230 protein-coding genes, 6 tRNA genes and 5 pseudogenes (1 of these 241 running past the window's edge) are annotated in these 222,668 nt (G+C 62.5%); 164 read left to right on the top strand and 77 right to left on the bottom strand.

Annotated elements, in window-relative coordinates:
- Window positions 1–753: the 3' portion of a rhomboid family intramembrane serine protease gene (locus FJ972_RS19005; RefSeq protein WP_140522115.1), read on the top strand. It extends 6 nt beyond the left edge of the window; 753 of the gene's 759 nt are visible here — the last part of the coding sequence; its start codon lies off the left edge, out of view; the stop codon is at window positions 751–753.
- Between the two features lie 87 nt (window positions 754–840).
- The gene (locus FJ972_RS19000) at window positions 841–1,272 is read left to right on the top strand and encodes a CBS domain-containing protein (protein WP_140493682.1); all 432 of its coding nucleotides are present in this window, start codon (window positions 841–843) and stop codon (window positions 1,270–1,272) included.
- A gap of 45 nt (window positions 1,273–1,317) precedes the next feature.
- Here FJ972_RS19000 and FJ972_RS18995 read toward each other — a convergent pair whose 3' ends face one another.
- The gene (locus FJ972_RS18995) at window positions 1,318–1,575 is read right to left on the bottom strand and encodes a YjhX family toxin (RefSeq protein ID WP_140493680.1); all 258 of its coding nucleotides are present in this window, start codon (window positions 1,573–1,575) and stop codon (window positions 1,318–1,320) included.
- A gap of 279 nt (window positions 1,576–1,854) precedes the next feature.
- Between FJ972_RS18995 and gatB the strand changes: the two genes are divergently transcribed.
- On the top strand, window positions 1,855–3,354 hold the full coding sequence (gatB, locus tag FJ972_RS18990; protein WP_140493678.1) for an Asp-tRNA(Asn)/Glu-tRNA(Gln) amidotransferase subunit GatB: 1,500 nt from the start codon (window positions 1,855–1,857) through the stop codon (window positions 3,352–3,354).
- 3 nt (window positions 3,355–3,357) lie between these two features.
- Window positions 3,358–3,852 (top strand): GNAT family N-acetyltransferase, encoded by a 495-nt coding sequence (locus tag FJ972_RS18985; protein ID WP_140522118.1) that lies wholly within the window; start codon window positions 3,358–3,360, stop codon window positions 3,850–3,852.
- 56 nt (window positions 3,853–3,908) lie between these two features.
- Here FJ972_RS18985 and panC read toward each other — a convergent pair whose 3' ends face one another.
- Together panC and panB are read right to left on the bottom strand one after the other, a co-directional pair.
- A complete protein-coding gene (panC, locus tag FJ972_RS18980; RefSeq protein WP_140517642.1) occupies window positions 3,909–4,760 on the bottom strand; it encodes a pantoate--beta-alanine ligase in 852 nt (283 codons plus the stop codon).
- On the bottom strand, window positions 4,757–5,599 hold the full coding sequence (gene panB, locus FJ972_RS18975; RefSeq protein WP_140522120.1) for a 3-methyl-2-oxobutanoate hydroxymethyltransferase: 843 nt from the start codon (window positions 5,597–5,599) through the stop codon (window positions 4,757–4,759). The genes panC and panB overlap by 4 nt, the downstream gene beginning before the upstream one ends.
- A 232-nt stretch (window positions 5,600–5,831) precedes the next feature.
- On the opposite strand from panB, the gene FJ972_RS18970 reads away from it, so the two are divergent.
- From FJ972_RS18970 to FJ972_RS18960, 3 genes are all read left to right on the top strand, one after another.
- Window positions 5,832–6,230 (top strand): NADH:ubiquinone oxidoreductase subunit NDUFA12, encoded by a 399-nt coding sequence (locus FJ972_RS18970; RefSeq protein WP_140522122.1) that lies wholly within the window; start codon window positions 5,832–5,834, stop codon window positions 6,228–6,230.
- Window positions 6,231–6,344: 114 nt separating this feature from the next.
- Window positions 6,345–6,902, top strand: a complete 558-nt coding sequence (locus FJ972_RS18965; protein WP_140522124.1) for a DUF2155 domain-containing protein — start codon at window positions 6,345–6,347, stop codon at window positions 6,900–6,902.
- Between the two features lie 74 nt (window positions 6,903–6,976).
- Window positions 6,977–7,360, top strand: coding sequence for a hypothetical protein (locus FJ972_RS18960; RefSeq protein ID WP_140493667.1), 384 nt, complete (start codon window positions 6,977–6,979; stop codon window positions 7,358–7,360).
- Window positions 7,361–7,372: 12 nt separating this feature from the next.
- Here the strand turns inward: FJ972_RS18960 and aat are convergent, their stop codons facing one another.
- The 6 genes from aat to FJ972_RS18930 form a co-directional block, all read right to left on the bottom strand.
- On the bottom strand, window positions 7,373–7,990 hold the full coding sequence (aat, locus tag FJ972_RS18955) for a leucyl/phenylalanyl-tRNA--protein transferase (protein ID WP_140517639.1): 618 nt from the start codon (window positions 7,988–7,990) through the stop codon (window positions 7,373–7,375).
- Between the two features lie 27 nt (window positions 7,991–8,017).
- Window positions 8,018–9,361 carry an acetyl-CoA carboxylase biotin carboxylase subunit gene (gene accC / locus FJ972_RS18950; RefSeq protein ID WP_140493663.1) on the bottom strand — a complete coding sequence of 448 codons (1,344 nt, stop codon included), beginning with the start codon at window positions 9,359–9,361 and terminating at the stop codon, window positions 8,018–8,020.
- 10 nt (window positions 9,362–9,371) lie between these two features.
- Window positions 9,372–9,833, bottom strand: a complete 462-nt coding sequence (gene accB / locus FJ972_RS18945; protein WP_140493661.1) for an acetyl-CoA carboxylase biotin carboxyl carrier protein — start codon at window positions 9,831–9,833, stop codon at window positions 9,372–9,374.
- A gap of 26 nt (window positions 9,834–9,859) precedes the next feature.
- On the bottom strand, window positions 9,860–10,294 hold the full coding sequence (gene aroQ / locus FJ972_RS18940) for a type II 3-dehydroquinate dehydratase (protein WP_140522126.1): 435 nt from the start codon (window positions 10,292–10,294) through the stop codon (window positions 9,860–9,862).
- Between the two features lie 145 nt (window positions 10,295–10,439).
- Window positions 10,440–11,243: a DsbA family protein gene (locus tag FJ972_RS18935; protein ID WP_140522128.1), complete on the bottom strand. Its 804-nt coding sequence runs from the start codon at window positions 11,241–11,243 to the stop codon at window positions 10,440–10,442.
- A gap of 62 nt (window positions 11,244–11,305) precedes the next feature.
- Window positions 11,306–12,697 carry a M48 family metalloprotease gene (locus FJ972_RS18930; protein ID WP_140522130.1) on the bottom strand — a complete coding sequence of 464 codons (1,392 nt, stop codon included), beginning with the start codon at window positions 12,695–12,697 and terminating at the stop codon, window positions 11,306–11,308.
- 146 nt (window positions 12,698–12,843) lie between these two features.
- Between FJ972_RS18930 and FJ972_RS18925 the strand changes: the two genes are divergently transcribed.
- Both FJ972_RS18925 and FJ972_RS18920 read left to right on the top strand, forming a co-directional pair.
- The gene (locus FJ972_RS18925) at window positions 12,844–13,992 is read left to right on the top strand and encodes a pyridoxal phosphate-dependent aminotransferase (protein ID WP_140522132.1); all 1,149 of its coding nucleotides are present in this window, start codon (window positions 12,844–12,846) and stop codon (window positions 13,990–13,992) included.
- Between the two features lie 4 nt (window positions 13,993–13,996).
- A complete protein-coding gene (locus FJ972_RS18920) occupies window positions 13,997–14,926 on the top strand; it encodes a glutaminase (protein WP_140517635.1) in 930 nt (309 codons plus the stop codon).
- Window positions 14,927–15,019: 93 nt separating this feature from the next.
- On the opposite strand, the gene FJ972_RS18915 is transcribed toward FJ972_RS18920, so the two are convergent.
- Window positions 15,020–17,968: an Rne/Rng family ribonuclease gene (locus tag FJ972_RS18915; protein ID WP_140522134.1), complete on the bottom strand. Its 2,949-nt coding sequence runs from the start codon at window positions 17,966–17,968 to the stop codon at window positions 15,020–15,022.
- A 650-nt stretch (window positions 17,969–18,618) separates the two neighbouring features.
- Between FJ972_RS18915 and FJ972_RS18910 the strand changes: the two genes are divergently transcribed.
- The 7 genes from FJ972_RS18910 (at window position 18,619) to FJ972_RS18880 (ending at window position 26,230) form a co-directional block, all read left to right on the top strand.
- Window positions 18,619–19,869 (top strand): N-acetylmuramoyl-L-alanine amidase, encoded by a 1,251-nt coding sequence (locus tag FJ972_RS18910; RefSeq protein ID WP_140493640.1) that lies wholly within the window; start codon window positions 18,619–18,621, stop codon window positions 19,867–19,869.
- A gap of 213 nt (window positions 19,870–20,082) precedes the next feature.
- The gene (locus FJ972_RS18905) at window positions 20,083–22,539 is read left to right on the top strand and encodes a penicillin-binding protein 1A (RefSeq protein ID WP_140522136.1); all 2,457 of its coding nucleotides are present in this window, start codon (window positions 20,083–20,085) and stop codon (window positions 22,537–22,539) included.
- A 124-nt stretch (window positions 22,540–22,663) separates the two neighbouring features.
- Window positions 22,664–23,795, top strand: a protein-coding gene (gene prfB / locus FJ972_RS18900; RefSeq protein ID WP_140493636.1) for a peptide chain release factor 2 whose coding sequence is annotated in 2 segments (ribosomal slippage) — window positions 22,664–22,729 and window positions 22,731–23,795 — 1,131 coding nt in all. Because the reading frame shifts where the segments join, the coding sequence is not laid out codon by codon here.
- Between the two features lie 37 nt (window positions 23,796–23,832).
- Window positions 23,833–24,252, top strand: a complete 420-nt coding sequence (locus FJ972_RS18895) for a GFA family protein (protein WP_140517633.1) — start codon at window positions 23,833–23,835, stop codon at window positions 24,250–24,252.
- Between the two features lie 308 nt (window positions 24,253–24,560).
- On the top strand, window positions 24,561–24,932 hold the full coding sequence (locus tag FJ972_RS18890; protein WP_140493631.1) for a hypothetical protein: 372 nt from the start codon (window positions 24,561–24,563) through the stop codon (window positions 24,930–24,932).
- Between the two features lie 126 nt (window positions 24,933–25,058).
- A complete protein-coding gene (locus FJ972_RS18885) occupies window positions 25,059–25,427 on the top strand; it encodes a GFA family protein (protein WP_140493629.1) in 369 nt (122 codons plus the stop codon).
- A 152-nt stretch (window positions 25,428–25,579) separates the two neighbouring features.
- Window positions 25,580–26,230 (top strand): OmpA family protein, encoded by a 651-nt coding sequence (locus FJ972_RS18880; RefSeq protein ID WP_140493627.1) that lies wholly within the window; start codon window positions 25,580–25,582, stop codon window positions 26,228–26,230.
- 102 nt (window positions 26,231–26,332) lie between these two features.
- On the opposite strand, the gene FJ972_RS18875 is transcribed toward FJ972_RS18880, so the two are convergent.
- A complete protein-coding gene (locus tag FJ972_RS18875; protein WP_210239457.1) occupies window positions 26,333–26,917 on the bottom strand; it encodes an HXXEE domain-containing protein in 585 nt (194 codons plus the stop codon).
- 341 nt (window positions 26,918–27,258) lie between these two features.
- Between FJ972_RS18875 and FJ972_RS18870 the strand changes: the two genes are divergently transcribed.
- A complete protein-coding gene (locus FJ972_RS18870; protein ID WP_140522198.1) occupies window positions 27,259–27,864 on the top strand; it encodes a hypothetical protein in 606 nt (201 codons plus the stop codon).
- Between the two features lie 71 nt (window positions 27,865–27,935).
- Here the strand turns inward: FJ972_RS18870 and FJ972_RS18865 are convergent, their stop codons facing one another.
- Window positions 27,936–29,519, bottom strand: a complete 1,584-nt coding sequence (locus FJ972_RS18865; protein ID WP_181165113.1) for a DEAD/DEAH box helicase — start codon at window positions 29,517–29,519, stop codon at window positions 27,936–27,938.
- A gap of 203 nt (window positions 29,520–29,722) precedes the next feature.
- Window positions 29,723–30,496: an NAD kinase gene (locus FJ972_RS18860; RefSeq protein WP_140522140.1), complete on the bottom strand. Its 774-nt coding sequence runs from the start codon at window positions 30,494–30,496 to the stop codon at window positions 29,723–29,725.
- 318 nt (window positions 30,497–30,814) lie between these two features.
- On the opposite strand from FJ972_RS18860, the gene FJ972_RS18855 reads away from it, so the two are divergent.
- On the top strand, window positions 30,815–30,979 hold the full coding sequence (locus FJ972_RS18855) for a hypothetical protein (RefSeq protein WP_181165112.1): 165 nt from the start codon (window positions 30,815–30,817) through the stop codon (window positions 30,977–30,979).
- A gap of 18 nt (window positions 30,980–30,997) precedes the next feature.
- On the opposite strand, the gene FJ972_RS18850 is transcribed toward FJ972_RS18855, so the two are convergent.
- Genes FJ972_RS18850 through FJ972_RS18830 form a run of 5 tightly spaced genes read right to left on the bottom strand, consistent with a single transcriptional unit; the run spans window position 30,998 to window position 35,547 of the window.
- Window positions 30,998–31,759, bottom strand: coding sequence for an MBL fold metallo-hydrolase (locus FJ972_RS18850; RefSeq protein ID WP_140522144.1), 762 nt, complete (start codon window positions 31,757–31,759; stop codon window positions 30,998–31,000).
- Window positions 31,760–31,761: 2 nt separating this feature from the next.
- A complete protein-coding gene (locus FJ972_RS18845; RefSeq protein ID WP_140522146.1) occupies window positions 31,762–32,826 on the bottom strand; it encodes an ABC transporter ATP-binding protein in 1,065 nt (354 codons plus the stop codon).
- The gene (locus tag FJ972_RS18840) at window positions 32,823–33,605 is read right to left on the bottom strand and encodes an ABC transporter permease (protein ID WP_140522148.1); all 783 of its coding nucleotides are present in this window, start codon (window positions 33,603–33,605) and stop codon (window positions 32,823–32,825) included. The genes FJ972_RS18845 and FJ972_RS18840 overlap by 4 nt, the downstream gene beginning before the upstream one ends.
- Window position 33,606: 1 nt before the next feature.
- Window positions 33,607–34,446 carry an ABC transporter permease gene (locus FJ972_RS18835; protein WP_140522150.1) on the bottom strand — a complete coding sequence of 280 codons (840 nt, stop codon included), beginning with the start codon at window positions 34,444–34,446 and terminating at the stop codon, window positions 33,607–33,609.
- A gap of 9 nt (window positions 34,447–34,455) precedes the next feature.
- The gene (locus FJ972_RS18830; RefSeq protein ID WP_140522152.1) at window positions 34,456–35,547 is read right to left on the bottom strand and encodes a spermidine/putrescine ABC transporter substrate-binding protein; all 1,092 of its coding nucleotides are present in this window, start codon (window positions 35,545–35,547) and stop codon (window positions 34,456–34,458) included.
- Window positions 35,548–35,638: 91 nt separating this feature from the next.
- Here FJ972_RS18830 and FJ972_RS18825 point away from each other — a divergent pair, with 91 nt between their 5' ends.
- The 4 genes and pseudogenes from FJ972_RS18825 to FJ972_RS18810 all read left to right on the top strand — a co-directional run bounded on the left by FJ972_RS18825 (window position 35,639) and on the right by FJ972_RS18810 (window position 39,358).
- Entirely contained in the window at window positions 35,639–36,253 is a 615-nt protein-coding gene (locus FJ972_RS18825) for a TetR/AcrR family transcriptional regulator (protein ID WP_140522154.1), read from the top strand.
- Between the two features lie 223 nt (window positions 36,254–36,476).
- Complete coding sequence (locus FJ972_RS18820; RefSeq protein WP_181173520.1) at window positions 36,477–36,827, top strand: hypothetical protein; 351 nt, start codon at window positions 36,477–36,479, stop codon at window positions 36,825–36,827.
- Between the two features lie 56 nt (window positions 36,828–36,883).
- On the top strand, window positions 36,884–37,453 hold the full coding sequence (locus tag FJ972_RS18815; protein WP_140522158.1) for a DUF2569 family protein: 570 nt from the start codon (window positions 36,884–36,886) through the stop codon (window positions 37,451–37,453).
- Between the two features lie 713 nt (window positions 37,454–38,166).
- Window positions 38,167–39,358: pseudogene (locus FJ972_RS18810) on the top strand (DDE-type integrase/transposase/recombinase).
- A 44-nt stretch (window positions 39,359–39,402) separates the two neighbouring features.
- On the opposite strand, the gene FJ972_RS18805 reads toward FJ972_RS18810, so the two are convergent.
- Window positions 39,403–39,478 (bottom strand) — tRNA-Thr (locus FJ972_RS18805).
- A 158-nt stretch (window positions 39,479–39,636) separates the two neighbouring features.
- Between FJ972_RS18805 and FJ972_RS18800 the strand changes: the two genes are divergently transcribed.
- The 4 genes from FJ972_RS18800 to FJ972_RS18785 all read left to right on the top strand — a co-directional run bounded on the left by FJ972_RS18800 (window position 39,637) and on the right by FJ972_RS18785 (window position 41,356).
- Complete coding sequence (locus FJ972_RS18800) at window positions 39,637–39,807, top strand: hypothetical protein (RefSeq protein WP_140493589.1); 171 nt, start codon at window positions 39,637–39,639, stop codon at window positions 39,805–39,807.
- Between the two features lie 246 nt (window positions 39,808–40,053).
- Complete coding sequence (locus tag FJ972_RS18795; RefSeq protein WP_140525533.1) at window positions 40,054–40,263, top strand: hypothetical protein; 210 nt, start codon at window positions 40,054–40,056, stop codon at window positions 40,261–40,263.
- A gap of 218 nt (window positions 40,264–40,481) precedes the next feature.
- A complete protein-coding gene (locus FJ972_RS18790; protein ID WP_140525532.1) occupies window positions 40,482–40,787 on the top strand; it encodes a BA14K family protein in 306 nt (101 codons plus the stop codon).
- A 209-nt stretch (window positions 40,788–40,996) separates the two neighbouring features.
- On the top strand, window positions 40,997–41,356 hold the full coding sequence (locus tag FJ972_RS18785) for a hypothetical protein (RefSeq protein WP_140493579.1): 360 nt from the start codon (window positions 40,997–40,999) through the stop codon (window positions 41,354–41,356).
- Here FJ972_RS18785 and bhcR read toward each other — a convergent pair whose 3' ends face one another.
- Window positions 41,357–42,178, bottom strand: a complete 822-nt coding sequence (bhcR, locus tag FJ972_RS18780; RefSeq protein ID WP_140493574.1) for an HTH-type transcriptional regulator BhcR — start codon at window positions 42,176–42,178, stop codon at window positions 41,357–41,359.
- 214 nt (window positions 42,179–42,392) lie between these two features.
- On the opposite strand from bhcR, the gene gcl reads away from it, so the two are divergent.
- From gcl to FJ972_RS18765, 3 genes are all read left to right on the top strand, one after another.
- Window positions 42,393–44,174 (top strand): glyoxylate carboligase, encoded by a 1,782-nt coding sequence (gene gcl, locus FJ972_RS18775; RefSeq protein WP_140525531.1) that lies wholly within the window; start codon window positions 42,393–42,395, stop codon window positions 44,172–44,174.
- 21 nt (window positions 44,175–44,195) lie between these two features.
- Window positions 44,196–44,993, top strand: a complete 798-nt coding sequence (hyi, locus tag FJ972_RS18770; RefSeq protein ID WP_140525530.1) for a hydroxypyruvate isomerase — start codon at window positions 44,196–44,198, stop codon at window positions 44,991–44,993.
- Between the two features lie 223 nt (window positions 44,994–45,216).
- The gene (locus tag FJ972_RS18765; protein ID WP_140525529.1) at window positions 45,217–46,104 is read left to right on the top strand and encodes a 2-hydroxy-3-oxopropionate reductase; all 888 of its coding nucleotides are present in this window, start codon (window positions 45,217–45,219) and stop codon (window positions 46,102–46,104) included.
- Between the two features lie 71 nt (window positions 46,105–46,175).
- Here FJ972_RS18765 and FJ972_RS18760 read toward each other — a convergent pair whose 3' ends face one another.
- Window positions 46,176–47,021 carry a TrmH family RNA methyltransferase gene (locus tag FJ972_RS18760; protein WP_140525528.1) on the bottom strand — a complete coding sequence of 282 codons (846 nt, stop codon included), beginning with the start codon at window positions 47,019–47,021 and terminating at the stop codon, window positions 46,176–46,178.
- A 197-nt stretch (window positions 47,022–47,218) separates the two neighbouring features.
- Here FJ972_RS18760 and FJ972_RS18755 point away from each other — a divergent pair.
- A tRNA-Tyr gene (locus tag FJ972_RS18755) sits at window positions 47,219–47,303 on the top strand.
- A gap of 90 nt (window positions 47,304–47,393) precedes the next feature.
- Window positions 47,394–47,467 (top strand) — tRNA-Gly (locus FJ972_RS18750).
- An 83-nt stretch (window positions 47,468–47,550) separates the two neighbouring features.
- Here FJ972_RS18750 and FJ972_RS18745 read toward each other — a convergent pair.
- The gene (locus FJ972_RS18745; protein ID WP_140525527.1) at window positions 47,551–48,009 is read right to left on the bottom strand and encodes a YidB family protein; all 459 of its coding nucleotides are present in this window, start codon (window positions 48,007–48,009) and stop codon (window positions 47,551–47,553) included.
- A 129-nt stretch (window positions 48,010–48,138) separates the two neighbouring features.
- Here FJ972_RS18745 and FJ972_RS18740 point away from each other — a divergent pair, with 129 nt between their 5' ends.
- On the top strand, window positions 48,139–48,396 hold the full coding sequence (locus FJ972_RS18740) for a GlsB/YeaQ/YmgE family stress response membrane protein (RefSeq protein ID WP_140525526.1): 258 nt from the start codon (window positions 48,139–48,141) through the stop codon (window positions 48,394–48,396).
- A 237-nt stretch (window positions 48,397–48,633) separates the two neighbouring features.
- Here FJ972_RS18740 and FJ972_RS18735 read toward each other — a convergent pair whose 3' ends face one another.
- Window positions 48,634–49,521: a DMT family transporter gene (locus FJ972_RS18735; RefSeq protein WP_140525525.1), complete on the bottom strand. Its 888-nt coding sequence runs from the start codon at window positions 49,519–49,521 to the stop codon at window positions 48,634–48,636.
- A gap of 293 nt (window positions 49,522–49,814) precedes the next feature.
- Between FJ972_RS18735 and tuf (FJ972_RS18730) the strand changes: the two genes are divergently transcribed.
- The 13 genes from tuf (FJ972_RS18730) to FJ972_RS18670 all read left to right on the top strand — a co-directional run bounded on the left by tuf (FJ972_RS18730) (window position 49,815) and on the right by FJ972_RS18670 (window position 66,334).
- Window positions 49,815–50,990: an elongation factor Tu gene (gene tuf / locus FJ972_RS18730; RefSeq protein WP_140515452.1), complete on the top strand. Its 1,176-nt coding sequence runs from the start codon at window positions 49,815–49,817 to the stop codon at window positions 50,988–50,990.
- 206 nt (window positions 50,991–51,196) lie between these two features.
- Complete coding sequence (locus tag FJ972_RS18725) at window positions 51,197–51,679, top strand: group II truncated hemoglobin (protein WP_140525524.1); 483 nt, start codon at window positions 51,197–51,199, stop codon at window positions 51,677–51,679.
- 211 nt (window positions 51,680–51,890) lie between these two features.
- Window positions 51,891–51,966 (top strand) — tRNA-Trp (locus FJ972_RS18720).
- 247 nt (window positions 51,967–52,213) lie between these two features.
- Complete coding sequence (locus tag FJ972_RS18715; protein WP_140515458.1) at window positions 52,214–52,972, top strand: hypothetical protein; 759 nt, start codon at window positions 52,214–52,216, stop codon at window positions 52,970–52,972.
- Window positions 52,973–53,424: 452 nt separating this feature from the next.
- Entirely contained in the window at window positions 53,425–53,628 is a 204-nt protein-coding gene (gene secE / locus FJ972_RS18710; protein WP_013531408.1) for a preprotein translocase subunit SecE, read from the top strand.
- A gap of 27 nt (window positions 53,629–53,655) precedes the next feature.
- A complete protein-coding gene (gene nusG / locus FJ972_RS18705) occupies window positions 53,656–54,183 on the top strand; it encodes a transcription termination/antitermination protein NusG (RefSeq protein WP_140525523.1) in 528 nt (175 codons plus the stop codon).
- Between the two features lie 175 nt (window positions 54,184–54,358).
- Entirely contained in the window at window positions 54,359–54,787 is a 429-nt protein-coding gene (gene rplK, locus FJ972_RS18700) for a 50S ribosomal protein L11 (RefSeq protein WP_140501622.1), read from the top strand.
- Window positions 54,788–54,791: 4 nt separating this feature from the next.
- Window positions 54,792–55,490: a 50S ribosomal protein L1 gene (gene rplA, locus FJ972_RS18695; protein WP_140501624.1), complete on the top strand. Its 699-nt coding sequence runs from the start codon at window positions 54,792–54,794 to the stop codon at window positions 55,488–55,490.
- A 407-nt stretch (window positions 55,491–55,897) separates the two neighbouring features.
- Window positions 55,898–56,416, top strand: a complete 519-nt coding sequence (gene rplJ, locus FJ972_RS18690; protein ID WP_140515456.1) for a 50S ribosomal protein L10 — start codon at window positions 55,898–55,900, stop codon at window positions 56,414–56,416.
- 54 nt (window positions 56,417–56,470) lie between these two features.
- On the top strand, window positions 56,471–56,848 hold the full coding sequence (rplL, locus tag FJ972_RS18685) for a 50S ribosomal protein L7/L12 (protein WP_027146630.1): 378 nt from the start codon (window positions 56,471–56,473) through the stop codon (window positions 56,846–56,848).
- 266 nt (window positions 56,849–57,114) lie between these two features.
- A complete protein-coding gene (rpoB, locus tag FJ972_RS18680) occupies window positions 57,115–61,251 on the top strand; it encodes a DNA-directed RNA polymerase subunit beta (RefSeq protein WP_140501628.1) in 4,137 nt (1,378 codons plus the stop codon).
- 135 nt (window positions 61,252–61,386) lie between these two features.
- The gene (gene rpoC, locus FJ972_RS18675; RefSeq protein WP_140501630.1) at window positions 61,387–65,583 is read left to right on the top strand and encodes a DNA-directed RNA polymerase subunit beta'; all 4,197 of its coding nucleotides are present in this window, start codon (window positions 61,387–61,389) and stop codon (window positions 65,581–65,583) included.
- Between the two features lie 85 nt (window positions 65,584–65,668).
- Window positions 65,669–66,334, top strand: coding sequence for an O-methyltransferase (locus FJ972_RS18670; protein ID WP_140515455.1), 666 nt, complete (start codon window positions 65,669–65,671; stop codon window positions 66,332–66,334).
- Between the two features lie 49 nt (window positions 66,335–66,383).
- On the opposite strand, the gene FJ972_RS18665 is transcribed toward FJ972_RS18670, so the two are convergent.
- Window positions 66,384–67,310, bottom strand: coding sequence for a Gfo/Idh/MocA family protein (locus FJ972_RS18665; protein ID WP_140515454.1), 927 nt, complete (start codon window positions 67,308–67,310; stop codon window positions 66,384–66,386).
- A 165-nt stretch (window positions 67,311–67,475) separates the two neighbouring features.
- Window positions 67,476–67,757: a transcriptional regulator gene (locus tag FJ972_RS18660; protein ID WP_140525522.1), complete on the bottom strand. Its 282-nt coding sequence runs from the start codon at window positions 67,755–67,757 to the stop codon at window positions 67,476–67,478.
- Window positions 67,758–68,240: 483 nt separating this feature from the next.
- Between FJ972_RS18660 and rpsL the strand changes: the two genes are divergently transcribed.
- From rpsL to FJ972_RS18465, 39 genes are all read left to right on the top strand, one after another.
- A complete protein-coding gene (gene rpsL / locus FJ972_RS18655) occupies window positions 68,241–68,612 on the top strand; it encodes a 30S ribosomal protein S12 (protein WP_006333356.1) in 372 nt (123 codons plus the stop codon).
- 63 nt (window positions 68,613–68,675) lie between these two features.
- The gene (gene rpsG, locus FJ972_RS18650; protein WP_008875664.1) at window positions 68,676–69,146 is read left to right on the top strand and encodes a 30S ribosomal protein S7; all 471 of its coding nucleotides are present in this window, start codon (window positions 68,676–68,678) and stop codon (window positions 69,144–69,146) included.
- Between the two features lie 29 nt (window positions 69,147–69,175).
- Window positions 69,176–71,266 carry an elongation factor G gene (gene fusA, locus FJ972_RS18645; RefSeq protein WP_140525521.1) on the top strand — a complete coding sequence of 697 codons (2,091 nt, stop codon included), beginning with the start codon at window positions 69,176–69,178 and terminating at the stop codon, window positions 71,264–71,266.
- Between the two features lie 65 nt (window positions 71,267–71,331).
- Complete coding sequence (gene tuf / locus FJ972_RS18640; RefSeq protein WP_140515452.1) at window positions 71,332–72,507, top strand: elongation factor Tu; 1,176 nt, start codon at window positions 71,332–71,334, stop codon at window positions 72,505–72,507.
- A gap of 66 nt (window positions 72,508–72,573) precedes the next feature.
- Entirely contained in the window at window positions 72,574–72,882 is a 309-nt protein-coding gene (rpsJ, locus tag FJ972_RS18635) for a 30S ribosomal protein S10 (RefSeq protein WP_006205468.1), read from the top strand.
- Window positions 72,883–72,943: 61 nt separating this feature from the next.
- The gene (gene rplC, locus FJ972_RS18630; RefSeq protein WP_140501257.1) at window positions 72,944–73,672 is read left to right on the top strand and encodes a 50S ribosomal protein L3; all 729 of its coding nucleotides are present in this window, start codon (window positions 72,944–72,946) and stop codon (window positions 73,670–73,672) included.
- Window positions 73,672–74,292 carry a 50S ribosomal protein L4 gene (gene rplD / locus FJ972_RS18625; protein ID WP_140501259.1) on the top strand — a complete coding sequence of 207 codons (621 nt, stop codon included), beginning with the start codon at window positions 73,672–73,674 and terminating at the stop codon, window positions 74,290–74,292. The genes rplC and rplD overlap by 1 nt, the downstream gene beginning before the upstream one ends.
- Window positions 74,289–74,582 (top strand): 50S ribosomal protein L23, encoded by a 294-nt coding sequence (locus FJ972_RS18620; protein ID WP_006205465.1) that lies wholly within the window; start codon window positions 74,289–74,291, stop codon window positions 74,580–74,582. The genes rplD and FJ972_RS18620 overlap by 4 nt, the downstream gene beginning before the upstream one ends.
- A 22-nt stretch (window positions 74,583–74,604) precedes the next feature.
- Entirely contained in the window at window positions 74,605–75,438 is an 834-nt protein-coding gene (gene rplB / locus FJ972_RS18615; RefSeq protein ID WP_140501261.1) for a 50S ribosomal protein L2, read from the top strand.
- 16 nt (window positions 75,439–75,454) lie between these two features.
- Window positions 75,455–75,733, top strand: coding sequence for a 30S ribosomal protein S19 (gene rpsS, locus FJ972_RS18610; protein ID WP_006205463.1), 279 nt, complete (start codon window positions 75,455–75,457; stop codon window positions 75,731–75,733).
- 2 nt (window positions 75,734–75,735) lie between these two features.
- On the top strand, window positions 75,736–76,125 hold the full coding sequence (rplV, locus tag FJ972_RS18605; RefSeq protein ID WP_006205462.1) for a 50S ribosomal protein L22: 390 nt from the start codon (window positions 75,736–75,738) through the stop codon (window positions 76,123–76,125).
- Window positions 76,125–76,853, top strand: a complete 729-nt coding sequence (gene rpsC, locus FJ972_RS18600; RefSeq protein ID WP_140501263.1) for a 30S ribosomal protein S3 — start codon at window positions 76,125–76,127, stop codon at window positions 76,851–76,853. Before rplV ends, rpsC begins: the two co-directional genes overlap by 1 nt.
- Window positions 76,854–76,880: 27 nt before the next feature.
- Complete coding sequence (gene rplP, locus FJ972_RS18595) at window positions 76,881–77,294, top strand: 50S ribosomal protein L16 (RefSeq protein ID WP_027026963.1); 414 nt, start codon at window positions 76,881–76,883, stop codon at window positions 77,292–77,294.
- A gap of 13 nt (window positions 77,295–77,307) precedes the next feature.
- Window positions 77,308–77,508, top strand: coding sequence for a 50S ribosomal protein L29 (rpmC, locus tag FJ972_RS18590; RefSeq protein ID WP_006205459.1), 201 nt, complete (start codon window positions 77,308–77,310; stop codon window positions 77,506–77,508).
- Between the two features lie 11 nt (window positions 77,509–77,519).
- The gene (rpsQ, locus tag FJ972_RS18585; RefSeq protein ID WP_010909280.1) at window positions 77,520–77,759 is read left to right on the top strand and encodes a 30S ribosomal protein S17; all 240 of its coding nucleotides are present in this window, start codon (window positions 77,520–77,522) and stop codon (window positions 77,757–77,759) included.
- A gap of 85 nt (window positions 77,760–77,844) precedes the next feature.
- Entirely contained in the window at window positions 77,845–78,213 is a 369-nt protein-coding gene (gene rplN / locus FJ972_RS18580) for a 50S ribosomal protein L14 (protein ID WP_006205457.1), read from the top strand.
- Window positions 78,214–78,225: 12 nt separating this feature from the next.
- Window positions 78,226–78,540 carry a 50S ribosomal protein L24 gene (gene rplX / locus FJ972_RS18575; RefSeq protein ID WP_006205456.1) on the top strand — a complete coding sequence of 105 codons (315 nt, stop codon included), beginning with the start codon at window positions 78,226–78,228 and terminating at the stop codon, window positions 78,538–78,540.
- On the top strand, window positions 78,533–79,111 hold the full coding sequence (gene rplE, locus FJ972_RS18570; RefSeq protein WP_140501265.1) for a 50S ribosomal protein L5: 579 nt from the start codon (window positions 78,533–78,535) through the stop codon (window positions 79,109–79,111). The genes rplX and rplE overlap by 8 nt, the downstream gene beginning before the upstream one ends.
- Window positions 79,112–79,138: 27 nt before the next feature.
- On the top strand, window positions 79,139–79,444 hold the full coding sequence (gene rpsN / locus FJ972_RS18565) for a 30S ribosomal protein S14 (RefSeq protein WP_013895695.1): 306 nt from the start codon (window positions 79,139–79,141) through the stop codon (window positions 79,442–79,444).
- A 12-nt stretch (window positions 79,445–79,456) separates the two neighbouring features.
- Window positions 79,457–79,855 carry a 30S ribosomal protein S8 gene (rpsH, locus tag FJ972_RS18560; protein WP_006205453.1) on the top strand — a complete coding sequence of 133 codons (399 nt, stop codon included), beginning with the start codon at window positions 79,457–79,459 and terminating at the stop codon, window positions 79,853–79,855.
- A gap of 92 nt (window positions 79,856–79,947) precedes the next feature.
- Complete coding sequence (rplF, locus tag FJ972_RS18555; protein ID WP_140501269.1) at window positions 79,948–80,481, top strand: 50S ribosomal protein L6; 534 nt, start codon at window positions 79,948–79,950, stop codon at window positions 80,479–80,481.
- Between the two features lie 139 nt (window positions 80,482–80,620).
- Entirely contained in the window at window positions 80,621–80,980 is a 360-nt protein-coding gene (rplR, locus tag FJ972_RS18550; RefSeq protein ID WP_140501271.1) for a 50S ribosomal protein L18, read from the top strand.
- Window positions 80,981–81,127: 147 nt separating this feature from the next.
- On the top strand, window positions 81,128–81,691 hold the full coding sequence (rpsE, locus tag FJ972_RS18545) for a 30S ribosomal protein S5 (RefSeq protein ID WP_006333394.1): 564 nt from the start codon (window positions 81,128–81,130) through the stop codon (window positions 81,689–81,691).
- A 24-nt stretch (window positions 81,692–81,715) separates the two neighbouring features.
- Window positions 81,716–81,913, top strand: coding sequence for a 50S ribosomal protein L30 (gene rpmD, locus FJ972_RS18540; protein ID WP_006205449.1), 198 nt, complete (start codon window positions 81,716–81,718; stop codon window positions 81,911–81,913).
- A gap of 22 nt (window positions 81,914–81,935) precedes the next feature.
- A complete protein-coding gene (rplO, locus tag FJ972_RS18535; RefSeq protein ID WP_140525520.1) occupies window positions 81,936–82,409 on the top strand; it encodes a 50S ribosomal protein L15 in 474 nt (157 codons plus the stop codon).
- A gap of 191 nt (window positions 82,410–82,600) precedes the next feature.
- Window positions 82,601–83,941 carry a preprotein translocase subunit SecY gene (gene secY / locus FJ972_RS18530; protein ID WP_140501275.1) on the top strand — a complete coding sequence of 447 codons (1,341 nt, stop codon included), beginning with the start codon at window positions 82,601–82,603 and terminating at the stop codon, window positions 83,939–83,941.
- Complete coding sequence (locus FJ972_RS18525; protein ID WP_140501277.1) at window positions 83,938–84,546, top strand: adenylate kinase; 609 nt, start codon at window positions 83,938–83,940, stop codon at window positions 84,544–84,546. The genes secY and FJ972_RS18525 overlap by 4 nt, the downstream gene beginning before the upstream one ends.
- A gap of 208 nt (window positions 84,547–84,754) precedes the next feature.
- Window positions 84,755–85,123: a 30S ribosomal protein S13 gene (gene rpsM / locus FJ972_RS18520; RefSeq protein WP_006205445.1), complete on the top strand. Its 369-nt coding sequence runs from the start codon at window positions 84,755–84,757 to the stop codon at window positions 85,121–85,123.
- A gap of 156 nt (window positions 85,124–85,279) precedes the next feature.
- A complete protein-coding gene (gene rpsK / locus FJ972_RS18515; protein ID WP_006205444.1) occupies window positions 85,280–85,669 on the top strand; it encodes a 30S ribosomal protein S11 in 390 nt (129 codons plus the stop codon).
- Window positions 85,670–85,770: 101 nt separating this feature from the next.
- Window positions 85,771–86,781, top strand: a complete 1,011-nt coding sequence (locus tag FJ972_RS18510) for a DNA-directed RNA polymerase subunit alpha (protein ID WP_023682599.1) — start codon at window positions 85,771–85,773, stop codon at window positions 86,779–86,781.
- A gap of 43 nt (window positions 86,782–86,824) precedes the next feature.
- Window positions 86,825–87,256 carry a 50S ribosomal protein L17 gene (gene rplQ / locus FJ972_RS18505; protein ID WP_140501279.1) on the top strand — a complete coding sequence of 144 codons (432 nt, stop codon included), beginning with the start codon at window positions 86,825–86,827 and terminating at the stop codon, window positions 87,254–87,256.
- Window positions 87,257–87,417: 161 nt separating this feature from the next.
- Entirely contained in the window at window positions 87,418–88,908 is a 1,491-nt protein-coding gene (locus FJ972_RS18500) for a DegQ family serine endoprotease (protein ID WP_140525519.1), read from the top strand.
- Between the two features lie 45 nt (window positions 88,909–88,953).
- Window positions 88,954–90,261, top strand: a complete 1,308-nt coding sequence (locus FJ972_RS18495; RefSeq protein ID WP_140525518.1) for a replication-associated recombination protein A — start codon at window positions 88,954–88,956, stop codon at window positions 90,259–90,261.
- A 334-nt stretch (window positions 90,262–90,595) separates the two neighbouring features.
- Window positions 90,596–91,426, top strand: coding sequence for an aspartyl/asparaginyl beta-hydroxylase domain-containing protein (locus tag FJ972_RS18490; RefSeq protein ID WP_140525517.1), 831 nt, complete (start codon window positions 90,596–90,598; stop codon window positions 91,424–91,426).
- A gap of 67 nt (window positions 91,427–91,493) precedes the next feature.
- Window positions 91,494–91,868: a fluoride efflux transporter CrcB gene (crcB, locus tag FJ972_RS18485; protein ID WP_140515446.1), complete on the top strand. Its 375-nt coding sequence runs from the start codon at window positions 91,494–91,496 to the stop codon at window positions 91,866–91,868.
- Window positions 91,869–91,928: 60 nt separating this feature from the next.
- Complete coding sequence (locus FJ972_RS18480; RefSeq protein WP_140515445.1) at window positions 91,929–92,909, top strand: RluA family pseudouridine synthase; 981 nt, start codon at window positions 91,929–91,931, stop codon at window positions 92,907–92,909.
- 2 nt (window positions 92,910–92,911) lie between these two features.
- Complete coding sequence (locus FJ972_RS18475; RefSeq protein ID WP_140525516.1) at window positions 92,912–93,835, top strand: DMT family transporter; 924 nt, start codon at window positions 92,912–92,914, stop codon at window positions 93,833–93,835.
- 1 nt (window position 93,836) lies between these two features.
- Window positions 93,837–94,628 (top strand): ATP12 family chaperone protein, encoded by a 792-nt coding sequence (locus FJ972_RS18470; protein ID WP_140525515.1) that lies wholly within the window; start codon window positions 93,837–93,839, stop codon window positions 94,626–94,628.
- Window positions 94,629–94,800: 172 nt separating this feature from the next.
- The gene (locus FJ972_RS18465; RefSeq protein ID WP_140525514.1) at window positions 94,801–96,690 is read left to right on the top strand and encodes an MFS transporter; all 1,890 of its coding nucleotides are present in this window, start codon (window positions 94,801–94,803) and stop codon (window positions 96,688–96,690) included.
- Window positions 96,691–96,767: 77 nt separating this feature from the next.
- Here FJ972_RS18465 and FJ972_RS18460 read toward each other — a convergent pair whose 3' ends face one another.
- Window positions 96,768–96,962 carry a DUF2735 domain-containing protein gene (locus FJ972_RS18460; protein WP_140501298.1) on the bottom strand — a complete coding sequence of 65 codons (195 nt, stop codon included), beginning with the start codon at window positions 96,960–96,962 and terminating at the stop codon, window positions 96,768–96,770.
- A 311-nt stretch (window positions 96,963–97,273) separates the two neighbouring features.
- Between FJ972_RS18460 and FJ972_RS18455 the strand changes: the two genes are divergently transcribed.
- Window positions 97,274–98,314: a glutamine synthetase beta-grasp domain-containing protein gene (locus FJ972_RS18455; protein ID WP_140501300.1), complete on the top strand. Its 1,041-nt coding sequence runs from the start codon at window positions 97,274–97,276 to the stop codon at window positions 98,312–98,314.
- 850 nt (window positions 98,315–99,164) lie between these two features.
- Here the strand turns inward: FJ972_RS18455 and glnA are convergent.
- Together glnA and FJ972_RS18445 are read right to left on the bottom strand one after the other, a co-directional pair.
- A complete protein-coding gene (gene glnA, locus FJ972_RS18450; RefSeq protein WP_140527990.1) occupies window positions 99,165–100,574 on the bottom strand; it encodes a type I glutamate--ammonia ligase in 1,410 nt (469 codons plus the stop codon).
- 58 nt (window positions 100,575–100,632) lie between these two features.
- Window positions 100,633–100,971, bottom strand: coding sequence for a P-II family nitrogen regulator (locus FJ972_RS18445; protein ID WP_006205430.1), 339 nt, complete (start codon window positions 100,969–100,971; stop codon window positions 100,633–100,635).
- A gap of 335 nt (window positions 100,972–101,306) precedes the next feature.
- Between FJ972_RS18445 and FJ972_RS18440 the strand changes: the two genes are divergently transcribed.
- Entirely contained in the window at window positions 101,307–102,836 is a 1,530-nt protein-coding gene (locus tag FJ972_RS18440) for an NAD(P)H-hydrate dehydratase (RefSeq protein WP_140525512.1), read from the top strand.
- A gap of 17 nt (window positions 102,837–102,853) precedes the next feature.
- Here the strand turns inward: FJ972_RS18440 and FJ972_RS18435 are convergent, their stop codons facing one another.
- Window positions 102,854–104,386, bottom strand: coding sequence for an acyl-CoA carboxylase subunit beta (locus FJ972_RS18435; protein ID WP_140501306.1), 1,533 nt, complete (start codon window positions 104,384–104,386; stop codon window positions 102,854–102,856).
- 398 nt (window positions 104,387–104,784) lie between these two features.
- Between FJ972_RS18435 and FJ972_RS18430 the strand changes: the two genes are divergently transcribed.
- Window positions 104,785–106,200, top strand: coding sequence for a DEAD/DEAH box helicase (locus tag FJ972_RS18430; RefSeq protein ID WP_140525511.1), 1,416 nt, complete (start codon window positions 104,785–104,787; stop codon window positions 106,198–106,200).
- Between the two features lie 106 nt (window positions 106,201–106,306).
- On the opposite strand, the pseudogene FJ972_RS18425 reads toward FJ972_RS18430, so the two are convergent.
- Together FJ972_RS18425 and FJ972_RS18420 are read right to left on the bottom strand one after the other, a co-directional pair.
- Window positions 106,307–107,280 (bottom strand): annotated as a pseudogene (locus FJ972_RS18425) (alpha/beta hydrolase).
- A gap of 93 nt (window positions 107,281–107,373) precedes the next feature.
- Window positions 107,374–108,195 (bottom strand): SDR family oxidoreductase, encoded by an 822-nt coding sequence (locus FJ972_RS18420; RefSeq protein ID WP_140501312.1) that lies wholly within the window; start codon window positions 108,193–108,195, stop codon window positions 107,374–107,376.
- Window positions 108,196–108,424: 229 nt separating this feature from the next.
- On the opposite strand from FJ972_RS18420, the gene FJ972_RS18415 reads away from it, so the two are divergent.
- The 6 genes from FJ972_RS18415 (at window position 108,425) to FJ972_RS18390 (ending at window position 112,966) form a co-directional block, all read left to right on the top strand.
- Window positions 108,425–109,459, top strand: a complete 1,035-nt coding sequence (locus FJ972_RS18415) for a cysteine synthase A (protein WP_140501314.1) — start codon at window positions 108,425–108,427, stop codon at window positions 109,457–109,459.
- A complete protein-coding gene (locus FJ972_RS18410; RefSeq protein WP_140515436.1) occupies window positions 109,459–110,202 on the top strand; it encodes an alanyl-tRNA editing protein in 744 nt (247 codons plus the stop codon). The genes FJ972_RS18415 and FJ972_RS18410 overlap by 1 nt, the downstream gene beginning before the upstream one ends.
- An 81-nt stretch (window positions 110,203–110,283) precedes the next feature.
- Window positions 110,284–111,135, top strand: coding sequence for a 3-mercaptopyruvate sulfurtransferase (gene sseA / locus FJ972_RS18405; protein ID WP_140525510.1), 852 nt, complete (start codon window positions 110,284–110,286; stop codon window positions 111,133–111,135).
- A 2-nt stretch (window positions 111,136–111,137) separates the two neighbouring features.
- Window positions 111,138–111,701: a GNAT family N-acetyltransferase gene (locus tag FJ972_RS18400; RefSeq protein ID WP_140501320.1), complete on the top strand. Its 564-nt coding sequence runs from the start codon at window positions 111,138–111,140 to the stop codon at window positions 111,699–111,701.
- 96 nt (window positions 111,702–111,797) lie between these two features.
- Window positions 111,798–112,355 carry an OmpA family protein gene (locus FJ972_RS18395; protein ID WP_140501321.1) on the top strand — a complete coding sequence of 186 codons (558 nt, stop codon included), beginning with the start codon at window positions 111,798–111,800 and terminating at the stop codon, window positions 112,353–112,355.
- Between the two features lie 143 nt (window positions 112,356–112,498).
- Entirely contained in the window at window positions 112,499–112,966 is a 468-nt protein-coding gene (locus FJ972_RS18390) for a DUF1203 domain-containing protein (protein ID WP_140525509.1), read from the top strand.
- Between the two features lie 376 nt (window positions 112,967–113,342).
- On the opposite strand, the gene ald is transcribed toward FJ972_RS18390, so the two are convergent.
- Window positions 113,343–114,458 (bottom strand): alanine dehydrogenase, encoded by a 1,116-nt coding sequence (gene ald / locus FJ972_RS18385; RefSeq protein WP_140501325.1) that lies wholly within the window; start codon window positions 114,456–114,458, stop codon window positions 113,343–113,345.
- Window positions 114,459–114,616: 158 nt separating this feature from the next.
- On the opposite strand from ald, the gene FJ972_RS18380 reads away from it, so the two are divergent.
- A complete protein-coding gene (locus FJ972_RS18380) occupies window positions 114,617–115,090 on the top strand; it encodes an Lrp/AsnC family transcriptional regulator (RefSeq protein ID WP_140501327.1) in 474 nt (157 codons plus the stop codon).
- Window positions 115,091–115,120: 30 nt separating this feature from the next.
- On the opposite strand, the gene FJ972_RS18375 is transcribed toward FJ972_RS18380, so the two are convergent.
- Window positions 115,121–115,780 carry a 5-formyltetrahydrofolate cyclo-ligase gene (locus tag FJ972_RS18375; protein ID WP_140501329.1) on the bottom strand — a complete coding sequence of 220 codons (660 nt, stop codon included), beginning with the start codon at window positions 115,778–115,780 and terminating at the stop codon, window positions 115,121–115,123.
- A gap of 164 nt (window positions 115,781–115,944) precedes the next feature.
- Here FJ972_RS18375 and FJ972_RS18370 point away from each other — a divergent pair, with 164 nt between their 5' ends.
- From FJ972_RS18370 to FJ972_RS18345, 7 genes are all read left to right on the top strand, one after another.
- On the top strand, window positions 115,945–117,210 hold the full coding sequence (locus tag FJ972_RS18370; protein WP_140525508.1) for an NAD(P)/FAD-dependent oxidoreductase: 1,266 nt from the start codon (window positions 115,945–115,947) through the stop codon (window positions 117,208–117,210).
- Window positions 117,211–117,361: 151 nt separating this feature from the next.
- Window positions 117,362–119,341 (top strand): bifunctional 2',3'-cyclic-nucleotide 2'-phosphodiesterase/3'-nucleotidase, encoded by a 1,980-nt coding sequence (locus FJ972_RS18365; protein WP_140525507.1) that lies wholly within the window; start codon window positions 117,362–117,364, stop codon window positions 119,339–119,341.
- Window positions 119,342–119,540: 199 nt separating this feature from the next.
- On the top strand, window positions 119,541–119,675 hold the full coding sequence (locus FJ972_RS30185) for a hypothetical protein (RefSeq protein WP_263483007.1): 135 nt from the start codon (window positions 119,541–119,543) through the stop codon (window positions 119,673–119,675).
- A gap of 117 nt (window positions 119,676–119,792) precedes the next feature.
- Window positions 119,793–120,083, top strand: coding sequence for a Dabb family protein (locus tag FJ972_RS18360; protein ID WP_140501335.1), 291 nt, complete (start codon window positions 119,793–119,795; stop codon window positions 120,081–120,083).
- 48 nt (window positions 120,084–120,131) lie between these two features.
- A complete protein-coding gene (locus tag FJ972_RS18355) occupies window positions 120,132–121,022 on the top strand; it encodes a VOC family protein (RefSeq protein ID WP_140525534.1) in 891 nt (296 codons plus the stop codon).
- Window positions 121,019–121,864, top strand: a complete 846-nt coding sequence (kdsA, locus tag FJ972_RS18350) for a 3-deoxy-8-phosphooctulonate synthase (protein WP_140525506.1) — start codon at window positions 121,019–121,021, stop codon at window positions 121,862–121,864. The genes FJ972_RS18355 and kdsA overlap by 4 nt, the downstream gene beginning before the upstream one ends.
- 172 nt (window positions 121,865–122,036) lie before the next feature.
- Window positions 122,037–122,402 (top strand): PRC-barrel domain-containing protein, encoded by a 366-nt coding sequence (locus FJ972_RS18345; RefSeq protein WP_140501340.1) that lies wholly within the window; start codon window positions 122,037–122,039, stop codon window positions 122,400–122,402.
- A 68-nt stretch (window positions 122,403–122,470) separates the two neighbouring features.
- Here FJ972_RS18345 and FJ972_RS30180 read toward each other — a convergent pair whose 3' ends face one another.
- Entirely contained in the window at window positions 122,471–122,593 is a 123-nt protein-coding gene (locus FJ972_RS30180) for a hypothetical protein (RefSeq protein ID WP_263483006.1), read from the bottom strand.
- A gap of 199 nt (window positions 122,594–122,792) precedes the next feature.
- On the opposite strand from FJ972_RS30180, the gene eno reads away from it, so the two are divergent.
- The 10 genes from eno to FJ972_RS18295 all read left to right on the top strand — a co-directional run bounded on the left by eno (window position 122,793) and on the right by FJ972_RS18295 (window position 132,867).
- Window positions 122,793–124,067 carry a phosphopyruvate hydratase gene (eno, locus tag FJ972_RS18340; protein WP_140501342.1) on the top strand — a complete coding sequence of 425 codons (1,275 nt, stop codon included), beginning with the start codon at window positions 122,793–122,795 and terminating at the stop codon, window positions 124,065–124,067.
- Window positions 124,068–124,223: 156 nt separating this feature from the next.
- Entirely contained in the window at window positions 124,224–124,547 is a 324-nt protein-coding gene (locus FJ972_RS18335; protein ID WP_140525505.1) for an FtsB family cell division protein, read from the top strand.
- Between the two features lie 214 nt (window positions 124,548–124,761).
- Window positions 124,762–125,799 (top strand): pyruvate dehydrogenase (acetyl-transferring) E1 component subunit alpha, encoded by a 1,038-nt coding sequence (gene pdhA / locus FJ972_RS18330; protein ID WP_140525504.1) that lies wholly within the window; start codon window positions 124,762–124,764, stop codon window positions 125,797–125,799.
- 15 nt (window positions 125,800–125,814) lie between these two features.
- Entirely contained in the window at window positions 125,815–127,206 is a 1,392-nt protein-coding gene (locus FJ972_RS18325) for a pyruvate dehydrogenase complex E1 component subunit beta (RefSeq protein ID WP_140501348.1), read from the top strand.
- An 18-nt stretch (window positions 127,207–127,224) separates the two neighbouring features.
- Window positions 127,225–128,619: a pyruvate dehydrogenase complex dihydrolipoamide acetyltransferase gene (locus FJ972_RS18320; RefSeq protein WP_140527989.1), complete on the top strand. Its 1,395-nt coding sequence runs from the start codon at window positions 127,225–127,227 to the stop codon at window positions 128,617–128,619.
- A gap of 123 nt (window positions 128,620–128,742) precedes the next feature.
- On the top strand, window positions 128,743–129,378 hold the full coding sequence (locus FJ972_RS18315) for an SGNH/GDSL hydrolase family protein (protein ID WP_140525167.1): 636 nt from the start codon (window positions 128,743–128,745) through the stop codon (window positions 129,376–129,378).
- A 15-nt stretch (window positions 129,379–129,393) separates the two neighbouring features.
- A complete protein-coding gene (gene lpdA / locus FJ972_RS18310; protein ID WP_140525168.1) occupies window positions 129,394–130,839 on the top strand; it encodes a dihydrolipoyl dehydrogenase in 1,446 nt (481 codons plus the stop codon).
- Between the two features lie 99 nt (window positions 130,840–130,938).
- Window positions 130,939–131,196 (top strand): GlsB/YeaQ/YmgE family stress response membrane protein, encoded by a 258-nt coding sequence (locus FJ972_RS18305; RefSeq protein ID WP_140498561.1) that lies wholly within the window; start codon window positions 130,939–130,941, stop codon window positions 131,194–131,196.
- 135 nt (window positions 131,197–131,331) lie between these two features.
- Window positions 131,332–132,297 carry a lipoyl synthase gene (lipA, locus tag FJ972_RS18300; protein WP_140525169.1) on the top strand — a complete coding sequence of 322 codons (966 nt, stop codon included), beginning with the start codon at window positions 131,332–131,334 and terminating at the stop codon, window positions 132,295–132,297.
- A 114-nt stretch (window positions 132,298–132,411) separates the two neighbouring features.
- Entirely contained in the window at window positions 132,412–132,867 is a 456-nt protein-coding gene (locus FJ972_RS18295) for a type II toxin-antitoxin system RatA family toxin (protein ID WP_140498563.1), read from the top strand.
- On the opposite strand, the gene FJ972_RS18290 is transcribed toward FJ972_RS18295, so the two are convergent.
- Together FJ972_RS18290 and FJ972_RS18285 are read right to left on the bottom strand one after the other, a co-directional pair.
- Window positions 132,846–133,352, bottom strand: coding sequence for a CinA family protein (locus FJ972_RS18290; protein ID WP_140525170.1), 507 nt, complete (start codon window positions 133,350–133,352; stop codon window positions 132,846–132,848). The two genes, FJ972_RS18295 and FJ972_RS18290, sit on opposite strands and share 22 nt — an antisense overlap.
- Window positions 133,349–134,578 carry a bifunctional 2-C-methyl-D-erythritol 4-phosphate cytidylyltransferase/2-C-methyl-D-erythritol 2,4-cyclodiphosphate synthase gene (locus FJ972_RS18285; RefSeq protein WP_140525171.1) on the bottom strand — a complete coding sequence of 410 codons (1,230 nt, stop codon included), beginning with the start codon at window positions 134,576–134,578 and terminating at the stop codon, window positions 133,349–133,351. Before FJ972_RS18285 ends, FJ972_RS18290 begins: the two co-directional genes overlap by 4 nt.
- 237 nt (window positions 134,579–134,815) lie before the next feature.
- Between FJ972_RS18285 and dusB the strand changes: the two genes are divergently transcribed.
- From dusB to hflX, 8 genes are all read left to right on the top strand, one after another.
- Window positions 134,816–135,838 (top strand): tRNA dihydrouridine synthase DusB, encoded by a 1,023-nt coding sequence (gene dusB / locus FJ972_RS18280; protein WP_140525172.1) that lies wholly within the window; start codon window positions 134,816–134,818, stop codon window positions 135,836–135,838.
- Window positions 135,835–136,977, top strand: coding sequence for a two-component system sensor histidine kinase NtrB (locus tag FJ972_RS18275; RefSeq protein WP_140525173.1), 1,143 nt, complete (start codon window positions 135,835–135,837; stop codon window positions 136,975–136,977). Before dusB ends, FJ972_RS18275 begins: the two co-directional genes overlap by 4 nt.
- Window positions 136,974–138,434, top strand: coding sequence for a nitrogen regulation protein NR(I) (gene ntrC, locus FJ972_RS18270; RefSeq protein WP_140515418.1), 1,461 nt, complete (start codon window positions 136,974–136,976; stop codon window positions 138,432–138,434). The genes FJ972_RS18275 and ntrC overlap by 4 nt, the downstream gene beginning before the upstream one ends.
- A 129-nt stretch (window positions 138,435–138,563) precedes the next feature.
- The gene (locus FJ972_RS18265; RefSeq protein ID WP_181165348.1) at window positions 138,564–140,849 is read left to right on the top strand and encodes a sensor histidine kinase NtrY-like; all 2,286 of its coding nucleotides are present in this window, start codon (window positions 138,564–138,566) and stop codon (window positions 140,847–140,849) included.
- A complete protein-coding gene (locus FJ972_RS18260) occupies window positions 140,839–142,200 on the top strand; it encodes a sigma-54-dependent transcriptional regulator (protein WP_140498569.1) in 1,362 nt (453 codons plus the stop codon). The genes FJ972_RS18265 and FJ972_RS18260 overlap by 11 nt, the downstream gene beginning before the upstream one ends.
- Before the next feature lie 184 nt (window positions 142,201–142,384).
- Complete coding sequence (locus FJ972_RS18255) at window positions 142,385–143,248, top strand: D-amino-acid transaminase (RefSeq protein ID WP_140525174.1); 864 nt, start codon at window positions 142,385–142,387, stop codon at window positions 143,246–143,248.
- A gap of 145 nt (window positions 143,249–143,393) precedes the next feature.
- Complete coding sequence (hfq, locus tag FJ972_RS18250) at window positions 143,394–143,639, top strand: RNA chaperone Hfq (protein ID WP_006202172.1); 246 nt, start codon at window positions 143,394–143,396, stop codon at window positions 143,637–143,639.
- Complete coding sequence (gene hflX, locus FJ972_RS18245; RefSeq protein ID WP_140498572.1) at window positions 143,640–145,028, top strand: GTPase HflX; 1,389 nt, start codon at window positions 143,640–143,642, stop codon at window positions 145,026–145,028. It begins immediately after the preceding gene.
- 6 nt (window positions 145,029–145,034) lie between these two features.
- Here hflX and mazG read toward each other — a convergent pair whose 3' ends face one another.
- The gene (gene mazG, locus FJ972_RS18240; RefSeq protein WP_140525175.1) at window positions 145,035–145,859 is read right to left on the bottom strand and encodes a nucleoside triphosphate pyrophosphohydrolase; all 825 of its coding nucleotides are present in this window, start codon (window positions 145,857–145,859) and stop codon (window positions 145,035–145,037) included.
- An 89-nt stretch (window positions 145,860–145,948) separates the two neighbouring features.
- Complete coding sequence (locus FJ972_RS18235; protein WP_140525176.1) at window positions 145,949–147,133, bottom strand: aromatic amino acid transaminase; 1,185 nt, start codon at window positions 147,131–147,133, stop codon at window positions 145,949–145,951.
- A gap of 193 nt (window positions 147,134–147,326) precedes the next feature.
- On the opposite strand from FJ972_RS18235, the gene FJ972_RS18230 reads away from it, so the two are divergent.
- The 5 genes from FJ972_RS18230 to FJ972_RS18210 all read left to right on the top strand — a co-directional run bounded on the left by FJ972_RS18230 (window position 147,327) and on the right by FJ972_RS18210 (window position 150,928).
- Window positions 147,327–147,860, top strand: coding sequence for a sigma-70 family RNA polymerase sigma factor (locus FJ972_RS18230; RefSeq protein ID WP_411909478.1), 534 nt, complete (start codon window positions 147,327–147,329; stop codon window positions 147,858–147,860).
- Window positions 147,857–148,627, top strand: coding sequence for an anti-sigma factor family protein (locus FJ972_RS18225; RefSeq protein ID WP_140525178.1), 771 nt, complete (start codon window positions 147,857–147,859; stop codon window positions 148,625–148,627). Before FJ972_RS18230 ends, FJ972_RS18225 begins: the two co-directional genes overlap by 4 nt.
- A gap of 23 nt (window positions 148,628–148,650) precedes the next feature.
- Entirely contained in the window at window positions 148,651–149,367 is a 717-nt protein-coding gene (locus tag FJ972_RS18220; RefSeq protein WP_140525179.1) for a Bax inhibitor-1/YccA family protein, read from the top strand.
- Window positions 149,368–149,572: 205 nt separating this feature from the next.
- Complete coding sequence (locus FJ972_RS18215; protein ID WP_140525180.1) at window positions 149,573–150,457, top strand: aldose 1-epimerase family protein; 885 nt, start codon at window positions 149,573–149,575, stop codon at window positions 150,455–150,457.
- A gap of 78 nt (window positions 150,458–150,535) precedes the next feature.
- The gene (locus FJ972_RS18210; RefSeq protein WP_140498579.1) at window positions 150,536–150,928 is read left to right on the top strand and encodes a GFA family protein; all 393 of its coding nucleotides are present in this window, start codon (window positions 150,536–150,538) and stop codon (window positions 150,926–150,928) included.
- A 48-nt stretch (window positions 150,929–150,976) separates the two neighbouring features.
- Here the strand turns inward: FJ972_RS18210 and FJ972_RS18205 are convergent, their stop codons facing one another.
- Window positions 150,977–152,494, bottom strand: coding sequence for a winged helix-turn-helix domain-containing tetratricopeptide repeat protein (locus tag FJ972_RS18205; protein ID WP_181168655.1), 1,518 nt, complete (start codon window positions 152,492–152,494; stop codon window positions 150,977–150,979).
- Window positions 152,495–152,629: 135 nt separating this feature from the next.
- On the opposite strand from FJ972_RS18205, the gene FJ972_RS18200 reads away from it, so the two are divergent.
- Together FJ972_RS18200 and FJ972_RS18195 are read left to right on the top strand one after the other, a co-directional pair.
- Entirely contained in the window at window positions 152,630–152,890 is a 261-nt protein-coding gene (locus tag FJ972_RS18200) for a DUF1127 domain-containing protein (RefSeq protein WP_181173478.1), read from the top strand.
- 358 nt (window positions 152,891–153,248) lie between these two features.
- On the top strand, window positions 153,249–154,016 hold the full coding sequence (locus tag FJ972_RS18195) for a putative nucleotide-diphospho-sugar transferase (RefSeq protein WP_210239466.1): 768 nt from the start codon (window positions 153,249–153,251) through the stop codon (window positions 154,014–154,016).
- Between the two features lie 373 nt (window positions 154,017–154,389).
- Here FJ972_RS18195 and FJ972_RS18190 read toward each other — a convergent pair whose 3' ends face one another.
- The 8 genes from FJ972_RS18190 to FJ972_RS18155 all read right to left on the bottom strand — a co-directional run bounded on the left by FJ972_RS18190 (window position 154,390) and on the right by FJ972_RS18155 (window position 163,053).
- Window positions 154,390–154,875: a GlcG/HbpS family heme-binding protein gene (locus FJ972_RS18190; RefSeq protein ID WP_140525181.1), complete on the bottom strand. Its 486-nt coding sequence runs from the start codon at window positions 154,873–154,875 to the stop codon at window positions 154,390–154,392.
- A 547-nt stretch (window positions 154,876–155,422) separates the two neighbouring features.
- Window positions 155,423–156,244, bottom strand: a complete 822-nt coding sequence (locus FJ972_RS18185; RefSeq protein ID WP_140525182.1) for an MBL fold metallo-hydrolase — start codon at window positions 156,242–156,244, stop codon at window positions 155,423–155,425.
- A gap of 3 nt (window positions 156,245–156,247) precedes the next feature.
- Complete coding sequence (locus FJ972_RS18180) at window positions 156,248–157,042, bottom strand: TatD family hydrolase (RefSeq protein WP_140525183.1); 795 nt, start codon at window positions 157,040–157,042, stop codon at window positions 156,248–156,250.
- Window positions 157,042–158,595, bottom strand: a complete 1,554-nt coding sequence (gene metG / locus FJ972_RS18175; RefSeq protein ID WP_140525184.1) for a methionine--tRNA ligase — start codon at window positions 158,593–158,595, stop codon at window positions 157,042–157,044. Before metG ends, FJ972_RS18180 begins: the two co-directional genes overlap by 1 nt.
- A gap of 83 nt (window positions 158,596–158,678) precedes the next feature.
- Window positions 158,679–159,731: a DNA polymerase III subunit delta' gene (locus FJ972_RS18170; protein WP_140525185.1), complete on the bottom strand. Its 1,053-nt coding sequence runs from the start codon at window positions 159,729–159,731 to the stop codon at window positions 158,679–158,681.
- Window positions 159,728–160,402: a dTMP kinase gene (tmk, locus tag FJ972_RS18165; RefSeq protein WP_140525186.1), complete on the bottom strand. Its 675-nt coding sequence runs from the start codon at window positions 160,400–160,402 to the stop codon at window positions 159,728–159,730. The genes FJ972_RS18170 and tmk overlap by 4 nt, the downstream gene beginning before the upstream one ends.
- A gap of 183 nt (window positions 160,403–160,585) precedes the next feature.
- Entirely contained in the window at window positions 160,586–161,752 is a 1,167-nt protein-coding gene (locus tag FJ972_RS18160; RefSeq protein ID WP_140525187.1) for a D-alanyl-D-alanine carboxypeptidase family protein, read from the bottom strand.
- Between the two features lie 83 nt (window positions 161,753–161,835).
- On the bottom strand, window positions 161,836–163,053 hold the full coding sequence (locus tag FJ972_RS18155) for a septal ring lytic transglycosylase RlpA family protein (RefSeq protein WP_140525188.1): 1,218 nt from the start codon (window positions 163,051–163,053) through the stop codon (window positions 161,836–161,838).
- 328 nt (window positions 163,054–163,381) lie between these two features.
- On the opposite strand from FJ972_RS18155, the gene FJ972_RS18150 reads away from it, so the two are divergent.
- Window positions 163,382–163,471, top strand: a tRNA-Ser gene (locus FJ972_RS18150).
- A 138-nt stretch (window positions 163,472–163,609) separates the two neighbouring features.
- Here the strand turns inward: FJ972_RS18150 and FJ972_RS18145 are convergent.
- The 5 genes and pseudogenes from FJ972_RS18145 to FJ972_RS18125 all read right to left on the bottom strand — a co-directional run bounded on the left by FJ972_RS18145 (window position 163,610) and on the right by FJ972_RS18125 (window position 167,202).
- Window positions 163,610–163,942 (bottom strand): hypothetical protein, encoded by a 333-nt coding sequence (locus FJ972_RS18145; protein ID WP_140525189.1) that lies wholly within the window; start codon window positions 163,940–163,942, stop codon window positions 163,610–163,612.
- A gap of 146 nt (window positions 163,943–164,088) precedes the next feature.
- Window positions 164,089–164,244, bottom strand: coding sequence for a hypothetical protein (locus tag FJ972_RS18140; protein ID WP_226880335.1), 156 nt, complete (start codon window positions 164,242–164,244; stop codon window positions 164,089–164,091).
- A gap of 213 nt (window positions 164,245–164,457) precedes the next feature.
- Window positions 164,458–164,697 (bottom strand): hypothetical protein, encoded by a 240-nt coding sequence (locus FJ972_RS18135; protein WP_181173479.1) that lies wholly within the window; start codon window positions 164,695–164,697, stop codon window positions 164,458–164,460.
- Between the two features lie 168 nt (window positions 164,698–164,865).
- Window positions 164,866–165,434, bottom strand: a pseudogene (locus tag FJ972_RS18130) (glycoside hydrolase family 108 protein); the annotation flags it as partial.
- A 649-nt stretch (window positions 165,435–166,083) separates the two neighbouring features.
- The gene (locus tag FJ972_RS18125; RefSeq protein ID WP_140525191.1) at window positions 166,084–167,202 is read right to left on the bottom strand and encodes an acyltransferase family protein; all 1,119 of its coding nucleotides are present in this window, start codon (window positions 167,200–167,202) and stop codon (window positions 166,084–166,086) included.
- A 638-nt stretch (window positions 167,203–167,840) separates the two neighbouring features.
- Between FJ972_RS18125 and FJ972_RS18120 the strand changes: the two are divergent.
- The 4 genes and pseudogenes from FJ972_RS18120 (at window position 167,841) to FJ972_RS18105 (ending at window position 171,365) form a co-directional block, all read left to right on the top strand.
- Window positions 167,841–169,294: pseudogene (locus tag FJ972_RS18120) on the top strand (FAD-dependent monooxygenase).
- A gap of 47 nt (window positions 169,295–169,341) precedes the next feature.
- A complete protein-coding gene (locus FJ972_RS18115; protein WP_140525192.1) occupies window positions 169,342–170,040 on the top strand; it encodes a DUF2161 domain-containing phosphodiesterase in 699 nt (232 codons plus the stop codon).
- A 45-nt stretch (window positions 170,041–170,085) separates the two neighbouring features.
- The gene (locus tag FJ972_RS18110; protein ID WP_140498595.1) at window positions 170,086–170,493 is read left to right on the top strand and encodes a DUF930 domain-containing protein; all 408 of its coding nucleotides are present in this window, start codon (window positions 170,086–170,088) and stop codon (window positions 170,491–170,493) included.
- Between the two features lie 185 nt (window positions 170,494–170,678).
- On the top strand, window positions 170,679–171,365 hold the full coding sequence (locus tag FJ972_RS18105; protein WP_140498596.1) for a TerC family protein: 687 nt from the start codon (window positions 170,679–170,681) through the stop codon (window positions 171,363–171,365).
- A gap of 29 nt (window positions 171,366–171,394) precedes the next feature.
- Here the strand turns inward: FJ972_RS18105 and FJ972_RS18100 are convergent, their stop codons facing one another.
- Window positions 171,395–171,820, bottom strand: a complete 426-nt coding sequence (locus FJ972_RS18100; RefSeq protein WP_140498597.1) for a hypothetical protein — start codon at window positions 171,818–171,820, stop codon at window positions 171,395–171,397.
- A gap of 311 nt (window positions 171,821–172,131) precedes the next feature.
- On the opposite strand from FJ972_RS18100, the gene rimO reads away from it, so the two are divergent.
- Both rimO and FJ972_RS18090 read left to right on the top strand, forming a co-directional pair.
- Window positions 172,132–173,445, top strand: coding sequence for a 30S ribosomal protein S12 methylthiotransferase RimO (gene rimO / locus FJ972_RS18095; RefSeq protein WP_140498598.1), 1,314 nt, complete (start codon window positions 172,132–172,134; stop codon window positions 173,443–173,445).
- 99 nt (window positions 173,446–173,544) lie between these two features.
- Window positions 173,545–174,651 (top strand): acyltransferase family protein, encoded by a 1,107-nt coding sequence (locus tag FJ972_RS18090; RefSeq protein WP_140525193.1) that lies wholly within the window; start codon window positions 173,545–173,547, stop codon window positions 174,649–174,651.
- A gap of 45 nt (window positions 174,652–174,696) precedes the next feature.
- Here the strand turns inward: FJ972_RS18090 and FJ972_RS18085 are convergent, their stop codons facing one another.
- From FJ972_RS18085 to FJ972_RS18050, 8 genes are all read right to left on the bottom strand, one after another.
- Window positions 174,697–175,764 (bottom strand): BMP family ABC transporter substrate-binding protein, encoded by a 1,068-nt coding sequence (locus tag FJ972_RS18085; protein ID WP_140498600.1) that lies wholly within the window; start codon window positions 175,762–175,764, stop codon window positions 174,697–174,699.
- A gap of 51 nt (window positions 175,765–175,815) precedes the next feature.
- Entirely contained in the window at window positions 175,816–176,736 is a 921-nt protein-coding gene (locus tag FJ972_RS18080) for an ABC transporter permease (RefSeq protein WP_140498601.1), read from the bottom strand.
- Window positions 176,736–177,866 (bottom strand): ABC transporter permease, encoded by a 1,131-nt coding sequence (locus FJ972_RS18075; protein ID WP_140525194.1) that lies wholly within the window; start codon window positions 177,864–177,866, stop codon window positions 176,736–176,738. The genes FJ972_RS18080 and FJ972_RS18075 overlap by 1 nt, the downstream gene beginning before the upstream one ends.
- A complete protein-coding gene (locus FJ972_RS18070) occupies window positions 177,863–179,440 on the bottom strand; it encodes an ABC transporter ATP-binding protein (protein ID WP_181173477.1) in 1,578 nt (525 codons plus the stop codon). Before FJ972_RS18070 ends, FJ972_RS18075 begins: the two co-directional genes overlap by 4 nt.
- A 215-nt stretch (window positions 179,441–179,655) precedes the next feature.
- The gene (locus FJ972_RS18065; RefSeq protein WP_140498604.1) at window positions 179,656–180,633 is read right to left on the bottom strand and encodes a quinone oxidoreductase family protein; all 978 of its coding nucleotides are present in this window, start codon (window positions 180,631–180,633) and stop codon (window positions 179,656–179,658) included.
- 27 nt (window positions 180,634–180,660) lie between these two features.
- Window positions 180,661–181,479 carry a phosphatidylcholine synthase gene (gene pcsA / locus FJ972_RS18060; RefSeq protein ID WP_140498605.1) on the bottom strand — a complete coding sequence of 273 codons (819 nt, stop codon included), beginning with the start codon at window positions 181,477–181,479 and terminating at the stop codon, window positions 180,661–180,663.
- A complete protein-coding gene (locus tag FJ972_RS18055; protein WP_140498606.1) occupies window positions 181,476–182,090 on the bottom strand; it encodes a DUF1326 domain-containing protein in 615 nt (204 codons plus the stop codon). Before FJ972_RS18055 ends, pcsA begins: the two co-directional genes overlap by 4 nt.
- Before the next feature lie 14 nt (window positions 182,091–182,104).
- Window positions 182,105–183,001: a DUF2182 domain-containing protein gene (locus tag FJ972_RS18050; RefSeq protein WP_181173476.1), complete on the bottom strand. Its 897-nt coding sequence runs from the start codon at window positions 182,999–183,001 to the stop codon at window positions 182,105–182,107.
- A gap of 112 nt (window positions 183,002–183,113) precedes the next feature.
- On the opposite strand from FJ972_RS18050, the gene FJ972_RS18045 reads away from it, so the two are divergent.
- Together FJ972_RS18045 and hspQ are read left to right on the top strand one after the other, a co-directional pair.
- A complete protein-coding gene (locus tag FJ972_RS18045; RefSeq protein ID WP_140525196.1) occupies window positions 183,114–184,328 on the top strand; it encodes a UbiH/UbiF family hydroxylase in 1,215 nt (404 codons plus the stop codon).
- 159 nt (window positions 184,329–184,487) lie between these two features.
- Window positions 184,488–184,811: a heat shock protein HspQ gene (hspQ, locus tag FJ972_RS18040; protein WP_181173475.1), complete on the top strand. Its 324-nt coding sequence runs from the start codon at window positions 184,488–184,490 to the stop codon at window positions 184,809–184,811.
- Window positions 184,812–184,903: 92 nt separating this feature from the next.
- Here the strand turns inward: hspQ and FJ972_RS18035 are convergent, their stop codons facing one another.
- Window positions 184,904–185,533 carry an invasion associated locus B family protein gene (locus tag FJ972_RS18035; protein WP_140498608.1) on the bottom strand — a complete coding sequence of 210 codons (630 nt, stop codon included), beginning with the start codon at window positions 185,531–185,533 and terminating at the stop codon, window positions 184,904–184,906.
- A gap of 225 nt (window positions 185,534–185,758) precedes the next feature.
- On the opposite strand from FJ972_RS18035, the gene FJ972_RS18030 reads away from it, so the two are divergent.
- The 5 genes from FJ972_RS18030 to mgtE all read left to right on the top strand — a co-directional run bounded on the left by FJ972_RS18030 (window position 185,759) and on the right by mgtE (window position 192,497).
- Complete coding sequence (locus tag FJ972_RS18030) at window positions 185,759–187,579, top strand: extracellular solute-binding protein (RefSeq protein WP_140515397.1); 1,821 nt, start codon at window positions 185,759–185,761, stop codon at window positions 187,577–187,579.
- A gap of 61 nt (window positions 187,580–187,640) precedes the next feature.
- Window positions 187,641–188,321, top strand: a complete 681-nt coding sequence (locus tag FJ972_RS18025) for a DsbA family oxidoreductase (RefSeq protein ID WP_140498610.1) — start codon at window positions 187,641–187,643, stop codon at window positions 188,319–188,321.
- Window positions 188,296–188,565 carry a hypothetical protein gene (locus tag FJ972_RS18020; RefSeq protein WP_140498611.1) on the top strand — a complete coding sequence of 90 codons (270 nt, stop codon included), beginning with the start codon at window positions 188,296–188,298 and terminating at the stop codon, window positions 188,563–188,565. Before FJ972_RS18025 ends, FJ972_RS18020 begins: the two co-directional genes overlap by 26 nt.
- 372 nt (window positions 188,566–188,937) lie before the next feature.
- Window positions 188,938–190,842 (top strand): ABC transporter ATP-binding protein/permease, encoded by a 1,905-nt coding sequence (locus tag FJ972_RS18015; RefSeq protein WP_181168624.1) that lies wholly within the window; start codon window positions 188,938–188,940, stop codon window positions 190,840–190,842.
- Window positions 190,843–191,132: 290 nt separating this feature from the next.
- Entirely contained in the window at window positions 191,133–192,497 is a 1,365-nt protein-coding gene (mgtE, locus tag FJ972_RS18010) for a magnesium transporter (RefSeq protein ID WP_140525197.1), read from the top strand.
- Window positions 192,498–192,549: 52 nt separating this feature from the next.
- Here the strand turns inward: mgtE and gor are convergent, their stop codons facing one another.
- The 3 genes from gor to rpiA all read right to left on the bottom strand — a co-directional run bounded on the left by gor (window position 192,550) and on the right by rpiA (window position 195,373).
- On the bottom strand, window positions 192,550–193,941 hold the full coding sequence (gene gor / locus FJ972_RS18005; RefSeq protein WP_140525198.1) for a glutathione-disulfide reductase: 1,392 nt from the start codon (window positions 193,939–193,941) through the stop codon (window positions 192,550–192,552).
- A gap of 118 nt (window positions 193,942–194,059) precedes the next feature.
- Window positions 194,060–194,656 carry a DUF2059 domain-containing protein gene (locus FJ972_RS18000; RefSeq protein WP_140525199.1) on the bottom strand — a complete coding sequence of 199 codons (597 nt, stop codon included), beginning with the start codon at window positions 194,654–194,656 and terminating at the stop codon, window positions 194,060–194,062.
- Between the two features lie 21 nt (window positions 194,657–194,677).
- The gene (rpiA, locus tag FJ972_RS17995; RefSeq protein ID WP_140498616.1) at window positions 194,678–195,373 is read right to left on the bottom strand and encodes a ribose-5-phosphate isomerase RpiA; all 696 of its coding nucleotides are present in this window, start codon (window positions 195,371–195,373) and stop codon (window positions 194,678–194,680) included.
- Window positions 195,374–195,760: 387 nt separating this feature from the next.
- On the opposite strand from rpiA, the gene FJ972_RS17990 reads away from it, so the two are divergent.
- The 5 genes from FJ972_RS17990 to FJ972_RS17970 all read left to right on the top strand — a co-directional run bounded on the left by FJ972_RS17990 (window position 195,761) and on the right by FJ972_RS17970 (window position 198,470).
- Window positions 195,761–196,444, top strand: a complete 684-nt coding sequence (locus tag FJ972_RS17990) for a phosphoglycolate phosphatase (protein ID WP_140498617.1) — start codon at window positions 195,761–195,763, stop codon at window positions 196,442–196,444.
- A 375-nt stretch (window positions 196,445–196,819) separates the two neighbouring features.
- Window positions 196,820–196,894 (top strand) — tRNA-Val (locus FJ972_RS17985).
- Window positions 196,895–197,090: 196 nt separating this feature from the next.
- Window positions 197,091–197,264: a hypothetical protein gene (locus FJ972_RS17980; protein ID WP_181165341.1), complete on the top strand. Its 174-nt coding sequence runs from the start codon at window positions 197,091–197,093 to the stop codon at window positions 197,262–197,264.
- A 305-nt stretch (window positions 197,265–197,569) separates the two neighbouring features.
- Window positions 197,570–197,827, top strand: a complete 258-nt coding sequence (locus FJ972_RS17975; RefSeq protein ID WP_140525200.1) for a PepSY domain-containing protein — start codon at window positions 197,570–197,572, stop codon at window positions 197,825–197,827.
- Window positions 197,828–197,993: 166 nt separating this feature from the next.
- Window positions 197,994–198,470 (top strand): hypothetical protein, encoded by a 477-nt coding sequence (locus tag FJ972_RS17970; protein WP_140525201.1) that lies wholly within the window; start codon window positions 197,994–197,996, stop codon window positions 198,468–198,470.
- Between the two features lie 4 nt (window positions 198,471–198,474).
- Here the strand turns inward: FJ972_RS17970 and FJ972_RS17965 are convergent, their stop codons facing one another.
- Together FJ972_RS17965 and FJ972_RS17960 are read right to left on the bottom strand one after the other, a co-directional pair.
- Window positions 198,475–200,370 carry a L,D-transpeptidase family protein gene (locus FJ972_RS17965; RefSeq protein ID WP_140525202.1) on the bottom strand — a complete coding sequence of 632 codons (1,896 nt, stop codon included), beginning with the start codon at window positions 200,368–200,370 and terminating at the stop codon, window positions 198,475–198,477.
- A gap of 210 nt (window positions 200,371–200,580) precedes the next feature.
- Window positions 200,581–201,327: an SDR family oxidoreductase gene (locus FJ972_RS17960; RefSeq protein WP_140525203.1), complete on the bottom strand. Its 747-nt coding sequence runs from the start codon at window positions 201,325–201,327 to the stop codon at window positions 200,581–200,583.
- A 97-nt stretch (window positions 201,328–201,424) separates the two neighbouring features.
- On the opposite strand from FJ972_RS17960, the gene FJ972_RS17955 reads away from it, so the two are divergent.
- Complete coding sequence (locus FJ972_RS17955; RefSeq protein ID WP_140525204.1) at window positions 201,425–202,039, top strand: TetR/AcrR family transcriptional regulator; 615 nt, start codon at window positions 201,425–201,427, stop codon at window positions 202,037–202,039.
- 72 nt (window positions 202,040–202,111) lie between these two features.
- On the top strand, window positions 202,112–202,513 hold the full coding sequence (locus tag FJ972_RS17950; protein WP_140498621.1) for a rhodanese-like domain-containing protein: 402 nt from the start codon (window positions 202,112–202,114) through the stop codon (window positions 202,511–202,513).
- A gap of 7 nt (window positions 202,514–202,520) precedes the next feature.
- Here FJ972_RS17950 and FJ972_RS17945 read toward each other — a convergent pair whose 3' ends face one another.
- The gene (locus FJ972_RS17945) at window positions 202,521–203,432 is read right to left on the bottom strand and encodes an alpha/beta hydrolase (RefSeq protein WP_140525205.1); all 912 of its coding nucleotides are present in this window, start codon (window positions 203,430–203,432) and stop codon (window positions 202,521–202,523) included.
- Between the two features lie 47 nt (window positions 203,433–203,479).
- Between FJ972_RS17945 and FJ972_RS17940 the strand changes: the two genes are divergently transcribed.
- Window positions 203,480–203,932 carry a MarR family winged helix-turn-helix transcriptional regulator gene (locus FJ972_RS17940; RefSeq protein ID WP_140515387.1) on the top strand — a complete coding sequence of 151 codons (453 nt, stop codon included), beginning with the start codon at window positions 203,480–203,482 and terminating at the stop codon, window positions 203,930–203,932.
- A gap of 21 nt (window positions 203,933–203,953) precedes the next feature.
- Here FJ972_RS17940 and FJ972_RS17935 read toward each other — a convergent pair whose 3' ends face one another.
- Together FJ972_RS17935 and FJ972_RS17930 are read right to left on the bottom strand one after the other, a co-directional pair.
- Window positions 203,954–204,565 carry a pyridoxamine 5'-phosphate oxidase family protein gene (locus FJ972_RS17935; protein WP_140525206.1) on the bottom strand — a complete coding sequence of 204 codons (612 nt, stop codon included), beginning with the start codon at window positions 204,563–204,565 and terminating at the stop codon, window positions 203,954–203,956.
- A 63-nt stretch (window positions 204,566–204,628) separates the two neighbouring features.
- Window positions 204,629–204,982, bottom strand: a complete 354-nt coding sequence (locus tag FJ972_RS17930; protein WP_140525207.1) for a gamma-butyrobetaine hydroxylase-like domain-containing protein — start codon at window positions 204,980–204,982, stop codon at window positions 204,629–204,631.
- A 197-nt stretch (window positions 204,983–205,179) separates the two neighbouring features.
- On the opposite strand from FJ972_RS17930, the gene moaA reads away from it, so the two are divergent.
- The 13 genes and pseudogenes from moaA (at window position 205,180) to FJ972_RS17865 (ending at window position 214,345) form a co-directional block, all read left to right on the top strand.
- Window positions 205,180–206,175: a GTP 3',8-cyclase MoaA gene (gene moaA, locus FJ972_RS17925; RefSeq protein ID WP_140525208.1), complete on the top strand. Its 996-nt coding sequence runs from the start codon at window positions 205,180–205,182 to the stop codon at window positions 206,173–206,175.
- A gap of 54 nt (window positions 206,176–206,229) precedes the next feature.
- On the top strand, window positions 206,230–206,703 hold the full coding sequence (locus tag FJ972_RS17920) for a hypothetical protein (RefSeq protein ID WP_140525209.1): 474 nt from the start codon (window positions 206,230–206,232) through the stop codon (window positions 206,701–206,703).
- A 117-nt stretch (window positions 206,704–206,820) separates the two neighbouring features.
- Window positions 206,821–207,180 (top strand): hypothetical protein, encoded by a 360-nt coding sequence (locus FJ972_RS17915; protein ID WP_140525210.1) that lies wholly within the window; start codon window positions 206,821–206,823, stop codon window positions 207,178–207,180.
- A gap of 119 nt (window positions 207,181–207,299) precedes the next feature.
- Window positions 207,300–208,220: a DMT family transporter gene (locus tag FJ972_RS17910; RefSeq protein ID WP_140498629.1), complete on the top strand. Its 921-nt coding sequence runs from the start codon at window positions 207,300–207,302 to the stop codon at window positions 208,218–208,220.
- 42 nt (window positions 208,221–208,262) lie between these two features.
- A pseudogene (locus FJ972_RS30270) lies at window positions 208,263–208,355 on the top strand (molybdenum cofactor guanylyltransferase MobA); the annotation flags it as partial.
- A gap of 76 nt (window positions 208,356–208,431) precedes the next feature.
- Window positions 208,432–208,941, top strand: a complete 510-nt coding sequence (gene mobB, locus FJ972_RS17900) for a molybdopterin-guanine dinucleotide biosynthesis protein B (protein WP_140525211.1) — start codon at window positions 208,432–208,434, stop codon at window positions 208,939–208,941.
- Window positions 208,942–209,100: 159 nt separating this feature from the next.
- Window positions 209,101–209,886 (top strand): ABC transporter substrate-binding protein, encoded by a 786-nt coding sequence (locus tag FJ972_RS17895; protein WP_140498631.1) that lies wholly within the window; start codon window positions 209,101–209,103, stop codon window positions 209,884–209,886.
- Window positions 209,887–209,960: 74 nt separating this feature from the next.
- The gene (locus FJ972_RS17890; RefSeq protein ID WP_140525212.1) at window positions 209,961–210,677 is read left to right on the top strand and encodes an ABC transporter permease; all 717 of its coding nucleotides are present in this window, start codon (window positions 209,961–209,963) and stop codon (window positions 210,675–210,677) included.
- Entirely contained in the window at window positions 210,674–211,498 is an 825-nt protein-coding gene (locus FJ972_RS17885; protein WP_140498633.1) for an ABC transporter permease, read from the top strand. Before FJ972_RS17890 ends, FJ972_RS17885 begins: the two co-directional genes overlap by 4 nt.
- Before the next feature lie 110 nt (window positions 211,499–211,608).
- Window positions 211,609–212,478: an NAD(P)-dependent oxidoreductase gene (locus FJ972_RS17880; RefSeq protein WP_140498634.1), complete on the top strand. Its 870-nt coding sequence runs from the start codon at window positions 211,609–211,611 to the stop codon at window positions 212,476–212,478.
- A 7-nt stretch (window positions 212,479–212,485) separates the two neighbouring features.
- Window positions 212,486–213,190 (top strand): DNA alkylation repair protein, encoded by a 705-nt coding sequence (locus tag FJ972_RS17875; protein ID WP_140525213.1) that lies wholly within the window; start codon window positions 212,486–212,488, stop codon window positions 213,188–213,190.
- Window positions 213,150–213,728, top strand: coding sequence for a GNAT family N-acetyltransferase (locus FJ972_RS17870; protein ID WP_140525214.1), 579 nt, complete (start codon window positions 213,150–213,152; stop codon window positions 213,726–213,728). The genes FJ972_RS17875 and FJ972_RS17870 overlap by 41 nt, the downstream gene beginning before the upstream one ends.
- 47 nt (window positions 213,729–213,775) lie before the next feature.
- Window positions 213,776–214,345 (top strand): DUF3299 domain-containing protein, encoded by a 570-nt coding sequence (locus FJ972_RS17865; RefSeq protein ID WP_140498637.1) that lies wholly within the window; start codon window positions 213,776–213,778, stop codon window positions 214,343–214,345.
- Between the two features lie 46 nt (window positions 214,346–214,391).
- On the opposite strand, the gene FJ972_RS17860 is transcribed toward FJ972_RS17865, so the two are convergent.
- From FJ972_RS17860 to FJ972_RS17845, 4 genes are all read right to left on the bottom strand, one after another.
- Window positions 214,392–214,883: an Lrp/AsnC family transcriptional regulator gene (locus tag FJ972_RS17860; RefSeq protein WP_006205209.1), complete on the bottom strand. Its 492-nt coding sequence runs from the start codon at window positions 214,881–214,883 to the stop codon at window positions 214,392–214,394.
- A 108-nt stretch (window positions 214,884–214,991) separates the two neighbouring features.
- Window positions 214,992–215,672 carry a uracil-DNA glycosylase family protein gene (locus FJ972_RS17855; protein ID WP_140525215.1) on the bottom strand — a complete coding sequence of 227 codons (681 nt, stop codon included), beginning with the start codon at window positions 215,670–215,672 and terminating at the stop codon, window positions 214,992–214,994.
- Entirely contained in the window at window positions 215,612–216,223 is a 612-nt protein-coding gene (locus FJ972_RS17850) for a glutathione S-transferase (protein WP_140525216.1), read from the bottom strand. The genes FJ972_RS17855 and FJ972_RS17850 overlap by 61 nt, the downstream gene beginning before the upstream one ends.
- 49 nt (window positions 216,224–216,272) lie before the next feature.
- A complete protein-coding gene (locus tag FJ972_RS17845) occupies window positions 216,273–216,896 on the bottom strand; it encodes a thermonuclease family protein (protein ID WP_140525217.1) in 624 nt (207 codons plus the stop codon).
- 74 nt (window positions 216,897–216,970) lie between these two features.
- On the opposite strand from FJ972_RS17845, the gene FJ972_RS17840 reads away from it, so the two are divergent.
- A complete protein-coding gene (locus FJ972_RS17840) occupies window positions 216,971–218,491 on the top strand; it encodes a sensor histidine kinase (protein WP_140525218.1) in 1,521 nt (506 codons plus the stop codon).
- Between the two features lie 37 nt (window positions 218,492–218,528).
- Here FJ972_RS17840 and FJ972_RS17835 read toward each other — a convergent pair whose 3' ends face one another.
- Complete coding sequence (locus tag FJ972_RS17835) at window positions 218,529–219,527, bottom strand: nicotinate-nucleotide--dimethylbenzimidazole phosphoribosyltransferase (RefSeq protein WP_140525259.1); 999 nt, start codon at window positions 219,525–219,527, stop codon at window positions 218,529–218,531.
- A gap of 160 nt (window positions 219,528–219,687) precedes the next feature.
- Here FJ972_RS17835 and FJ972_RS17830 point away from each other — a divergent pair, with 160 nt between their 5' ends.
- Window positions 219,688–219,921, top strand: a complete 234-nt coding sequence (locus FJ972_RS17830) for a DUF1289 domain-containing protein (RefSeq protein WP_140515375.1) — start codon at window positions 219,688–219,690, stop codon at window positions 219,919–219,921.
- 13 nt (window positions 219,922–219,934) lie between these two features.
- Window positions 219,935–220,639 (top strand): TIGR02281 family clan AA aspartic protease, encoded by a 705-nt coding sequence (locus FJ972_RS17825; RefSeq protein WP_140525219.1) that lies wholly within the window; start codon window positions 219,935–219,937, stop codon window positions 220,637–220,639.
- Between the two features lie 17 nt (window positions 220,640–220,656).
- Here FJ972_RS17825 and dusA read toward each other — a convergent pair whose 3' ends face one another.
- Both dusA and FJ972_RS17815 read right to left on the bottom strand, forming a co-directional pair.
- The gene (dusA, locus tag FJ972_RS17820; RefSeq protein ID WP_140525220.1) at window positions 220,657–221,655 is read right to left on the bottom strand and encodes a tRNA dihydrouridine(20/20a) synthase DusA; all 999 of its coding nucleotides are present in this window, start codon (window positions 221,653–221,655) and stop codon (window positions 220,657–220,659) included.
- A gap of 455 nt (window positions 221,656–222,110) precedes the next feature.
- Entirely contained in the window at window positions 222,111–222,413 is a 303-nt protein-coding gene (locus FJ972_RS17815; protein ID WP_140498645.1) for a DUF982 domain-containing protein, read from the bottom strand.
- Window positions 222,414–222,668 lie beyond the last annotated feature (255 nt).

The following is a 222,668-nucleotide window of genomic DNA, read 5'->3' as shown; positions in this document are numbered from 1 at the left end:
GAACCTGTAAGCCCACCGGAAATAGAACAGGCGGATCGCGAGCCCGAGCCGCGTCGCGAGCCGATCTTCAACCTGCCGCCGATCGTGCTGGCGGTGATCGCCATTTGCGTGGCCATCTACCTGTTGCAGCAATACGTGCTGAGTGATGCTCAGCAAATGACACTGCTTTACGATGGGGCCTTCATCCCTGTCCTCTACACCGGCCAATACGGCTTCGACTGGTTCCTGTTCACGCGGCCCTTCACCTATGCCTTCATGCATGGTGGATTTGCGCATATCGCCATCAATATGGTCTGGCTCGCTGCCTTTGGCTCGCCGTTGGCCAATCGGCTCGGAGCGTTCTGGTTCGCGTTGTTCTTCGCCGCGACGGGACTGGCTTCAGTGGCGCTTTTCTGGGCCATGCATCCATATGGCGAAGCGCCGCTGGTCGGGGCTTCCGGTGCGATATCGGGCATGATGGGAGCGGCGGCACGCTTTGGCTTCCGTACGGATCGTTCGGCGGGCAAAGCCGCTTTCGCCGGCCCCGTGCTGCCGATCGCAATGGTGCTGCGCTCGCGTGGCGTGATGATCTTCCTTGCCGTTTGGATGATGATCAATCTTGTCACCGGCCTTGTCGGCTTCGCCCCCGGCGTCGACAGCCAGATCGCCTGGGAGGCTCATATTGGCGGCTTTGTCGCCGGCTTCTTCGGCTTGCGCTGGTTCGACAGGCGTTGGCAGCCGCTCGATTGGGAGACGACCGACCACCGCACTTGAAATGCAACCGATCGCGGCGCACGATGTTCACTCTTACGTGAAAGCCGGTCAGGGCAGGAACCGGTTGGCAAAGTAGAGGAGGACGCCATGACGGTTAAGGCCATTCTCGAGCAAAAAGGCCACGACGTGTTGACGCTCGGGCCGAACGAAAAACTGAGCGAAGCCATCCGCATCCTTGCCGAACACAGGATCGGGGCGTTGGTCATCACCAATGGAGACCGCAAGATCGTCGGCATCCTGTCCGAGCGCGACATCGTGCGCGTCGTCGCCAGGGAAGGCGCTGCCGCGCTCGACATAGCCGTTCGTTCCGCGATGACGCCGAAAGTAAAGATCTGCAACGAGAATCACACCGTCAACGAGGTGATGGAGATCATGACCCGGGGCCGCTTCCGCCATCTTCCGGTGGAAAAGGACGGCATGCTCGACGGCATCGTTTCGATCGGCGACGTGGTCAAGCGTCGTATCGAGGATGTCGAGCGCGAGGCTGAGGAAATCCGCGCCTATATTGCTACCGCCTGAGCGGCAAGCAACCGCCGGCCGCGCAAACGGCCGGCGGGCGATAGGCTACCTGTTGTCGAGTTCGGAGCGGACGAGTTGGAGCCCGCGCCGCGTGATGCGGTAGGGGCCGCCGTCCGACGACGAAACCGCCTTCTTGCGCTTCAGCTTCCGAAACAGGTCGAGATCGACGCCGGGGTAGTGCCAGCCGTCGCGGGTCAGGCATTTGACGGACGCGATCCGCTTCTTCTCACTTTTTTCGATCTCGATGCGTCCGCCCTGCGCGAGCAGGTGCAGAACGCGTTGTTCAATACGCGAAATATCCATGGGAGAGTTTCCGGGAAAACAACAAAAGCCGCCGCCGCGAAGCTTCGCGGCACGGGGTTTCAGGTTTTCTGCCCTGCCTCGCTGCGAGGTCAGGGCCTTACCGGGACTGAGCGTAAGTGGACATCCACTCTCCATTGGGATGGATGGCCTATAGGCGAAAGCGGCGGAAAAGGCCAGCGAGCGGCTTTACGCTTGTCTCGCGAGGCGGTTTGCACTAGCGAAGTTGCAAATCAGGATGTGCAAAACGCACGTTTCCATCGTTCTACTACGCAGGCCACCATGAGCATCATCGATACCCGCACGCCCGACGCGAAACGCCTGATCCCCGGCGCCACCGGCGACTGGGAAATCATCATCGGGCTCGAGGTCCACGCGCAGGTGACATCGGAAGCAAAACTCTTTTCCGGCGCTTCGACGTCGTTCGGCGCTGCCCCCAACGCCAATGTCAGCCTGGTCGATGCGGCAATGCCCGGCATGCTCCCCGTCATCAATGAGGAATGCGTCAAGCAGGCGATCCGTACCGGCCTCGGCTTGAAGGCGCAGATCAACCACAAGTCCGTCTTCGACCGGAAGAACTATTTCTACCCGGACCTGCCGCAGGGCTACCAGATCTCGCAGTTCAAGCAGCCGATCGTCGGCGAGGGCACGGTGATCGTCTCCGTCGGGCCGGACCGCCAGGGCGAGTTCGAGGACATCGAGGTCGGCATCGAGCGCCTGCATCTGGAGCAGGACGCCGGCAAGTCGATGCACGACCAGCATCCGACCATGTCCTATGTCGATCTCAACCGCTCCGGCGTGGCGCTGATGGAAATCGTGTCGAAACCGGACATGCGTTCGGCCGACGAAGCCAAGGCCTATGTCACCAAGCTGCGCACCATCGTGCGCTATCTCGGCACCTGCGACGGCAACATGGACGAAGGCTCCATGCGCGCGGACGTCAACGTTTCGGTGCGCCGGCCGGGCGGCGAATTCGGCACGCGCTGCGAGATCAAGAACGTCAATTCGATCCGCTTCATAGGCCAGGCGATCGATTTCGAGGCGCGCCGGCAGATCGCTATCATCGAGGATGGCGGCACGATTGACCAGGAAACGCGGCTGTTCGACGCCGTCAAGGGCGAAACCCGTTCGATGCGCACCAAGGAAGAGGCGCACGACTACCGCTATTTTCCAGATCCCGACCTGTTGCCGCTGGAATTCGACCAGGCCTATGTCGAAGCGCTGGCCAAGGAACTGCCGGAACTGCCCGACGACAAGAAGGCGCGATTGATCTCCTCGCTCGGCCTCTCGACTTACGATGCCTCGATCCTGGTGTCGGAAAAGCCGATCGCCGACTATTTCGAGAAGGTGGCCGCCGGCCGCGACGGCAAGCTCGCCGCCAACTGGGTCATCAACGACCTGCTCGGACAATTGAACAAAGCTGGCAAGGACATTGAAAACGCTCCGGTTTCGCCAGACCAGCTCGGCGCTATCATCGACCTGATCAAGGATGGCACCATCTCCGGCAAGATTGCCAAGGACCTGTTCGAGATCGTCTGGAACGAGGGCGGCGACCCGCGCCAACTGGTCGAGAGCCGCGGCATGAAACAGGTTACCGACACCGGCGCTATCGAAAAAGCGGTGGACGAGGTGATCGCGGCCAACCCGGACAAGGTCGAGCAGGCGCGCGCCAAGCCGACCATGGCCGGCTGGTTCGTCGGCCAGGTGATGAAGGCGACCGGCGGCAAGGCCAACCCACAGGCCGTCAATGACCTGGTCAAGGCCAAGCTGGGCATCGAGTAGGCTATGTTCGTGCGCACCGCCGGGGATCGCGACCTCGCCGCCATCCGGGCGCTGCTGGTCGAGACTTGGCATGCGACTTACGACGCCATCTATGGCGCCGAATGGGTGACAGAGATCACCGATGCGTGGCATTCGATCGCCTCGCTCAAGGCGCGGCTGGCGAAGCCAAACAGCGAGTTCCTCGTCGCCGACGATGGCCAGCGCATTGGCGGCATGGCATTTGCCGAAGCGCTCGATGGCGGCGGCGTGGTCATGCTGAAGCAGCTTTACGTGCAGCCCGGCCTGCAGGGCCGGGGCATCGGCGGCATGCTTCTCGACGAGATCATCGAAAGCTTCCCTGAGGCCCGCGCCATCCGGCTGGAAGTGGAAGAGAAGAACACGCGCGCAATTGCCTTCTACCAGGCGAACGGCTTCGTCCAGACCGGCCGCACCGACAATTGCGGTTCGGCCCAATCCGCTATCCCGGCGCTCGTCTATGAAAGGCCGCTTGCCGCATAGCGGCGGACCTTTCGGGTGCGCAATCCGGCGGTCGAATTCAGCGATCGAGCCGCAGTCTAACTGGTGGAGACGTCCACATTGTCGATCAGCCTGGTCTTGCCCAGCCAGGCGGCGGCGAGCAGGCGGCCCTCGTGCCCGCGGCGCCACGGCGTCAGCGTCCGGCTCTCGCGAGCTTCGACATAATCGATCTTGTGGAAGCCGGCCGCGAGTAGGGCGCGGCTGGCTTCGCCTGTCGCGCCGTTCTGGTCGGCGCCGGCCGCCAGCGCCGCGGCTGCCTTGCGCAGGATCACGTTGAGCCGGCGGGCGATCTGGAGTTCGGCCTCACCGAGATAGGCGTTACGCGATGACATGGCGAGGCCATGCGCGTCGCGGATCGTCGGCGCGCCGATGATTTCGACGGGCAGGTCGAGGTCGCGGCAGAGCTGCCTGACGACGCACAATTGCTGATAATCCTTTTCGCCAAAGACCGCGACGTCGGGCGACGCCTGCAGGAGCAGCTTCGCCACGACGGTGGCGACGCCTTCGAAAAAAGTCGGTCGAAAATCCGATTCGAGCCCGGCGGAGGGACCGCCGACCGAGATTTTGGTGGCAAAGCCGGCAGGATACATCTCACCAACCCCAGGCGTGTAGGCAAGATCGGCTCCGGCCAAAGCCAGCTGGTCGAGATCGCGGGCGAGCTGACGTGGATATTTGTCGAGATCCTCGCTCGGCGCGAACTGCGTCGGGTTGACAAAGATCGAGACGATGCAGCGCTCGGCTCTTTCAAGCGCGATCCTGACCAGCGATAGGTGCCCTTCGTGCAAGGCGCCCATTGTCGGCACCATGGCGACGCGAAGGCCGTCGCGCCGCCAGTCGCGGATCCGCGCGCGAAGGCCGGCGACCGTGTCGACGACGAGGGGCCGGCTCATCGGTTGTCCTTGCCCAAGGTGGCCGAAAACACATTTTCGGAACCGGGGAATGTCCGGTCTCGTACCTCGCTGGCGTAACGTGCGGCCGCCTGCGAGACCACGCTGCGCAAATCGGCGTACTCCTTGACGAATTTCGGCACGCGGTCGACGGTGAGCCCGACCATGTCGTCTATGACCAGGATCTGGCCGTCGCAAACGCCACTCGCGCCGATGCCGATAGTCGGAATGGCGATGCGGCGGGTGATTTCGGCCGCGACCGCTTCGACCGTGCCCTCGATGACCATCGAAAAGGCGCCGGCTTCTTCGACGGCGCGCGCATCGGCAAACAGCGCTGCCGCATTCTCGTCGGTCCGGCCCTTGATCCTGTAGCCGCCATCCTTCTCGACGGATTGCGGCAGCAGGCCGATATGGCCCATGACCGCGATGCCGGCATCGACGACCGCGGCGATCTGCCGGGCCATACCGACGCCGCCCTCGAGTTTCACAGCCTGGCAGCCGGTTTCGCCAACGATACGCCGCGCCGAGGCAACCGCTTGGGCAGCCGAATCCTCATAGCTGCCGGCTGGCATGTCGACGACCACGCAAGCCCTGGCCGAGCCGCGCATCACCGCTTGCCCATGCGCGATCATCATCTCCAGCGAGGCGCCCAGCGTCGTTTTGTGGCCATGCAGGACCATTGCGACGCTGTCGCCGACGAGGAGCAGATCGACATGCTCGTCGAGCAGGCGGGCGATGGGGTAGGTATAGGCGGTGAGACAGACGATTGGCACGCCACGCTTGCGGCGGCGAATGGCATCGGCGCCGATGCGAATGTCGGCGGTCGGCGATTCCCTGGCCAATCGTCACCTCCTTCGGCCAAGGGTCGGCCGGATACCCGCACGGGGCGCGCGCGCAGAGCTTTAGAAAGGCTGAGGGTGGTTGGCAAGCACCATACGGCGCCGGCAATGCATCACCGGCTTGTGTCGCCTTACCGGCGCGCCATTTGCGCCCTCTTGGCGGCAAGCCCCTTGCCTTCACGAAGGGCTGACGCCATAAGCAGGAAACGGACGCCATCGGCGCGAGGGTTTGAAGATGAAGACTTTCCTTAAGCAGTTTTTCACCTGGTGGAACGGCCAGACGCTTGGCACGCGCCTGCACACCTGGCGGCACGGCAGGAAGGTCGGGCAGGACGAGGTGGGCAACGTCTACTACGAAGGCGGTGTCGATTCCGAAGGACGCACGCGCCGCTGGGTCATCTATCGCGATTATTCCGAGGCTTCTTCTATCCCGCCCGGCTGGCACGGCTGGATTCATCACCGCGTCGACGTCGCGCCGCCGAGCGACGATTACAAGCCGCGCGACTGGCAGAAACCGCATCAACCGAACCTGACCGGCTCGCCCTCAGCCTATCGTCCGAAGGGCTCGGTGCTGACCAACCAGCACCGCCCGCAGGTCACCGGCGACTACGACGCCTGGACGCCCGGATCATAAGCGGGCGTCGATCCTTTATCGCCACAATTGGTGTTTAGCTGCTTGCTGATCAGAAAACGGCGACTAGCCTTTGTGATAGAGAATCACCCGGGCGCTAACCACCGGTATCCCTGCATGAGCATTTCCAGCCTGACATCGATGGGCGCACTGATGGTAGCCGCCGGGCTCAGCGTTGGCACAGCGGCACTTGCCGCTTCGCCAACGCCGGCCGCACCCGCGCCAGCGCCGGGGTCGGATCGAATCACCAACCCGGTCGCCGAATTCGCCGGCATCGACAAGATCACCGGCCGCATCATCACCTTCGACGTCTATATCGACGAGACGGTGCAGTTCGGTGCTTTGCAGGTGACGCCGCGCGTCTGCTACTCTCGGCCGCAGAACGAGGAGCCGAAGACCGATTCCTTTGTCGAAGTCGACGAGATCACGCTCGACCGCAAGATCCGCCGCATCTTCACCGGCTGGATGTTTGCCGAAAGCCCTGGTCTCAATGCCGTCGAGCATGCCGTCTATGACGTCTGGCTGAAGGCCTGCAAGCAGAAGTCGGATGTGCCAGCGCCCGATGCGGCCAAGACCGAGGCGGCCAAGTCCGATACCGCCCAGCCGAATGCCACGACCGCTCCGGCTGCGACCGAGCCGGAAGCCACGGAACCGCCTACGACCAACGCCAACTGATCCTTCGGAACCGCCCTGACGACAACGCGTTGGGGCCCTGACGGCCATACGATGCGCGCCGGGAGGATTTTCCGATGTCTGCCAGAAAGCGGATCACCGCCAGCATCAAGGAACTGCTTGAGCTCGAAAAGGGCTTCTGGACAGGCGATTCGGCATTTTTCGCGGCCAATGCCGACACCGAGTGCCTCGTGGCATTTCCGCAGATGGCCCAGACCATGAGCAATGCCGATCTCGCCGAAACCGCCGCCGATCCCAAGCGATGGCGTGATCTCGAGATCGATCTCAAGGGCGTAGTCGAACCAGGCAGCGACATCGTCATCCTGGCCTATGAGGCGCATGCCGTGAAGGGCAATGGCGAAGCCTACGCGGCGCTGGTCAGCACCGGCTATGTCCATCGCGTCAACGGCTGGAAGATGATGTTCCATTCGCAGGCTCCGCTGGAAACGAAGGTCCGCTGACGGGCTGGATCATCAGGGGAAAAACACCGCTTCACCCTTCAGCGCGTCGGCCAGCATCTTCTCGTATTTGCCGCGCGGCACGTCGATTGCGCCGAAGCGCTTGAGGTGTTCGGTGGTGAACTGCGTGTCGAGCAGTGCGAAACCGCGCGCCTGCAGGCGTTCGACGAGATGCACAAGGCAGATCTTCGAAGCATCCGTTTCCCGGGAAAACATGCTTTCGCCGAAGAACACCCTCCCCAGGGAGACTCCGTAGAGGCCGCCGACCAGCCGCTCCTCGCGCCAGGCCTCGACAGAATGGCAATGGCCGATGCGATGCAACTGCACATAGGCCTCCCGGATCGGCGCGTTGATCCAGGTGGAACGGCGCTCCTCGCGCCTTTCGGCGCAGCCATCGATCGTCGCCTCGAAATCGAAGTCGAAACGGATGTCGAAGAGGTTTCGCCGAAGCGCCTTCTTCAGACTTTTCGGCGTGTGGAAGCGGTCGAGCGGAATGATGCCGCGCGTCTCCGGCCGCACCCAGAACACTTCCGGATCGGCGGCGCTTTCGGCCATCGGGAAGACGCCCGAGGCGTAGGCCTTGAGCAGAAGGTCGGTCGGGATACGATAGCCTGGCGCGTAGGGGCGAGTCATCGCTTCATTATAGCGGCAAGTCCGGGGCTATTCGCCTTTGGCCAGATATTTTTCCAGCCAGTGGATGTCATAGTCGCCATTGGCGATGTCGGCGTTGCCGACGAGGTCGCGAAACAGCGGCAACGTCGTCTTGATTCCGTCGACGACGAATTCGTCCAGCGCCCGGCGCAGCCGCATCATGCATTCGACGCGGTTGCGCCCGTGCACGATCAGCTTGCCGATCAGGCTGTCGTAGTAAGGCGGGATCTTGTACCCTGAATAGACGCCGGAATCGACACGGATGCCAAGGCCGCCTGGCGTGTGGAAATGGGTGATCGTGCCGGGCGAGGGCGTGAAGGTGCGCGGATCCTCTGCATTGATGCGGCACTCGATGGCATGGCCCTGGAAGCGGATGTCTTCCTGCTTGACCGAAAGACCGCCGCCCGAGGCGACACGGATCTGCTCATGCACCAGATCGATGCCAGTGATAGCCTCCGTCACCGGATGCTCGACTTGCAGGCGCGTGTTCATCTCGATGAAATAGAACTCGCCATTCTCGTAGAGGAACTCGATCGTGCCGGCGCCGGAATAGCCGAGGTCGGCGATGGCGTTGGCGCAGATATCGCCGATGCGCGAGCGTTCCTCGGCGTTGAGGGCGGGTGAGTTGGCCTCTTCCCAGACTTTCTGGTGGCGACGCTGCAAGGAGCAGTCGCGCTCGCCGAAATGCACGCCCCGGCCAAAGCCGTCGCCGAACACCTGAACCTCGATATGACGCGGTTTTTGCAGGTACTTTTCAATATAGACGGCGTCATCGCCGAAGGCCGCGCCCGCTTCCGAGCGGGCCGTCTGCAAGGCGACTTCGAGGTCGGCCTCGGTATGCGCCACTTTCATGCCGCGTCCGCCGCCGCCGGCCGACGCCTTGATGATCACGGGATAGCCGATCTCTGCGGCGATGCGCTTGGCCTCCTTTTCCTCGGTCACCGCACCGTCGGAGCCGGGAACCACCGGGATGCCGAGTCGCTTGGCGGTGCGCTTGGCTTCGATCTTGTCGCCCATGATGCGGATATGGTCGCCGGTCGGACCGATAAAGGTAATGTTATGCGCGGCCAATATGTCGGAAAACTTGGCGTTCTCCGACAGGAAACCGTAGCCGGGATGCACGGCGTCGGCGCCGGTGATCTCGCAGGCGGCGACGATCTGGTGGATATTGAGGTAGCTGTCGCGCGATGGCGGTGGCCCGATGCATACGCTCTCGTCGGCGAGCCGAACATGCATGGCGTCGGCGTCGGCGGTCGAGTGCACCACCACCGTCTGGATGCCAAGCTCCTTGCAGGCACGCAGCACCCGAAGCGCGATTTCGCCGCGATTGGCGATGAGAATCTTCTGGAACATTAGGGCCGCTCTACTCGATCACGACGAGCGGCATGCCGTATTCGACCGGCTGTGCGTCCTCGAACAGGATCGCCGTCACCGTGCCGGCGCGTGGCGAGGGGATCTGGTTCATCGTCTTCATCGCTTCGATGATCAGCAGCGTCTGCCCTTCCTTGACGTTCTGGCCGATCTCGATGAACGGCTTGGCATCCGGCGAGGGCGCCAGGTAGGCGGTGCCGACCATGGGGGAGGCCACGGCGTTTTTCGACACGTCGGCCGCGGCCGGAACGGCTGCGGTGGCAGGTTGGGCCGCCGGCGCCGGCGCAAAGGCCGGCTGCGGCGCGGCTATCGCGTGAACCGCCGGCGCCTGCCGCGATACGCGCACCTTCAGGTCACCCAGCTCGACTTCGATCTCCGTGAGATTGGTGTCGTTCAGTATGCCCGCGAGGTCGCGGATCAGCTGCTGGTCAACACCGGTCTTCTTTATCGACATTTTCGAGCCTTCTGTTTGTTGGCCGGTCATAGGCGTGCGGCCAGCGCCTGCAGCGCCAGCGTGTAGCCGAGCGGCCCAAAGCCACAGATCATGCCGACAGCGACCGGCGCGACCATGGAGACGTGGCGGAATGGTTCCCGCGCATGGATATTGGAAAGATGGACCTCGGCGACCGGCAGCGGCGCCACGGAACGGATGGCGTCGTGAATCGCGATCGAGGTGTGGCTATAGGCGCCGGGATTGATGACGATGCCGACGGCCTTGTCGCCGGCTTCCTGGATCCAGTCGACGAGGTCGCCCTCGTGGTTCGACTGGCGGAAATCGATTTCGAGCCCGAGCGCCGCGCCCGCCTCTCTGCAGTCCTCCGCGATGGCGGCAAGCGTCTTGCCGCCATAGATGCCTGGCTCGCGCTTGCCGAGCGCGTTGAGATTGGGACCGTTCAGGACGAAAACCGTTTTCAAAAAATGCCGACCTTTTCCGGCACCGGCGTCAAACCGGCGCTGGGCCCTCTATAATGGGCATAGACGCCCGCGGAAAGAGCGCAAGTGCGTTCTTTCACTGTCCACAACAGGCGGAAATGCGCCCGTGAAGAAAACCCGCGGCCGATCAAAGCGCGGCTTTCGCCGCCTCGATCTTCTCCGCCAGGACTTCCTGTCCGAGCGCCCCGAACACGACCTCGTTGCCGACGACATAGGACGGCGTTCCGGTGATCGCCAGCTTGTTGGCGAGATCGTAGGTCTTGGAGAAGGCTTCGGTGATGGACGGGTCCTTCATCTTTTCACGCAGCGTCGCTTCATCGGCGCCGAGCGAAAGCGCGACCTTGATCGCCGCCGCCTCGGTGGCGCGACCCTGGCCGCCGAGCAGCGCATTGTGGAACTCGCCGTACTTCTGCGGCATCATCAGGTGGAAGGCCATCGAAACGACGCTGGCCTTCTGCGAATCCGGGCCGAGGATCGGGAACTCCTTGAGCACGAAACGCAGGTCCGGATCGGCCTTGGTCAGCGCCTGCATGTCTTCGATGGCGCGTTTGCAGAAGCCGCAATTGTAGTCGTAGAACTCGACGATCGTGACCTTGCCGTTCGGGTTCCCGACCACGCCGTCGAAGGAGGAGTTGAAGATCTGCTCCTTGGCGCCCTTGATGACGCCGAGATGGGCAATGCGCTGCTCTTCCTTCTGCTTGGCCTCGAGCGCATCCTGGACTTCCAGCAGCACTTCCGGATTCTTCAGGAGATAATCGCGGATGATGCCTTCGACCTCGGTGCGGTCGATCTTGGTATCGTCCGCTGCCGTCTGAAGCGGTTGCGCCGCACCGGCTTCCGCGATTTGCGGGCTGCCGGCCACGAAACCGAACGCCAGCATGGCAAGGGCTATCGCAACTCCCGTGGTGCCCAGCAGCAGTGCCTTTTTCATCGTTCCGTTCCTTTGCCTGTTTTCCGGCCTGGCTGCGTCGCAGCGCACGGCCGGAAGGTTCACTATACCTTGCCCGACGGCTTGTAGTTTATGATGTCCTGGGCGCGTATCCATCGCGGCTCGCCGCGTTTGAGTTGCTGCTGCGCTCGCATGGCGAAGATCTTCGCATCCTTGTAGTTACCGGAATAGAAATGACCCTCGGCCGTGGCGAGCTCGGCGCCCGGTATGTCTCCCAATTCGCCATAGGCCTGCGCCAGATAGCGGTATCCCACGGAATTTTCCTTGTCGCGTCGCAAGCCGTTGTTGATCTGCACCACGGCCTTTTTCAGAGCGTCTGGGGTGCCCGTCGCCATCAACGCCTGGCCGAGCGAAACCGGCAGCAATCCAGATCGCGCCTTGTCGAGGCTGACTGCCTTGGCGTAGGCATCGGCAGCTTCCTTGGGCTTGTTCGCCTTCATCAATATATCGCCGCGCAATTCCTGGAAATAGGCGTTGCCGGGCTGGGCTTTGATCAAGGCGTTGGTCTTGGCGAGTGCGGTGGCGATGTTGCCGAAAAGATAGGCCGATTGGGCCTCGCCATACTGCGCGGCAAGGCTGCCCTGCATCTTTCGCATCAGCCGCGACGCGGCGGCCTGGCCTTCCATGTAGACAGCGATCTTCACCCGCATCATGTCGTGGCGCAATTGCAGTGCCGGCGCATCGACCTTGTCGAGATAGGGGCTCTGCTTGACCAGCACTTCGAGGTTGGAGATTCGATCGCGCGGCATTGGATGGCTGATCCGGTAGGGATCGACCTGCGCGCCCGACAGCGACAAGGCCGTCTGGAAACGCTGAAACGTCTTCAGCATGCCCATGCCGGACTGGCCGGTGGCGTTGAGATAGGTGATCGCCGAGCGGTCGGCCGTCATCTCCTCGGTGCGCTGATAGGCGAGAATGCTGCGCTGCGCCATCTCGCCGCCGCCAGCCGCCACGCCCACGCCGGCGCCGGCAAGTCCGCGGCTGTTGGTGGTCGCCCCGGCGACCATGGCGCCAGCGCCCAGCAAGGTTGCGATGATGGCCATCGTCTTGGCGCGCTCGAGCTGGTCACGCAGTTTCTGCTGGTGGCCGCCGGCGATGTGGCCGGCCTCGTGGGCGATGACGCCGATGATCTCGTTGGGCGTTTCGGCTTCCATCAAGGCGCCCGTGTTGATGAACAGCCGGCGTCCGGTGACGAACGCGTTGAAGCTCTGGTCGTTGACCAGGACGATGTCGATGCCGTCATTCGCCAGACCGGCGGCCTTGAAGATCGGGCGGGCGTAGTCGCGCACCAGCGCCTCGATCTCGGCATCGCGCACCACCGGCACGTTCTGGGCGAAGGCGCTGATGGAACCAGACACCGCGACGGCGACGCCAAGCGAAAGCGTCGCAACGACGCGCGCTGCCCGGGCAACCATCGATTTGGGTCGGCTCAACATGACGTGTCCACTGGTAGACGAGCGGGCGAAAGATGAAAAGTCGGCACCGGAAAAACTTCCTCAACTTGTGATCCTCACACCAATCGGGCATTTGTGCGGCGCATGCGCCAGGACGTGGTGCGCTCAATCGTCGGATCGAGGTCAAAATGGTCGTTTCGCTCTCACGCCGTGGCAATGTCGAACCCTTCCACGCCATGGATGTGCTGGCCGAGGCGAACCGGCTGAGAGCGACGGGCGCGCCGGTCATTTCCATGGCCGTCGGCCAGCCGTCCGATCCGGCTCCGGCCCGCGTTCGTGCCGCGGCGGCCAGGGCTTTGCAGGACGGGCGCATTGGCTATACCGATGCGCTGGGCCTGGCTGGATTGCGCAAGGCGATCGCGGAACACTATGGGGATCACTATGGGCTTGATGTCGCGCCCGACCGGATCGCGGTCACGACGGGATCCTCGGCCGCCTTCAATCTCGCCTTCCTGGCAATGTTCGATCCTGGTGACCGGGTCGCCATCGCAGCGCCGGGCTACCCCGCCTATCGCAACATCATGGCGGCGCTCGGCATCGAAGTGATCGAGATAGAGCTCGGCGACGCGGCCTATCTTCATGCCGCTCACCTGGAGACCGCGCATCGCGAAAAACCGCTGAAGGGCGTGCTGTTCGCAAGTCCCGCCAACCCGACCGGCGCGGTCATTCCGGCCGATGATCTCGCGGACCTGGTCCGGACGGCGGAGGCGCTCGGCATTGCCGTCATCTCCGACGAGATCTACCACCGGCTGGCCTATGCGGCGCCCGACACCACGGCACTCGCCTTTGGCACCGGTGTCACGGCGATCAACTCCTTCTCGAAATACTATTGCATGACCGGCTGGCGCATCGGCTGGATGGTGCTGCCGGAAGCGCTGGTGCGGCCCATCGAGCGCATTGCGCAGAGCCTCTACATCTCGCCGCCGGAACTGTCGCAGGTCGCCGCAATCGAGGCCTTTGCCGCTACCGAGGAGCTAGAAGCGGTCAAGGGTCGCTATGCCTGGAACCGCGAGCTCCTGATGAAGCGTCTGCCGGAGCTCGGTTTTCCGCTCACAGCACCGATGGATGGCGCCTTCTATGCCTTTTGCGACGTCACCAGGCACAGCAATGACAGCATGGCTTTCGCCCGCAAGATGCTGGCCGAAGCGCATGTCGCGGCCACGCCCGGCCGTGATTTCGACACCCAGGCCGGGCACCGCACCATGCGTTTCTCCTATGCCGGCAGCCATGACGACATGGTCGAGGCATTGGCGCGCATCGAACGCTGGCTGAGGTAGATCCATGCCGGAACTCGAGCAGGCCCTGGCCGAAGTCGCGGTCGAAATGGCCGAACGCACCGATCGCGGCGAGGTCGCCACCTATATCCCGCAACTCGGCAAGGTTGATCCCAAGAAATTCGGCATCGCAGCCGTCACCAATGACGGCCGTGTGCTGATGGCGGGCGACGCCGACCAGCCCTTTTCGATCCAGAGCATCTCGAAAGTGTTCACCTTGACGCTGGCGCTGGGCAATGTCGGCGACGCGCTGTGGAAGCGGGTAGGGCGCGAGCCTTCGGGCAATCCGTTCAACTCGATCGTGCAGCTCGAGCATGAGAACGGCATTCCGCGCAATCCCTTCATCAATGCCGGCGCCATTGTCATCTCCGACATCCTGCTTGCCGGCCACCAGCCGCGCGAGGCGATCGGCGAGATCCTGCGCTTCATCCAGTTCCTCGCCGACGACGAGACCATCATCATCGACCGCGAGGTGGCAGCGTCGGAGCGCGCCACCGGCTATCGCAACTTCGCGCTCGCCAACTACATGAAATCCTTCGGGAATCTTCATCATGCGCCGGAGCTGGCGCTCGGCGTCTATTTCCACCATTGCGCCATCGCCATGAGCTGCCGGCAGCTGGCGATGGCCGGCCGGTTCCTCGCCAATGGCGGCAAAAATCCGGCGACCGGACATTCCGTGGTGTCGGTCGAGCGGGCACGCCGCATCGGCGCCATGATGCTGACCTGCGGCCACTATGACGGCTCCGGTGATTTTGCCTTCCGCGTCGGCATTCCGGGCAAGAGCGGCGTCGGCGGCGGCATATTGGGCATCGTGCCCGGCGTCGCCTCGCTCGCCGTCTGGTCGCCCGGCCTCAACGCCAACGGCAATTCCAAGCTGGGCTCGATCGCCCTGGAAAAGCTTGCCAGGATGATGAACTGGTCGATCTTCGCGCCGTAACGTTCCGGCAAACCGGATATGAAAATCCCGCGCCGTCTTTCGACCGGCGCGGGATTTTTTTTATTCAGGAAGTCAGTTCAAAGGGCTGAAATCTCAGAAGAAACCTTTCCGCTGCCACCAGCCGGCGCGCTTCGGCTTCTCTTCGGTCTTGGTTTCCGGCTCTTCGGCGACGGTCGAGGAAACCACCGGCACGATCGGCGCATCGATGGCCGCCGGCTTGCGTCGTGACGGACGGGCCTTCGGTGTTTCCTCGGCGGTCGCTGCCGCCGCCTCGTCCGATGCCGTGGCTGGCGTCTCGGCGGGTGCCGGAACGGCCAGTTCAGCGATCGGCTCCTCGGCGACAGCCTCGGCGGCTGCCTTCTTCGGCTTGGCTGCGCGCCGCGGCTTCTTGGGCTTCTCGGCGGTCGTCGCCTCGTCGCTCACTGGAGCCACCGGCTCTTCCGCAGCCACGACGGTTACCGGCTCGATCGCAGGCTCGCTTTCGGAAGCATCGACCCCGGAAGGTTCGGTCGCTTCATCGGCGCTTGCCTCGGCCTCGCCTTCGCCGTCCTCGCGCCGGTTGCGTTTGCCGCCGCGCTTGCCGCGGCGACGCTTCTTGCCCTGGCCCTCGTCGGATGCTTCCGCCGTTTCGGCAGTTCCGGCCGCGGGGACCGGAGCCTCGTCGCCGGCTTCCGCCTCGTCACGGCTCACCGGGCTTTCCGATGTGGACAACTCGTCGGCCTGCGCCGACACGGAAGCACCGTCGGTGTGGCCATGTTCTCGATCGCGATCCTTGCCGCCGCGGCGTCTGCGACGCTTGCGGCGCTTGCGGTCGCGGCCTTCGCCCTCTTCGCCGGGCCTCTGCTGGTGCTGACCTTGCTGCGGCTGACGCGGCTGTTCGGCCTGGGCCGGTGCTTCGTTTTCCTCCTCGACGATGGTCTCATCCTCGGGCTCTTCCGGTTCGACATAGGCCGGCAGGGTGCGTGCCTCGACGAAGCCTTCAGGCTTTTCGGCCAGCGCGCCGCGGAAGATCGCATAATGCTGCGAACCGACCGTGTCGTCGGCCTCGAGCGTGATGGTCAGGCCGAAGCGGCTTTCCAGTTCCACCAGCGTGCCGCGCTTGTGGTTGAGCACATAGAGCGCGGTCGCCGCGGGCGTGCGAACCGTGATGTGGCTGCGCGAATCCTTGAGCAGGAACTCCTCGATCGCCCTGACCACCATCAGCGCGACAGACGAATCGGAGCGCACATGGCCGGTGCCGCCGCAATGCGGGCAAGGCTTCATGGTCGATTCCAGCACGCTGGCGCGGATGCGCTGGCGCGACATCTCCATCAGGCCGAAATGCGAGATGCGGCCGACCTGGATGCGCGCGCGGTCGTTCTTGAGATGATCCTTCAACCGCTTCTCGACGGCACGGTTGTTGCGGTTCTCCTCCATGTCGATGAAGTCGATGACGATCAGGCCGGCAAGGTCGCGCAGCCTGAGCTGGCGGGCGACTTCCTCCGCCGCTTCCAGATTGGTGTGGAGCGCGGTGTCCTCGATCGAGTGCTCCTTGGTCGAGCGGCCCGAATTGACGTCGATGGCGACCAGCGCCTCGGTCTGGTTGATGATGATGTAGCCGCCGCTCTTCAGCGTCACTTGCGGCTGCAGCATGCGGTCAAGCTGCGCCTCGATGCCATTGCGCACGAAGATCGGCGTCGTATCGCGGAACGGCTGAACCACCTTCGCGTGGCTCGGCATCAGCATGCGCATGAAGTCCTTGGCCTCGCGGTAGCCCTCTTCGCCGGAGACGAGGATCTCGTCGATGTCCTTGTTATAGAGGTCGCGCACCGAACGCTTGATCAGGCTGCCTTCCTCGTAGACGAGGGCAGGGGCCGTGGACTGGAGCGTGAGATTGCGCACGTTCTCCCAAAGCCGCATCAGATATTCGTAATCGCGCTTGATCTCGGCCTTGGTGCGGCTCTCGCCTGCGGTGCGCAGGATGACGCCCATGCCTTGCGGCACTTCGAGATCGGCGACCACTTCCTTGAGGCGCTTGCGGTCCACAGCACTGGTGATCTTGCGCGAAATTCCGCCGCCGCGCGCCGTGTTCGGCATCAGCACGGAATAGCGGCCGGCAAGCGACAGATAGGTGGTGAGCGCTGCGCCCTTGTTGCCGCGCTCTTCCTTGACAACCTGCACCAGCAGGATCTGGCGGCGCTTGATCACTTCCTGGATCTTGTACTGGCGGCGCATCGGCTTACGGCGGTTGCGCGCTTCCTCCAGGGCATCCTCGGCGCCGACCGATTCGACCTCGTGATCGTCCGGATGCGAAGACTGAACCTCTTCCAGCATGCCGCGATCATCGTCGCTGGATTCACTGCCCTGTTCCGTCAGCGGGACGGGTTCGGAAATCACGTCGGCGTCGACGGAGGCGGCGATCGACGTCGGGCCGCCCTCGCGGGTCTCGCCTTCGTCCTGTCCGGACGATTCGTCGCTCTGCTCGGGGGAGGCTTCGCCATGATTGGATGCATCCGCGGCCTGTTCCGGGATATCGGCCGCATGTTCGATGGTTTCCGAACCGTGGGAAGTGTTCTCCGAGACGGCGTCATTGCCATTGTCGGCGTCGCCTGCCTCGCCGGCCGTTTCGGTTGCCTCGTCGGCATCGGCCCCGCTCGCATCGCGCTTGTGTTCTGCGCGGTCGCGGCCCTTGCCGCCGCGCCGGCGCCCGCGCCGGCCGCGATCGCGGCTCTGGCGGTCGTCGCCTTCGCCGTCCTCATCGTCCTCGTCCTCGGCTTCCTGCGCTTCGGCGCGCAGCAGCGCCTGACGGTCGGCGACGGGGATCTGGTAGTAGTCGGGGTGTATTTCACTGAAGGCGAGGAAACCGTGACGGTTGCCGCCATATTCGACAAAGGCTGCCTGAAGGGAGGGTTCGACGCGCGTTACGCGGGCGAGATAGATGTTTCCTTTGAGCTGCTTCTTGTCCTGTGATTCAAAGTCGAATTCTTCGATACGATTACCGCGTACGACGACAACGCGTGTTTCCTCCGGGTGGGAGGCGTCTATCAGCATTTTGTTGGGCATTATTTCGTTTCCCCCCGGCAGCCGTCAGCCGCAGCTTGCGGCGCAAGGGCCGCTGCTGTGTGTCTGGATGAATGTGGGTGCCGGATGTCTGAATGTCCGCCGGACGGTGCCTGCGCGCCATGGCGGTGCCGCCCGCAGCCATATTGGCGCGGTTTGATGCGGACCTTTCCATGATTGCGCTTGAAGCCATCGTCACCAGCAGAACCTTTTGAACCAAAGCCCGGAAACCGGACCAGCTTGTTTGCTCATACAGAGCCGGCGCGGGACAAACCCGGCCGTTTTCCTCACGCAGGCGATTCCCCCGCCACGGGCGCACACCTGCGAAATTCGTCGCGATCACCTGAACCCTTCTCGCATGGAGCGAAAGGAGCCGCCTTTCGTCTCACCTGTAGCGGGAAGCTGCGGAGGAGGGCGGTTCCAGGATTGCAGTGATCCACTATCGCTTTTATGATTTGGCGGGTTGGAAGGCAACCCCGTTTTCCGACGCCGGCAAAAGCGGTTCCGCCACGTAAGCACGGGTCCGGGCCTCGCGTGAAAAGGCTTGGTTAACCTTCTCTGGATACCAATCGTTAATCGAGTTCGCGGCCTAACCGGCACTTCGACTACATGACCGGGCGCCTTGGCGCCAAACCGGGAGCGACTGCAAAGAGATGGGACTGGCAGGCTTCACAGACAAGGGCAGTCGTGCCGGCGGCCGTTTGCTCGCGATCTTCTGCCTCCTGCTGTCGATGACCATTTCGTTGGTCGCCAACGCCGCCGATGCCCCGCTCACGGCAACCGGTTACAAGATGGCGGGCGATGCCACCAAGATGCGCATCGTCATGGATTTCGACCGCGAGCCCGACGTCAAATGGTTCCTTTTGCGCGGGCCCAATCGTCTGGTCATCGATCTGGCGAATACGAAGTTAGCCATCGATGCCAAGGATTTGAAGCCTCGCGGGCTGGTCAAGGGCGTGCGCCTGGGTGAGTTGGAGGCAGGCGTGTCGCGGCTGGTTCTCACCGGGAAGGGGCCGTTCGCGGTCGACAAGCTCGATGTTCTCAAGAACGAGGACGGCGCGGGCTACCGCATCGCCATCGACATGTCGGCGGCCTCCGAACGCGAGTTCGACACTGCCCTTGCCAATCAGGCGCTGACCACCGGTTCCACGGTTTCGACCGACAAGGGCGGGCGGGTCGGCACCGGGCCGGTCTCCAATCCGGGCCATCGCTTCACCGTCGTCATCGATCCGGGCCATGGCGGCGTCGATGGCGGTGCCGAGGGCCTGAACGGCACCGTCGAAAAGAACGTCACGCTGGCTTTCGCCACGGAACTGCGCGACAAGCTCGCCGCCGTCGGCAGATACGATGTCTTCATGACGCGCGACACCGACGAATATTTGCGGCTGGACGACCGCGTGCGCATCGCTCGCCAGCATGAGGCCGACCTGCTCATCTCCATTCATGCCGACACCATCAGCCTCAAGGGCATCCGTGGCGCGACCGTCTATACCGTTTCCGACAAGGCTTCGGATCCGGAAGCGCAGGCGCTTGCCGACCGTGAAAATCTCTCGGACCAGTTCGCCGGCATGGTGATCAAGGACGACAACAAGGAAGTCACCGATATCCTGATCGACCTGATCCGCCGCGAGACCCACACCTTTTCGATGAGTTTCGCCCACACGCTGGTCGGCCAGTTGTCGACCAGCGTCGGCCTCATCAACAATCCGCAGCGTTCCGCGGGATTCAAGGTGCTGAAAGCGCCTGACGTCCCCTCCGTGCTGGTCGAACTAGGCTATCTCTCGAATGCCAAGGACGAGGCGCAACTGCTCGACGCCGACTGGCGCGGCAAGGCGGCGCAAAGCATCACCAACGCCGTCGCGCTGTTCGCTTCCGCGCGTGCCGGAACGGGAACCGGGGGCTGAAATGCCTGACGACGCCTGCAACCACAGGCAGCGTTGCGCGGCGACAACACCCGACGCTTTTATTTCCGACTCACGGCCGCGAAATCCGGCCTTGCCGTATTTTGCCCACATGGTAGCGACATGGGTTTTCGATTACGGGTTGGGACCGGCTCGAATGCTTGCGCGGAAGGCGGCTTCGTTTAGGAAATTCCCGAACCAAGGACTGGAGCGGGCATGATTCGTCTCATTGGCTATTTCTTCGGTATCGGCACGACGCTGGCCCTGCTGGTCGCGGCGGGGGTTGCCATCTATATCGGGCATTTGTCCAAGGATCTGCCCGACTATGAGGTGCTGGCCAAGTACGAGCCGCCGGTGACCACCCGAATCCATGCCTCGGACGGCGCGCTGATGGCCGAGTACGCGCGCGAACGGCGCCTGTATTTGCCGATCCAGGCCATCCCCGACCGCGTCAAGGCGGCCTTCCTGTCGGCCGAGGACAAGAATTTCTACAACCACCCCGGCATTGACGTGACCGGCCTGGGCCGCGCTATCATCGTCAACCTGCAGAATTTCGGCTCGGGCAGGCGTCAGGTTGGCGCCTCGACGATTACCCAGCAGGTGGCGAAGAATTTTCTGCTGACCTCGGACCAGACCTACGAGCGCAAGATCAAGGAAATGATCCTCGCCTTCCGCATCGAGCAGGCCTATTCCAAGGACCGCATTCTCGAACTCTACCTCAACGAAATCTTCTTCGGTTTCGGCGCCTATGGCGTGGCGGGTGCCGCGCTCACTTATTTCGACAAGTCGGTGAACGAACTGACCGTGGCCGAGGCCGCCTATCTGGCCTCGCTGCCCAAGGGGCCGAACAATTATCACCCCTTCAAGCATGCCGACCGCGCGCTTGAGCGCCGCAACTGGGTCATCGACCAGATGGTCGAGAACGGCTACGTTACGCGCGAGGAAGGCGACAAGGCCAAGGCGGAGCCCCTCGGCGTCACACCGCGCCGCAACGGCACCTATCTGTTCGCCGGCGAATACTTCACCGAGGAGGTGCGCCGCCAGATCATCGCCCGCTACGGCGAGAACGCGCTCTATGAAGGCGGCCTGTCCGTCCGCACCACGCTCGACCCGAAGATCCAGCTCATCGCCCGCAAGGCGATGCAGAACGGCTTGATCAAATACGACACGCTGCGCGGCTACCGCGGGCCGCTAAAGACGATCGACGTGTCCGGCGACTGGGGTGTGCCGCTGGGCAATGTGAAGGGACTGGAAGACGTTCCCGAATGGAAGCTCGCAGTCGTGCTCGACAGTTCGGCATCCGGCCTGTCGATTGGCTTGCAGCCGGCACGCCAGGCGTCGGGCGACATCGTCAAGGAGCGCGTCGAAGGCACCGTCAGCAAGGAAGACATGGGCTTTGCCATGCGCCATGTGGTCGGCGGCAAGACGGTCAGGGCCAAGTCGCCGGCCGATGTGCTGAAGCCGGGCGACGTCGTCTTCGTCCAGAAGAACGAAGGCTCCGACGACGCCTACAGCCTGCGCCAGGTCCCCGAAGTGGAAGGCGGCCTGATCGCCATGGATCCACACACCGGCCGCGTGCTGGCCATGGTCGGCGGCTTCTCCTACGCGCAGTCGGAGTTCAACCGCGCCACCCAGGCCATGCGCCAGCCCGGCTCTTCGTTCAAGCCGATCGTCTATTCCGCGGCGCTCGACAATGGCTATACGCCGGCGTCGGTGATCATGGACGGGCCGATTACCATCCAGAGCGGCAACACGACCTGGACGCCGAAGAACTACGACGGCACGGTCGCCGGTCCGGCGACCCTGCGCTCCGGCATCGAAAAGTCGCGCAATCTGATGACTGTGCGCCTCGCCAACGACATGGGCATGAAGCTGGTCGTCGAATACGCCGAGCGCTTCGGCGTCTATGACCATCTGGCGCCGTATTTGCCGATGGCGCTGGGCTCCGGCGAGACGACGGTGATGCGCATGGTTTCGGCCTATTCGATCATGGCCAATGGCGGCAAGTCGATCAAGCCGACATTGATCGACCGTATCCAGGACCGCTACGGCAAGACCGTCTTCAAGCAGGACGAACGCGGCTGCGAAGGCTGCAACGCGGCCGAATGGCAGAACCAGCCCGAACCTGAGCTTGTCGATAATTCCGAACAGGTTCTCGATCCGATGACCGCCTACCAGATCACCTCGATGATGGAAGGCGTCGTCCAGCGCGGCACCGGCGCCACCATCGCCGAGCTCGGACGCCACATCGCCGGCAAGACCGGCACCACCAACGACGAAAAGGACGCCTGGTTCATCGGTTACACGCCAAACCTCGTCGTCGGCCTCTATATGGGCTACGACACGCCGCGCGGCCTTGGCCATGGCGCCACCGGCGGCGGCCTCGCCGCTCCTATCTTCAAGGATTTCATGCGCGTGGCGCTGGATGGCACGCCCAATGTCGACTTCAAGGTTCCCGAAGGCATGAATCTGGTCGCCATCAACCGCAAGACCGGCATGCGGGCCAATTCGGGCGATCCCGGCACCATCATCGAGGCCTTCAAGCCGGGCACCGGGCCAGCCGACAGCTATTGGGTGATCGGCATGGGCGCCGTCGGGTCCAATGCCTCCGGCGGCGCGCTGTCGCCTCAGGCCAACCAGGCCATCCAGTCGGGCGGCGGCGGCCTCTACTGACGGGTATGCATGCAGGATTGGGCCGGCCCTGGGCCGGTCCAATTTGCTTTACAGGCGGCGGCGCCGTCCCTATGTATCGCGCCGACCAGGCGTCACTTTCAGCAACAGGATAAAACACCAGGCCATGCGCGCGGAAACGCAGAATATTGTCGACGAGATCAGGCAGGCGATTACCCTGCTGAGGAGGCATCTTTGACTGGGATCAGGCCATAAAGCGGCTTGAATATCTCAACGTCCGCGCCGAGGACGCCAGCCTCTGGAACGAACCGCTGGAAGCGCAGAAGCTGATGCGCGAGCGCCAGGGCCTCGAGGAAGGCATCGCGGCGGTCAGGGGCCTGACCCAGGCGCTGGAAGACAATATCGGCCTGATCGAACTCGGCGAGGAAGAGGGCGACGAGAGCGTCGTTGCCGAGGCTGAGGCAGCGATCCGCTCGATGCAAGGCGAGGCGAAGGCCCGCCAGGTCGAGACGCTGCTGTCGGGCGAAGCCGACGCCAACGACACCTATCTCGAAATCCACGCAGGCGCCGGCGGCACCGAAAGCCAGGATTGGGCCTCGATGTTGCTGCGCATGTACACGCGCTGGGCCGAGCGCCGCCGCTTCAAGGTAGAGGTGCTGGAAGTGCATGACGGCGAAGAAGCCGGCATCAAGTCCGCGACGCTGCTGATCAAGGGCCACAATGCCTATGGCTGGCTGAAGACGGAGTCCGGCGTCCACCGGCTGGTGCGCATTTCACCTTATGACAGCAACGCGCGCCGGCACACGTCCTTCGCCAGCGTCTGGGTCTATCCCGTCATCGACGATACGATCGAGATCGACGTTTCCGAATCCGACGTGCGCATCGACACCTATCGTTCGTCCGGTTCAGGCGGCCAGCACGTCAACACCACCGATTCGGCGGTGCGCATTACCCATCTCGCCACCGGTATAGCGGTCGCCTGCCAGGCCGAACGTTCGCAGCACAAAAATCGGGCAAAGGCCTGGGAGATGCTGCGCTCGCGGCTTTACGAGGAAGAGCTGAAGAAGCGCGAAGCCGTCGCCAACGCCACCGAAGCATCGAAGAGCGACATTGGCTGGGGTCACCAGATCCGCTCCTACGTGCTGCAGCCCTATCAGCTGGTGAAGGATCTGCGTACTGGCGTCGAAAGCACCAGCCCGTCGAGCGTGCTCGATGGCGACCTCGATGACTTCATGGAAGCCTCGCTGTCGCAACGCATCGAGGGTGGTGCTGGGGAAGCGGTGGCGGACCTGGATTAGGGCCGGCGCCTACAGTGCCACACATTTGGATTGGATGATGGCTCGCAAGCTTGTTGGAAAGTGCTTCTGCGGCGCGGTGCACTATGCGGTCGCTGACGAGTTCCTGTACGCGGCGAATTGCCATTGCTCGAACTGCCGGCGCACGACAGGTTCGGCTTTCAAGCCCTTCGCGGGCATCGAACGCGCCAAGTTTGTCCTGACCAAGGGCCACGACATGTTGCTGGTCTTCGGCGACGACAACGGCCATGACGCGCACTGCAAGCGGTGCGGTTCGCTGCTCTATTCGGTCGTGCGCCAGGGCGCCTTCGTCCATGTCGCGATGGGAACGCTCGTCGACAACCCGAGCATCCGCCCGACCGAGCATATCTTCGTCGGTTCCAAGGCGCCGTGGTACACGATCAGCGACGGCCTGCCGCAGTATGACGAACACGTGATCACAGGACCTGCTGGCGAATAGGCCGGAACTTCTCTCGCTGAATCTCGTTATCTGCGATCCCGTCTGCTGGGCATGGTTGTGCCTGCCTATCCAATCGAGAGACGGCGCCTGTTTTCTGTTGCCGATGCGCGGCATTCAGCCTGCGACATCGGCATGCAGTGGTTTCTTGCGCCGACTCACAAATCGGCCCACCATCCATGGTCGAGGGGAGACAAAAGCATCTATGGCCGGGCGCGGCAGAAATGCCTGCTGACGATCCGGCCGCTGGGAAGACACGCTTCAGGAACGGGCAAGCGAAACGCTTGATGCTCGTCGAAAGGAGCGCTTCCATGTCTGCTGCCCCATCAAAATCGGCTCGGGCCGCGGTGGGCCGACTCATGCTCTGCCTGCTTGCAATCGCAGCGATTGCGTTGCCGATGGCGCCTGCCTTCGCCCACGACGCCAAGCCTACAGCGGCGAAGCCGCTGGGTTGGAGCTATCCATTCGCATGCTGCGCTAACTACGATTGCCGCACGGCCCATACTGGCGAGGTTTTGGAAAAACCCGAGGGTTATGTGATCGCCGGCACGGGGGAAGTTGTCCCGATGACCGACAAGCGTGTGAAGGACAGCCCGGACGGCGAATTCCACTGGTGCGCGCATCAAGCGGGTCTAGACGCCGGTAAGACGATCTGCCTGTTCGTGCCGCCGCGCTCCTACTAGGCCCGGGAAGCGCAGCGGCGACCGGCCCGGACCGCGATGGGCGGGGGCCTGCTGACGGACGGTTGCCAGGACCGCTCCTTTGTGTTGCGTTGCCTGCGGGCGGCGGACAAGGGAGAGGTGACGTCCATGACCATCAAGGGAAGCTGCCACTGCAAGGCGACGATATTCGAGGTTTCGCAAGCGCCGCAGACGCTGACGCAGTGCACTTGTTCGTTCTGCTCGAAACGCGGCTCGCTTTGGGCCTACTACACTCCTGCGCAGTTCAAGCTCCTCACGCCGCAGAAGAATGTTTCCTTCTATCAGTGGGGATCGAAGACCGTTAAGCACGGTTTTTGCGACACCTGCGGCTGCGGGACCTTCACCGAAACACCGGACTGGTCGAGCGGAGAGCCGGATTTCGACAATCCCAAGATCAGCGTCAACTCGCGGTTGTTCGACGATTTCGACCTGGACAAGGTCGAAGTGGTGGCCATCGACGGCAAGAATCTCTGGTAGATTCCTGGACGCCCAATCGGGAAAATCGTGCCCCGGGGAAAAGCCGTTGCCGGTGTTTTCCCGTTCCGCTTTTCGCCGCATTTCATGGTACAAGTCGCGCGAAGGGCTGATTTGGCGCCATCGCAAGGCGTGACTTGGAGAGGGACAATCCTATGAAGAAGACCGTGCTCGTCGTCGTGGCGACGGCTGTGCTGGTGAGCGCCTGCACCACCACCGATCCGTATACCGGCGACCAGAAAATTTCCAACACGGCGGCCGGTGCCGGCCTCGGCGCCTTGGCCGGCGCCAGCCTTGGCCTGCTTGCGGGCGGCAATGATCGTCGCAACGCGCTGATCGGCGCCGGCATCGGGGCGCTGGCCGGCGGCGCCATCGGCGCCACCATGGACCAGAACGAAGCCGAACTGCGCCGGCAGTTGGAGGGCACAGGCGTCAGCGTCACCCGCTCCGGCGACCAGATCATCCTTAATATGCCGTCCGATATCACCTTCAACGTCGATCAGGATGCGGTGAAGCCCGGCTTTTACCAGGTGCTGAATTCGGTCGCGCTGGTGCTGAAGAAGTTCAAGCAGACCACGGTCGACGTGTTCGGCCATACCGATTCGACCGGCGGCGACCAGCATAATTTCGATCTGTCGCAGCGCCGCGCGCTGGCGGTCGCCAACTACCTGGCTGGCCAGGGCGTCGATTCGCGCCGCTTCGCCGTTACGGGATTCGGCAAGACCCGTCCGGTAGCGTCCAATGCCACCGCCGAGGGTCGCGCTCAAAACCGTCGCGTCGAGATCCAGCTTTCGCCGCTCACCTGAGCAGCATCGATCAGAATGCAAAAACGGCCTCGCAAGGGGCCGTTTTTGTTTGCAAAATGCGACCGACGGCCAGGCCTGCGGCCCCCGGGTTCTTCCATGATGTTACGGTGAGGTCGGCTTATCGACCGTCGCTCGTTGGGTCAGGCGCTGCCGCCGGACGACATGGGCAACGATCAGTCCATGAATGAGCAGCCCGACCGTAAGTCCAAGGATATGGAAGCCCGTTCCCGAACCGGAAAGCGTCAGGATCGACCAGATGGATGCGGGTACGAACAAGACAACTGCGGTGATGAGCCCGGGGTTGTAGCTGCGCATCCTGATGGCCTGCGCGACGTGAACCAAAGCGTTGATCAGGGTGGTGTAGGCGGCGATCAGCCCTATCCCGGCATTGACCGTGACAGCGAGGGTGAAAACCAGGGAATAGATGCCCCATACACCCGGTACGTTGATCACAAAGACATCGAAGCGGGTAAGCAGCGGCGCCCCACCGCCGAGCATCTTGTTGACGAAAAGCCGGAACCGGTCCTCGGCATGCTCCTCGTATTGGTGGAGCATGTAAATCGGGATCAGCAGGAAGACGGCGAGCTCGGCTGTCTCCAATCGAGCAGCCAGCCCGATCGCCACCACGCACAGAGTGAGGCCGGCGAGCACGCCACCATAGACCCAATCTTCCACCAGACGCTTCATCACGCCATCTTCGGCGAGGCCGTGCGTCCTTGCAACACACGACGATATCAGACCTTGGCGACAATGCGTATGAATGCCGGTGTGTCGTCGCCGAAGCCAACGGTGGCGTCGCTCGGCGATGACGGCAACAGCTTCACCGGCCGCGACCCGCCGCTCTCAGATTGAGATTGGCGCGCCAGAGAATTAGCCAGTCCTAAATAACCGCTTTCCCGCAGCCATGGAAAGGAATAGCATCGTCGCTGTTCCGGAGGGGATGAGGCGGTACACCTGGCCGCGCAATAAGCATTTCTTTTTCAGCCTCGGTCTTGCACGGCCAGATCAAAAAAATCTGGGAGGAATGCATGACAAGAACAGCTAGCCTCGGGCGCTGCGGCGTCCTCGTTTTAACAGGTCTTGTAAGCGCATGGTTGGGCGTCGCGGCGGCTCGGGCCGAGGATGCCAACAAAGCTGACATCGGCGCCTTGAAAAAGTCGCTCGCCAAATATGAGGACTACACTGCGGCCGTCCGCGACCTTTATCTGTCGACGGTCGGCTGCGTCTACTATAGCGGAGAAAAGATATCCGGAGCGATGTACTACCCGAAAGGCGCCATGGGCATCCATTTCGTCAACGTCCCAAGTGTCGGCCAAAAACTCGACCCGATGCGCCCCAATGTGCTGATCTACGAGCCGACGAAAAACGGTCTGCGCCTGGTCGGGGCGGAATGGCTTGTGCCGCTGACGCCGGACGTCAAAGAGCCACCGAAGCTGTTTGGCCAAACCTTCATGGGTCCGATGGAGGGACACTATCCGCTCATCCCGAGGGAGTTCGTCCACTACGATCTTCACGCCTGGCTGGGTGATAATCCCAACGGCATGTTCAGTCCGACGAACCCGAACGTGAAATGCAACAAGGCCGAGTTTCCGATGTTGGAGAAACCGACCAAGATGATGCCCGGGCCGATGTAACGGCGACCCCAGCCAGGAGCTTGCCGGGAGGGCAAGCCGGATGGCCGTCTTGTCTTGGAACCACTCGTCGGTCAGCCCTTGGCGACGATGCGCATGAAGGCGGGCATGTCGTCGCCGAAGCCAACGGTGGCGTCGTTTTCGTCTTCTCGGTTGCGGGCAGGGCGACGGTCATCGCGCTGGGGCCTGGTGTCGCCACGTTCCGGTGCACGTCGCTCGCTGCGCGCCGCGGAGCTCTTGCGCTCGGAATTTTCCGAGCGGATAGCGTCCTTGCGCGTGCGCCGCTCACCAGTGTCGGCGACCGTTTCCTCGGCCGCGACCGGCTGTTCCTCGCGCACGGTTTCCGGTGCCGCGTCTTCGCCATGCTTGGCCTGGCGTCCGCCTCTCTTGCGCTCGCCCCTGTCCTTGCGGTCGTCGTCCTTGCGGCCGGCACGACGCGGTGCACCGCGGCCACGGCGCGGAGCTTCGTCCTCGCCTTCGCTGGCCACCACCGTCGACAGGTCACCGTCATGCCACTCGATCTTGGTGCCGATCAGCCGTTCGATGGCGTCGATATACTTGGTGTCGGACTTGGTCGCGATGGTGAAGGATTTTCCGGAGCGCCCGGCGCGGCCGGTACGGCCGATTCGGTGGACGTAATCCTCGGCGTGGATCGGCACGTCATAGTTGAAGACGTGGCTGACATCGGGAATATCGAGGCCGCGCGCCGCCACGTCGGAGGCGACCAGATACCGAAGCTTGCCGTCCCGGAAATTTGCCAGCATCTGCATGCGTGCGCGCTGGTCCATGTCGCCATGCAGCGCGCCGGCGTCGAAATCATATTTCAGCAGCGAGCGGAACAGCTCCGACACCTCGATCTTGCGATTGCAGAAGATGATGGCGTTCTTCAGCTCCGCATCCTCGGCTTTGATCAGGTTGCGCAGCGTCTCGCGCTTGTCCCAGGGTTTGGAACCGGACTTCACCAGCCGCTGGATGATGTTGGTCGCGGCGGAGGCGGCCTTTGAAACCTCGACGCGCACCGGCGCGTGCAGGAACTTTTCGGTCAGCTTGGTGATCTCGGGCGGCATCGTCGCCGAGAAGAACAGCGTCTGCCGGGTGAAGGGGATCATCTCGCAGATACGCTCGATATCGGGAATGAAGCCCATGTCGAGCATGCGATCGGCTTCGTCGATGACGAGGATCTCGACGCCGTTGAGCAAGAGCTTGCCGCGCTCGCGGTGGTCGAGCATGCGGCCGGGCGTCGCGATGAGCACGTCGGCGCCACGCTCCAGTTTCTTGTCCTGTTCGTCGAACGACACGCCGCCGATCAGCAGTGCGATGTTGAGCTTGTGGTTCTTGCCGTATTTGATGAAGTTTTCCTCGACCTGCGCCGCAAGCTCGCGGGTCGGCTCCAGGATCAGCGTGCGGGGCATGCGGGCGCGGGCGCGGCCCTTTTCCAGTCGTGTCAGCATCGGCAGCACGAAGGAGGCGGTCTTGCCGGTACCGGTCTGTGCTATGCCAAGCACATCCTTGCCCAGAAGCGCGTGCGGAATGGCGCCGGCCTGGATCGGCGTCGGCTTGAGGTAGCCGGCGTCGGTGACTGCGGAAAGGACCTTCGGCGATAGGCCGAGGTCCGCGAAAGTCAACGCTTCTTGAGCGGTCTGGGTGTCTGAGGACAAGTTCTGGCTGTCTTTGGCTGTTCGGGGAAGCGCAACGGCATCCGTCGCGGCAGGCGCCGCGCGCCCGCAAGATCATCACTGCAACTAGGCGCAAGCCCGCGATTTGTCAACACAAACGGCCGGCAATGGCTCGATTGTGAAGTCGTAACCTTAATTACTATGTCTGATCCGGCCGCTTATCCGCGCGCCGGCTCAATATCGGCTCAATAACGGAACTGTTCCGCCAGTATGCGTTCGTTCCAGGAGTGATTGGGATCGAACAGCAAAGTTGCGGTCGCCGTCGCAGATTCCCTCACCGTCACGGAAGCTACGGCCTTGACCTCCGTATGGTCGGCGGCGGCGTTCACCGGCCGCTTTTCCGCCTCTAGTATATCGAAGCGCACGGTTGCCTTGTTGGAAAGCAAAGCGCCGCGCCAGCGGCGGGGGCGAAACGGGCTGACGGGGGTAAGCGCCAGCAGCGGCGCGTCGAGCGGCAGGATGGGCCCATGCGCCGAAAGGTTGTAGGCGGTGGAGCCGGCCGGCGTGGCGATCATCACGCCGTCGCAATTCAGTTCCTCGAGCCGTACCTGGTCATCTATGGTGATGCGGATCTTGGCCGTCTGATAGGACTGGCGCCATAACGCCACTTCGTTGATGGCCAGCGCCGAGACGGTTTCGCCATCCGAGGTAACGGCCTGCATCTCCAGCGGACGGATCGTTTCGGCGACCGCGGCCGCGATGCGCTCGGCGAGACCTCCGGAACGGTATTCGTTCATCAGGAAGCCGATTGTGCCACGGTTCATGCCGTAGACCTTTTTGCCGGTCCCCATCGTATCGCGCAAAGTTTGCAGCAGGAAACCGTCGCCGCCCAGGGCCACGACGACCTCGGCTTCCGCGACCGAATGCTGGCCATAGCGCGCCGACAGGCTTTCCAGCGCCGCTTTGGCGTCAGGCGTGCCGGACGAGACGAAGGCGATGCTGTTGGCGGCTTTGCTCATGGCTCCCCGACGGTGACCGGTTGGCGGCTGGGCCGGGGTAGCATGGGCGGGCCTGTGTGCAAAGAGAGCCCGCAGACGTGCGGTTCGAACCGGCAGTCGCGAATCATATCAGGGAACGAGCCAATGTGATGGTTAAGGCCGGGCTTAAACTCTCGTAAAGCCGCATCGATCATGTTAGCCGGCATGGTGGCGTGGGGGCGCCCACAGCGATCTTATGCCTTTCAGGATACGAAAGACGCTGTGGCACTTTTGATCGTGCGTGAATCCTTCGAGAGTCGAGCCCGATTCCGGGGACACGCGCCAGCCGGGACCAACATATTGCTGGTAACACGCCTGATCATCATCTCCGTCGTGCTGGGAAGCTTCGCGCTTGTCTTCGCCGAACTGGTGCGCCGCTCGGAAGAAACAAGCCTCAGGCCCTTGCCCACGGCCTCGCGCTGCGGCAACGCCGCCGGTATGCCTTGTCCGCAAAGGGCGCTGTAGGTCAAAACAAGCTGACTGCTAGGAGCCTGGTTGCAGATGGCAGCCGGCCTGGCGTTTCTGTGCCAGATACTCGTCGATCAGCTGGCGATAGCGCACCTTGCCGAAACTCGGGAAATGGCCGCCATGCACGACCGAGACGTCGAGGCCGCGCATGCCAAACATCGTCCCCAAATAATCACCGATATCGGAATGGTAGACGTCGTCGATCAGCGGGCCGTCATAGATGATGTCGCCGGAAAGCAGGATGCCGGTCTTCTTTTCGTACAGCGCGATGCCGCCTGGCGAATGGCCGGGCGTGTGGATCACCTCGAAGGCGCGATCGCCGAGGTCGACGATGTCGCCATGTTCGAGCAGGCGGTCCGCCGGGGCGGGCATGATGCGATAGCGCGCCGTGTCCCAACCTTCCGGCTGGCGATCGAACATCTCTTCATTGGCGTAGCGGTCAGCCACCGTCCATTCGTTGCGCGGATCGGCGAGGATTTCAGCCTCGGCCGCATGCACGCAACGTTCGGGAAATTCATGGTGGCAGCCTATATGATCGAAATGCGTGTGGCTGGCGACGCAGGTGAGCTTGCGCTCGCTGACCAGCGGCACATGGCGCCTGAGGCTGAAATGGCCAAGCCCGGTATCGAACAGCAGGTCGCGGTCGCGGCCGCGCACATGCCACATATTGCAGCGGAAGAACGGTTTGATCCATGGCTCGTGGATTAGCGTGACACCGTCGCCCATGCCGATGGTTTCGTACCAGTCAGGTGCGTCGACGACCGCAAGCATGCCCATGTTCAATCCGTCAGCAGGATGATCTTGTCTGTATCGCAGGAAACCGAGACCGTGTCGCCCGGCTGCACGACGGACGTCGCGGGCAGTTTGGCGATGAATTGCAGCGTGGCGTCTTCAGCGGAGACCGCGAGCACGCGCTTGAAGCTGCCCTGGAAAACGACATCGCTGACCTGCGCCTTGCCCAGCTTTGTGGCGCCTGAGGTCGCGCCCAGGGCAAGGTGCTCCGGCCGGATGGCCAAGGCAACCGCCGATCCCACCGGCAACGCTCCGGACGCCGAGACCGGCCCGACCTGTGTCGCGACAGTGCTTGTCCTGTCCATCATCTCCGCCACCGTTCCGCGAAGAATGGTGCTCTCGCCCATGAAAGTCGCCGAAAAGCGTGTCTTTGGGCGCGCATAGACGCGTTCGGGCGGCCCTTCGTCCTCGATGCGGCCGTCACTCATCACCACGCAGTGGTCGGCCAGCGCCATCGCTTCTTCCTGGTCGTGGGTGACATGGATGAAGGCGGTGCCGACGCGCTTTTGGATCGCTTTCAATTCGTCCTGCATCTGCCGGCGCAGTTTGAGGTCGAGCGCGCCGAGCGGCTCGTCGAGCAGCAGCACGGCGGGCTCGATCACCAGTGCGCGCGCCAGCGCTACGCGCTGCCGCTGGCCGCCGGAGAGCTGGTGCGGCTTCTTGTCGAAGGCGGCATCCAGCCCGACCAGCGCCAGCGTCTCACGCGCCCGCGCGGCGCGTGTCGCGCCATCGACGCCTTGCATGCGCAGGCCAAAACCGACATTGCCGCCGACGCTCATATGCGGAAACAGCGCATAATCCTGGAACACCGTCGTTGTCGGGCGCTTTGCCGGCGGAACGGCGGTGCAGTCCTCGCCTCGGATGAACACCTTGCCTTCGCTCGGTGTGACGAAGCCGCCCAAAATCGACAAAAGCGTCGTCTTGCCGGAGCCCGACGGTCCGAGCAGGATGGTGTAGCTACCGGGCTCGATCCGCAGCGATACGTCTTTCAGCACCGCCAGCTGGCCGAAACGGTGCGAGACCCCGCGGATGTCGACCAGGGGCGCGCTCATGCCGGCTTCCTCCGCAGCAATGTCAATTCGAACAGCACCACCAGCACGATGGAGACGGCGAACACCAGCGAGCCGATTGCGTTGGTCTTGGGGTTGAGGCCGGAGCGTAAGAGGTTCCAGATTTCGACCGGCAGCGTGGTTTCGAAGCGTGTCAGCAGGAAGGAGATCACGAATTCGTCCCAGGAAAAGGTCATCGACAGGAAGAAGCCGGCGAAGATGGCCGGCGCCATGACAGGCACAGTAATCAAGAGCAGCACTTTCCATTCCGGCGCGCCGAGATCGCGCGCGGCGCGCTCGATGTTGATCTGGTGGTCGCCCATCTGGCTGTAGACGATGGCGAAGCAGAGCGGCAGGTTGATCACGACATGGCCGATGCCCGCGGCCATCAGCGATTTCGGCACGCCGGCCCAGTTGAACAGCACCAGCAGCCCCATGCCGATGATGAGATAGCTGACGGTAAGCGGTAGCGTGATCAACCCTCGCAGCAGGGCCGAACCCGGCAGCACGAAGCGCGCGAACGCCCAGGCGCTGAGGAAGCCGAGCGTGACGGCCGCGAGCGACGAAAGGACGGCCACCAGCAGCGAGTTCACCAGCGCCGAGGTCAGCCGCGTATCGGACAGGACGGCCTGGTACCAGCGCAGCGACGGGCCGGTGAAGGGCGGGATGGGGAAGGAGGTTGCCTGCAGCGAGAACAGCACGAGCACGACCACCGGCAGGAAAATGAAGGAATAGATGGCGATCGCGTAGAGACCGGAAGCGGTTCGGACGATCAGGCGCATCTCAGGCCCGCTCGATCTTCAGCCAGCGGGTGCAGGCGAGATAGGCGATGGTCACGACCGCCATCAGGATAATCGACAGGGCGGAGGCCAGCGGAAAATCGCCGCGCCGGCCGATCTGCATCATCACCAGCTGCGGCATGACCAGCTCGTTGTTGCCGCCGAGGATCTGCGGCGTGATGTAGTCGCCGATGCACAGCACGAAGGTCAGGAAGGCGCCGACCATGATGCCGGGCAAGGTCAGCGGCAGGATGACATGCAGGAAGGTGCGCACCGGCCCGGCGCCGAGATCAGCGGCGGCCTTGCGGTAGCTCGGACTGAGCTGCTTCAAATTGGCGAAGATCGTCAGCGTCAAAAGCATGACGAAGAAATGCACGAAGCCGGTCACGGTGGCGAAGCGCGTATTGGCGAGCTGCAGCGGTTCGCTGGTCAAGCCGATGCCGGTCAGCGTCCGGTTGATGACGCCGTTCTGCGCCAGCACCAGAAGCCAGGAATAGGAGCGCACGACATAGGACGTCCAGAACGGCAGCACGGCCAGCATCAGCGCCAGCCGCTGCCAGCGTTCCGGCACCTGTTCGGCCAGGATCCAGGCAAAAGGATAGGCGAGCAGCACCGAGACCACGGTGACGATTGCCGTCACCTGAAGCGAGTTCACCATCGCTTGCCAATAGGCAGGATTGGTGAAGAACTGGCTGTAATTGGCCGATGTGAAGCCGCCGCCCTCATGCGACGTCAGGCTGGAAAACCCCATGGCGATGAAAGGCAAAACGAAGAACAGCAAGGTCCAGCCGAGCGCCGGCGTAACCAGCGCCCAGGGCAGGGCCTTGTTCGCGGTGCTGCTCACGACGGCCGTCTACTGCGCCTGCAGCATCTCGGTCCACATGTCCTGCATCTTCTTGTCGAGATCGGCATTCGGCGCCGGATAGGCCTGGGCGCGGGCAAGGAATTCGGGCTGCTCGTCGAAGCGCAGGATCTTCTTCTGGTCGTCGGTGAGTGCCGCCTTGCTGTTCGCCGGCATGCCCCAATAGCAGGACGAGGTGGCAAGCCGCGCCTGGCCTTCCGGGCTCATGATGTACTGGATGAATTTCAGCGCCATATCCTTGTTCTTGGAATCCCTGAACATGGCGAGCGACTGCGACCACAGCACCGCTCCCTCCTTGGGGATCGAGAAGTCCAGCGCCGGGTTCTCCTTGGCCAGGCCCGCCGTCACCCATTCGCCGCCGCCGACCAGAATGTCGACCTCACCAGTGGCGAGCGCTGTCTGGCTGGCGGTCACCTCGCCGACCAGCTTGGCGTTGGCCTTCATCTTGAGCAGTTCGGCCTTGAGGGCGGGAAGATCGGCCTCGGTGAGTTCAGCCGTTTTCTTGCCGATGGCGAGTGCCGCCATGCCGATGACCGGCAGGTAATAATCGTAAATGGCGACCTTGCCCTTGTACTTGTCGCTTGTCAACGACGCCAAGGATTGCATGTCGGCCGGGTCGACCTTGGTCTTGTTGAAGCCGATCGTGTTGTAGCCGAACTTTTCGGTGATGCCGTAGCGCTTGCCGCCGACCACGGTAGAGTTGTCCATCTTCACCTGCGGGAAGAGGTCACCCAACGGCAGCTTGTCCTCCGGCAGCGGCTCGAACAGGCCCTTTTCCACGCCGCGCGGCACGTCGATGCTGTCGATCACCATCACGTCCCAGTCGCCGGGTTGCGACTGTTCGACGATGGCGAGCCCCGCGCCGGTGCCCTCGAATTCCTTGACGTTGACCTTGACGTTGTTGGCCTCTTCGAAGGGCTGCAGCAGCGCCGGGTCGGCATGATCGCACCATATCAGGGCGTTGAGATCGGCGGCCTGGCTGGCGCCGGCTGCTGAGAGCACCAGCGCCGTGGCGCCGCAAGCGGCGCCCAGATGTCTCTTCAGGATTGAAAGCGGATTGTTGGCTGCGGATCGTGCGGACATCGAGTGTTCTCCCTTGCCTTTGTGGCTTCTTGCAAAAAGTTGAACCAATTCTAAAATTGAGTCAATTCTGTTTTTGTGGCAGACAGCCGGTATGAGTGGATTGAGGGCAAGGCAAAAGGCCGACCGGCACCGCCGCATCATCGAGGCGGCGGCCGAGCTTTTCCGCGAGGCCGGCTATGAAGGCGCCAAGATCGAGGTGATCGCGGCCCAGGCCGAAGTGTCGATCGGGACGATTTACAATTACTACCAGAACAAGGGCGACATCCTCGGCGCCATCGTCTCCATGGAGGTCAACGAGGTGCTGAATGCCGGGCGAGGCGTGGTGGACAGCCCACCGGCCAATGTCGGCGATGCGCTGGACACGCTGATCGGCATCTATGTCGAGCACTCCTTGCACTATCTCAGCAAGGAGATGTGGCGCCAGGCGATGGCGATCTCGACGCAACTGCCCGACAGCCCGTTCGGCCAGGCCTACACGGCGCTCGACCGCGCTCTGACGCAACAGATCCGCGCCCTGATCGCAAGGCTGCAGGAGATCGGCCTGGTGCGGCGCGACATCGACGGGCAGGCGGTGGGTGAGCTGGTCTTCAACAACATGAACATGATGTTCATCGAGTTCGTGAAGCGCGACGAGGCAAGGATAGCGGAACTGCGCGCGGCGATCCGACGGCAGAACCGGATCCTGGTGGCGGCGATCGGGATGTGAGGATGGAAGCGACCGCGGCATGAAACCAGCTTCCGCTGCCAGTGTGACTGACGATGAGTGCCAACGGCGGCGCCCGTCTACACCGCCGGGCCCCGCGCACAGGGTGGCCCTGCGGCTTGAGGTTACGGGGACTTGGCAGCGTAGCCGCTGGGCCTAACCAGCGATCCCTTCGAAGCATCGACCGAAAGGAAAGACGCGGCCGCAGTGTCGCAGGTAAAAATCAGTGATCGGTCGGATCGATCTTCGTCAGGCGCTCTCGCGCTTCGGTGACGCGCCGCTGCGCGGACCTTATCCTGCTGCAAAGCGCGAGATTGATGCCGACGCCACAGTCTCCGTCCAACATTTCTTCCGCCCGCTTGAGGGCGAGTTCCGCTCGGCCAATTCGCTGCCTGGCTTGGGCCAGTTCCATATCCAAGAGTTCGATCATTGTTCCGCTACAGAGTTTGCGGTCCCTTCGGTCGTTAACCCTCCCCGGCCGGGTTTGGTTCCGGGTTACGGGCTCGAGAGCCAGGAACAGGCAGGAGAAAGTCGCCGCTTCGGCATCGGCCTCATTTTACGCGAAGTCGCCTCTTGAGTTGAATTTGAAATCTGCTACAACTTATAGGGGTAGGCGAAGGGGAGAGATGGTAAATGGGGACGTTTTCAATCTGGCATTGGGCGATCGTACTGCTGATCATCGGCGTGCCTGTTTTCTTTGCGGTTCGCTCAGCCGTGAAGCCGTCACAGGGCCCGGCGGCTCTTGTAGGATTCGGTGGCTGGCTTATGCTACTGGCGATCGGCCAGGTGTTGTCGCCGCTGCGCACGCTCGCCGACTTGGCCAATTCGGCCGAGGGTTACCGGCAACTCTTGCCCCTGCCAAATGGGCTGCTTGCGGTGTATAGCGAGGTTGCCCTCAATCTGGCATTTCTGGCGCTTCAACTGGTTGTGCTCATTTCGATGCTGCGGCGAAGCCGACGCTTTCCACAATTGTTTCTGGTTCAGTGGATTGCGATACCGGTTGTGTTCGTCCTGGACACGATCTTGATCTCATCAACTCTAGGCGTCCCGGTGAGCCAGATCCTTGCTGGAGATGCGCTGATGACACCCATTCTGTCGTTCGTTTTCACCGGAGCCTGGGTCGCCTACGTCCACAAGTCTGTCAGGGTGAAGAACACGTTCGGCGGCGAAGTGGCAGCCGGCCAGGTCGCGACGGCCTCCTAGCGAGAGTCCGCCAGGCTCTCTTCCCATGAGCAGTCCTCTTTCGTCGAAGGCTTCGGAGGACTCCTCAGTCTAGTGGGCGCTGGTTGGCCTACCATCCGGGCGGGCCGCGCGCCGGTTGCGCTGGGCTAAATCGCCTGCAGCGCCGCGCCCGAACTTATCCGCAGTGCAGTATGTTTTCGCCAGATCAAGGGTTGGGTAATTTCGTTTGCCTATGATCACCTGGCAAGCAGGATGGATCGCAAGGCACATCATGGCCAGTTTGGATGTATGCCATCGGATCAGGATGAGGCTGCTAATCGGTATGCCTCTCGTTGTTGGTGGCGTACTTCTTCGGCACTACAGTTTTCACGCCTTCGAGCTTGTCATATTCGGGTTCTCGATTGCTCTGACCCTTTTCTCGATCTGGCTTGTCTATGTCAGCTGGCCCGGCCGAGAGCAAAGGCTGAAAGATAAGACCAGCGCCGCCTATGCGCGGCCGATCATGGCCTCATTCCTTCTCATTGTGTCTCTCTAGGGCAACTATATCGTTCTGCCTGTCGTGACCGGGTAAGAAAATTGTCCCGGAAGGGGAAACTTACAAGGGCCATACTGGACTCAAGGGAGCTCTAAGGTGGCCTGCCACCCGAAGCTCGAAGAATGAGCGACCCGAGACATAGGTGACGTTTTGTACCGGACACATGGGTAACACTTTTGGCTTTTGGCCGGAGGTGTTGATGCCGTGGAGAGAGTGTTCGGTGATGGAGGAACGTCTACGCTTCGTGGCCCGTCTTCTGGACGGGGAAGGCATGAGCGATGTGTGCCGGGAGTTCGGCATCTCGCGCAAGACGGGCTACAAGATCTTCAATCGCTACAAGGATGAGGGCCTTGAGGCACTGACGGACCGCTCTCGGCGGCCGGTGCGCTATGCCAACCAACTGCCGGTCCAGATCGAGCGGATGATTGTGGAAAACAAGCAAGAGAAGCCGCACTGGGGCGCCAGGAAGATCAGGGAGTTGCTGATCAGGAAACTGGCCGGCGACGTGCGCATTCCGGCCAAGAGCACGGTTCATGCCGTGCTCGACCGCCACGGCCTTGTGAGCCAGGCCCGCAAGAGGAACCGGGCGAACAAGGCCGCGGGCACGCAACTGTCACAGGCGATGCGGCCCAACGATCTCTGGTGCGCCGATTTCAAGGGCGAGTTCAAGCTCGGCAACGGCCGCTACTGTTACCCCCTGACCGTCACCGACCAGGCTTCACGCTATCTGCTGGCCTGCGAAGCCCTTGAAGCGACAAAAGGAGGTTCCAGTCATCGAGGCTTTCGTCCGGCTGTTCAAGGAACGTGGCCTGCCGGAAGCGATTAGAAGCGACAATGGCCTTCCCTTCGCAAGCCCCAACGGCCTCTACAATCTATCGAGGCTGTCGGTGTTCTGGCTGAGGCTCGGCATCGCCATCGAGCGCATCCGGCCTGGCAACCCGCACGAGAACGCTCGCCATGAGCGCATGCACCGCACGCTCAAGGCCGAAACGACCCGGCCGCCGGGCATGAACACCCTCCAGCAGCAGGCCAGGTTCGATGCTTTCATGAGCGAATTCAATGACGAGAGGCCCCACGAGGCCATCGGCATGAAGGTGCCAGCCGAGCTCTACAGAGGCTCTTCAAGAGCCTATCAAGGTCTACCCGAGCTGGAATATCCCTTCCATGACAAGGACATCCTCGTCACCGCCTGCGGCCGCATCTGCATGCACAGGAAGAAGATAAACATCTCCACCGTGCTCGCCGGCCAAAGGCTCGGCATCAGCGAAGTCGACGACGGCATTTGGCTCGTCTCCTTCATGCACTATGATCTGGGGTATATCGACTTGGAACAGAGGACCTTGCAGACCATCGACAACCCGTTCGGCACGAGGTTGTCACCCATGTCTTAGGTACATTCTGTTACCTATGTCTCCGGGCCGTACAGAACGAAGGGTGGTGCCCCCGGCAGGAATCGAACCCGCGACCTTCGGTTTACAAAACCGCTGCTCTACCAGCTGAGCTACAAGGGCATGCGGCACCGGTTAGCCATATTTGCGGCGCCAGTAAAGACAAATGTCGGTTTTGAGGCGCTCATGAACGCTGCCGGGCAACAGGCACGGCATCCTGAAAACGGCCAATTCGCTTCCTATATCTACGGCAGGTGCAATCGCTTGGGCGAGGCTGCCGCATGATCAGATTTGTCATCATCCTGCCGATCGTCGTCATAGCCTGGATGCTTCTGGTGAAGCTTATCAGGAGCGTCAAGAACGCCAATATCGACTGGACCGGCGTCACCACCATCATCGGCTTCATCGCGCTCGCCTTCTGGCTGCGCCATGTCACGGGCATGGGGTGGTGAATAGTAGTCAGTAGTCGGTAGTCAGTAGTCAGTAGTCAGTAGTCGGTAGTCAGTAGTCAGTAGTCAGTAGTCAGCCTGCTGCTCATAGCCTACTACTCACTACTCACTACTCACTACTCACGATTCATCCCGTCTCCGGCCTTGCCGAAAAAAATCTCCTCCACCTTTCGAACCTTTTCCCGCGCCGCCCCGACTGATGGTCAGAGGCGAATGGGTCGCCTCGATCAAAAGATCCAGGAGATCATCATGTTCAAGCGCACTCTCGTCTCAGGCCTCGTTGCCATCTTCGTCGCCACCGGCGCGCTCGTCGGCACCGTCGGCACGTCGTCAGCCCACGGCATGCACGGCCATCATCATCACCACCACAACCATCACAAGAAGCACTTCAAGAAGTTCTGGTGGAAGCACCACAACCATCATCACCACAAGCACGGCAAGGTGATCATCTTTCTTTGATGGAGGGACCCAATTCTCCCGAAAGGGCGGCTTCGGCCGCCCTTTTTCGTTGGGCGAAATGGGACGGTCATCAATGTCTAGCCAGGCCCTTGCAGGCCGCCGTCAGCATGACCTCCTTGGTTCACGTTCAAAAAAGATTTGAACCTTTTTCTTGTGCCGAACGACAGATGATCAAGAGGCGGATGGGTCGCCTCTCCAAACGAAGCAAGGAGATCGTCATGTTCAAGCGCGCACTCGTTTCCGGCCTCATCGCCACCGCTGTCGCCGCCACCGCACTGGTCGGCACCGTCCAGCCCTCGGCGGCTCATTCGCATCACCACCACCATGGCATCGGCATCGGCATCGCCGCTGGCGTCGGCGGTTTTGTCCTGGGCAGCCTGCTTGCCCAGCCCCGCACCGTCTACGTCGACGAGGGCGGCGGCTCGTGGCACGTCCGCCGCTGCTTCGATCGCTATTCGAGCTACGATCCGGACTCCGACACCTACATCGGTTACGACGGCTATCGCCATTACTGCCGTCTCTGAGAGGAGGAGCACCGTTCAGCACCAGAAGAGGGGCTCAGGCGAGCCTCTTTTCTATTGCTTGGACAGCGGCACGCCTGTTGGATAGCCGACTTTCAATGAGATGCCTGAAAGTCCTCGGTTTTGTCGATGCGATCGGCAATGTACAGGCATTTCCCGAAGGCCTAATCTGCTTTGGCGATGATCTGCGGGCGATATGGGGAGGGTGATCCTTGGACGAGCAGGACCCGAAAGAGGAACAGGTCGAAATCATTTTCCGCAACGGCACGGTCACGGCCGTCGGCATCCTGCTGGCGTTTTCCCTGGGCTTCATCACGCATTGGGCCGCCAATCCGATCCCGTGGCAGACCTATCATCTCGTCGCCGTGCTGCCCATCCTGGCCGGCATCGCCTTGCAGATGCGGGCACTGTCGCTTCTGCTCGACACAAAGTGCCTGCGGCTGAGCGCCTATGAACGCGCCAACCGGATCTTCATCACCGGCCTTGTCTTCACCGCCTGCGGTGTCGGCATGGCGATCCTGCTCGATTTCTTCGATCTTGCGAGCAGAAGCGCGTTGCCCGGAGCAGGTTGATCATCCGGTTTGCACGCCGCCGATCATCTTGGTCACCTCGGCCGCGGCGCTGTGCACCAGCGGGCCGATCTCGGCCAGCCGTTCAGGCGTCACCCGAACCGTCGGGCCCGACACCGAGACTCCGCCGATCGGCTCGCCGAATTCGTTGAAGATGGCTGATGCCACGCAGCGCATGCCTGGATGCCGTTCCTCGTCATCGACCGACCAGCCGCGCAGCTTGATCGTCGCGAGATCGTGCGCGAGAGCAGGGATGTCGGACAGCGTCCTGTCGGTGAAGCGCTGCAGGCCGGCCTTGCGCAGGATGGCTCCGACGCGCTCCGGCTCGAGATGGGCCAGCACCGCCTTGCCGATGCCGGATGCGTGAAAAGGGCTCCGCGTGCCCGGTCGGAAGAAGGCGCGAATTGCCTGGTGCGTCTCGACCTGGCTGACGAACACCACGCAATCGTCCTCGGCGACGCCGAGATTGGCGGTCTCGCCGGTTTTCTCCATCAGCTCCTGCATGACGATGCGCGCGCGGTCGACCAGCTTGCGGCGGCGCAGGAACGCCGCGCCCATCCGATAGGTCTCGACGCCGATCGACCAAAGCTGGTCCGAACTGTCGAACTCGACCATGCCGTGGTTTTCGAGCGTCGTCAGCATACGGTAGGCGGTGGAGGCAGCCAGGCCGCTGTGAGCCGATATCTCGCTCAGCGACAGCCCGCTGCCTTCGGCAACGATGGCCAGAATGCGCAAGGCCCGGTCCAACGACTGCACCGAAGCCGCTTCCGACGGGCCGTTGAAGGCGCGCGGCCGGCCGCGCTGGCGTTTTTCAGCGGTTTCCATTTACGCCATCATGCCCGATTTTCCCGAACGGACAATGAAAAAGTTTTTCACGCGTTCTGCATTGCCACTATTTGGAAAACAAAAAGAGAAAGGAAATCAAATGACAACGGCAGTTTCTTAGAAATGAAAAAATATTCTGAAAAAATTGAAAAATAGCGGGCTTGCTGACATTCTCGGTTATCCAACAATCACAACCCTGTGGAGGGTCGGAACAATGGCCAGGATGCGCGCTGTCGATGCTGCGGTTCTCGTTCTCGAAAAGGAAGGCATCGCCTGCGCCTTCGGCGTGCCGGGCGCGGCGATCAATCCGCTCTACTCGGCCCTGAAGGCGAGGGGCACGATCCGCCATGTGCTGGCCCGTCATGTCGAGGGCGCGTCGCACATGGCCGAAGGCTTCACCAGGGCCAAGGCAGGCAATATCGGGCTCTGCATCGGCACGTCCGGCCCGGCCGGCACCGACATGATCACCGGGCTCTACTCGGCCGCAGCCGATTCCATCCCGATCCTCTGCATCACCGGCCAGGCGCCGCGGGCGCGGCTGAACAAGGAGGATTTCCAGGCCGTCGACATCGCCGCCATCGCGTCGCCCGTCGCCAAATGGGCGGTCACCGTCATGGAGCCTTATCTCGTGCCGATGGCGCTTCAGAAGGCATTTCACCTGATGAGGTCTTCGCGCCCGGGACCGGTGCTGATCGACCTGCCGGTCGACGTCCAATTGGCCGAGATCGAGTTCGACATCGACGCCTATGAGCCGCTCGCGCCGTTCAAGCCGGCGATGACGCGCGCCCAGGCCGAGAAGGCTCTGGCGATGCTCAACGCCGCCGAAAAGCCGCTGATCGTCGCCGGCGGCGGCATCATCAATGCCGATGCGTCGGACCTGCTGATAGAATTCGCCGAGATTACCGGCGTGCCCGTCATCCCGACGCTGATGGGCTGGGGCGCGATCCCCGACGACCATCGGCTGATGGCCGGCATGTGCGGCCTGCAGACCTCGCACCGCTATGGCAACGCGACGATGCTGGAAGCCGACTTCGTCTTCGGCATCGGCAACCGCTGGGCCAACCGCCACACCGGTTCGGTCGATGTCTACACCAAGGGAAAAAAGTTCATCCATGTCGACATCGAGCCGACGCAGATCGGCCGTGTGTTTGCCCCGGATCTCGGCGTCGTCTCGGATGCGGGCGCTGCGCTGAAGATGCTGCTCGACGTCGCCACCGAATGGAAAACGGCCGGAAGACTGCGCGACTGGTCGGGCTGGGCGAAGGAATGCCAGGGCCGCAAGAAGACCATGAAGCGCAAGACGCATTTCGACCAGGTGCCGCTGAAGCCGCAGCGCGTCTATGAGGAGATGAACAAGGCGTTCGGGCGCGACGTCACCTACGTCACCACGATCGGCCTGTCGCAGATCGCCGGCGCGCAGTTCCTGCATGTCTACAAGCCGCGCAACTGGATCAATTGCGGCCAGGCCGGCCCGCTCGGCTGGACACTGCCGGCAGCCCTTGGCGTGCGCGCCGCCGATCCCGACCGCACCATCGTGGCGCTGTCGGGCGACTATGACTTCCAGTTCATGATCGAGGAACTGGCGGTCGGCGCGCAGCACAGGCTGCCCTACATCCACGTCGTCGTGAACAATGCCTATCTCGGCCTGATCCGCCAGGCGCAGCGCGGCTTCTCGATGGATTACGAGGTTAGCCTTGCTTTTGAGAACATCAACCGATCGGACGGTCCCGAGGCCGGCTACGGCGTCGACCACGTCGCTGTTGCCGAGGCGATGGGCTGCAAGGCGGTCAGGGTGCGCAAACCGGAAGAATTCGCCGGTGCCTTCAAGGAGGCGCAGCGGCTGATGAAGGAGCATCAGGTTCCCGTAGTGCTCGAATTCATCCTCGAACGCGTCACCAATATCTCGATGGGCACCGAGATCGACAAGATCACCGAATTCGAAGACCTTGCCGAACATCAAGAGGATGCCCCGACAGCGATCGTGATGCTCGACTAGGACGGAAGAAGGACAAAAAGAATGCCGCGTTTTTCAGCCAATCTTTCGATGCTCTTTGGCGAGCATGACTTCCTCGAACGTTTTGACGCAGCTGCCCGCGCGGGCTTCAAAGGCGTTGAATATATAGGCCCCTACGACCATGCGCCCGAGGTGGTGGCCGCGCGGCTGAAGAAGAACGGCCTGACACAGGTGCTGTTCAACCTGCCGGCGGGCGACTGGGGCAAGGGCGAGCGCGGTATCGCCGTTTTGCCGGACCGAGTGCCGGAATTCCGCCAGGGCATCGCCAAGGCGATCGCCTACGCGCAGGCGCTCGGCTGCTCACAGGTCAATTGCCTGGCAGGCATCGCGCCCGCCGGCGTCGACCGCAAGGTGCTCGAGGATGTGTTTGCCGAGAACCTCGCCTTCGCGGCGGAGAAACTGGAGCAGGCCGGTATCAAATTGCTGATCGAGCCGATCAACACGCGCGACATTCCAGGCTTCTTCCTCAATTATTCCGACCAGGCGCTGGCGCTGATCGACCGCGTCGGCTCGAAGAACCTGTTCCTGCAATACGACATCTACCACATGCAGATCATGGAGGGGGATCTCGCCCGTACCATCGAGGCAAACCTCGGCCGCATCGCGCATATCCAGCTTGCGGACAATCCCGGCCGTCACGAGCCGGGGACGGGCGAGATCAACTATCCCTTCCTGTACGAGCATATCGACCGCATTGGTTATTCCGGCTGGGTCGGCGCGGAATACAAGCCGAAGGCCGGAACTGAGCAAGGGTTGGGGTGGTTCCGGGAACTGGCCGGGCAGGGAAGCGCGGCGGCTTAGCTGTCGAAATCGAACTCGCGTTCCTTCACGCCCTCCTCTGGCCTGTCGGCCATCTCCCCCACCAAGGGCGGAGGTTGGATGTCACCGGCGGCTTCGCCAAATTTTGAACCGGGAAAGTTGGGGCCAGCGCCGAAACTGCCAATCTCCCCACCTGTGGGGGAGATGGCCGGCAGGCCAGAGGGGGGCGTGAAGGAACGCAACCTCAACAAGACGGAGAACCACAATGGAAACCATCGGCTTCATCGGCCTTGGCATCATGGGCGCGCCGATGGCGGGACATTTGCTGGACGCCGGCTACACGGTGATCGCCAGCGACCACCGCTCCAGGCCACAGGCCGAACTGGTGGCCAAGGGACTGAAAACTGTCACCGGCCATGCCGCCGTGGCGAAGGCCGCCGATATCATCATCACCATGGTGCCCGACACACCGCAGGTGGCCGAGGTGCTGTTCGGCGACAACGGCGTCGCATCAGGTCTTTCCAAAGGCAAATTGGCCATCGACATGAGCTCGATCTCACCGATCGAGACCAAGGTCTTCGCCAAAAAAATCAACGAACTGGGCTGCGACTATCTCGATGCGCCGGTCTCGGGCGGCGAGGTGGGAGCCAAGGCCGCATCGCTGACCATCATGGTCGGCGGCGAGGAGAAGGCCTTCGAGCGCGCCAGGCCCGTTTTCGAGAAGATGGGCAAGAACATCACCCTGGTCGGACCGAACGGCGTCGGCCAGACCACCAAGGTCGCCAACCAGATCGTCGTCGCGCTGACCATTGAAGCCGTCGCCGAAGCGCTTGTTTTTGCTTCGAAAGCCGGCGCCGACCCCGCCAAGGTCAGGCAGGCGCTGATGGGCGGGTTGGCCGCCTCGCGCATCCTCGAAGTCCATGGTGAGCGCATGGTCAGGCGCACCTTCGCGCCGGGTTTCCGCATCGAACTGCACCAGAAGGATCTCAACCTTGCGCTGGAAGGGGCAAGGGCGCTCGGCGTCTCCCTGCCCAACACGTCGACCACCCAGCAACTGTTCAACTCCTGCGCCGCCAATGGCGGCGCCAAGGAGGATCACTCGGCCCTGGTCAGGGCGCTGGAGCGGATGGCCGGGCATGAGGTAGGGCAGTAGGGGCAGTAGGGCAGTGGGAGCCGCCCGTTCCGGGCGGATTGGAAACCCTACTGCCTTATTGCCGTACTGCCCTACTGCCTCAGGAATTTCCGTGCCGCATAAAGGCTTACCGCCGCCGCGTTCGACACGTTGAGCGAGCGGATCGCGCCGGGCATGTCGAGGCGGGCCAGTGTCGTCACCGTCTCGCGCGTCTTCTGGCGCAAGCCCTTGCCTTCCGCGCCCAGCACCAGGGCAAGCTTGTCGCCGGCAAAGCTCGTTTCGAGTTCGGCCGGGCCGTCCGAATCGAGACCGATTGTCTGGAAGCCGGCCTCGTGCAGTTGCGCGAGCGCGTCGGCCAGGTTCTTGACCTCGATCTGGTCGATATGTTCGAGCGCGCCCGAGGCTGATTTCGCCAGCACGCCCGATTCCTGCGGGCTGTGGCGCGCCGTGGTGATCAGCGCGCCGGCATCGAAGGCGACCGCCGAGCGCAGGATGGCGCCGACATTGTGCGGATCGGTGATCTGGTCGAGCACCAGCACCAGCTTTGTATCGCCGAGAGCGTCGAGTCGCTTGGGCTTCAGCGGCTCGGCCTCGATCAACGCGCCTTGGTGCACGGCATCCGAACCCGTGATCTTGTCGATGTCCCTGGGTTCGACCAGTTCCGCCTTGAAGGGAAGAGCCGCGAGGTCGGCCAGTCCCAGCCGCTCGGCGGCATTGCGCGTCACCAGCATTTTCCGGATCTTGCGGCGCGGATTGTCGAGTGCCGCGCGCACCGTATGCAGGCCATAGAGCCGCACCAGCCCGTCGGCTGCGTTCTCGCCCGGCGGCATGGGCTGGCGCGGCCGGAATGCCGGCGCGCCGCCGCTCTTTTCGTCGCGGTGTGCACGACGCAGCTTGGCGTAGTGGGTGTCTTTCGGGGTGCCGGTCTTGTTGCTCATGGCCGGCTTCTATAGCGGTCTCCGGCGGCCAGGGATATGGCCCGTCGCCGCAGCCGGCGAACAACATCGAAAAACCCTTCCCACGCGGTTGACACCCACTGGCCTTGCCGCCATAAGGCGCTTCGCTGATTTCGGAGAAGTGATACTCGGGTCCGGATCGGCAAGAATGCCTCGTTGCATGGCTCCGGCGGCAGACTGGAGAGGTGCCCGAGTGGTTAAAGGGGACGGACTGTAAATCCGTTGGCTTAGCCTACGTTGGTTCGAATCCAACCCTCTCCACCACTGCCGGCCCGGAAGCCCTGAAACGTGAAAGCATCGGAGGCGAAAAGCGCATGGCGCTTTTCCGCGGAATCCGATACTTCAGGGCACGGCGCGGGTATAGCTCAGTGGTAGAGCAGCAGCCTTCCAAGCTGAATATGCGGGTTCGATTCCCGCTACCCGCTCCAGATTTCCAACCCATGCCATCGGCAAGCTGAAACGCTGCGCGGCCAAGTCGCGCAGCGCTCCAGAGGATGGCTGTCCACTGGCTTCAGCTGTTGAAGGCCGACGCGACCTGATGTTGCTGCGGCACCTGGCCGTTCGGCGTCAGCTTGTCGACGATGCCAGGCAAGGCTGCGGACAATTGCTTGAGCAGTTCCTGCTCGTCGAGCCCCGTCCGTTGCGCGATCTCGCGGATGACCTGCGGTCCGATCGCGTTGCCCAGGTCGTTGGCGTTGATCGGTTGGTTCTGGCCGGTGCCGACCCAGGAATCGGCGACGTTGCCGTGGCCGGAGTTCTTCAATTTGTCGAGCAGGCCGCCCAGTCCGCCAAGCAGGCCGCCATCGCCGGCCGTGGTTTCACCGGGCTCGGCCGGTACGGGAGCTTGGGGTTGCTCCGGCTGTTCGGCACTCCTGCCGCTGAGCATCTTTCCGACCAACAGCGCGCCGAGCGCGATCATCAGGGGTTTGGTGATGTTGCCGCCCGGAACGGCATTGTCAAACAGTCCCATCGTGGATCTCCTTGTCAACCAAGCCCGTCCCATCCTCACAATGACGCAATCGGGCGGAATTTCAAGCTGGCTTGAGCTTTTGACAATCATATGAAAATGATGGACGCGGCGGGGGATTGGAGAGGAAAAATGTCAATCATCAGCTGGATTATTCTGGGCGTCATCGCCGGCTTTCTTGGCAGCAAGATCGTCAACAAGAGCGGCCAGGGCATGATCATGGATATCGTGCTCGGCATTGTCGGCGCCATTGTCGGCGGCCTGATCTTCAGCGCTTTCGGCGCGTCGGGCGTGACCGGTCTCAACATATACAGCCTGATCGTCGCGGTGGTGGGCGCCGTGGTCGTGTTGTGGGCCTACCACCAGTTCGCCGGCAAGCGGCCGATTTAGCACCAGTCCCATTCCGATAGTTCGGGATGGGATTTCTACCTGTCCGCTCGTGCATGAGCTTCCCCGAAACCGGATCCCGCACTCGGGTCATGCGCCCGTCCTGTCCTTCATCGGCGGTGTTTGCCACCGCGGAGCGCCGTCTGGCGCGTCTTATCTGACCCTCTTGAGGATATCGCGGACAGCGTGTTGAGCTTGCGGCGAGACCCCCGGCGATAATCGGCCGCAACTGGAGCCGACTTAGGCGACGACAGTCAGCCGGCGCCTGCGCTGGTCGAGCGAGACGATGGCCAGTCCGCTGCCGACAACCAGAAGGATGCCGCAGATCGCCAGCGCGTTCGGGAATTGTCCGAACACCAGCAGGCCCGAAATCATCGCCCAGACGGTGAAGCAGTAGTAGAACGGCGCCACCGCGCTGGTCGGCCCGACGCGATAGGCCATGAAGATGAAGAAATGGCCGAAGATCAGGAAAAACCCGGCTCCGGCCATGAGCAGCAAATGATGTGCTCCGGGCATGATCCAGCGCTCTGAAACCAGGTGTGCCGCACCGGCGCCGATCAGCACCACGACGACGGCGGAGATCGCCACGATCATTCCCGGCACCTCGGCCGGAACCCGCCTGCCGGTGAGATCGCGCGCGGCCGACAATGCCGCATTGCCAAGCGCCAGCAAGGCGTAGACCGAGATGCCCTGCATGGTCGGTTGCGCCACCATCAGCGCGCCGATGAAGCCGAGACCGATCAGCGCCATGCGCTGGCCGCCGATCCGCTCGCCGAACAGGATGGAGGAGCCGACCAGCATCAAGAGCGGCGTGACCTGTCCGAGGGCGGTGGAATCGGCGATCTGCATGTTGGCGAGCGCCACGACGTAACAAAGGATGGCGGCCAGTTCGAGCAGGTTGCGGTGCAGCACGCGCTTGTCGAAGATCAGCGGGATCTGTTTGCCATAACCAAGCGCAAGCAGCAGCGGAAAGCCCCAGAGCGCTGCCGCTGCGCCGCGCAGGAACAGCACTTCATAGGACGGCAGGCCCGCCGTGGCGAGCTTCATCATCGTATCGTTGATGAGATACGACCCGGTCGAGACGATCATGAACAGGGGGCCGCGAACGGCTGTCGGGATGAAATGCATCGGTGCAGGAAATCAGAGCGGGAACACCGCCGCAATGGGCCATGAAGCGCCGACAAATCCGACAGCGACCGACGAGCGGGGCGCGGGAGGCCGGCGCGATTGCGCAGGGGTTTAGGCCATTCCATTTCACGCGACACGTTCCTATATCAGCGCCATATCCCCGCAATCGGATCACGGGTTCGGGCCGAGTGAGAAGGCGCCCGGGCAAAAGACGCTTGTGTTTTTTGGCCTTTGTCGCTAATCGCCCCGCATTCGACTGAACTGAAGGTCCAGGCCGTCCAAGGAAAGAGACTATGGCAAAAGGTAAATTCGAGCGCACCAAGCCGCATGTGAACATCGGCACGATTGGCCACGTTGATCATGGCAAGACGTCTTTGACGGCAGCGATCACCAAGTATTTTGGCGAATACAAGCGCTATGACCAGATTGACGCGGCGCCGGAAGAGAAGGCGCGCGGCATCACGATTTCGACGGCTCACGTTGAGTACGAGACGGAGAACCGCCACTACGCCCACGTCGACTGCCCCGGCCACGCCGACTATGTGAAGAACATGATCACAGGTGCGGCGCAGATGGACGGCGCGATCCTGGTTGTGTCGGCCGCCGACGGCCCGATGCCGCAGACCCGCGAGCACATCCTTTTGGCCCGCCAGGTCGGCGTGCCGTCGATCGTGGTGTTCTTGAACAAGGTCGACCAGGTCGACGATGCCGAGCTGCTTGAGCTGGTCGAGCTCGAGGTTCGCGAATTGCTGACCAAGAACGAGTTCCCCGGCGACGACATTCCGATCGTCAAGGGTTCGGCGCTGGCGGCTCTGGAAGATTCGGACAAGAAGATCGGCGAGGACGCGATCCGCGAGCTGATGGCTCAGGTCGACGCCTACATCCCGACGCCGGTTCGTCCGCTCGACAAGCCGTTCCTGATGCCGATCGAGGACGTGTTCTCGATCTCGGGCCGCGGCACGGTCGTGACCGGTCGCGTCGAGCGCGGCGTGGTCAAGGTCGGCGAGGAGCTGGAGATCATCGGCATTCGTCCGACCACCAAGACGACCTGCACGGGCGTCGAGATGTTCCGCAAGCTGCTCGACCAGGGCCAGGCCGGCGACAACATCGGCGCGCTGCTGCGCGGCGTCGACCGTGAAGGTGTCGAGCGCGGCCAGGTTCTGGCCAAGCCCGGTTCGGTGAAGCCGCACAAGAAGTTCGTGGCCGAAGCCTACATCCTGACCAAGGACGAGGGTGGCCGTCACACGCCGTTCTTCACCAACTACCGTCCGCAGTTCTACTTCCGCACCACCGACGTGACCGGCATCGTGTCGCTGCCGGCCGGCACCGAGATGGTGATGCCCGGCGACAACATCACGGTCGACGTCGAGCTGATCGTGCCGATCGCCATGGAAGAGAAGCTGCGCTTCGCCATCCGTGAAGGCGGCCGCACCGTCGGTGCCGGCATCGTCGTCACCATCAAAGAGTAATCGACACCGGCATCAGCCGGATCGAGAAGGAAGGGCGGTCCTCGGGCCGCCCTTTTTGTCGGCGACCGAAGGTCAGCGTTGGCATGCCGGGGCCGACACGCGGTCGAACGGTAGCCGCGTTCATCGAACTGGCCATCGAGGCAGGTTGAGGCTTGCTCGATTTTTCCGCTATCGTCGCTGCAGGCGGCGCTGGGCGGAGGTCAAGTATGAGCCAGGATGTTCCCACACTCTACGAATGGGCCGGCGGCAGCGAAGCGCTCAACCGGCTGACGCAGACCTTCTATGACAAGGTGGCGCAGGATCCGGTCGTCGGGCCGGTGTTCAAGCATATGTCGCCCGACCACCCCGCTCATGTCGCGGCCTTTATCGGCGAGGTTTTCGGCGGGCCGAAAACCTACAGCGAAAAATTCGGCGGCCACCGCGAGATGGTCATGCATCATCTCGGCAGGCATTTGACGGAAGAGCAGCGCCGCCGCTGGATCAACCTGCTGGCCGATGCCGCGGATGCCGTCGGGCTGCCTGACGATCCGGAGTTCCGTTCCGCCTTCATGGGCTATGTCGAGTGGGGATCGCGGCTCGCCAAGATGAATTCCAATCTCGGCGAAACGTGCGACCCGGAGACCGAGCCGATGCCGGCCTGGGGCTGGGGCGTGCCCGGCGGGCCTTACCGGGTCCCGGACACCAAATAGCGTCCAACGGATACACGGGCCGGCAGGCAAGATCTCCGCGAACAGCATGCCGGCGCACTCGAGCATGAAACCGGAGATCGATGGCGGCGGGCTGGTCGTCGACCATCCCGATTTCCGGGAAAGGGGATGAAGGCGCGTTTGCTTGCAAACCGCTCTTTACAGAGCGCGCGGAAGCTTTTAGGAAGCCCCTGCTGCGCCGAGGCGCACGTGTACGGGCATAGCTCAGTTGGTAGAGCGGCGGTCTCCAAAACCGCAGGTCGTAGGTTCGAGCCCTGCTGCCCGTGCCATTTTCCCTCAGGGGAACAGGTACCTAGAAAACGCCTTGCGTGGCGCGGAGCCCGAAAGTAGCCTTGCCTGGATGCGAATTTAGGTATTGTTCATTTTTTGTTCACTGGTCCGCTTGCATATGATAGCTTACGTAAGTCACTAAAGAACGTGCTCGGAGGATTCTCCACATGAGAGACATCATCATTATTTAATTCCGCGTGCAGATGCGATAAGAAGCCCCTGGGGATTCCCCGGGGGCTTTTCGTTATGGGCGAGTTTCTCGGCTACCTAATCGGGCTTGGGAAGAATACATCGATCACGCAGATCCCAGACGGCTACGCTGTCCTTCTCACGGGTATTCTGGTGATCCTCGGCTGGTACATCTCGGCCCGTCAGGCCACGAACGCGTTTCGGCGGGAAAAGGCCAACAAGTACCTGCTTGCCGATTCCCATCCGGTCTATCCGATCCTGAGAAGGCTCTCTAATCCTTACTTGCAGAACCGGACCCCATTTCCGACCTATGGGGAGCTTCAAGCAGATGCAGCTCAGCAGAATTTGCAGAAGGATATCCGGGAAGCGCTCGTCTATTTTGAATTCGCGGCAGCGGACATCATGCACGGGCTCGTTTCGGAGCGATACCTGTATGTCTCCCAGCGCAGCTTGACGATGAACGTTTTCGAACAGTCGCGGCGCTACATCGTTAGCGTCCGGGAACTGCACAAGCAGCCTTCGGCGTTCGAAGTCTTCGAGACCCATTATATCCGCTTTGCATACCCAAGCTTGAGCTACGGGGCCAAGATCCTTGAATTCGCAATGCACCGGCCACTCTACAAGCCCTACCGCTTCATCTTCCTGTGTCATTATTGGTTCGGATCGCAGGGGATGAGCTATCCCTCCGATCCCATGCAAGCGGACCTGAAAGAGATTTCCGAGGCTTTGAGGCGCAGTTGCCAGCTTGTAGGCCTAGGACGGCTGATGGCTTTGCTAGTGGTCGCTTTGCTGGTGGGGAACTGGCTTCGAACTTGAGATCGTTTTTCACTCGGTGCTCAAGATCGCAGCCGGCGGCCGGTCGCAAGGTCTTCCGAGTTCGGTCGGTGCGTGGGCTGACGCCGCTCGGCAGAAAAGCTCGATTCTGGTTATACAAAATGTTGCACGTCATTTGAAAATCGGCGACCGGCTTGCCATATTAGGCTGATTGAGGCATAAGGGCGCCATAGCCGGGACGGAACGACTGGATGGTTCCGAGGCGGCGTTTGGTCATAAAGCGGACACTTGCCACTTGCGTGGATCAAGAATCGGTTTTATGTAGACGAGACAGACACGCGACGCGTGGAGCTGGGAAGCCGGCTTTACGCGTCTGATTTGCATGGGCGAAATGATTGCGCTGATTCGGCGCGAAAATGGACCCAGGCGGCACGTCCCGGCCAGCGGGATCATCCAGGAGACCCGGCCAACGGGTCTTGAAGACAGAGCGGCATATGGCTTCGAAAACCACAAATCCTTTCGTCTTTCTCCAGCAGGTTCGCGCGGAGACCGCCAAGGTGACTTGGCCGTCGCGACGCGAAACGATGATCTCGACGGTGATGGTTCTGGCTTTCGCTGTGATCGCGATGATCTTTTTCTTCACCGCCGATCAGCTCATGGGCCTCGCGGTCGAACAGATTCTGGGCATTGGACGCTAAGTCCGGCGATTACGGAGAAGTCGTGAAATGACTACGCGCTGGTACATCGTCCACGCCTATTCGAACTTTGAGAAGAAGGTCGCCGAGGACATCGAGCACAAGGCCAAGCAGAAGGGCCTGTCCGCCGATATCGAGCAGATCGTCGTGCCGACCGAGAAGGTCGTCGAGGTTCGTCGCGGCCGCAAGGTCGACGCCGAGCGCAAGTTCTTTCCGGGCTATGTGCTCCTGAAGGCCAACTTGACCGACGCCGTGTTCTCGCTGGTCAAGAACACGCCGAAGGTCACCGGGTTTTTGGGCGACTCCAAGCCGGTGCCGATCACCGAGGCCGAGGCGCAGCGCATCCTGAACCAGGTGCAGGAAGGCGTCGAGCGGCCGAAGCCCTCGGTTACCTTCGAGATCGGCGAGGCGATCCGCGTCTCGGATGGCCCCTTCGCGTCCTTCAACGGCTTCGTCCAGGAAGTGGACGAGGAGCGGGCGCGGCTCAAGGTGGAAGTTTCGATCTTCGGGCGCGCCGTGCCTGTCGATCTGGAATTCGGACAAGTCGAAAAAGGCTGATCCGAAATCCCTGGCGCCGTTCCGGTGGTCAGGGGAGGCGGCGCGGCAACGCGCGGCCTGAGAACGGTGGGAGGCGAATGCGGCTTTAGCCGGCCGCAGGAACCGCACCACCAGACTGCAACAGCCGGCGTTTTCCCAGATCGAGGGGCCGGCATAGACAAAGGCAGGAATAGAGATGGCTAAGAAAATTGCAGGCCAGCTCAAGCTCCAGGTTGCCGCGGGCTCGGCTACGCCGTCGCCCCCGATCGGCCCGGCGCTTGGTCAGCGCGGCATCAACATCATGGAGTTCTGCAAGGCGTTCAACGCGCAGACCCAGGAAATGGAAAAGGGATCGCCGATTCCGGTCGTCATCACCTACTATCAGGACAAGTCGTTCACCTTCGTCATGAAGACGCCGCCGGTGAGCTACTTCCTGAAGAAGGCCGCTAACCTGAAGTCGGGCTCCAAGGAGCCGGGCAAGGTCAAGGCCGGCACGATCGGCCGCGACAAGGTCCGCGCCATCGCCGAGCAGAAGATGAAGGATCTGAACGCAAACGACGTCGAGGCGGCCATGCGCATGGTCGAGGGCTCCGCCCGCTCGATGGGTCTGGAAGTGGTGGGCTGAGATCATGGCAAAGATTGCAAAGCGTGTATCGAAGACCCGCGAAGGCATCGATCCCAACAAGGCTTATACCTTGGGTGACGCGCTGAAGCTGCTCAAGGATCGCTCGACGGTTAAGTTTGACGAGACGATCGAAGTCGCGATGAATCTCGGCGTTGATCCTCGCCATGCCGACCAGATGGTCCGCGGCGTGGTCAACCTGCCGAACGGCACCGGCCGCTCGGTCCGCGTCGCCGTGTTCGCCCGTGGCGACAAGGCCGAGGAAGCCAAGGCCGCCGGCGCCGACATCGTCGGCGCGGAGGACCTGGTCGACATCGTCCAGAAGGGCACGATCGATTTCGATCGCTGCATCGCCACGCCGGACATGATGCCGCTCGTCGGCCGTCTGGGCAAAGTGCTCGGCCCGCGCGGCATGATGCCGAACCCGAAGGTCGGTACCGTCACCACCGACGTCGCGGCCGCCGTCAAGGCATCGAAGGGCGGCGCTGTCGAGTTCCGCGTCGAGAAAGCCGGCATCGTTCACGCCGGCGTCGGCAAGGTCTCGTTCGACGTCAAGGCGCTGGAAGAAAACGTCCGCGCCTTCGCCGATGCGGTGACCAAGGCAAAGCCGGCTGGCGCCAAGGGCAACTACGTCAAGAAGGTGTCCGTCACCTCGACGATGGGCCCGGGCCTCAAGCTCGACGTCTCGACGCTCGCGGCGTCCTGATTAACCGTTTGGATCGGCCGCTGAACGGGCCGATCCGTAAGTGAATTCCGGGCCTGGATCGTTCTGGGCCCGGTACCGGGAGCCGAAAGGTTTCCGGACATCCTGTCCGAGATTGCAGGCGGCCCGGCCTTGATTGAAAAGGGGGGCCTTAATTCATGTGGGCCTGCATGAGACGGGTGAAGACCTGACAACGGAGCAAGCGCTCCAATGAAAGGTTCGAACCGTGTTTGCCTTTTGTCTGCGCATCGTCCGGCTTGCCGGCGATGTGGCGAAAGGGGGCAGGATCCTCGAGCGCTGTTCGGGAGATCCGTTACTGGATGGCCCGGCCGGCAAAAGGCAACCCGACGCCTGTCCTCGTGAATGGGAATGTTCCCGTTAGCAGGGTGGGGGTCAACTGGAGATAGGCAGTGGACAGAGCGGAAAAACGCGAACTCGTCACGGGCCTGAACGATGCGTTCTCGAACGCGGGTTCAGTGGTCGTGGCCCACTATGCCGGTATCACCGTCGCGCAAATGAACGACCTCCGGTCGAAAATGCGCGCTGCCGGTGGCACCGTTAAAGTCGCGAAGAACCGTCTCGCCAAAATCGCTCTTCAGGGCACGGACTCCGCATCGATCATCGATCTGTTCAAGGGACAGACGCTGGTCGCCTATTCGGAGGATCCGATTGCGGCGCCGAAGGTCGCGTCCGATTTCGCCAAGGGGAATGACAAGCTCGTCATTCTCGGCGGCGCAATGGGCACCACCTCGCTCAACGCCGACGGTGTGAAGGCACTCGCCACACTTCCGTCGCTCGACGAGCTGCGCGCCAGGCTGGTTGGCATGATCGCCACGCCGGCAACCCGGATCGCCCAGATCGTCAATGCGCCCGCGGCTTCGGTCGCGCGTGTCATCGGCGCTTACGCCCGGAAGGACGAGGCGGCATGAGGCCGTTCCTCGCTATCACAAACACACGTTCGAACCTTATGAAGGAATACAACAATGGCTGATCTCGCAAAGATCGTAGACGACCTTTCGAAGCTGACCGTCCTTGAGGCGGCTGAGCTGTCGAAGCTTCTGGAAGAAAAGTGGGGCGTTTCGGCTGCTGCTCCGGTGGCTGTTGCCGCTGCCGGCGGCGCTGCCGCTGCCGCTGCTCCGGTCGAGGAAAAGACGGAATTCGACGTCGTCCTCACCGATGCCGGCGCTCAGAAGATCAACGTCATCAAGGAAGTCCGCGCCATCACCGGCCTTGGCCTCAAGGAAGCCAAGGACCTGGTCGAAGCGGCTCCGAAGCCGGTCAAGGAAGCCGTTTCCAAGGCCGACGCCGACAAGTTCAAGGCCCAGCTGGAAGCAGCCGGCGCCAAGGTCGAGCTGAAGTAAGCGTAACAATCTGCGGACGGCCTCGCGCCGTCCGCCACTCCCTCGGGTGACCTGGGGAGGCTGCGTAGCGCGAGATGCACGAAAACCTCTTTCCTGAGGGCCGAAAACCGGCTCTCAGGAAACGGGTTTTCTCCCGTTTTAGCCGGCCGCCGCCAAGTAGTTTGGTAATGGGGCCGGAGAACAGACAGAGAGCCGCTGCCCAGGCGGTTCGGATGCAAGGCGAGCCGCGGCGAGGCTCGCCCCGAGTTTAGAGCTAAGGAGCGACGATGGCCCAGACCCAGACTTTCAATGGCCGCAGACGCGTACGCAAGTTCTTCGGAAAGATCCCGGAAGTTGCGGAGATGCCGAACCTCATCGAGGTTCAGAAGGCGTCCTATGACCAGTTCCTGATGGTGGACGAGCCCAAGGGCGGACGTCCGGACGAGGGACTGCAGGCTGTTTTCAAGTCGGTCTTCCCGATCTCCGATTTTTCCGGCTCCTCGATGCTGGAGTTCGTGAAGTACGAGTTCGAAGGACCGAAATTCGACGTTGACGAATGCCGTCAGCGCGACCTCACCTATGCCGCACCGCTGAAGGTGACGCTGCGCCTGATCGTGTTCGATATCGACGAGGATACCGGCGCGAAGTCGATCAAGGACATCAAGGAGCAGGACGTCTACATGGGCGACATGCCGCTCATGACCTCGAACGGCACCTTCATCGTCAACGGCACCGAGCGCGTCATCGTCTCGCAGATGCACCGCTCGCCGGGCGTCTTCTTCGACCATGACAAGGGCAAGTCGCACTCGTCGGGCAAGCTTCTGTTTGCCGCGCGCGTCATCCCCTATCGCGGTTCGTGGCTCGACATCGAGTTCGATTCCAAGGACGTCGTGCACGCCCGCATCGACCGTCGCCGGAAGATTCCGGTGACGTCGCTGCTGATGGCGCTCGGCATGGACGGCGAAGAGATCCTGTCGACCTTCTACAACAAGATCACCTACAAGCGCGCCGGCGATCACTGGCGCATTCCGTTCAACGTCGATCGTTTCCGCGGCCTGAAGGCCGTCGGCGACCTGGTTGATGCCGACACGGGTGAGGTCGTTGTCGAGGCCGGCAAGAAGATCACCGCCCGCCAGGCCCGCCAGCTCGGGGAAAAGGGCCTGAAGGCGATCAAGGCGACCGACGAGGACCTGCTCGGCAACTATCTCGCCGAGGACATCGTCAATTACGCCACCGGCGAGATCTTCCTCGAGGCCGGCGACGAGATCGATGACAAGACGCTGAAGGTGCTGCTTGGCACCGGCGAGGACGAGATCCAGATACTCGACATCGATCACGTCAATGTCGGCGCCTACATCCGCAACACGCTCGCCGTCGACAAGAACGAGAGCCGCCAGGACGCGCTGTTCGACATCTATCGTGTCATGCGCCCCGGCGAGCCGCCGACGCTCGAAACCGCCGAAGCCATGTTCAACTCGCTGTTCTTCGACAGCGAGCGCTACGACCTGTCCGCCGTCGGCCGCGTCAAGATGAACATGCGCCTCGAACTCAAGGCCGAGGACACCGTGCGCGTGCTGCGCAAGGACGACATCCTGGCCGTGGTCAAGACGCTGGTCGAACTGCGTGACGGCAAGGGCGAGATCGACGACATCGACAACCTCGGCAACCGCCGCGTGCGTTCGGTCGGCGAGCTGATGGAAAACCAGTACCGCGTCGGCCTGCTGCGCATGGAGCGCGCGATCAAGGAGCGTATGTCCTCGATCGAGATCGACACGGTCATGCCGCAGGACCTGATCAACGCCAAGCCGGCGGCTGCCGCCGTGCGCGAGTTCTTCGGTTCCTCGCAGCTGTCGCAGTTCATGGACCAGACCAACCCGCTGTCGGAGATCACCCACAAGCGCCGTCTCTCCGCGCTTGGACCGGGCGGTCTGACCCGCGAGCGCGCCGGCTTCGAGGTGCGCGACGTGCACCCGACGCATTACGGCCGCATCTGCCCGATCGAGACGCCGGAAGGCCCGAATATCGGCCTGATCAACTCGCTCGCCACCTTCGCGCGCGTCAACAAGTACGGCTTCATCGAGAGCCCGTACCGCAAGATCGTCGACGGCAAGCTGACCAATGACGTCGTCTATCTGTCGGCGATGGAAGAGGCCAAGCACCATGTCGCGCAGGCCAATGCCGAGCTCGACAAGGATGGCCGCTTTGTCGACGAATTCGTCATTTGCCGCAGTGCCGGCGAGGTGATGATGGCGCCCCGCGAAAACGTCGACCTGATGGACGTTTCGCCCAAGCAGATGGTGTCGGTGGCCGCGGCCCTGATCCCGTTCCTTGAGAACGACGACGCCAACCGCGCGCTGATGGGCTCGAACATGCAGCGCCAGGCCGTGCCGCTGGTGCGCGCCGAAGCGCCGTTCGTCGGCACCGGCATGGAGCCGATCGTCGCCCGTGATTCGGGCGCCGCCATCGGCGCCCGCCGCGGCGGCATCGTCGACCAGGTGGACGCGACGCGTATCGTCATCCGCGCCACGGAAGACCTCGATCCGGGCAAGTCCGGCGTCGACATCTACCGGCTGATGAAGTTCCAGCGTTCGAACCAGAACACCTGCATCAACCAGCGTCCGCTGGTGCGCATGGGCGACCGGGTCAACAAGGGCGACATCATCGCGGACGGTCCTTCGACCGAGCTCGGCGATCTGGCTCTCGGCCGCAACGTGCTGGTCGCGTTCATGCCGTGGAACGGCTACAACTACGAGGACTCGATCCTCCTGTCCGAGCGCATCGTCGCCGACGACGTCTTCACCTCGATCCACATCGAGGAGTTCGAGGTCATGGCGCGCGACACCAAGCTCGGACCGGAGGAAATCACGCGCGACATTCCGAACGTCTCGGAAGAAGCGCTGAAGAACCTCGATGAAGCCGGCATCGTCTATATCGGTGCCGAAGTTCAGCCGGGCGATATCCTGGTCGGCAAGATCACGCCGAAGGGCGAAAGCCCGATGACGCCGGAAGAAAAGCTTCTGCGCGCCATCTTCGGCGAAAAGGCATCCGATGTGCGCGACACCTCGATGCGCATGCCTCCGGGTACCTTCGGCACCGTCGTCGAGGTGCGCGTGTTCAATCGCCACGGTGTGGAGAAGGACGAGCGCGCCATGGCGATCGAGCGCGAGGAGATCGAACGCCTCGCCAAGGACCGTGACGACGAGCAGGCGATCCTGGATCGCAACGTCTACGCGCGCCTTTCCGACGTGCTCGTCGGCAAGGAAGCGATCGCCGGACCGAAGGGCTTCAAGAAGGGCTCGACGCTGTCGAAGGATACGCTCGACGAGTATCCGCGTTCGCAGTGGTGGCAGTTCGCCGTGGAGAACGAAAAGCTCCAGAGCGAACTGGAAGCCCTGCGCGGCCAGTACGACGATTCCAAGAAGGCACTCGAACAGCGCTTCATGGACAAGGTCGAGAAGGTGCAGCGCGGCGACGAAATGCCTCCGGGCGTCATGAAGATGGTCAAGGTCTTCGTGGCGGTGAAGCGCAAGATGCAGCCGGGCGACAAGATGGCCGGCCGTCACGGCAACAAGGGTGTCGTGTCGCGCATCGTTCCGGTCGAGGACATGCCTTTCCTCGAGGACGGCACGCATGCCGATATCGTGCTCAACCCGCTGGGTGTGCCGAGCCGCATGAATGTCGGCCAGATCCTGGAAACGCATCTGGGCTGGGCTTGCGCCGGAATGGGCAGGAAGATCGGCGAGATGATCGACGCCTACAAGTCTGCCGGCGACATCAAGCCGCTGCGCAAGACGCTGGAGAGCTTCATGCCCGCCAACGACCGCAACGAGCCGGTCCGCGAGTATGACGACGAGAGCATCGTTCGCCTGAGCGAGCAGATGCGCCGCGGCGTCTCGATCGCGACCCCGGTGTTCGACGGCGCGCACGAGGCCGACATCAACGTCATGCTGGAGCAGGCGGGCCTGCACACCAGCGGTCAGTCGCAGCTCTATGACGGACGCACCGGCGAGCCGTTCGATCGCAAGGTGACGATGGGCTACATCTACATGCTCAAGCTTCACCACCTCGTGGATGACAAGATCCACGCGCGTTCGATAGGTCCGTACTCGCTCGTCACCCAGCAGCCGCTGGGCGGCAAGGCGCAGTTCGGCGGCCAGCGCTTCGGCGAAATGGAGGTCTGGGCGCTGGAAGCCTACGGCGCCGCCTATACGCTGCAGGAAATGCTGACGGTGAAGTCGGACGACGTCGCCGGCCGCACCAAGGTCTACGAGGCGATCGTCCGCGGCGACGACACCTTCGAGGCCGGCATTCCCGAGAGCTTCAACGTTCTCGTCAAGGAGATGCGGTCGCTCGGCCTCAACGTCGAATTGGAGAACACCAAGCTCGACGAAGCCCCGGTTCGGCTGCCCGACGCAGCGGAATAAACAAGACACCCGGTCGCGGGAGAGGCTCCCGCGACCGGGTGCACCAAATTCTTCGGCCGGTGGGCCGACCACTCAGCGGGCATTTGCCCCGCATCAGATGCAAGGGGTTTTCGAGGACCCCGAAAGGAGAACGGCATGAACCAAGAGGTCATGAATCTCTTCAATCCCCAGGCGCCGGCGCAGGTGTTCGATTCCATCCGGATATCGCTCGCCAGCCCTGAGAAGATTCTGTCCTGGTCGTTCGGCGAGATCAAGAAGCCGGAGACCATCAACTACCGCACCTTCAAGCCGGAGCGTGACGGTCTGTTCTGCGCGCGCATTTTTGGCCCGATCAAGGACTACGAGTGCCTGTGCGGCAAGTACAAGCGCATGAAGTACAAGGGCGTCATCTGCGAAAAGTGCGGTGTCGAGGTCACGCTGTCGCGCGTTCGCCGCGAGCGCATGGGCCATATCGAGCTGGCGGCACCCGTCGCCCATATCTGGTTCCTGAAGTCGCTGCCCTCGCGCATCGGCACGCTGCTCGACATGACCCTGAAGGACATCGAGCGCGTCCTCTACTTCGAGAACTACATCGTCACCGAACCCGGCCTCACCGCGCTGAAGGAGCACCAGCTGCTCAGCGAGGAAGAGTACATGATCGCCGTCGACGAATATGGCGAGGATAGCTTCACCGCCATGATCGGCGCCGAGGCCATTCATGACCTTCTGGCCGGCATGGACCTGGAGAAGATCGCCGGCGACCTGCGTTCGGAGCTGGCTTCGACCACATCCGAGCTGAAGCAGAAGAAGTATCTCAAGCGGCTCAAGGTCGTCGAGAACTTCATGGAGTCCGGCAACCGTCCGGAATGGATGATCATGAAGGTGGTTCCGGTGATCCCGCCGGACCTGCGCCCGCTCGTCCCGCTGGACGGCGGACGTTTCGCGACGTCGGACCTCAACGATCTCTATCGCCGCGTCATCAACCGCAACAACCGTCTGAAGCGGCTGATCGAGTTGCGTGCCCCCGGCATCATCGTGCGCAATGAAAAGCGCATGCTGCAGGAGGCCGTCGACGCGCTGTTCGACAACGGCCGCCGTGGCCGCGTCATCACCGGCGCCAACAAGCGTCCGCTGAAGTCGCTGTCGGATATGCTCAAGGGCAAGCAGGGCCGGTTCCGCCAGAACCTGCTCGGCAAGCGCGTCGACTATTCCGGCCGTTCGGTCATCGTCACCGGTCCGGAGCTCAAGCTGCACCAGTGCGGCCTGCCCAAGAAGATGGCGCTCGAACTGTTCAAGCCCTTCATCTACGCCCGCCTCGACGCGAAGGGTTACTCCTCGACCGTCAAGCAGGCGAAGAAGCTGGTCGAGAAGGAGCGTCCGGAAGTCTGGGATATCCTCGACGAGGTCATCCGCGAGCATCCGGTGCTCTTGAACCGCGCGCCGACGCTGCACCGCCTCGGCATCCAGGCGTTCGAGCCGATCCTGATCGAAGGCAAGGCGATCCAGCTGCATCCGCTGGTCTGCACGGCCTTCAACGCCGACTTCGACGGCGACCAGATGGCGGTCCACGTGCCGCTGTCGCTGGAAGCGCAGTTGGAAGCCCGCGTGCTGATGATGTCAACCAACAACATCCTGCACCCGGCTTCCGGCGCGCCGATCATCGTGCCGTCGCAGGACATGGTTCTGGGTCTCTACTACCTCTCGATCGTCAACCAGAACGAGCCGGGCGAGGGCATGGTGTTTGCCGACATGGGCGAACTCCAGCACGCGCTCGAGACCAAGGCGGTGACCCTGCACGCCAAGATCAAGGGCCGCTTCCGCTCGGTCGACGCCGAGGGCAAGGTCGTGTCGAAGATCTACGACACCACGCCTGGCCGCATGATCATCGGCGAGCTTCTGCCGAAGAACGTCAACGTGCCTTACGAGACCGCCAACCAGGAGATGACCAAGAAGAACATCTCCAAGATGATCGACACCGTCTACCGCCATTGCGGTCAGAAGGAGACGGTCATTTTCTGCGATCGCATCATGGCGCTCGGTTTCGCCCATGCCTGCCGCGCCGGCATTTCGTTCGGCAAGGACGACATGCTGATCCCGGATACCAAGATCAAGCTGGTGTCGGACACCGAGGCCTTGGCCAAGGAATACGAGCAGCAGTACAATGACGGCCTGATCACGCAGGGCGAAAAGTACAACAAGGTCGTCGACGCCTGGGCCAAGTGCTCGGAAAAGGTCGCCGACGAAATGATGGCCCGCATCAAGGCGGTCGAGTTCGAGGACAATGGTCGTCAGAAGCCGATGAACTCGATCTACATGATGTCGCACTCCGGTGCGCGCGGCTCGCCCACCCAGATGCGCCAGCTCGCCGGCATGCGCGGCCTGATGGCCAAGCCATCGGGTGAAATCATCGAGACGCCGATCATCTCGAACTTCAAGGAAGGCCTGACCGTGCTCGAGTACTTCAACTCGACCCACGGCGCCCGCAAGGGTCTGGCGGACACCGCCTTGAAGACGGCGAACTCGGGCTATCTCACCCGTCGTCTGGTCGACGTGGCGCAGGACTGCATCGTCAACTCCGTGGACTGCGGCACCGACAAGGGCCTCACCATGCAGCCGATCGTCGATGCCGGTCAGGTCGTCGCTTCGGTCGGCCAGCGCGTGCTGGGCCGCACCGCGCTCGACGACATCAACCATCCGGTGACCGGCGAATTGCTGGTCAAGGCCGGAACGCTGATGGACGAGCGCGACGTGGAGCAGATCGAGAAGGCCGGCGTGCAGTCGGTCCGGATCCGCTCGGCGCTGACTTGCGAAGTCAGGGTCGGCGTCTGCGCGGTCTGCTACGGACGCGATCTGGCCCGGGGCACCCCGGTCAACCAGGGCGAGGCCGTCGGCGTCATCGCGGCGCAGTCGATCGGTGAGCCGGGCACCCAGCTCACCATGCGTACCTTCCACATGGGCGGTACGGCGCAGGTGGTGGATAGCTCGTTCCTTGAAGCCTCCTATGAGGGCAAGGTCGAGATCCGCAACCGCAACGTGGTGCGCAACTCGGACGGCCAGCAGATGGTCATGGGCCGCAACATGGCGGTGCTGATCCTCGACGAAGCCGGCAAGGAGCGCGCCACGCACCGCGTCACCTATGGTTCGCGCATCTTCGTGGATGATGGCGACAAGGTGAAGCGCGGCCAGCGCATCGCCGAGTGGGATCCTTACACCCGCCCGATCCTCACCGAAATCGAGGGCAAGGTGGCGTTCGAGGATCTGGTCGACGGCATTTCCGTCCAGGAAACGGCCGACGAGTCGACCGGCATCACCAAGCGCGAGGTCATCGACTGGCGTTCGACGCCGCGCGGCAACGACCTGAAGCCGGCGATCGTCGTTCAGGACGCCAAGGGCAAGGTCGGCAAGCTGTCGAAGGGCGGCGATGCCCGCTTCCTGCTCTCGGTCGAGGCCATTCTCTCGGTCGAGCCGGGTGCTCAGGTTCGCCCTGGCGACGTCCTGGCGCGTATCCCGATGGAAAGCGCCAAGACCAAGGACATCACCGGCGGTCTGCCGCGTGTTGCCGAGCTGTTCGAGGCCCGTCGTCCGAAGGATCACGCCATCATCGCAGAGATCGATGGTACGATCCGCTTCGGCCGCGACTACAAGAACAAGCGCCGCATCATCATCGAGCCGCATGACTCGACGCTTGAGCCTGTCGAATACCTGATCCCGAAGGGCAAGCCGTTCCATCTCCAAGACGGCGACGTCATCGAGAAGGGCGACTACATCCTCGACGGCAATCCGGCGCCGCACGACATCCTGGCGATCAAGGGCGTGGAGGCGCTTGCGTCCTACCTCGTCAACGAGATCCAGGAGGTCTACCGTCTGCAGGGCGTGTCGATCAACGACAAGCACATCGAGGTGATCGTTCGGCAGATGCTGCAGAAGGTCGAGATCACCACGCAGGGCGACTCGACCTATATTCCGGGCGACCACGTCGACGTGATCGAACTGGAAGAGGTCAACGAGCGCCTGATCGAGGACGGCAAGAAGCCGGCCGAAGGCCAGCCGGTGCTGCTCGGCATCACCAAGGCTTCGCTGCAGACGCCGTCCTTCATCTCGGCCGCCTCCTTCCAGGAGACGACCAGGGTGCTGACGGAAGCCGCGGTTGCCGGCAAGACCGACATGCTGCAGGGCTTGAAGGAAAACGTCATCGTCGGCCGGCTGATCCCGGCCGGTACCGGCGGCACGATGAGCCAGATCCGCCGCATCGCCACCTCGCGCGACGAACTGATCATCGACGAGCGCCGCAAGGCCTCCGGTGTCGAAGTCGCCGAGCCGATGCTGGCCGACATGACAACCGCCGCGCAATAAGCGCGGCGGCAAGAGATCTCAGGCAACAAGGCCGCCGGGGCAACCCGGCGGCCTTTTCGTTTCAACGAACAATCGAGGAAGGCAGATGAGCACGAAAACCTGGACGGCTGTCGATAACTACATCGTTTCCTCGCTCTTCGAGGCGGATCCCGTTCTCGACGCGGTCCTGGCGGCCAACCGCGACGGTGGCTTGCCGGCGATCGACGTCTCGGCGGCGCAAGGAAAGCTGCTCTCGCTGCTGGTGCGCATTCGCGGCGCGAAAAAGGTGCTCGAGATTGGTACGCTGGGCGGTTATTCCACCATTTGGATGGCGCGGGGATTGCCGGCCGGCGGCAAGATCGTGACGCTCGAACTCGATCCGCACCACGCCAAGGTCGCGCGTTCGAATTTCGACCGGGCAGGGGTTTCCGAACGGATCGATCTGCGAGTCGGGCCGGCGCTGCAGTCGCTCGCTGCGCTGGGCGCCGAAAATGCCGGGCCGTTCGACCTCGTTTTCATCGACGCCGACAAGCCTAACAACCCCAACTATCTCTCCTGGGCCATGCGGCTCTCGCGCTCGGGAACGGTCATCGTCTGCGACAACGTCATCCGTGACGGCGCGGTGCTCGACGAGGACGGTCGCGACGCCAACATCGAAGGTGCACGCGCGGCGTTCTCTTTCATCGGCGGCGACAAGCGCCTGGACGGCACCGCGATCCAGACTGTCGGCGCCAAGGGCTATGACGGGTTTGCCATAGCGATTGTCGATTGAGTTGTTGCGATAGGCGGACCGGATCGCGGATCCGGTCTACGGCCGCTGTTCAGTCGAAGAACGCCTCGACCACATTGCGCTTGCCGAGCATGAAGGCGTCGGCGACATGCTGGAGGGGCGCGAGATCGACATCGGAAGTGCCGGCGCGCACGATTTCGGCGAAACGCCTGTAGAGTTCAGGATATTCCGCTTCCGGTTCTTCATGGACGACGCGGCCGTCGATGGCGAGTTTCGAGCCACCGCCCGAGAGCACCATCTTGCCGGCATCGGTATCGGCGAGAATGTCCCAGCTCTGCGGCCCGGTCTGGAGCCAATCGAGATCCATCGTCACCGCCGACCCGTTCGCCGCGCGGAAGGCGACCTGGGCGGCGATCGGCGCGTCGCGGTTCTCCGGGAAGTCGAGCGCGGCCGAGGTGATGTACATGGCGGGCAGGATGTAGGTCGCGATCGACAGCGCGTTGATGCCTGGATCGAAGACGCCGAAGCCGCCTGGCTGCCAGATCCAGTCCTGGTTCGGGTGCCAGCGGCGCACGTCTTCCTTCCAGACGATTGCCGCTGATTTGATTTGCGTCGCGGCCAAAAAAGTCCGCGCCGCTTCAACCGCCGGCGCATAGCGCGAATGCCAACTGGCGAACAGCGACACGCCCTGTTTCGTCGCCAGCGCCTTCAGGTCCTCGACCTCGCTGACCGTGGCGCCGGGCGGCTTTTCCAGGAACACGTGCTTCTTCGCCTCGAGCGCGGTGCGCGCCGCAGCGTAGCGGAATTGCGGCGGCATGCAGAGTGAGACGGCGTCGAGTTCGGGAACAGCGCCAAGCATCGTCTCGATATCGGGAAAATTATGGATGTCTTCAACCTTGCCATGCCGGCTGGCAGCGGCGATCAGCCGGTAGTCCCGGTCCTTGGCGAGCGCCGGAAGGTGTTGGTCGCGGACGATCTTGCCGACACCGACAATGCCTATCTTGATGGGCTGGGACACTGCCGCTCCGTCTGTTGGATAATGGTGAGCGCTTCTTATCAGAACACTTGCCCCGGGCAAGCCGAAGCCGAAAGGTCAACTCCGTCTTTGCCGGAGCTGCAGCGCCGGCCTTTCACTCGTTGGAAGGCTCCAGCGCCGATTCGAACGGCGAGGGCCGGCACGCTTTCAGATCGGCACATCGAAGGTCACGATCGACACTTCGCCTTCGAGCGCGCCCTGGAAGGCCGAAAGATGCGGCTCCTCGTCGGGCTCGCCCTCCATGTCGCCGATCTGGTCGAGCTCGGCTTCGGCGTAACCTTCCGCCGCCAACGATTCGAGCGCACGGCGCACCGCCGAATCGTCATCAGGCGCAACCAGCATGACGTGCACGCCTTCCGGCTTGCCGCCTTTTCTCTTCCACACCCGGCCGATGATGATAGTGACCGGGCGTTCCTCGTTGTCGTTCACGGGCCGATTCCTTCGCGGCAAGGGGCTTTGACTGTTCATGCGGCTTTTTCGCATGAAGCCGCGCCGCGCAACAGCCAAAAGCCATTCACTTTGCTAAAGGCTTGGCACTTTCTTCCTCGCCCTTGCAAAATTACGAAAGAAAATTACATGCGGTTTACGCATGGCTGCCAAGCCCCGGCTTCAATGCAATATTTGCCGCTCCGGGGTTGACGGTACGCGGGCTTGCGAGTAGAAGCCGCCCAGTCAGAACCGATGTGAGGCTCTCCCTTCCGAAGCGACACGCTTTGGAGTTTGCCTCAAACAGGGTTCGTTTTACGAGCGAAAAGACATTTCCGGCGTGCACGAAGCGGTATCCGCTTCCTCTGCGATTTGTTCGGGCAAGACCGCAAGGCGCGGTTTGTGGCCCGAATTTGCGTATGGAAATGACGCTTTGAGCGAGCCTTGACCGGCACGAGACACGGAATTGAGAGACAAGAGGGTTTAATGCCTACCGTCAACCAGCTGATCCGCAAGCCGCGCATTGCGCCGGTGAAGCGCAACAAGGTCCCGGCCATGCAGCAGAACCCGCAGAAGCGGGGCGTCTGCACGCGCGTCTACACAACGACGCCGAAGAAGCCGAACTCGGCGCTGCGCAAGGTGGCCAAGATCCGCCTGACCAATGGTTTCGAGGTGATCGGTTACATCCCCGGCGAAGGTCACAACCTTCAGGAGCACTCCGTGGTCATGATCCGCGGCGGCCGCGTCAAGGACCTTCCGGGTGTCCGTTACCACATCATCCGCGGCGTGCTCGACACGCAGGGTGTGAAGAACCGCAAGCAGCGCCGTTCGAAATACGGTGCCAAGCGTCCGAAGTAAGGTTTTCCGGCTTCGGCGCTTTTTTGACTGCGCCGGGCTATGAGAGATTGAGAGACAAAAGCCATGTCCCGTCGTCACAGTGCAGAAAAGCGTGAGATCAATCCGGACCCCAAGTTCGGCGATCTGATCGTCACCAAGTTCATGAACGCCGTCATGTATGACGGCAAGAAGTCGGTTGCCGAGACCATCGTCTACGGCGCGCTCGACCAGGTCCAGTCGAAGACCAAACAGGAGCCGGTCACCGTCTTCCATCAGGCGCTCGACAATGTCGCGCCGCATGTGGAAGTGCGTTCGCGTCGCGTCGGCGGCGCCACCTACCAGGTTCCGGTCGACGTGCGCCCCGAGCGCCGTCAGGCGCTGGCCATTCGTTGGCTGATCGCCGCGGCCCGCAACCGCAACGAGACCACCATGGTCGACCGCCTTTCCGGCGAGCTGATGGACGCGGCCAACAACCGCGGCACCGCCGTGAAGAAGCGTGAAGACACCCACAAGATGGCTGAAGCCAACCGCGCCTTCGCGCACTACCGCTGGTAAAGCGCGAAAGAGACTGAGAGGCAGTTACGATGGCTCGCGAATATAAAATCGAAGACTACCGCAATTTCGGTATCATGGCGCATATCGACGCCGGCAAGACGACGACCACCGAGCGCGTCCTCTATTACACGGGCAAGTCGCACAAGATCGGCGAAGTGCACGACGGCGCCGCGACCATGGACTGGATGGAGCAGGAGCAGGAACGCGGCATCACGATCACGTCGGCCGCGACCACGACCTTCTGGAAGGGCCGTGACGGCAAGATGCACCGCTTCAACATCATCGACACGCCCGGACACGTCGACTTCACCATCGAGGTCGAGCGTTCGCTGCGCGTGCTTGACGGTGCCATCGCGCTGCTCGACGCCAATGCCGGTGTGGAGCCGCAGACGGAAACCGTCTGGCGCCAGGCCGACAAGTACCGCGTGCCGCGCATGATCTTCTGCAACAAGATGGACAAGACCGGCGCCGACTTCTACCGCTCGGTCGAGATGATCGGCTCGCGCCTTGGTGCGCAGGCTGTCGTCATGCAGCTGCCGATCGGCGCCGAGACCGAATTCAAGGGCGTTGTCGACCTGGTCGAGATGAACGCGCTGGTCTGGCGCGACGAGACGCTGGGCGCTGCCTGGGATGTCGTCGAGATCCCGGCCGACCTCAAGGCCCGCGCCGAGGAATACCGCGAGAAGATGATCGAGGCCGCCGTCGAGATGGACGAGACGGCTCTTGAAAACTACCTCGAAGGCAAGATGCCGTCGAATGACGAGATCCGCGCGCTGATCCGCAAGGGCACCATCGCGGTCAAGTTCTTCCCGATGTTCTGCGGCTCGGCATTCAAGAACAAGGGCGTGCAGCCTCTGCTCGACGCGGTCGTGGAATACCTGCCGTCGCCGGCCGATGTGCCCGCGATCAAGGGTGTCGATGCCAAGACCGACGCCGAGATCGAGCGTCACGCCGTCGACGACGAGCCGCTGTCGATGCTGGCGTTCAAGATTATGAACGACCCGTTCGTCGGTTCGCTGACCTTTGCCCGCATCTATTCGGGCAAGCTCACCAAGGGCATCTCGGTCGACAACACCGTGAAGGGCAAGAAAGAGCGCATCGGCCGCATGCTGCAGATGCATGCGAATTCCCGTGCCGACGTTGAAGAGGCCTATGCCGGCGACATCGTCGCTCTCGCAGGTCTCAAGGACACGACCACCGGCGACACGCTGTGCGATCCGCTTCATCCGGTCATCCTCGAGCGTATGGAATTCCCCGATCCGGTCATCCAGATCGCCATCGAGCCGAAGACCAAGAACGACCAGGAAAAGATGGGCCTCGCTCTGCATCGCCTGGCTGCCGAGGATCCGTCCTTCCGCGTCAAGACCGACGAGGAAAGCGGCCAGACCATCATTTCCGGCATGGGCGAGCTGCACCTCGACATCATCGTCGACCGCATGCGCCGCGAGTTCAAGGTCGAGGCCAATGTTGGTGCGCCGCAGGTGGCTTATCGCGAGACGATCACCCGCAGGCACGAGCAGGACTACACGCACAAGAAGCAGACCGGTGGTACCGGGCAGTTCGCCCGCGTGAAGATCGTGTTCGAGCCGAACCCCGATGGCGAGGATTTCGTGTTCGAATCCAAGATCGTCGGCGGCGCTGTGCCGAAGGAATACATCCCGGGTGTCGAGAAGGGCCTGCTGAGCAAGATGGGTTCCGGCCCGTTTGCCGGGTTCCCGATGATCGGCGTCAAGGCTACCTTGATCGACGGCGCTTTCCACGACGTCGACTCTTCGGTGCTCGCATTCGAAATCGCTTCCCGCGCTTGCTTTATGGAAGCTTCGCCGAAGCTCGGCGTGCAGCTGCTCGAGCCGATCATGAAGGTCGAGGTCGTGACGCCGGAAGATTATGTCGGCGGTGTCATCGGCGACCTCAACGGCCGTCGTGGCCAGATCCAGGGCCAGGAAGCCCGCGGCGTGGCAGTCGTCATCAACGCGATGGTGCCGCTCGCCAACATGTTCAAGTACGTCGACAATCTGCGCTCGATGAGCCAGGGCCGTGCGGCATACACGATGCAGTTCGACCATTACGAGCCGGTCCCGACCGCGGTCGCCCAGGAAGTCCAGAAGAAATACGCGTAACCCGGCAGGGTGCTGCGGCAACTTAATTAAGAGCCCGTACGGGCGAGCAGGAATGGAGACATCACATGGCAAAAGGTAAATTCGAGCGCACCAAGCCGCATGTGAACATCGGCACGATTGGCCACGTTGATCATGGCAAGACGTCTTTGACGGCAGCGATCACCAAGTATTTTGGCGAATACAAGCGCTATGACCAGATTGACGCGGCGCCGGAAGAGAAGGCGCGCGGCATCACCATTTCGACGGCTCACGTCGAGTACGAGACGGAGAACCGCCACTACGCCCATGTCGACTGCCCCGGCCACGCCGACTATGTGAAGAACATGATCACGGGTGCCGCGCAGATGGACGGCGCGATCCTGGTTGTGTCGGCCGCCGACGGCCCGATGCCGCAGACCCGCGAGCACATCCTTTTGGCCCGCCAGGTCGGCGTGCCGTCGATCGTGGTGTTCTTGAACAAGGTCGACCAGGTTGACGATGCCGAGCTGCTTGAGCTGGTCGAGCTCGAGGTTCGCGAATTGCTGACCAAGAACGAGTTCCCCGGCGACGACATTCCGATCGTCAAGGGTTCGGCGCTGGCGGCGCTGGAAGATTCGGACAAGAAGATCGGCGAGGACGCGATCCGCGAGCTGATGGCTCAGGTCGACGCCTACATCCCGACGCCGGTTCGTCCGCTCGACAAGCCGTTCCTGATGCCGATCGAGGACGTGTTCTCGATCTCGGGCCGCGGCACGGTCGTGACCGGTCGCGTCGAGCGCGGCGTGGTCAAGGTCGGCGAGGAGCTGGAGATCATCGGCATTCGTCCGACCACCAAGACGACCTGCACGGGCGTCGAGATGTTCCGCAAGCTGCTCGACCAGGGCCAGGCCGGCGACAACATCGGCGCGCTGCTGCGCGGTGTCGACCGTGAAGGTGTCGAGCGCGGCCAGGTTCTGGCCAAGCCCGGTTCGGTGAAGCCGCACAAGAAGTTCGTGGCCGAAGCCTACATCCTGACCAAGGACGAGGGCGGCCGTCACACGCCGTTCTTCACCAACTACCGTCCGCAGTTCTACTTCCGCACCACCGACGTGACCGGCATCGTGTCGCTGCCGGCCGGCACCGAGATGGTGATGCCTGGCGACAACATCACGGTCGACGTCGAGCTGATCGTGCCGATCGCCATGGAAGAGAAGCTGCGCTTCGCCATCCGTGAAGGCGGCCGCACCGTCGGTGCCGGCATCGTCGTCACCATCAAAGAGTAATTTGGACTTAAACCGATCTGTCGCGGGCGCGGGTGCCCGCGCCGCGCCAGAACAAGGAAGTGACGCATGAACGGACAGAATATCCGCATCCGCCTGAAGGCGTTTGATCACCGGGTGCTCGACGCCTCGACGCGCGAAATCGTGTCGACGGCCAAGCGCACCGGTGCCAACGTCCGCGGCCCCATTCCGCTGCCGACGCGGATCGAAAAGTTCACGGTCAACCGGTCGCCTCACGTCGACAAGAAGAGCCGCGAGCAGTTCGAGATGCGCACGCACAAGCGTCTGCTCGATATCGTCGATCCGACCCCGCAGACCGTCGATGCTTTGATGAAGCTCGATCTGGCCGCCGGTGTCGACGTCGAGATCAAGCTCTAAGGGAATGAGAGCGCGGTAAGGGGCGGTGCCCCTGGCCCGGAACTCTAAAGGAATTGAACCGATGCGTTCAGGTGTGATTGCAAAGAAGGTGGGAATGACCCGCATCTACAACGATGCCGGGGAACATGTTCCCGTCACCGTTCTCCAGATGGAGAACTGCCAGGTCGTGGCGCAGCGCACGCAGGAGAAGAATGGCTACACCGCCGTTCAGCTCGGCGTTGGCCTTGCCAAGGTGAAGAACACGTCGAAGGCGATGCGCGGCCATTTCGCGACCGCTTCCGTCGAGCCGAAGGCCAAGCTTGCCGAGTTCCGCGTCTCCGCCGACAACATGATCGATGTCGGCGCCGAGATCACCGTCGAGCATTTCGTCGCCGGCCAGAAGGTCGACGTCACCGGCACGACGATCGGCAAGGGTTTCCAGGGCGTCATCAAGCGCCACCACATGGGTGGTGGCCGCGCGACCCACGGTAACTCGGTCTCGCACCGGACGCACGGCTCGACCGGCCAGCGCCAGGACCCCGGCAAGGTGTTCAAGGGCAAGAAGATGGCCGGCCACATGGGCGACACGCGCGTCACCACGCAGAACGTCGAGATCGTCTCGACCGATGCCGACCGCGGCCTGATCCTGATCCGCGGCGCGGTTCCCGGGTCGAAGGGTGCGTGGATCCTGGTTCGCGACGCCGCCAAGGTGGCGCTTCCGGCCAATGCGCCGAAGCCCGCCGCGATCCGCCCAGTTGCTGCCGGTATGGGCACGAAGAATGAGGCTCCGGCCACAGAGGGAGCGGAATAATGGATCTCAAGATCACAACGCTGGGCGGCAAGGACGCCGGCAAGGTGAAACTCTCCGAGGAGATTTTCGGCCTTGATCCGCGCGAGGACATTTTGCAGCGCGTCGTGCGCTGGCAGCTCGCCAAGAAGCAGCAGGGCACGCACAAGGCCAAGGGCCGCGCCGAGATCGCGCGCACCGGCGCCAAGATGTACAAACAGAAGGGTACGGGCCGCGCCCGTCACCATTCGGCACGCGCTCCGCAGTTCCGCGGCGGCGGCAAGGCTCACGGCCCGGTCGTTCGCAGCCACGAGCACGAGCTGCCGAAGAAGGTCCGCGCGCTCGGCCTCAAGCATGCTCTCTCGGCCAAGGCCAAGAGCGCGTCGATCATCGTCATCGACGAGCTGAAGCTGACCGAGGCAAAGACCAAGGCGCTGATCGCGAATTTCGCGACGCTGGGCCTGACGAACGCCCTGGTGATTGGTGGCGCCGAGCTCGACCGGAACTTCAAGCTGGCCGCGACCAACATCCCGAACATCGACGTGCTGCCCATCCAGGGCATCAACGTCTACGACATTCTGCGCCGCGGCACGCTGGTCCTTTCGAAGGCCGCCGTCGAGGCTCTCGAGGAGCGCTTTAAATGACCGACCTTCGTCACTACGACGTAATCGTCAGCCCGGCGATCACCGAAAAGTCGACCATGGCTTCCGAGCAGAACCAGGTCGTCTTCAACGTCGCCAAGAAGGCGTCGAAGCCGGAAATCAAGGCCGCCGTCGAAGCGCTGTTCGGCGTCAAGGTGATGGCCGTGAACACGCTTGTCCGCAAGGGCAAGATCAAGCGCTTCCGCGGCACGATCGGCCGCCAGAGCGACGTCAAGAAGGCGGTAGTGACGCTGGCAGATGGCCAGTCGATCGACGTCGCGACGGGTCTCTGAGCAAGGCCGCGAGGACAGGACAATGGCACTTAAAAAATTCAACCCGATAACGCCGAGCACCCGTCAGCTGGTCATCGTCGACCGCTCGGGCCTCTACAAGGGCAAGCCCGTCAAGGGTCTGACCGAGGGCCTGACCAAGTCGGGCGGCCGTAACAATTACGGCCGCATCACTGCACGCTTCATCGGCGGCGGTCACAAGCGTTCGTACCGCATCATCGATTTCAAGCGCCGCAAGTTCGACGTCGTCGGCACGGTCGAGCGCATTGAATACGATCCGAACCGCACCGCCTTCATCGCGCTGATCAAGTATGACGATGGCGAGCTGTCCTACATCATCGCTCCGCAGCGCCTTGCCGCAGGCGACAAGATCGTGGCTGGCGAAGCGGTCGACGTGAAGCCGGGCAATGCGATGCCGCTGGCCTCGATGCCGGTCGGCACGATCGTCCACAACATCGAGCTGAAGCCGGGCAAGGGCGCCCAGGTCGCCCGTTCGGCTGGCGGTTACGCCCAGCTCGTCGGCCGCGACCAGGGCATGGCGATCCTGCGCCTCAACTCGGGCGAGCAGCGTGTCGTTCACGGCTCCTGCATGGCTACCGTCGGTGCCGTGTCCAACCCGGACCACGGCAACATCAACGACGGCAAGGCCGGCCGCACGGTTTGGCGTGGCAAGCGCCCGCACAATCGCGGCGTGACCATGAACCCGGTCGACCACCCGCATGGCGGTGGTGAAGGCCGCACCTCCGGTGGCCGCCATCCGGTCTCGCCGTGGGGCAAGCCGACCAAGGGCAAGAAGACGCGGTCCAACAAGGCGACCGACAAGTTCATCCTGCGCTCGCGCCATCAGCGCAAGAGCTAAGAAGAGGTAACGCCAAGTGACTCGTTCTATTTGGAAAGGCCCCTTCATCGACGGCTACCTTCTCAAGAAGGTGGACAAGGTTCGTGAAGGTGGTCGCAATGAGGTGATCAAGATGTGGAGCCGTCGCTCCACCATCCTGCCGCAGTTCGTCGGCTTCACCTTCGGTGTCTACAACGGCCAGAAGCATGTTCCCGTCTCGGTGAACGAGGACATGGTCGGTCACAAGTTCGGTGAATTCGCTCCGACGCGGACCTATTACGGTCACGGCGCGGATAAGAAGGCGAAGAGGAAATAATCATGGGCAAGGCCAAAGCTCCGCGCAGGCTTGCTGACAACGAAGCGCGCGCCGTACTGCGCACGATCCGTATCAGCCCGCAGAAGCTGAACCTGGTTGCCGCGCTGATCCGCGGCAAGAAGGTCGCGACAGCGCTTTCCGACCTGGAATTCTCGGCCAAGCGGATTTCCGGCACGGTCAAGAAGACGCTGGAATCGGCGATCGCCAACGCGGAAAACAATCACGACCTCGACGTCGATGCGCTGATCGTGGCGGAAGCCTATGTCGGCAAGTCGATCGTCATGAAGCGGTTCCATGCCCGGGGCCGTGGTCGCGCCAGCCGTATCGAGAAGCCGTTCTCGCACCTCACGATCGTCGTTCGTGAAGTCGAAGAAAAAGGGGAGGCCGCATAATGGGCCAGAAAGTCAATCCGATCGGTCTTCGCCTCGGCATCAACCGCACCTGGGATTCGCGCTGGTTCGCGAACACCGGCGAGTACGGCAAGCTGCTGCATGAGGACATCAAGATCCGCAAGTACCTCGAGAAGGAGCTCAAGCAGGCTGCCATCTCGAAGGTCGTGATCGAGCGTCCGCACAAAAAGTGCCGCGTCACCATCCATGCCGCGCGCCCGGGTCTGATCATCGGCAAGAAGGGCGCCGACATCGAGAAGCTTCGCAAGAAGCTGATGGAGATGACCAAGTCCGAGACGCACCTCAACATCGTCGAAGTGCGCAAGCCGGAAATCGACGCGACCCTGGTCGCCCAGTCGATCGCCCAGCAGCTCGAGCGCCGCATCGCGTTCCGCCGCGCCATGAAGCGTGCCGTGCAGTCGGCGATGCGCCTCGGTGCCGAAGGCATCCGCATCAACTGCTCGGGCCGTCTCGGCGGCGCTGAAATCGCGCGCATGGAATGGTACCGTGAAGGCCGCGTGCCGCTGCACACGCTGCGTGCCGATGTCGACTACGGCACGGCCGAGGCGAATACGGCGTACGGCATCTGCGGCGTCAAGGTGTGGGTGTTCAAGGGCGAGATCCTCGAGCACGACCCGATGGCTTCGGAGCGCCGCGCGACCGAGGGCGATCATGCGCATGGCGGTGGTGGTGGTGATCGCGAACGCGGTCGTCGTCGCGAAAACGCCTGAGACATTTAGGAATTTGGAGTTAGAACGATGCTGCAGCCAAAGCGCACAAAGTTCCGCAAGCAGTTCAAGGGCCGCATCCACGGTACCGCCAAGGGCGGCACCAACCTGGATTTCGGTGGTTTCGGGCTGAAGGCGCTTGAGCCGAACCGCGTCACCGCGCGCGAGATCGAAGCGGCCCGCCGCGCGATCACCCGCGAGATGAAGCGCGCCGGCCGTGTCTGGATCCGTATTTTCCCGGATCTGCCGGTCACCTCGAAGCCGACCGAAGTCCGCATGGGCAAGGGCAAGGGCGCGGTCGACTACTGGGCGGCGCGCGTCAAGCCGGGCCGGATCATGTTCGAGATCGACGGCGTCAATGAAGAAACCGCCCGTGAGGCACTGCGTCTCGGCGCGGCCAAGCTCTCGGTCAGGACGCGCTTCGTACAGCGCATCGCAGAATAAGGACGGGCTGATCATGAAAGCCGAAGACATCCGGACCAAGACCCAGGACCAGCTGACCGACGACCTGGCCAGCCTGAAGAAGGAGCAGTTCAACCTGCGCTTCCAGAAGGCGACCGGCCAGCTCGAAAAGACCGCGCGCGTGAGGCAGGTCCGCAAGGACATTGCGCGTATCAAGACCATCGCTGCGGAAAAGTCCGCGGCTAAGAAGGCTTAAGGACGAAAACCATGCCAAAGCGCATTCTGCAGGGCACCGTCGTCAGCGACAAGAACGAGAAGACGGTTGTCGTCAAGGTCGAACGGCGCTTCACGCATCCCGTGATGAAGAAGACCGTGCGCATGACCAAGAAGTACAAGGCGCACGACGAGAACAACGCCCACAAGGTTGGCGATCAGGTGTTCATCCAGGAATCGAAGCCGATTTCCAAGGACAAGCGCTGGATTGTCGTGTCTTCGGACCAAGCCTGATCTCTGGGCGTAAACAAACGAATTTTGGACAGACCGGGGAGGGGTGAAGAACCCGTCCCGTTAGAAAAGAAGAAGGCGGCCAGTCATGATTCAGATGCAAACAAACCTCGACGTCGCGGATAATTCCGGCGCCCGTCGTGTCATGTGCATCAAGGTGCTGGGCGGCTCGAAGCGGAAATACGCTTCCGTAGGCGACATCATCGTGGTGTCGATCAAGGAAGCCATCCCGCGCGGCCGCGTGAAGAAGGGCGATGTGATGAAGGCGGTCGTGGTTCGCACGGCCAAGGACATCCGCCGCCCGGACGGCAGCGTGATCCGTTTCGACAAGAACGCGGCCGTTCTCGTCGACAACAAGAAAGAGCCGATCGGCACGCGTATCTTCGGACCGGTTCCGCGCGAACTCCGCGCCAAGAACCACATGAAGATCATCTCGCTCGCGCCTGAAGTGCTGTAAGGAGCCGGACCAATGCAGAAGATTAGAAAAGGCGACAAGGTCGTCGTGCTGGCTGGCAAGGACAAGGGCCGTTCGGGCGAAGTCCTGTCGGTTCAGCCGAAGGACGACACCGCGCTGGTGCGCGGCGTCAACATGATCCGTCGTCACCAGAAGCAGTCCCAGTCCCAAGAGGGCGGGATCATCACCAAGGAAGCGCCGATCCAGCTGTCGAACATCGCGCTGGCCGACCCCAAGGATGGCAAGCCGACCCGCGTCGGCTTCATCTTCCAGAAGGACGGCAAGAAGGTGCGCGTCGCCAAGCGCTCGGGAGAAGTCATCAATGGCTAAGGCTCAAACCAAGCAGGCGACTGCCCAGAACACGCCGCGCCTCAAGCAGGTCTACAACGATACCATCCGCAAGGCCTTGCAGGAGCAGTTCGGTTACGACAACGAGATGCAGGTTCCGCGCATCGACAAGATCGTGCTGAACATGGGCGTTGGCGAAGCGACCGGCGATTCGAAGAAGCCTTCGATCGCGGCCGAGGATCTGGCGATGATCGCCGGCCAGAAGGCCGTCGTCACCCGCGCCCGCAATTCGATCGCGGGCTTCAAGGTCCGCGAGAAGATGCCGATCGGCGCCAAGGTCACGCTGCGCAAGGAACGCATGTACGAGTTCCTTGACCGCCTCGTGAACATCGCGCTGCCGCGCGTCCGCGACTTCCGCGGACTGAATCCGAAGAGCTTCGATGGCCGTGGCAACTACGCCATGGGCATCAAGGAACACATCGTGTTCCCGGAGATCAACTACGACAAGGTTGATCAGATCTGGGGCATGGACGTCATCGTTTGTACGACTGCGAAGACGGACGACGAAGCCAGGGCACTGCTCAAGGCCTTCAACTTCCCCTTCCGCCAGTAACGGCAGCGAGAAAAGGAAAAATCTGAAATGGCAAAGACCAGCTCAGTCGAGAAGAACAACAGGCGCCGCAAGCTTGCCGACCAGTACGGTCCCAAGCGCGCTGCCCTGAAGGCGATCATCATGGACCAGTCCAAGCCGATGGAGGAGCGCTTCCGCGCTCAGCTCAAGCTTGCCGCCATGCCGCGCAACTCGGCCAAGATCCGCATCCGCAACCGCTGCGAAGTCACCGGCCGTCCGCGTGCCTACTATCGCAAGCTCAAAGTATCGCGCATCGCGCTTCGTGATCTCGGCAATAACGGCCAGATCCCGGGCCTGGTCAAGTCGAGCTGGTAAGGAGGACATAACATGTCATTGAGCGATCCTCTCGGCGATATGCTGACCCGCATCCGCAACGCCTATGGCCGCAAGAAGTCGAGCGTGTCGACGCCGGCCTCGCGTCTGCGCACCCGCGTCCTCGACGTGCTGAAGGCTGAAGGCTATATCCGCGACTACAGCCAGACCGATTTCGACAACGGCAAGTCCGAAATCGAGATTGAGCTGAAGTATTTCGACGGAGCGCCGGTGGTGCGCGAAATCGCCCGCGTCTCGAAGCCGGGCCGCCGCGTTTACGTTTCGGCCAAGTCGATCCCGCATGTCGCCAACGGCCTCGGTATCGCCATCCTTTCGACGCCGAAGGGCGTGATGGCCGACCACGAAGCGCGCGAACAGAATGTCGGTGGCGAGATCCTCTGCCAGATCTTCTGATCCGGCAGCGTGATCCCGAAAAAATGGAATCCGGTCTTCGGATCGTTCCGAAGACAGAGACCTGAAACAAGAGAAGTGACGAGGACAACAAAATGTCTCGTATTGGAAAGAAACCCGTTTCGCTGCCGCAGGGCGTGACCGCGACCGTCAACGGCCAGACCGTGACGGCGAAGGGCCCCAAGGGCGAGCTGAAGTTCGTGGTCAACGACGAAGTGCTGGTCAAGATGGAAGGCAGCGAGATAGCTGTCGAGCCGCGCGACCAGTCCAAGACCGCCCGCTCCAAGTGGGGCATGTCGCGCACGCAGATCGTCAACATCCTGCAGGGCGTCAAGGACGGCTTCGAGAAGAAGCTCGAGATCACCGGCGTCGGCTATCGCGCCGCCTTGCAGGGCAAGAACCTGCAGCTGGCGCTCGGCTTCAGCCACGATGTCGTCTACGAGACGCCGCAAGGCATCACCATCACCGTGCCGAAGCCGACCGAAATCACCGTGGCCGGTATCGACAAGCAGCAGGTCGGCCAGGTGGCCGCGGAAATCCGCGAATACCGTGGTCCCGAGCCCTACAAGGGCAAGGGCGTCCGCTATGCAGGCGAGAAGATTGTCCGCAAGGAAGGCAAGAAGAAGTAGTGGGTTTGGCCCCGGGAAGGTGCAGACTTTTCGGAAGGGGCCAAGCCAGGAAGTGTAACGCCGCGGGGAGCGGTCGCGGGAGGCGCTTTCGCCTACCGCACAGGGCGGCCCCCGTTTTCTGAAGGCAAGGAAGACCATCATGGGTACCAAGGAAGCCACTCAGCGCCGCGCGCAGCGCGTCCGCCGCCAGATCAAGAAGGTCGCCGGCGAGCGTCCGCGCCTGTCGGTTCACCGCACGTCGAAGAACATCTACGTCCAGGTCATCGACGACGCCAAGGGCCACACCATCGCTGCCGCCTCGACCCTCGAGAAGGACCTCAAGGGTTCGCTCAAGACCGGTGCAGATACCGCTGCCGCTGCCGCGATTGGCAAGCTGATCGCCGAGCGTGCCGCCAAGGCGGGAGTCAAGGAAGTCGTCTTCGACCGCGGCCCGTACATCTATCACGGCCGCGTCAAGGCGCTGGCCGAGGCGGCTCGTGAAGGCGGCTTGAGCTTCTAAGCCTGATCCGGACCGAAAGTCGGCAGAAAGTTGCAGACTTTTCGAAACGGATCATGCAAGGGAGTGATGATTTTCACCGTCGGCGACCCGCAATGAGGCGTCGGCATTCAGCAACCCGTGCTTCCGGAAAAGAACAAGGAACAGGATATGGCACAGGAACGTAGGGATGGCGGCCGCGGCCGCGATCGTGAAGAACGCGATGACGGCATGGTCGACAAGCTCGTCCACATCAACCGTGTCGCCAAGGTCGTCAAGGGCGGCCGCCGCTTCGGTTTTGCAGCACTCGTCGTCGTCGGCGACCAGAAGGGCCGCGTCGGCTTCGGTCACGGCAAGGCGCGCGAAGTGCCGGAAGCCATCCGCAAGGCAACCGAATCGGCCAAGCGCGACATGATCTTCGTGCCGCTGCGCTCGGGCCGCACGCTGCACCACGACGTCGAGGGACGCTGGGGCGCCGGCCGTGTTCTCCTGCGCGCCGCCAAGCAAGGTACCGGCATCATCGCCGGCGGCCCGATGCGTGCCGTCTTCGAGACGCTCGGCATGCATGACGTGGTCGCCAAGTCGATGGGGTCGTCGAACCCTTACAACATGGTTCGCGCCACTTTCGACGCGCTGAAGAGCCAGATGCATCCCAAGGATGTGGCTGCCGCGCGCGGCATCAAGTATTCGACCCTTCAGGCCCGCCGCGGCACCGCCGTCGCGGCTGAAGAATAGTCGATCTGACCAGGGATTTTGACCATGGCCAAGAAAGCAACCAAGACCATCACCGTTGAGCAGATCGGTTCGCCGATCCGCCGCCCGAAGGAACAGCGCGCGACGCTGGTCGGCCTCGGCCTCAACAAGATGCACAAGCAGCGCACGCTGGAAGATACGCCTTCCGTGCGCGGCATGATCGCTGCCGTCCAGCATCTCGTCCGCGTCGTGGACGAGGGCTGAGCACAGGCGCAGGAGAAGCAAGATGAAACTCAACGATCTGCGTGACAAGGACGGCGCGACGCATTCGAAGAAGCGTCTCGGCCGCGGCATCGGCTCCGGTTCCGGCAAGACTGCCGGTCGCGGCGTCAAGGGCCAGAAGGCGCGCTCCGGCGTCGCCGTCAACGGCTTCGAGGGTGGCCAGATGCCGCTCTATCGGCGCCTGCCGAAGCGTGGCTTCAACAACATCTTCGCCAAGAGCTTCACCGTCGTCTCGCTGGCCCGTATCCAGGCCGCTGTAGACGCCAAGAAGCTCGATGCGAAGGCGACCGTGACGGCCGAGGCGCTGGTCGCCGCCGGCGTCATCCGTCGCGTGAAGGACGGCGTGCGCGTGCTGTCGGACGGCGATATCAAGGCGAAGCTCGCCTTTGACGTCGCCGGGGCCTCCAAGGCCGCGATCGAGAAGATCGAAAAGGCCGGCGGTTCGGTCAAGCTGCCGCAAGAGGCGGCCGCCGAGTAACAGCAATTTGAAGCGCGCTCGGCAAGGCCGGATCCGGTTTTGCTTTCGATCGCGCTTCGACCTGTTCAATATGGCGGCCGCGTCAACGCGGCCGCTTGCATGTTTACAGTCCGGAGCTTATCTCGTGAGCTTCGGTGACACGCGCCGCCTGACCTTAGGGCCATCAAGCGTGACCAAGCGGAGAATCGGGCATGGCTTCGGCTGCTGAACAACTAGCCTCGAATCTGAATTTCTCAGCCTTCGCCAAAGCGGAGGACCTGAAGAAACGAATCTGGTTCACCGTCGGCGCGCTGCTCGTCTACCGTCTCGGCACCTACATCCCGCTTCCCGGCATCAATCCCGATGCCTTCGCGCAGGCCTTCTCTTCGCAGAGCAAGGGCGTGCTGGGCATGTTCAACATGTTCGCCGGCGGCGCCGTGCAACGCATGGCGATCTTCGCGCTCGGCATCATGCCTTACATTTCCGCTTCCATCATCATGCAGCTGATGACCTCGGTCATCCCGTCGCTGGAAGCGCTGAAGAAGGAAGGCGAGCAGGGCCGCAAGGTCATCAACCAGTACACGCGCTACGGCACGGTGCTCCTGGCGCTGGTGCAGGCCTATGGTATTTCGGTCGGGCTTGAAGGCGGCAACGGCATCGTCAGCGATCCCGGCATGTTCTTCCGCATCTCGACCGTCGTCACGCTGGTCGGCGGCACCATGTTCCTGATGTGGCTCGGCGAGCAGATCACCGCGCGCGGCATCGGCAACGGCATTTCGCTGATCATCTTTTCAGGCATCGTCGCCGGCCTGCCGCATGCCATCTCCGGCACGCTGGAGCTCGGCCGCACCGGAGCGCTGTCGACCGGCCTGATCCTGGCGATCATCGTGCTGGCCATCGTCGTCATCGCGCTCATCGTCTTCTTCGAGCGCGCCCAGCGGCGTCTGCTGATCCAGTATCCGAAGCGTCAGGTCGGCAATCGCATGTTCCAGGGCGACACTTCCCACCTGCCGCTCAAGCTCAACACGTCGGGCGTCATCCCGCCGATCTTCGCTTCGTCGCTGCTCTTGCTGCCGGCCACCGTCGCCGGCTTCTCGCAGACCACGAACATGCCGGCCTGGGCCAGCACCATCCTGGCCTCGCTCGGCCATGGCCAGCCGCTCTATATGTTGTTCTACGCGGCGATGATCGTGTTCTTCGCCTTCTTCTACACCGCGATCGTCTTTAACCCGAAGGACACCGCCGACCAGCTCAAGAAGCACTCCGGCTTCATCCCCGGCTACCGTCCGGGCGAGCGCACCGCCGACTATATCGACTACGTTCTTACCCGCATCACTGTCGTCGGTGCCATCTATCTGGTGCTGGTCTGTCTGCTGCCGGAGTTCCTGATCTCGGCGACTGGCGTACCATTCTACCTTGGTGGCACATCGCTTCTGATCGTGGTCAGTGTCACGCTCGACACGGTTGCGCAGATTCAGGGCCACCTGATCGCGCACCAATATGAAGGCCTGATCAAGAAGTCGAAGCTGCGCGGGGGGAAGAAAGCCAGATGAGGTTGATTTTGCTTGGGCCGCCAGGAGCGGGCAAGGGGACACAAGCACAAAGACTGGTAGAGAGACACGGCATCCCCCAGCTTTCCACGGGCGACATGCTGCGCGCCGCGGTCCAGGCCGGTACCGAAGTCGGCAAGCGCGCCAAGGCGGTCATGGATGCCGGCGAGCTGGTCTCGGATGCCATCGTCAACGCCATCGTGGCCGAGCGCATTGACCAGCCCGATTGCGCCAATGGTTTCATCCTCGACGGCTACCCGCGTACGCTGGTGCAGGCTGATGCGGTTGAATCGATGCTTGACGAACGTGGCATTGCGCTCGACACCGTCATCGAGCTTGTCGTCGACGACAAGGCGCTGGTCGGCCGTATCGTCAAGCGAGCCGATGAGGCCAAGGCAGCCGGTCAGCCGGTGCGCAAGGACGACAATCCGGCGGTGTTCGAGGAGCGCCTGCGGGAATATTACAAGAAGACCGCTCCGCTGATCGGCTATTATTATGCCAAGCGCCGGCTGAAGAGCGTGGACGGCATGGCTGGTATCGATGCCGTGACGTCGGAGATCGAAGCCGTGCTCGCGGCGACGGTGAAAGAGGCCGCCTCGGCCAAATAGCGATTGTGCTTGACTGAAGCGGTCCGCTGGGGTATGGCGGCCCGTCTTCCTGTCAGGCATGGAGTTTGCTTGCCCGCAAGGGCGGGGCAGCCGTTTTTGACCAGGAAACTCCCGCAAGGGCCGGCCTCCACCGGACGCGGGGCAACGCAGACAGCGCCGGGCCTACCTTGTTTTGAAGGTGGCCGGCCCATATGGAGATGAGAAGAACATGGCTCGTATAGCCGGCGTCAACATTCCGACCAACAAGCGCGTTGTCATCGCGCTTCAGTACATTCACGGCATCGGCAAGAAGTTCGCCCAGGAAATCGTCGACAAGGTCGGCATCCCGGCCGAGCGCCGCGTCAACCAGCTGACCGACGCGGAAGTGCTGCAGATCCGCGAGACGATCGACCGCGACTATCAGGTCGAGGGCGACCTGCGCCGCGAAGTGTCGATGAACATCAAGCGGCTCATGGACCTCGGCTGCTACCGCGGCCTGCGTCACCGTCGCTCGCTGCCGGTTCGCGGCCAGCGCACGCACACCAATGCACGCACCCGCAAGGGCCCGGCCAAGTCGATCGCCGGCAAGAAGAAGTAATTTAGGGCAGTAAGGGAGTAGGGGAGTAAGGCAGTAGGGAATGCCCGGCAATCGGGTCGCACTTTCCCTACTCCCTTACTGCCCTATTCCCCACTCCCTTACCAAGGTGGAGCCGCTGGCATTACGGCGGTGTAGAGATCAACTGAAAGGAATACCATGGCCAAGGAAGCCGCTCGTGTTCGCCGTCGCGAACGCAAGAACATCTCGTCGGGCGTTGCCCACGTCAATTCGACCTTCAACAACACCATGATCACCATTACCGACGCGCAGGGCAATTCGATCGCCTGGTCGTCGGCCGGAGCCCAGGGCTTCAAGGGTTCGCGCAAGTCGACCCCCTTCGCCGCCCAGATGGCTGCCGAGGATGTTGCCAAGAAGGCCCAGGAACACGGCATGCGCATGCTCGAGGTCGAGGTCTGCGGACCCGGCTCCGGCCGTGAATCGGCGCTGCGCGCCCTGCAGGCGGCTGGCTTCACCATCACCTCGATCCGTGATGTGACCCCGATCCCGCACAATGGCTGCCGTCCGCGCAAGAAGCGTCGCGTCTAAGGAATTACCGAACGCCGCGTGAACGCCAGAAGCGTTCCTCCGCGGTTTTCCAGGTCGCCCGCCACGATTGGATGGTGGCGGGTCAACGGAAGGAAAGCATCATGATCCAGAAAAATTGGCAGGAACTGATCAAGCCGAACAAGATCGAGTTCTCGTCGAAGAAGAAGACGCTGACCACGCTGGTGGCCGAGCCGCTCGAACGCGGCTTCGGCCTCACGCTCGGCAACGCGTTGCGTCGCGTGCTTCTGTCCTCGCTGCGCGGCGCGGCAGTCACCGCCGTACAGATCGACGGCGTCCTGCATGAATTCTCGTCCATCGCCGGCGTGCGCGAGGACGTGACCGACATCGTCCTCAACATCAAGGAAATCGCCATCCGCATGGAAGGCGACGGCCCCAAGCGCATGGTTGTGCGCAAGCAGGGCCCGGGTGCGGTTCTCGCCGGCGACATCCAGACGGTGGGCGACGTCGAGATCCTCAATCCGGATCACGTCATCTGCACGCTGGACGAGGGCGCTGAAATCCGTATGGAATTCACTGTCGATACCGGCAAGGGTTACGTGCCGGCCGACCGCAACCGCGCCGAGGATGCACCGATCGGCCTGATCCCGGTCGACAGCCTCTATTCGCCGGTCAAGAAGGTCTCCTACAAGGTCGAGAACACCCGTGAGGGCCAGGTTCTCGACTACGACAAGCTGACCATGACCATCGAGACCGACGGTTCGATCTCGGGCGAGGACGCGGTGGCTTTCGCCGCCCGCATCCTGCAGGACCAGCTTGGCCTGTTCGTCAATTTCGACGAGCCGCAGAAGGAAGTCGCCACCGAAGCCGTCACCGAGCTTGCCTTCAACCCGGCGCTGCTCAAGAAGGTCGACGAACTCGAGCTTTCGGTGCGTTCGGCCAACTGCCTGAAGAACGACAACATCGTCTATATCGGCGATCTCATCCAGAAGACCGAAGCCGAGATGCTGCGTACCCCGAACTTCGGCCGCAAGTCGCTGAACGAGATCAAGGAAGTCCTCGCGGCGATGGGCCTGCACCTCGGTATGGAAGTGCCGGACTGGCCGCCGGAAAACATCGAAGACCTCGCCAAGCGTTACGAAGATCAATATTGAGGCTCCGAGGAGCTTCTCGAACCCGGAATGAAGGAGAAGAGCCATGCGCCATGGATTTAAAGGCCGCCGGTTCGCCCGCAGCATAAGCCATCGCAAGTCGATGTTTGCCAACCTTGCCGTGTCGCTGCTCGAACACGAGCAGATCGTCACCACCTTGCCCAAGGCGAAGGACCTGCGTCCGATCGTCGAGAAGCTGGTGACGCTCGGCAAGCGCGGCGACCTGCACGCCCGCCGCCAGGTGATCGCGCAGATCGGCAATGAAGGCGTCGTCAAGCGCCTATTCGACACCATCGCGCCGCGCTACGCCACCCGCAACGGCGGCTATCTGCGCATCATGAAGGCGGGCTTCCGCCACGGTGACAATGCCGCGATGGCGGTCATCGAATTCGTAGACCGCGACACGGAGGCCAAGGGCGCCGGCGACCGCGCCCGCCTCGAAGCCGAAGGCACCGATGCGGAAGCCGCAGCCGCTTAAGGCTTCGCTTTTCAAATGATTTAAGGGGCCTGCGGGCCCCTTTTTCATATTCTGGCCGCCTCGGCTGCTCCTGCGTCAAAATAATTCGATTTAATCGCCTTAGCCTTTCATTTTGCACATTCGTCGGGACAATGCGCCCCAACTCGCACGGAGGATTCGCAATGCGCGCTAAAAGACTGTCCCTGGTTCTGCTCTGCGCCTTTATGGCGTTCGCAACCACGCCGACAGTCCGGCAGGCATTGGCCGAGGATGCCCCCAAAGCCGATCCGGGCCTCTCCGACGTGCTCACCGACCTGCTGCACGGCGTCGAGGGCGAAAACGCCACCTCGGGCCCCGACAAGCGCGTGCCGTTCGGCCGTGAGGAGGTGCAGTTGTCGTTCGCGCCATTGGTCAAGCAGACGGCGCCGGCCGTGGTCAATGTCTATGCCTCGCAAACGGCCAAGGTCGTTTCGCCCTTCGAAGGCGATCCGTTCTTCGAAGAATTCTTCGGTCGCGCGCAGCCGCGCGCGCAGTCCTCCCTGGGCTCGGGCGTGCTTGTCGATCCGAGCGGCGTCATCGTCACCAATTTCCACGTCATCAAGAATGCCGACGAGGTGAAGGTCGCGACCGCCGACGGGCGCGAATTCACCAGCAAGGTGATGCTCAAGGACGAGACGCTCGATCTTGCCGTGCTCAAGATCGAATCCGACAAGCCATTCCCGGTCATCGCCATCGGCGATTCCGATGCGCTCGAAGTCGGTGACCTGGTGCTGGCCATCGGCAATCCTTTCGGTGTCGGGCAGACCACCACGAGCGGCATCGTTTCCGCACTTGCCCGCAGCCATATAGGCGTTTCGGATTCGGGTTATTTCATCCAGACGGACGCTGCCATCAATCCCGGCAATTCCGGCGGCGCGCTGATCAACATGGGCGGCCAGCTGGTCGGCATCAACACCGCCATCTTCAGCCGCAGCGGCGGCTCGATCGGCATCGGCTTTGCCATTCCTGCCAATATGGTGCGCGCTTTCGCCGATGCCGCCAAGGCCGGTCTCGATTTCTTCGAGCGGCCTTACATCGGGGCCGAGTTCGAAGCGGTGACGCCGCAGATCGCTGAATCGCTCGGCATGGAAAAGCCTGCCGGCGCGCTGGTCTCGTCCGTTGACGCGTCCGGACCGGCCGGCAAGGCCGGATTGAAGCCTGGCGATGTCGTCCTGCAGATCAACGGCAAGCCGGTCGAGAGCATCGAGGCACTGGACTATCGCATGGCGACGCTGTCGATCGGTACAAAGGCCAATTTCGCGGTGCTGACCAAAGGCCAGCAGGCGGCGATGGACATCGCCCTGGAACGCGCGCCCGAGGGTGCAAAACCCTCGGAGGTGACGCTGCATGGCCGCAGCCCCTTCTCGGGCGCCAAGGTTGCGGAATTATCGCCGCGGCTGGCTCAGAAGCTCGGCCTGCGCACCGACATCAAGGGCGTCACCGTGGTCGACATCAATCGCGATTCGCCGGCCGCCGATTTCGGCTTCCAGCCGGGCGACATCGTGCGCGAGGTCAACGGCACGACAATCGATACGGCGGCGACGCTGGCGCAGGCTTCCCAGCAGGATACGCGCTGGTGGCGCTTTACCGTCGAGCGCGGCGGGCAGATACTGCGCCAGGTGTTGCGTTACTGAGCTCGATCGCTGAAGAGATCGCGCTCCAAACCCAAAAAGAAGTGCATGGCCGATCTGTTCAGTGTCGATGAACCGGAAAAGGCGCCGCCAGGCCGGCCGCTGGCAGACAGGCTGCGCCCGAAAAACCTTGGCGAGGTCGTCGGCCAGGAGCATCTGACCGGCCCCGATGGCGCACTGACCCGGCTGATTAATTCCGGTTCGCTCGGCTCCATGATTTTCTGGGGGCCGCCCGGCACCGGCAAGACCACGGTGGCGCGCCTGCTTGCCGGTGAAACCAGCCTTGCCTTCGAGCAGATTTCGGCGGTTTTCTCCGGCGTAGCCGAGCTGAAGAAAGTGTTCGAGGCGGCCAAGCTGCGCCGCGCCAATGGCCGCCAGACCCTGCTGTTCGTCGACGAGATCCACCGCTTCAACCGCGCCCAGCAGGACGGCTTCCTTCCAGTCATGGAAGACGGCACCGTCGTGCTCGTCGGCGCTACCACCGAAAATCCGTCCTTCGAGCTCAATGCAGCTCTGCTGTCGCGTGCGCGCGTGCTGGTTTTCCATTCGCTTGGCGAGGAAAGCATCGCAAAGCTTCTGGCCAGGGCCGAAGAGACGGAGGGCAGGGCGCTGCCGCTCGATGATGAGGCGCGAGCGATGCTCATCCGCATGAGCGACGGCGATGGCCGGGCCTCGCTGACGCTGGCGGAAGAAGTTTGGCGCGCCGCCAAACCAGGCGAAGTGTTCGGTCCCGAAGGCTTGCAGCGCATCATCCAGCGTCGGGCGCCGATCTACGACAAGGGCCAGGACGGTCATTACAATTTGATCTCGGCGCTGCACAAATCCGTGCGCGGCTCCGATCCCGATGCCGCGCTCTACTACCTCGCGCGCATGTTCGACGCTGGCGAGGATCCGCTCTATCTCGGCCGGCGGCTGGTGCGCATGGCGATGGAGGACATCGGGCTGGCCGATCCCCAGGCATTGGTTGTCGCCAACGCGGCCAAGGACGCCTACGATTATCTGGGTTCGCCCGAGGGCGAACTCGCCTTCGCCGAGGCCACCGTCTATCTCGCCACGGCGCCCAAATCCAACGCGGTCTACACCGCCTTCAAAGCCGCCACGCGTGCCGCCAAGGAGCACGGCTCGCTGCTGCCGCCCAAGCACATCCTCAACGCGCCGACAAAGTTGATGAAGGACGAAGATTACGGTGCCGGCTACCGCTATGATCATGACGAACCGGACGCGTTTTCCGGCCAGGACTATTTTCCGGAAAAGATGGGCCGCCAGACCTTCTACGACCCACCCGAACGCGGTTTCGAGCGCGATATCAGGAAACGGCTCGACTACTGGGCAAAGCTGCGCAAAGAGCGGGAATAGCAGGCTTGCGACGGCCGGTGGCGGTTGCGGTCCGAAACGAGGCTTCACCTGGGGTATTTCCACGTCGGTTCTTCTGCACGCGCTGCTCGCGGCCACGATTATATCGATGCCAATGCCGCAGCTTCCGAGCCGGCCGGAGGAAGAGCAGGTAACGGTCGACATCCTGACCCCGCGACAGTTCGAGGTCTCGGCAAGGCAGTCAGCCGGGCCACGATGCCGTGGCCGTTGTGCGGCAACCCAAAAGACCTTATCAAGGCGCACGGCCGGGCGGTGGTCGTTGTCGTGAATTTGGCACTATTCATTCGCAACAGGATCGCGCTCGGCGCGTGGAAAAATGACAAAAACCCTTCGCAAGACCCTTCGCAAATTCGCCATTGCCATCCCGCTCCTTGCCCTTGGCTTCTATTTCATTCCGATCCTCACGACGATTTTCGTGGTTTGCGGCCTGATCGACGTGCTGCGCAACGACCGCAAGAATCTGTCCCTGTTCAGCGGCTATTTCCTGGGCAATGGCCTCTTCACCTGGCTGCTTTCGCCATTCAACCTGCTGGTCGACCTCCTGTGCTACAGAAATCCGGGCGTGTGGAAGCTGGAGCAGTTCCCGCAGGATTATCAGCGCGAAGTCAACGAGGTCTTGGATGTCTTCAAGGCGCGCAAGGCCGAAATCATCGCCGACATCGACGCCAATTTCGGCGCCGGCCGGCGCGGCATGTATGTCTACCAATGGTATGGCAAGCACAGGATAGACAACGTCGCCGAGTTCAACAAGGATTTCAAATACATCAAGACGATTGCCGTCTCGGTCTTCAGCAAACGCGAATCGACCTCCTGGCACTTCGGACCGCTGCGGCTCAGCCTCCGCATCCTCTACAACCTCATTCCGGTGAAGTCAGAGATCTTCGTCGAATGCGGCAACGTCAAGAACTATTGGTACGACAATCCGCTGTTCATTTTCGACGACACGCTGCTGCATCGCTCGGTCAACGAGTATGACGGTCGTCGCTACTGCGTATTCATGGACATTATCAGGCCGTCCCCGGTCCCCAGGCTTATCGCCGGCCTTCTCGCCATCGTCTCGGTGAGTGTCGAGAGGATCAATTCGATGTTCTACAAGAACTGGAAGATGATCGGCTCGACCAAGCCGAAAAAAGCAGAAACTACCTGAGCTGGCAAGTTTTCGAACGTAGCCGGCGCGCCGGATAGGTATGAATAGTCGGGGACAGTATACGGCGATGTTCAATCTGCTTCTCGTGGCCGCCGGCGGCGGCATTGGCGCCGGCGTTCGCCATCTGACCAATATGGGCTCGCTGCGCCTTGTCGGTCCCAACTATCCCTGGGGCACGATGGCGATCAACATCGTCGGTTCGTTCGCGATGGGCCTGTTCATCGCCGCCCTGGCGCGCCGCGGCGGGTCTAACGAACTCAGGCTGTTTGTTGCCACCGGCATCTTAGGCGGCTTCACGACGTTTTCCGCCTTTTCGCTCGATTTCGCGACCTTGTGGGAGCGGGGAGCCACCTTGCCGGCGTTTGGATATGCGCTGGCCAGCGTGATTGGCGCCATCATTGCCCTGTTTTTGGGTCTTTGGCTCGCAAGAAGCCTGCCTTAATGCTATTGCCGCGCCGAGAGCAGGCTTGGGCCTGCCAGGAACCGGGTAAGCGAAAACAATATGGCAGGCGTTGAACAGATCACGGTGGAGGCCGGCGAGGCGGGCATGCGGCTCGACCGCTGGTTCAAGACCCATTTCCCGGGCCTTGGCTTTGGTCATCTGCAGAAGCTGCTTCGGTCCGGGCAGATCCGCGTCGACGGCGGCCGCGTCAAGGCCGACACCCGTGTCGAGCCTGGCCAGACGGTGCGCATTCCACCGCTGGAAGTGGACAAGAAGGGCGACAGCCCGCTGACCGGCCATTCGATCCGCAACCAGGGCGATGCCGAAGTCCTGGCAAAGATGCTGATCCATGAGGATCCGAAGGTTTTCGTCTTCAACAAGCCGGCTGGCCTTGCCGTGCAGGGCGGCTCGGGCGTCACCCGTAACGTCGACGACATGTTGGAAGCCTGGCGCAACCAGAAGGGCGAGAAGCCGCGGCTGGTGCACCGGCTCGATCGCGACACGTCTGGCGTGCTGGTCGTCGCCCGCACCCGGCTGGCGGCGATGAAGCTCTCCGAGGCGTTTCGCGCCCGCGAGACCAAGAAGACCTACTGGGCTTTGGTCAAGGGCGTGCCGCCCAAGCGCGAGGATAAGATATCGACCTGGCTGATCAAGGAAGCCACGCCGGATGGCGATCGGGTGCGCATTGCCAAGCACGGCGAAAAGGGCGCCGACCATGCCGTATCCTACTATCGCATCATCGAGCAGGCGGCGCAGGCGCTGACCTGGCTGGAGATGGAGCCCTATACCGGCCGCACCCATCAATTGCGCGTTCATGCCGCCCATATCGGTTGTCCCATCATCGGCGATCCCAAATATTTCGAGGCCGACACCAACTGGGATTTTCCGGGTGGGATGCAGAATCGCCTGCATCTGCACGCGCGCCGCATCGTCATCCCGCATCCGGACCAGGGTTTCATCGACGTCACCGCGCCTATGCCGCCGCATATGCGCCAGAGCTGGAACCTGATCGGCTTCGACGACGCCAGTGCGGAGGATTGACCATGAGCGGCGCTGCCGATGCGCTCGACCGTCGCGATGCGGTCGACATGGCGGCCGCCGCCATAATGGTCGGCCTGACGTTCTCCTGGGGCCTGAATTATGTCGCCGCCAAGATCTCCTATGCCGGCTATGATCCGGTTTTCCTGTCGATCGCGCGCTCGGTTATCGGCGGGCTCTGCGTCTTCCTCTGGTGCCGCTGGCGCGGCATTTCGCTTTTCAAGAGGGACGGGACATTGCTCGCGGGCATTGCAGTCGGCGTGCTCTTCGGCATCGAGTTCCTCTGCCTTTATGTCGGGCTGGAGCACACCACGGTCGCCCGCAACACGCTGCTGGTCAACACCATGCCGTTCTGGATGCTGCTGGGAGGGCATTTCCTGCTCGGCGAGCCGATCAGCCTGCGCAAATCCCTTGGCCTTCTGCTTGCCTTTGCCGGCCTCGCCGCGGTCTTTTCCGACAAGCTCGGCGGCAGCGGGGACATGCTGTTCGGCGATCTGCTGAGCCTTGGCTCCGGATTCGTCTGGGCCTTGACCAATATTCTCATCAAGCGCTCGAAGCTGGTCGAGACGAGCGCCGAAAAGCTGCTGCTCTATCAACTCTCCGGCGCTGCGATCGTCGGCGTCCTGGTGTTGCCTCTGGCCGGCCCCTCCGTGCGCGATCCCACGCTGTTGCCGACTTTGGCCCTGCTTTTCCAGGCGCTCTATGTCGTCGCCTTCACCTATGTGTTGTGGTTCTGGCTGCTGCGGCGCTATCCCGCCTCCAGCCTGTCGAGTTTCACGTTCCTGTCGCCGGTCTTCGGCGTGCTGTGCGGCGCCCTGTTCTTGAACGAGCCGCTGACCATACGCATTTTTCTGGCACTTGGTCTCATTGCCGCCGGTCTGGTCATCGTCAACAGGCCGCCGCGCCAGCAGACGGCCGAAGGAGGCTGACATGCGCGATATCCTCAGCGATCTCGAGGCGGGGAAACTGCTCTCCGACCCCGATCCGGTGCGCCGCGCCCAGATCCAGATGAAGAAGCCGCTGCCGAAGCGTTTTTACAAGATCGTTTCGGTCGCGCCGGCCGATGATGGCTTTGCCGTCCATCTCGACGGCAAACCGGTGCGCACGCCGGGCAAGGCGCTGCTGACGCTGCCGACCGAGAAGGCGGCATCGCTGGTCGCCGATGAATTCGCCGCCCAGGGCGAGACCATCGATCCGGTGTCGATGCCGGTGATGCGTCTCGTCAACACCGCGCTCGACGGCGTCGCCAGCGATCCGCAGGCGGTGCTGGAGGACATACTGCGCTTTGCCTCGTCGGATCTGCTCTGTTATCGCGCCGACGCACCACAAGGCTTGGTCGAGCGGCAGAACGAGCTGTGGGATCCTGTCCTCGACTGGGCGCAGGCAGCACTCGGCGCTCGCTTCAACCTTGCCGAGGGCATCATTCACGTCGATCAACCGCGCGAAACCATTGCTGTGCTGGGTGCGCATCTTGCCCAGCGCGCCGAGCCGCTGCGCCTGGCAGCGATCCACGTCATGACCTCGCTGACCGGTTCGGCGCTGCTGGCGTTGGCCGTGGATTTCGGCGAACTCGGCGGTGAGGCGGCCTGGACTGCCGGCCATGTCGACGAGGATTGGCAGATCGAGCATTGGGGACAGGATGCGGAGGCTGTCGCGCGCCGCTCCGCCCGTAAGCGCGACATGATGGCTGCCGTCGGTCTTATCGAGGCGCTCGAAGGCTGACCGGCCACCGCACCGCACCTAATACCAAAGTCATAATCCCAAAGTCATCTGCCGTTGGCAGGCGCTTTCTGTCATTTTTCCCGTGATTGCTGCCGCGAGTCTGCGTTCGGAGAGAAATGCGAACGCAGGGGCGCTGCATCGAGCACAAGGGTCTCACGGGAGGAGCATCTCAATGGCTATCGCATCGACCGCCAGCGGAAAGAGCCGCGGCATGACGCGAGAAGAGAAGAAAGTCATCTTCGCTTCTTCGCTCGGCACCGTTTTCGAATGGTACGATTTTTATCTCTACGGATCGCTCGCGGCCTTTATTGGTTCGACCTTTTTCAGCCCGACCATTCCGGAAGCGACGCGCAATATTTTCGCGCTGCTGGCTTTCGCCGCCGGCTTCCTCGTCCGTCCGTTCGGCGCTTTGCTGTTCGGCCGCATCGGCGACCTTGTCGGCCGTAAATATACCTTCCTCGTCACCATGACGATCATGGGCCTGTCGACCTTCCTGGTGGGCTTGCTGCCTGGTTATGCGAGCCTCGGCATCGCGGCTCCGGTGATCCTGATCATCCTGCGCATGCTCCAGGGCTTGGCACTGGGCGGCGAATATGGCGGCGCGGCCACCTATGTCGCCGAGCATGCGCCGGACGACCGGCGCGGCTACTATACGTCGTGGATCCAGACGACCGCCACACTCGGCCTGTTCCTGTCGCTGATCGTCATCCTGATCGTCCAGGGCTCGATGAGCAAGGAAACCTATGCCGCCTGGGGCTGGCGCGTTCCTTTCATCGTATCGTTCCTGTTGCTCGGCATTTCCATCTGGATCCGGCTGTCGCTTTCCGAATCCCCCACCTTCCAGCGCATGAAGGAAGAGGGCAAGGGTTCCAAGGCACCGCTCTCGGAAGCCTTCGGCCAGTGGAAGAACGCCAAGATCGCGCTGCTGGCACTGCTCGGCCTTACGGCTGGCCAGGCCGTGGTCTGGTATAACGGCCAGTTCTACGCCCTGTTCTTCCTCCAGAACGTGTTGAAGCTGGACGCACAGTCGGTCAACATCATGATCGCCATCGCGCTTGCGCTGGGCTCCATCTTCTTCGTCGTGTTCGGCTGGCTCTCCGACAAGATCGGCCGCAAACCGATCATCATGGCCGGGCTCGCACTGGCGATCGTCTGCACCTTCCCGCTGTTCAAGGCATTGACGTGGGCCGCCAATCCGGCCCTTGCCGAGGCACAGCAGAGCACCCGCGCGACGGTGACCGCGGCACCCGGCGACTGCAGGTTCCAGTTCAATCCGGTGGGCACCGCCAAGTTCACGACGTCTTGCGACATCGCGACCTCGTTCCTGACCAAGAACTCGGTGCCCTATGACGTCGTTTCCACGGCGGCACCCGGTACGGCTGCTTCGGTCAAGATCGGCAATGAAACGGTGGCATCCTACGATGCTGTCGCCGCGGGCGACCAGGCCAAGGCCAAGGAGGCCGCCTTCGTCAAGGCCGTCAACATGTCGCTGCAGGACGGCGGATATCCGCTGAAGCGTGCTGCGATCAAGATACCGGACCAGAAGCTCGACGCGTTTGTCGCTGCCAATCCCGAACTGAAGCTCGACGCCGCCGCCATCCGCGCCGGCGAGAAGGCGACGGTTCCTACCGATCAGGCTATCAAGGACAAGCTTTTGACCGCCGACGAGGCTGCCGGTGCGCCTGAGGTCACCGTCTACAACATACCCGGCGGCGGTGCCTTCGCCATGTTCGCCGACCCTGCGGCCGTGAACTGGCCTATGACGATCGCCATCCTGTTCGTCCTCGTCCTGTTCGTGACCATGGTCTACGGTCCGATCGCGGCCATCCTGGTCGAGATGTTCCCGACCCGCATCCGCTACACCGGCATGTCGCTGCCCTACCATATCGGCAATGGCTGGTTCGGCGGGTTGCTGCCGGCGACGGTGTTCGCGCTCAGTGCCTACAGGGGCGACATCTATTATGGCCTCTGGTATCCCGTGATAATCGCGGCGATGTCGCTCGTCATCGGCATGATCTTCGTCAAGGATACGCTGGGCACGAACCTGGAGACCAAGCAGTAACGGGTCGGATCCACATGCATGAGAAAACCCGGCGCGAGCGATCGCGCCGGGTTTTCATATCGAGGCTGAAGATGCGTTCAGCTCTTCGGCTGCTGGTTTTCTTCCTCGACAGCGGCCTCGTGATACCAGCCATCGAAATCGGCATGCGTGTTACGCAGCGAGGCAAGCTCTGCCGCGAACTTGGCCTTCGCGCCTAAATTTGAGGCAGATACGCGGCCTGCAAGCGGGAACATCAGGATCTTTGCCGACGGACGGGCGAGGGTGACTTCCATTGGCGGTCTCCTTTCTTCTCCGAGGGTCAGTTGATTCAGCTTTTCCTCAAAATAGGTTCTGCGATTCATTTAGGCAATATGCTTATGAAAAGATCAGTTATTGCCTATTATTTGCGCAATCTCTGCGTCTGATCGATCCCGGCGCATTGCTGGGGCGGTGCAGCGAATTCACGGGAATCTTACGACCATTTTGTCGCACCGGTCGATGCCAGAGTGGCATATGAATTGCTTTTTACCAGTCGGCAGGTCGGCTTGCTCCGGCCATGCGTCGACACCGCGTGCGGTGGTCAAGCACAACGAGAGGCTCTAGAATGACCAAATACAAGCTCGAGTATATCTGGCTCGACGGATACACCCCGGCCCCCAATCTTCGCGGCAAGACCCAGATCAAGGATTATGCCGAGTTCCCGAAGCTCGACCAGCTGCCGCTGTGGGGCTTCGACGGCTCGTCCACCATGCAGGCCGAGGGCCGAAGCTCCGATTGCGTGTTGAAGCCGGTCGCGCTTTATCCCGATCCGGCCCGCACCAACGGCGTTCTCGTCATGTGCGAAGTCATGATGCCCGATGGCGTCACGCCGCACGTGTCCAACAGCCGCGCGACCATTCTCGACGACGAGGATGCCTGGTTCGGTTTCGAGCAGGAGTACTTCTTCTACAAGGATGGCCGTCCGCTCGGTTTCCCCGAGAGCGGTTATCCCGCCCCGCAGGGCCCGTACTACACCGGCGTCGGCTATTCGAACGTCGGCAGCATCGCGCGCCAGATCGTCGAAGAGCATCTCGACCTCTGCCTTGCCGCGGGTATCAACCATGAAGGCATCAACGCCGAAGTGGCCAAAGGCCAGTGGGAATTCCAGATTTTCGGCAAGGGCTCCAAGAAGGCCGCCGATCAGATGTGGATGGCCCGCTACCTGCTCCAGCGCCTCACCGAAAAGTACGGCATAGATATCGAGTTCCACTGCAAGCCGCTCGGCGACACCGATTGGAACGGCTCGGGCATGCATTGCAACTTCTCGACCAAATATATGCGCGAAGTCGGCGGCAAGGGTTATTTCGAGGCCCTGATGGCGCAGTTCGAAAAGAACCTGATGGACCATATCGCCGTGTACGGCCCGGACAACGACAAGCGTCTGACCGGCAAGCACGAGACGGCGCCCTGGAACAAGTTCAGCTATGGTATCGCCGACCGCGGCGCCTCGATCCGCGTGCCGCATTCGTTCGTCAAGAATGACTACAAGGGTTATCTGGAAGACCGCCGCCCGAACTCGCAGGGCGACCCCTACCAGATCGCTTCCCAGGTCCTGAAGACGATCTCGCAGGTTTCGACCGGCGCATCGGTTTCGGCCGCTGCTTGATATTTCACGTCGGGCCTCAAGATCCCGACAACCATGACGCGAGCCCCGGCGGGAGTTGCCGGGGCTTTTTCGTGTGACGATGGCGGGCACTATCGCATGCCGCTGTTTCCGTTCTCCGCTCCTCGTCTTCCTGGCTCCTGGCTTGGCAAAGCAAATTCCCCCAAAAAAAGTCAGGTTAAAAAGGGCGGCTCAAACCCATCCCGACAAGGCGGCTTTGGGCTGACGAAAGCATACCTTGGCGCCGGGCCGCAGGCTTCGAAATCCTCGAAAAAGCCCGGAAATCCGGCCATTCCGGCAAGAATGCCTGTCGACCGATCCTTTCATAAGCCCCTGTTCATACACCAAAATCGACCGTCTCGACGCCCGGCAGGCGACATTGACAGGCTGCGGCGCAACATGCGTATTCGCAGGCATTGGGGGATACGCCAAGCGGTGCTGTTCGAACGGGGCGGGGTTTCTTGAACGACAGCATTGGCGGGGGCGCCGGACGAGCGGGCATTGCAGCCTGAGGCAGTGTGCCGCTCGCTCCTGGCTTATCCCTTTACTTGCAAAAAGCGCATGCCGGATCGCCTGGCCGCCCAGCTTGGCTGGCTCAAGCCGGTCTGTGCCTCAGCGCAATCGACACGTGTGACGTGACCAGCCGACGGAACCTCAGCAGCCGGTGCGCCTTTCCAGTCGCTGGATCGGGCAGCATCCGATCGAACGCGTCGGTGTCCGCGGATTTGGCTGAATGGAAGCCTCGATGTGTGCAAACAAAGGGGCCGGAAGAGGTTCATCTTCCGGCCCCGCATTTGCAGGCTGAATTGAAGCCGCTGGATCCGGGTTGCGCCGGGTCCAGGGAGATCAAAAATCAGACCGAATAGTACATGTCATATTCGACGGGATGCGGTGTCATTTCGAAGCGCATCACCTCGGCCATCTTCAACTCGATGTAGCTGTCGATCTGGTCGTCGTCGAAGACGCCGCCGGCCTTCAGGAAGCCGCGGTCCTTGTCGAGGCTCTGGAGCGCTTCACGCAGCGAGCCGCAGACGGTCGGGATCTTCTTCAGCTCCTTCGGCGGCAAATCGTAGAGATCCTTGTCCATCGGCTGGCCGGGATGAATCTTGTTCTTGATCCCGTCGAGGCCGGCCATCAGCATGGCGGCAAAGGCGAGATAGGGGTTCGCACCCGGATCGGGGAAGCGGACCTCGACGCGCTTCGACTTTGGCGACGAGCCGAACGGGATACGGCAGGACGCCGAGCGGTTGCGCGCCGAATAGGCGAGCAGCACCGGCGCCTCGTAGCCCGGCACCAGACGCTTGTAGGAGTTGGTCAGGGGGTTGGTGAAGGCGTTGATAGCCTTGGCGTGCTTGATGATGCCGCCGATATAGAACAGGCAGCTTTCCGAGAGACCGGCATACTCGTTGCCGGCGAAGGTCGGCTTGCCGCCTTTCCAGATCGACTGGTGGACATGCATACCCGAGCCGTTGTCGCCGAAGATCGGCTTCGGCATGAAGGTGGCGGTCTTGCCGTAGGCATTGGCGACCTGATGCACGACATATTTGTAGATCAGCATCTTGTCGGCGTTGCGGACCAGCGTGTCGAACTTGATGCCGAGTTCGTGCTGGGCCGCGGCCACTTCGTGGTGATGCTTCTCGACCCGCACGCCCATCTCGGCGAGCACGGTCAGCATCTCGGAGCGCATGTCCTGCGCCGAATCGATCGGCGGCACCGGGAAATAACCGCCCTTGACGCGCGGACGGTGGCCGAGATTGCCGGTTTCGTAGTCGGTGTCGTCATTGGACGGCAGTTCGGTGGAATCGAGCCTGAAGCCGGTGTTGTAGGGATCGGCTTTGTACTTGACGTCATCGAAGACGAAGAACTCGGCTTCCGGGCCGACATAGATGGTGTCGCCGATGCCTTCCGACTTCATGTAGGCCTCGGCCTTCTTGGCAGTGCCGCGCGGGTCGCGGTTATAGGATTCGCCCGAAACCGGATCGAGGATGTCGCACAGGATGACCATGGTCGACTGAGCGAAAAACGGATCCATATGGACCGTTTCAGGATCGGGCATCAGCACCATGTCGGACTCGTTGATCGCCTTCCAGCCGGCGATCGAAGAACCATCGAACATCACGCCATCGGCGAACATGTCTTCCTCGACCTCGATGACATCCATCGTCACGTGCTGCAGCTTGCCCTTCGGGTCGGTGAAGCGCAGGTCAACGAATTTCACATCGTTGTCCTTGATCTGCTTCATGATGTCTTTGGCTGTCGTCATGTCATGTATCCCTGTGTGACGTTTTTTAATAATGACGTTTCGGAAGATGGGCGAGGCGTCAGACGGCATCCATGCCGGTTTCGCCGGTGCGGATGCGCACGACTTCCTCGATGTTGGAGACGAAGATCTTGCCGTCGCCGATGCGCCCGGTCTGGGCCGCCTTGCGGATGGCTTCGATGGCGCCTTCGACCGCATCGTCGCCGAGCACGACTTCGATCTTCACCTTGGGCAGGAAGTCGACGACATATTCGGCGCCGCGATAAAGCTCGGTGTGGCCCTTCTGGCGTCCAAAACCCTTGGCCTCCGTCACGGTGATGCCTTGCAGTCCGGCCTCCTGAAGCGCTTCCTTCACTTCGTCCAGCTTGAATGGCTTGATGATCGCTTCGATCTTTTTCATGTAAAAAGTGGCCTCCACTGCCAAAAAAACGGGTTGTGAGCCCCCGCTTGCGCCTCCATCAAGCACGAATTGTGCCAATTGGCGGGATTTCAAGCGGTGTCATTCGATTCCAGAACCATGCCGCACGAAGATGCAAATTCGCATCGTTCACTGCATCCAGCGCGCGACGGATGGCTGCAAACCTACGCGGCGTCGGTGTTTATGTCTGCCCGATATTTAGGCGTATTGTTTATTTGGTAGGCATTGCTCAGCTTGGCTGGGACCGCGCCAACTCCTCTGCGTTTGCGTCGAGCCGAAAACTGGACAATGCTTGATCGAATGCGGATCGGCAATCCATGAGCAACGAACTTCTTTCTCCCGAGGAGATGAGCGAGGCGGATCGGTTGACGATTGCCGCCGGCGCAATCGACGGCATCGGCCTGATGCGCCGTGCAGGCGAAGCCGTCGCGGCCGAAATTTTCAGGCGCTATCCGGCGGCGAAGCGGGTCCATGTGCTTTGCGGTCCCGGCAACAATGGCGGCGATGGCTATGTCGTGGCCCGCTGCCTGGCAACCGCTGGTGTCGACACGGTGGTGTGGGCGTCGGGCACGCCGAAGCCGGGCAGCGATGCCGCGCTCGCCGCCGGTGAATGCCCGGTCAAACCTCGGCCGCTGGCGAATTTCGCGGCCGAAGCCGGCGCTGTCGTCGTCGACGCTCTTTACGGAGCAGGGCTGTCCAAACCGCTGTCCGGTGAAGCGGCGAGAACGGTTGGCATTGTGGCAAGCCTGGCCTTGCCGGTCGTCGCGGTCGATCTGCCATCAGGCGTTTCCGGAGGCAGCGGCCAAGTGCTCGGCCAGGCTTTTCGCGCTGGGGTCACCGTCACCTTCGCACGCAAAAAGCCTGGCCATCTTCTGCTCCCCGGGCGCAAGCTGTGCGGGGAGGTCGTGCTGGCCGATATCGGCATCACCGACGGTGTCATTGCGCGGATTCGACCCCAGGCGTTCGAGAACACGCCGGCGCTTTGGCTCGACGTTTTTCCGATTCCGGGTGTCGATACGCACAAGTACAAGCGCGGCCATGTCGGCGTCTTTTCCGGTGGCCCGAATGCCACCGGCGCGGCGCGGCTTGCGGCGCTTGCCGCGGCCCGTATCGGGGCAGGAGCGGTGACGGTCCTATCCCCGGCGAACGCCATGCAGGTGAATGCCGCGTATCTGACCTCGATCATGCTGCGCAAAGCAAATGACAGCGCCGACATCGACGCCTTCATCGGCGAACGCCGGCCCTCCGCTCTTGTGCTGGGCCCTGGCTTCGGTGTCGGTGAAAGAACGCGGAATTTTGCTCTCACGCTGCTTGCCGCTGGCCAGCAGCGGAACGTTTCCGCCTCGGTCGATGGTCTGGTGTTCGACGCCGACGCGATCACCTCGTTTCGCGAGAAGCCGGATGCCCTGTTCGAAGCCTCGCGCCAGCCGGGCGCGCCGTCGCTGGTGATGACGCCGCATGAAGGCGAGTTCGCCAGGCTGTTTGCTGACATCGCGGGTGGCGCCGTTTCGTCCAAGTTGGGCAGGGCTCGTATGGCCGCCACCCGTGCCAATGCCGTGATCGTCTATAAGGGCGCCGACACCGTAATCGCTGCTCCCGATGGCAGGGCTGCGATAAACTCCAATGGTGCGCCGTGGTTGGCAACCGCCGGCTCGGGCGATGTGTTATCGGGCCTCGTGGCCGGCTTCCTGGCGCAAGGCATGCCGGCCTTCGAGGCGGCGTGCGCGGCGGTGTGGATCCATGCCGAGGCCGGCAGCCGGTTCGGGCCGGGGCTGATCGCCGAGGACTTGCCGCTGGCGCTGGTGCCGGCGTTGCACGAACTGGTGGCGGCTCGCGGCGCGCGCTGACCGGCTCGACATTCAGCTCACAGCGGAATGTTGTCGTGCTTTTTCCAGGGGTTCTGCATGTCCTTGTTGCGCAGCATCCGCAGCGCGCGGGCAATGCGGCGGCGGGTCGAATGCGGCATGATCACCTCGTCGACATAGCCGCGCTCGGCGGCGACGAAGGGTGACAGGAAGCGGTCTTCGTAAGTCTTTGTATGGGCAGCGATCTTTTCGGCGTCTCCGATGTCCTTGCGATAGATGATCTCGACCGCGCCCCTGGCGCCCATCACGGCGATCTGCGCCGTCGGCCAGGCATAGTTCATATCGCCACGCAGGTGTTTCGAAGCCATCACGTCATAGGCGCCGCCATAGGCCTTCCTGGTGATGACGGTGATCTTCGGCACGGTCGCCTCGGCATAGGCGAAGAGCAGTTTGGCGCCGTGCTTGATCAGCCCGCCATATTCCTGCGCCGTGCCCGGCAGGAAGCCCGGAACGTCGACGAAGGTGACGATCGGAATCGAAAAACAGTCGCAGAAGCGCACGAAGCGCGCCGCCTTGCGGCTGGCGTCGGAATCGAGCACGCCGGCCAGCACCATGGGCTGGTTGGCGACGAAGCCGACCGTGCGGCCTTCAATACGTCCGAAGCCGGTGACGATGTTCTTGGCGAAACTTTGCTGGATCTCGAAGAAATCACCCTCGTCGGCGACTTTCAGGATCAGCTCCTTGATATCGTAAGGCTTGTTGGCGTTGTCGGGGATCAGCCGGTCGAGCGACAGATCGTGATCGGTGACCGACTGGTAGCATTCAATCTCGGGAATCTCCGATGTGTTCGAGGCCGGCAGCAAATCGACCAGCCGGCGCATCTGCAGCAGTGCTTCGACGTCGTTGTCATAGGCGCCGTCGGCGATCGAGGATTTCGTCGTGTGAACGGAAGCGCCGCCGAGGCTCTCGGCGGTCACCGTCTCGTTGGTGACGGTCTTCACCACGTCCGGTCCAGTGACGAACATGTAGGAGGTGTCGCGCACCATGAAGATGAAGTCGGTCATGGCCGGCGAATAGACGTCGCCGCCAGCGCAAGGCCCCATGATCACGGAAATCTGCGGAATGACGCCCGACGCCAGCACATTGCGCTGAAAGATCTCGGCGTAGCCGCCGAGTGCAGCCACGCCTTCCTGGATGCGGGCACCGCCAGCATCGTAGAGGCCGATGATCGGCGCGCGGTTGCGCAGCGCCATCTCCTGCACCTTGATGACCTTTTCGGCATGCGCTTCCGACAGCGAGCCACCGAACACGGTAAAATCCTTGGCGAAAAGGTAGACGGGACGGCCGTTGACGGTGCCCCAGCCGGTGACAACGCCATCGCCGGCGATCTTGGTCTTTTCCATGCCGAAGTCGGTCGAACGGTGCTCGACATACATGTCGAACTCCTCGAACGAACCCTCGTCGAGAAACACCTCGATGCGTTCGCGGGCGGTGAGCTTGCCCTTCTTGTGCTGCGCGTCGATGCGAGCCTGACCGCCGCCCATGCGGGCGATCTCGCGACGACGCTCGAGTTCCTTCAGCACGTCCTTCATTCTCGATCTCCTGCGCGGGCTGCTTTGTGGTAATGATGCCCGCAGGTGAGCGCAAGCGTCGCTTTTTCGAGGCGTTTTGTTGCGCTGCAACATGATGCCCTTGCATTTCAGAGCGAACTCAGCCATATGCACGGCATAGGCGCTTGGGCCGGACCGATCCGGCCTTCTCCTCGAATGAGACTGGTTGCGTCTGTTTTCCCTCTTTCCTGCTGATCGGCCCCGATTGGTTAGCAAGGTGGCGAAAAAGCCCCGTGGCATGATGCCTGCGGGCACGACAGCGCAGCCGCGCGGACGAACACGTCCGCCGCCTTGTCGTTCCATGACAATTGATTCGACGGCAGGTTGCGCCCTGCCGCCATTGATGTTTGCGGCCAGAGGCCGCGTGAAAGAAGAATATTTTGACCAACGAAAATACTTTGCCCGGTATGGACACTGGAGAACTCTCCGGTTTCGCAGCACTGGGAATCACGGGTGCGCTGCTCAAGGCCACCCATGCCGCCGGCTTCACCGATCCGAAGCCGATCCAGACTCAGGCGATCCCGCCGCAGATGGAAGGCCGTGACATTTTCGGCATCGCCCAGACCGGCTCCGGCAAAACCGCGGCCTTCGCGCTGCCGATCCTGTCGAAGATCATTGCGCTCGGCACCAAGCGCCGGCCGAAGACGGCACGCGCGCTGATCCTGGCGCCGACTCGCGAACTCGCCGTGCAGATCGAGGACACCATCAAGATCCTCGCCAAGGGCGCGCATGTCTCGACGGCGCTCGTGCTGGGCGGCGTCTCGCGCTTCAGCCAGGTGAAGAAGGTTGCGCCCGGTGTCGACATCCTGATCGCCACGCCCGGCCGGTTGACCGATCTGGTGCGCGAAGGCGACCTCATGCTTGCCGACACCAAATGGCTGGTGCTCGACGAGGGCGACCGCATGCTCGACATGGGCTTCATCAATGACGTCAAGCGCATCGCCAAGGCGACCGCGCCGGACCGTCAGACGGTGCTGTTCTCCGCGACTATGCCCAATGAAATCGCCGAACTGGCGAAAGGCCTGCTGAAGAACCCGATCCGTGTCGAAGTCGCGCCGCAAAGCACGGCGGCGGCCGAGATCGTGCAGAGCGTCGTCCTTGCCCGCACCAAGCAGAAGCGCCAAGTGCTGTCGACGATGCTCGCCGACGAGGCGATGAAGTCCGTCATCATCTTTTCGCGCACCAAGCACGGCGCCGACCGGGTAACCAAGGACCTCGAGCGAGACGGCTTCAAGGCCGCTGTCATCCACGGCAACAAGTCGCAGAATGCGCGGCAGAAGGCACTGAACGATTTCCGCGAGGGTTCGGTGCGCATTCTGGTGGCCACCGACATCGCCGCGCGCGGCATCGACGTGCCCGGCATCAGTCATGTCGTGAATTTCGACCTGCCTGATGAGGCGGAGAGCTATGTCCACCGCATCGGCCGCACCGGCCGCAACGGCCGGGACGGCATTGCGATTACGCTCTGCGATCCGTCCGAGAACAGCAAGCTGCGCCAGGTCGAACGCATCATCCGCGCCAAGCTGCCTGTTGTCGCCGACCATCTCGGCAGCCCCGATCCGCAGCGCAACCCGGCTGAGAAGAACGAGCGCTACGAGCCTGCCAATGACCGAAACGACCGCAATGGCCGTCGCGACGGCAGGCGGCCAGGCGGCCAGAGCAACGGCTCCGGCAAGAAGCGCTTCGGTGACAAGCCGGCCTTCGCTGGCGACCGCAAACCGGAAGGCGCCAAGCCCTTCAAGGGCAACAATAAACGCCGCTTCGGCGGCAAGCGGCCCGCGGCGCGGGCCGCGTAGGCAGGCCGCTTCGCATTGGCCGGGCAGTGCCCGGCTGGACCAACCAGCGACAAGAAAGGGCGACCGCGACGATCCTGCGGTCGCCCTTTCTGTCTGGAAAATCTGGCTATTTCACCACCGCCTCGATCCAAACGGCAATTCTTTGTGCAAGGAAGGTCGTGGTCGATGGCGACAGGGCGTCGCCGGCGATGACGTGGTTGTCGGGATCGCCGGTATCGTCGACCGGAACCATCTCGTGCGGCGCGCCCCAACGCCCGGCGATTTCACGCGTGCGGTCAGGCCGCACCACGCTGTCCGAATCCGAAAAGATGAAGAGGGCAGGGACCTTCGCTTTCTCCACCGGCGCGCCATAGGCAAGTTCCGTCAGCGCCTGCATTGGCAGCGTCGCGGCAAGGGGATAGCTGGTGGTCCAGAATTTCTCGTGCAGTGCGTTGCGCGGCATGAAGCTGCGCTCCTTGCCGGCGACGAGTTCGGCGATTTGTTTGCCCCATCGCATGGTCAGATCCCGGCGCCGGACGCCTTGACGCCGAAATTCGGTGAGATGAACGCGATCGCCGCCACGCCGTCCGAAGCACCCGGTTGTGTTGCCGCCCAGGCCGCCAGCGAGCCGCCGGTCGAGGTGGAGATGACGATCACCTTGTCGCCGATGGCCCGGCCGATCGCGAGCGCCTCCTCATAGTCGTTGATCCAGGCATTGAGGCTGCCTTGCGTCATGGCCGCGCCATCCTGCCCGTGGCCGGTGAGGCGGGTGAAGAACAGATTGGCGTCGAGTTGGTCGGCAACCTCGTCGGGCAGCGGGCGGAGCTCGCCCTTCGACGCCGAAAAGCCGTGGATATAGACGATGGACAGCCGTGTCCTGGCATGCACCATCGGATTGGCCCAGATGATCTCTTTCTCCAGCCCGTCACGGATGCCGGATATCGCCGCTTCCGTCCTGGCCACATAGGCCTGCGGATCGTCGCCGATTGCGGATGGATCGAAGCGGATCGTGGTGTCGACGGGAACCCGCGGGCCGAGCACGAAGGCCAGTGCGAGGATGGCGACTAACCCCAGCACAGCAAGCACGATTCGTCGCCCCATCGCAGACTCCAAACGCAACAACAACAAACCTACGGCGGTGGCGGGGAACAGGCAACGACGGGCCCGGCGATGAAGCCGCCGATCCGCTGGCTTCTATTCGCTCGGCGGCTTGCGGTCGTAATTCAGCGGCCGTGCCTTCCAGCTCGTCATGAGGCTGATCACGCCTCGGTACACCGGTCTCGGCAACAGGCTGAGCAGCTTCAGGGGCCAGCTCGTCCGGCGCGGGAACGTGACCTCGAAGCCGCCGGATTTGATACCCCGCACCATGCGCCGCGTCGCTCGGCTGACGGGCATCAGTCCCGGCATGGGCAGCATGTTCTTCTCGGTCAGCGGTGTGTCTATGAAGCCCGGGTTCATGACCTGGACGCGCACGTTCATCTTGTCGAAATCGTATTTCAGCGATTCGGCCAAGATGTTGATCGCCGCTTTGGTGCCGCCATAAGCGGCGGTCGTCGGCCAGCCGAAATAAGCGGTGACCGAGCCGACCAGCACAATATGACCGCGCGCCCGCACGCGCATGCGTTCGACGACCGGCACAAGCCCGTTGATGATGCCGAAATAGTTGACCTCGAAAGACCGGCGAAAATCGCTGACGACGAGAGCCTCGCCAGGCGTGGAAATGTAGTTGCCCGCGTTTAAGACGGCGAGCACGATGGGGCCAAGCTCGTTCTCGATTGCAGCGACGGTTCTTGCCATGCGCGGCTCGTCGGTCACGTCGCAGGGAAAAGCCTTGACCTTGCCTGGCATCTGCGCGGTCTCGACAATCAGCGTGTCGATGGGATCGCCATCGGGTGCCGTTACGGCCACCGCATAGCCCTGGGACGCAAGGTCCCTGGCCAGCGAACGGCCGATGCCGCTGCTGCCTCCCGTGACCCAGGCGACGCCATGCTTCGGGTCGGCCCGATAGAGTGTCATGCTGCGCCCCCGTCGAATTGTTCTTGGCTTTTGCTCTAACCGCGAAGAAATCGAATGAAAAGAGCGGTTTTCGACGCCGGCCGCAAATGAACAACGCGGATAGGCCCGGCACCAAGGTGACGCCGGCGCAAATGCAGTACGGAAAATGCGACTGGACCAGGCAAATTCTTGCCTTGAAACCGAAGCTTCGGGTTTCTAGGGTTTCGCGCAGCTACACAAGGACTCCCGAATGCCCCGCTCCGTGATCGACGCTATCGGCAACACGCCATTGATCCGCCTCAACAGGGCTTCGGAAGAAACCGGCTGCGAGATCCTGGGCAAGGCCGAATTCATGAATCCAGGACAGTCGGTCAAGGACCGCGCCGGCCTGTTCATCATCCGCGATGCCGAAGAGCGTGGGCTGCTCAGGCCGGGCGGCGTCATTGTCGAGGGCACGGCCGGCAATACGGGCATCGGGCTGACGCTGGTCGCCAAGGCGCTCGGCTACCGCACCGTCATCGTCATTCCCGAAACGCAGAGCCAGGAGAAGAAGGACACGATCAAGCTGCTCGGCGCCGAGCTGATCGAGGTTCCGGCCGTGCCGTACAAGAACCCCAACAATTACGTGAAATTGTCGGGGCGGCTGGCTGAGCAAATGGCGCGTTCGGAGCCGAACGGCGCTATCTGGGCCAACCAGTTCGACAATGTCGCCAACCGCGACGGGCACATCCGCACCACGGCGCAGGAGATCTGGAGCCAGACCGGCGGCAAGGTCGACGGCTTCGTCTCGGCGGTCGGCTCGGGCGGAACGCTGGCCGGCGTCGCTTTCGGACTGAAGGCGAAAAGCAAGGACGTAAAGATCGCTCTCGCCGATCCGCTGGGCGCTGCGCTCTACAGTTTCTATACCAGCGGTGAGCTGAAATCCGAGGGCAGTTCGATCACCGAAGGCATCGGGCAGGGACGCATCACCGCCAACCTCGATGGGTTCACGCCCGACTTCTCGTTCCAAATTCGTGATGAGGATGCGTTGCCGATCGTCTTCGACCTGGTCCAGGAGGAAGGCCTTTGCGTCGGCGGTTCGACCGGCATCAACATAGCGGGCGCGATCCGACTGGCGCGTGAACTCGGCCCCGGCCATACCATCGTGACCATTCTTTGCGACTACGGCACACGCTACCAATCGAAACTGTTCAATCCCGAATTCCTGCGCGAAAAGAAGCTGCCGGTGCCCGGCTGGATGGAAGAGAAATCAGATATTTCCGTGCCGTTTGAAAAGGTCGTGTGATGGCGCACAAGACCGAAGCGCTGTTTCGCGACGACGCCTATCTCAGGACGGCCGATGCCGTGGTGGTCGCCGTCAACGAGCGCGGCGGCATCGTTCTGGACCGCACCATCTTCTATGCCACCTCGGGCGGGCAGCCGGGCGATAGCGGCCATCTCCAGCGCGCCGATGGCAGCCGCATCGTCCTGGCCGCTACCATCACCGGGGAAACAAAGGACGAGATCATCCACGTGCCGGCGCCGGAACAAGCCGCGCCTGCGGTCGGCGAGCGCCTGAAGCTCGCAATCGACTGGGAGCGACGTCATCTCTTGATGCGCATGCATGCCGCTTGCCATTTGCTCACCGTCGTCTGCCCGTTTCCGATCACCGGCGCGGCGGTTTCGGAAGACGACAGCCGTGTCGATTTCGACATTCCCGACGCCAGCTTCAGCAAGGAAGACGTGACGGCTGGCCTGATGGGCCTGGTGCGGGCCGATCATCCGATCTTTACCAGGCTGATCAGCGACGAGGAACTGGCCGCCAATCCGGGTCTGGTGAAGTCCAAGAATGTCCGTCCGCCGCTAGGTACCGGCAAAATCCGGCTGGTCTGCATCGGCGAGAATGCTTCGGTGGACAGTCAGCCCTGTGGTGGCACCCATGTCAAAAGCACCGGCGAGATCGGCGAAATCCATATCGGCAAGATTGAGAAGAAGGGGCGTGAAAACCGGCGCTTCCGCATCCGGTTTGGACCGATGCCCCAAACATGATCTCGAAAGCTACGATGTTTTCGGACAAGATCATGCGGCAAGGCAAGACAACGTCTGGTCAATGGCGGCAGGAGAACCACAATGGCTGAAGACAGTCCTTTCACCGTCGACGCTGACTGGTTGCAGGAGCGTTTGGGCCAGCCTGGCCTGACGATTGTCGATGCATCCTGGTATCTTCCGGCGCAAAACCGCGACGCGCGCGCCGAGTATGACGCTGGGCACATTCCGGGCGCCCGCTTCCTGGATCAGGACGCGGTCTCCGATCCGGACGCCGCGCTGCCGCATACGCTGCCGTCGCCGCAGCATTTCGCGCAGTATGTCGGCGCGATGGGCGTTTCGGCAGATGACACGATCATCGTCTATGACGGCGCGGGCTTATTCTCGGCACCTCGGGCATGGTGGATGTTCCGGGTGATGGGCGTCTTCCAGACGTATATCCTTGACGGTGGTTTCGATGGCTGGAAAGCGGCCGGCCGGCCGGTGACGGCCGAACCGACCAAAATCGCGCCCAGCGTGTTCCACGCCGATTTCGACGCCGGCCGGGTCGCCAGCCTTGCCGAGATGCGCCGCATCGTCGAAACCCGGGAAAGCCAGATTGCCGATGCACGCGGGGCAGGACGCTTCACCGGCGCGGAGCCGGAGCCGCGTGCGGGCGTCCGTTCCGGCCATATGCCGGGCGCGCGCAACTTGCCTTATTCGGCGCTGTCGGAAAACGGCGTGCTTCTGCCGAAGGAGCGGTTGCGCAAGGTGGTCGAGGACGCCGGCCTCGATCTGTCGAAGCCTATCGTCACTTCCTGCGGCTCCGGCGTTACGGCGGCGGTGATCACGCTTGCGTTGGAAACGCTTGGCCATACCGACAACAGGCTTTACGACGGCTCATGGACCGAATGGGGCGGTCTCTCCGATACACCAGTCGTGACAGGCAAGGAATGACGATGGAAAACGGCGAGCTGAAGGACATCGAAGTCACGGTGACGTTCCTCGAGATGCATGCGCCACCGGCCGTGTCGCCGCCCATGCCCTACAACCGCCAGGTCGCACTCCTGAAAACTAAAGACATTCCGCTGCATTTCTACCGGTACCTGATGGATCGGGTGGGGCGTAAATGGCACTGGGTCAATGTGCTGAGGCTGGATGACGACGAGCTTTCGGCCGGCATCCACCGCGAGGATCGCGACATCAGGGTGCTCTATCTCGATGGCGCACCCGCCGGTTTTTTCGACCTCAAGCCGCATCTGCCGGAAGAAGTCGAGCTCGCCTATTTCGGCATGATGGAACACGCCACCGGGCAAGGCATCGGCCGCTGGTTCCTGGGATCGGCGATCGCCGCGGCTTGGTCGTATGGACCGAAGCGGGTGACGGTGCAGACCTGCACGCTCGACCATCCTGCTGCCTTGCCGCTCTACCAGAAGCTCGGCTTCGCGCCGGTGGCGCAGAAGAAGGAGACCGTTCACCCTCTGCCCTTCGCCGAGCGCTCGGCCAGCGTCATGCGGCCATAGCGACGCCCTCACAAAAGCTGAACCTCTCGTTCATCCGCGCTTCAGCCTGTCTCTGCCATCTTGCCCGCACATAATACGGGCCGAAGGAGAAAAGACATGCTGACCCGCCGTACCCTTGCCGCCGCGCTGATCGCGGCAATCGCAATGCCCGGTCTCGCCGCCGCGCAGGCGACAACGCCTTCGGCCGCAACCATCGAACGAAAGCTCGAGGCGGCACCCCGCGTGAAGCTGCGCCCGAACGAGCGCGTCACCATCCGTGAGTTCAAGCGCCGGCCGGACCTGCGCCGCATGGCCCGGTCGATCGATATCCAGTCGATCAATTTCGCTTTCGGCTCGGCCGCGATCTCCAGCTCGCAATACGACAAGATCGACACTATCGCCGATGCGTTGCAGCGTATCCTGCGCCGCAACCCCGGGGCGCGCGTCCTCATCGAGGGCCATACCGACGCCGTCGGCTCCTTCCAATCGAACCGGATCCTGTCGGAACAGCGCGCCGCCTCGCTGAAGCGCACGCTGGTGCGCGAGTTCGGCGTGCCGGCCTATGCTTTGGAGACGGTCGGTTATGGCGAGGAATTCCTGCTGGTGCAGACGCAGAACGAAAACTGGCGGAACCGGCGGGTCACCCTCCGTCGCTTTGACGACTTCATTCGCTGAGGGAGTTCCGACAATCCGGTGAAGTTCGCCTTGCCTTGGTCGGCTGGAACAAGCCGACCAAGGGCCAATGATTGTCAGGAATCGGGTGGGAGGCGCGGGCTGATGCGCATAATTTCCGATCAACGACATCGGAGATTTTCGCCATGACCATCCAGTTCAAAGCCTTGCCGACACAAGATGTACGAGCGCTTCAGCGCGGCGGGCCCGATGCCTATGGAAACACGCCCGAGCGTAAGGTCTCCGACGGCGACGGCATGCCATGCCGGCATTGCCTGAAGAACATCGCCGACGGAGACGACTATCTCATCCTGGCCTACCGGCCATTCCCCAAACTTCAGCCCTATGCCGAGACCGGACCGATCTTCCTTCACGCGCAGGAATGCGAGCGCGCCGCGGAATCTCAGGCACTTCCCGAAATTCTCGAAGGCCCGGACTATATAGTGCGCGGCTACGGCAGGGATGACCGCATCGTCTATGGCAGCGGTGGCGTCATTGCGACCGATGCGATCGCCGCGCGCGCCGAGGCTCTCTTGGAACGCGACGAGATTGCCTACGTGCATGTCCGCTCGGCGCGCAACAATTGCTTCCAGTGCCGGATCGAACGTGTCTGACGGGCGCATGTGGCGGTGCGATAGCGGAGCGCTGTCGTACTCCTGTCATACCATTGCGGTACACGGGTAGCCGTCGATCGATTTGTCGACCGCGGATGAACCGGCGGCAAATCTCGACATCGAGGAAGCGGGGCCTTGGCTCCGCTTTTTTGTTTGCCTGAACCTTCCACAGAAATTTTCTGCGCAAAGAAGCATATGGGCTTCGACTATTTGCCTGGAGGGCTCAGTTAAACTTGCAATTGGCGCCGAGACGCAGGTTGCGGCACATGTTTTAAGTCCGAGCCGGGTGCAGGCCTGACAGCCGCCAATCCGGAAAGAAAAAACCCGCCGGGAATGACCGGCGGGCTGACGGGAGGCAGGTATCCTCTCAGGAGAATCAGGCCGCGAGAACCGCCTTCGGTTCGACCAGTTCGTAGCCGAGCGCTTCGGCGACCGCACGGTTGGTGATCTTGCCTCTGTGGACGTTGAGTCCATTGCGCAGATGATGGTCGTCGACCAGCGCCTTCAGGCCCTTGTCAGCGAGCTGAAGGCCATAGTGCAGAGTCGCGTTGTTGAGTGCATGTGCTGAGGTGACCGGCACGGCGCCCGGCATGTTGGCGACGCAATAGTGGATGACGCCGTCGACCTCGTAGGTCGGCTCGGCATGTGTGGTCGCGTGCGAGGTCTCGAAGCAGCCGCCCTGGTCGATGGCAACGTCGACCAGCACCGACCCCTTCTTCATGCCCGAAAGCATTTCGCGCGAGACCAGCTTCGGCGCCGCAGCACCCGGGATCAGCACGGCGCCGACAACGATGTCGGCGGAAAAGCACTCTTCTTCCAGAGCCTCCACGGTCGAGTAGCGGGTATGGACGCGGCCGGCAAAGAGGTCATCGAGCTGGCGCAGGCGCGGGATCGAGCGGTCGATGATGGTGACGTCGGCGCCCAGGCCAGCCGCCATCCTGGCTGCGTGCAGGCCGACGACGCCGCCGCCGAGCACGGTGACCTTGCCGGGCAGCACGCCGGGCACGCCGCCGAGCAGCACGCCGCGGCCGCCATTGGCCTTCTGCAGCGCCGTGGCGCCGGCCTGGATCGACAGGCGGCCGGCGACTTCCGACATCGGCGCCAGCAACGGCAGGCCGCCCCGGTCGTCGGTCACCGTTTCATAGGCGATGGCGGTAACGCCCGAAGCGAGCAGGCCCTTGGTCTGTTCCGGATCCGGAGCAAGGTGAAGATAGGTGTAGAGGATCTGGCCATCGCGCAGTTGGGCCCATTCGTTAGGCTGCGGCTCCTTGACCTTGACGATCATATCCGACTTGGCGAACACATCGGCCGCCGTCTTGGCGATGGTGGCGCCGGCAGCGCGATAGGCGTTGTCGTCGGCTCCGATGCCGGCCCCGGCGCCGGTCTCGACCAGCACCTCATGTCCGTGGGCGACATATTCGCGGACCGAGCCGGGCGTAAGTCCGACGCGATATTCATGATTCTTGATTTCCCGGGGGCAGCCGACGCGCATTTTCTTTTCTCCTGACACGGCCCTTCGGGGCTCGTTCCCTGTATTGACGCAGTCAACCACGAATCGTTGCGTAAGTGTTTGCGAATGCACTTGCAGGAGGGTTCGCTATTCGATAATTGTTGCGTAGAATGCGCAAAAATTCGCAGGAATCACGAAGAATGCCACTCGACAGGATTGATATCGCCATTCTGGAGACCTTGCAGAAGGATGGCAGGATGCCGAACGCCGCCCTTGCCGAAAGGGTCGGCCTGTCGCAGTCGGCCTGTTCGCGCCGGCTCGACAATCTGGAGAAATCCGGAACCATCCGCGGCTATCATGCCCGGCTTTCCAATGCAGCACTTGGTCACCAGATGACGGCGATCGTGCACATATCGCTGTCGGGCCAGTTCGAGAAGACGCTGTCGGATTTCGAGGCTGCGATCAAGCGCTGCCCGAACGTGCTGTCCTGCCATCTGATGTCGGGCGAGTACGACTACATTCTCAGAATCGCTGCCAAGGACCTTGCCGACTACGAACGCATCCACAAGGAATGGCTGTCGGCGATGCCGCATGTGACGAAGATCAATTCGTCTTTTGCCCTGCGCGAAATCGTCGACCGGACGGCGATGGGCCTGAAGCCCGAAATGGCCTGAGCATTCTCAGCCTTCCATGCCTTCAGCCGTCTACGCCTTGGCAGCCTCCGTCACGATCCGGTCCATCGGGATATCGTGCGGCTGCGGGTAGATGGTGGCGATTCGCTGCAATTCGTAGCCGACGCCGATGACCAGCGGCTTGAACGGCATCGCCGCCAGCGTTCGGTCGTAGAACCCGCCGCCATAGCCCAGGCGATAATTGCCGGAATCGATGCCGACGATCGGTGAGATGACGATGTCGGGCAAGACCGGTTCGCCCTCGGCCGGAATCGGAATGTTCCACACGCCCTTCTCCAGCCGGTCGCCCGGAACATAGGCCCGGAAGATCAGCGGCTGTGCCTTTTCGATGACGACGGGCAGCGCGGTGCGCCCGCCTCGTTCATTGATGGCGGCCATCCATGGCCGCAGGTCCGGCTCGCCGCGAAACGGCCAATAGAGGCTGACCATGCGGCCGGCAATATCGCCGATCGCCGCGTCGAGGGCTCCGGCGATGCTCTGCGACATCGCCGTTCGCGCATCGGCGGAAACCGCGAGACGCGCCGCGATCAGGCGTTCCCGTTCGGCCTTGCGCCATCGTCTGACGTCGGTCCAATCGGATATCGGCGCGTGAAACGCGGGATCGAGTTCGTGCATGAAGCATGGCGGCGAGGAATATTGCGCCGGACCCTGGTCGTCGTGATCGTTGGCCATGCTCACCTCATCGCTGTTTTCCATAACGCTATACCCGGCGGGGGGATGCGACATGTGCATTCACGACATGGAACGACGAGTCTCGGGCACGGCCTTCGTGTTGTTGCATTGCACAAAAGCTCCTACATCAAAGGCATGCGATATTGCTGGTCAGGGTGAATGCGATGGATCAAGCCAATCACCATGTCGTCGTCGTAGGGGCGGGGTTCGGCGGCCTCGAATTCACCCGCGCTCTCGCCGGTGCGCCCGTGCGCATCACCATGATCGACAAACGCAATCACCATCTTTTCCAGCCGCTGCTCTACCAGGTCGCAACGACAGCGCTGGCGACCTCGGAGGTCGCCTGGCCGATCCGCCACCTGCTGCGCAAGCGCAAGGACGTGACGACGCTGCTCGCCAATGTCACCGGCATCGACCGAGCCGGAAAACGCGTGCTGCTCGATGACGGCAGCACCGTCGCCTACGACACGCTGGTGCTCGCCACCGGCGCCCGACACGCCTATTTCGGCCACGACGAATGGGAGCCGTTCGCGCCAGGGCTGAAGACGCTGGAGGACGCCACCACCATTCGACGGCGCATTCTGCTCGCCTTCGAGCAGGCCGAGCGGGAAACCGATCCTGCCAGGCGCCAGGCGCTGCTGACGATTGCGATCGTCGGCGGTGGTCCGACCGGTGTCGAACTTGCCGGCACCATTGCCGAACTGGCGCACGACACACTGCGCGGCGAATTCCGCAACATCGACACGCGCGAGACGCGTGTGGTGCTGATCGAGGCTGGCGACCGCATACTGGCCAATTTTGCGCCGAAACTGTCCGATTATGCCGGAAAGGCGTTGAAGCGGCTCGGCGTGACGATCGAACTCGGCCGGGCGGTCACGCGCTGCGACGCCGAGGGCGTCGTCTTCGGCGACACGCATCTGCCGGCGAGGACCATATTGTGGGCGGCGGGCGTTGCCGCTTCGCCGGCAGCCGAATGGCTGGGCGCCGCCGCCGACCGGGCGGGAAGGGTGCTGGTTGAACCCGATCTCACCGTGCCGGGCAGCCCCGAGATTTTCGTCATCGGCGACGCCGCTCTCGTGCTGCGGCCCGATGGACGGCCCGTTCCCGGCGTGGCGCCTTCCGCCAAGCAGGAGGGCCGCCATGTTGCCGCGACCATCAAGGCCAGGCTTGCCGGCGATACGAGCGTACGGCCGTTCCACTACAAGCATGCCGGGGACCTGGCCACGATCGGCAAGCGCGCCGCGGCGATCGATTTCGGCTGGATCAGGCTGACCGGCTGGCCGGCCTGGTGGCTGTGGGGACTGGCGCACATCTATTTCCTGATCGGCTTCCGCAACCGGCTCGCGGTGTCGCTGAGCTGGCTATGGATCTACGTCACGGGCCAACGCAGCGCCCGCCTGATCACGCAGGGCGACGACGACAAGGGCTGATCTTCCGCGCTTGCGACCGTTCATCCGCGCGTCATCTGTTGCTGATCGACTGACAGCTCCGACGCGCGCAACTTCTTGAATGGACTCGAATAGGTTTCAGCGCGAAGTTCGCTTCGGGCAGGGTCTTTCGTGTCGTCGAAAAGGAGAAAACATGTCGCAGCCGCTCCATTCCGTCTCCCGCCGCGGTCTCCTCGCGGGCGCCGCCGCCACGGGCGCGCTAATTGCGCTTCACCCTTTCTCCGCCCGCGCCCAGACCAACCAGGCGCATCTCCGGATCATGGAGACCACCGACATCCATGTGAATGTGCTGCCCTATGACTATTACGCCGACAAAGCGAATGACACGATGGGACTGTCGCGCACGGCCTCCCTGATCGACGCGGTGCGCAAGCAAGCCGTTAATTCGATGCTGATCGACAATGGCGACCTGCTGCAGGGCAATCCGATGGGCGACTACATCGCCTATGAAAAGGGCATGAAGGACGGTGACCTGCATCCGATCATGAAAGGCATGAACCTGCTCGGCTACGAGTGCTCGACGTTGGGCAACCACGAATTCAACTACGGCCTGTCCTTCATGGACAAGGTTCTGGCCGCCGCCAATTTCCCCTTCGTCTGCGCCAACCTGATCCGCGGCACCGAGCTTGCCGCGAACCCGCGCGACGACAAGCTCTACCTCAAGCCCTACGTCATCCTCCACAAGAAGATCAGCGACGGTTCAGGCACCGAGCAACCGATCAGGATTGGCATCATCGGCTTCGTGCCGCCGCAGATCATGGTCTGGGATCTCAAGAACCTCGAAGGTAATGTCAGAACGCGCGACATTGTCGAGGCCGCCAAGGCCTGGGTGCCGCAGATGAAGGAAGAGGGCGCCGACATTATCATCGCGCTCTCGCATTCTGGCATCGACGTCAAGCAGGGCGATATGATGGAGAACGCATCGTTCTTTGTCGCCGGCGTCGAAGGCATCGACGCGGTGTTCACGGGTCACCAGCATCTGGTGTTCCCTGGCAAGAAGGATTTTCAGGCGCTCGAAGGCGTCGATGCGCAAAAGGGTACGCTGCAGGGCAAGCCGGCCGTCATGGGCGGCTTCTGGGGCTCGCATATGGGCCTGATCGACCTGATGCTGGAGCGCGACGGCTCGAAATGGAAGATCGTGTCCGCCACCTCGGAAGCGCGGCCGATCTTCGAACGTGTCGACAACAAGAACAAGCCGACTGTCGCGGACGACAACCGCATCATCGCCGCGCTTGAGCAGGACCACCAGGCAACGCTCGCCTATGTGCGTCGTCCCGTCGGCAAGACCGCAGCGCCGCTCTATTCCTATTTCGCGCTGGTCGCCGACGATCCGTCGGTTCAGGTCGTCAGCCAGGCGCAGACCTGGTACCTCCAGGACATCCTGAAAAACACACAATGGAAGGACGTGCCGCTGCTGTCGGCGGCAGCCCCCTTCAAGGCCGGCGGGCGCAACGGCGCCGACTACTACACCGATGTGCCGGCAGGCGACATCGCCATCAAGAACGTCGCCGACCTCTACCTTTATCCCAACACCGTGCGGGCCGTTGAGATCACCGGAGCGCAGGTCAAGGAATGGCTGGAAATGTCGGCCGGCATCTTCAACCGGATCGAACCTGGCAAGGCCGACCAGGCGCTCATCAACACCGACTTTCCGTCCTACAATTTCGACGTTATCGACGGCGTCACCTACAGAATAGATCTGTCGCAGCCGCCGAAATACGATCCCAAGGGTGGGCTGGCCAATGCTAGTGCCAATCGCATCGTCGGCCTGATGTTCGACGGCAAACCGATTGATCCCAATCAGAAATTTGTCGTTGCAACGAACAACTACCGGGCCGGAGGCGGCGGCAATTTTCCTGACATCGACGCTTCCAAAATTATCTACGAAGCGCCAGACACCAACCGCGACGTCATCGTTCGCTACATCGTCAAGCAGGGCACCATCAACCCGTCGGCGGACGGCAACTGGTCGTTCGCGCCGCTGCCCGGAACCAGCGTCGTGTTCGAGACAGGGCCCAAGGCGAAGGACCTCATCGCCGAAGTGAAGTCATTGAAAATCGAGCCGGCGGGCGCCGGCGAGGCAGGATTTGCGAAATACCGCATCCTTCTCTGACCGCCATTCGCAATTGGGACGCGGGCCATTTCTGGATCATGTCCGGCCAGTCGCCGGCGACGAGATCGAAGGCGCGCCGGCATTGATTTGGCAGTTCCAGGTGCCGAGAGCTCACATACCGTACGAGGGTCGACACGGATCCCATCTTTGCCTGGCGGAACGTCTATGAGCACAGCCGGGCTTATGCGATAGATTAGCCATGCGTTATGTCATCGTCATCGCCGCCGTTGCGTTTTTCCTGATCTGGGACGGTCTCTACAACCAGGGCCGGTACCTCGATATGACGGTGAGGAATGTCTCTCACGTGGTGCGTTACGTCACCGGCAAGGTCTAGTCCCGTTCAGGTCTCATGCATCCCGGGCGCGTCGCAAGGACGCGCGGCACCCTGAACGGTTGACCTGACGGTTTCGTCGTCACAAAAGACCCCGGATTTTTGATCGAGGAGGCGGGGTTGATCCGGCATATCGTTTTCTTCAGCGCGCGGCGTGGCGAGGATGTGGAGGCAGTGCGCTCTGGGCTGCTGGCGCTCGGCGGCATTCCCCATTCCAGCCTGTTCGAGGTGACGCTGAACACCAAGGTCGATCCGCTGTCGGATGAGATCGACGTGGTCGTCTATGCCGAATTCACGGATGCCGCCGCATTGGCCGCCTACAAGGCGCATCCGCTCTATGCGCAGACCACCAGCAGGGTCAAGCCATTGCGCGAACTGCGTTATTCCGCCGATGTGGTGGCCGGAAGCTGATTCGAGCGCCCTTGAACCCTTTTGCGCAATGATGCACACCGCGCTGGCATGATCCAAACACCACCCACAGGCACTCATCCGCTCGATCACCTCGTGCTGCCGACCTCGAGCCTGGATGTGGCGCGGGCGCGGCTAACGGCCCTCGGCTTCATCGTCGCGCCGACAGGCATCCATCCATTCGGCACGGAAAATTGCTGCGTCTTCCTCGCGGACGGCACCTATCTGGAACCGCTGGCTGTAGGCGATGATCAGGCCGCGATAAAGGCCGCCGGCCAGGGCAATGTCTTCGTCGCGCGCGACCGGCTCTATCGTGACCGCAATGGCAATGAAGGTTTTTCCGCCGTGGTCCTGACCACGGACGACGCCGATGCGGACCATGCACGCTTTGTCGATGCGAGCCTGTCGGGCGGGGACATGCTGGGCTTTTCGCGGGCGTTCACCGACGCTGCCGGCAAAAGCGACATGGCGTCATTCAAACTGGCCTTCGCGTCGACCGGGGGTTCAACCGATGCGTTCCTGTTCGCCTGCCAGCGCGTCAACGCGCCGGAAGTGGACCGCACAGCGCTGCAGGCTCATGCCAACGGTGCCACGGGAATTGTCGAGATCGTGGCGATCAGCGACGAGCCCGCCGAGCAGCGCCGGCTGATTTCCGTGGCAGTAAACGATCCGACGGCTGACGCGCGCGCCTCCATTTTTCGTCTACCTAACGCTATCTTGGCTGTACTCGACCCGGCCTCTTTCACGGCACGCTTTGGCGTGCCCGCCGGTAAGCCGACGCAACTCCGCTTCGCGGCAGTCGTCTTTTCGGTTCGGCGTGCCGCTGTGGCGGCAGGTCTGCTTGCAGCCAATTCCATCAGATACGATATGTCGGGCAGTGATATCGTCGTGCAGCCGACATCCGGGCAGGGCGCCGCCTTCATCTTTCGGGAGATACAATGAGCAACGCCTTGGCGCCCAATTCATCGGTAACCGTCGGCAATGTCGTCTTCGACAACGCAGCACCGCTGTCGCTGATTGCCGGCCCCTGCCAGTTCGAATCACGCCAGCATGCCTTCGACATGGCCGGCGCGCTGAAGGAATTGACAGGCAGGTTGGGCATCGGCCTCGTCTACAAGACCAGCTACGACAAGGCTAACCGCACCTCCCTGTCGGCTACACGCGGTGCCGGCATGGAAGCGGCGCTCCCGGTCTTCGACGAGTTGCGCAAGGAATTCTCCTTGCCGGTACTGACCGACGTCCACACCGAGGAACAGTGCGCCATCGTTGCGCCGCATGTCGACGTGCTGCAGATCCCGGCCTTCCTGTCGCGCCAGACCGACATGCTGGTTGCCGCCGCAAGGACGGGCAAGGTGATCAACGTCAAGAAGGGACAGTTCCTCGCGCCCTGGGACATGAAGAACGTGGTGGCCAAGATCACCGGCTCCGGCAACCCCAATGTCTTGACCACCGAGCGCGGCGCCTCGTTCGGCTACAACACGCTTGTCTCGGACATGCGGGCCCTGCCCATTATGGCCGACATCGGCGCGCCTGTGATTTTCGACGCCACCCATTCGGTCCAGCAGCCGGGCGGGCAGGGTGGTTCCTCCGGCGGCGAACGCCGCTTTGTCGAGACCTTGGCCCGCGCGGCTGTCGCTGTCGGCGTTGCCGGCGTCTTCATCGAGACCCACCAGGATCCGGATAATTCGACCTCGTCCGACGGACCGAACATGGTGCCGCTGAAGGACATGCCGGCACTTCTGGAAAGGTTGATGGCGTTCGATCGGGTAGCGAAGGCCCGCTGACCCGGCGCAGCTGAAGGTCGTCGCCGCGGAGGGCATATATCGGCCTGCCACGTCAGTAAGAAGTCACCTTTATACAGGTGGAAAAAGTCGAACAGACCGGCGGAAAAGTCGGGAACCTTCGATCTCGCCCCTCATTGTGAAAGTCCAGAGCAACGACAATGAGGAGCACATCATGACAACCCAGGCAGGACACACAGAGGCTATCGCTGCTTCGCGGGTCATCGGCACATCCGTCTATAACACCGAAGGCACGAAGATCGGCAGCATCGAGGACGTCATGCTCGACAAGCTGTCCAACGGCATCATGTTCGCTGTGATCGGTTTTGGCGGCTTTCTCGGCATGGGTGAAAAATATCACGCCATCCCGTGGGCGAGTTTGGATTACGATGAGGATAGGGGCGGCTATGTCGTGCCATTCTCGAAGGACCAGCTGAAAGCCGCTCCCGCCTATTCGATCAACGAGCTGACGGGCGCCGATGGCGAGGCCGCACGTGACGCCTCCTACAATTACTACAAGGTCGAGCCTTACTGGCATTGACCGGCCAGCCTGACGTGAAAAGGCCCCCGCAAACCAGCGGGGGCCTTTTACATGATCGCCTGCCGTGCTTACTCCGCGCTGCGGAGGGTCGACAGTTGCACCGCGCCCTGTGGAGGCTGCTGGTTGTCGCAGGACGTCAGGAACGCCGCCGCGATCAGGAACAAACTCACGATACCGCTTAACTCGGACATGGCGAAACTCCTCCTGTTTCGCCCCGCGCAGCCGCCATCATAGACCGGCGGCCATCCTATGGCGCATGACTTATGATGACAGGAATTTGCGCTTCGTGAATCGCGCCGGCGGCAATAATTGGCGGTGGCCCGATTGCCTTTTGCGCCGCTTTGGCTAAGACGGGCGCGACGTTTCGTCAGATCAATCGGGGACATCGCAATGACCGCCATCATCGACATTGTCGGGCGTGAAATCCTGGACAGCCGTGGAAATCCGACCGTCGAGGTCGATGTCGTGCTCGAAGACGGTTCGATGGGCCGCGCGGCCGTGCCGTCTGGAGCTTCCACCGGCGCGCATGAAGCCGTCGAACTGCGCGACGGCGGCGCCCGCTATCTCGGCAAGGGCGTGCTGCGGGCCGTCGAGGCGGTCAACGGCGAACTGTTCGAGGCAATCGGCGGCATGGAAGCCGAAAACCAGATCCACATCGACCAGACCATGATCGAACTCGACGGCACGCCCAACAAGAGCCGGCTCGGCGCCAACGCTATTCTCGGCGTGTCGCTGGCGGTGGCCAAGGCCGCGGCCGAAGCCGCCGGCCTGCCGCTCTATCGTTATGTCGGCGGCACCAAGGCGCATCTGCTGCCGGTACCCATGATGAACATCATCAATGGCGGCGCCCATGCCGACAACCCGATCGATTTCCAGGAATTCATGATCCTGCCGGTCGGTGCGCCAACGCTGCGCGAAGGCGTGCGCTGGGGTTCTGAGGTCTTCCACACGCTGAGGAAGAAGCTGAAGGACGCCGGCCACAACACCAATGTCGGCGATGAAGGCGGCTTTGCCCCGAACCTGAAGAGCGCGCCGGTGGCGCTCGATTTCATCATGGAGTCGATCGAGCAGGCCGGCTTCAAGCCGGGCGAGGAGATTGCGCTCGGCCTCGATTGCGCCGCGACGGAATTCTTCAAGGACGGCAACTACGTCTATGAAGGCGAGAAGAAGACACGCGATCCGAAGGCGCAGGCGAAATACCTGGCCAAGCTCGCCGCCGATTATCCGATCATTTCGATCGAGGACGGCCTTGCCGAGGATGACTGGGAAGGCTGGAAATATCTGACCGACCTGATCGGCAAGAAGACGCAGCTCGTCGGCGATGATCTCTTCGTCACCAACACGGCGCGCCTGCGCGACGGCATCCGCATGGGGGTCGCCAATTCGATCCTGGTCAAGGTCAACCAGATCGGATCGCTGACCGAGACGCTCGATGCCGTCGAGACCGCGCACAAGGCCGGCTACACCGCCGTCATGTCGCATCGCTCGGGCGAGACCGAGGATTCGACCATCGCCGACCTCGCCGTCGCCACCAATTGCGGGCAGATCAAGACCGGATCGCTGTCGCGTTCCGACCGCATGGCCAAATACAACCAGCTCATTCGCATCGAAGAAGAACTCGGCAAGCAGGCGCGCTACGCCGGCAAGTCGATGTTGAAGGGCTGAGCCGGAGCATCGGACACAGGGATGGCGGTGAGGGGCGGGAATTCCCGCCCTTTTCGTTGGAGCGCCTGTGGACGCGTCATCCGTAACCGTCCGTTAAGCACAATGGAGCGAAAAAGACCGTGGTCGCCCGAGTTCGCGACTGCGAGGGAACGGACGATGTGGACGCGTCAGCACAAACAGAGAAACACCGGCCGGCTGATCATCCCCTCGCTCTGCGCGGTGTTCCTGGCCTATTTCGGCTTTCATGCCTATCACGGCGAGTTCGGCATCAATTCGAAATACCAGCTGGAGGCCGAGACTGTTGCCCTGCAGGCCCAGCTCGATGCGATCAAGGCGTGCAGGATGGAGCTGGAACGGCGCGTCAAGCTGATGCACGACGGCACGCTGGAGAAGGACATGCTCGACGAGCAGGCGCGTAAGGCGCTGAATTTGTCCCAGGCCGACGAAATCACCATCATGTTGCCGGTCTCGGCAAAGTAACCAATATCAGGTTAATCACCAATATTTTCAATGATTCTAATTGCTTAGTCGCATGCCAGCTATGCAATTTCGACATGGCGGAACACGTTCTCACGTGTTAGCCTCCCCAAAATCAGTGGGGAGAGCTGATCTCCCCTGAGCAGATTTCATCTTGCTCGAGCAGATTTCATCTTGCTCGAAATGTCCGCGAAGAGACGCCAACAGGGAGTGATGCATGGCAACCGCAGCCAGGAAAGCGCCTGCCAAATCGAAATCCGACGGCAAATCGGGCCTTTCCGCGCCCAAACCAGTGGAATTCACCAAGGACGAGGAGCTCGCCGCCTACCGGCACATGCTGCTTATTCGCCGTTTCGAGGAAAAGGCCGGCCAGCTTTACGGGATGGGCTTCATCGGCGGCTTCTGCCATCTCTACATCGGCCAGGAAGCGGTCGTCACCGGTATGAAGATGGCGCTGATCGACGGTGACCAGATGATCACGGCCTACCGCGACCACGGTCATATGTTGGCGATGGAACTGTCGCCGCGTGGCGTCATGGCCGAACTGACCGGCCGCCGAGGCGGCCTGTCGAAGGGCAAGGGCGGCTCCATGCACATGTTCTCCAAGGAGAAGCATTTCTACGGTGGCCACGGCATCGTCGGCGCGCAGGTGTCGCTCGGCACGGGCCTGGCCTTCGCCAACCGCTATCGCGGCAACAACAATGTCACGCTGACCTATTTCGGGGACGGGGCCGCAAACCAGGGCCAGGTCTACGAAAGCTTCAACATGGCCTCGCTTTGGAAGCTGCCGGTGATCTACATCATCGAGAACAACCGCTATGCCATGGGCACCTCGGTATCGCGCTCCTCGGCGGAGACCGACTTCTCGAATCGCGGCGCCTCGTTCAAGATTCCCGGTATCCAGGTCGACGGCATGGACGTGCGTGCTGTCAAGGCCGCCGGCGATCTCGCTACCGAATGGTGCCGTGCCGGCAATGGGCCGCTGATCCTCGAAATGCAGACTTACCGCTATCGGGGCCATTCGATGTCCGACCCGGCGAAATACCGCTCCAAGGAAGAAGTGCAGAAGATGCGCTCCGAGCATGACCCGATCGAGCAGGTCAAAGCGCGGCTGATCCAGAAGAAGTGGGCAAGCGAGGACGAATTGAAGACCATCGACAAGGAGGTTCGCGACGTCGTCGCCGATGCCGCCGAGTTTGCCCAGCACGACGCCGAGCCGGATCCGTCCGAGCTCTGGACCGACATCGTATTGTAACGGGAGGGCAAGGACATGCCGATCGAAATTCTCATGCCCGCCCTTTCGCCGACCATGGAAGAGGGCAATCTTTCCAAGTGGTTGAAGAACGAGGGCGACAAGGTCGTCGCCGGCGACGTCATCGCCGAGATCGAAACCGACAAGGCGACGATGGAAGTCGAAGCTGTCGATGAGGGCACGCTTGCCAAGATCGTGGTTCCCGCAGGCACCGAAGGCGTCAAGGTCAACGCGGTGATCGCCGTGCTGGCTGTCGATGGCGAAGATGTCGACAAGGCCGGCGAAGGCATCGGTGAAGAGCCCGCCAAGACTGAGGCAAAGGCGCCGACACCGGCACCCGCCGCGGCCAAGAGCGAGGCAGCGGCGCCTGTGGCGGCCGCGCCGAAGACGGAAGTCGCCGCCGATCCTGACATACCCGCCGGGACCGAGATGGTCTCGACCACGGTGCGCGAAGCGCTGCGCGATGCCATGGCGGAGGAAATGCGCCGCGACGGCGATGTCTTCGTCATGGGCGAGGAAGTTGCCGAGTACCAGGGCGCCTACAAGATCACCCAAGGCCTGCTGCAGGAGTTCGGACCGCGTCGCGTCGTCGACACGCCGATCACCGAGCACGGCTTTGCCGGCGTCGGGGTCGGTGCGGCGATGGCTGGCCTGAAGCCGATCGTCGAATTCATGACCTTCAACTTCGCCATGCAGGCGATCGACCAGATCGTCAACTCGGCCGCCAAGACGCTCTACATGTCCGGCGGACAGATGGGCGCGCCGATCGTCTTCCGCGGGCCGAATGGTGCTGCGGCTCGCGTCGCCGCCCAGCATTCGCAATGCTATGCCGCCTGGTACAGCCACATACCGGGCCTGAAGGTGGTGATGCCTTATACCGCCGCAGACGCCAAGGGACTGCTCAAGGCGGCGATCCGCGATCCGAACCCGGTCATCTTCCTCGAAAACGAAATCCTCTACGGCCAGTCCTTCGACGTGCCGAAGCTGGACGACTTCGTGCTGCCGATCGGCAAGGCGCGCATCCACAAATCAGGCAAGGACGTCACCATCGTCTCCTTCGGCATTGGCATGACCTATGCGGTCAAGGCCGAAGCGGAACTGCGCGGCATGGGCATCGACGCGGAGATTATCGATCTCAGGACCATCCGTCCGCTCGACTTCGACACCATCATCGCCTCGGTGAAGAAGACCAACCGGCTGGTCGTGGTGGAAGAAGGCTTCCCGCAGAACTCGGTCGGCGACCATGTCGCCAACCAGGTGTCGCAGCGAGCCTTCGATTTCCTCGACGCGCCGGTCATCACCATTGCCGGCAAGGACGTGCCGATGCCCTATGCGGCCAATCTCGAAAAGCTGGCTTTGCCGAATGTCGGCGAGGTCATCGAGGCCGTCAAAGCCGTCTCATATCGCTGAACCGGGCGGGAGGACACAATGCCAATCAACATCACCATGCCGGCCCTCTCGCCCACCATGGAAGAGGGCAATCTGTCGAAGTGGCTCGTGAAGGAGGGCGACAAGGTTTCGCCCGGCGATGTCATTGCCGAGATCGAGACCGACAAGGCGACGATGGAAGTCGAAGCCGTCGATGAGGGCACGGTGGCGAAACTGGTCGTTCCCGCCGGCACCGAAGGCGTCAAGGTCAATGCGCTGATCGCCGTGCTTGCCGCCGAGGGTGAGGAGGCAAGTGCCGCCGCGAAAAGCGGTGGCGATGCCGCACCGGCGAAAGCGGAGCCTCCCAAGGCTGAGACATCGAAGACCGAGACTCCCACCTCTCCGTCCGACGGGGGAGGTCGCGCCGCGGATGAACCCACCGCCGCGCCCCCCACCCCGGCCGGAAGGCCTGCCGACCCTCCCCACAAGGGGGAGGGTGAAGGGCGCACCTTTGCTTCGCCGCTCGCGCGCCGTATTGCCAAAGAGGCGGGCGTCGATGTGTCTGCCGTGACCGGCACCGGCCCGCATGGCCGGGTGGTGAGGGCCGATGTCGATGCCGCCATCGCCGGCGGCGGCGCCAAGGCGGCACCCGCTGCCAAAGCTCCGGCTGGCGCGCCGGCCGCTGCTCCCGCGCCGGTAAAGGCGATGTCGGACGATCAGGTGCTGAAGCTGTTCGAGGAAGGCTCCTATGAACTCGTCCCGCACGACAATATGCGCAAAACCATCGCGCGCCGGCTGGTCGAGGCCAAGACCACCATCCCGCATTTCTACCTGACGCTCGACTGCGAGCTCGATGCGCTGCTTTCGCTGCGCACGCAGCTCAATGCGGCCGCACCGGTCAAGAAGACCGACAAGGGCGAGGCGCCCGCCTACAAGCTCTCGGTCAACGACATGGTGATCAAGGCGATGGCCATGGCCTTGAAGGCGGTGCCGGATGCCAATGCCTCGTGGACCGAAAGCGCCATGGTCAAGCACAGGCATGCCGATGTCGGCGTTGCCGTCTCGATCCCCGGCGGCCTGATCACGCCGATCATTCGCAAGGCGGATGAAAAGACGCTGTCGGTGATCTCCAACGAGATGAAGGACCTGGCCAGCCGCGCGCGCAGTCGCAAGCTGAAGCCGGAAGAGTATCAAGGCGGCACCACGGCGGTGTCGAACCTTGGCATGTTCGGCATCAAGGATTTCGCCGCCGTCATCAACCCGCCGCATGCGACGATCCTGGCGGTGGGCGCCGGCGAGGAGCGGGCGGTGGTCAAGAACGGCGAGATCAGAATCGCCACGGTGATGTCGGTAACGCTGTCGACCGACCATCGCGCCGTGGACGGAGCGCTCGGTGCCGAACTGCTGGTCGCCTTCAAGAAGCTGATCGAGAACCCGATGGGCATGCTGGTGTAGGAAGAACAAGGCGGTGCGGAAATTCTTCACCGGCCTCTTCGCCGGCGGCTTGGAGGCGCAGGAATTCGCCGTCGTCACCAACGCCGAGGAAGAATACTCCCTCGCAAGGGCGGGTTGAGCAAGATGAAGACGGTTCTTTGCTACGGCGACTCACTGACCTGGGGCTACAATGCCGAGGGTGGCCGTCATGCGCTCGAGGATCGCTGGCCAAGCGTGCTGCAGACCGGACTAGGTGACGGCGTGCATGTCATTGCCGAGGGGCTGAATGGCCGCACAACGGCGTTCGACGATCACCTGGCAGGCGCCGACCGCAATGGCGCAAGAACGCTGCCGACGGTGCTGACCACGCATGCGCCGATCGACGTCATCGTCATCATGCTCGGCGCCAACGACATGAAGCCCTGGATCCACGGCAATCCCGTTGCGGCCAAACAAGGCATCCAGCGCCTGATCGACATCGTGCGCGGCCACGACTATCCGTTCGACTGGCCGCCGCCGCAGATCCTCATCGTCTCGCCGCCTCTCGTCAGTCGCACTGAAGATGCCGAGTTCAAGGCGATGTTTGCCGGCGGCGACGATGCGTCCAAAGAGCTTGCGCCGCAATATTCCGCGCTTGCCGATGGGGCTGGCTGCGGCTTCTTCGATGCCGGCACTGTGGCCAAGACCACGCCGCTCGACGGCGTCCATCTCGATGCCGAAAATACGCGAAACATCGGCGAGGCGTTGACGCCGCTCGTGCGCGTCATGCTGGAATTGTGATTGAAGGAGAAAACCGTGGCTGAGAACTACGACGTCATCATCATCGGCTCCGGTCCCGGCGGCTATGTCACGGCAGTGCGTTCCGCGCAGCTCGGTTTCAAGACGGCGATCGTCGAGCGCGAGCATCTCGGCGGCATCTGCCTGAACTGGGGCTGCATTCCGACCAAGGCGTTGCTGCGTTCGGCCGAGATCATGCATTATTCGGATCATCTGAAGGACTATGGACTGAAGCTCGACGGCAAGGTCAGCGTCGACACGTCGGCCGTCGTCGACCGCTCGCGCAAGGTTTCGCTGCGGCTCAATGGCGGCGTCGCCTTCCTGATGAAGAAGAACAAGGTCGACGTCATCTGGGGCGAGGCCAAGCTGACAAAACCGGGCGAGATCGTCGTCTCCAAGACGGCCAAGAAGCCGATGGAGCCGCAGCCGCCGGTGCCGAAAGGCGTCAAGGGCGAGGGCACCTACACCGCCAAGCACATCATACTGGCGACCGGCGCCCGGCCGCGGGCGCTGCCGGGCATCGAGCCGGACGGCAAGCTGATCTGGACCTATTTCGAGGCCATGGTGCCCAAGGAAATGCCGAAGTCGCTGCTGGTGATGGGTTCGGGCGCCATCGGCATCGAATTCGCCTCGTTCTACCGCACCATGGGCGCCGACGTGACCGTCGTCGAACTGCTGCCGGCCGTGATGCCGGTCGAGGACGCCGAGGTGTCGAAATTCGCCCAGAAGCAGTTCGAGAAGCAGGGCATGAAAATCATTCTCGAAGCCAAGGTAACCAAGGTCGAGAAAGGCGCCAATTCGATCACCGCGCATGTCGAGATGAAGGACGGCAAGGTGGAGAAGATCACGGCCGATCGCATGATCTCGGCCGTCGGCGTGCAAGGCAATATCGAGGGCCTCGGCCTGGAGACGCTTGGCGTGAAGACGGAGCGCGGCTGCGTCGTCGTTGACGACTACGGTAAGACCAATGTGTCCGGCATCTACGCCATCGGCGATGTCGCCGGCCCGCCGATGCTCGCCCACAAGGCCGAGCATGAAGGCGTCGTCTGCGTCGAGAAGATCGCCAATTTCCCCGGCGTGCACGCCACCGACAAGCTGAAGATCCCTGGCTGCACCTATTGCAATCCGCAGGTCGCTTCGGTCGGCCTGACAGAAGCGAAAGCCAAGGCCGAGGGCAAGGATGTCAGGGTCGGCCGCTTCCAGTTCGCCGCCAATGGCAAGGCCATCGCGCTCGGCGAGGACCAGGGCTTCATCAAGACCATCTTCGACAAGAACACCGGCCAACTGCTTGGCGCCCACATGGTGGGCGCCGAAGTGACCGAACTGATCCAGGGTTTTGTCGTTGCGATGAACCTCGAGACGACCGAGGAAGAACTGATGCACACGATCTTCCCGCACCCGACGCTGTCGGAGATGATGAAGGAAAGCGTACTCGACGCCTATGGCCGTGCGTTGAACGCATGATAGATTGGCCGCACGAGACTCAGATGCGAAAGCCGCAGGAGCTCGACGGCAAGTTAGTTCGGTTCCGGATGCGTTTTTTCTCAAGCAAGGAGAAGGCATATGGACGTGAATGGCGTGGGCTGGATCGCAGCCATCATCATCGGCGGCCTGGCGGGCTGGTTTGCCGAAATGGTCATGAAGAGCAACACCGGCGTCTTGATGAACATCATCTTGGGCATTGCCGGCGCAGTGGTGCTGAACGCGATCTTGCGTGCCTTGAACATCGGCGTGTTTGGCGTCGGCTGGACCGCCTACCTGATCACCGGTTTCATCGGCGCCTGCCTGCTGATCTGGGCCGGGCGTCTGGTGCGCCGTTAGTCGGTATCGTTTCCGCCATGCGAAAACGGTTGTGGCGGCATGTACCGCCGCAGCCTTTTTCTTTGTGCTGAAAAGTCCTAGATGACGTGTAAGTGACGATCGCCGGCGGCGATCGCAAAGAAAACCAGGGTTCCGATGGTCACCGTCCTCGACACGATCGCCAATGCGCCGCGGCTGCGGCATCCGGAGAAGGCGCACAAGCCCGACCAGGACGTGCTGCGCAAGCCTGACTGGATCCGCGTTAAGGCGCCTGTGTCGAAAGGCTATGCCGAAACCCGCGAGATCGTGAAATCGCACAAGCTGGTGACGGTCTGCGAGGAGGCCGGCTGCCCGAACATCGGCGAGTGCTGGGACAAGAAGCACGCCACCTTCATGATCATGGGCGAGATCTGCACACGTGCCTGCGCCTTCTGCAACGTCGCCACCGGCATCCCGACCGCGCTCGACCCGGAGGAGCCGGCACGGGTCGCCCACGCGGTCAAGCAGATGGGCCTCAGCCACGTCGTCATCACCTCTGTCGATCGCGACGATCTCGCCGATGGCGGCGCGCAGCATTTCGCCGAGGTCATCCGTGCGATCCGGGCGGCGACGCCTTCAACCACGATCGAGATCCTGACGCCCGACTTCCTGCGCAAGGACGGCGCCCTGGAGATCGTCGTGGCCGCCAAGCCGGACGTGTTCAATCACAATTTGGAAACCGTGCCGTCGAACTACCTGACGGTCCGGCCAGGCGCCCGCTATTTCCATTCGATCAGGCTGTTGCAGCGGGTAAAGGAGCTCGACCCTTCGATCTTTACCAAGTCCGGCATCATGGTTGGACTGGGCGAGGAGCGGAACGAAATCCTGCAGCTGATGGACGATCTGCGTTCAGCCAATGTCGACTTCATGACCATCGGCCAGTATCTGCAGCCATCGAAAAAGCACCACCCGGTGATCCGCTTCGTCACCCCGGAGGAGTTCAAGTCCTTCGAGACGATCGGCCGGACCAAGGGCTTCCTGCTGGTGGCGTCGAGCCCGCTGACCCGCTCCTCGCACCACGCCGGCGACGATTTCGCCAGGCTGCGCGCCGCGCGCCAAGCGCAGCTCGAGAAATCGCTCTGATGCATGTCGCCCAAAGTGACTTCGGGTTTTGGGAGAACGGCATGCACGAAAACAAAGACTCTAAAGCGCGTCGCATGAGTCTGTGTCGACGCGACGCGCTTTAGAGCCGGGTTCATGCCGAAATTCGAAGCCACCCGCCGCGTTTCCCACACGCCGGAACAGATGTTCGCCCTGGTCGCCGACATCGAAGCTTATCCGCAATTCCTGCCGCTTTGCGAGGCACTGACGGTGCGCTCGCGCAAGGAGCGTGACGGGCGCACTATCCTCGTCGCCGATATGAGCATCGGCTACAAGGCGATCCGCGAGACCTTCACGACGCAGGTGCTGCTGAAGCCCGACGAGCGTGCGATCGACGTCAAATACATCGACGGTCCGTTCAAATATCTGACCAATGTCTGGCGATTCGACCCTGCCGACGGCGGCTGTGCCGTCTGCTTCTTCATCGACTACGAGTTCAAAAGCCGCATCCTGGGCGCCCTGATGGGCACGATGTTCGACCGTGCCTTCCGCATGTTCTCCGAAGCCTTCGAAAAGCGTGCTGATGTCATCTACGGTGCAAAACCGGCGTGAGCATGCCCAAGCGCCTGCAATCCCAGCTTGAGTGCATGGCTGGCGGTCTCCTGGCGAATGAAAGCACGGCCTTCATCGGCGAACAGCACGCGATCGGCCGTCACCGGCTGGCCGCTTAGGCCAATCCCGAACCAGACCAGGCCGACCGGTTTTTCCGGCGAGCCACCGCCCGGTCCGGCAATGCCGGTAACGGCGAGGCTGAGCCCGGCGCGGGAGCGCGCCAGCGCGCCGGTTGCCATTTCGATCGCTGTCTCGCGTGAAACCGCGCCATGGGCCTCCAGCGTGGCGGCGGAAACCCCGAGCATGTCCATCTTGGCTTCATTGGAATAGGTGATGAAGCCGCGATCGACCACGGCGGAAGAGCCGGCGATGTCGGTCAGCGCGGCGATGATCATGCCGCCGGTGCAGCTTTCCGCCGTCGCAAGCATAATGCCGCGCTTCTGGCAGGCTTGCAGCAATGCATTTGCCAGTTCGCTGTTGCTCATTCCGGCACCTCGCCGGGAAACACCACGCTCGCCGTGGCGATCGCCGCAATGCCTTCCTCGCGGCCGACGAAACCGAGCTTCTCGTTGGTTGTCGCCTTGATGGAGATGCGGTCGGCAGAGATGGCCAGCATCTGCGACAGGGCAGCCGTCATCGCCTCGCGATGTGGGCCGACGCGTGGCGCCTCGCAGATCAGCGTGATGTCGGCATTGGCGATGCGGCCGCCGCGCGCGCGCACCAGCTTTGCCGCATGTTCCACGAAAATCCGGGAGGCAGTACCCTTCCACTGCGGGTCGGAGGGTGGGAAATGCGTGCCGATATCGCCGGCGCCGCAGGTCGCCAGCAGCGCATCGGTAAGGGCATGGAGCCCGACATCGGCATCGGAATGGCCGGACAGTTTCTTGTCATGCGGAATGGCGATGCCGCATAGCGTGACGTGGTCGCCAGGCTCGAACGCGTGGACGTCGTAGCCATTGCCGGTTCTAATATCGGGAAAGCGCATGCGCTCGCTGGAAAGTCGTTGGTCCGCCATGGCGATGTCCCGTGCCCAGGTGAGTTTGACGTTGTCCGGTGAGCCGGGAACGAGTTTGACCGGCATCTGCATCCACTCGGCGATCGCGGCGTCGTCGGTAAAGTCGGTTTTGCCGCTGTTATAGGCTTCCTCATGCATGGCCATAATCGCCAGGAATGGGAAACCCTGCGGCGTTTGCGCCGCGTGAAGCCCGCTCCGGGAAACCGTTTCGGCGACCAACCCGGCGGCGGATTCGCGTTTCAGCGTATCGGCGACGGGCAGCGCCGGGAGCGCGCCCTCGCGCTCGCCGATGGCTGCGATCGTGCGGTCGATCAGGTCCGCGTCGACGAAGGGGCGCGCCGCGTCGTGGATGAGAACCTTGTCCGGTGCGTGGCTTCTCAACGCCTGCAGTCCGAGTCGAACCGAGTCTTGCCTGGTGGGGCCACCCGCAATTGCCGTGACGCGATTGGAGTGTGCGCCGACGGCATGTCGAAAAAGTTCGTGATCCTCGGCGTGTATGGCCACGACGAGCGGGCCGATACGCGGATGCGCCAGGAAAATATCGATGACGTGGGCGATGACGGCGCGACCGCCGATCTGCTGATATTGCTTCGGGCCATCGGCCTGTCCGGCACGCGCGCCACGGCCGGCCGCAACAATAACCACCGCGACCTTGCCGTTCGCCTCCAAAGCCTGATTTTCGTTTCCGTCAGTCATGCCGATTGGCTTAGCGCACGATCCCCAAAAGTGTAATCGGTTTTCGGAGAGATCGTAGGCCACATGAAGCCCCAAAACGTCCATTGCGTGTCCGTGCAAGGCGCGGCGCTTTGCTCGGGACTGCAGCCGAGCTCGGCATTTCCCAATTGCGCCGTAATGTGGCGTCATTCCGCGTTGCACATTGCGGCCGATATGGCTAGAGAATGTGCAGCAAATGAACATGCTTGGTTTTTGTGCATGCCTGACCTGACCAAATTGGCCGCACCTCTCGACGTCGGCGGCGTGAGTATCCGCAATCGCGTGTTCCTCGCGCCGATGTCGGGAATTACCGACGAGCCGTTCCGCCAACGCGCCCATGCGCATGGCGCCGGCCTGGTCGTGTCCGAAATGGTGGCAAGCGGCGAGCTCGCCAGAGGCAGGGCCGGCTGCGACCTGCGCATACGTCATTCGGGCCTGCCCGTCCATATGGTGCAGCTTGCCGGCCGCGAGGCGGCACACATGGCGGAAGGCGCACGCATCGCCGTCGGCGAGGGCGCCGACGTCATCGACATCAATATGGGTTGCCCCGCCAAGAAGGTGACCGGCGGCTATGCCGGCTCGGCACTGATGCAAGATCTCGATCATGCACTGTCGCTGGTCGACGCCGTGGTCGGCGCGGTCGGTGTGCCGGTGACGCTGAAGATGCGGCTCGGCTGGGACGAAACGGCGCTCAACGCGCCTGACCTGGCGCGCCGTGCCGAGCAGGCGGGCGTCAAGATGGTGACAGTGCACGGCCGCACGCGCTGCCAGTTCTATCAGGGCAAGGCTGATTGGCGCGCAATAGCCTGCGTCAAGGCTGCCGTGTCGATCCCGGTCGTCGCCAATGGCGATGTGTCTTCGCCTGCGCAAGCAGCCGCTGTTCTGGAGCAATCCGGCGCCGATGCGGTGATGGTGGGCCGCGCCCACTACGGCGCGCCCTGGACCGCCGGAACCATCGCGGCCGCGGCGGCAGGCGAGCTTGCCCGGCTACCGGAAAGCGCTGCGGAACTGACCGACTACATCATTGCCCATTACGAGGACATGCTTGCGCTCTACGGCGTCGAGAGCGGCCTGCGCCAGGCGCGCAAGCACCTCGGCTGGTATCTGGACCGCCATGCCGGCGCCGTTGCCGACGAAAAGCGCAAGGCCATTCTCACGTCTTTCGATCCCGCGCGGACGATTACCTTGCTTCGCGAGGTGTTTTCCGCCGCCGAGCAAACACCCATGCGGAGCGCCGCATGAACGCCTCCGTCAGCCAGGGCCCGGAAATGGCGGATGCTGCCCAGATCGTGCTCAACACCATCCGCCGTCCGGTCATCATGATCAGTTCGGAGGGGTTCATCACCTTCGCCAACGCCGATGCGGAGGACTTCTTCCGCTCGAGCGCGACGATGCTCGCCCGCAACACGCTGTCAAAGCTCATTCCCTTCGGCAGCCCGTTGCTGACACTGGTCGACCAGGTGCGCGAGCGCCGGGCCCCCGTCAACGAGTACCGGGTCGACGTGTCGTCTCCGCGTCTCGGCATCGAGAAGGTGGTCGATCTCTATGTCGCCCCAGTGCCGGAGTTTCCAGGCTCCGTCGTGGTGATGTTCCAGGAACGGTCGATGGCCGACAAGATCGACCGGCAGATGACGCACCGCGGCGCGGCGCGCTCGGTGACCGGTCTGGCGGCGATGCTGGCTCACGAGATCAAGAACCCGCTCTCCGGCATCAGGGGCGCTGCCCAGCTGCTTGAACTGTCCGCTTCCGACGAGGATCGCGCGCTGACGCGGCTGATAACCGACGAGACCGATCGCATCGTGTCGCTGGTCGATCGCATGGAGGTGTTTTCCGACGAGCGGCCGATCGACCGCTATCCCGTCAACATCCATGTCGTGCTCGACCATGTGAAGGCGATCGCAAAGAACGGTTTTGCTAAAAAAATCAAGATATTGGAGGATTATGATCCTTCATTGCCTCCGGTTTTCGCCAACCGCGACCAACTCATCCAGGTGTTCCTAAACCTGGTCAAGAACGCCGCCGAGGCGATCGGCGGCGACCCCCAAGGTGAAATCGTCCTGTCGACGGCCTTCCGGCCGGGCATTCGCGTTTCGGTTCCAGGCACTCAGGATCGTGTGTCGCTGCCGCTCGAGTTCTGCGTGCGCGACAACGGTTCCGGTGTTTCGGAGGACATCCTGCCGATCCTGTTCGATCCCTTCATCACCACCAAGCCGAACGGCTCGGGACTGGGCCTCGCGCTGGTGGCCAAGATCGTCGGCGAGCATGGCGGCATCATCGAATGCGAATCGACGCCGCGCGCGACAATGTTCCGCATCCTGATGCCGGCCTGGAAGGAAACGGCGCTCGGCACCGATGAAGACGCTGAAGGAGACCGCAAATGACCGTTCGCGGCAATATTCTCGTCGCCGACGACGATGCGGCGATCCGTACGGTCCTCAACCAGGCCCTTTCGCGTGTCGGCCATGAGGTGCGCGTGACCTCCAATGCCTCGACGCTGTGGCGCTGGGTGGCGGCGGGCGAGGGCGATCTCGTCATCACCGACGTGGTGATGCCGGACGAGAACGCATTCGACATGCTGCCGCGCATCAAGAAAGCTCGGCCGGAGCTGCCCGTCATCGTCATGAGCGCCCAGAATACGTTCATGACGGCGATCCGTGCCTCCGAGACCGGCGCCTACGAATATCTGCCGAAGCCGTTCGACCTCACCGAGCTCCTCAACATCGTCAACCGGGCGCTGTCGGAGCCGCGGCGGCCGAAGATCGACGCACGGCCGGAAGAGCAGCCCGAGACGATGCCGCTGGTCGGCCGCTCGGCCGCCATGCAGGACATCTACCGCATGCTGGCGCGCATGATGCAGACCGACCTGACGGTGATGATCTCCGGCGAGTCGGGCACCGGCAAGGAGCTGGTGGCGCGTGCGCTGCACGAATATGGCCGCCGCCGCGGCGGACCGTTCGTCGCCATCAACATGGCGGCCATCCCGCGCGACCTGATCGAATCGGAACTGTTCGGCCATGAGAAGGGCGCCTTCACCGGTGCGCAGAACCGCTCAACCGGCCGCTTCGAACAGGCCGAAGGTGGTACGCTATTCCTTGACGAGATCGGCGACATGCCGATGGAAGCGCAGACGCGCCTGCTGCGCGTCCTCCAGCAAGGCGAATACACGACGGTCGGCGGCCGCACGCCGATCAAGACCGACGTGCGCATCGTCGCCGCCACCAACAAGGATTTGCGCACGCTGATCAACCAGGGGCTCTTCCGCGAGGATCTTTTCTATCGCCTCAATGTCGTGCCCCTCAGGCTGCCGGCGCTGCGCGAGCGCTCCGAGGACGTGCCGGACCTCGTCCGGCACTTCTTCAAGCTCGGCGAGATGGAGGGTCTCCAGACCAAGCGTATCTCGTCGGGCGGCATCGAATTGATGAAGCGCTATCCCTGGCCGGGCAATGTGCGCGAACTGGAAAACCTGGTCCGCAGGCTCGCCGCGCTCTATTCGCAGGACGAGATTTCCGCCGAGATCATCGAGGCGGAACTCAAGACCGGCGAGCGTCCCGTGGTGCCGGGCGGCGGCAACCTCATTCCCGACGACCTGTCCATCGGCCAGGCGGTCGAGCATTTCCTGCAGCGCTATTTCACCTCGTTTGCCGGCGAATTGCCGCCTGCCGGGCTGTACCAGCGCATTCTCTCGGAGGTCGAATATCCGCTGGTGCTGGCCTCGATGACCGCGACGCGCGGCAACCAGATCAAAGCCGCGGAACTGCTGGGGCTCAACCGCAACACGCTGCGCAAGAAGATTCGCGAACTCGGCGTCAACGTCTACAAATCGTCGCGCCAAGCCTGAGCCGGGATAGAGCCGAAGCGCTTTTCCGGGGGACTGTCCGCGAAAGATTTCCGTCCAGGCCACACTTGTTGCATAATCGCCACAATGCGTTGCATAGATCCGACGCAATCACTGGCTCTAGACGGCGACATGGCTTCGCAGGCTCCGACACCGAACGAACCGCTTTTCAACGACCCCGGCACGCGTGACGGGCGCCGGCTGCTGGCGCTGCCCGGCGTGGTGGCGGTCGTCGGTGCGCTGGTCATGGCGGCCATTTCGTTCGCGATCCTGGTCGGCGCGACGCCGATTGCGCCCGACGCCAGGACAACCTGGGCGTTGATCGCGCTCAACGCCATCTTCGTCCTGTTGCTGATCGCACTGATCGGCCGGGAGGTGCATCGCATCGTCATGGCGCGCCGGCATGGCAAGGCAGCCTCGCGGCTGCATGTGCGCATCGTGGCTATGTTCGCGCTCGTCGCCGCCATCCCCGCCATCATGGTGGCCATCATCGCATCGATCACGCTCGATATCGGCCTCGACCGCTGGTTCGAGATTCGCACCAAGACGATCGTCAATTCGTCGCTGTCCATCGCCGATGCCTATGTGCAGGAAAACGCGCGCAACCTGCAGGGCACGACGCTGTCGATGGCCTATGACCTCGACGCGTCGCGCACGCTTTACGGCCTCGACCGGACTGGCTTCCTCGATCTGATGAGCAAGGAAGCGGTGGGCCGCTCGCTGGCGCATGCCGCGCTGATCAAGCCCGACGGCTCCTTCGTGATGAGCGCCAAGACCGATGCCGACTTCGCCATGCCGGAACCGCCGGAGGGAGCGGTCGCCAGCGCCACCGACGGCAAGCCGGTTCTGATCGAGCCGCGCACGCGCAACATCATGGGCGCCATCGTCAAGCTGCGTGAGATCGAGGGGCTCTACCTCTACACGATCCGGCTGGTCGATCCCGAGGTGATAAAGGCGCGCCAGATCGTCAGATCGAACACCGACGAATATCGCAATCTCGAAGACAACAGGCGCACTTCGCAGGTGGCGTTCGCGCTGCCTTATCTGTCGCTGACGCTGATCATCATCCTGTCGGCAATCTGGACCGGCATTGCCGTGGCCGACCGGCTGGTGCGGCCGATTCGTCAGCTCATCGGCGCTGCCGACGAGGTCGCGACCGGCAATCTCGACGTCGCCGTGCCGGTGCGGCCGTCCGACGGCGACGTTGCCTCGCTCGGCAATACCTTCAACAAGATGCTGCAGGAATTGAAATCGCAGCGCAACGAGATCCTGTCCGCCAAGGATCTGATCGACGAGCGACGGCGCTTTTCGGAAGCGGTGCTGGCCGGTGTCACCGCGGGCGTCATCGGCGTCGACCCTTATGGCATTATCACCATCGTCAACCGCTCGGCCGAGTCCATGCTGGCCATTTCGGCCAGTGCGGCGCTCGGGCAGAACCTTTCCGCCATTCTCCCGCATGTCGGCCGCGTCTTCGAGATCGGCCGCCAATCGGGCAAGCCCGTCTATCGCGAGCAGGTGACGTTTTTCCGCGCCGGCACGGAGCGGACTTTCAACGTGCAGATCACCATCGAGGCCGGCGATAACGGCACGGAGGAGAAATCCTACGTCGTGACGGTCGACGACATCACCGATCTGGTCCAGGCGCAGCGCTCCTCTGCCTGGGCCGATGTGGCGCGCCGCATCGCCCATGAGATCAAGAACCCGCTGACGCCGATCCAGCTTTCAGCCGAGCGCATCAAGCGCCGCTACGGCAAGGTCATCACCGAGGACCGCGAGGTGTTCGACCAGTGCACCGACACCATCATCCGGCAGGTCGAGGATATTGGTCGCATGGTCGACGAATTCTCCGCTTTCGCGCGCATGCCGAAGCCCGAGATGAAGTCCATAGACCTGCGTGAATCCCTGCGCGAGGCCTCCTTCCTGGTCGAGGTGAGCCGTTCCGACATCACGTTCGAGCGCATATTCGGCAACGAACCGCTCAAGGGTACTTTCGACAGCCGCTTGTTGGCGCAGGCTTTCGGCAACGTGATCAAGAACGCTGCCGAAGCGATCGACGGGCTGGAACAGAAGGACGGTTCGCACGGCATAATCCGGATTCAAGCCGGACGTCAGAATGGCGCGATTCGCATCGACGTCATCGACAATGGCAAAGGCCTGCCGCGGGAGAATCGTCAGCGGCTGTTGGAGCCCTACATGACCACGCGTGAGAAGGGCACGGGCCTCGGTCTCGCCATCGTCAAGAAGATCGTGGAGGACCATGGCGGCAGGCTGGAGCTCCACGATGCGCCTGCGGATTTCCATGGCGGGCGCGGCGCGATGATCAGCATCATCCTGCCACCTGCGGCCGTGGCGCCAGCGCGCGGCGAAAGCAGGATGGAACACGAAAGAGAAACTGAAAAGGTCGGTAATGGCGTCTGATATTCTGATCGTCGATGACGAGGAAGACATCCGTGAGCTCGTCGCAGGCATACTGAGCGACGAAGGTCACGAAACCCGCACGGCATCCGATGCCGACACCGCGCTGGCAGCCATCGCCGACCGAGCGCCGCGGCTGATTTTCCTCGACATCTGGTTGCAGGGTTCGCGCCTGGACGGCCTGGCTTTGCTGGACGAGATCAAGACCATGCACCCCAACCTGCCGGTGGTGATGATTTCGGGCCATGGCAACATCGAAACCGCGGTCTCCGCCATCAGACGCGGCGCTTATGACTTCATCGAGAAGCCCTTCAAGGCGGACAGGCTGATTCTGATTGCCGAGCGTGCGCTGGAAACCTCCAAGCTGAGGCGCGAGGTTTCCGATCTCAAGCTGCGCAGCGGCGAGACCTTCGACCTGATCGGCATGTCGTCGGCGATGAGCCAGTTGCGCCAGACCATCGAGCGCGTCGCGCCGACCAACAGCCGCGTCATGATCATTGGCCCCTCGGGATCTGGCAAGGAGCTGGCCGCGCGCGCCATCCACACGCTGTCGGCGCGCAAGAGCGCGCCTTTCGTGACGCTGAGCGCCGCCAACATCACGCCCGAACGCATGGAGATCGAACTGTTCGGCACCGAATCGAACGGCGTCGAGCGAAAGGTCGGCGCCCTGGAGGAAGCCCATCGCGGCATCCTCTACATCGATGAGGTGGCCGACATGCCGCGCGAGACGCAGAACAAGATCCTGCGTGTGCTGGTCGAACAGCAGTTCGAGCGCGTCGGCGGCACCAAACGGGTCAAGGTCGATGTCCGCATCATCTCCTCGACGTCGCAGAACCTGGAGGCGATGATCGCCGATGGCCGTTTCCGCGAGGATCTTTACCATCGCCTTGCGGTGGTACCGGTGACGGTGCCGGGACTTGCCGAGCGGCGCGAGGACATTCCTTATCTCGTTGACAATTTCATGAAGCAGATCGCCCGTCAGGCCGGAATCAAGCCGCGCCGCATCGGCGATGACGCCATGGCGGTGCTGCAGGCGCACAATTGGCCAGGCAATGTTCGCCAATTGCGCAACAATGTCGAACGGCTGATGATTCTGGCGCGCGGCGACAATGTCGATGCGCCGATCACCGCCGACCTGTTGCCGTCCGAAATCGGCGATGTCATGCCACGCACGCCGAACCAGTCGGACCAGCACATCATGGCGCTGCCGCTGCGCGAGGCGCGCGAACAATTCGAGAAGGACTATCTGATCGCCCAGATCAACCGGTTCGGCGGCAACATCTCGAAAACGGCCGAGTTCATCGGCATGGAGCGTTCCGCGCTGCACCGCAAGCTGAAGTCGCTCGGCGTCTGACCTGATATCTTGAGCGGTTCGGCGTTTGATGCATTGCCGGCCCGGTTCGATACCTTGCTCAAGCAGTTCCGGCCGGAAAATCGTTACACGCTTTCTGGAGTTGCTTCAGTGGCCCACGCGATTATCCATCACTGCTGAGGCGGAATCGCCTAAACAAGCCGAAGCAGATCCCCCGAGGTGACAAATGCCGCGTATTGCCTATGTGAACGGGCGCTACACCGCTCATGCTGATGCCGCTGTGCATATCGAAGACCGTGGCTACCAGTTCGCCGACGGCGTTTACGAGGTCTGCGAAGTGGCGCGCGGCTTCATCGTGGACATGCCGCGTCACCTTGCCCGGCTGAACCGTTCGCTGAGCGAGCTGTCGATCGGCTGGCCCGTCACCCCAGGCGTCCTGCCGCTCATCATGCGCGAAGTGGTCAATCGCAACCATGTCGTCAACGGCCTGGTTTACGTCCAGGTCACACGCGGCGTCGCCAGCCGCGACTTCGCCTTCCCCTCGGCTGATACCAGGCCGTCGCTGGTGATCACCGCCAGGAAGATGGATCCCGCTGCTGGGACCAAGCGGGCCGAGACCGGTATCGCCGTCATCACCGTGCCCGAGAATCGCTGGGATCGCGTCGACATCAAGAGCACCGGCCTGCTGCCCAATGTGTTGGCCAAGCAGAAGGCCAAGGAAGCTGGCGCGCAGGAAGCGTGGTTCGTGGATACGGACGGCAACGTCAAGGAAGGCGGGTCATCGAATGCCTGGATCGTCACCAGGGACGGCGTTCTGGTCACCAGGCCCGCCGAGCACGGTATTCTGCGCGGCATAACCCGCACCACCATGTTTGAGGTGGCGGCCAAGCTCGGACTCAAGATCGAGGAACGCGGCTTTTCTGTCGCCGAGGCCAAGGCGGCGAGGGAGGCTTTCATCAGTTCCGCGACCACGATCGCCATGCCGGTCGTGGCCATAGACGGCGATCCGATCGCCAACGGCCACCCCGGCTCGATAACACTTTCGTTGCGGCAAGCCTTTTTTGACATTGCGGAAAAAAGTCCAGCCTGATAACCGCACAGGTGGAATGAACATCAATATATCTCGTTCTGCTTGTCGTTACTGACGACAAGACGGTGTTTGCGCGCTTGACATGTGCTGGTTAATTTGGCGCATTGGCCTGCAAACCGAAGGGGATCGGCGAAAGACAAGAACAATGGCGGAACGATCGCAAAACCTTCAGGACCTGTTCCTGAACTCTGTTCGCAAGAGCAAGAACCCGCTCACCATCTTTCTCATCAACGGCGTGAAGCTGACCGGCGTCGTCACTTCATTCGACAATTTCTGCGTCCTGCTGCGCCGCGACGGCCACTCCCAGCTCGTCTACAAGCACGCCATTTCCACGATCATGCCGAGCCAGCCGGTTCAGATGTTCGATGGCGAGGAAAGCCAGGGCGCCTGATTGGCACGTGAGAAGGACCCGGACCGCAGCGTTCGCGGAAAATCAGCACATCAGCCGGGGACGGAGGCCGAGGGTCCGACCCGGGCAGTTGTCATCGTGCCGGTGCTTACCCGCCAGCCGCGCGGCGAGGACGACACCAACCGTCCGCGGCTGACGCGCTCAGCCGAGGCCCGTCACGACGAGGCGGTCGGTCTTGCCCGCGCCATCGATCTCGATCTGATCCACACGGCCGTGGTTACCGTCAACGATCCACGTCCGGCGACCTTGCTCGGCAGCGGCAAGGTCGAGGAGTTGGCGGAGATCGTCAAGGAAGGGCATGCGGAGGTAGTCATAGTCGATCATCCGCTGACGCCGGTGCAGCAGCGCAACCTCGAGAAGGAATTCAACGCCAAGGTGCTGGACCGCACCGGGCTGATCCTCGAGATCTTCGGCGAGCGCGCCCGCACCAAGGAAGGCACGCTGCAGGTCGAGCTTGCCCATCTCAACTACCAGAAGGGCCGGCTGGTGCGCAGCTGGACCCACCTCGAGCGCCAGCGCGGCGGCGCCGGCTTCCTCGGCGGCCCCGGCGAAACCCAGATCGAATCGGACCGGCGCGTCCTGCAGGACAAGATCGTCAAGCTGAAGCACGAGTTGGAGACGGTGCGCCGCACCCGCGACCTGCATCGTGCCAAACGCAAGAAGGTGCCGTTTCCGGTGGTGGCCATCGTCGGCTACACCAATGCCGGAAAATCGACGCTGTTCAACAAGCTGACCGGGGCAGGGGTGCTGGCGCAGGACATGCTGTTCGCCACGCTCGATCCGACGCTGCGCCGCGTGCGGCTGCCGCACGGCACGCCGATCATCCTCTCGGACACGGTCGGCTTCATCTCGGACCTGCCGACGCATCTCATCGCGGCGTTCCGCGCCACGCTTGAAGAGGTGGTCGAGGCGGATCTCATCATCCATTTGCGCGACATCTCCGATCCTGACACATCCGCCCAGGCCGAGGACGTCGAGCGCATCCTGGCCGATCTCGGCGTCGACGCCGGCGATACCAAGCGGGTCATCGAGGTCTGGAACAAGGTCGACCTGCTCGATGAAGGCAATCGCGCACGGCTGCTTGCCGAGAGTACGGATGCCAAGGCGCCTCCCGTCGCCATATCGGCTGTCACGGGCGAAGGCATCGACGCGCTGAACGCGATCATCGAGACACGCATGTCCGGCGAGCTTGAAGATCTGACGGTGACGATCGGGCCGGCGCAGTTCGGCCTTGTCGACTGGCTTTACCGCAATGGCGATGTTGTTTCGCGAACCGACAATGACGACGGCAGCGCCACCATCTCCCTCAAGGCCACGCAAAGTGCCCGCGAAGAGATCGAAAGCAGATTGCGTCGCAAGAATAACGGCTAACGCCAGTTATTTCGCGCTCTTCGCTTCCTGCCAGAGCGCTTCCATTTCGTCCAGATCAGCCTTTTCCAGCGAGCTGCCGGAATTCTCCAGGGCCTGCTCGACATAGTGGAAGCGCGAACGGAATTTCTCGTTGGTGCCGCTGAGCGCTGCTTCCGAATCGAGCTTCAGGTGACGGCCGAGATTCACGACGGCAAACAGCATATCGCCGAATTCATCCTTGATCTCCGCGGTTTGGCCTTTGGCCAGCGCCTCGCGCAATTCGCGGATCTCTTCCTCGATCTTATCGAGGATGGGGGCTGCCTCGCTCCAGTCGAAACCGACGCGGGCGGCCTTCTCCTGAAGCTTCAATGCCCGCGTCAGTGCGGGCAGGGCGACCGGCACGCTGTCCAGAAACCCCTTGCCGTTGTCTTCCGGGTCGAGTCCGCGCGCGAGACGGGCGCTACGCTTCTCGGCCTTCTCTTGTGCCTTGATCTTCTCCCACATGCCCTTGGCCATGCCGGCACTGCGGGCCTGTTCGTCGCCGAAGACGTGTGGATGGCGGCGGATCATCTTCGTGGTGATGGCCTGGACCACGTCGCCGAAAGCGAACTCGCCGGCTTCCTCAGCCATCCGCGCGTGGTACACGACCTGCAAAAGGAGATCGCCGAGTTCGTCGCGCAGATCGTCGAGATCGTCGCGCGCGATGGCGTCGGCCACCTCATAGGCCTCCTCGATCGTGTAAGGCGCGATGGTCGAGAAATCCTGTTCGATATCCCAGGGACAGCCGGTCTTTGGCGCACGCAGCGCCGCCATGATTTCGATCAGGCGCGAAATGTCTTTCGATGGCTTCATGCGGCGGATGCTATCGCGCGGTCCGCCGCGCGGCCAATGCTGTCGGCGAGCGAAGCGGGCTTGTCCACAGTTGCGCCGAACAAGTCCGGTCAGTCGAGCACGGAAACGATCGCCTTGGCGAGCTTGTCCATGCCGTCTTCCGGCAGGCCGGCGACATTGATGCGGCTGTCGCCGACCATGTAGACGCCATATTCCGCGCGCAGCCGTTCGACCTGCGCTTCCGTGAGCCCAAGCCGGGAAAACATGCCGCGATGGCTGGCGACGAAATCGAAGCGGTCGGAATTGGACTGCCGGCGCAGCGCCTCGGCGAATTGCACCCGAAGCCGGAGCATGCGCAGGCGCATCTCCTCGAGCTCGGCTTCCCAGTCCGCGCGCAAGACCGCGTCCTCGAGCACGATGCGCACCGCCGCCGCGCCGTGGTCCGGCGGCATCGAATACATGGCACGAGCCGCCGACAGCATCTGGCCCAGCGCCACGTCGGCCTGCGCGCTGTCCCTGGCCAGGATCATCGCCGCGCCGACACGGTCGCGGTAGACGGCGAAGTTCTTCGAGCAGCTGGACGCGACGACCATTTCCGGAACTTTTTCGGCCAGCAGCCGCAGTCCGGCGGCATCGGCCTCGAGGCCATCGCCAAAGCCCTGATAGGCAATGTCGACAAACGGCAGCAGGCCGCGCTCGACGACGAGATCTGTGACAGCGGCCCACTGCGCGATGTCCAGATTGGCGCCGGTCGGGTTGTGGCAGCAGCCATGCAGCAGCACCACGTCGCCGCGCTTCGCGGTGCGCAGTGCTGCCAGCATGTCGTCGAAGCGAACGGCGCCCGATGTCGCGTCGAAATAGGGATATTCACGGATTCGCAGCCCGGCGGCGCGCATCACTGGCATGTGGTTCGGCCAGGTGGGGTCGGACAACCAGACCGTCGCATCGGCACGGGTTCGCTTCAAAAGCTCGGCTACCAGCCGCAGCGCGCCGGAGCCGCCCGGCGCCTGCGCAGCACGGATCCGCGTCATGTCTGCATCCGCACCGAAGGCCAGCCTGGCCATCACGGTATTGAACCCGGTGTCGCCGGCGAGGCCGAGATAAGTCTTGGTGTCCTGACCCTGCAGCAGCCGCTTCTCCGCCTCGCGCACGGCCCGCATGACCGGCGTCTTGCCGTCGCGATCCTTGTAGACGCCGACACCGAGGTCGACTTTGTCGGGTCGAGGATCGGCACGATAGAGGCCGATCAGGGCAAGGATCTTGTCGGCGGCAGCCGGCTGAAGGTTTTCAAACATCTGCATGGTTCCGTTGGCGCGGCGGAGTGATACGCAAATCGACCCCCTTGCACCAGCGGTTTTAACTCGCGCCAGCCTGAATCGCATAGCCTGGCATCGCTGCGAGCTACCTCGGCGGCTGCATATCTGCGGCGTTTCGCGAAAAAATCTGCGGGGCCGGGATTAAAACCCCCACATGTTCCGTAAACAGGGCATGAAACGGTCGATGCCACGCTTCGATATCGTCGGACAACTCGGTTCGCTCAGGCGTTACGCGCGCTCGCTGACGCGCGACGGTGCCGATGCCGAGGATCTCGTGCATGACGCTCTTGTGCGCGCCTATGAGCGGCGCGGCACCTTCCGCTCGGGCGGGAACCTGCGAGCCTGGCTGCTGTCCATCGTCCACAACACGTTCGTCGACCGCATGCGCTCGCGCCGCTCGGAGGCAGCGCGCCTCGAACAGGCGGGATACCTTGCGGACGGCAGCGCGCCGGCGCCGCAGGAGCATTCGGTGCGCCTAGGCCAGGTGCGCGATGCTTTTTTCAGCCTGCCCGAAGAACAGCGCTCGGCCCTGCATCTCGTCGCCATTGAGGGCCTTTCCTACAGCCAGGCGGCCGATGCCAGCGGCGTGCCACTCGGAACACTGATGTCGCGCATCGGTAGGGCGCGCGCCGCGCTTCGGAAGATGGAGGAGGGGGCTCCGACGAAGGCGAAAAATCACCTCAGGATTGTTGGAGGCCCGTCATGACAGGAACTATCGACCCCGTGACGGACGCTGATCTCGACGCCTATGTCGACGATCAGCTCGACGTCTCGCGCCGTATCGAAGTCGAGGCCTTCCTCTCCGCCCGGCCGGAAGAGGCCGCGCGTGTGATGTCGGATCTCAGGATGCGGGACGAACTGCGCGTGGCGCTGGCCGGATCAGGCATGGCGAGGCCGGTGACGACCGATGCCGCGCGGCGCCTGGAGAGGGGACTTGCCCGGGGCCGCATCTTCGGCGTCTTGCAACGTGCCGCGGCGGTGGCCGCTTTCGTCGCTGCCGGCTGGCTGGCTAACGGCATCGTCGGGCCGATGTCTGTGACCAGGGTCGTCGCCTCGCCGCAGCCGCCCGCCTATGTCGACGAGGCGGTGCGCGCGCACAGGACGACCCTTGTGCGCGAAAGCATGTCTTCGCAGGCCGAGGCGCCAAACTACAATGCCGGCGAAATCCGCGCGGCGACGGCCATCGTCATGCCGTCCTTGCCCAAGGACTGGAAGGTCCGCGACGTGCAGGTCTATCCATCGCGCTTCGGCCCCAGCGTCGAGATGGCGGTCGAGACCAAGGAGATGGGCCTGGTGTCGCTGTTCGCGATACGGCCGGGAACCTTCGACGTGATCAAGCCGACCGTCGCGCCCTCGGGCGACATTTCCTCGGCCTATTTCCAGATCGGCGAGGTCGCTTATGCGGTGGTCGCGCAAAGCCAGGTCCGCGACCTCGACCGCGCCGCCGAGACCCTTGCGAGAACGCTTTACTGATCCGTTCACAAAGGAGAATGCAAATGAACACGCCCAACCTGGGATACCGCGTCGGCACCGGCGCCCAAAGCGGCGCCCTCTACGACGAGGGCCTGCGCCAGCACATGCTGCGCGTCTACAACTATATGGGCCTCGGCCTCGTGGTCACCGGCCTCATCGCGTTCATGGTGTCGTCGACGCCCGCGCTCTACGTGCCAATCTTTTCCAGCCCGCTGAAATGGGTGGTGATGCTGGCGCCGCTCGCCTTCGTCCTGCTGTTCTCGTTCAAGATGCAGACGATGTCGGCGGCAAGCGCGCAGGCGATGTTCTGGGCCTTCTGTGCGGTCATGGGTCTGTCGCTGGCCTCGGTCTTCCTGGTTTTCACCGGAACCAGCATCGCACGCACCTTCTTCATCGCCGCCACCATGTTCGGCGCCACCAGCCTCTACGGCTACACGACCCGGCGTGACCTGACCCAGTTCTCGTCCTTTCTGATCATGGGCCTGATCGGCGTGGTGATTGCCAGCATCGTCAACATCTTTCTCGGCTCGACCGCTTTGCAGTTCGCCATCTCGGTGATCGGCATCGCCGTGTTCATCGGCCTGACTGCCTGGGACACGCAGTCGATCAAGGAACAGTATGCGGAGAACTTCGACGCGGAGTCGCGGCAGAAGCTGGCCGTTTTCGGCGCCTTCTCGCTCTACCTCAACTTCGTCAACATCTTCCAGCTGTTGCTGAACTTCACCGGCGAGCGGGAATAGTCCGAACTGTAGCAGGCAACACCCTGCATCTTGCCGTGGCCGGAGGGAAATCTCCGGCCACTCTTCATTTGAGACGGCGCCTTGCCCGCTTGTGCCATCGCACGTTCATCGTGACTGTGTGAAACGCAATGCAAACCGCCGCCTTGAGTTCACGCCTGGCCATTTGCTAGCCTGCCGGCCAAGCAAAGACAAACCGCGAGAACATATGGCACAGGACAGCCAGACACTTCATGGCGACGACATCTCGGCCGTTATAGTCGGGCAGGGGGCCGAACTGGTCTCGCTGCGGGATGCGGATGGGCTGGAGCTTGTGTGGCAGGCCGGACCGGCCTGGCGCCGTCATTCCCCGGTGTTGTTTCCGATCGTCGGCCGGCTGAAGGGCGACCAACTGCGCCATCGCGGCCAGACCTATCCGATGACGCAGCACGGCTTCGCCCGCGATAAGTCGTTTGCCTGGGCGGAGAGGGGTTCTCGGTCCTGCATGCTGGTGCTCACCGACGACGCGGAGACCCGAACGCACTACCCCTTCGCCTTCCGTCTGGCGGTAACCTACACTCTCGACGGCCGGCAGCTTGGCGTCACGTTCGAGATCACCAACACCGGCGACGAGCCGCTACCGGCGTCGATCGGGGCGCACCCGGCATTCAACTGGCCGCTGCTGCCGGACCTGCCCAAGGAGGCCTACCGCCTGACCTTTGCAAAGCCCGAGCATGCGCCGATCCGCCGTCTCAAGGACGGGTTACTGCTGGCGGCAAGGCAGCCGACGCCCATCGAGGGCAACATTCTCGCTTTGTCGGATCGGCTGTTTGACGAGGATGCCTTGATCCTGGACCAGCCTTCCAGCACCGCTGTGCGTTACGGTGCCGATCGTGGTCCGGCGATCGAGATGCATTGGAACGGATTCCGGGAATTGGGCGTCTGGTCAAAGCCGGGCGGCGCGCCATTCCTCTGCATCGAACCCTGGCACGGCCTCGCCAGCCCGGTGGATTTCGATGGCGAATTCGCCGACAAGCCAGCAGTGATGCTGATCGAGCCGGCCGGAAGGCGCGTGCTCGGCTATCGGATCGAACTTCAACCGCAGACGCATTAGCTGAAAGGCTGGCGTCGCGTTCATGGATGGTGGAGTTGTTCGTAAACATCCAGCTCGCTCGATTTGGAGGAATGCAGCATGGACCGATTCACCGGCGGTTGCCTGTGCGGCAACGTCCGAATTGTGGCGACTGGACGCCCATACCGGGTGGGCCTTTGTCACTGTCTCGACTGCCGCAAGCATCATGGGGCGCTTTTTCATGCTTCCGCGATTTTCCCTCAGGATGCGGTGACGATCGATGGCGAAACCCGTGACTACGCCGGGCGGTTCTTCTGTCCCCGTTGCGGCTCGACCATTTTTGGTCGCACCGCCGACGAAATCGAAGTGAACCTGGGATCCCTGGATGCCCCGGACCAACTGACGCCAACGTACGAAAGCTGGATCGTCCGTCGCGAAACCTGGTTGCCGCCGTTTCCGCTCACGAGACGATATGAGCGCGATCGTGACGCCACGGGTCGGTTCGAAGAGTAGGCGGCACGAACGGCGGGAAGGCGCCATGACCAAGGGACCGGCGGCGCTTCAATCCGGAAGGCCGGCCTTGCGGAAGCCATCGACGAAATGGTCGAGCATCGCCGGATCGCGGAAGGGCTCCGTCCAGACCCAATGGCTGGTGGTGAAATGCGGATTGCCGACGAGGAACAGTTCGACTTCCGCGCGCGCCTCGTCGAGCCGGCCGAGCTGCGCGAGGCTGGCCGCCAGGAAGCGGCGTGAGCTGGTGCGGTAAGTCTCGTCCCGGCGCAGTGTCTTGACGGCGGCTTTGTAGTCGCGCGCCGCATATTGCGCCGCGCCGAGCGTCAGATAGTACCAGCTTGCCGGAAACGGGTTGAGCCGGAACGCCTTGCGGATCTGTTCGAGTCCTTCCTCGACCCGCCCGGCCAGCACGGAGATGTCAGACAGTGTCGCCCAGGCATCGGCCTCGTTGGGGTCGAGCTCGAACGCCCTGGCGAACTCGGCATCCGCTTCGGCGAAGTCGCGCTCATAGGCAAGCAGGTTGCCGAGCACCCAGCGGCAGCCGGCGTCGTTGGGATCGATTGCCACCGCCTTGCGCGCCAGCTCCAGGGCAATACGGCGGTTCGGTTCCACCGGTTCGCCCCAATGCACCCATCCCATCCAGTGGTTCATGGCAAGCCAGCGATAGGCCTCGGCATAGTCCGGATCGAGCGCGACCGCGCGCGTCAGCATCAGATGCGCCTCCCGCGCGGTCTGCGGCGAATCGTCGATCAGCTTGCGCGCCCGCACGCACAGATCGTAGGCCTCGAGAGTCTTGGGCCGATTGCGCGGCGGCGGCGCGCGCAGCCGGCCAAGCAGCGCCTCCACGATCTTGGCCGTCACCTCGTCCTGAACGGCAAAGATATCGTCCAGGCCGCGATCGAAGCGTTCCGCCCACAGGTGATCGCCGCTCGCCGCGTCGACCAGCTGGGCGTTGATGCGCACGCGCCCCGCGGCACGTCTTGCGCTGCCCTCCAGGAGGTAGCGCACGCCAAGCTCCCGGGCGATCTCGCGCACGTCCGCCGCCTTTCCCTTGTAGGCGAAGGTCGAATTGCGCGCGATGACGAACAAGCCCGAGGCCCTGGACAGGTCGGTGATCAGGTCTTCGGTCAATCCGTCGGCGAAAGGCTCTTGTTCGGGGTCGTTGCTGAGATTGACGAAGGGGAGCACGGCTATCGACGGTTTGTCGGGCAGCGGCAAAGCTTTTCGGTTCGCGCCATCGAGGGGTTCGACGATCCCCGTGAAGCGGTAGCCGACGCGCGGAACAGTGGTGATCCATTCACCGCCGTCGGCGGACGGACCAAGCAGCTTGCGCAGCTGCGCGATCTGGACGGTGAGATTGCCTTCCTCGACGGCCGTACCCGGCCACGCCGCATCCATCAGCTTGGCCTTGTCGAGGATTTCGCCAGGCCGCCCGACGAGCGCCGCCAACAGCTTCAGCCCGCGGTAGCCGACGGCAACAGGATCATCGTTCCGAAGCAGCGTTCCCGCATCCGGATCAAGCACGAACGGACCGAAGGCAAAGCGCGATCCCTGCATAAGGCGCATCTATAGCCCGTTTGGAACTTTTGAGAACTATTTGGGAGGGCTTAATTACGGCGCTGTTTGCATCCGGCACAATTCAACCTCTTTCAGGTCGAGGTCCCAAGTCGAGGACCCACCCTCAAACCATAGGAGGTTGCCATGAACGATACCCTTGCATCGACGCGGTGTCAGACGGTGCGGCCGAGAATGCCTGTAGTGCTGGCGGAAGCGTCGCGTCGGCACTTGGCGACCCTGCGAAGCATTGTCGCGGCCTGGCACGATCGGACCTGGCGCGAGCGGATACGCTTTCGCTGGGAGCTTGAGCGAATGTCGAAGGACAATCCCCATCTGATCGACGACATCGGATTGACGAGACGACAGGTCGAGGCAGAGCTAGCAAAGCCCTTCTGGCAACGGTAGGCCGAATGCTGCAACCAGAGCGAGCGGAGCTCATTGAAAGTTCTGGGGTAGGGAGGTTGCCTCGAGAAGCCGGGGGCAAACCAGCAGCGCGTCGCCAGATCCAAAGCACGAACTCGCCGAGGTCATCGACCAGGTGGATCCTTACGGCTGCATCATGGCCGGCGAAATGATCTGGTTGAGCGCAAGGACAGGAGTTCCAGACCGCGGCCTCGGCCCAGCTGGCGCCCCTCGTCAACAAAATGGTTGTGGCCCAATGTTTTCTGCGCCGCTACCGATGACTTTATCGCATTGCGAGGCTATTCGGACTTATTGCTATATGCTTGGCGTCTAAATATTCATATCCTAATAAGGCTTCGCGTTGCTCACCCACATTCTTGATTTGTTCCGGGCCACCAAACACAGGCACCGGGAAATGCTCGCTCCCTTCCCGATAAACCCACAGCCGTCCGGCAACCCGGACAAGGCCGGTGAAATCGTGGCGTTCTTTACGATCAACTCCTTCTATGAGACAGAAGCCGCTCGCATGACCGCGTCAGCGTGGCGTCTTGGCCTTTCTGTCCAAGCCCGGCCATTCGCCGACGCTGGATCCTGGGTGCGCAACGCGAGCCTGAAGCCGACATTCCTTGTCAATATGCGTAGGAGGCTTCAGGGACCGCTGCTGTATGTGGACGTCGACACGGTCTTCCATCATGATCCCTGGCCGGAGCTCGCCGGTTTTGATTGCGACATCGCGGTCTATCGCGAAAGTGGCCGGCTGATGGCTGGAACCATCCTCATCAACGATACGCCGGCTGCTCGCGAGATCCTCGCCTTGTGGAAGAAGCGCAGCGATGAAAACCCGGAAGTCTGGGATCAGGTCGTGCTGCAGGAAATCCTCGACGAAGATCAGGCCTCGGCAAGCCCGCGCTATCGCGAAGGCCAGCTCCCGGCGCCGTTCTGCTGGGTGTTCGACCGCCTTGAGAATGGGAAGCCCGATAAGGTGTATATCGAGCAGCTCCAGGCGAGCCGGGAAATCTATGAGCGGCACGCTCGCGGCAAAGCACGCAGAGGTCTCAACCGTCGGCAGGACCGAGTCCGGACCATTGAGCGCATTCTTGACGAACACAGAGAGCGGCTACGCAGGTAGCCGACGACAGCCATTGCTGCAGCTTCGATGCCCTCGCGGGCGGCGACGAAGCGGCTGCCATGTGGCCTGTGATCTGCAAAGCGTTCATTCCAATTCACCAGTTTAGCAGAACGGGCACCAAAAACCGTGTCAGGAGAGTTGAGGTGGGGAGATTGGCTGCGCACAAGCAGGAGCGACATTCCCACCTTGCCGAAAGTCGCATAAGATAGATTATGGAACTAAGCTTCCAGCTCGGGTCTCAGGATCGGCCGTCGGTTGCCGGTCGAATGCGATCTTACGTCCGCCGGTTCCGGTGTGGAGACAGGGTTCACTGAACCCCGTTCAACGGAGCAGCCCGCCTTTGGCGGGCTGCGTTGGCACATCCTAGGCAAGTTTACTCGGCGGCGCCGATCGCCTTGAGCCCGGCGGCGGCGCATTTGGCGTCGATATCGCCCGAAGGAGCACCGCCGACGCCAATGCCGGCCACCAAGGCATCGCCGAACTTGACCGGCAAGCCGCCAGCCTGGATCACCATGCGAGGATCCATGTCACGCATGCCGTCATTTGCCGGCTTGGAGGCTATGAATTCGGCGAGCCCCGCAGTGTCGCGACCCAAGGCTGCCGCGGTGAAGGCCTTGCCTTCGGCGCTGGATGCGGTGTGTGCGCCGGAATTATCGGCCTTGAGCAGCACTTGCGTCGCGCCGCTCCGCGCCACGATGGCGACGCTGACATTGCTGCCTTCGGCAGCGCAGGCCTCCAGCGCGGCTTGTGCTGCCTTGGTTGCCCGCTCAAGCGGCAAGTAAGGGACGGTTGGCAATTCCTGCGCTGTGGCAGCGATAGGAGCAAGAAGCGTCACTGTAAGTACGAGTTCGCGAATCATCGGGCCTCTCCTTTCCAACTAACGGGCAAAGGTTAGCGCCTCTTGCTCTCAATGTATATTTTAGGAAGCCATCACATAGACTGCCTGTCAGGCCTGCAATGCAGATCGACGAGCATCCACCGGCCTGACAATGCAATCCTCTTTTGGCATTTTGCAATCTTGAAGCGACAGCGAACTGGCGGCGGCCGTGTGGCGATCCCAGGTGCAAGATCTCGACATCGGACCTGTATCGGCGGCTCGCTGCCAGGCGATCAGTGCCATCAGCTATGAAGAGAATATTCTATCTGTCTGATCTATAACGAATTTCAAGCGCCATGCCATCAAATGCCGGCTCGACATTTGCCGGAGTCTCTGTCAGGCCTGCAATGCAGATCGACGAGCATCCACCGGCCTGACAATGCAATCCTCTTTTGGCATTTTGCAATCTTGAAGCGACAGCGAACTGGCGGCGGCCGTGTGGCGATCCCAGGTGCAAGATCTCGACATCGGACCTGTATCGGCGGCTCGCTGCCAGGCGATCAGTGCCATCAGCTATGAAGAGAATATTCTATCTGTCTGATCTATAACGAATTTCAAGCGCCATGCCATCAAATGCCGGCTCGACATTTGCCGGAGTCTCAGCCATCACGGTAGCGTAGTCCAGCGGCCCATGCATATGGGTCAGCACAGCCTGTTTCGGGGCCAGCCGCTCGATCCACTCAAGCGCCTCGCCAAGCGACAGATGGCTCGGGTGCGTCCTGTACTGCAGCGCGTCGATGATCAGGACATCGAGATTACGCAGCCGTTCGGCGGTGGCAGCCGGAAAATCGCTGATGTCGGGGCAATAGGCTAGTCCGCCGATGCGGAAGCCGAGCGATATGATGTCGCCATGGACCTGCGGCAGCGGCTCGAGGGTGAGGGCACCGCCCTCGCCTTCGATCACGACCGGCTTTGTGTGATCGATGATATGGGCGTCGACAATCGGTGGATAGGAACTGCCTGGCGGCGTCTCGAAACAGTAGCCGAAGGCCTGGCGCAGCCGCAGCATCGTTGGCTGGTCGGCATGGATATCGATCCGCTGCCGCTGGTCGAGCACGAAGCCGCGCAAGTCGTCGATGCCGTGGATGTGGTCGGCATGTGGATGGGTGTAGACGACGGCATCGATGCGTTTGACCGAGGCCATCAGCATCTGCTGGCGGAAATCCGGTCCTGTGTCGATGACGACGGTGGTGCGGGCGCCGCTCTCGGCAATCCGCTCGACAAGGGCTGCCGTGCGCATGCGCCGATTTTTCGGATTGTGCGGATCGCAATTACCCCAGTCGCCGGTGATGCGCGGCGTGCCCGGTGACGAGCCGCAGCCGAGAATGGTGAGGCGCAGCCGGTCTGTCATCGTTCAGGCGCTTTGCTCGGCGGGGCGCGGCATCTTGCCGAACAGCCGGAAGAAATTATCGGTCGTCAAAGCTGCGATTTCACCTTCGCTGATGCCGATCGTCTCGGCCAGAACCCTGGCCGTGTGCGCGACATAAGCGGGTTCGTTGCGCTTGCCGCGAAATGGGATCGGCGCGAGATATGGCGCATCGGTCTCCACCAGCAGCCGGTCGTGCGGCAGGTCGGCGGCTATGGCGCGTATTTCGGCCGAATTCTTGAAGGTCAGGATGCCGGAAAACGAAACATAGCCGCCCAGCGAGACGCCGACCTCGGCCAGCCTGCGTCCCGACGAAAAACAGTGCAGGACGAACGGGAAGGCGCCCTTCCCCGTTTCTTCCTCAAGGATATGAGCCATGTCGTCGTCGGCGTCGCGCGAATGGATGACCAGCGGCAGGCCCGTCTCGCGAGCAGCGGCGATGTGGTTGCGCAAACCCTGCGCCTGCGCATCGCGGGGCGCTTTGTCATAGAAATAGTCGAGCCCGGCTTCGCCGATCGCCACCACCTTGGGATGGGCGGACCGGCGCACGAGATCCGCCGTCGTCACGTCAAGCTCTTCGGCGGCATTGTGCGGATGGGTTCCGACGGAGCAGTACACTTCGTCGAAAGCATCTGCGATTTCAAGTATTTGCTGAAATCGCTTCACGCGCGTCGAAATGGTTACCATGCGGCCGATCCCGGCGGCCAGGGCACGGGCGACGACGGCCGCCCGTTCCTCGGCGAAGTCCGGAAAATCCAGATGGCAGTGGCTGTCGACGAGCATCAGCCGTTCGCTTCCGGCTGATCGACATAACGCGGAAACACGCCTTCTGGTACAGGCAACGCTCTGCCCGGCACAAGCGCATGATCGGCGTGGAGATGCACGAAATTGCGCTCGTCTGCCGGCACGGCCAGCAGGTCAAGCAGCTTCGCGGCCGATCCTGGAATAAAGGGTTGGCACAGAATCGCCACGCGCCGGACCACCTCGGCCGTTGTCCACAGCACCGTTTGCATGCGCTCGGGGTTAGTCTTCTTCAGTGCCCAGGGTTCCTGTCCGGCGAAATACCGGTCGGCTTCGGCCACCACGCCGAAGATCGACGCCAGCGCCAGATGGATGCCCTGCTCGGCCATTGCCTTGCGCGCGGCGGCAAGAGCGGCCGCCGCCTGATCGAGGATTGCCTTGTCGGCATCCGTCAGCTCGCCGCGCGTCGGCACCACGCCGCCGCAGTTCTTGGCGATCATCGACAGCGAGCGCTGCGCCAGATTGCCGACGCCGTTGGCAAGGTCGGCATTGGTGCGGTTGACGATCGCTTCGTGGCTGTAGCTGCCGTCCTGGCCGAACGGCACCTCGCGCAGGAAGAAATAGCGCACCTGGTCGAGCCCGTAATGCTCTATCATGGTGAAGGGGTCGATGACGTTGCCGACCGATTTCGACATCTTCTCGCCGCGGTTGAACAGGAAGCCGTGGCCAAAGACGCGCTTCGGCAGCGGAATGCCTGCCGACATCAGGAAGGCCGGCCAGTAGACGGCGTGGAAACGCACGATGTCCTTGCCGATGATGTGCGCATCGGCCGGCCAGAATTTCCAATTGTCTGCGTTTTCATCGGGATAGCCGACGCCGGTAATGTAGTTTGTCAGCGCGTCGACCCAGACATACATCACGTGCTTTTCGTCGCCGGGCACCGGCACGCCCCAGTCGAACGTCGTGCGCGAGATCGACAGGTCTTTCAGTCCCGATCTGACGAAGCTCATCACTTCGTTGCGCCGCTCGGCCGGGCCGATGAAATCCGGCTGGCCCTCGTAGAGCGCCAGCAGTTTGTCCTGATAGGCCGAAAGCCGGAAGAAATAGCTTTCCTCCTCGACCCATTCGACCGGCGTTCCTTGCGGGCCATAGCGGATATTGTCGGGACGAACCTCGGTTTCCTCCTCGCCGTAATAAGCTTCGTCACGCACCGAGTACCAGCCGGCATAGCCGCCCTTGTAGATGTCTCCATTGGCAGCCATCGCCTTCCAGATCGCCTGAGAGGCCGCGTAGTGCCGCTCTTCGGTGGTGCGGATGAAATCGTCGTTGGAGGCGTTGAGCGCGGTCGCCATGCGCTTGAACTCAGCCGAATTGCGGTCGGCCAGTTCGCGCGCAGAAATGTCTTCCTTCTTCGCCGTCTGCAGCATCTTGATGCCGTGTTCGTCGGTGCCGGTGAGAAAGAAGACCTGCTTGCCGTCGAGCCGCTGAAAGCGGGCCAGCGCATCGGTGGCGATCAATTCGTAGGCATGGCCGATATGCGGCTTGCCATTGGGGTAAGAGATCGCGGTCGTGATGTAGAATGTATCGCGTGACATGAATGAACCGTCATGAATGTCTGAATGGAAGGCGTGGCGGTGGATATCGCATCGGGGTGGCGATTGCCATCCCGAGGGAACCATCACATTCGCATTGCAGACTTCAGGCGGTCGATCATGGTCAAGGCGTGCTGCTTCTTGTCGAGATTGTAGGTATCAGTCTCAGATATAGCGTCCAGCGCCTCATGCCAAGTGTCCGACAGCGTTTTGGCTCGTGCGAGATCGCCGGCCAGCGCCGCCCGGCTCGCCGCATCGGACAACAGATCGAGCGCGCGGCGGTTGAAGATATCGAACTGGATCGCCTGGTCGCGCCCGGCCACGACCTCGGCAAGACGATAGGCGCCGGCGATGTCGCTCTTGCCGGCGCTCACCAGGGCATCCAGCGTCTCGGCGATCTCCAGTCCGCCATACTGCGTCAGAAGGATCGCATTGCGGGCGCTGCCGCCTGCCCGCGTGGCCAGCGCTGCCCGCGCGGCCGGATCGCCCGGCGGCGGCTCGGCGGTTTCCAGCACCGCCATCAGTTCGTCGATATCGAGCGGCGACAGCCGCACCAATTGGCAGCGCGAGCGGATCGTCGGCAGCAGGCTGCCCGGCGCATGGACGATGAGGATGAACAGCGTTCGCGCCGGCGGCTCCTCAAGATTCTTCAGCAAGGCATTGGCTGCATTGGTGTTCATGTCGTCGGCCGGGTCCACGATCACCACCCGGTAGCTGCCGTCATGCGACGTCATCGACAGGAAGCGATTGACCTTGCGGATCTCGTCGACGGTGACGACCGTCTTGAAGTTCTTGGTCTTGTCGTTCAGCGGACGGGTCAGATGCAGCACGCCGGGATGCGCGCCGGTGGCGATCTGGCGAAACAGCGAGGACGCCGGATCGGGAACGGCGAGCGTCTCCGGCGCCTGCTCGAAGGCCGGATGCTTCAGGAGATGATGCGCCAGATGGAAGGCGAGTGTCGCCTTGCCGATGCCGAGCGGTCCGGCGAAGATCAGGGCGTGCGGCAGCTTTCCAGCGCGATAGGCGGCGGCGAGCATGGCCGCGGCCTGCCCATGCCCGACCAGGCGTGGCGTTTCGGACGGTTCGGGGACGCCGTCCAGCGTGTCATGCTGTTCCGGCGCGATGCGTTCGAAGATCATGCGGGTGCGGTCTGTCTGTTGCGCATGGGCGCCCTCGCCTCCAGTGCCGCGAACACGGTGGCGGTGACGGCATTTTCTACCGCATCGGGAGCGGCGGATGCGTCGATCACGACGCAACGCTCCGGCTCGGCCGCCGCGATCGCCAGGAATGCCTCGCGGCGCGCCTCGTGAATGGCAAGTGTTTCCTTTTCGAAGCGGTCGGGGCCGGCGCCGGCGCCGCGACGTACTGTTGCGCGTCTCAGGCCTTCGGTGGGATCGATGTCGAAGATCAGCGTCATGTCGGGCATCATGCCATTGATGGCCACCTGCTCCAGCGTCTCCATGAACACCGGGTCGAGGCCGCCGGTGACGCCCTGGTAGACGCGCGAGGAATCCAGGAAGCGGTCGCACAGAACAACGGAGCCGCGCTCGACCGCCGGGCGGATGACCTGCTCGACATGGTCGGAGCGCGCCGCGGCGAAAAGCAGCGCTTCCATCTTCGGCCCAAACGGCTCGGCGGCGCCCGAGAGCAGCACATGCCGGACCGCTTCCGCGCCCGGCGAGCCGCCCGGTTCCCGGGTGACGAGGACGTCGTACTTCTTGGCGCGCATCTTTCCCGCCAGCCGCTCGATCTGCGTCGACTTGCCTGCTCCTTCGCCGCCTTCGAAGGTGATGAAAAATCCGCGTGCCAATCGAAAGGCCTTTATCCCTTATTTGAATGGATTCTAGTGCTCTAGATAGTCCGCGTTCGGGAAAACGTCCATGCCGCCGGCGTTATCGCATGTCGCTCAAAAGCGATCTCGGCTGGAGAGAACGACATGCATAAACAAAGACGCTAAAGCGCATTGCGTGAATCCGGTTCAGCGCGACGCGCTTTAGCGGAGCCAGCCGACGGCCAGTTCCTTGACAGCGTCGAGAGCGCGTTGCGGCAGCGTGCCGATGCCGATCGATTCGGCGGCGAAAAGCGGCGTCTCCTGGCTCAGTGTGTCGCCGATCCAGACCCGCAGCACGCCTACCGGCTGCCCCTCCTCCACAGGTGCGGCAACCGGTCCGTCATAGACGATGCTCGCCGTCAGTTTGTCGCGGTTGGCTACCGGCAGGAAGATGGCGATCGGCCCTTTCGCCTTCAGCGTCACGCCGGCCTTAATGCCGCCGAAAACCTGAGCTTGGCCCACCACCTCGTCCTTGGCGAAGATTTGCGTCTTCTCGAAGGAACGGGCACCCCATTCGAGCAGCTTGCGCGCTTCCTCGGCGCGTTCCTTGTCGCTGGCGAGCCCGCTCATCGCCGCGATCACCCGCGCGCCATTGTGGCTGACCGAGCCGACTATGCCGAAACCGGACACCTCACTGCTGCCGACCGCCAGGCCGTCGGCGCCGATGTCCATCGCCAGCAGCGGGTTGCGATTCCTCTGCGAAATCTTGTTCCAGGTAAAATCCTTCAGGCCGTAGTAGCGATAGAGGTCCGGATAGTCGCGCCACAGATGCAAAGCCAGCATTGCCAGTTCGCGCACGCTCGTCTGCTGGCCGTCCGCCGGCAGCCCGGTCGAATTGACGAAAGTCGATTTGGCCAGGCCGATCTGGCGGGCGCGTTCGGTCATCTGCGCGGCGAAATTGTCCTCGGACCCGGCCAAGCCTTCGGCCAGCACGATACAGCCGTCATTGGCCGCCTGCACCGTCACGCCCTGGATCAGGTCCTCGACCCGGACCGCCGATTTGAGCTTGGCAAACATCGTCGACGTTCCCGAAGGGGCGCCGCCCTTGCGCCAGGCGTTTTCACTCACCACGAACGTGTCGTCGAGGGTCAGGCGCCCGGACTTGATGGCGTTGAACACCACTTCCATCGTCATCAGCTTGGCCATCGAGGCCGGCTGTATCGGCTTGTCGGCGTCCTTGGAAAACAACACCGTTCCGGTCTCGGCGTCGATCATGAAGGCCTGGGCTGCCTTGGTCTCGAAAAGCTGCGCGCTGGCGGGCGCGATGCAAAACAGCAGCAGGGCCAATCCCAGAAATCCGGCCAAAGGCGGAAAGACGCGCAACTGCATGAAATCTCGACCCGTTTGCCGGTTCTGGCGCAGCCAAGCTATCAGGGTTTTTTCCGCAGGATCAACCGTGCGGGAAAAATAGATCAGTTGCGCACGGCCAGGGCGTCCGGCGCACCATGCGACCAGGCCGCCTGCAGCAGATCGTCGACGCCGCCATGGCCGTCCGGATAGAGGTTTACCGCATACCAGTCCTTGCCGTCGAATTCGGAACGCTGGATCTCTATCCTGCCGAAGGGCTCGAGCGCGGCGGCCACGCGTTTTGCCTCGGTGGCGTCATCGAAAGTGCCGGCCGCGACATAGGCCGGCGACGGCGCCTGGGGATTGGCGCTCTTCCATGAGCGCAGGATGTCGGCGGGCGACATGCCGTCGTCGTCAAGTGCGGCAAAGACATCGGCGCTCCGCACGCGCTCGTCGGCATAGGAGAGCGAGGCCACCGAAAACGGCGATTGCGGCGGCAGGCCGATATCCGGACGCTCCGGCACGATCGGACCGAAGTCGGGCAGCGCCAGGTCACCCAACGCCGGCGATTGTGCCGGCACCTGCCCTTGCGGAACCATATCGGAATTCGTCAGCTGACCCGGAAACGGCACGGCGGCAGCACCCACCGGCAGGCTGGGCGACGGTCCGTTCATGGCCACCATGACGCCGGTCGGCAGGCCGTCCGACGGATCCGGTATCCTGTTGCCTGGATGGTAGGAGGCCATCAGATACTGGTCGTCATTGCCGTCGAGCGGCGCGCGGCCAACATATTCCACCTTCACCTCGGCCGTGCCGACATTGGCATAGTCGAGCATCTGGGCGGCGCGTTCCGAGACATCGATGATGCGGCCCTGGTGGTAGGGACCGCGATCATTGACGCGCACGATGACCGAACTGCCGGTCTTGAGATTGGTGACGCGGGCGTAGCTCGGCAGAGGCATGGTCGGGTGCGCCGCCGTCAGATGGCTCATGTCGTAGACTTCGCCGTTGGCGGTCAGCCGTCCATGAAAGGCGTCGCCGTACCACGACGCCAGGCCGACCTTGGCATAGTGCTTGTCTTCCTTCGGATAGTACCACTTGCCGCGAACCTGGTAGGGTTTTCCGAGCTGGTCGCGGCCGCCGCCACGCCGCATGAAGGCGACGCGAGGGCTGGCCTTCACGCCATATTCGGTTTCGGCGAAATATTCCTTGGAACGGGTCTTCTTGTGGACCATCCCTTTTGGTTCAGGCTGCGACGCGCAGGCGGCAAGCAAGGCTGCCGACATGGTGAATAGCGCGAAAGCGCAAGCACGGCGTAGACGCGGGCGCGCCGTAGTTTGCATTTCCTGATGTCCCCTACAGTCTCGACCAAAAACGCCGCGGCTTGAACGTCGCAGGAGCCAAAGCTTACCTGACTAAGACCAACGACGCCTCGAACCCCTGTCCTTTGTGCGCAGGAATTGTTTATCACGCTATTAATCGATTGTGGCCGGAACCGGGCAAGATTGTGACGCCACCCTGCCCGGCGTCGGCTGCCGGGAAACATGCGGTCCGCGCATGCCGGTTGACAGATCTTTGCCGGGCACACTAGAGCATCAGCAAGATGGCTCTCTTCATTCGCCGCCAGGCTCGAATATCTGATCGAGTGACGCTGGGCGAAGAGATGTCGCTGGAGGGATGGCCGAGCGGTTTAAGGCACCGGTCTTGAAAACCGGCGTGGGCGCAAGTTCACCGTGGGTTCGAATCCCACTCCCTCCGCCAGATTTCTTTCTATCGGCTTGAAAAAGCTGTGCTTTTCGACTTTGCCTTATTCGGTTCCTAACTTGGTTCCTAACCTTTCGAAACGATGAAGCTAAAGGCTCAACGAACGCCGAATCTAGGTCTCGAATGTAGCCGTGCCTACGGCGGCTTGCTCCTGGCGCGCTCTTCCGCCACAGCCTGGAGCGTGGCGGTTAAGGCCGCTACGGCGTTCGACAACCCTACGATGCTATCCTGCACCCGGTCCAGCCTGGTCAGCGTCCCATTCTGGAAACGCTCGTTGGCGGCCATGTCCTGCACCTGCTTTGTCTCGACCGCGATCAGCCTATCATTGACCTTGGCGGCGACATCATTGGCCTTGTCGGCAGCGACGTTCGCTGGGTCGGCAGTTTTGGTGATAGCATCGATGCGGCCATCAAGCCATTGCGAGCCCAAGAAGGCGATAAGTCCAATCGTCGGCAACGCCAAAGCCATCGACACCCTTGAGATGGCGAGTAGCAGGACGTTTTTAGATATTTTTTCCGACGTGTTTGGGCATGCCCTGGTAATCCCCGTTTAAATCCCCCGACCTTCCATGCACTTGCTACGGCGTCCATCCGCACAGCTTTTGGCCGGTGCGGTTATGCGCGAGAATGCCCCCTCACCTCGACATCTGAGAGAGCGGCAATGGCCGTTGCTGACAGGCGTATGGGGCTTTCGAGGGCGCAGAAGCTGCCTTTCGTGGTGGTGCAGCCGGCAAGCGCGATGAGCAGGGCGAGCGTCAATCCTTTGACCATGTGCCGAGCTCCTTTCGTGCAGCATCGGCCGGCAGTGCGCCAACATCGTTCTGCACCTGGTCCTTTATGTCTCGGGCGGCGACTTCCGCCACAGCCTGCTTGTCGCGTTCACGTTTGGCGCCCCGCAGATTGCCCCAGCCGATGCCAAGGACGGTTGCCAGAGCGCCAACGGCGGCGATGGCGATTGGGTGAGCAGGAATGCCAGCAGCGCGGTCATTGCTGCACCACGACGACATTCGGCTTGTCCTTGGTGAACCAGCCAGCGTTGAAAACAAGCAGCACAGGAACGCCAGAGGAAACGGCTGCGATGAGATCCGGCGAATACCAAGTGGGCGCCAGGTTCTGAAGCGCCAGCGATCCGACCGACACGATGATGGCCCATGCTGCAGTTGCTGCCGTGGCCGCTGCGACCTTATTGGTAGGCTGGCTGCTGGGCTGGTTGATCGTTTCCATGTCAGCCTCCGAAGTGAAGTTTGGCAAGCACCGCGGCGATTGCGGCGATGATGATCCCGAGCAGCCCCACCCTGTCTTGCTCTTGGGCACTGCTGGGGCCGTGGATGGTGCAGGAGAGACCGGCGTAACAACCTGTGGCTGGTTGCCCTGCTGGGTCACTACGACCACGCTGGGAGGCGCAGGCGCAGCAGGAGGCGCGGCAGGCTGGATGACGATGGGTGCTGGCGCTTTGCTCATCAGCAGAGCTTGGGAGCGGACAGAGGCCACGCGGCTTGTCCAGCCCTTACCGAACTCGCCCCATGTCGGCAGGCGCTTCAGGAAGGCCATGCGGGCATCGCACAGCGCATCGATCACACCCCTGCCGGCTTGGCCTTTACTGCCGCGATCGTGGCTGGGCCTATGCGCCCATCCTGCGCAACGCCGACAGCGCCTTGCAGGTATTTGGCCGCGCGGCCGGGACCGGAATTAACCGCGAAATCGAAGACGGCATAGTCCACCCCATCGGGCAGCTCGGCGCCGGCAACGGCATCCCAGTAGAAGCGGCGAAAGACGGTGGCGACCTGCGCATCGGTGATATGGCGCAGATCATCCTTGGTCGCTTTGGCTTGGACGTAGCGGCGGAAGTTAGCCAGGGTGACGCCCTTCATAGTGGCGCCGCCCGGATCGGCCGGATTGTCCGACCAGAGTCCTTCTGATTTCAAGACGAGCGCAAGCGCCCGCGCGAAGTTGCGGTCCATGAGTTTGTCCTTTCCGCCCTAGCGGGCAGGTTGTGCTTTCTAGGTTTTGAGTATGTCCCGCGCCCGAAGGTCCAGAGGGACGAAGTACGCGGGCCTGGGTGCTGACCGAAGCAACTTTCCGTTCGGCCGACTGCTTCCGGTACATTTGCTCTAATCAGAACAATGTACTACAAAGCCGCCGGGCTTAGGGGAGAAACTGTGAATAGCTTGTTTTGGTGGACGGGCGCGCTCGTGTGGGCGTCCGCAACGGTCGCTGCAATAGGCGGCTTAGCGATAGCATATCTGATGTTTGCTGGTGGAGACGATATAGAGAGGCCACAGAAAAGGGCTGATCCGCGCCGTCCTTTCGATACCCTGGATTGATGCGCGGCCCATGCGGTGTTTCATCGTCGAGTTGATGCGCGACGGCAAAGCGGCGGAGCGGATCGAGGTTCGCGCCAAGAACGTTGTCGAGGCCGCAAAGAGCCGTGGACCAATAACGATATCGTGTCGGGAAGAACCTCAGACCGGCGAATGGATAAGGGTAACGCACCCTGACGGAATCACGACGACTTGGTTTGAGGCAGATCGTTAAAAGGTGCTGCGCACGCCGAGTTAGGTCGGTTTCGGAACCCGACAGGCCTGCCGCTCAGAGATGCGGCCGATAAATTTACTCCGCAGGAGCGGGGATCGTCTGCGGTACAGTGCGCGCTGTCGTCAGCAGACGCCCCAACGTGATCCCGCCCTGCTCCAGCCACTTCTCCGAGAAATACGCGAAAGGGAGCGTCAGAGTTACGACCACCGTCCCCACCAGCAGCCCGGTTTCAAGTGCGTGTGTCGGGTAGATGCCAAGCGGGTCGACCAGTGACCAGACGATGAGCAGGAAAAGAACGTTGATCAAGTAAAAGCTGTAGCTGATCTTGCCGAGGAACCGGCAGACCGGATTGGCGAGGATCGTGGTCGCTGTCAAACTCTGGTCGCCGTAATAGACCGACCCGACGAGCGCGGCGCACAAGATGACTTGCCCAAGCGTGCTGGCATCAGGGTTGAAGGGAACGAACATTCGAACGATCACGAACGCAGCGATTATCAGCCAAAGCGCCAGCGATGACACGCCGGAAAAGAACGGCTGGAAGCGCCTGTCCGCGATCAGCATGCCAATGGCAAAGGATGATATCCACGCGGACATGTGTGGAGCCCCCATGACGAAAACCGGCTGCGCCATGGCAAACACGCTCAAGCTAAACAGAACCAAAGCCGACACCGATCCGAAGCGCTTCTGGAAGAAGAAAAACGCCAGGACGAACGGCACCGCGAGCATTTCGGCTTGGATGGTTGTGGACGGGCCGTGCCACGTAATCTGAACCAGCAAAGCATTCAGCGTTGCCAGCCATAGATTAGGCGAGGGAACGCCGGCCCAGCCCATTTGCGCAAAAAACTGAGACAGCAAGTAATATGCCGCCAAGCAGCCAAACAGAGCGGGGTAGAGCCGGCAGACCCGGCGCACAACGAACTTCGAGACGATTGCGAATGGTGCCCCCGTCGACTTCTCCAGCGATAGGGAGAGGACGAAGCCGCTCAAGACAAAGAACAAAAGAACGGCGTTGTTCCCGTTGAATATGGAAAGCATGATCTTGGTCAGAACGTCCCTGAGTGTGGTCATGCCCTGTATAGGCTGGATCAGGGTCGTTCCAACCAGCACCTCATGATGCAGGATAGAATGATAGAAAACCACGCTAACGGCTGCTATGCCTCGCAACCCATCGAGTGACGCGTTCCTATCTGCCATTTTGCTCCCCGAATCTTGGAAGTATGGACACGCCGCACTGGGAAGCGGTCAAGTAAAAACGCCACTACTCTTACGAGTTTGTGTAGGCTATGTTGTTTTTCAGCAACCCGGCTGACACGCTTATCAGTCCGGCTGATGGCGTGCCACCAGTAGGCGCACCGACAGCCACGTCGCCCGGTACCTGTGTGGGAGCTTGCCGTATCCGATGTGCCAGGTTCAAAAGCAGGCGGCTCTGCCGGCGTCTCAAAGATGAACGCATCCGCCGTCAGGAAGCCCTTAGGGTTGTACCACGGGAATGGCGCCCTGGAATACCATTCCATTCAAGCCGACCGACAGCTCCATTCAAGCCGACCGACAGCGAAATTGCCACGAGACGAGCGAATCGAATAAGGCATCGGGCGGCGCTTCATCGGTTCAACCCTGAGCGCCCATGATTCCGTTCTGCATCGGCCGCAATCCCGTCCGTTGCGGATTGCTCACGGCAACGCTATAGAGCCGGCGTCGGAAAAGGCAGACTTGGTTTGGTAAGCCCAAGTCCTTTCGGTAACGAAAGCTCTGGTCTTTGGCCTCCTGCAGGAGATCCCCACGACGAACATCGGACGCTTCTCTCGCGTCCAATCGTTCGTCCGTGTGGCCATCTGGATTCCCATGACGTAATAATTGCTGGTGCAGGCCCTGTCGGCCTGTTCCTCGCTTGTGAGTTGCGCCTCGCCGACCTCTCGGTGCTGGTGCTGGAGCAAGCCGAAGATCCGCACTCCCCGTTGAAGCAGCTTCCGTTCGGGCTGCGCGGCCTCTCGGTGCCCACCATCGAAGCCCTCTACCGTCGCGGTCTGCTGGACGACATCGTCGCTCCACAAAGTGCGAGGGATGGGACGGGCAACGGTGGCGCTGCGACTGGCGCGCACTGGCTGAATCAACCGCGCCCTCCGGGCGGCCATTTCGCAGGTATCCAGTTCTTCCACGATGCCATCGACGCCGCGAAATGGCCCTACCGCCTGCCAGGTTCGGCCACCGCCGCAATCGCGGTCGAAATGGCGCATCTCGAATCAGTCTTGGCCGCGCGCGCAATCGCAATGGGAGTTGCTGGCTTGTCGGCTGTGACGGCGGGCGCAGCACGGTGCGCAAGGCCGGCGACTTCGCGTTCGTCGGTACCGATCCGGAATTCACAGGCTATTCCGTTCAGATCGAAATGGCCGACCCGGACAGGCTCACGCCCGGCCGCCACTACACGCCGACCGGCATGTATACGTATCAAAGACCCGGTACTGTCGCGATGGTCGAGTTCGATGGTGGGGCTTTCCACCGAACCCAGCCAATCACCTGCGACCACGTGCAGGCGGTTTTGCGCCGAGTATCCGGCGCGGACCTCACGCTGACGGCTCTCAAACTCGCCGCCACCTGGACGGATCGCGCCCACCAGGCAACGACCTACCGCAAGGGACGAGTGCTGCTTGCCGGCGACGCCGCGCATATCCATTCTCCCTTGGGCGGCCAAGGTCTCAACCTCGGGCTCGGCGACGCGATGAACCTTGGCTGGAAGCTGGCCGCCACCATCCGCGGCGACGCGCCGGACGGTCTGCTCGACAGTTATTTCAGCGAACGCCATCCGGTCGGGGCGCAAATCCTCGACTGGTCGCGCGCCCAGGTCGCGCTCATGCGGCCAAGCCCGGCAACGCGCGCGCTCGAAACCATCATCCGCGGCCTGATCGACACGCGCGACGGCGCGACATACTTCGCCGAACGGATATGGGGTATTTCTCTTCGCTACGATCCTGGCGGCGACCACGGGCTGGTCGGGCGCAGTGTTCCCGATTTCGAGCTGATCGGAGGAAGAAAAATCGGCGAGTTCCTCCGCACGGGCAAGGGCCTGTTCCTTGACTTTGACGCTTGCCCATCGCTTGAAGCGCTTGCAGGCCGCTGGGGCGACCGGATCACCTACGTCGCCGGAAAGGCCAGGGATCAGCTTGGCTTGAGCGCCGTGCTCGTGCGCCCCGACGGCTTCGTGGCCTGGGCTGGCGAGGATGACCCCAACCCGGAGGAAGCCGCTCAAGCCGCATCACGATGGTTCGGCGAACCCCGGAAAGGCATGTAGACCTGCTCCCGAGGCTTTTCGTGCCGAATCGGCTAAGCCTTGGGCCTATGAACGAAACCTCACTCTACGCGCCGGTGAAGCGGTTTCTCGAAAGCCTGGATTTTGCCGTGAAGGGCGAGATCGGCGGCTGCGACATTGTCGCGCTGCGTGAGGGGGAGCCGCCCGTCGTCGTCATTTGCGAGTTGAAGCTGGCGTTCAATCTCGAACTGGTGCTGCAAGGCGTCGACCGCGCGACCGCCTGCGACGAGGTGTGGCTGGCCGCGCGCATGTCGGCCAGGGGCAAGGGACGCGAGAGCGACGCCCGGTTCCGCAATCTTTGCCGCCGGCTTGGCTTCGGCCTGCTCGGCGTGACGGCGAGCGACCGGGTCGAGGTGCTCCTGAGTCCGGTCACCGTCGCGCCGCGCAAGAACCCACGGCGCCGCTCGCGGCTGGTCGACGAGCACCGCCGGCGCCGCGGCGATCCTGTCGCGGGCGGGGGATCGCGCAATCCCATCATGACAGCGTACCGCCAAAGCGCCCTCGCCTGCGCCGCGGCATTGGCCGACGGGCCCAAGCGCCCGCGCGATCTCAAGGCGCTGACGCCGCTTGCGCCGAAAATCCTGCTGCACAATGTCTATGGCTGGTTCGCGCGCGTCGACCGCGGCGTATACGATCTGACCGACGCCGGCCGTGCCTCGCTGATGCGTTGGCCGCAGCCATCGCACGATGAATCCCGACACGGGATTTTGAACGCGCCGAGTGCCTGAGCGCGGGACAACGCCCAGCCCTTTGGTTGATTTTTCAGACAAAATATGCTGCTTGTCCCGCCCATGAAGACACTCTGCACGACGGTCATGGCGTTCTTGACCCTGGCTTTTCCGGCCAACGCCATGGACAGCGCCTTGCGCGCAGGCCTCCTGAAACTCGACCCGCAAACCCGCCTCGAACAGCGCTGCGACGCTGAAGTTCTCGACCGGATCACCCATGACGACCGCAAGTACAAGGCGGATCGGGTGGTCGCTTACGCCTTTGCCACGCCGGTCATGAGCGACGACGCCATTAAGAGCCCAGGAGCCGCCTTCCGCAGCAAGGGGCAATGGTACCGGCTGAAATTCAAGTGCGAGACGGCGCCGGACCATATGGAGGTTTTACAGCTCCGCTACCGCATCGGCGACGAGATTCCAGAGACCGACTGGGCAAAATACAATCTCTACGATTAGGTTTTTCACTGCCGTTTCGACTCGCTCGGCCGCGATTGTCGAATCCCCTCAATGGCGCCGCTGCAACGAAAGCGGTTTTGCGGCGTTGCCCGAAGCGATGTCTTGACGGCAAGGAACCATGCCTTTAGGGCGGGCTGGGCGATCGACAACGAACACTCGGCGAACAGGCAAGGGCTTCCAGGTCGATGGAAATATTTACTGCCGCAGGCTTATCGGCCCTTTTTCAGGTAATCGCGATCGATCTTGCGCTGGCTGGGGACAACGCCATCGTCATCGGCCTTGCGGCGGCCGGCTTGCCGGCCAGTCAGCGCAAACGGGCCATTCTGGTCGGCATCATCGCGGCCACCGTCCTTCGCATTTTCTTCGCCCTGATCACGCAATGGCTGCTGACAATTGGCCCCATGCTCCTCATCGCCGGCGGCCTGCTGCTGCTTTGGGTATGCTGGAAGATGTGGCGGGAGCTGGGTGTCAGCCACGAGCAGGAGCGCGACGCGACCGAAGCGCTGTCGAATGGCGATTTCGACAAGGATGGGACCATCGCCGGCAAGTCGCCGCGCAAGACCTTCTCGCAGGCCGCGTGGCAGATCGTCATTGCCGACGTCTCGATGTCGCTCGACAATGTCCTGGCCGTCGCGGGTGCGGCCATGAACCATCCGACGGTGCTGATCATCGGCCTCGCTCTGTCGATTGCGCTGATGGGCTTCGCCGCGTCCTTCGTCGCGCGCCTGCTGCACAAATACCGCTGGATCGCCTATATCGGCCTGCTGATCATCCTTTACGTCGCCGTGAAGATGCTTCTCGACGGCGCCGTGCAGCAGTTTCCCGACCAATTCGCTTTCCTGGCGCCGTGGTTCGGGTCGAGCGGCCACTGAGCTGGAGCCCTTGCGCCCGCCGATGTTGGTCAGTTTGAAATTGCAGCATAGTGGTTCATTCTAATTGGAATTGAACCGGTGCCCATCGGCGCGAAGAAGCACGTCCACCTATATCGCTGGTAAGGATCAAACTTCATATGGGGAATGATCGTTCGATAAAACGTCATTAGACGCTCGCAGATGTGGTATCGATCATCGGGCGCAGCCTGGACACGTTCTCTCGGGATAAACCACTCTGCTTCTTGTGGCTCATTCAAGTAGGTAGGGTGCAGCCTGACAAAATAGCCGTCTTTGGTCATCCTGACATCGTTGGAATCGATGGGGCGGCAATCCTTGTTTCCGCAGCAGTCATAGTGAAGAACGGGATCGGTCTTGCCCGTATACCAACCGTGTGCGTCCGCATCGCCGGGCAGCACAAGCCACGCCAATGCAATATGTCCTAGCAACTGTTTCATGGGACTAGCCCCTCACCATTCTGCCTATAGCATATTAGTGAGTCCTAATCATAGCGCTGAAAGTCGCGTTGACTGGCTGCCATTACCCGGCAATTCGCTTTAAGAGCCGCGAACCAACGGCTTTCGGCTTCTTCGCTTCGATCTGCACAACGAGATCGCCGATGTCGCAGAGCTTGCCTGTTTGCCTGTTCGGGCGAGCCGTGCTATTGCGCCGCCCGAATTGAGCTCCCGCCAGAGCCGTGCAAACCGTTATATGTCGAGACTTCGAGCCGGATCAGCGTTTCCGGTTCATGTCCATTGGAACCTTGCCCATGTCCGCCCCGCGCGTCAGCTTCGTCAGTCTCGGATGCCCCAAAGCCCTGGTGGATTCCGAACGCATCATCACGCGCCTGCGCGCCGAGGGCTATGAGATCGCGCGCAAGCATGACGGTGCCGATCTCGTCGTGGTCAACACCTGCGGCTTCCTCGATTCCGCCCGTGATGAATCGCTCAACGCCATTGGTTCGGCGCTTTCGGAGAACGGCAGGGTCATCGTCACCGGCTGCCTGGGCGCCGAGCCCGATGTCATTCGCGAGAAGCATCCCAACGTTCTCGCCATCACCGGTCCGCAGGCCTATGAGAGCGTCATGGCGGCCGTGCACGAGGCTGCGCCGCCGAGCCATGATCCCTATATCGATCTGCTGCCGCCTCAAGGCGTCAAGCTCACGCCGCGCCACTATGCCTATCTCAAGATTTCGGAAGGCTGCAACAATCGCTGCACCTTCTGCATCATCCCGGCGCTGCGCGGCGACCTTGTCTCGCGGCCGGCGGCCGATGTGCTGCGTGAAGCCGAGAAACTGGCCAAGGCCGGCGTCAAGGAACTCCTCGTCATCTCGCAGGACACCAGCGCCTACGGCATCGACATCAAATACCAGGCCAGCATGTTCGGTGATCGTGAAGTGCGGGCGAAATTCCTCGATCTATCCGAGGAACTGGGCAAGCTCGGCATCTGGGTGCGCATGCACTATGTCTACCCCTACCCGCACGTGGCCGACGTCATCCCGCTGATGGCCGAGGGAAAAATCCTTCCCTACCTCGACATCCCCTTCCAGCATGCGTCGCCGCAGGTGTTGAAGAACATGCGCCGACCGGCACATGGCGAAAAGACGCTCGAGCGCATTCGCGGCTGGCGCGATGTGTGTCCCGACCTCGCCATCCGCTCGACCTTCATCGTCGGCTTTCCCGGCGAGACCGACGAGGATTTCGAGATGCTGCTCGACTGGCTGGACGAAGCGAAGATCGATCGCGCCGGCTGCTTCAAATATGAACCTGTACGGGGCGCGCGCTCCAACGAACTCGGCCTTGAGCAGGTGCCGCAGGAAATCAAGGAGGCGCGCTGGCACCGCTTCATGCAGCGCCAGCAGAAGATCTCGGCGACGCAATTGGCCAAGAAGGTCGGCAAGCGCCTGCCGGTGCTGATCGACGAAGCGCATGGCACATCGGCCAAGGGCCGCACCAAATACGATGCGCCTGAGATCGATGGCTCCGTCCATATCCAGTCGCGCCGCCCGCTGCGCGCCGGCGACATTGTCACCGTCAAGGTCGATCGCGCCGACGCCTATGATCTCTACGGTTCGGCCGTCTGAGGACCACGATTTACCACATTTCGCGATAGTTCCGGCCATTTACCCTGTTTGGCCGCCGCCTGCCTTATGGTTTCCGGACCGTAAACGCAGGAACTCAGGATGGACCCCAGACCTGTCCGCCAGGATTATATCGCGACGCTCGACCTGTTGAGGCTGGCGGCGGCGCTGGCCGTTGTGCTGTTTCACTATTTCTTCCGCGGCGCGGCTGCCGACGGCTTTCTCACGACGGGCTATCCTCATGCCGCTCCACTCGCTCTGTACGGCTATCTCGGCGTCAATCTTTTCTTTCTGATCAGCGGTTTCGTCATCGCATGGTCGGCGGAAGGCGGCGGCTGGGAAGAATTCGCCGTCGCGCGTTTCGCGCGTCTATATCCGGGCTTTCTGCTCTGCATGACGATAAGCTTCGCGGTTATCGCCTTTTCCGGCACGCCGCTGCTCCCAGCCTCCTTCAGCCAGTATCTCGCCAATCTCACTATGTTCGCGCCGGCCGTCGGCCAACCTTTCATGGACGGCGTCTACTGGTCGGTCGTGCTTGAAGTGGTTTTCTACGGCTGGGTGACGCTGGCCCTGATTGCCGGCGTTTTCCAGCGATGGAAATTGGGGCTGATCCTCGGCTGGCTGGCGATCTCGGCGGTCAATGAACTCTTGCTCGGCAGCGGCGCGGCGCGGCTTCTGTTTCTCACCGAGTTCGGGCCGTTCTTCGCCGCCGGCATGCTGGTCCATCATCTCCACGCGCATGGTCGCTCAGTGCCGGTCTTGCTGCTGCTGGCCGCCGCCTTCGTGCTCTCCAGCTATACGCTGTCTGTCACGCAACAGTGGATGATCGGGCACTACGGCATTGCGGTCTCGTCCGCCCATCTCGTGGCCGCCAACGTGGTGATGCACGCGGCGCTGATCGGCGCTGTCCTGCTGCGCGACCGGATCAGGCCGTCGCCGCTCACGCTGGCTCTGGGCGGGCTGACTTACCCGCTTTATCTCCTTCACCAGAATGCCGGCTATCTCTTCATCAACGCCGTGTCGCCGTTGGCGGGAAAATGGATTGCAGCGTGGACCGGCGTGGCGCTCATGGTTTTGGTGTCGTGGACGATCTGGCGCTATTTCGAGCGGCCGGTGCAGCGTTGGCTCAGGATCCGGCTCAGCCTCGTGGTGGACGCCGGCCTGGTGCGGTTTCGCCATGTCCCGGCGGTAGCGCAAGCCGCCGAATGAAAAGGGCGCCTCGCGGCGCCCTTCCCTGACGAACGTACGTAGAGCTTATTGCGGCAGCTTGTCGTCGACGCCCTTAACGTAGAAATTCATGCCGAGCAGCGTGCCGTCATCGGCGACCTCGCCGTCCTTCAGCCATGGCGAGCCGTCCTGCTTGGCGATCGGTCCGGTGAAGGGATTCCAGCCGCCGGCAATTTTCTTTTCGGTCGCCTCGGCCATTGCCTTCACGTCGTCGGGCATATTGGTGTAAGGCGCAAGCTTCACCGCGCCGTCCTTGATGCCGAGCCAGACATTGTCGGGCTTCCACGTGCCGTCGATCGCTGCCTGAACCCGGCTGATGTAATAAGGTCCCCATTCGTCGGTCAGCGAGGTCAACTGCGCGTTCGGCGCGAACTTGATCATGTCGGAGGACTGGCCGAAGCCGTGCAGCTTGCGCTCCTCGGCCACCTGCAGGGCCGCGGTCGAATCCGTGTGCTGGACGATGATATCGGCTCCCTGGTCGAACAGGGCCTTGGCCGCATCGGCTTCCTTGCCCGGATCGAACCAGGAATTCACCCAGACGATCTTGGCCTTGAAATTCGGATTGATCGACTGCGCGCCGAGCATGAAGGAGTTGATGCCCATCACCACTTCCGGGATCGGGAAGGAGACGATGTAGCCGGCGACGCCGGACTTCGATTCCTTGGCCGCGATCTGACCGAGCACATAGCGGCCTTCATAGAAGCGCGCATTGTAGATGCCGAGATTGTCCGCCGTCTTGTAGCCGGTGGCGTGCTCGAACATCACCTTGGGGAACTTCTTGGCGACCTTCACTTCTGCATCCATGAAGCCGAAGGACGTGCCGAAGATGATCTTGCAGCCCTCGCGCGCCAAGCGCTCGAAAGCGCGGTCGGCATCGGGGCCTTCGGAGACGTTTTCCAGATAGGCGGTCTCGACCTTGTCGCCGAGCGCCTTTTCGACTTCGAGGCGGCCTTGGTCGTGCTGGTAGGAATAGCCGAAGTCGCCGATCGGGCCGGTATAGACCCAGCATGCCTTCAGCTTGTCGGCGGCCTCCGCGGACGCGACCAGCGAAAATGCCGCTGTCGTCGTCATCAGGGCAATAAGCAGTTTTTTCATCGTGTTACCTCTCTGAGTTAAGCCTTGGAGCTTCCCGTTTTGTTATTGTTGTCAACGATCCGGAACGAATGGCTGCCCCAAGGAAGCCGGTGTGTTCATCATCGTCAGACGCTTGTTGCGCGAGATTAGAACGAGAACCACGACCGTCGCCAGATAGGGCAACGAAGAAAGCAGTTGCGAAGGCACCGGAATGCCAAAAGCCTGTGCATGAAGCTGGCCGATCCACACCGCGCCGAAGATATAGGCGCCCGCCAGCACCCGCCACGGCCGCCAGGACGCGAACACCACCAACGCAAGCGCGATCCAGCCGCGGCCCGCGCTCATGTTCTCGACCCATTGCGGGGTGTAGACCAGCGAGAGATGGCCGCCGGCAAGACCGGCGCAGGCGCCGCCGAAGATCACCGAGAGATAGCGGTAGCGGATGACCCTGATGCCGAGCGCATGCGCCGAGGCGTGGCTGTCGCCGATCGAGCGCAGCGTCAGCCCGGTGCGCGTCCGGAACAGGAACCACATCACCGCCGCCGTCAGCGCTATCGAGATGTAGAACAGCGGATCCTGGCCGAACAGCAGTCTGCCCACCACCGGGATGGAGCTGAGCCCGGGAATATCGAGATTGGGCAACCTGACGCCGGGCTGGCCGACGAAACTGGTTCCCATCATGCCGGAGAGGCCGAGGCCGAGCAGTGTCAGCGACAGGCCGGTCGCCACCTGGTTGGTGGCCAGCGACAGCGTCATGACGGCAAACAGCAGCGAGAACAGCGCGCCCATGGCGATGGCCGCCAAGAGCCCGATCCAGGGCGAGCCGGTCAGATAGCCTGCGCCGAAACCGCCGACGGCGCCCATGATCATCATGCCTTCGACGCCAAGGTTGAGCACGCCGGAGCGTTCGACCACCAGTTCCCCGATCGCCGCAATGAGCAGCGGCGTCGCCGCCGTGGCGATGGTCAGGAGGATGTTGACGGTGATGTCCATCAGCGGGCTTCCTTCAACTTTGGCGCGGCCTCGAGCTTCGCGGCACTCTCCGATTTGGTCAGCGCCAGACCGATCAACCGGATGCGGTAATGGATGAGCGTGTCGCAGCCGAGCACGAAGAACAGCAGCATGCCCTGGAACACGCGCGCCACCTTGTCGGAGATGCCGAGCGCGCTTTGCACCGCCTCGCCGCCGAGATAGGTCAGGGCCAGCACCAGGCCCGCCGCGACGATGCCGAGCGGATTGAGCCGGCCAAGGAACGCCACGATGATGGCGGTGAAGCCGTAGCCGGGCGAAATGACGGGCTGAAGTTGCCCGATGGCGCCGGAAACTTCCGATATCCCGGCAAGCCCGGCCAGGGCGCCCGACAACAGGAAGGCGAAGAAGACCATGCGGTTGAGGCCGAAGCCGGCGAAGCGCCCTGCCCTCGGGCTGGAGCCGAGCACGCGAACCTCGAAACCCTTGAGCATGCGGCTCATCATCAGCCACACCAGCACCGCCGCGACCAGCGCGAACACGAAGCCCCAATTGGCGCGGCCGGCATCCGGCATCAGTTCCGGCAGGATGGCGGAATCGCCGAACTGGATGGTCTGCGGGAAGCCATGGCCCTGCGGGTCGCGCCAGGGTCCGCGCACCAGCCAGTCGAGGAAGAGCTGTGCCACATAGACCAGCATCAGGCTGGTCAGGATCTCGTTGGTGCTGAAGCGGGTTTTCAGAAATGCGGGGATAGCCGCGTAGGCGGCACCGCCGACCATGCCCAGCAGAAGCATCAGCGGCAGCACCAATGGGCCCTCGAACCCAGGAAACAGCACCGGAACGGCCGAGCCGAAGATGGCGCCGAAGATGAACTGACCTTCGGCGCCGATGTTCCAGATGTTGGCCTTGTAGCAGACCGACAGGCCGACCGCGACCAGGATCAGCGGCGCCGCCTTGATCGCCAGCTCGTGCAACTGCCAGACCTGGCTGACCGGCTCGATGAAATAGATGTTGAACGCGCTGAACGGATTGACCCCGAGCAGCGCGAACATGATGCCGCCCGCGATGATCGTCAGCGCGAAGGCGATGAATGGCGACAGCGTGGAAAACAGCGCCGAGCGCTGCGGCCGTTTGACGAGTTCGAGGCGCATCATGCCGTCTCCAGCGTGTGTTCGGCGTGGCCTGGTTCGGCGCCGCCCATCAGCAGGCCGATTTTTTCGAAGGTCGCCTCGGCGATCGCCAGCGGCCTGGACAGTTCGCCATTGTGCATCACCGCGATCGCATCCGATATCTCGAACAGCTCGTCGAGATCCTGGCTGATGACCAACACCGCCGATCCGCTGCGGGACAGTTCGATGAGTGCCTGGCGGATATGGGCGGCTGCGCCTGCATCGACACCCCATGTCGGCTGGTTGACCACCATGACGTCAGGCCTGCGGTCGAGTTCGCGGCCGACGATGAATTTCTGCAGATTGCCGCCGGACAGGGCTGCCGCCTCCGGATCGGGCGCGCTCTTGCGCACGTCCATCGCCTCGATGATGCGCTGGGCGGCGGCGTAGACGGTGCCGTTCTTGACCATTCCGCCCGTGCCCACAAAGGTCTTGCCATCGGTGGCATGGCGCGACAGGAGCAGGTTTTCCGAAAGCCGCATGCGCGGGGCGGCACCATGGCCGAGGCGCTCCTCCGGCACGAAGGCTGCACCCAGCAGCCGGCGCCCGGTAATGCTAAGGCTGCCTGCATCCTTGCCGCGAATGCGCACCGAGGCGGCATCCGGCTGCAGGACTTCGCCGGAAACGGATTCGAAGAACTCGCCCTGGCCATTGCCGGCGACGCCGGCGATTCCGATCACCTCGCCGGCGCGGACGGTGAGGTTTATGTTCTTGAGCGGGATCGAAAACGGCGTCGCCGGCTTGCGGCTGAGGCCGCGGATTTCGAGCAGGGACTGCGCTGTTTCGATGCCCGCGACCGGCGCCCGCACCACAGCCTGTACTTCGTTGCCGACCATCATGCGGGCCAAGGACGAGGCTGTTTCCTCGCGCGGATTGCAGTGGCCGACCACCTTGCCGTGCCGCAGCACGGTGGCGCGGTCGCAGATGCGTTTGACCTCCTCCAGCCGGTGCGAGATGTACAGGATCGATTTGCCTTCCGAGCGCAGACGTTCGAGCGTCTCGAACAGCTTGTCGGCCTCCTGCGGCGTCAGCACCGAAGTCGGCTCGTCGAGGATGATGAGCTGCGGCGTCTGCAGCAGGCAGCGGATGATCTCGATGCGCTGGCGCTCGCCCACCGACAGGTCGCCGACCAGCGATTCCGGATCGAGCGGCAGGCCATAGCTGTAGGAAAGCGCCCTCGCCTTGGCCGCGATGCTGCTGATCGGCGAACCGTCATCCAGGGAAAGCGCGATGTTCTCGGCCGCCGTCAGTGCCTCGAACAGCGAGAAGTGCTGGAATACCATGCCGATGCCGAGCTTTTTCGCGACGCCCGGGCTGGTAATTCGGACGGCCTGGCCATTCCAGAAGATCTCGCCGGAATTGGGTTCCAGCGAGCCGAACAGCATCTTGACCAACGTCGACTTGCCGGCGCCGTTCTCGCCGAGCAGCGCGTGGATCTCACCCTTGGCGATGTCGAGGTCGACATGATCGCACGCCGTCAGCGTGCCGAAAATCTTGGTAAGGCCGCGAACCTCAAGCAGATTCGCTCCGTTATGATTTGCACTCACAGTGCCTCCCATCCGGGTTCCCGGATATGTTCTGTGTTCCCGCAAGCATCGTATGCGCGGCCAGCTCCCATGCGAAAGCAGCACTCGACTTGAAAGAGCTTCAAGAATTTCAGCGGAAACTCAAGGGCAAAGATCAGTCTTCTTCGCGCAACCACGCGGCGGGCCGGCTTTTCGTGCAAACCTTGCCCGCACCTGTGTGAGAGAGCTGAAAACCAGGGCAGTATCCGTCAGGGAACCAGTATGGTCGTGCCTGTCGTGCGGCGCCCTTCAAGATCCGCGTGCGCCTTGCCCGCATCCTTGAGTGCATAACGCTGGTTGATCTTGATCTCGACGGCGCCGCTGAGCACGACCTCGAACAAGGCCGCGGCCGAGGCGTCCAGATCCTCGCGTTTTGCATTGTAGACGAACAACGTCGGCCTTGTGGCGAACAAGGATCCTTTCTGCGCCAGCAGCGACATCGAGAATGGCGGGATCGGTCCCGACGACTGGCCGAAGCTGACGAACATGCCGAGCGGCTTCAGGCAGTCGAGCGAGGCCGGGAATGTGTCATTGCCGACGGAATCGTAGACGACATCGCATTTTTTGCCGCCGGTGATGGCCGCGACGCCGGCAACGAAATCCTGCTCCTTGTAGTTGATGACATGGTCGAAGCCGTGTGCCTTGGCGAGTTCGATCTTGTCGTTCGAACTTGCCGTGCCGATAACGGTCGCGCCCAGATGCTTCGCCCATTGGCCGAGAATGAGCCCCACGCCGCCGGCTGCCGCATGGAACAGGATGGTGTCGCCTGCCTTGACCTTGAAGGTCCGGCGCAAGAGATATTCGGCGGTCATGCCTTTCAGCATCATTGCTGCCGCCTGCTCGTCGCTGATGCCGTCCGGCACCTTGACGACCTTGCTGGCATCGATGACGCGCTCCTGCGCATAGGCGCCTGTGGTGACGGCATAGGCGATCCGGTCGCCGGGCTTCAGCCAGTCAACGCCCTCGCCCACAGTCAGGACCAAACCGGCGGCCTCGCTGCCGGGAATAAGCGGAAACCCGCCGGGCGGCGGATAGAGACCGGAGCGATGATAGACGTCGATGAAATTGAGGCCGATTGCCGTGTGCCTGACCAGGATCTGCCCTGATCCCGGTTGGCCGGGATCGGTGTCCTCATAGGTCAGGACTTCCGGACCGCCATGGGCGTGGATGCGGACTGCTTTGGGCATGGTGGGCTTCCTTGAGAAATTTGCCGATCAGGCTTTTTTGGCACCGAGATTTGGAAAGAACTGCATGATGCCGCCGATACAGGCGAGATAGAGCCCGGTAACGGTAATGCCAATCTTTATGAAGGTGCTGACCTGCGCGCCCAGCACGCCGATCTGGTCATAGAAGGCGGCGAGTGCCGCTTGCGCAAGCGCAAGCGCGCCGAAAGCGCACCACAAAAGAGTCATTGCGAGATTGATGCGCCGCAGCCGCACCACCCTAACCGGATGGATGAAGTTGATCGGAACGAATGTCAGGATGCCCGCCACCACGACCACCGCGAACGAGACCCATTGTCCCGGCTCGATGACGAAGAGCGTGAACACCACCATGTTCCAGACAACGGGGAATCCCTTGAAGAAATTCTCCTTCGTCTTCATGCCGGTGTCTGCATAGTAGATCGCGCTGGACACCACGATGATGGCCGCCGACAGGAACGACAGGCCCTCGCCCATGAAGCCGCGCTGATAGAGCGCGAAGGCCGGGATCAGAACATAGGTGACATAGTCGATGATGTTGTCGAGGAGCTCGCCCGACCATGTTGGCAGGATTTCCTTGACCTCGAGCTTGCGCGCGATCGGCCCGTCTATGCCGTCGACGAACAGCGCCAGCCCCAGCCACCAGAACATGGCCGTCCAGCGCTCCTCGCTCGCCGCCACCAGCGACAGGAAGGCCAGGAACGAACCCGAGGCGGTCAGGAGATGCACCGAAAAAGCGCGCGCCTGCGGCCAGGTGACTTTCTTCTTCGGCCGCGGAATCCGGTCGGCGATTTTCTTGGCGGCTTTCCTGGCCGTTGTGTTCTTGCTCACGGGCCCTGCCAGTCCAGCTTGCAGATTTCGGCTGAACGGCCGCCGAAATTCCAGTTGCGACCAAAGGCTCGCATCTTGCTCTTGTCGGACTTGGCCACGATGATCTCCGGCGCGATCCAATATTCCGAATTGCTGATCACCGTGTCCTTGTCGCGGTCCTTGCCGACAATTGGCGTGACCGCCCCATCGATGATCTTCGGTATCTGGAAGATACGCGTCTTGTCGCGTGTCTCATAGGTAATCGGCACTTGTTCGACACCGAGGAATTTGCCGACGAGGATCGAAAGCAGCGACGTCGTCCCGCCCGCCTTGCCGGTGAAGATCTTCGTCAACGCCTTGACCGCATAGATCGAGGCTCTGACGTCGATGAACAGGCCGGCGGTCCAGTTGCCGCGGCTCATATAGCCGGGGATTTCCATGATCAGCCCGAGATTAAGCCCTGACAGGTCGACCTCTCCGAAATGACCGGCATCGATACGGAAACCCGCCCAGGTCTGGCAATAGCCTTCGGTCGGAGGATGGCTGCCCAGCGACAGCACGCAAGGGCAAAAAACCGTGCAATTGCAGGAGAGTACGAGCTCCCCCTTCATTGCCCAGCTCGGATCCGTCATCGAGTTTCCCCCACTCATAGCGAGACTACTAGCAGCGCGGCTGCCCAGACAAGCAGTATCGCACCGGCCAGCCGGGTTGGAAGCCTGCCCGCGGCTTGTTTTTCGATCAGGGTGAACAGGCCGATCAGCGCCATCCAGAAGACGTTCATCACGCCCACGGCGAACATCACCAGCATCAGTGCCCAGCAACAGCCAAGGCACCAGATGCCTTGCGCGACGCCGAGCCGGAAAATGGCTGCAGGCCGCGCGCTCCAGTTGGCAAACAGGATCGCGAAGGGGTTCCTGCATTTCTTCAGGCAGGCCTCCTTCAGGCCACTGAACTGGTAGAGGCCGGCGACCAGCAAGGCGACAGCGCCGGCAATGCCCAGAACCGGATCGAACATCTGGCCTGACGAGGCGAACGCATCGATGGCGAGCGTCAGCGCCGCAAACCCAGCCGACGCGGCCAGCCATGTCGAGAGATAGCCGGCGACCAGCACCAGCGGATGGACGACCGGCTCATGCCTGATCCTGGCCGTGTCGGCGATCTCGCAATAGGTTCGGATCATCGGCGCCGCCGAGGGCAGCATCGTCGCGATCGCCATCAGGAACCACATTGCCGTCAACGCACCGGCGCGCGGGCCGATATCTCCGTCCAAGGGCGCGGCCGAGAGGCACAGCGCGAAGAACCGGGCCAGGGAATCGGGCAACGGCAGCTGCGGCAGGGTTTTCAACAAGGCGTCGCCGGGCGCGCCGACACCCGCGGCGCGTCCCTCCGCGGCGCGGATCGCCATTGTGGCCAGGGACAGCCAGGCAAGCAGGATGCCGGCGCCGACAACGAGGTTCACCGTCAAACGCGGGTTGCGTGCGATATCGGCCGTCGCACGGCCTGCGCTGTCGAGATGGCTGAAGTCGTCCTGGCGGCCGGTCATGACCTTCGAATGGGCCGAATCGCCCCGTTGATCAAGCCGTATGACCTGACCTATATGCTCATCGAGTGGCGGGGCGCGTGCGCTGCCCCGCATCGCAAGCCGGAAGCCGATCTTGGAGCATCAGAAAACAACACGGATACTCATCGCCGGCACGGGGCCGGCAGGGCTGATCGCCGCGCTCGGTTTCGCCAATGCCGGCTTTCCGGTGACGCTCGTCGGGCCGGAGGCATCCGCTCCCGATGGCCGCACGACGGCACTGATGAACCCTGCCTTGAAGGTGCTTGAGCGGCTGGGCGTCCTCGCCGACATCAAGCCGCAGGCCGCGCCCCTCAAGGTGATGCGCATCGTCGACGCGACCAACCGATTGATCCGCAGTCCGGTCGTCACCTTCCGCGCCAGCGAGATCGACGAGGATCAGTTCGGGCTCAACCTGCCCAATAGCGTCCTCATTCCCGCGCTCGCCGGCAGGGTTGCCGCGCATTCCGGGATCGCGTGGCTGACATCCATGGTCGATGCCTGGCATCTCGGCGCCGATAAGGCTCGCGCGGCCCTTGCCGACGGCAGCGTGATCGAAGCATCCCTGGCGGTTGCCGCCGACGGACGCCTGTCGCCGGCGCGCCAGGCGGCGGGCATCTCGACCGCCGCCCGGACTTATCCCCAGGCAGCGCTGGTGCTCAACTTCTCCCACGGCCGCGATCATGCCTTCACCTCGACCGAACTCCATACCGAAACCGGTCCGTTCACGCAGGTTCCGCTGCCCGGCAACCGCTCGAGCCTGGTCTGGGTGGTCAAGCCGGAAACCGCCACGGAACTTGCCGCGCTGGACGATGCGACGTTGTCGCTGCGGGTCGAACAGCGGATGCAGTCCATGCTGGGCCGGGTGACGGTCGAGCCAGGCCGGCAGGTCTATCCGCTTGCAACGGCGACGCCGCTGCGTTTTGCGCGCGACCGGGTGGCGCTTGTCGGCGAAGCCGCCCACGTATTTCCGCCGATCGGCGCGCAAGGGCTCAATCTTGGCATCAGGGATATCGACGATCTTATTGGAATCGCGAATGAAAATTATGAAGACCCAGGGGCCGCGAAAGCCCTCGCCATCTATGACTTCAAGCGCCGGCCCGATATTCTGGCGCGCAGCAGCGCGGTCAATCTACTGAACATGTCGCTGCTTTCCGACCTGCTGCCGGCGCAGATGGCGCGCAGTGCCGGGCTCGGCGTGCTTGGTGGTTTTGCACCGCTTCGCGCTTTCTTCATGCGCGAAGGGCTCCGTCCCGGCAGCGGGTTTGCGGCGCTTGGCGGTGGCTTGGGAAAGCAAGCGCGCCAGCAGTGAGCTTGCGAACACATTTGCTGCCGGCAGGCATCGATGGCCGGCAACTCGCCCACAATCTTTGCTCCGTATCACACGCAGCTTGAGGACGCTCAAAGCTTCGGGATTGAATTGATTCGGAGTCTGCGCCAAATAAAGCTAAGGAATTCAGTGGTGAGTACGATGAGAACAGCCAAATTCGCGATCGGACAGGTGGTTCGCCATCGGCTGTTTCCGTTCCGGGGCATCATTTTCGATGTCGATCCGCAATTCGCCAATACGGAGGAATGGTACGAGGCGATCCCCGTCGACGTGCGCCCGCGCAAGGACCAGCCGTTCTACCATCTGCTCGCCGAGAATTCGGAAACCGAGTACATCGCCTATGTGTCCGAGCAGAATCTGCTCGAGGACCAATCGGGAGAACCGGTCCGCCACCCGCAGATCAAGGAAATGTTCGACAAAAAGCCGGACGGACGCTACGAGCCGAAACTGCAGTCCAGGCACTGATCGCCCCGGCAGTGATCACCAAGGTCAGGTGCAGAAGCAAAAAAGCGGGGCATGACCCCGCTTTTTTGTGGCTTTGAGAATGCCCGAACCGATCAGTTCGCGGTCTTCGCCTTGTCCTGCTCTTCCTTGAGCTTCTTGGCGAAGTCCTGGTTGTTCTTGGCGACGAAATCCTGGAGCTTCTTCTGCCGGTCCTCGATGTCCGACTGCTGCAGCGGCGGGCCGTCATAGGCGCCGCTGAAGCCCTGCAGCGCGACCTTGATCGGATTGGGCTGGTTCTGGAAATTGATCGAGGTCAAGGTGAGCGCCTGGCCCTTCTTGAAGGAGGCGACGAGCTGGTCGGTCAGCGGCACTTCCGCCACGCAGCGGTCGGGGAAGCAGACCACATATTCAAGCTTCTGCGTTTTGCCGGTATCGATCTGGAGGCCAATGCCGGCACCAACCAGACGACCGGTCGGAACCGTCACCTGGAAGACCTTGCGGTTCACCTTGCCTTTCAGCTCGATCAGGCTCACGCCGGTGACCAACTGGCCGTTGCCGGCGGTGGTGATGTTCTGCACGTTGCAGATGTCGACGTCTTCCTGCTTTGTGCAAGCCTTGAACCAGCCCTGCGGGATCTGTTGTTGCTGCTGTGCGGAAGCAACGGGAATTGCCGCGCCCAGAAAGCCGATCACGCCAGCGGCCATGACCGACAGGCGGTACGCATTGCTGTTCAGGCTCGTCATGTCGTGCACTTCCTCTCAAATGATCCCGGGGACCCGCTTCTTCGCGCCGTGTGGTCCAGCTACCTGTTGCCGAAATGAGGCAACAGAATGACTTCGGACGGCGTGTTACACTGCAAGCGGTGCCGAATCCAGCCCGCAATCTGCGATTCTTGGCAACGAACATTGGCGGTGCCCCATGCTAGTGTGCGCACCGAATCATCAAGCCGACCCGGTAAGGAGACGGTCATGGGCCGCGTTCTCGTTTGGCTGATCACCGCGACATCATTTTTCGCCCTTTCGCCCCTGCCGGCGGCGTCGGAACCCAGATATGCAATTGCCATGCAGGGTGAGCCGGCCCTGCCGCCCGACTATGCGCATTTCGACTACGTCAATCCCGACGCGCCGAAGGGCGGCAGCATTACCTATTGCGTCGTCGGCAGTTTCGACAATCTCAACCCCTTCATCCTGAAGAGCCTGCGCACCACGGCGCGCGGCATGATGGACACGATCTTCGGCAATCTGGTCTTCGAGCCGCTGATGCAGCGCAATGCCGACGAGGCCTTCACGCTCTATGGCTTGCTTGCCGAGTCGGCCGACATGGATTCCGAGCGCAAGAGCATCGAATTCCATCTCAACCCGAATGCCAAATGGTCGGACGGCCAGCCGGTGACGCCGGAGGACGTGCTGTTCACCTACGATGCCTATACGCAGAAAGGCCGTCCGCCCTACAGCGACCGCATGGCCAGGATTGCCAAGCTTGAGAAGACCGGCGACCACAGCGTGCGGTTCACCTTCAACGACAAGGCCGATCGCGAATTTCCGCTGATCATCGCGCTGACGCCGATCATCCCCAAGCACGCCTTCGACATCGAGACTTTCGACAGGACGACGCTGAAGCCGTTGATCGGCAGCGGCCCCTACAGGATCGCACAGGTGACGCCCGGCCAGCGCATCGTTTTCAAGCGCAACCCGGACTATTGGGGCAAGGATATTCCGGCCAAGCGCGGCTTCGACAATTACGACCAGATCACCATCGAATATTTCCTCAACGCCAATGCCAAGCTCGAGGCGTTCAAGAAAGGCCTTTGCGCCATCGACGACGACAGCGATCCGGTGAAGCGCGAACGCGATCTGGATTTTCCCGCTTTCCATAGGGGAGAGGTGGTTGCCGAAACTTTCGACACCGGTATTCCACCCGTCGTGACCGGTTTCCTGTTCAACACGAGGCTGCCGAAATTCTCGAACCCCGTGGTGCGTCAGGCGCTCGGCATGCTCTACGACTTCGAATGGGCCAACAAGAACCTGTTTGGCGGCAAATACGCGCGAACGATGAGCTACTGGCAGAATTCCGAGCTTTCGGCGCTCGGCCATCCGGCCGACGACAGGGAAAAAGCGTTGCTGGCGCCCTACCCCGGCCGCGTGCCGGCCGACGTCATGGACGGAACCTGGCGGCCGCCGGTGACCGATGGCTCGGGCCAGGACCGAAAGGTGCTGAAAGCGGCTTTCGATCTCCTGAAAAGCATCGGCTACCACCTGCAGGGCGGCACGATGCTCGACCCCGAGGGCAAGCCCTTCGGCTTCGAGATCCTGACCGCCTCGCAGGACGAGGAGCGTCTCGCCGGCATCTACCAGCGCACGCTGGAAAAGATCGGCATCGATGTCTCCATCCGCAGCCTCGACGGCGACCAGATACAGTCGCGCAAGCAGCGTTTCGATTTCGAGGTGCTGATCGGCTCGAGCGGCTTCAACAATTCGCTCTCGCCCGGCATCGAGCAGATCGGGCGTTGGTCATCCTCCGCCGCCAAGGCTGAAGGTTCGTTCAACCTCGCCGGCGTCGCCGATCCCGCGGTGGACGCTGCGATCGAGGCCATGTTGCGCGCCCGCACCAAGGAGGATTACGTCGCCGCCGTGCGCGTTCTCGACCGGTTGCTGATCTCCGGCAACTACATGGTGCCGATGCAGCACAACACGCAGCAATGGATCGCTTACTGGAATTATCTGGACCATCCGCAAAAGACGCCCATATTCGGTTACCAGTTGCCGACCTGGTGGCGAAAGCCGAACTGAGCATAGGCCCAGGAGTGGAAGCCCGGTAAGTGCACGGCGCCCGAACGTTCAGGAGATCGAGATGAGCCAAGCGAATACGATCACCATAGACGTGGTGTCCGACGTCGTGTGCCCATGGTGCTTCATCGGCCAGAAGCGGCTGGATAAGGCGGTCGCCGCCGCCGGCGAGGTGGATGTGCATATACGCTGGCGGCCGTTCCAGCTCGATCCGACCATTCCGCCGGAAGGCAAGGATCGCCGCGAGTATATGCTGGCCAAATTCGGCAGCGACGAACACATTCGCCAGATCCACGCCCGTATCGAGCCGCTCGGTGAAGCCGAAGGCATTTCCTTCGCTTTCGGCGCCATCAAGGTCGCGCCCAACACGCTTGATGCCCATCGCGTCATTCGCTGGGCCGGTGCGGCCGGCGAAGACGTGCAGAACCGGCTGGTGCGCCGCCTGTTCCAGCTGAACTTCGAAGAAGGCGCCAACATCGGCGATCACGCCGTGCTGGTCGAGGCGGCGCGCGAGACCGGAATGGACGCATCCGTTGTCGAGACGCTCTTGCCGACCGATGCCGATGTCGAGGCGGTTCGCACCGAGATCGCCACCGCGTCGCGCATGGGCATATCAGGCGTGCCATGCTTCCTGCTGGAGGGCAAATACGCGGTGATGGGCGCGCAGGACGTCGACACGCTCGCCGACGCCATCCGCCAGGTAGCCGCCGCCAAGGCGCGTGGCGAACTGGAAAAAGTCGACTGAACCCGATCTTCAACGCAGGATTTTCAAGCAGCCCTCCCCGGGCGTGAGGCAACGCCTGGCCCCGGTGGGTTCCGCGATCATCGGCTTTGCCGGCGTCGCGGCCTGCCTTGATGCCGCCGGTCCGGTCGATCGCTGGCTTGCCCAGCGTCTCAGGTCATTTCCGGACTTCCGGCGGGGACATGCCGGCGAGGAATCAGGCGTCCAGGGCGACGTGTTTTCCGGAATTTTGATTAGCCTGCAATGAAAAGCCGGCTTGCCGGGCAGCCCAAGCGGGTCACAAATTCGTGCGAACGCCTTCCCTAGGGGAAGGTAGAAACGTCGCGCTCTGATGCCGCGTAATTACCTGACATCACTAGCTTAAACCGGCTTTTCGTCGGCTTTGGCGCGACGCTCGGGAAGCCCAACCTGTTGCCCTGCAGCCACGGCATCCACCTCAATCCCGCTGCCCCCCTATAAAAATTAATGGAAAATGATCAATTGGTGTTACCATCCGTAACAATACAAAAAAGGTTTGGGCGGGATTGTGATTCGGGTCGACAGACCACCGCAACTGTCAGGAACAGATGGACTACACAGCGATGCCGCAAGGCGGTCGCTTCTGACCCCGGTTTCCTCGATGCGCAGCTTCTGGGGCCTGATGCGGGCCTACTGGGTCTCGGACCGGTGGAAGGAGGCCTGGACGCTGACGCTGGTGATCGCGCTGCTCACCGCTCTGTCCAGCAAGGCCGGCGTCTGGTTCGCAGAAGCATCCGGGGAACTGGTCAACTCGATCGCCTTCTTCCACGACGCCGCCAACACCACCCCTCTCCAGACGCTTTTGGCCAATGCCGGTATTTTGGTGCTGCTGGTCGTGCTCAAGGACGCCGGCTTCACGGGCATCCGCAATCTCGTCTCAGCAACCTTGCACCGCAAATGGCGCGGTTGGCTCGACAGCCGTTTCAACGAGGCGCTGCTGGACGGCAACCACACCCATTTCCACGCCCAGCATGCCTCGACCGGCAATGGCGCGCCGGCCCCCGACAACATCGATCAGCGCGTCCAGGAATCGATCAAGGACATGACGGGCGGCGCCATCGGGCTGGCCATGGGTGTGCTGGGTGTCGCCACCTCGCTCTATTTCGTCGGCCAGAAGCTGCTCGAGACCTCCGTCGAGGTAAAGGGGCTCGAATTCCTCGGCAGCTATGGCAGCGCCATCCTCGCCCTCCTTGCCGTCGCCATCTATGTGCCGCTCAACACTTGGATCGCGGTAAAGCTCGGTGGCATGCTCGAGCGTCTCAATGTCAGGATGCAGCAGGCCGAAGGCAGTTACCGTGGCGAGCTGACGACATTCCTGCGCCGCAGCTTCCATGTCGCGGCCTCGCGCGGCGAAGGCGTGCAGAGGACCATGCATGGCCGCCTCTATGGCGATATTGACGGCACATGGACGCGGCTCAACATCGTCAACACCGTCTACATGTCGTTCGAGCTGATCTACAATTTCATCGGCGCCCGCATTGTCGCCTATGGACCGGGCCTTGTGCCGTTCATCCACAACGGCTTCGACCTGAAGGGCTACATAACCGGCTCCGAACTGGTCAATTCGCTGATCGGCCAATGTTCGTGGTTCATCCATGTCATGCCCGCCATCGCCACCCTGCGCGCCAACAGCCAGCGTGTCACCGAGTTGGCCAATGCGATCGAGAACGTTCAGCACCCCCAGGAATTCTACAGCCAGAGCGGCCGTTCCGACTTCCGCTACGCCAGCCAGAACCCGGTTTTCGGCTTGACCATCCAGAAGCTTGAACTGGCGCATCAGGGCGAGGACGCAACGCCTTTCCTCGTAGCGGCGAACCTGCGCTTCCGGCGCGGCGAATGGACCTTCCTGAAAGGCGAATCCGGCTGCGGCAAGACCTCGCTGATCAAGGCCATCAACGGCCTGTGGCCCTACGGCCGCGGCACCATCGTCTTCCCCGAAGGGGTGAAGAGTTTCTATGCAGCCCAGGAGGTCAAGCTGCAGCAGGTGACCCTGAAGCAGCTGGTCTGCCTGCCGGGCTCCGAGCACGACCATGGCGACGCGCAGGTCGCGTCCGCGCTGCACAAGGCGGGTCTGGGCGACTTCATCGAGAATATGGGCGACGAAAGCCGCGAAGGCAAAAGCTGGGATCAGGTCCTGTCCGGCGGTCAGAAACAGAAGCTGGTGGTGGCCCGCATCGTGCTCCATCAACCCGGGCTACTATTCCTGGACGAGGCGACCGGCGCACTCGATCCGGAGGGCAAGGTTGCCTTCCACCAGGCGATCAAGGACAACTGCCCCGATGTAACGGTGATCAGCGTCATGCATGAAGCGGTGGCGCCGCGATCGGTCACCGGCGCCGAGTTCTACCACTCGATCGTCGCGATCGCGGACGGCGTCGCCACCAAGAAGCCGCTGGTGCCGAGCCTGCCTCCCGAGCTCACCACCATTCTCGCACAGCCAGGGCCGGTGCCAAGGCCGGTCGACGACAAATGGCTGCGTTTTCCGCGCCGGCTGAAGCAGAAGTAGCCGGACTCGCCGCGGCATAGGCCGTCCAGCCATTTTACCGTTTCGGCGCGATACGCTTCAGCGATCACAGTCTCGCGACTGGGGCATGTTGCCCGCATTTTCCTCGATCACTTCGATTGACAGGGCAAGGCGAGCTCCTATGTTGCGCCCGCTCGCAGACATCAAACTCGAACCCGCGAGCGGAAAGGTCACCGCGCCATGCCTGGCGACAGTCACAGTCGAACGCAACCGCCGTCCGCCCTGACGTGACCTCGACGGTTCACGTCTTGCCGGACGGCAAGGAGTGAACCATGAACGATTTTTCCCCCGTAGCGGACGACGAGGCCGTCGCCATCGCCCGCATCCTTGCAAACGACCATGTCGCAGACGTGGTCGAAGCGCTCAACCGCGAGTCGCGCGAAACGGCGACCGAGCTGCTTTGCGAAGTGCCGTTCGAACGGCTGGTCGATATCTTCGACCAGCCGGAGCTCGAGGGCGCGCCAGAGCTGGCGGAGGCCTTGCCTCGCGCCAAGGCGGGCAAGCTGCTTACCGCCATGTCGGTCGATCGCGCTGCCGACATCCTGCGCGATCTTGACGAACCCGCCCGTTCCGAGCTGCTCGGCGTGCTGGCGCCGCCGCTGCGCGCAACCCTGCTCTCGATTCTCGGTTACCCCGAAGGCAGTGCCGCTTCGATCATGACGACGGAGTTCGTCAGCGTGCCCTCGGACTGGACCGTCGGCCGCACGCTCGACTACATCCGCAAGGTCGAGCGGACGCGCGAAACCGTCTACGCCATCTACATCGTCGATCCCCAGACGCATCTGCTCATGCGCTCGACCGGTCTGCGCCGGCTCATCACCGGCGAGCCTGACGATTCGATCCTGTCGGTGGCGCCGGACCGCGTGCCGGTGACCGTCACGCCTTTGACCGATCGCGAAACCCTGGCGCAGACGATTTCCAAATACGATCTGCTCGCCGTTCCCGTCGTCGATCACGGCAAGATCCTCGGCATCGTCACCATCGACGACATCATCGACACGATGATCGAGGAGACGACGGAGGACGTGCATCGCTTCGGCGGCATGGAGGCTCTCGACGAGCCCTACATGAAGATGAGCTTCCTCGCCATGATCCAGAAGCGCGCCGGCTGGCTGTGCGCGCTGTTCATCAGCGAGATGCTGACGGCCAACGCGATGCAGAGCTACGAGAGCGAGCTGGAAAAAGCGATCGTGCTGACGCTCTTCATTCCGCTGATCATGAGTTCCGGCGGCAATTCCGGCTCGCAGGCGACCTCGCTGGTCATACGCGCGCTGGCGTTGCGCGAGATCGGCCTGCGCGACTGGTGGCGGGTGGCGTTGCGCGAATTGCCCACCGGCCTCCTGCTCGGGGCGATACTCGGCGTCGTCGGCATCTGCCGCATCGCGCTCTGGCAGTATTTCGACTTCTACGACTACGGCCCGCACTGGCCGTTGATCGCCGCGACGGTCGGAGCGGCATTGGTCGGCATCGTCACCTTCGGCTCGCTGTCGGGCTCGATGTTGCCGTTCGCCTTGAAACGCATCGGCTTCGACCCGGCCAGCGCGTCGGCGCCATTTGTCGCCACGCTGGTCGATGTCACCGGGCTTGTCATCTATTTCTCGGTGGCGCAGGTGATCCTGCGCGGCACGTTGCTGTAGCAGCTCTCCTAGCTGCGTCGCGGCAAGCACCTTGCCGCGGCGCGTTTGTCCGTCAGTCTACGCGCTCGCCATCCTTCACTCGGTAAGTCGGCTTGTACATGGTCACAAGCTCTTCCGCGGCCGTCGGATGCACGGCCATGGTGCGGTCGAAATCATCCTTGACCAGCCCGGCCTTCAGCGGAATGGCGAGAAGCTGCGCCATCTCGCCGGCATCCGGCCCCAATATGTGCGCGCCGAGTACCTTCTTAGACGCGCCATCGACCACCAGCTTCATCAGCATTTTTTCGTCGCGGCCGGACAAGGTGTGCCGCATCGGACGGAATGCCGCGCGATAGATCTCGATGTCGGGGAAGCGCTTGACCGCCTCGTCTTCCGACAGGCCGACCGTGCCGATCTCCGGCTGCGAGAACACGGCGGTGGCGATCGTGTCGTGGTCGGGCGCGGTCGGGTTGCCCTTGAAGGCGGTCTCGACGAAGCACATCGCCTCGTGGATCGCCACCGGCGTCAGTTGCACGCGATTGGTGACGTCGCCGATCGCCCAGATGTTTTCGATGTTGGTGCGGGAGTACGCGTCGACCTGGATCGCGCCGGTCGCGGTCATCTCGATGCCGATGCCTTCCAGTCCCATATTCTCGGTGTTGGGGATGCGGCCGATGGCGAGCATCACCTGGTCGACCGTCAGCGTCTGGCCGCCGGTGAGCAACGCGTCGAGCCGGCCGTCCGGCCGTTTGCGGATCCATTCCGAGACGGCATGGCAAAGGATCTTGATCCCCTTCTTCTCCATCGTTTCGTGCAGCATGCGCCGCAGGTCCATATCGAAGCGACTGAGGATCTCCTTGCCGCGATAGACCAGCGTGGTGTCGACGCCCAGGCCATGGAAGATGTTGGCGAATTCGACCGCGATATAGCCGCCGCCTTCGATCATGATCGACTTGGGCAACTGCTCGAGGTCGAAGGCCTCGTTGGAGAAGATGCAGTATTCGTGGCCGGGCAGTGCCGGGTGCGGCGCCGGACGGCCGCCGGTGGCGATCAGGATCTGGTCGGCGGTGACGGTACGGTCCTCGTCCAGAAGATGCACCACATGCGGGTCGACGATCATGGCGCGCGTGTGAAAGGCCTCGCCGCCGGCGCCCTCGACGTTCCTCTTGTAGATCGCCTCCAGACGGCTGATCTCGCGGTCCTTGTTGGCGACCAGCGTGGGCCAGTCGAAACTGGCTTCCGGCACCGTCCAGCCATAGCCGGCGGCATCGGCGAAATGCTCGGGAAATTGCGAAGCATAGACATAGAGCTTCTTCGGTACGCAGCCTCTGATGACGCAGGTGCCGCCGAAGCGATATTCCTCGGCGATGCCGACGCGCTTGCCGAGCGCTGCGGCGACGCGCGCCGCCCTCACCCCGCCCGAACCGCCGCCGATAACGAAAAGATCGTAGTCGTAACCGGCCATTGCGCGGCTCCTTGAGCTTCGGAAAATGTGAGTGACAGGTAGGCCGCAAAGCATAAAAAGAAAAGCCCGGACGAGCCGGGCTTCACAGATGGCCGCAGGGCCGTTTGAAATGGCAGGATCAGTTCTGCGTGTCGTCGGCAGGGGCCGACCCGTCGGCGGGGGCGGCGCCATTCGCAGGCGCAGCCGCATCGGCAGGCGCTGCCGGCGCTTTCGCCTTGGCCGCCGCGGCCAACGTTTCGCCGACCTGCTGGGCGAGGTCACGAGCAAGCCCGTTCTGCCAGATATCGGCCGCTTTCACCAGGTCGCGCGTCACGGCCGGGCCGCTCTCGAGGAGCTTCTTGCCGGAGTCCGAATTGTAGAAGGTCGCGATGTCGTTGAGTTCCTGTTCGGAAAACACCTTCGCATAGGCAAGGGCTGCTTCCTTCTCCAGGTCGGCCCGGCGCGAGGCCAGCGCCAGGGCCTTCTCGCTGATCGTCTTGGCGATCAGCTCCTGCATGTCAGGGTTCTTCTGGATGAGCTGCGATTCGAGGGCGGCGGCGGCTTGCGGCAGGATGTTGTCGAACGGGTCGGTCGCATGGATCGCGGTGACCGCGGCACGCGCCGCCTTCAGGTGCGCTTCCGTGACGTCCTGCGAGAACGCTGGCGAAGAGAAGGCCAAAACGGCCGATGCCGCCAGAAGGACGGAAAAGCGGCGAACCCGGTTATGCAACATCATGGTCGATAGAACTCCCTGTTTTCAGGCGGCATGGACGGTTTGGATGCCATCGCCCCCGGCGATGATGGCCGCTGACGCCAGCCCGATGAAAAGACCGTGCTCGACCACGCCGGGAATGGCGTGGAGAGCATTCGATAGCGCTCTTGTATCCGGAATGCGGCCAAAAGATGCATCGAGGATAAAGTGGCCGCCGTCTGTAACAAAAGCCTGGCCGCCCGTCATCCTCAATGTAACCGGACCGGAAAGGCCGAGCCTTGCAGCCGCCTTGCCGATCGCGATTTCGGTTGCGCGCAGACCGAATGGGTTGACCTCGATGGGCAATGGGAAACGGCCGAGCGTCTCGACCATCTTGGACCGGTCGGCGATGACGATCATGCGAGCGGAAGCCGCCGCGACGATCTTCTCGCGCAGCAATGCGCCGCCGCCGCCCTTGATCAGCGTCAGCGCGGGGTCGACTTCGTCGGCGCCGTCCACGGTGAGATCGAGTTCCGGCGTCTCTTCCAGCGTCGACAGCGGCACGCCAAGTTCGCGGCACAGCGAGGCGGTGCGCTCGGACGTTGGCACGCCGATGATGGTCAGGCCCGTGGCCACCTTGTCGGCAAGCAGCCGCACGAACTCGTCGGCGGTGGTGCCGGTGCCGATGCCGAGCCGCATGCCGTCGGTGACATGGGCAAGGGCCGCCCGCGCGGCTTCGACCTTCAACTGTCTTGCATCCATGCCGCTTTTACCGCCCCGGAACCTGGTGTTTGCGGCTCCTACCATTTTTGCCGGTCCGGTCAAAGCCCTTGCAGCGGCGTAGGTTGATGACGTTCGGCCTCCCGTCAATGGTGTGCCCGCGCGGCCAGCGAGCGATGCGCGAGTAACGTTCATAGGAATTTTTTCTTATATGCCATTGACTGGGTGAAGGCAGTTATGCTACATATTTGCCTATGGTGCAGATTTGCGCCGGGACCCGCCGCACTGGCGGGTTTTTTCATGGCTGGCGGTTCGTCGCGAATGCCCGGTCCGGGGAGCTTGCTTGCCTGAACGAGCCTGCCCGGCGCTTGCCTTGACGCGCCGCAGCCTTTATCGCCTGCCCATTGCATAAACTGCCCAGGATGGATCATGACCCGCCCGATCATCGTGTTTGACCTCGACGGTACGCTGATCGACACAGCACCGGATTTGCTCGACAGCCTGAACCACAGCCTTGCCGCCAGCGCGCTCGCGGCCGTCGACGAAGCCGGCTTCAGGCGCTTCGTCGGCCATGGCGGCCGCGTGATGATCGAACGGGCGCACGCCGCGCAGCAACGGTCGCTCGATGTCGCCGAACACGACCGGCTGCTGAAACTGTTCCTCGACCACTACACCCTCAACATTCCCGGCAAGTCCCGCCCCTACCCCGGCGTCCTCGAGGCGATCGCCCGCTTCGAGAAGGCCGGCTACCTCCTGGCCGTCTGCACCAACAAATACGAGGCCAACTCGCTGGCGCTGATCGAGGCGCTCGGCCTGACCAAACACTTCGCGGCGATTGCCGGACAGGATACCTTCGCCTTCCGCAAACCCGATCCGCGCCACCTCACCGAAACCATCAAGCGCGCCGGCGGCGACCCGCACCGCGCTTTGATGGTCGGCGATTCGCAGACCGACATCGACACCGCGAAAGCCGCCGGCATCCCAGTGGTGGCCGTCGACTTCGGCTACACCGACCGCCACGTGCGCGAGTTCGAGCCCTCGGCGGTAATCTCGCATTTCGACGCGCTGACGCTGGACCTAGCTGAGCGGCTGATCGCCGCGGCGCAACATTGAACGGATAGCGGGCGGCCGGGACAGGTTCAATGACAGTTTCCTGTTTGCGGCGGATGCCTCTAATGATCGAAGTCGGCGCCGCCCCTCATCGCCCTGCCGGGCATTTCTCCCCGCACAGAGACGAGGAGAAGGGTCTGGCCGGAACGCTGGCGCCTCCATTGCAACGTTAAAAATTGGCGAAAACGGCGACACAGCCCCCTCTCCCCGTCTATACGGGGAGAGGATGCCGGCAGGCAGGTGAGGGGCGGCGCCGGCGCTTGAAAGAGTATGACGAAACCTGAAGCGATTGCCCCTTGTGAGAACGCCGGACACCGCCTTGACTTCCCGCACCGCCCTCCCTTATATCGCGGCTCGCTTGGCCTTCGGGCAACGAGCGGGCGATTAGCTCAGCGGGAGAGCACACCCTTCACACGGGTGGGGTCGCAGGTTCAATCCCTGCATCGCCCACCATCCAACTAAACTGATTTGTTGGATGACTAGGCCCCTCCACTTTGTCCAAAAAAGCTACTGGCGCGTAGGCCAAACAGCTTGGCGCCTCGCCCTTATTGATTTTGGGTTTCCGTCACCATCTGTCGGTTTGTTTGTATGCAAATCAGTTGGGCGACGCTATGGTAGCTTCCTCAACGTCAGATTCTCGGGGGAGAACATGGCAGAACACGCCGTTGAAATCGTCAGGGAAAAGTCGTGGTCGGTTCGCGTGACCGTCAATGGCGTCACCACCACCGTCCCATTCTCAGCCGAAAGCTATGCGCGCTCATACGCCGACGGTCAGGCGTTCCGGCTGGGTGTGCAGGTGGCAGAGCTTAAGCGGTCAGCCTGACGCGTGGGGGTTGAGAAGCCCTCCGAAAAATTGCAGGTAGGCGACGAAAGCCGGATCATGTGGGGCGACGGCGAGCGGGCTCGGCCCGTGCGGGCGAGCAGGTATTCGAGAATCGCGATCGATTCGACCATGATCATTCGCCGTCTTGTAGCGCCGGGACAAAGCCGGCGGGGTTGATTGCAAGAAAATCGGGAATTGCTCGAGGGCAGTCACAAAGCCGATGCATAGCCTGGCCATCCATCCCGCCTGGGGAACAAACCTCCCCATCACTGAGTTTCCCCCCTGTCGAAACTTGAGGGAAAACCATGACCAGATTTCTCGTGGCGACAAGCGTCGCCGTTCTTCTCGGCTCCGGCCCGGTTCTGGCGGCCGACGAAAAACCGCTGCCGCCGCCCAATGCCAAGAAATTGTCCGACATCATCGCCAAGGTCGAGCAGCGCGATGGCTTCCGCTATGTCAAGGAGGTCGACTGGGATGATGGCGCCTATACCGTCACCTACTACACCGCCGACAAGGCGAAGGTCGAAATCACCTATGATCCGGTGACAGCCGAACCCAGATAGCTTCGTCAGGGGAAACCTGCGGGACGGGCAACCCGTTCTACGATCCCTCCCGGCAATGATCACCGGTCCCATCTGAAAATGCCGAGCCTGCGGCGTGAGATGTGCCCGCCCTTGCGCCAATGCACCTTTGATGGCTGATTACAGCGGAGCTTCACGGGGGGTATGCATGGCGACGGCCAGGCATGTGTTGAAACGTATCTTGATGGTGCTTGCCGGCTATCTCGTCGCCGTGCTGGTCGGCCTGATCGCCGTTGTCGCGATCTATGCCGTGCTGAGCTCCCTACCCAATGCGCCCCGGTATTTCGACCTCATGGGCGTCTCGCCGATCGCGGCGCTGGTGGTGCCGCCGCTCGGCATGTTCATCTATTTCCTGACGATCGTGCTGACCGGGGTGCAGACATTGGTGTTCGCATTGATCGTCGAATGCTTCTCGTTGCGCGGCTTCTGGCTACACATGCTCTTCGGCGGTGCGGCGGCGGTCGGCGGCTTTGCCCTGATCTGGCCGAGCGCGCTCGAGGACATGGCGTCGGAGCGCTGGGCCGATATAGGCATCATCGCCGCTGCCGGCCTGGTCGCCGGGCTTGTCTACTGGCTGATCGCAGGGCGCGACTCCGGTTTCCGGCGACCGCTCTCGGCCCGCTGAATTCTCAGCTCGACGGCGAGCGTGCCGCTTCGGTGGCGTCCAGGGCCTGCTTCAACCGCGTGTCCCGGTCGTAGACGTCGTTGAAGTATTCGACCTTGCCGGACATGTCGGGCCATGCAGTGAAATAGGCGACGTAGACCGGGATTGTGCGCGTCACGCTCTCGGTCGAATGGCCGTGCTTCAGCTTCTCGGCGATATCGTCGACCGAGGTGCCCAGCACCGCAGCCGCCATGCCCCGCGGATCCTGCAGCCGCACGCAACCATGGCTGAGCGCGCGCATATCGCGCTGGAAGAACGACTTCTGCGGTGTGTCATGCATGTAGATGGCGTGCTTGTTGGGGAACAGGATCTTCAATTCGCCCAGCGCATTGGCCTCGCTCGGGAGTTGGCGCACGCTGTAGGGGATGTTCGCGCCATAGCCGCCCCAGTTGACCGCCGAGGACGGAATGCGCTTGCCGCGCGAATCGGTCACCTCATAGCCGGCCCGGTCGAGATAACCCGGATCGCTGCGCAATCTCGGCAGCATTTCGTTGACGATGATCGACTGCGGCACCCCCCAATAAGGATGGAAGTCGACCTGCTTGATCTGGTCGTAGAAGAAGGCGGTCTGGTTGGTGGTCCTGCCGATGACCGCACGGGTTTTCAGCTTTTCCTCGCCATTGTCGATGTAGCTCGCCGTGAAGGCCGGCTGGTTGATGAACACACGCGGGCTGCTGAGGTCGGATGGCAGCCAGCGCAGTTCTTCCAGCGCCACCTGTACCTTGAGCAGCCGGTCGGCCTTGGACGTTCCGGCCAGCGACGCGACGGTGCGCGGTCCGATGACGCCGTCGCCCTTCATGCCTGCTTTTTGCTGCACCGCCTTGATGACCGGGACCAGCTCAGGGAGGTAGACGTCGCTGGTGGCGAGCCGCGACAGCACTTCGCCGTAGGCGCCGCCCATCTCGTCGTCGAGATTGCGCGCGATCAGGCTCAGCAGCTTGGGAAGCTCGGGACTGGCTTCGCCCGGCTTCAGCAACAGCTTGGGATCGACGACGATCTCGTTTTCGGCGCTCGCTTGCAGCGACTCCAACTCGACGCGCAGCGCCTGGTACTCCGGGTTCTGCGGATGCCGCGATTCGAGATAGGTGCGCACTTCCTGGGTGTGCGCCAGCGTCTTCAAAACGCCTTCCATGTCGAGCGGCTTGGCGGGGAAATCATAGTAGCCGGTCATGCGGTTGGGTTCGACGCGGCCGCTTTGGGCATCATGGACATAGCGAAGCACGCGAGCCGACAGCGCCATTTCGAAGCGCACGAACTCCTTCAAACGTGCAGCGGCGTCACCAGTCGACGCAGCGGCGGTCGGCACGTCGACCGTGTAGTCGGACGGTGCCAGGCCGTAGCTCGCCGCCTCGCCAAGCACCCGCACCGCGTCCTGTGCGCGGCTGTTGGCGTTGGCTCCGGTCACCCAGATGAAATCCGGATTGGCCGAATAATAGGCGATCAGCGCCTTGGCGATATCCGGCTCCGCATAGAGCTCGTAGTCGCTCAGTCCGGCGATTGCCTCGCGAAAGGCGTTGCCGGTGGCTGAGGGCACGAAGGCGGCGTCCTGCGGCGTCGCCGGCTGCGGCGCTGCCGTAAGCGCCGAGAAGTCGACGCGCACGAGCTTGTCGGCTTTGTAGGTGTAGTAGGAAGGGCTGCTGATCTTCACGCTGCCGCCGCCACCACCGCCGGCGGATACGTTGGGGTTCGGCTTGCGCCTTGGTGGCGGAGGAGGAAACTCACCTCGCGGCTCGTGCCTTACGCCGCCGCCGAAAAGCATGTCGAAAAGCCCCTGCGCGCCTGCTTGCGGCGTTCCCAGGGCCAGCGTCGCCACGAGCGCTGCAAGCGGCAACGCGGTAGCTTTGTTTCCCGGCAATTTCATGGTCACCCGCTCCAGCCGCAACCGGCTCCGTTCCGCACGCTCGTGCGTCTTGCCCACCGCATGGCGGATGTAAGACGCGACTATACCGATTCATACCGATTTCGTTAAGCTTTCATAAATTTTGGGGCAGCTGTGGCAGAACGGTTTCACAACATCGTGACGGCCGGAGCGGACACAATCCGCTCCGGCCGTCGAAGCGGGCGGGCGACGTCAGGCGTTGGCGCCGCCATCGATGGTCAGCGCGGCGCCGGTCACGAAGCGCCCCTCGGGACCGGCGAGCCAGGCGACCATGCCGGCGACCTCATCGGCGTCGCCGAAACGCGGTGTGGCCATTTTTTCCCGCTGATGCTCGGCATGCGGACCGCTTGCCGGATTCATGTCGGTGTCCGTCGAGCCCGGATGGACGATATTGGCGGTAATGCCGCGCGCACCGAGGTCGCGTGCCAGGGCTTTGGTTAGTCCGACCAGCGCCGCCTTGCTCGCGGAATAGGCACTGAGGCTTGTGTCGGTCACACGCTCCGCCAGATTGCTGCCGATGGAGATAATCCTGCCGCCCTCGCCCATATGTGCCACCGCGGCCTTGGAGGCGACGAACGGCGCTCTCAGGTTGACCTCCATGGTTTCATCGAAGTCGGCGAGCGACAGGGTGTCGATGGGCGCGGCGCGCCAGATGCCCGCGCTGTTGACCAATATGTCGAGCCGTCCGAAGGCAGAAGCAACATCGTCGACCGCCCTCGCGACCGCCGCGGCGTCGCGGTTGTCGGCCTTGATGGCGATGGCGCGTCCGCCATTGGCCTCGATCTCGCCGACCACCGCACGGGCCTGCTCCTCGCCATTGACATAGGTCAGTGCCACGCTGGCGCCGTCTGCCGCCAGCTTGCGAGCGATCGCTGCGCCGATGCCGCGGCTGCCGCCGGTGACGAGCGCGGCCTTGCCGCTCAAACGATTCGGTGACATCGATTTCTCCTTTCTGTAATGATCGATACAGAAATAGATGTCAGGCTTGTTCGGCCCCGTCAACTGATTTATGTATCGATCAGCACAGAAAGAGATCATGCCGGAACGAGGACGCCCCCGCACCTTCGACAGAACCGCCGCCTTACGGCGCGCGATGGAGGTGTTTTGGGCCAAGGGTTATGAAGGCACGTCGATAAGCGACCTGACCGGGGCGATGGGCATCAATTCGCCAAGTCTCTACGCCGCCTTCGGCAGCAAGGAAGCGCTCTTCCTCGAGGCGACCGAGTTTTACACGCAGGCCGAAGGCACGGACATCTGGACCGCGCTGGACGAGGCGCCAACGGCACGTGAGGCGATCGAGGCTTTCCTGCGTCAGACCGCCAAGGCCTATTCGCAGACCGACCGCCCGCAAGGATGCCTGGTCACGCTCGGCGCGTTGCATCAGGACAGCTCGCGCGGCGCCATCTGCAACGACCTGCGCCGTCGGCGCGCCGAAAACCACGCAGCCTTGCAGAGGCGGTTGGAGCGTGGCGTGGCCGAGGGCGAATTGCCGAGGAGTTTCGACTGCGAAGCCGCCGCGACCTTTTTCGCGACGGTTCAACACGGCATGTCGATCCAGGCGCGCGACGGTGCTTCGCATGCGGCCCTGCTGGCAACCGTGGAGGGGGCAATGGCCGCCTGGAAGATGATAGCCGGTACCGACGCGGGATGACAAACGCCGGGCGTTGTGCTCGAAATCCGAACGGACGGAGCGCCAGTCTAAACGGGCCGGGAGGATCGGACGGTGAAAAAGGGTTATCGCGAACTGCTGGATGAGGCGAATGCCGAGATCGAAGTGCTTTCGCCCGAGGAAGCGGCAGCCCTGATCGAGGACGAAGGCACCATCTTTGTCGACCTGCGAGATCCTCGCGAGATTGAACGCGACGGCAGGATTCCCGGCGCCAAACATGTCACCCGTGGCATGCTGGAATTCTGGATCGATCCCGAGAGCCCTTATCACAAGCCGTTCTTCGCTTCGGGAAAGAGCTTCGTGTTCTTCTGCGCCGGCGGCTGGCGTTCGGCGCTCGCCACCAAGACCGCGCAGGACATGGGGCTGTCGCGGGTCAAGCATATCCTTGGCGGCTACACCGCCTGGAAGGCGGCCGGACTGCCGGTGGAACCCGGCGAGAAGAAGAAACAGCCCTGATTGCGGTTCAATGGAGCAGCGACGGCTCCCGTTGCGCGGCCACGAAGCTGACGGCGCGTTCCACCACGCCCTTGTCCGCCAGGATGCGGCGATGGCCGAGCCCTTCGGCCCAGTGGAGCAACACATGGTCACCGGCGCCGGCATAACGCCAGGCATGATCGGCCGAGACTTCGCGATCGTCGGGTGCGTGGATGACCAACGTCGGCACCGGCGCCTGGGCAAGCTGCCGATCGCCGGTGAATTCGTGCAGCGGCCGGCCGGAAAGATATTCGACACGGTCCGCCATGGCGGCCTGCGAGCGCGGACCGACATTGAGCATGCGGCTGAAGTCGGCGAAGATGGCCGGCAGTGAACTGGGCGCGGCGATCAGCACCAGGCGCCCGGCCGCCAGCGGCGCAATGTTCCTGATCGATCCGGCGATTGCATTGGCGGCGACGGCGCCGCCGAAGGAATGACCGACCACCGCCGCGAACGGGCCGAACCATTCGCCCGCGATTCGCACCGCATCCACGGCATTGACCATGTTCAACCGCCGGCCATGCGATTGGCCGTGGCCGGGAAGGTCGAGCGAGACGACCCTGTAGCCGGCGGCGCGGTAGCCCTCGATCAGCATGCGCATATATTCGGTGCGCGAGCGCCACCCATGAACGACGAGAACCGTTCCGGCGGACGCCCTGCCTGGCTCCGGACGGAATTCATGCACCATGACGCAGCCGGACCCGGCTTTCAGCCGGTGATGCCGCGCTTCGGCCATGAAATCTGCCGCGCGGTCGACGGCACGGCGTTCGCCCTCGCTCAGCACCCTGGCGTTCGGCGTACGGCAGAACAGCTCGAATGCGGCGCGCCCGGTGAGGCGGGGGGCGACATGTTCGGCGGCCCCGAATACACCCCGGATGACCTTCAGTCCGAATGATGCCATAGTGGGAATCCATCCATACGTTCAAGCATGAACATAATAGTTCAAAGATGAACAATAAACAAGAGCTGCCCTGGGACAACCCGCGGTTTCGCAACTGGGTCGCGGTTGCGCGCGCCTGCCATGTGCTGGAGCGCACGCTTGCCGTGAAGCTCGCTCCGCTCGATCTGAAACCCGCGCAGCTCGATGTTTTGATGAATCTCTACCGCCATCCCGGCATGTCGCAGCACGATCTCGCCCGCAAGCTGCTCGTCGGCCGCTCCAACATCACCATGCTGTTGCCGCAGCTCGAGGCTCGCGGCCTGCTGCGCCGCGAAGGCGACGAGAAGGACAAGCGCATCCTGCGGCTGGCCCTCACCGAAGCCGGCGAGGCGCTGCTGATGCAGGCGCTGAAGGTGCACATGGCGCTGATCGAGAAAGCGATGAGCCAGTCGACGCCGGAGCAGTGCGACATGATCGGCGAGCAGATGCGCAAGATCCACGAGGTGTTGAAGGACGCCTGACCGCCATTGCGGTCCGGCGGATCACCACATCGTCTTTTTTGCCCGCTCCGGCCATTCCTTGTCATAGGTTTCGCCGTCGATGTTCCTGCGGCTGGTGATCTCCAGGATCTTTCCTGGCGTCGGCAGGGACTTCGGATCGACATGCCTTTCCGGGTTCCACAGTTCCGACCGCACGATGGCGCGGGCGCATTGGAAATAGACCGTATCGACATCGATGACGGTCACCGAGCGTGCCGGCCTGCCGTCGACCGTGAACGACGCGCAAAGCGCGGCATCCGTGGTGATGTGCGCGCGGCCGTTGATGCGCAGCGTCGTGCCGGAGCCCGGCACCAGGAACAGCAGCCCGACGCGGGGATCGCGAATAATGTTCTTCAGCGAATCGGCGCGGTTGTTGCCGCGCCGGTCCGGCATCATCAGGGTTTTCGGATCGACAATGCGCACGAAGCCGGCGAGATCGCCGCGCGGCGAGCAATCCAGCCCTTCCGGCCCGCTGGTCGCCAGCGCGACGAAGGGCGAGGCCTCGATGAAGGCGGCGTATTCGGGAATGACGTGGTCGAGTTCCTTGACCACCGAGGCTTCGCCGGGCAGGCCATAGAGCGTTTCAAGCTGTTCGACTGTGGTTATGATGGACATTGTCTCGTCTTCCGATCCGCCGCCCCTACTCCCGCTCCATGACATCTTGACGACGCCCGCCGGCTAACGGTCGCGGCTGAGACCCTTTTGCGCAAGCTCGGCAAGGTAGGCGTTCCAGCGCGCGTCCTTCTCGTGGCCTAGCGTGCGCAGGTAATTCCAGGTGAAGATCCCGGTGTCGTGGAAATCGTCGAAGGTGATGCGCACCGCGTAGTTGCCGACCGGTTCAATTTTGAGGATGGCGACATCGCGTTTGCCGGGAACGGTCACCCGCTGGTCCGGCGAATGGCCCTGCACCTCGGCCGACGGCGAGGCGACGCGCAGCAGCTCGGCCGGCAGCTCGAATGGCTGGTGGCCGGGAAAGGTCACGGAGAGCAGTTTGCGGTCTTTGGAGACCCGCAGTTCCTTCGGCGCCGTCATGGTGTTTTTCCGTTTCGAACCACCCTTCCCTACGCCGCTTCGCCGGATTGGAAAAGCCCGTACCAGACAGCCGACATCCGGTGTCGGTCGGGGAATGTTACCAAAGATCGAGAGCGGCTATCTTGAACGACAGGCCGGATCGTATCACATAGCGATATATAACGCCGTCGTTCACAGCCACGGGAAACGCTTCACGCATGGACATGATCGATCCTTTCGGCCGCACGATCAGCTACCTGCGCGTGTCGGTCACCGACCGCTGCGATTTCCGCTGCACCTATTGCATGGCCGAGGACATGGCTTTCCTGCCCAAGAAGGACCTGCTGTCGCTCGAGGAACTCGACCGGCTGTGCAGCGTCTTCATCGCAAAAGGCGTGGGCAAATTGCGTCTCACCGGCGGCGAGCCGCTGGTGCGCAAGAACATCATGCACCTGGTCCGCCAGCTGTCGCGTCATCTCGAAAGCGGCGCGCTGGAAGAACTGACGCTGACCACCAACGGCTCGCAGCTTTCGCGTTTTGCTGCCGAGCTCGCCGATTGCGGCGTCAAGCGCATCAATGTTTCGCTCGACACGCTTGATGCCGACAAGTTCCACGCAATCACCCGCTGGGGCCATCTCGGCAAGGTCATGGCCGGCATCGATGCGGCGCAGGCGGCGGGGCTGAAGATAAAGCTCAACGCCGTGGCGCTGAAGGATTTCAACGACGCCGAATTGCCTGAGATGATGCGCTGGGCGCATGGCCGCGGCATGGACCTGACCGTCATCGAAACCATGCCGATGGGCGAGATCGACGCCGACCGCACCGACCAGTACCTGCCGCTGTCGCTGCTGCGCGCCTCGCTGGAGCGCCAGTTCACGCTGACAGACGTCCCGTTCAAGACCGGCGGTCCGGCCCGCTATGTCCATGTCGCGGAAACCGGTGGCCGGCTCGGCTTCATCACGCCGATGACCCATAATTTTTGCGAGAGCTGCAACCGCGTCCGGCTGACCTGCACCGGCACGCTCTTTATGTGCCTCGGCCAGGAGGATGCCGCCGATCTCAGGGAACCGTTGCGCGCGTCCGAAGGCAACGATCTGGTCGGCGCGGCGATCGACGAGGCGATCGGGCGCAAGCCGAAGGGGCATGATTTCATCATCGACCGCCGCACCAGCCGCCCCTCCGTGTCGCGGCATATGAGCGTCACCGGCGGCTGATTTTCCCACGGATCTGGTGCAGGATCGCTTCCGGCTGACTGCTGGAGGAATGGAATGAAGTGCGCGCGCTCGGTATTGGCATTCGTTGCGGCGATCGCGGCAATCCCGTCGGCTGCCGCTCCTTTCACCTACACCAACGAGCGATTCGGCACGGTCTGCACCTTTCCCGATGATGTTTTCACCGACCGCCAGCCCGAACCGGACAATGGCGACGGCCAGCAATGGCTCGCGCCCGACGGCGCCAGCCTGATCTGTTCCGGCATCCTGAATATCGACGACGACACGCCGAAGCGCTTCGTCGAGGCCGAGAAAGCCAGCATGGAGGCGGGTTACAAGGTTACCTACAGCAGGACGGGAAAGAACTGGGCCGTGCTTTCGGGACTGAAGGCCGGGAACATCTTTTATGAGCGCCGCCTGTTCGGCAAGAACGGCGTCATCCGCACCGTCTGGATCGAATATCCGCCGGCCGTGAAGTCGAAATACGACCCGCTGGTCGGCGCCATCGCCGCCAGTCTTGAGGAACCGTGACTATTGCGGCCATGCCGCAATAAATCCCCACCGGCGGATGCCGCCTGATTTACCCCAGCCGTTTTCGCGCCTAGCCTTCCATCCGGTAGCGGCTTTCGCTCCGTGGGGGAAAACATTATGCGCAAGTTCATCTTTTCTGTTGCCTTGCTCGGCCTCGCCGCCATGCCGGCGGCGGCGCAATCCATCGGCGGCACTTACGATGTCGCCGGCACCAATTTCGATGGTTCGGCCTATGGCGGCGAAGCAACCATCACGCTGACAAGCGGCACGACCTGCACGATCCATTGGGAAACCGGCGGCTCGTCCTCGGACGGCATCTGCATGCGCAACGACAACGCCTTCTCGGCCGGCTATGTCCTGGGCAAGGAGATCGGCCTTGTCGTCTACAAGATGGATGACGACGGCTCGCTGCACGGCCTCTGGACGATCGCCGGCAAAAACGGCAGCGGCACCGAGGTGCTGACGCCGAAGAAGTAAGGCCGGCCATCCGCGGTTGAAATTCTGGGCCGCGATCAAGGCCGTGGCCCAGCCCTTTGTCGTTGCTGTTTCGGTCCCGGCTGCTACAGGCTTTTTTCAAAGCAGAACCGGTAGAGATCTTGCCCCTTTCTCCCAATCTTCGCGGTGCGTTGTTCATGGTGGTGGCGATGGCCGGCTTCACCCTCAATGACGCCATCACCAAATATTCGTCGCAGTCGATGAACATGGCGCAGGTCATGCTGATCAGAGGCGCATTTGCCTCGCTCTTCGTCGGCCTGCTTGCCTGGCAGCGCGGCGCGCTGGTCCGTCCGCGCTCGATGCTGCAGCCGCTGGTGGCACTGCGCGTCCTTGCCGAGGCCGGCGCGACGGTGACCTTCCTGGTCGCGCTTGCCCATTTGCCGATCGCCAGCGTCTCGGCCGTCCTGCAGGCACTGCCGCTGGCCGTGACAATGGGCGCGGCCCTTGTCTTGGGCGAGGCGGTCGGCTGGCGCCGCTGGCTGGCGATCGCCGTTGGATTTGCCGGCGTGCTGGTCGTGGTGCGCCCGGGCTTCGAGGGGTTCAGCATGTTTTCGCTCGTGGCGCTGGCCAGCGTCGCCTGCTGCGCAGTGCGCGACCTCGCCACCAAGCGGATTCCGCAGGCTATCCCCACGCTGCTCGTCTCCACCGCAACGGCATTGGCCATGACCATGGTCGGCGCGCTGCTGCTGTCGCCGATGGGCGGCTGGACACCGATGACGGGAAAAGCCACTGCGCTGCTGGCGCTCGCAGCGGTGCTGGTGCTCATCGGCTATCAATTCATCATCATGGCGATGCGCTCGGGCGAGATTTCCTTCATAGCGCCGTTCCGCTATACGGCGCTGCTCTGGTCCATTGTGCTCGGCCTGCTGGTCTTCGGCGATGTCCCCGACATGACAATGATCATCGGCGCCAGCACAATCGTGGGCTCCGGCCTTTACGCGCTTTATCGTGAGCGCGTCGTCGGCCGGCGCAGGATCGTCGCGGAAAGCACTGGTCCTGCCATGGCCCCGGACGGCATATAAGAGGCTCGCGGGGAATTTTCGCGAAGGCGCACGGGCTCGATGATGGTGAGAGATATTGCGGGATTGATGCTGGCCGGCGTTCAATCCAGACGCAGGGGCGGCGGCGACAAGACCTTGCTGCGGCTCGAAAGCGGCTGGCCACGGCGGCCGATCAACATCAACATGCCCGACGATCTTGCCAAGGCGGCGCGGTTGCTGCAGAGCATCTGAGATGAACAAGCGCCTCTTCGGCATCACCGGCTGGAAGAACTCCGGCAAGACGACCCTGACTGAGAAACTGGTCGCGGAACTCGTTGGGCGCGGCTGGACGGTTTCGACCGTAAAGCACGCCCATCATGATTTCGACATCGACAAGCCGGGCGCGGACAGCTTTCGCCACCGGCAGGCAGGAGCCATGGAAGTCGCCATCGTCTCCGCCAATCGCTGGGCGCTGATGCACGAATTGCGCGGCGAGGATGAGCCGGCGCTGGAAGCGATCCTGTCGCGGCTTGCGCCGTCCGACATCGTGCTGGTCGAAGGCTACAAGCGCGAAGCCCACCGCAAGATCGAAACCCGGCGCCTGGAGGCGAAGGACCGGACGCCGCTTTCGGCGGGTGACCCCGGGATCGTTGCCATTGCGGCCGACTTCGCCATCGAGGACAAAAGCCTGCCGGTGTTCGATCTCGACGACGTGAAATCGATAGCCGACTTCGTCGAGCGCGCGACCGGCCTCGTTGCTTGAGAAGTAACGTAACGGCAGAAGGACATTGCCGATTTTCGTGGTTTTGCAGTTGCTTTTTTCTTGGAAAGAGTGGGAGTATCGGGCCAGCGGGCGGTCAAAAGCACCGCCCCCACAGAGCCGTTTCGGAACGACGGCCGGGACCATAAAGAGAGGATCATTATGCGTATTGCACTGCGTATCGCGCTCGCCGCTTCGGCCGCGCTGCTGACGCTCGGCGTAGCCCAGGCCCAGGAAAAGACCCTGAGGATCGGCACCGAGGGCGCCTACCCGCCCTTCAACAACCTGACTTCCGATGGCAAGCTCGTCGGTTTCGACATCGACATCGCCCAGGCGCTCTGCGATGAGATGAAGGTCAAGTGCACCTTCGTTGCCCAGGATTGGGACGGCATCATCCCGGCGCTGCAGGCGGGCAAGTTCGACGCCATCGTGGCATCAATGTCGATCACGCCGGAGCGTGCCGAGAAGGTCGACTTCACTCACAAATACTACAACACGCCCTCGGCGCTCGCCGTGCCGAAGGATTCGACGCTGAAGGGCGTGACCAAGGAGGACCTCGCCGGCAAGAGTATCGGCGTGGCCACCACGACGACCCATTTCAACTATGCCTCGAAGACCTACACCGACAGCACGATCAAGGGTTATCCGAGCAGCCCCGAGGAACAGGCGGATCTGGCCAACGGCCGCCTCGACGCCATCGAGGATGATATCGTGGTGCTGCAGCAGTGGCTGGATTCGCCTGACGGTGCCTGCTGCAAGATCCTCGGCCAGCCCTCGCCGCAGCCGGTCGAGATTTTCGGACCTGGCGCGGGCATTGCGGTGCGCAAGGGCGAGACCGATCTGGTCAACAAGCTGAATTCCGCCATCGACGCCATCAGGGCCAACGGAAAATACAAGGAAATCAACGACAAGTACTTCAAGTTCGACGTCTACGGCGCCGAGTCCTGATAATCACCTCCAAGGGCGGCAGGGTCTCCCTGCCGCCTTACCCGATCTGGGAGCTCTGGAGATAACACCACTCGATGCCAGCCCAAAGCATATGGACACTTCTCAGTTGGGGACCCAATGGCTGGCTTGACGATATCGCCTATGGCGCGGTGGTCACCATCGCGCTGGCGCTCGCCACGCTTCCGATCGGCCTGACGATCGGCTTTTTCATTGCCTGGGCAAAGCAATCCGAAGAGCCTTCGCTGCGGCTGGCCGCGAACATTTACACCACCATGTTTCGCGGCCTTCCGGAGCTGGTGACGCTCTTCCTGTTCTTCTTCGGCATGCCCATCCTGCTGCAATACATCATCCGCTTCTTCAGGCCCGAGGCGACGATCGATGTCGACAGCTTCATCGCCGGCATGATCGTGCTCTCGCTGATCTTCTCTTCCTATGCCAGCGAGGTATTCCTTTCGGCCTTTCGCGCCATTCCGAAGGGCCAGTATGAGGGCGGCTATGCGATCGGTCTGTCGAAGTGGCTGACCATGCGCAAGGTGATCCTGCCTCAATTGCTGCGCATCGCCTTCCCCGGTCTCGAGAATTGCTGGCTCAGCCTGCTCAAGGACACAGCCCTGGTCTCGGTCGTCAACCTCGCCGAGACCTTGCGCAATGCGGGCGTCGCGGCGCGCGTCACCAAACATTCGTTCCTGTTCTACAGCGTCGCGGCGCTGGTCTTTCTCATCCTGGCAATCCTGTCTTCGATCGCCACCGGCTTCATCTTGCGGTCGCTCGGACAGAGGGAAGCGCGATGAGCGTCACCGACACCATTGCCGTCGATCGGCCGCCGCCGCCGGCGCGCGGCTGGCCGCGTGCCCGTATCGTGGGATACGCACTCGTCGGCCTCTGGATCCTCTTCGGCTTCGGTATACTGGCCTATCTGGTCTCCGCGTGGAACGGCGAGTTCTTCGCACGATATGCGCCGGCCTATCTGCAGGGACTTGGAACCACCCTGTCGCTGGTGGCGGTGTCGATGGTGGCCGGCGCCATCCTGTCGCTGCCCGTCACCTATGGCCGCATGTCGAACAACCGGTTGCTGTCGTGGCCTGCCTATTGCTACGTCTATTTCTTCCGCGGCACACCGCTGCTCGTCCAGGTCTATCTGGTCTATTACGGGGTCGGTTCTTTCCGCGTGCAGCTCGAGTCGGTCGGGCTATGGTGGTTCTTCCGCGATGCCTTCAACTGCGGCGTGTTCGCCTTTGCGCTTAACACGGCCGCCTATCAGGCCGAAATCCTGCGCGGCGCCATTGAGAGCGTTCCAAGGGGCCAGTGGGAAGGCGCCGCTTCGCTCGGCCTGCACAAGTTACAGACGCTGCGCAAGGTCATTCTGCCCCAGGCGATCATCGTGGCCTTGCGACCCTACGGCAATGAACTCGTTCTGATGATCAAGGCCTCCGCGATCGTCGCCATCATCACCGTCTACGACCTGATGGGCAATGCGAAACTCGCCTACGCCAAGTCCTTCGACTTCCAGGCCTATGTCTGGGTGGCGATCGTTTATCTGGTGATGGTCGAGATCCTGCGCCACGGGGTCGAATGGATCGAGCGCCGGATCACCATTCACCTGAAACGGTAAGCCTACCTGATCTGTGCCAGTCGATGGCGCGGCGCGCGCCTTGACGAATCCGCCGCATGGCCTAGACCTTCCGCAACTGCAATCTTTGCTCCCGTCGGAAGGAACAAGCCATGGCATCGGTGGCATTTCTCGGTCTTGGCGTCATGGGCTACCCCATGGCCGCGCATCTGAAGAACAAGGGCGGCCATGACGTCACCGTCTACAACCGCACCGGGGCAAAGGCGGAGCAATGGGTCGCCCAGCACGGCGGCGCTCTCGCCCTGACGCCGGCGCAGGCTGCCGAAGGCAAGGACTTTGTTTTCTCGTGCGTGGGCAATGACGACGATCTGCGTTCGGTGACGACGGCAAAGGACGGTGCCTTTCAGGCCATGAAAAAGGGCGCCGTCTACATCGACAACACCACGGCATCGGCCGAGGTCGCGCGCGAATTGGCCGAGACCGCACAGGAGCGCGGCTTCTCGTTCCTGGACGCGCCGGTCTCCGGCGGCCAGGCCGGCGCCGAAAACGGCATTCTGACCGTCATGGTCGGCGGCGACCAGGCAGCCTTCGACAAAGCCAGGCCCGTCATCGACGCCTATGCCCGGATGGTCGGGCTTATGGGACCGGCAGGCGCCGGCCAGCTCACCAAGATGATCAACCAAATCTGCATCGCCGGGCTGGTGCAGGGACTGTCCGAAGGCATCCATTTCGGCAGGAAAGCCGGGCTCGACATCGAGAAGGTCATCGATGTGATCTCCAAGGGCGCAGCGGGCTCGTGGCAGATGGAGAACCGGCACAAGACGATGAATGCAGGCAAATACGACTTCGGCTTCGCGGTCGACTGGATGCGCAAGGATCTCGGCATCTGCCTTGATGAAGCCGACCGCAACGGGGCCAGACTGCCCGTGACGGCGCTCGTCGACCAGTTCTATAAGGACGTCCAGGCGATGGGCGGCAGGCGCTGGGACACATCCTCACTGCTGGCGAGGCTGGAAAAGTAGAACGCAAATGTCCCTGCCCTGCCCGAGCTGGAGCGCGGACGACATCGTCGCTCACCTGCGCTCGATAGGCACGCAGGAAAACCGCGCCGGCATGGCCCGGTTCGGCATCAACACCGCGACGGCGCTTGGTGTAGGCAATTCGGATTTGCGGCCGCTGGCGCGCAAGCTGAAGCGCAATCACGAGCGGGCGCTTGCCCTGTGGGACAGCGGTGTTCGCGAGGCGCGGCTGGTGGCGGCGTTCACCGGGGAGCCGAAAAGGATCACGGCCGAGCAGTGCCGCCGCTGGGCCGGCGATTTCGATTCCTGGGAGATCGTAGACAGCGTTTCGGATCTCTTTGCTGAAACGCCGTTCCGGCGTGAGTTGATCGAGGAGTTTGCTGCCGACGAACGCGAGTTCGTGCGCCGCGCCGGCTTTGCCATGGTGGCGTGGAGCGCAGTGCATCTGAAGCAGGAGCCGGACGCGACGTTTCTCGCCTATCTGCCGTTGATCGAGGCGCATGCCGGCGATCCGCGCAATTTCGTCAGGAAGGCGGTCAGCTGGGCGCTGCGGCAGATTGGCAAACGCTCGGCGGCGCTGCATGCCCCTGCCCTTGCGCTCGCGCAAAAGTTGGCCGGATCATCCGACAAGACGGCGCGCTGGATCGGCCGGGACGCCGTGAAGGAGTTAACGGATGCCAAAAGGCTGGAACGGCTCACCTCCAGAAAAAGCTGATCTTGCCGATATCCGGTTCACGGAGGTGACGCCGGCAACACGCGGCGACTTCGAGATATTGTTCGAGCAGCCGGGTGCGCCAAAATATTGCTGGTGCATGGCGTGGCGGCAGTCCGTCCGCGAGCACATCCCGAATGATGAGAAAAAGCGCCAGATGATGGCACTTATCGATGCCGGCAGGCCGGTCGGCATCCTCGCCCAGATCGACGGCAAGACCGTTGCCTGGTGTTCGGTCGCGCCGCGCGAAACCTACCGAAGGCTTTCAAAGCGGCAGGACGACAGCGAGACAGGGGTATGGTCGATCGTCTGCTTTTATGTGCCAAGGGCTTTGCGCGGCCGCGGTTTTGCTTCCGCATTGCTCGATGCGGCCATTGACCACGCGTTCGCCAAGGGGGCGCATATCATTGAGGCCTATCCGGTGGGCGAGGCATCGCCGAGCTACCGTTTCATGGGGTTTCGCGACATGTTTGCGGCGCGCGGCTTTCACGACGCCGGCATGACCGGTTCTCGCCGGCATGTAATGCGGCTCGAGCGTTGACGTCGCCGGTGGCGGTGTCTTTACTCGAACGCAAAGGAAAACGTCCCATGACCAAACGTCTGATAGCCATGGCAGCGTTCGCGGGCGCGATGTCGGCTTTTACAGCCGCCCTCGCTTCGGCCGAGACCACACACATATTCTGGAAGGATTTGCGCCCGGCGACCCAGGCGGTTGCCGAAGAAGCTGGCCTGCCGATGATCGCGGCAAAATTGCCCGATCGCGGCGAGACGTTATCCCTCGGCCTGCAGGACAAGACCATACAAATAGCCGGCTATGCGTTGCCGGTCGATCGCGAAGGCGATCTTGTCTATCAATTCCTACTGGTGCCGTGGACCGGCGCCTGCAGCCACATGCCGACGCCGCCGCCCAACCAGATCGTCCTGGTCACCCCGGCTCAGCCCTACAAAATATCGCGGGCCTACCAGCCGGTTTCCGTAACCGGCGCGCTGAAACCGGGCATGGAGAAGAGCCAGCTTTTCATCCTGGACGGCGTCTCGGTCATCCAGTCGGGCTATACCGTGCGCAAGGCAGACGTGACCGGCGTCGACACCGTGCCGGACACAATAACCCTACCGGTCAACTCGCCTTGGACTTTCCTCAACAAAAAGAAGAACTAAGCAAGGCGAGCTTGCGTGACCTTGCATGCACCAAGGCCACGCGCGCTCAGGCCGCGTTCGCGCCCGATTCCTTGTCCAGCACCATGTAATCGAGCGGGATTTCGGTCGTGTACTTGATCTGCTCCATGGCGAAGGAGGACGAGACGTCGCGAATCTCGATCTTGGCGATCAGCCGCTTATAGAAGGCATCATAGGCTGCAATGTCGGGCACCACGACACGCAGGAGATAGTCGACATCGCCGCTCATGCGGTAGAACTCGACCACCTCGGGGAATTCCTGGATGACTTCGGAAAAGCGCCGCAGCCATTCATGGCTGTGCGAATTGGTGCGGATCGAGACGAAGACGGTGACCCGCACATTGACCTTTTCATGATCGAGAATGGCGACACGCCGCTTGATGACGCCCTCTTCCTCGAGCTTCTGGATGCGCCGCCAGCAAGGGGTCGTCGACAGTCCCACTTTCTTGGCGACATCTGCGACCGCGAGCGTCGCGTCCTCCTGCAGGAGGCGGAGAATTTTTCGGTCAAGGCGGTCCATTGAAAGCTCCTGAAGGAATGGATTGGCCATAATCGGCGTTATTATAGCCTTTCACAAGAAAAAAATTCTGCTGATTGGCGGAAAAGCCGGTGGTTTCTTGCTGAATGTCTAACCGAGGCGATAGCGGATTTCCGACCTGAGGAAAGGCAGCAAATCCATTTCAAACCAGGGATTCCGCTTCAGCCAGCCGGTGTTGCGCCAGGACGGATGCGGCAGCGGCAGCACCTTCTGGCCAGCGGATTTCTCCCAGATGGAGCGCCAGTCCCTCACCGTTTCCGTCAGGGACGGGCGCCGCGCGGCACCCATGTGCCAGGACTGCGCGTAGATGCCGATCGTCAGCACCAAGTCGATCTGCGGCATGAGCCCCATCAACGGCGCGCGCCAGGCCGGCGCGCATTCACGCCTTGGCGGCAAGTCGCTGCCCTTGGCGTCCTGGCCGGGGAAACAGAAGCCCATCGGCACGATAGCGAACTTCTCGGTGTCGTAGAACTCCTCGCTGGTGACGCCGAGCCAGTCTCGCAGCCGGTCGCCCGAAGCATCGGTGAACGGCATGCCCGACAGATGCACCTTGGTTCCCGGCGCCTGGCTGGCAATCAGGATGCGGGCATTCGACGAGGGTCGCAGCACCGGGCGCGGTTCGTGCGGCAGTGGCCGGCCGATCGGATTGTCGACGCAGATGCGGCAGGAGCGAACCGTCGCGGCGAAGCTTTCGAGTTCCGCAGTCATCCTCAGGCCGCAGCACTCGGCCGGCTCGAAACCATCCGATACCAGCGCAACACATTGCTGCACTCGTCCGGCACCTTGATGCGCGCCGGTTTCATAAAATCGATGGCGATCATCCCGGTGATATCGGCGATCGAATAGGCGTCGCCGGCGGCGAATTCGCGGGTTCCCAGCTCGTCGTCGAGAAGTCGCAGGAATTCGATTGCCTTCGGCTTGTTGGCCTCGCCCCACTCGGGAATCTGCGGGATCTCCCATTCCTTCATGGCCGGATGGGTGTGGCGGAAAGCTTGCGCGACGCAGGTCAGCAGGTTGAATTCCATCCGCCTTTGCCACATCTCGACCTGCGCCTTGCCGAGCGCCCCGCGACCGAACAGTGCGGGCTCGGGATTGAGTTCCTCGAAATAGCGGCAGATGGCGACGGACTCGGTGATGACGGTGCCGTCGTCAAGCTCCAGCACCGGCAGTCGCCGCAGTGGATTGCGCGAGCTGACCGCCTGTTGCCTGTGTTCCAGCGCGCCCATGTCGACGGACACCAGCGGAACCGCGATTCCCTTCTCGGCCAGAAAAATGCGAACCCGTCTTGGGTTGGGCGCCCGGCCGCCGTCGAAGAGCTTCATTCGATCCTCCAGTTCTTGCCGGTGATGGCAGGGTTCAACTTCCGCCGGCTTACCAGAAGCGGAAGATCTCTCGCACGGCATCGTCGATGGAGGCGAGCGTGCCATGTTTTCTCTCGACGGACTCGCGATGGTGGCTGTCGCGCCAATCTTGCGGCTGGTCGAATGTACCTGCCCAGATGCCGGCCCTTGCCGCGCGCGCGATCGCTTCCTCGCTCTCGTAATCGCCGAAAGCGACCGCCCAGCCTGCCTCGACCTGTGCGCGGTTGAGATCGGTGTCCCCGGCCTTGCAATCGCCGAGCAGCCGGCCGTACCGGTCGCGCTGCCAGCCGCTGCAGATGACGGGCCTGCCGGCGATCAGGCGCACCAGAGATTGGCGCGCAAGCGTGCCACAGGAATAATCGGCGCCGTTCTTGCGGCAGGTCTGGGTGTATTCCGGCGCGTCGATGCCGCGCATGCGGATGCGTTCGGCCCCGAGCGTGATCGAGTCGCCATCATTGATGATGGCGACGCCCTGTGTCTTTCGCGTCTCCACGCGATCGAGGCGCGCCGCAAGCACGATCAGCAGCCCCAGAACGATGACCGTCAGCCCATAGTCCAGCAATTTGCGCCATGGGCTTCGCGGGCGCGGCGCAGCATACCGCCGGCGCGGTCCTTGCGACCAGGAACGGCTCATATGGCAAACGGTTGGTTAATCATTCGAACGTAGCTTAACACCTTGAAATGCCGCCCGCATAAATTGAAGTCTTCATGCCTTTGCAACGCTCGAACACAGCGGACAAATTCATTGTGGACCGCAGGAAACGCCATCGCAACAGCGATGTCGCGCGCGCGGTGCGCAAGACGCGCGACCGTCTTTCGCAACAGGCCGGCAATCCGGATTTCGATCGCGAACTATTGAGACTCCATGCGCGCGCGATGACCAGCGGGGCCATTGCCATTCCGCTGCTTGTCCTGGCGATCGCCGCGCTTGGCCGGCTGGCCGGCATCGGCAATGAGATCATTCTCTGGGCGCTGTTCACCCTGACCTGCTACACGACGTTGGCTTTCATGGCGCGCCGCGTCGAACGCATGGAAGCGTCCGATCTCAACCCGTTGCAAACCCAGAGAGAATTCCTGTTCGCACATTTCTTGTGCGGCCTCGGCTGGGGCTGGTTCGTCTGGCTCGGCTGCGGTGCCTGCGCGGTCGACCAGTTTCAGGTGGTCAAGGCCGTGGTGCTGCTGCTTGCCATGGCCGGAACCGCTATCATGGCCTCATCCCTGCGCGGGGCGTTGCTGGCGACTTTCGCTGTTCCGGTGACGCTTTACGCCTACGCCGAAATAAGGCTGTGGATGCCGGTCGGGGCGATCATGGCCGTACTGCTCATTCTTTCGCTGCCTTTCTTTGCCTATATCGCGCGGAACCTCAACCGCTCCTCCCTGATGCTTTTGTCGTTCCGCTCCGAAAAGGACGCACTGATCGCCGAAGTCGAGACCGCGAAATCGATGTCGGACGAGGCGCGGCGGCGCGCGGAAGATGCCAATCTGGCCAAATCGCGCTTTCTTGCCTCGATGAGCCATGAATTGCGCACGCCGCTCAACGCAATTCTCGGTTTTTCCGAAGTGATGTCGAACGAAGTGCTGGGGCCGATGAGCAATCCCACTTATCGCGACTATGCCCATGACGTGCACGAATCCGGCCAGCATCTTCTCGACCTCATCAACGAGATCCTCGACCTGTCGCGCATCGAGGCCGGCCGGTACCAGCTCAATGAAGAGCCGGTGATGCTGCTCGGCATTGTCGAGGATTGCTGCCACATGATGGAGTTGAAGGCGCGCAACAAGGATATCCGCGTCATTCAGGATTTCGAACATGCCTTGCCGCGCCTGTTCGGCGACGAGCGCGCGGTGCGCCAGATCACCCTCAACCTCTTGTCCAACGCGATCAAGTTCACCGCTACCGGCGGCGAAATCCGCGTGCGCGTCGGCTGGACGGCCGGCGGCGGACAATACATCTCGGTCAGGGACAACGGCCCCGGCATACCGGAAGACGAGATCCCGGTAGTGCTTTCGGCCTTCGGCCAGGGTTCGATCGCCATCAAGAGCGCCGAACAGGGCACCGGACTTGGTCTGCCGATCGTGCAGGGCCTGCTCGCCATGCATGGCGGCGAATTCCAACTTCATTCCAAGCTGCGCGAAGGCACAGAGGCGATTGCCATCTTCCCGCTGAGCCGGGTAATGGAGGAACTCCCGGCCCTGCCGACCGCGGCGGTCGCGGCGCGTCGGCGTTGACGCGCCTCATGCGTGGAATGAGCGACGAATGCTCGGCCTAGCCGCGAACGGCCGCGGCCATGCCCGAACTGGTCAGTGCCGCTGCCTTGATTAGGCCGGCGGCAAGTGCCGCGCCTACTCCCTCGCCGTGGCCGACGCCGAGGTCAAGCAAGGGGCGAAGGCCAAGGCGCTCGGCGGCCTGCGCATGCGCGGGTTCCGGCGACAGGCCGGCGAGCAGGCAATGATCCAGTGCCGCAGGATTTGCGGCATGCAGCACTGCCGCCGCGGCCGTTGCCGCAACTCCGTCGAGCAGCACAGGGATTCTCTGCATCCGTGCCGCAAGGATGGCGCCGGCTATCGCCGCGAACTCGCGGCCGCCGAGCCGGCGCAGCACCTCCAACGGCTCATCGAGATGGCCGGCGTGGAAAGCCAGTGCCGCATCGACCACCTCCGCCTTGCGCGCCTGCATCGCCGCATCGGCGCCGGAGCCCGGGCCGACCCAATCGGCGCCCTTGCCGCCCAACACGGCCGCGAACAGGGCCGCGGCGACGGTGGAATTGCCGACGCCCAGATCGCCGAGGCAAAGCAGGTCGGCGCCGCCGGCGATCGCCTCCATGCCGAAGGCCATGGTCGCGGCGCAACCCCGCTCGTCGAGTGCGGCATCCTGCGTGATGTCGGCTGTCCGAATATGCAAGGCGAGATCGAAAACCTTCAGCCCGAGGTCGTTGGCGACGCAGACCTGGTTGATCGCTGCACCGCCGGCCGCACACAGTTCGACGGCGTTGGCGGTCGCCGCCACGGCTCTCGGCGAGACGCCGTGCCTGACAACACCATGGTTGCCGGCAAAGACCGCGACCAGAGGCCGCGTCACTGCCGGCGGCGCACGGCCGCTCCATGCTGCCAGCCAGGCAGCGATATCCTCGATGCGACCAAGCGAGTTCCTTGGCTTGTCCGCCTTGGCGAACAGCGTTCGCACACGGGCCTCGGCTGTCGTGTCGGCCGCCGGCAGGTTGGCCAGCAGGTTACGGAAATCGTCGAAGGGCTGTGCTCTGGTCATGTCGTGGAAATCGTCCTTGCAGATGGCAGCGGCATAGCCGCCCTCGTGCGCCGGCACAACCTCCCGCGCCTGATGTAAAAGCGGCCGTGGGCGACGCATTCCCGAGGGCTTGCAAAGGCCATGCCGTTGCACCATGTGGAAGTCAGCCAAGGAAACATTCATGACGGCCATCGAATCCCCATGCATTCTGGTCTGTTCGATCGATATGAAGACCGGTTTCTGTTTCGGGTGCGGCCGCACCCGGGACGAGATCGGCGCTTGGATCGACATGACGGCGCAGGCGCGCCGTGACGTCATGGCCCAACTGCCTGCAAGGCTGGAGACGGTCGAGCGCCGGCCGCGCCGCGAAACCCGCCGCACCCGTATGGCACGGGAACGCGACGCGCTCTCGTGAACGGATTGCCGACATGAACCGCCTGTTCTGGATCCTGATGCTCGTCATCGGCGTCGGCGCGGTGCTGCTGATGTTCAACGATTCCGCCGGCAATACGCTCGGCGTCGAGAACGATGATTTCGGCCGGTTGATCTGGCTGGGCGCTTTCGGCGCGCTCATCGGCGCCGGCCTGCTAAGGTCGGGCCGCCCGCTCAGCGCCATGGCGCGCAATCTCGGCGCATGGGCGGCGATCGCGCTCGCGCTGATCGCCGGCTACCAATATCGCTACGAATTGCAGGACTTCGCCAGCCGGGTAACAGCTGGGCTCGTTCCCGGCAGCTCGCTGGCGCTGGGCATTGAGGACGGCCATGCCACCGTGACGCTCGACAAGGCCGACAATGGCCATTTCGAGGCGCGCATCCTGATCAACGGCGCGCCAGTGCGCACGGTGGTCGACACAGGAGCGACCAGCACCGTGTTGACGTCGCAGGACGCCCAGGCAGCCGGGATCAATCCCGCCGCTCTCGATTTCACCATACCGGTCTCGACCGCCAACGGCACGGCGCGCGCCGCGGCTGTGAAAACCAACGAACTGGCCATCGGCGGCATCGTGCGAAAGAATATGCCGGTGATGGTCGCGGCACCCGGTATGCTTGGCCAGAGCCTGCTCGGCATGAACTTCATCAGTTCGCTGTCCGGCTTCGACGTGCGCGGCGACCGGATGACCCTCCGGGATTGACGTTCGGCAAAAGCGGTTCAGGCGGCCTTGTCGACCGCCCCGCTGAGGTCGACCGCAGCGAACGCCGTCTTCAGCACCTGCGGCCCAGCGCCGGGGCGCGTTGCATCCGTGGAGAGGATCTGGCGGTAGCGGCGGGCACCAGGCAATCCATGGAATAGCCCGACCATGTGGCGGGTGACATGACCGAGCCGCCCGCCCTGTTCGACATGGCGTGCGGCGTAGCCGGCCATGACGTCGATCAGCGCGGCGAAATCGAAGGGAACGGTCCGCTCTCCATAAAACATGGAATCGACGCCGGTCAGAATGCCTGGAGTATGGTAGGCGGCGCGGCCGAGCATGGCGCCGTCGAGGTGCTGGAGATGCGTCCGCGCCTCTTCAAGCGATTGAATACCGCCATTGATGCCGATGAATTCGCTCGATTTTCTCGTCTTCAGCCGATAGACGCGACCGTAGTCGAGCGGCGGGATGTCGCGGTTTTCCTTGGGGCTCAGCCCCTCCAGCCATGCCTTGCGCGCATGCACCCAAAGGGCGTCGGCGCCGGCCGCGAAAACGCCGTCTGCAAGCGCATCCAGCGCCGGCTCGGGATCCTGCTCGTCGACGCCGATGCGGCATTTGACGGTTACGGGAATGGTCACGGCCGCCTTCATCGCCGCGACACAGTCGGCGACGAGGTCAGGCACCTTCATCAGGCAGGCGCCGAACGTACCGGACTGGACGCGGTCCGACGGGCAGCCGACATTGAGGTTGATCTCGTCATAGCCGAAAGCCTCGCCAATGCGCGCCGCCTCGGCCAGCTTCCCCGGATCGGAGCCGCCGAGCTGCAGCGCGACCGGATGTTCCGCCTCATCAAAACCAAGCAGGCGCTCGCGCGCGCCCTGGATGGCCGCGTCCGCCACCACCATCTCGGTGTAGAGCAACGCACGGCGAGTCAGCTGGCGATGGAAGAACCGGCAATGGCGGTCCGTCCAATCCATCATCGGGGCGATTGCCACCTTATGCTCTTGGTATCTCGACATTTTTTGCGTCAATTGGTTGGTTGATGCGGGCGGTATGGCCACCAATCCTCATATCGGCGACATATGCGAAGTAGGCAAGCCCCTCGCTCGAGCAGTAAGTCTGAAGGCGGTCCTTCTGCGCCTGCCAAATCCTATGGCCTGAAGTGCTGTCTTCTCGTTTTTTCGAGTGCTGGGCGAAATCGCTCCAAGAAATCGGAAGCTTGCACCCCCTTGCTACACCGCAGGAGAGCGGCACGCCGTTTTGCGACCTGGTCGATAGTCTTTCAACTGCGGCGAACAAGACGGGGGACCGCCTTTCCAGGATTGGCTGCTTTCCGAAGTTGCCGACCACAAGCAGATGGTGGCCATCCTGGGCCGCGCCGCATTAGGCGTTCGCCGACGCCATGGCAAACGGACAAACAGTCGATCGGCGCCGGGGGTCGGCGCCGATTTTCGACTACAGCCGGTTCAGAACGTTACCGCCGCAGCGCGTACACGCGCCCAGCTGGCTCGCTGCCCACCGACAAGGCCATGTCGTCATCCAGAAGCCGCGTGATCCGGGCGAAGCCGGTGAACGCCTTCCTGGCTTCTTCAGCCGACATCTGCCCCGACAGGGCGGCCGCGCAGCAGTTCAGCGCGCATTGATAGACAGGGCCACGTCGCCCGGTCGGCCATTTACGCAAAAACATCATGGCCTCGGCAACACTGTCGATTTCCTCGATAGGGTGTCCCTGCCCGCGTGAAATCCGCACGGGCGAAAAAAAATGCAAATAGTCCATCATATCCTCCCGCTCGGTCGCGACGTGTTCGACCGAACCCCATCAAACGCGCAATCATCCACTTGGTTCCATAAAAAACGGACGCTTGGCAAAAAAAAGGTAGGTTTGCCCGCCGCGGCTCCGATGTCGTCGCGCCGGCGCTTGAAAGCGCCACGAACCCGACTCGCCGATCAGAGGGCAAGCATCATGCCGCGCGACAATGGCGATCCCCATTGAATATCTTTAAGGCCAAAGCCGGCAAATCAGCCGATTGCC

This window comes from Mesorhizobium sp. B2-1-1 (genome assembly GCF_006442975.2).
Classification (GTDB): domain Bacteria; phylum Pseudomonadota; class Alphaproteobacteria; order Rhizobiales; family Rhizobiaceae; genus Mesorhizobium.
The sequence above is the reverse complement of the archived record's forward strand: the minus strand, read 5'-3'. Positions and strand labels throughout refer to the sequence as shown.

Coding starts and splice junctions, on each gene's coding strand:
- FJ972_RS18110 (WP_140498595.1), top strand. CDS start 170,086: ATGCTGCTTGTCCCGCCCATGAAGACACTCTGCACGACGGTCATGGCG.
- FJ972_RS18725 (WP_140525524.1), top strand. CDS start 51,197: ATGAGCCAGGATGTTCCCACACTCTACGAATGGGCCGGCGGCAGCGAA.
- FJ972_RS18230 (WP_411909478.1), top strand. CDS start 147,327: ATGAAACGGTCGATGCCACGCTTCGATATCGTCGGACAACTCGGTTCG.
- FJ972_RS18840 (WP_140522148.1), bottom strand. CDS start 33,605: ATGCGCCTGATCGTCCGAACCGCTTCCGGTCTCTACGCGATCGCCATC.
- rpsG (WP_008875664.1), top strand. CDS start 68,676: ATGTCCCGTCGTCACAGTGCAGAAAAGCGTGAGATCAATCCGGACCCC.
- FJ972_RS18965 (WP_140522124.1), top strand. CDS start 6,345: ATGAGCATTTCCAGCCTGACATCGATGGGCGCACTGATGGTAGCCGCC.
- FJ972_RS18055 (WP_140498606.1), bottom strand. CDS start 182,090: ATGACGGATCCGAGCTGGGCAATGAAGGGGGAGCTCGTACTCTCCTGC.
- FJ972_RS18380 (WP_140501327.1), top strand. CDS start 114,617: ATGCCACTCGACAGGATTGATATCGCCATTCTGGAGACCTTGCAGAAG.
- tuf (WP_140515452.1), top strand. CDS start 49,815: ATGGCAAAAGGTAAATTCGAGCGCACCAAGCCGCATGTGAACATCGGC.
- FJ972_RS18525 (WP_140501277.1), top strand. CDS start 83,938: ATGAGGTTGATTTTGCTTGGGCCGCCAGGAGCGGGCAAGGGGACACAA.
- FJ972_RS18375 (WP_140501329.1), bottom strand. CDS start 115,780: ATGGCCAACGATCACGACGACCAGGGTCCGGCGCAATATTCCTCGCCG.
- FJ972_RS18495 (WP_140525518.1), top strand. CDS start 88,954: ATGGCCGATCTGTTCAGTGTCGATGAACCGGAAAAGGCGCCGCCAGGC.
- FJ972_RS18320 (WP_140527989.1), top strand. CDS start 127,225: ATGCCAATCAACATCACCATGCCGGCCCTCTCGCCCACCATGGAAGAG.
- FJ972_RS17865 (WP_140498637.1), top strand. CDS start 213,776: ATGACCAAACGTCTGATAGCCATGGCAGCGTTCGCGGGCGCGATGTCG.
- rplB (WP_140501261.1), top strand. CDS start 74,605: ATGGCACTTAAAAAATTCAACCCGATAACGCCGAGCACCCGTCAGCTG.
- FJ972_RS17935 (WP_140525206.1), bottom strand. CDS start 204,565: ATGTCCATCATAACCACAGTCGAACAGCTTGAAACGCTCTATGGCCTG.
- FJ972_RS17895 (WP_140498631.1), top strand. CDS start 209,101: ATGCGTATTGCACTGCGTATCGCGCTCGCCGCTTCGGCCGCGCTGCTG.
- FJ972_RS18885 (WP_140493629.1), top strand. CDS start 25,059: ATGACCATCAAGGGAAGCTGCCACTGCAAGGCGACGATATTCGAGGTT.
- FJ972_RS18215 (WP_140525180.1), top strand. CDS start 149,573: ATGGCACAGGACAGCCAGACACTTCATGGCGACGACATCTCGGCCGTT.
- FJ972_RS18205 (WP_181168655.1), bottom strand. CDS start 152,494: ATGCGCCTTATGCAGGGATCGCGCTTTGCCTTCGGTCCGTTCGTGCTT.
- FJ972_RS18200 (WP_181173478.1), top strand. CDS start 152,630: ATGAACGATACCCTTGCATCGACGCGGTGTCAGACGGTGCGGCCGAGA.
- crcB (WP_140515446.1), top strand. CDS start 91,494: ATGTTCAATCTGCTTCTCGTGGCCGCCGGCGGCGGCATTGGCGCCGGC.
- FJ972_RS18295 (WP_140498563.1), top strand. CDS start 132,412: ATGCCGAAATTCGAAGCCACCCGCCGCGTTTCCCACACGCCGGAACAG.
- FJ972_RS18735 (WP_140525525.1), bottom strand. CDS start 49,521: ATGCATTTCATCCCGACAGCCGTTCGCGGCCCCCTGTTCATGATCGTC.
- rpmC (WP_006205459.1), top strand. CDS start 77,308: ATGAAAGCCGAAGACATCCGGACCAAGACCCAGGACCAGCTGACCGAC.
- rpmD (WP_006205449.1), top strand. CDS start 81,716: ATGGCCAAGAAAGCAACCAAGACCATCACCGTTGAGCAGATCGGTTCG.
- FJ972_RS18740 (WP_140525526.1), top strand. CDS start 48,139: ATGTCAATCATCAGCTGGATTATTCTGGGCGTCATCGCCGGCTTTCTT.
- FJ972_RS18620 (WP_006205465.1), top strand. CDS start 74,289: ATGACCGACCTTCGTCACTACGACGTAATCGTCAGCCCGGCGATCACC.
- FJ972_RS18435 (WP_140501306.1), bottom strand. CDS start 104,386: ATGAAGGACGTGCTGAAGGAACTCGAGCGTCGTCGCGAGATCGCCCGC.
- FJ972_RS18935 (WP_140522128.1), bottom strand. CDS start 11,243: ATGAAAAAGGCACTGCTGCTGGGCACCACGGGAGTTGCGATAGCCCTT.
- FJ972_RS18275 (WP_140525173.1), top strand. CDS start 135,835: ATGAACGCCTCCGTCAGCCAGGGCCCGGAAATGGCGGATGCTGCCCAG.
- hspQ (WP_181173475.1), top strand. CDS start 184,488: ATGAGAACAGCCAAATTCGCGATCGGACAGGTGGTTCGCCATCGGCTG.
- FJ972_RS18915 (WP_140522134.1), bottom strand. CDS start 17,968: ATGCCCAACAAAATGCTGATAGACGCCTCCCACCCGGAGGAAACACGC.
- FJ972_RS17920 (WP_140525209.1), top strand. CDS start 206,230: ATGAAGTGCGCGCGCTCGGTATTGGCATTCGTTGCGGCGATCGCGGCA.
- FJ972_RS18825 (WP_140522154.1), top strand. CDS start 35,639: ATGAGTGGATTGAGGGCAAGGCAAAAGGCCGACCGGCACCGCCGCATC.
- ntrC (WP_140515418.1), top strand. CDS start 136,974: ATGACCGTTCGCGGCAATATTCTCGTCGCCGACGACGATGCGGCGATC.
- mgtE (WP_140525197.1), top strand. CDS start 191,133: ATGAACGATTTTTCCCCCGTAGCGGACGACGAGGCCGTCGCCATCGCC.
- moaA (WP_140525208.1), top strand. CDS start 205,180: ATGGACATGATCGATCCTTTCGGCCGCACGATCAGCTACCTGCGCGTG.
- FJ972_RS18830 (WP_140522152.1), bottom strand. CDS start 35,547: ATGTCCGCACGATCCGCAGCCAACAATCCGCTTTCAATCCTGAAGAGA.
- FJ972_RS18670 (WP_140515455.1), top strand. CDS start 65,669: ATGAGCACGAAAACCTGGACGGCTGTCGATAACTACATCGTTTCCTCG.
- FJ972_RS17830 (WP_140515375.1), top strand. CDS start 219,688: ATGACGGCCATCGAATCCCCATGCATTCTGGTCTGTTCGATCGATATG.
- FJ972_RS17890 (WP_140525212.1), top strand. CDS start 209,961: ATGCCAGCCCAAAGCATATGGACACTTCTCAGTTGGGGACCCAATGGC.
- FJ972_RS18125 (WP_140525191.1), bottom strand. CDS start 167,202: ATGGCAGATAGGAACGCGTCACTCGATGGGTTGCGAGGCATAGCAGCC.
- FJ972_RS18390 (WP_140525509.1), top strand. CDS start 112,499: ATGACCATCCAGTTCAAAGCCTTGCCGACACAAGATGTACGAGCGCTT.
- rplV (WP_006205462.1), top strand. CDS start 75,736: ATGGGCAAGGCCAAAGCTCCGCGCAGGCTTGCTGACAACGAAGCGCGC.
- rpsN (WP_013895695.1), top strand. CDS start 79,139: ATGGCAAAGACCAGCTCAGTCGAGAAGAACAACAGGCGCCGCAAGCTT.
- sseA (WP_140525510.1), top strand. CDS start 110,284: ATGGCTGAAGACAGTCCTTTCACCGTCGACGCTGACTGGTTGCAGGAG.
- FJ972_RS18260 (WP_140498569.1), top strand. CDS start 140,839: ATGGCGTCTGATATTCTGATCGTCGATGACGAGGAAGACATCCGTGAG.
- FJ972_RS17975 (WP_140525200.1), top strand. CDS start 197,570: ATGACCAGATTTCTCGTGGCGACAAGCGTCGCCGTTCTTCTCGGCTCC.
- FJ972_RS18065 (WP_140498604.1), bottom strand. CDS start 180,633: ATGCCCAAAGCAGTCCGCATCCACGCCCATGGCGGTCCGGAAGTCCTG.
- FJ972_RS17850 (WP_140525216.1), bottom strand. CDS start 216,223: ATGAAGCTCTTCGACGGCGGCCGGGCGCCCAACCCAAGACGGGTTCGC.
- metG (WP_140525184.1), bottom strand. CDS start 158,595: ATGTCACGCGATACATTCTACATCACGACCGCGATCTCTTACCCCAAT.
- rpiA (WP_140498616.1), bottom strand. CDS start 195,373: ATGGATGCAAGACAGTTGAAGGTCGAAGCCGCGCGGGCGGCCCTTGCC.
- rpoB (WP_140501628.1), top strand. CDS start 57,115: ATGGCCCAGACCCAGACTTTCAATGGCCGCAGACGCGTACGCAAGTTC.
- FJ972_RS17955 (WP_140525204.1), top strand. CDS start 201,425: ATGCCGGAACGAGGACGCCCCCGCACCTTCGACAGAACCGCCGCCTTA.
- FJ972_RS17940 (WP_140515387.1), top strand. CDS start 203,480: ATGAACAATAAACAAGAGCTGCCCTGGGACAACCCGCGGTTTCGCAAC.
- FJ972_RS30180 (WP_263483006.1), bottom strand. CDS start 122,593: ATGTCCGAGTTAAGCGGTATCGTGAGTTTGTTCCTGATCGCGGCGGCG.
- kdsA (WP_140525506.1), top strand. CDS start 121,019: ATGAGCAACGCCTTGGCGCCCAATTCATCGGTAACCGTCGGCAATGTC.
- FJ972_RS18905 (WP_140522136.1), top strand. CDS start 20,083: ATGATTCGTCTCATTGGCTATTTCTTCGGTATCGGCACGACGCTGGCC.
- lipA (WP_140525169.1), top strand. CDS start 131,332: ATGGTCACCGTCCTCGACACGATCGCCAATGCGCCGCGGCTGCGGCAT.
- rpoC (WP_140501630.1), top strand. CDS start 61,387: ATGAACCAAGAGGTCATGAATCTCTTCAATCCCCAGGCGCCGGCGCAG.
- FJ972_RS17835 (WP_140525259.1), bottom strand. CDS start 219,527: ATGACCAGAGCACAGCCCTTCGACGATTTCCGTAACCTGCTGGCCAAC.
- FJ972_RS18370 (WP_140525508.1), top strand. CDS start 115,945: ATGGATCAAGCCAATCACCATGTCGTCGTCGTAGGGGCGGGGTTCGGC.
- accC (WP_140493663.1), bottom strand. CDS start 9,361: ATGTTCCAGAAGATTCTCATCGCCAATCGCGGCGAAATCGCGCTTCGG.
- FJ972_RS18920 (WP_140517635.1), top strand. CDS start 13,997: ATGCCGGAACTCGAGCAGGCCCTGGCCGAAGTCGCGGTCGAAATGGCC.
- FJ972_RS19000 (WP_140493682.1), top strand. CDS start 841: ATGACGGTTAAGGCCATTCTCGAGCAAAAAGGCCACGACGTGTTGACG.
- FJ972_RS18170 (WP_140525185.1), bottom strand. CDS start 159,731: ATGATCTTCGAACGCATCGCGCCGGAACAGCATGACACGCTGGACGGC.
- rplL (WP_027146630.1), top strand. CDS start 56,471: ATGGCTGATCTCGCAAAGATCGTAGACGACCTTTCGAAGCTGACCGTC.
- FJ972_RS18070 (WP_181173477.1), bottom strand. CDS start 179,440: ATGGGAGGCACTGTGAGTGCAAATCATAACGGAGCGAATCTGCTTGAG.
- FJ972_RS18235 (WP_140525176.1), bottom strand. CDS start 147,133: ATGTTTGAAAACCTTCAGCCGGCTGCCGCCGACAAGATCCTTGCCCTG.
- FJ972_RS18035 (WP_140498608.1), bottom strand. CDS start 185,533: ATGACGAGCCTGAACAGCAATGCGTACCGCCTGTCGGTCATGGCCGCT.
- ald (WP_140501325.1), bottom strand. CDS start 114,458: ATGCGCGTCGGCTGCCCCCGGGAAATCAAGAATCATGAATATCGCGTC.
- FJ972_RS18400 (WP_140501320.1), top strand. CDS start 111,138: ATGGAAAACGGCGAGCTGAAGGACATCGAAGTCACGGTGACGTTCCTC.
- FJ972_RS18185 (WP_140525182.1), bottom strand. CDS start 156,244: ATGACAGACCGGCTGCGCCTCACCATTCTCGGCTGCGGCTCGTCACCG.
- FJ972_RS18015 (WP_181168624.1), top strand. CDS start 188,938: ATGCGCAGCTTCTGGGGCCTGATGCGGGCCTACTGGGTCTCGGACCGG.
- FJ972_RS18960 (WP_140493667.1), top strand. CDS start 6,977: ATGTCTGCCAGAAAGCGGATCACCGCCAGCATCAAGGAACTGCTTGAG.
- FJ972_RS18985 (WP_140522118.1), top strand. CDS start 3,358: ATGTTCGTGCGCACCGCCGGGGATCGCGACCTCGCCGCCATCCGGGCG.
- FJ972_RS17815 (WP_140498645.1), bottom strand. CDS start 222,413: ATGGACTATTTGCATTTTTTTTCGCCCGTGCGGATTTCACGCGGGCAG.
- rplP (WP_027026963.1), top strand. CDS start 76,881: ATGCTGCAGCCAAAGCGCACAAAGTTCCGCAAGCAGTTCAAGGGCCGC.
- tuf (WP_140515452.1), top strand. CDS start 71,332: ATGGCAAAAGGTAAATTCGAGCGCACCAAGCCGCATGTGAACATCGGC.
- FJ972_RS18410 (WP_140515436.1), top strand. CDS start 109,459: ATGGCGCACAAGACCGAAGCGCTGTTTCGCGACGACGCCTATCTCAGG.
- FJ972_RS18100 (WP_140498597.1), bottom strand. CDS start 171,820: ATGAAACAGTTGCTAGGACATATTGCATTGGCGTGGCTTGTGCTGCCC.
- FJ972_RS18850 (WP_140522144.1), bottom strand. CDS start 31,759: ATGGGCATGCTTGCGGTCGTCGACGCACCTGACTGGTACGAAACCATC.
- FJ972_RS18090 (WP_140525193.1), top strand. CDS start 173,545: ATGGACCCCAGACCTGTCCGCCAGGATTATATCGCGACGCTCGACCTG.
- rplA (WP_140501624.1), top strand. CDS start 54,792: ATGGCAAAGATTGCAAAGCGTGTATCGAAGACCCGCGAAGGCATCGAT.
- FJ972_RS18255 (WP_140525174.1), top strand. CDS start 142,385: ATGCCGCGTATTGCCTATGTGAACGGGCGCTACACCGCTCATGCTGAT.
- FJ972_RS17885 (WP_140498633.1), top strand. CDS start 210,674: ATGAGCGTCACCGACACCATTGCCGTCGATCGGCCGCCGCCGCCGGCG.
- FJ972_RS17870 (WP_140525214.1), top strand. CDS start 213,150: ATGCCAAAAGGCTGGAACGGCTCACCTCCAGAAAAAGCTGATCTTGCC.
- FJ972_RS18875 (WP_210239457.1), bottom strand. CDS start 26,917: ATGAAGCGTCTGGTGGAAGATTGGGTCTATGGTGGCGTGCTCGCCGGC.
- FJ972_RS18415 (WP_140501314.1), top strand. CDS start 108,425: ATGCCCCGCTCCGTGATCGACGCTATCGGCAACACGCCATTGATCCGC.
- FJ972_RS18265 (WP_181165348.1), top strand. CDS start 138,564: ATGGCTTCGCAGGCTCCGACACCGAACGAACCGCTTTTCAACGACCCC.
- FJ972_RS17990 (WP_140498617.1), top strand. CDS start 195,761: ATGACCCGCCCGATCATCGTGTTTGACCTCGACGGTACGCTGATCGAC.
- FJ972_RS18030 (WP_140515397.1), top strand. CDS start 185,759: ATGGGCCGCGTTCTCGTTTGGCTGATCACCGCGACATCATTTTTCGCC.
- rplD (WP_140501259.1), top strand. CDS start 73,672: ATGGATCTCAAGATCACAACGCTGGGCGGCAAGGACGCCGGCAAGGTG.
- FJ972_RS18220 (WP_140525179.1), top strand. CDS start 148,651: ATGAACACGCCCAACCTGGGATACCGCGTCGGCACCGGCGCCCAAAGC.
- FJ972_RS18765 (WP_140525529.1), top strand. CDS start 45,217: ATGGAAACCATCGGCTTCATCGGCCTTGGCATCATGGGCGCGCCGATG.
- FJ972_RS18050 (WP_181173476.1), bottom strand. CDS start 183,001: ATGACCGGCCGCCAGGACGACTTCAGCCATCTCGACAGCGCAGGCCGT.
- FJ972_RS18715 (WP_140515458.1), top strand. CDS start 52,214: ATGGGCGAGTTTCTCGGCTACCTAATCGGGCTTGGGAAGAATACATCG.
- FJ972_RS18795 (WP_140525533.1), top strand. CDS start 40,054: ATGTTCAAGCGCACTCTCGTCTCAGGCCTCGTTGCCATCTTCGTCGCC.
- hfq (WP_006202172.1), top strand. CDS start 143,394: ATGGCGGAACGATCGCAAAACCTTCAGGACCTGTTCCTGAACTCTGTT.
- FJ972_RS18225 (WP_140525178.1), top strand. CDS start 147,857: ATGACAGGAACTATCGACCCCGTGACGGACGCTGATCTCGACGCCTAT.
- FJ972_RS18180 (WP_140525183.1), bottom strand. CDS start 157,042: ATGCTCGTCGACAGCCACTGCCATCTGGATTTTCCGGACTTCGCCGAG.
- FJ972_RS30185 (WP_263483007.1), top strand. CDS start 119,541: ATGCGTTATGTCATCGTCATCGCCGCCGTTGCGTTTTTCCTGATCTGG.
- FJ972_RS18860 (WP_140522140.1), bottom strand. CDS start 30,496: ATGAGCAAAGCCGCCAACAGCATCGCCTTCGTCTCGTCCGGCACGCCT.
- rpsE (WP_006333394.1), top strand. CDS start 81,128: ATGGCACAGGAACGTAGGGATGGCGGCCGCGGCCGCGATCGTGAAGAA.
- rplK (WP_140501622.1), top strand. CDS start 54,359: ATGGCTAAGAAAATTGCAGGCCAGCTCAAGCTCCAGGTTGCCGCGGGC.
- rpsQ (WP_010909280.1), top strand. CDS start 77,520: ATGCCAAAGCGCATTCTGCAGGGCACCGTCGTCAGCGACAAGAACGAG.
- FJ972_RS17915 (WP_140525210.1), top strand. CDS start 206,821: ATGCGCAAGTTCATCTTTTCTGTTGCCTTGCTCGGCCTCGCCGCCATG.
- FJ972_RS18000 (WP_140525199.1), bottom strand. CDS start 194,656: ATGATGTTGCATAACCGGGTTCGCCGCTTTTCCGTCCTTCTGGCGGCA.
- FJ972_RS18460 (WP_140501298.1), bottom strand. CDS start 96,962: ATGGAAGTCACCCTCGCCCGTCCGTCGGCAAAGATCCTGATGTTCCCG.
- FJ972_RS18800 (WP_140493589.1), top strand. CDS start 39,637: ATGATCAGATTTGTCATCATCCTGCCGATCGTCGTCATAGCCTGGATG.
- gatB (WP_140493678.1), top strand. CDS start 1,855: ATGAGCATCATCGATACCCGCACGCCCGACGCGAAACGCCTGATCCCC.
- FJ972_RS18970 (WP_140522122.1), top strand. CDS start 5,832: ATGAAGACTTTCCTTAAGCAGTTTTTCACCTGGTGGAACGGCCAGACG.
- rpsL (WP_006333356.1), top strand. CDS start 68,241: ATGCCTACCGTCAACCAGCTGATCCGCAAGCCGCGCATTGCGCCGGTG.
- FJ972_RS18790 (WP_140525532.1), top strand. CDS start 40,482: ATGTTCAAGCGCGCACTCGTTTCCGGCCTCATCGCCACCGCTGTCGCC.
- FJ972_RS18455 (WP_140501300.1), top strand. CDS start 97,274: ATGACCAAATACAAGCTCGAGTATATCTGGCTCGACGGATACACCCCG.
- FJ972_RS18440 (WP_140525512.1), top strand. CDS start 101,307: ATGAGCAACGAACTTCTTTCTCCCGAGGAGATGAGCGAGGCGGATCGG.
- FJ972_RS18760 (WP_140525528.1), bottom strand. CDS start 47,021: ATGAGCAACAAGACCGGCACCCCGAAAGACACCCACTACGCCAAGCTG.
- rplC (WP_140501257.1), top strand. CDS start 72,944: ATGCGTTCAGGTGTGATTGCAAAGAAGGTGGGAATGACCCGCATCTAC.
- FJ972_RS17860 (WP_006205209.1), bottom strand. CDS start 214,883: ATGGACCGCCTTGACCGAAAAATTCTCCGCCTCCTGCAGGAGGACGCG.
- rpsK (WP_006205444.1), top strand. CDS start 85,280: ATGGCCAAGGAAGCCGCTCGTGTTCGCCGTCGCGAACGCAAGAACATC.
- rplN (WP_006205457.1), top strand. CDS start 77,845: ATGATTCAGATGCAAACAAACCTCGACGTCGCGGATAATTCCGGCGCC.
- FJ972_RS18105 (WP_140498596.1), top strand. CDS start 170,679: ATGGAAATATTTACTGCCGCAGGCTTATCGGCCCTTTTTCAGGTAATC.
- dusB (WP_140525172.1), top strand. CDS start 134,816: ATGCCTGACCTGACCAAATTGGCCGCACCTCTCGACGTCGGCGGCGTG.
- FJ972_RS17970 (WP_140525201.1), top strand. CDS start 197,994: ATGGCGACGGCCAGGCATGTGTTGAAACGTATCTTGATGGTGCTTGCC.
- bhcR (WP_140493574.1), bottom strand. CDS start 42,178: ATGGAAACCGCTGAAAAACGCCAGCGCGGCCGGCCGCGCGCCTTCAAC.
- mobB (WP_140525211.1), top strand. CDS start 208,432: ATGAACAAGCGCCTCTTCGGCATCACCGGCTGGAAGAACTCCGGCAAG.
- accB (WP_140493661.1), bottom strand. CDS start 9,833: ATGTCGATAAAGAAGACCGGTGTTGACCAGCAGCTGATCCGCGACCTC.
- FJ972_RS18745 (WP_140525527.1), bottom strand. CDS start 48,009: ATGGGACTGTTTGACAATGCCGTTCCGGGCGGCAACATCACCAAACCC.
- rpsJ (WP_006205468.1), top strand. CDS start 72,574: ATGAACGGACAGAATATCCGCATCCGCCTGAAGGCGTTTGATCACCGG.
- FJ972_RS17965 (WP_140525202.1), bottom strand. CDS start 200,370: ATGAAATTGCCGGGAAACAAAGCTACCGCGTTGCCGCTTGCAGCGCTC.
- rplO (WP_140525520.1), top strand. CDS start 81,936: ATGAAACTCAACGATCTGCGTGACAAGGACGGCGCGACGCATTCGAAG.
- FJ972_RS18290 (WP_140525170.1), bottom strand. CDS start 133,352: ATGAGCAACAGCGAACTGGCAAATGCATTGCTGCAAGCCTGCCAGAAG.
- FJ972_RS18465 (WP_140525514.1), top strand. CDS start 94,801: ATGGCTATCGCATCGACCGCCAGCGGAAAGAGCCGCGGCATGACGCGA.
- rplE (WP_140501265.1), top strand. CDS start 78,533: ATGGCTAAGGCTCAAACCAAGCAGGCGACTGCCCAGAACACGCCGCGC.
- FJ972_RS18145 (WP_140525189.1), bottom strand. CDS start 163,942: ATGGCTTTGGCGTTGCCGACGATTGGACTTATCGCCTTCTTGGGCTCG.
- FJ972_RS18925 (WP_140522132.1), top strand. CDS start 12,844: ATGGTCGTTTCGCTCTCACGCCGTGGCAATGTCGAACCCTTCCACGCC.
- FJ972_RS18365 (WP_140525507.1), top strand. CDS start 117,362: ATGTCGCAGCCGCTCCATTCCGTCTCCCGCCGCGGTCTCCTCGCGGGC.
- FJ972_RS18475 (WP_140525516.1), top strand. CDS start 92,912: ATGAGCGGCGCTGCCGATGCGCTCGACCGTCGCGATGCGGTCGACATG.
- aat (WP_140517639.1), bottom strand. CDS start 7,990: ATGACTCGCCCCTACGCGCCAGGCTATCGTATCCCGACCGACCTTCTG.
- FJ972_RS18325 (WP_140501348.1), top strand. CDS start 125,815: ATGCCGATCGAAATTCTCATGCCCGCCCTTTCGCCGACCATGGAAGAG.
- rpsM (WP_006205445.1), top strand. CDS start 84,755: ATGGCTCGTATAGCCGGCGTCAACATTCCGACCAACAAGCGCGTTGTC.
- FJ972_RS18075 (WP_140525194.1), bottom strand. CDS start 177,866: ATGATGCGCCTCGAACTCGTCAAACGGCCGCAGCGCTCGGCGCTGTTT.
- FJ972_RS18870 (WP_140522198.1), top strand. CDS start 27,259: ATGACAAGAACAGCTAGCCTCGGGCGCTGCGGCGTCCTCGTTTTAACA.
- rpsC (WP_140501263.1), top strand. CDS start 76,125: ATGGGCCAGAAAGTCAATCCGATCGGTCTTCGCCTCGGCATCAACCGC.
- FJ972_RS18335 (WP_140525505.1), top strand. CDS start 124,224: ATGTGGACGCGTCAGCACAAACAGAGAAACACCGGCCGGCTGATCATC.
- FJ972_RS18890 (WP_140493631.1), top strand. CDS start 24,561: ATGTCTGCTGCCCCATCAAAATCGGCTCGGGCCGCGGTGGGCCGACTC.
- rpsH (WP_006205453.1), top strand. CDS start 79,457: ATGTCATTGAGCGATCCTCTCGGCGATATGCTGACCCGCATCCGCAAC.
- FJ972_RS18115 (WP_140525192.1), top strand. CDS start 169,342: ATGAACGAAACCTCACTCTACGCGCCGGTGAAGCGGTTTCTCGAAAGC.
- FJ972_RS18395 (WP_140501321.1), top strand. CDS start 111,798: ATGCTGACCCGCCGTACCCTTGCCGCCGCGCTGATCGCGGCAATCGCA.
- FJ972_RS17930 (WP_140525207.1), bottom strand. CDS start 204,982: ATGACGGCGCCGAAGGAACTGCGGGTCTCCAAAGACCGCAAACTGCTC.
- secY (WP_140501275.1), top strand. CDS start 82,601: ATGGCTTCGGCTGCTGAACAACTAGCCTCGAATCTGAATTTCTCAGCC.
- FJ972_RS18420 (WP_140501312.1), bottom strand. CDS start 108,195: ATGACACTCTATCGGGCCGACCCGAAGCATGGCGTCGCCTGGGTCACG.
- FJ972_RS17840 (WP_140525218.1), top strand. CDS start 216,971: ATGCCTTTGCAACGCTCGAACACAGCGGACAAATTCATTGTGGACCGC.
- gcl (WP_140525531.1), top strand. CDS start 42,393: ATGGCCAGGATGCGCGCTGTCGATGCTGCGGTTCTCGTTCTCGAAAAG.
- FJ972_RS18135 (WP_181173479.1), bottom strand. CDS start 164,697: ATGGAAACGATCAACCAGCCCAGCAGCCAGCCTACCAATAAGGTCGCA.
- FJ972_RS18910 (WP_140493640.1), top strand. CDS start 18,619: ATGGGACTGGCAGGCTTCACAGACAAGGGCAGTCGTGCCGGCGGCCGT.
- rimO (WP_140498598.1), top strand. CDS start 172,132: ATGTCCGCCCCGCGCGTCAGCTTCGTCAGTCTCGGATGCCCCAAAGCC.
- FJ972_RS17825 (WP_140525219.1), top strand. CDS start 219,935: ATGAACCGCCTGTTCTGGATCCTGATGCTCGTCATCGGCGTCGGCGCG.
- FJ972_RS18930 (WP_140522130.1), bottom strand. CDS start 12,697: ATGTTGAGCCGACCCAAATCGATGGTTGCCCGGGCAGCGCGCGTCGTT.
- FJ972_RS18480 (WP_140515445.1), top strand. CDS start 91,929: ATGGCAGGCGTTGAACAGATCACGGTGGAGGCCGGCGAGGCGGGCATG.
- FJ972_RS18815 (WP_140522158.1), top strand. CDS start 36,884: ATGGGGACGTTTTCAATCTGGCATTGGGCGATCGTACTGCTGATCATC.
- FJ972_RS17980 (WP_181165341.1), top strand. CDS start 197,091: ATGGCAGAACACGCCGTTGAAATCGTCAGGGAAAAGTCGTGGTCGGTT.
- FJ972_RS18025 (WP_140498610.1), top strand. CDS start 187,641: ATGAGCCAAGCGAATACGATCACCATAGACGTGGTGTCCGACGTCGTG.
- FJ972_RS17845 (WP_140525217.1), bottom strand. CDS start 216,896: ATGAGCCGTTCCTGGTCGCAAGGACCGCGCCGGCGGTATGCTGCGCCG.
- glnA (WP_140527990.1), bottom strand. CDS start 100,574: ATGACGACAGCCAAAGACATCATGAAGCAGATCAAGGACAACGATGTG.
- FJ972_RS18315 (WP_140525167.1), top strand. CDS start 128,743: ATGAAGACGGTTCTTTGCTACGGCGACTCACTGACCTGGGGCTACAAT.
- dusA (WP_140525220.1), bottom strand. CDS start 221,655: ATGTCGAGATACCAAGAGCATAAGGTGGCAATCGCCCCGATGATGGAT.
- pdhA (WP_140525504.1), top strand. CDS start 124,762: ATGGCAACCGCAGCCAGGAAAGCGCCTGCCAAATCGAAATCCGACGGC.
- FJ972_RS18285 (WP_140525171.1), bottom strand. CDS start 134,578: ATGACTGACGGAAACGAAAATCAGGCTTTGGAGGCGAACGGCAAGGTC.
- FJ972_RS18140 (WP_226880335.1), bottom strand. CDS start 164,244: ATGGTCAAAGGATTGACGCTCGCCCTGCTCATCGCGCTTGCCGGCTGC.
- FJ972_RS18510 (WP_023682599.1), top strand. CDS start 85,771: ATGATCCAGAAAAATTGGCAGGAACTGATCAAGCCGAACAAGATCGAG.
- FJ972_RS18355 (WP_140525534.1), top strand. CDS start 120,132: ATGATCCAAACACCACCCACAGGCACTCATCCGCTCGATCACCTCGTG.
- fusA (WP_140525521.1), top strand. CDS start 69,176: ATGGCTCGCGAATATAAAATCGAAGACTACCGCAATTTCGGTATCATG.
- FJ972_RS18880 (WP_140493627.1), top strand. CDS start 25,580: ATGAAGAAGACCGTGCTCGTCGTCGTGGCGACGGCTGTGCTGGTGAGC.
- FJ972_RS18500 (WP_140525519.1), top strand. CDS start 87,418: ATGCGCGCTAAAAGACTGTCCCTGGTTCTGCTCTGCGCCTTTATGGCG.
- FJ972_RS18085 (WP_140498600.1), bottom strand. CDS start 175,764: ATGAAAAAACTGCTTATTGCCCTGATGACGACGACAGCGGCATTTTCG.
- FJ972_RS18470 (WP_140525515.1), top strand. CDS start 93,837: ATGCGCGATATCCTCAGCGATCTCGAGGCGGGGAAACTGCTCTCCGAC.
- FJ972_RS18155 (WP_140525188.1), bottom strand. CDS start 163,053: ATGCAAACTACGGCGCGCCCGCGTCTACGCCGTGCTTGCGCTTTCGCG.
- FJ972_RS18190 (WP_140525181.1), bottom strand. CDS start 154,875: ATGATTCGCGAACTCGTACTTACAGTGACGCTTCTTGCTCCTATCGCT.
- FJ972_RS18160 (WP_140525187.1), bottom strand. CDS start 161,752: ATGCAGTTGCGCGTCTTTCCGCCTTTGGCCGGATTTCTGGGATTGGCC.
- rplF (WP_140501269.1), top strand. CDS start 79,948: ATGTCTCGTATTGGAAAGAAACCCGTTTCGCTGCCGCAGGGCGTGACC.
- FJ972_RS17880 (WP_140498634.1), top strand. CDS start 211,609: ATGGCATCGGTGGCATTTCTCGGTCTTGGCGTCATGGGCTACCCCATG.
- rplR (WP_140501271.1), top strand. CDS start 80,621: ATGGGTACCAAGGAAGCCACTCAGCGCCGCGCGCAGCGCGTCCGCCGC.
- FJ972_RS18995 (WP_140493680.1), bottom strand. CDS start 1,575: ATGGATATTTCGCGTATTGAACAACGCGTTCTGCACCTGCTCGCGCAG.
- FJ972_RS17945 (WP_140525205.1), bottom strand. CDS start 203,432: ATGGCATCATTCGGACTGAAGGTCATCCGGGGTGTATTCGGGGCCGCC.
- FJ972_RS18345 (WP_140501340.1), top strand. CDS start 122,037: ATGACAACCCAGGCAGGACACACAGAGGCTATCGCTGCTTCGCGGGTC.
- eno (WP_140501342.1), top strand. CDS start 122,793: ATGACCGCCATCATCGACATTGTCGGGCGTGAAATCCTGGACAGCCGT.
- rplQ (WP_140501279.1), top strand. CDS start 86,825: ATGCGCCATGGATTTAAAGGCCGCCGGTTCGCCCGCAGCATAAGCCAT.
- FJ972_RS18210 (WP_140498579.1), top strand. CDS start 150,536: ATGGACCGATTCACCGGCGGTTGCCTGTGCGGCAACGTCCGAATTGTG.
- secE (WP_013531408.1), top strand. CDS start 53,425: ATGGCTTCGAAAACCACAAATCCTTTCGTCTTTCTCCAGCAGGTTCGC.
- nusG (WP_140525523.1), top strand. CDS start 53,656: ATGACTACGCGCTGGTACATCGTCCACGCCTATTCGAACTTTGAGAAG.
- mazG (WP_140525175.1), bottom strand. CDS start 145,859: ATGAAGCCATCGAAAGACATTTCGCGCCTGATCGAAATCATGGCGGCG.
- hyi (WP_140525530.1), top strand. CDS start 44,196: ATGCCGCGTTTTTCAGCCAATCTTTCGATGCTCTTTGGCGAGCATGAC.
- FJ972_RS18080 (WP_140498601.1), bottom strand. CDS start 176,736: ATGGACATCACCGTCAACATCCTCCTGACCATCGCCACGGCGGCGACG.
- FJ972_RS18845 (WP_140522146.1), bottom strand. CDS start 32,826: ATGAGCGCGCCCCTGGTCGACATCCGCGGGGTCTCGCACCGTTTCGGC.
- gor (WP_140525198.1), bottom strand. CDS start 193,941: ATGGCCGGTTACGACTACGATCTTTTCGTTATCGGCGGCGGTTCGGGC.
- FJ972_RS18445 (WP_006205430.1), bottom strand. CDS start 100,971: ATGAAAAAGATCGAAGCGATCATCAAGCCATTCAAGCTGGACGAAGTG.
- panC (WP_140517642.1), bottom strand. CDS start 4,760: ATGAGCCGGCCCCTCGTCGTCGACACGGTCGCCGGCCTTCGCGCGCGG.
- FJ972_RS17960 (WP_140525203.1), bottom strand. CDS start 201,327: ATGTCACCGAATCGTTTGAGCGGCAAGGCCGCGCTCGTCACCGGCGGC.
- FJ972_RS18490 (WP_140525517.1), top strand. CDS start 90,596: ATGACAAAAACCCTTCGCAAGACCCTTCGCAAATTCGCCATTGCCATC.
- rplX (WP_006205456.1), top strand. CDS start 78,226: ATGCAGAAGATTAGAAAAGGCGACAAGGTCGTCGTGCTGGCTGGCAAG.
- FJ972_RS18305 (WP_140498561.1), top strand. CDS start 130,939: ATGGACGTGAATGGCGTGGGCTGGATCGCAGCCATCATCATCGGCGGC.
- FJ972_RS18895 (WP_140517633.1), top strand. CDS start 23,833: ATGGCTCGCAAGCTTGTTGGAAAGTGCTTCTGCGGCGCGGTGCACTAT.
- FJ972_RS17875 (WP_140525213.1), top strand. CDS start 212,486: ATGTCCCTGCCCTGCCCGAGCTGGAGCGCGGACGACATCGTCGCTCAC.